Origin of the sequence: Cellulomonas humilata, from assembly GCF_013359775.1 — a bacterium.
Classification (GTDB): Bacteria; Actinomycetota; Actinomycetes; order Actinomycetales; family Cellulomonadaceae; genus Cellulomonas; species Cellulomonas humilata.
This window is the reverse complement of record NZ_JABMCI010000068.1, coordinates 1-224,295: the sequence shown is the minus strand read 5'-3', so window position 1 is coordinate 224,295 and position 224,295 is coordinate 1. Positions and strand designations below refer to the sequence as shown.

The 224,295-nt window shown below is 73.3% G+C and carries 218 protein-coding genes, 6 tRNA genes and 1 pseudogene (1 of these 225 only partly in view); 113 read left to right on the top strand and 112 right to left on the bottom strand.

The window, feature by feature from the left end; genetic code table 11:
• The 6 genes in view from cofC to HP550_RS16000 are tightly spaced (at most 34 nt apart) and all read right to left on the bottom strand, a layout consistent with a single transcriptional unit that may run on beyond the window.
• A protein-coding gene (gene cofC / locus HP550_RS16025; protein ID WP_175348674.1) for a 2-phospho-L-lactate guanylyltransferase crosses the window boundary here: on the bottom strand, positions 1-318 show its 5' portion. Its footprint begins 300 nt before the window's first position; the window shows 318 of its 618 coding nt (coding positions 1-318); its start codon is at positions 316-318; its stop codon lies off the left edge, out of view.
• Between the two features lie 34 nt (positions 319-352).
• Entirely contained in the window at positions 353-3,094 is a 2,742-nt protein-coding gene (locus HP550_RS16020; RefSeq protein WP_175348673.1) for an FtsX-like permease family protein, read from the bottom strand.
• Positions 3,091-6,288 (bottom strand): hypothetical protein, encoded by a 3,198-nt coding sequence (locus HP550_RS16015; protein WP_175348672.1) that lies wholly within the window; start codon positions 6,286-6,288, stop codon positions 3,091-3,093. Before HP550_RS16015 ends, HP550_RS16020 begins: the two co-directional genes overlap by 4 nt.
• A complete protein-coding gene (locus HP550_RS16010; RefSeq protein WP_175348671.1) occupies positions 6,281-6,964 on the bottom strand; it encodes an ATP-binding cassette domain-containing protein in 684 nt (227 codons plus the stop codon). Before HP550_RS16010 ends, HP550_RS16015 begins: the two co-directional genes overlap by 8 nt.
• Positions 6,961-7,854: an ABC transporter ATP-binding protein gene (locus tag HP550_RS16005; RefSeq protein WP_175348670.1), complete on the bottom strand. Its 894-nt coding sequence runs from the start codon at positions 7,852-7,854 to the stop codon at positions 6,961-6,963. The genes HP550_RS16010 and HP550_RS16005 overlap by 4 nt, the downstream gene beginning before the upstream one ends.
• Positions 7,855-7,862: 8 nt before the next feature.
• Positions 7,863-8,201: a TM2 domain-containing protein gene (locus tag HP550_RS16000; RefSeq protein WP_175348669.1), complete on the bottom strand. Its 339-nt coding sequence runs from the start codon at positions 8,199-8,201 to the stop codon at positions 7,863-7,865.
• A 66-nt stretch (positions 8,202-8,267) separates the two neighbouring features.
• On the opposite strand from HP550_RS16000, the gene HP550_RS15995 reads away from it, so the two are divergent.
• Positions 8,268-8,843, top strand: a complete 576-nt coding sequence (locus tag HP550_RS15995) for an HhH-GPD-type base excision DNA repair protein (protein ID WP_175348668.1) — start codon at positions 8,268-8,270, stop codon at positions 8,841-8,843.
• Positions 8,840-9,214, top strand: a complete 375-nt coding sequence (locus HP550_RS15990) for a heavy metal-binding domain-containing protein (RefSeq protein ID WP_175348667.1) — start codon at positions 8,840-8,842, stop codon at positions 9,212-9,214. Before HP550_RS15995 ends, HP550_RS15990 begins: the two co-directional genes overlap by 4 nt.
• Here HP550_RS15990 and HP550_RS15985 read toward each other — a convergent pair.
• Together HP550_RS15985 and HP550_RS15980 are read right to left on the bottom strand one after the other, a co-directional pair.
• Complete coding sequence (locus tag HP550_RS15985) at positions 9,208-9,972, bottom strand: coenzyme F420-0:L-glutamate ligase (RefSeq protein ID WP_175348666.1); 765 nt, start codon at positions 9,970-9,972, stop codon at positions 9,208-9,210. The two genes, HP550_RS15990 and HP550_RS15985, sit on opposite strands and share 7 nt — an antisense overlap.
• Positions 9,969-10,985, bottom strand: a complete 1,017-nt coding sequence (locus tag HP550_RS15980) for a TIGR03557 family F420-dependent LLM class oxidoreductase (RefSeq protein WP_175348665.1) — start codon at positions 10,983-10,985, stop codon at positions 9,969-9,971. Before HP550_RS15980 ends, HP550_RS15985 begins: the two co-directional genes overlap by 4 nt.
• Positions 10,986-11,052: 67 nt before the next feature.
• Between HP550_RS15980 and HP550_RS22765 the strand changes: the two genes are divergently transcribed.
• Complete coding sequence (locus HP550_RS22765; RefSeq protein ID WP_175348664.1) at positions 11,053-11,760, top strand: 4'-phosphopantetheinyl transferase superfamily protein; 708 nt, start codon at positions 11,053-11,055, stop codon at positions 11,758-11,760.
• On the opposite strand, the gene HP550_RS15970 is transcribed toward HP550_RS22765, so the two are convergent.
• A complete protein-coding gene (locus HP550_RS15970; RefSeq protein ID WP_343048213.1) occupies positions 11,717-13,045 on the bottom strand; it encodes a M1 family metallopeptidase in 1,329 nt (442 codons plus the stop codon). The two genes, HP550_RS22765 and HP550_RS15970, sit on opposite strands and share 44 nt — an antisense overlap.
• Positions 13,042-16,890 (bottom strand): Pls/PosA family non-ribosomal peptide synthetase, encoded by a 3,849-nt coding sequence (locus tag HP550_RS15965; protein ID WP_175348663.1) that lies wholly within the window; start codon positions 16,888-16,890, stop codon positions 13,042-13,044. The genes HP550_RS15970 and HP550_RS15965 overlap by 4 nt, the downstream gene beginning before the upstream one ends.
• A gap of 174 nt (positions 16,891-17,064) precedes the next feature.
• Here HP550_RS15965 and valS point away from each other — a divergent pair, with 174 nt between their 5' ends.
• Together valS and HP550_RS15955 are read left to right on the top strand one after the other, a co-directional pair.
• Entirely contained in the window at positions 17,065-19,701 is a 2,637-nt protein-coding gene (gene valS / locus HP550_RS15960; RefSeq protein WP_175348662.1) for a valine--tRNA ligase, read from the top strand.
• A gap of 1 nt (position 19,702) precedes the next feature.
• On the top strand, positions 19,703-21,508 hold the full coding sequence (locus tag HP550_RS15955) for an AMP-binding protein (RefSeq protein ID WP_175348661.1): 1,806 nt from the start codon (positions 19,703-19,705) through the stop codon (positions 21,506-21,508).
• A gap of 67 nt (positions 21,509-21,575) precedes the next feature.
• On the opposite strand, the gene HP550_RS15950 is transcribed toward HP550_RS15955, so the two are convergent.
• From HP550_RS15950 to HP550_RS15910, 9 genes are all read right to left on the bottom strand, one after another.
• Entirely contained in the window at positions 21,576-22,772 is a 1,197-nt protein-coding gene (locus HP550_RS15950) for a baeRF2 domain-containing protein (RefSeq protein ID WP_175348660.1), read from the bottom strand.
• A 127-nt stretch (positions 22,773-22,899) separates the two neighbouring features.
• A complete protein-coding gene (locus tag HP550_RS15945; protein WP_175348659.1) occupies positions 22,900-23,214 on the bottom strand; it encodes a chorismate mutase in 315 nt (104 codons plus the stop codon).
• A gap of 31 nt (positions 23,215-23,245) precedes the next feature.
• Entirely contained in the window at positions 23,246-24,526 is a 1,281-nt protein-coding gene (gene clpX, locus HP550_RS15940; RefSeq protein ID WP_175348658.1) for an ATP-dependent Clp protease ATP-binding subunit ClpX, read from the bottom strand.
• Positions 24,527-24,737: 211 nt separating this feature from the next.
• The gene (locus HP550_RS15935) at positions 24,738-25,439 is read right to left on the bottom strand and encodes an ATP-dependent Clp protease proteolytic subunit (RefSeq protein ID WP_056092930.1); all 702 of its coding nucleotides are present in this window, start codon (positions 25,437-25,439) and stop codon (positions 24,738-24,740) included.
• Positions 25,440-25,474: 35 nt separating this feature from the next.
• Positions 25,475-26,092: an ATP-dependent Clp protease proteolytic subunit gene (locus HP550_RS15930; RefSeq protein ID WP_343048212.1), complete on the bottom strand. Its 618-nt coding sequence runs from the start codon at positions 26,090-26,092 to the stop codon at positions 25,475-25,477.
• A gap of 202 nt (positions 26,093-26,294) precedes the next feature.
• A complete protein-coding gene (gene tig / locus HP550_RS15925) occupies positions 26,295-27,707 on the bottom strand; it encodes a trigger factor (protein WP_175348657.1) in 1,413 nt (470 codons plus the stop codon).
• 189 nt (positions 27,708-27,896) lie between these two features.
• Positions 27,897-29,186 carry a glycosyltransferase gene (locus HP550_RS15920; RefSeq protein WP_175348656.1) on the bottom strand — a complete coding sequence of 430 codons (1,290 nt, stop codon included), beginning with the start codon at positions 29,184-29,186 and terminating at the stop codon, positions 27,897-27,899.
• A gap of 77 nt (positions 29,187-29,263) precedes the next feature.
• Positions 29,264-30,226 carry a DUF389 domain-containing protein gene (locus HP550_RS15915; protein ID WP_175348655.1) on the bottom strand — a complete coding sequence of 321 codons (963 nt, stop codon included), beginning with the start codon at positions 30,224-30,226 and terminating at the stop codon, positions 29,264-29,266.
• Between the two features lie 80 nt (positions 30,227-30,306).
• Positions 30,307-30,380: transfer RNA gene (locus HP550_RS15910), tRNA-Pro, on the bottom strand.
• 104 nt (positions 30,381-30,484) lie between these two features.
• Here HP550_RS15910 and HP550_RS15905 point away from each other — a divergent pair.
• Positions 30,485-30,555: transfer RNA gene (locus tag HP550_RS15905), tRNA-Gly, on the top strand.
• Between the two features lie 118 nt (positions 30,556-30,673).
• Here the strand turns inward: HP550_RS15905 and HP550_RS15900 are convergent.
• Positions 30,674-31,291 (bottom strand): CG0192-related protein, encoded by a 618-nt coding sequence (locus tag HP550_RS15900; RefSeq protein ID WP_175348654.1) that lies wholly within the window; start codon positions 31,289-31,291, stop codon positions 30,674-30,676.
• Between HP550_RS15900 and HP550_RS22450 the strand changes: the two genes are divergently transcribed.
• Together HP550_RS22450 and HP550_RS15890 are read left to right on the top strand one after the other, a co-directional pair.
• Entirely contained in the window at positions 31,277-31,882 is a 606-nt protein-coding gene (locus HP550_RS22450) for a RidA family protein (protein WP_343048211.1), read from the top strand. The two genes, HP550_RS15900 and HP550_RS22450, sit on opposite strands and share 15 nt — an antisense overlap.
• 198 nt (positions 31,883-32,080) lie before the next feature.
• Positions 32,081-32,821, top strand: a complete 741-nt coding sequence (locus HP550_RS15890; RefSeq protein WP_246280913.1) for an SDR family NAD(P)-dependent oxidoreductase — start codon at positions 32,081-32,083, stop codon at positions 32,819-32,821.
• Positions 32,822-32,881: 60 nt separating this feature from the next.
• Here the strand turns inward: HP550_RS15890 and HP550_RS22760 are convergent, their stop codons facing one another.
• Positions 32,882-33,004 (bottom strand): hypothetical protein, encoded by a 123-nt coding sequence (locus HP550_RS22760; RefSeq protein WP_281362236.1) that lies wholly within the window; start codon positions 33,002-33,004, stop codon positions 32,882-32,884.
• Positions 33,005-33,113: 109 nt separating this feature from the next.
• Between HP550_RS22760 and HP550_RS15885 the strand changes: the two genes are divergently transcribed.
• Genes HP550_RS15885 through HP550_RS15875 form a run of 3 tightly spaced genes read left to right on the top strand, consistent with a single transcriptional unit; the run spans position 33,114 to position 35,781 of the window.
• Positions 33,114-33,635 carry a helix-turn-helix transcriptional regulator gene (locus HP550_RS15885; RefSeq protein ID WP_175348652.1) on the top strand — a complete coding sequence of 174 codons (522 nt, stop codon included), beginning with the start codon at positions 33,114-33,116 and terminating at the stop codon, positions 33,633-33,635.
• Positions 33,632-35,065 carry a DHA2 family efflux MFS transporter permease subunit gene (locus HP550_RS15880; protein ID WP_210768157.1) on the top strand — a complete coding sequence of 478 codons (1,434 nt, stop codon included), beginning with the start codon at positions 33,632-33,634 and terminating at the stop codon, positions 35,063-35,065. Before HP550_RS15885 ends, HP550_RS15880 begins: the two co-directional genes overlap by 4 nt.
• On the top strand, positions 35,062-35,781 hold the full coding sequence (locus HP550_RS15875; protein ID WP_175348651.1) for a HEAT repeat domain-containing protein: 720 nt from the start codon (positions 35,062-35,064) through the stop codon (positions 35,779-35,781). The genes HP550_RS15880 and HP550_RS15875 overlap by 4 nt, the downstream gene beginning before the upstream one ends.
• Before the next feature lie 88 nt (positions 35,782-35,869).
• Here the strand turns inward: HP550_RS15875 and nrdI are convergent, their stop codons facing one another.
• From nrdI to HP550_RS15840, 7 genes are all read right to left on the bottom strand, one after another.
• A complete protein-coding gene (nrdI, locus tag HP550_RS15870) occupies positions 35,870-36,295 on the bottom strand; it encodes a class Ib ribonucleoside-diphosphate reductase assembly flavoprotein NrdI (RefSeq protein WP_175348650.1) in 426 nt (141 codons plus the stop codon).
• Positions 36,296-36,509: 214 nt separating this feature from the next.
• Positions 36,510-37,580: a hypothetical protein gene (locus tag HP550_RS15865; protein WP_175348649.1), complete on the bottom strand. Its 1,071-nt coding sequence runs from the start codon at positions 37,578-37,580 to the stop codon at positions 36,510-36,512.
• Between the two features lie 457 nt (positions 37,581-38,037).
• Entirely contained in the window at positions 38,038-39,621 is a 1,584-nt protein-coding gene (locus HP550_RS15860) for a cellulase family glycosylhydrolase (RefSeq protein WP_210768156.1), read from the bottom strand.
• Between the two features lie 32 nt (positions 39,622-39,653).
• Positions 39,654-40,505, bottom strand: a complete 852-nt coding sequence (locus HP550_RS15855) for a carbohydrate ABC transporter permease (RefSeq protein ID WP_175348648.1) — start codon at positions 40,503-40,505, stop codon at positions 39,654-39,656.
• Positions 40,495-41,430: a carbohydrate ABC transporter permease gene (locus HP550_RS15850; RefSeq protein ID WP_175348647.1), complete on the bottom strand. Its 936-nt coding sequence runs from the start codon at positions 41,428-41,430 to the stop codon at positions 40,495-40,497. The genes HP550_RS15855 and HP550_RS15850 overlap by 11 nt, the downstream gene beginning before the upstream one ends.
• 51 nt (positions 41,431-41,481) lie before the next feature.
• On the bottom strand, positions 41,482-42,738 hold the full coding sequence (locus HP550_RS15845) for an extracellular solute-binding protein (RefSeq protein ID WP_175348646.1): 1,257 nt from the start codon (positions 42,736-42,738) through the stop codon (positions 41,482-41,484).
• Between the two features lie 76 nt (positions 42,739-42,814).
• A complete protein-coding gene (locus HP550_RS15840) occupies positions 42,815-44,032 on the bottom strand; it encodes an ROK family transcriptional regulator (protein WP_175348645.1) in 1,218 nt (405 codons plus the stop codon).
• 379 nt (positions 44,033-44,411) lie between these two features.
• On the opposite strand from HP550_RS15840, the gene HP550_RS15835 reads away from it, so the two are divergent.
• The 12 genes from HP550_RS15835 (at position 44,412) to HP550_RS15780 (ending at position 57,333) form a co-directional block, all read left to right on the top strand.
• The gene (locus HP550_RS15835; RefSeq protein ID WP_175348644.1) at positions 44,412-45,194 is read left to right on the top strand and encodes an SDR family NAD(P)-dependent oxidoreductase; all 783 of its coding nucleotides are present in this window, start codon (positions 44,412-44,414) and stop codon (positions 45,192-45,194) included.
• 231 nt (positions 45,195-45,425) lie between these two features.
• Positions 45,426-46,217 (top strand): alpha/beta fold hydrolase, encoded by a 792-nt coding sequence (locus tag HP550_RS15830; protein WP_175348643.1) that lies wholly within the window; start codon positions 45,426-45,428, stop codon positions 46,215-46,217.
• A 15-nt stretch (positions 46,218-46,232) separates the two neighbouring features.
• Positions 46,233-47,024: a MerR family transcriptional regulator gene (locus HP550_RS15825; protein WP_175348642.1), complete on the top strand. Its 792-nt coding sequence runs from the start codon at positions 46,233-46,235 to the stop codon at positions 47,022-47,024.
• Between the two features lie 62 nt (positions 47,025-47,086).
• Positions 47,087-48,097, top strand: a complete 1,011-nt coding sequence (locus HP550_RS23100; RefSeq protein ID WP_175348641.1) for a tetratricopeptide repeat protein — start codon at positions 47,087-47,089, stop codon at positions 48,095-48,097.
• Between the two features lie 306 nt (positions 48,098-48,403).
• On the top strand, positions 48,404-49,087 hold the full coding sequence (locus HP550_RS15815) for a LuxR C-terminal-related transcriptional regulator (RefSeq protein WP_175348640.1): 684 nt from the start codon (positions 48,404-48,406) through the stop codon (positions 49,085-49,087).
• A gap of 111 nt (positions 49,088-49,198) precedes the next feature.
• On the top strand, positions 49,199-49,582 hold the full coding sequence (locus HP550_RS15810) for a hypothetical protein (RefSeq protein WP_175348639.1): 384 nt from the start codon (positions 49,199-49,201) through the stop codon (positions 49,580-49,582).
• The gene (locus tag HP550_RS15805) at positions 49,566-50,243 is read left to right on the top strand and encodes a hypothetical protein (RefSeq protein WP_175348638.1); all 678 of its coding nucleotides are present in this window, start codon (positions 49,566-49,568) and stop codon (positions 50,241-50,243) included. Before HP550_RS15810 ends, HP550_RS15805 begins: the two co-directional genes overlap by 17 nt.
• Positions 50,243-50,710 (top strand): hypothetical protein, encoded by a 468-nt coding sequence (locus tag HP550_RS15800; protein ID WP_175348637.1) that lies wholly within the window; start codon positions 50,243-50,245, stop codon positions 50,708-50,710. The genes HP550_RS15805 and HP550_RS15800 overlap by 1 nt, the downstream gene beginning before the upstream one ends.
• Entirely contained in the window at positions 50,707-51,591 is an 885-nt protein-coding gene (locus HP550_RS15795) for a hypothetical protein (protein ID WP_175348636.1), read from the top strand. The genes HP550_RS15800 and HP550_RS15795 overlap by 4 nt, the downstream gene beginning before the upstream one ends.
• A gap of 9 nt (positions 51,592-51,600) precedes the next feature.
• Complete coding sequence (locus tag HP550_RS15790; protein ID WP_175348635.1) at positions 51,601-55,248, top strand: S8 family serine peptidase; 3,648 nt, start codon at positions 51,601-51,603, stop codon at positions 55,246-55,248.
• Positions 55,249-55,318: 70 nt separating this feature from the next.
• A complete protein-coding gene (locus tag HP550_RS15785; protein ID WP_175348634.1) occupies positions 55,319-56,431 on the top strand; it encodes a PD40 domain-containing protein in 1,113 nt (370 codons plus the stop codon).
• On the top strand, positions 56,428-57,333 hold the full coding sequence (locus HP550_RS15780) for an endonuclease/exonuclease/phosphatase family protein (RefSeq protein ID WP_175348633.1): 906 nt from the start codon (positions 56,428-56,430) through the stop codon (positions 57,331-57,333). The genes HP550_RS15785 and HP550_RS15780 overlap by 4 nt, the downstream gene beginning before the upstream one ends.
• A gap of 30 nt (positions 57,334-57,363) precedes the next feature.
• Here the strand turns inward: HP550_RS15780 and HP550_RS15775 are convergent, their stop codons facing one another.
• Together HP550_RS15775 and HP550_RS15770 are read right to left on the bottom strand one after the other, a co-directional pair.
• Positions 57,364-58,599, bottom strand: a complete 1,236-nt coding sequence (locus HP550_RS15775) for a PP2C family protein-serine/threonine phosphatase (RefSeq protein WP_175348632.1) — start codon at positions 58,597-58,599, stop codon at positions 57,364-57,366.
• 67 nt (positions 58,600-58,666) lie between these two features.
• Positions 58,667-59,455 (bottom strand): hypothetical protein, encoded by a 789-nt coding sequence (locus HP550_RS15770; RefSeq protein WP_175348631.1) that lies wholly within the window; start codon positions 59,453-59,455, stop codon positions 58,667-58,669.
• Positions 59,456-59,728: 273 nt separating this feature from the next.
• On the opposite strand from HP550_RS15770, the gene HP550_RS15765 reads away from it, so the two are divergent.
• On the top strand, positions 59,729-60,646 hold the full coding sequence (locus HP550_RS15765; protein WP_175348630.1) for an aldose epimerase family protein: 918 nt from the start codon (positions 59,729-59,731) through the stop codon (positions 60,644-60,646).
• Here HP550_RS15765 and HP550_RS15760 read toward each other — a convergent pair.
• Both HP550_RS15760 and HP550_RS15755 read right to left on the bottom strand, forming a co-directional pair.
• Entirely contained in the window at positions 60,643-63,036 is a 2,394-nt protein-coding gene (locus HP550_RS15760; protein WP_175348629.1) for a beta-galactosidase, read from the bottom strand. The two genes, HP550_RS15765 and HP550_RS15760, sit on opposite strands and share 4 nt — an antisense overlap.
• Before the next feature lie 43 nt (positions 63,037-63,079).
• Positions 63,080-66,460 carry a DUF5107 domain-containing protein gene (locus tag HP550_RS15755; RefSeq protein WP_175348628.1) on the bottom strand — a complete coding sequence of 1,127 codons (3,381 nt, stop codon included), beginning with the start codon at positions 66,458-66,460 and terminating at the stop codon, positions 63,080-63,082.
• A gap of 56 nt (positions 66,461-66,516) precedes the next feature.
• Between HP550_RS15755 and HP550_RS15750 the strand changes: the two genes are divergently transcribed.
• The gene (locus HP550_RS15750; RefSeq protein ID WP_175348627.1) at positions 66,517-67,416 is read left to right on the top strand and encodes an AraC family transcriptional regulator; all 900 of its coding nucleotides are present in this window, start codon (positions 66,517-66,519) and stop codon (positions 67,414-67,416) included.
• Between the two features lie 43 nt (positions 67,417-67,459).
• Positions 67,460-68,206, top strand: a complete 747-nt coding sequence (locus HP550_RS15745) for a GH25 family lysozyme (protein ID WP_175348626.1) — start codon at positions 67,460-67,462, stop codon at positions 68,204-68,206.
• 293 nt (positions 68,207-68,499) lie between these two features.
• Here HP550_RS15745 and HP550_RS15740 read toward each other — a convergent pair whose 3' ends face one another.
• Positions 68,500-69,582, bottom strand: coding sequence for a winged helix DNA-binding domain-containing protein (locus HP550_RS15740; protein WP_175348625.1), 1,083 nt, complete (start codon positions 69,580-69,582; stop codon positions 68,500-68,502).
• Between the two features lie 73 nt (positions 69,583-69,655).
• Between HP550_RS15740 and HP550_RS15735 the strand changes: the two genes are divergently transcribed.
• The 14 genes from HP550_RS15735 to HP550_RS15670 all read left to right on the top strand — a co-directional run bounded on the left by HP550_RS15735 (position 69,656) and on the right by HP550_RS15670 (position 84,459).
• Positions 69,656-70,069: a VOC family protein gene (locus HP550_RS15735; RefSeq protein ID WP_175348624.1), complete on the top strand. Its 414-nt coding sequence runs from the start codon at positions 69,656-69,658 to the stop codon at positions 70,067-70,069.
• Positions 70,066-71,256, top strand: coding sequence for an NAD(P)-binding domain-containing protein (locus HP550_RS15730; RefSeq protein ID WP_175348623.1), 1,191 nt, complete (start codon positions 70,066-70,068; stop codon positions 71,254-71,256). Before HP550_RS15735 ends, HP550_RS15730 begins: the two co-directional genes overlap by 4 nt.
• Before the next feature lie 18 nt (positions 71,257-71,274).
• A complete protein-coding gene (locus tag HP550_RS15725) occupies positions 71,275-71,889 on the top strand; it encodes a GDSL-type esterase/lipase family protein (protein ID WP_175348622.1) in 615 nt (204 codons plus the stop codon).
• A gap of 394 nt (positions 71,890-72,283) precedes the next feature.
• Positions 72,284-73,219 carry a cysteine synthase A gene (gene cysK / locus HP550_RS15720; RefSeq protein WP_175348621.1) on the top strand — a complete coding sequence of 312 codons (936 nt, stop codon included), beginning with the start codon at positions 72,284-72,286 and terminating at the stop codon, positions 73,217-73,219.
• Between the two features lie 43 nt (positions 73,220-73,262).
• Positions 73,263-73,847 (top strand): serine O-acetyltransferase EpsC, encoded by a 585-nt coding sequence (epsC, locus tag HP550_RS15715; RefSeq protein ID WP_175348620.1) that lies wholly within the window; start codon positions 73,263-73,265, stop codon positions 73,845-73,847.
• An 82-nt stretch (positions 73,848-73,929) separates the two neighbouring features.
• Positions 73,930-74,982 (top strand): LLM class F420-dependent oxidoreductase, encoded by a 1,053-nt coding sequence (locus HP550_RS15710; protein ID WP_175348619.1) that lies wholly within the window; start codon positions 73,930-73,932, stop codon positions 74,980-74,982.
• A 374-nt stretch (positions 74,983-75,356) separates the two neighbouring features.
• A complete protein-coding gene (locus HP550_RS15705) occupies positions 75,357-76,187 on the top strand; it encodes an ABC transporter ATP-binding protein (protein ID WP_175348618.1) in 831 nt (276 codons plus the stop codon).
• Between the two features lie 52 nt (positions 76,188-76,239).
• Positions 76,240-77,295 carry an aliphatic sulfonate ABC transporter substrate-binding protein gene (locus HP550_RS15700; protein WP_175348617.1) on the top strand — a complete coding sequence of 352 codons (1,056 nt, stop codon included), beginning with the start codon at positions 76,240-76,242 and terminating at the stop codon, positions 77,293-77,295.
• A 58-nt stretch (positions 77,296-77,353) separates the two neighbouring features.
• Positions 77,354-78,226 carry an ABC transporter permease gene (locus tag HP550_RS15695; RefSeq protein WP_175348616.1) on the top strand — a complete coding sequence of 291 codons (873 nt, stop codon included), beginning with the start codon at positions 77,354-77,356 and terminating at the stop codon, positions 78,224-78,226.
• Entirely contained in the window at positions 78,217-80,280 is a 2,064-nt protein-coding gene (gene acs, locus HP550_RS15690; RefSeq protein WP_175348615.1) for an acetate--CoA ligase, read from the top strand. The genes HP550_RS15695 and acs overlap by 10 nt, the downstream gene beginning before the upstream one ends.
• Positions 80,277-81,608, top strand: a complete 1,332-nt coding sequence (locus tag HP550_RS15685; RefSeq protein ID WP_175348614.1) for an O-acetylhomoserine aminocarboxypropyltransferase/cysteine synthase family protein — start codon at positions 80,277-80,279, stop codon at positions 81,606-81,608. Before acs ends, HP550_RS15685 begins: the two co-directional genes overlap by 4 nt.
• Positions 81,605-82,096, top strand: coding sequence for a CoA-binding protein (locus HP550_RS15680; protein WP_175348613.1), 492 nt, complete (start codon positions 81,605-81,607; stop codon positions 82,094-82,096). The genes HP550_RS15685 and HP550_RS15680 overlap by 4 nt, the downstream gene beginning before the upstream one ends.
• Before the next feature lie 10 nt (positions 82,097-82,106).
• Positions 82,107-82,436 carry an MGMT family protein gene (locus HP550_RS15675; RefSeq protein WP_175348612.1) on the top strand — a complete coding sequence of 110 codons (330 nt, stop codon included), beginning with the start codon at positions 82,107-82,109 and terminating at the stop codon, positions 82,434-82,436.
• Positions 82,437-82,542: 106 nt separating this feature from the next.
• Positions 82,543-84,459 carry an acyltransferase family protein gene (locus tag HP550_RS15670; RefSeq protein ID WP_175348611.1) on the top strand — a complete coding sequence of 639 codons (1,917 nt, stop codon included), beginning with the start codon at positions 82,543-82,545 and terminating at the stop codon, positions 84,457-84,459.
• A 6-nt stretch (positions 84,460-84,465) separates the two neighbouring features.
• Here HP550_RS15670 and HP550_RS23095 read toward each other — a convergent pair whose 3' ends face one another.
• Positions 84,466-85,557 carry a SpoIIE family protein phosphatase gene (locus HP550_RS23095; RefSeq protein WP_175348610.1) on the bottom strand — a complete coding sequence of 364 codons (1,092 nt, stop codon included), beginning with the start codon at positions 85,555-85,557 and terminating at the stop codon, positions 84,466-84,468.
• Between the two features lie 87 nt (positions 85,558-85,644).
• Here HP550_RS23095 and HP550_RS15660 point away from each other — a divergent pair, with 87 nt between their 5' ends.
• Entirely contained in the window at positions 85,645-86,913 is a 1,269-nt protein-coding gene (locus HP550_RS15660; RefSeq protein ID WP_175348609.1) for a GNAT family N-acetyltransferase, read from the top strand.
• Position 86,914: 1 nt separating this feature from the next.
• Here the strand turns inward: HP550_RS15660 and HP550_RS15655 are convergent, their stop codons facing one another.
• Entirely contained in the window at positions 86,915-87,364 is a 450-nt protein-coding gene (locus HP550_RS15655; protein WP_175348608.1) for a ribose-5-phosphate isomerase, read from the bottom strand.
• 90 nt (positions 87,365-87,454) lie between these two features.
• Here HP550_RS15655 and HP550_RS15650 point away from each other — a divergent pair, with 90 nt between their 5' ends.
• Complete coding sequence (locus HP550_RS15650) at positions 87,455-89,443, top strand: M13 family metallopeptidase (protein WP_175348607.1); 1,989 nt, start codon at positions 87,455-87,457, stop codon at positions 89,441-89,443.
• A 22-nt stretch (positions 89,444-89,465) separates the two neighbouring features.
• On the opposite strand, the gene HP550_RS15645 is transcribed toward HP550_RS15650, so the two are convergent.
• The 3 genes from HP550_RS15645 to HP550_RS15635 all read right to left on the bottom strand — a co-directional run bounded on the left by HP550_RS15645 (position 89,466) and on the right by HP550_RS15635 (position 92,331).
• Positions 89,466-89,999: a hypothetical protein gene (locus HP550_RS15645; protein WP_175348606.1), complete on the bottom strand. Its 534-nt coding sequence runs from the start codon at positions 89,997-89,999 to the stop codon at positions 89,466-89,468.
• 121 nt (positions 90,000-90,120) lie between these two features.
• Positions 90,121-90,738 (bottom strand): mycothiol-dependent nitroreductase Rv2466c family protein, encoded by a 618-nt coding sequence (locus tag HP550_RS15640; RefSeq protein WP_175348605.1) that lies wholly within the window; start codon positions 90,736-90,738, stop codon positions 90,121-90,123.
• 60 nt (positions 90,739-90,798) lie between these two features.
• The gene (locus HP550_RS15635; protein ID WP_175348604.1) at positions 90,799-92,331 is read right to left on the bottom strand and encodes an FAD-dependent oxidoreductase; all 1,533 of its coding nucleotides are present in this window, start codon (positions 92,329-92,331) and stop codon (positions 90,799-90,801) included.
• An 83-nt stretch (positions 92,332-92,414) separates the two neighbouring features.
• Between HP550_RS15635 and pepN the strand changes: the two genes are divergently transcribed.
• Entirely contained in the window at positions 92,415-95,009 is a 2,595-nt protein-coding gene (gene pepN / locus HP550_RS15630; RefSeq protein ID WP_175348603.1) for an aminopeptidase N, read from the top strand.
• 60 nt (positions 95,010-95,069) lie between these two features.
• Here pepN and HP550_RS15625 read toward each other — a convergent pair whose 3' ends face one another.
• On the bottom strand, positions 95,070-95,612 hold the full coding sequence (locus tag HP550_RS15625; protein WP_175348602.1) for a P-loop NTPase family protein: 543 nt from the start codon (positions 95,610-95,612) through the stop codon (positions 95,070-95,072).
• Positions 95,613-95,614: 2 nt separating this feature from the next.
• Positions 95,615-97,777, bottom strand: a complete 2,163-nt coding sequence (gene malQ / locus HP550_RS15620) for a 4-alpha-glucanotransferase (protein ID WP_175348710.1) — start codon at positions 97,775-97,777, stop codon at positions 95,615-95,617.
• Between the two features lie 70 nt (positions 97,778-97,847).
• On the opposite strand from malQ, the gene HP550_RS15615 reads away from it, so the two are divergent.
• Together HP550_RS15615 and HP550_RS15610 are read left to right on the top strand one after the other, a co-directional pair.
• On the top strand, positions 97,848-100,001 hold the full coding sequence (locus HP550_RS15615; RefSeq protein WP_175348601.1) for a prolyl oligopeptidase family serine peptidase: 2,154 nt from the start codon (positions 97,848-97,850) through the stop codon (positions 99,999-100,001).
• Positions 99,998-101,080 (top strand): mechanosensitive ion channel family protein, encoded by a 1,083-nt coding sequence (locus HP550_RS15610; RefSeq protein ID WP_175348600.1) that lies wholly within the window; start codon positions 99,998-100,000, stop codon positions 101,078-101,080. Before HP550_RS15615 ends, HP550_RS15610 begins: the two co-directional genes overlap by 4 nt.
• 7 nt (positions 101,081-101,087) lie before the next feature.
• On the opposite strand, the gene HP550_RS15605 is transcribed toward HP550_RS15610, so the two are convergent.
• Positions 101,088-101,549, bottom strand: coding sequence for a PTS sugar transporter subunit IIA (locus HP550_RS15605; protein ID WP_175348599.1), 462 nt, complete (start codon positions 101,547-101,549; stop codon positions 101,088-101,090).
• A 28-nt stretch (positions 101,550-101,577) separates the two neighbouring features.
• Positions 101,578-101,808, bottom strand: coding sequence for a PTS sugar transporter subunit IIB (locus HP550_RS15600; protein WP_056092748.1), 231 nt, complete (start codon positions 101,806-101,808; stop codon positions 101,578-101,580).
• Positions 101,809-101,966: 158 nt separating this feature from the next.
• Here HP550_RS15600 and ptsP point away from each other — a divergent pair, with 158 nt between their 5' ends.
• The 5 genes from ptsP (at position 101,967) to HP550_RS15575 (ending at position 107,715) form a co-directional block, all read left to right on the top strand.
• Positions 101,967-103,658 carry a phosphoenolpyruvate--protein phosphotransferase gene (gene ptsP, locus HP550_RS15595; RefSeq protein ID WP_175348598.1) on the top strand — a complete coding sequence of 564 codons (1,692 nt, stop codon included), beginning with the start codon at positions 101,967-101,969 and terminating at the stop codon, positions 103,656-103,658.
• 22 nt (positions 103,659-103,680) lie between these two features.
• Entirely contained in the window at positions 103,681-104,064 is a 384-nt protein-coding gene (locus tag HP550_RS15590; RefSeq protein ID WP_175348597.1) for a globin domain-containing protein, read from the top strand.
• A gap of 70 nt (positions 104,065-104,134) precedes the next feature.
• On the top strand, positions 104,135-105,004 hold the full coding sequence (locus HP550_RS15585) for an acyl-CoA thioesterase (RefSeq protein WP_175348596.1): 870 nt from the start codon (positions 104,135-104,137) through the stop codon (positions 105,002-105,004).
• A 43-nt stretch (positions 105,005-105,047) separates the two neighbouring features.
• Entirely contained in the window at positions 105,048-106,052 is a 1,005-nt protein-coding gene (locus HP550_RS15580; protein ID WP_175348595.1) for a DNA topoisomerase IB, read from the top strand.
• Between the two features lie 52 nt (positions 106,053-106,104).
• Positions 106,105-107,715, top strand: a complete 1,611-nt coding sequence (locus HP550_RS15575; RefSeq protein ID WP_175348594.1) for an SDR family oxidoreductase — start codon at positions 106,105-106,107, stop codon at positions 107,713-107,715.
• Here HP550_RS15575 and HP550_RS15570 read toward each other — a convergent pair.
• The 7 genes from HP550_RS15570 to HP550_RS15540 all read right to left on the bottom strand — a co-directional run bounded on the left by HP550_RS15570 (position 107,693) and on the right by HP550_RS15540 (position 117,510).
• Positions 107,693-108,187, bottom strand: coding sequence for an acyl-CoA thioesterase (locus tag HP550_RS15570; RefSeq protein WP_175348593.1), 495 nt, complete (start codon positions 108,185-108,187; stop codon positions 107,693-107,695). The genes HP550_RS15575 and HP550_RS15570 overlap by 23 nt on opposite strands.
• A gap of 21 nt (positions 108,188-108,208) precedes the next feature.
• On the bottom strand, positions 108,209-109,804 hold the full coding sequence (locus tag HP550_RS15565) for a GTPase (protein WP_343048209.1): 1,596 nt from the start codon (positions 109,802-109,804) through the stop codon (positions 108,209-108,211).
• A gap of 17 nt (positions 109,805-109,821) precedes the next feature.
• The gene (locus tag HP550_RS15560; RefSeq protein WP_175348591.1) at positions 109,822-111,678 is read right to left on the bottom strand and encodes a dynamin family protein; all 1,857 of its coding nucleotides are present in this window, start codon (positions 111,676-111,678) and stop codon (positions 109,822-109,824) included.
• 106 nt (positions 111,679-111,784) lie between these two features.
• Positions 111,785-113,467 carry an energy-dependent translational throttle protein EttA gene (ettA, locus tag HP550_RS15555; protein WP_175348590.1) on the bottom strand — a complete coding sequence of 561 codons (1,683 nt, stop codon included), beginning with the start codon at positions 113,465-113,467 and terminating at the stop codon, positions 111,785-111,787.
• A gap of 161 nt (positions 113,468-113,628) precedes the next feature.
• Positions 113,629-114,129, bottom strand: coding sequence for a single-stranded DNA-binding protein (locus HP550_RS15550; RefSeq protein WP_175348589.1), 501 nt, complete (start codon positions 114,127-114,129; stop codon positions 113,629-113,631).
• A 133-nt stretch (positions 114,130-114,262) separates the two neighbouring features.
• The gene (locus HP550_RS15545; RefSeq protein WP_175348588.1) at positions 114,263-115,747 is read right to left on the bottom strand and encodes a GTPase; all 1,485 of its coding nucleotides are present in this window, start codon (positions 115,745-115,747) and stop codon (positions 114,263-114,265) included.
• Complete coding sequence (locus HP550_RS15540) at positions 115,744-117,510, bottom strand: GTPase (RefSeq protein ID WP_175348587.1); 1,767 nt, start codon at positions 117,508-117,510, stop codon at positions 115,744-115,746. Before HP550_RS15540 ends, HP550_RS15545 begins: the two co-directional genes overlap by 4 nt.
• Before the next feature lie 119 nt (positions 117,511-117,629).
• Between HP550_RS15540 and HP550_RS15535 the strand changes: the two genes are divergently transcribed.
• From HP550_RS15535 to HP550_RS15525, 3 genes are all read left to right on the top strand, one after another.
• Positions 117,630-117,702, top strand: a tRNA-Arg gene (locus HP550_RS15535).
• 196 nt (positions 117,703-117,898) lie between these two features.
• Positions 117,899-118,090, top strand: a complete 192-nt coding sequence (locus tag HP550_RS15530; protein ID WP_175348586.1) for a hypothetical protein — start codon at positions 117,899-117,901, stop codon at positions 118,088-118,090.
• Positions 118,091-118,216: 126 nt separating this feature from the next.
• The gene (locus HP550_RS15525) at positions 118,217-118,465 is read left to right on the top strand and encodes a hypothetical protein (protein ID WP_175348585.1); all 249 of its coding nucleotides are present in this window, start codon (positions 118,217-118,219) and stop codon (positions 118,463-118,465) included.
• A gap of 4 nt (positions 118,466-118,469) precedes the next feature.
• Here HP550_RS15525 and HP550_RS15520 read toward each other — a convergent pair whose 3' ends face one another.
• A complete protein-coding gene (locus HP550_RS15520; protein WP_175348584.1) occupies positions 118,470-119,183 on the bottom strand; it encodes a phosphatase PAP2 family protein in 714 nt (237 codons plus the stop codon).
• Positions 119,184-119,254: 71 nt separating this feature from the next.
• Here HP550_RS15520 and orn point away from each other — a divergent pair, with 71 nt between their 5' ends.
• On the top strand, positions 119,255-119,926 hold the full coding sequence (gene orn / locus HP550_RS15515) for an oligoribonuclease (RefSeq protein WP_175348583.1): 672 nt from the start codon (positions 119,255-119,257) through the stop codon (positions 119,924-119,926).
• Positions 119,927-119,977: 51 nt separating this feature from the next.
• Here orn and HP550_RS15510 read toward each other — a convergent pair.
• The 3 genes from HP550_RS15510 to HP550_RS15500 form a co-directional block, all read right to left on the bottom strand.
• Positions 119,978-120,053, bottom strand: a tRNA-His gene (locus tag HP550_RS15510).
• 102 nt (positions 120,054-120,155) lie between these two features.
• A complete protein-coding gene (locus HP550_RS15505; protein WP_175348582.1) occupies positions 120,156-121,073 on the bottom strand; it encodes an ATP-grasp domain-containing protein in 918 nt (305 codons plus the stop codon).
• A complete protein-coding gene (locus tag HP550_RS15500) occupies positions 121,070-122,164 on the bottom strand; it encodes an ABC transporter ATP-binding protein (RefSeq protein ID WP_175348581.1) in 1,095 nt (364 codons plus the stop codon). The genes HP550_RS15505 and HP550_RS15500 overlap by 4 nt, the downstream gene beginning before the upstream one ends.
• 27 nt (positions 122,165-122,191) lie before the next feature.
• Between HP550_RS15500 and HP550_RS15495 the strand changes: the two genes are divergently transcribed.
• From HP550_RS15495 to HP550_RS15485, 3 genes are all read left to right on the top strand, one after another.
• Positions 122,192-122,866 (top strand): ABC transporter permease, encoded by a 675-nt coding sequence (locus HP550_RS15495; protein WP_175348580.1) that lies wholly within the window; start codon positions 122,192-122,194, stop codon positions 122,864-122,866.
• A 1-nt stretch (position 122,867) separates the two neighbouring features.
• Positions 122,868-123,644: an ABC transporter permease subunit gene (locus tag HP550_RS15490; RefSeq protein WP_175348579.1), complete on the top strand. Its 777-nt coding sequence runs from the start codon at positions 122,868-122,870 to the stop codon at positions 123,642-123,644.
• A gap of 73 nt (positions 123,645-123,717) precedes the next feature.
• The gene (locus tag HP550_RS15485; RefSeq protein WP_175348578.1) at positions 123,718-124,722 is read left to right on the top strand and encodes a glycine betaine ABC transporter substrate-binding protein; all 1,005 of its coding nucleotides are present in this window, start codon (positions 123,718-123,720) and stop codon (positions 124,720-124,722) included.
• Between the two features lie 54 nt (positions 124,723-124,776).
• Here HP550_RS15485 and HP550_RS15480 read toward each other — a convergent pair whose 3' ends face one another.
• A complete protein-coding gene (locus HP550_RS15480; protein WP_175348577.1) occupies positions 124,777-126,267 on the bottom strand; it encodes a dihydrolipoyl dehydrogenase family protein in 1,491 nt (496 codons plus the stop codon).
• Between the two features lie 102 nt (positions 126,268-126,369).
• On the opposite strand from HP550_RS15480, the gene HP550_RS15475 reads away from it, so the two are divergent.
• Positions 126,370-126,855, top strand: a complete 486-nt coding sequence (locus HP550_RS15475; RefSeq protein WP_175348576.1) for a DinB family protein — start codon at positions 126,370-126,372, stop codon at positions 126,853-126,855.
• A 54-nt stretch (positions 126,856-126,909) separates the two neighbouring features.
• Here HP550_RS15475 and HP550_RS15470 read toward each other — a convergent pair.
• The 3 genes from HP550_RS15470 to HP550_RS15460 form a co-directional block, all read right to left on the bottom strand.
• Positions 126,910-126,982: transfer RNA gene (locus HP550_RS15470), tRNA-Lys, on the bottom strand.
• Positions 126,983-127,048: 66 nt separating this feature from the next.
• Entirely contained in the window at positions 127,049-127,261 is a 213-nt protein-coding gene (locus HP550_RS15465) for a hypothetical protein (RefSeq protein ID WP_175348575.1), read from the bottom strand.
• 78 nt (positions 127,262-127,339) lie between these two features.
• Complete coding sequence (locus tag HP550_RS15460) at positions 127,340-127,636, bottom strand: GroES family chaperonin (protein WP_175348709.1); 297 nt, start codon at positions 127,634-127,636, stop codon at positions 127,340-127,342.
• An 86-nt stretch (positions 127,637-127,722) separates the two neighbouring features.
• Here HP550_RS15460 and bcp point away from each other — a divergent pair, with 86 nt between their 5' ends.
• Positions 127,723-128,190 carry a thioredoxin-dependent thiol peroxidase gene (bcp, locus tag HP550_RS15455; RefSeq protein WP_175348574.1) on the top strand — a complete coding sequence of 156 codons (468 nt, stop codon included), beginning with the start codon at positions 127,723-127,725 and terminating at the stop codon, positions 128,188-128,190.
• A gap of 22 nt (positions 128,191-128,212) precedes the next feature.
• A tRNA-Leu gene (locus tag HP550_RS15450) sits at positions 128,213-128,295 on the top strand.
• A gap of 49 nt (positions 128,296-128,344) precedes the next feature.
• Here the strand turns inward: HP550_RS15450 and trxA are convergent.
• Positions 128,345-128,713 (bottom strand): thioredoxin, encoded by a 369-nt coding sequence (gene trxA / locus HP550_RS15445; protein WP_056021551.1) that lies wholly within the window; start codon positions 128,711-128,713, stop codon positions 128,345-128,347.
• Between the two features lie 146 nt (positions 128,714-128,859).
• Here trxA and HP550_RS15440 point away from each other — a divergent pair, with 146 nt between their 5' ends.
• Complete coding sequence (locus HP550_RS15440; RefSeq protein ID WP_175348573.1) at positions 128,860-129,414, top strand: DUF4916 domain-containing protein; 555 nt, start codon at positions 128,860-128,862, stop codon at positions 129,412-129,414.
• A gap of 19 nt (positions 129,415-129,433) precedes the next feature.
• Here HP550_RS15440 and HP550_RS15435 read toward each other — a convergent pair whose 3' ends face one another.
• From HP550_RS15435 to clpS, 7 genes are all read right to left on the bottom strand, one after another.
• Positions 129,434-131,095, bottom strand: coding sequence for an ATP-binding cassette domain-containing protein (locus tag HP550_RS15435; protein WP_175348572.1), 1,662 nt, complete (start codon positions 131,093-131,095; stop codon positions 129,434-129,436).
• Between the two features lie 6 nt (positions 131,096-131,101).
• Positions 131,102-131,716, bottom strand: coding sequence for an RdgB/HAM1 family non-canonical purine NTP pyrophosphatase (rdgB, locus tag HP550_RS15430; RefSeq protein WP_175348571.1), 615 nt, complete (start codon positions 131,714-131,716; stop codon positions 131,102-131,104).
• Positions 131,713-132,507: a ribonuclease PH gene (rph, locus tag HP550_RS15425; protein WP_175348570.1), complete on the bottom strand. Its 795-nt coding sequence runs from the start codon at positions 132,505-132,507 to the stop codon at positions 131,713-131,715. Before rph ends, rdgB begins: the two co-directional genes overlap by 4 nt.
• A gap of 88 nt (positions 132,508-132,595) precedes the next feature.
• Positions 132,596-133,384 carry an MBL fold metallo-hydrolase gene (locus HP550_RS15420; RefSeq protein ID WP_175348569.1) on the bottom strand — a complete coding sequence of 263 codons (789 nt, stop codon included), beginning with the start codon at positions 133,382-133,384 and terminating at the stop codon, positions 132,596-132,598.
• Complete coding sequence (murI, locus tag HP550_RS15415) at positions 133,381-134,196, bottom strand: glutamate racemase (RefSeq protein ID WP_175348568.1); 816 nt, start codon at positions 134,194-134,196, stop codon at positions 133,381-133,383. The genes HP550_RS15420 and murI overlap by 4 nt, the downstream gene beginning before the upstream one ends.
• A gap of 25 nt (positions 134,197-134,221) precedes the next feature.
• Entirely contained in the window at positions 134,222-134,869 is a 648-nt protein-coding gene (locus HP550_RS15410) for a DUF2017 family protein (protein WP_175348567.1), read from the bottom strand.
• Positions 134,869-135,162, bottom strand: coding sequence for an ATP-dependent Clp protease adapter ClpS (gene clpS, locus HP550_RS22435; RefSeq protein WP_343048207.1), 294 nt, complete (start codon positions 135,160-135,162; stop codon positions 134,869-134,871). The genes HP550_RS15410 and clpS overlap by 1 nt, the downstream gene beginning before the upstream one ends.
• A gap of 174 nt (positions 135,163-135,336) precedes the next feature.
• Here clpS and HP550_RS15400 point away from each other — a divergent pair, with 174 nt between their 5' ends.
• Positions 135,337-136,680, top strand: a complete 1,344-nt coding sequence (locus HP550_RS15400; RefSeq protein WP_175348565.1) for a nicotinate phosphoribosyltransferase — start codon at positions 135,337-135,339, stop codon at positions 136,678-136,680.
• A 45-nt stretch (positions 136,681-136,725) separates the two neighbouring features.
• On the opposite strand, the gene HP550_RS15395 is transcribed toward HP550_RS15400, so the two are convergent.
• The 9 genes from HP550_RS15395 to HP550_RS15355 form a co-directional block, all read right to left on the bottom strand.
• Complete coding sequence (locus tag HP550_RS15395; protein ID WP_175348564.1) at positions 136,726-136,881, bottom strand: hypothetical protein; 156 nt, start codon at positions 136,879-136,881, stop codon at positions 136,726-136,728.
• 263 nt (positions 136,882-137,144) lie between these two features.
• Positions 137,145-138,962, bottom strand: coding sequence for a DEAD/DEAH box helicase family protein (locus tag HP550_RS15390; protein ID WP_175348563.1), 1,818 nt, complete (start codon positions 138,960-138,962; stop codon positions 137,145-137,147).
• On the bottom strand, positions 138,959-139,333 hold the full coding sequence (locus HP550_RS15385; RefSeq protein WP_175348562.1) for a DUF3039 domain-containing protein: 375 nt from the start codon (positions 139,331-139,333) through the stop codon (positions 138,959-138,961). The genes HP550_RS15390 and HP550_RS15385 overlap by 4 nt, the downstream gene beginning before the upstream one ends.
• A 61-nt stretch (positions 139,334-139,394) precedes the next feature.
• A complete protein-coding gene (nagB, locus tag HP550_RS15380; protein WP_175348561.1) occupies positions 139,395-140,177 on the bottom strand; it encodes a glucosamine-6-phosphate deaminase in 783 nt (260 codons plus the stop codon).
• Positions 140,177-141,175: an ROK family protein gene (locus HP550_RS15375; RefSeq protein ID WP_343048206.1), complete on the bottom strand. Its 999-nt coding sequence runs from the start codon at positions 141,173-141,175 to the stop codon at positions 140,177-140,179. The genes nagB and HP550_RS15375 overlap by 1 nt, the downstream gene beginning before the upstream one ends.
• 1 nt (position 141,176) lies before the next feature.
• Positions 141,177-142,088, bottom strand: a complete 912-nt coding sequence (locus HP550_RS15370) for a carbohydrate ABC transporter permease (protein WP_175348560.1) — start codon at positions 142,086-142,088, stop codon at positions 141,177-141,179.
• Positions 142,085-143,026: a carbohydrate ABC transporter permease gene (locus tag HP550_RS15365; protein WP_175348559.1), complete on the bottom strand. Its 942-nt coding sequence runs from the start codon at positions 143,024-143,026 to the stop codon at positions 142,085-142,087. Before HP550_RS15365 ends, HP550_RS15370 begins: the two co-directional genes overlap by 4 nt.
• Before the next feature lie 122 nt (positions 143,027-143,148).
• A complete protein-coding gene (locus HP550_RS15360; protein WP_175348558.1) occupies positions 143,149-144,474 on the bottom strand; it encodes an extracellular solute-binding protein in 1,326 nt (441 codons plus the stop codon).
• Positions 144,475-144,560: 86 nt separating this feature from the next.
• A complete protein-coding gene (locus tag HP550_RS15355; RefSeq protein ID WP_175348557.1) occupies positions 144,561-145,736 on the bottom strand; it encodes an ROK family protein in 1,176 nt (391 codons plus the stop codon).
• Between the two features lie 173 nt (positions 145,737-145,909).
• Between HP550_RS15355 and HP550_RS15350 the strand changes: the two genes are divergently transcribed.
• The gene (locus HP550_RS15350; RefSeq protein ID WP_175348556.1) at positions 145,910-146,962 is read left to right on the top strand and encodes an LLM class flavin-dependent oxidoreductase; all 1,053 of its coding nucleotides are present in this window, start codon (positions 145,910-145,912) and stop codon (positions 146,960-146,962) included.
• On the opposite strand, the gene HP550_RS15345 is transcribed toward HP550_RS15350, so the two are convergent.
• Genes HP550_RS15345 through HP550_RS15330 form a run of 4 tightly spaced genes read right to left on the bottom strand, consistent with a single transcriptional unit; the run spans position 146,938 to position 150,019 of the window.
• The gene (locus tag HP550_RS15345) at positions 146,938-147,591 is read right to left on the bottom strand and encodes a response regulator (RefSeq protein WP_175348555.1); all 654 of its coding nucleotides are present in this window, start codon (positions 147,589-147,591) and stop codon (positions 146,938-146,940) included. The two genes, HP550_RS15350 and HP550_RS15345, sit on opposite strands and share 25 nt — an antisense overlap.
• Positions 147,588-148,727 carry a sensor histidine kinase gene (locus tag HP550_RS15340; RefSeq protein WP_175348554.1) on the bottom strand — a complete coding sequence of 380 codons (1,140 nt, stop codon included), beginning with the start codon at positions 148,725-148,727 and terminating at the stop codon, positions 147,588-147,590. The genes HP550_RS15345 and HP550_RS15340 overlap by 4 nt, the downstream gene beginning before the upstream one ends.
• Positions 148,728-148,754: 27 nt before the next feature.
• On the bottom strand, positions 148,755-149,663 hold the full coding sequence (locus HP550_RS15335; protein ID WP_175348553.1) for a PfkB family carbohydrate kinase: 909 nt from the start codon (positions 149,661-149,663) through the stop codon (positions 148,755-148,757).
• Complete coding sequence (locus HP550_RS15330; protein WP_343048205.1) at positions 149,660-150,019, bottom strand: hypothetical protein; 360 nt, start codon at positions 150,017-150,019, stop codon at positions 149,660-149,662. The genes HP550_RS15335 and HP550_RS15330 overlap by 4 nt, the downstream gene beginning before the upstream one ends.
• A 126-nt stretch (positions 150,020-150,145) precedes the next feature.
• Between HP550_RS15330 and pgi the strand changes: the two genes are divergently transcribed.
• Positions 150,146-151,816, top strand: a complete 1,671-nt coding sequence (pgi, locus tag HP550_RS15325; RefSeq protein WP_175348552.1) for a glucose-6-phosphate isomerase — start codon at positions 150,146-150,148, stop codon at positions 151,814-151,816.
• A gap of 115 nt (positions 151,817-151,931) precedes the next feature.
• Here pgi and HP550_RS15320 read toward each other — a convergent pair whose 3' ends face one another.
• Complete coding sequence (locus HP550_RS15320; RefSeq protein ID WP_175348551.1) at positions 151,932-153,164, bottom strand: amidohydrolase; 1,233 nt, start codon at positions 153,162-153,164, stop codon at positions 151,932-151,934.
• Between the two features lie 31 nt (positions 153,165-153,195).
• Positions 153,196-154,296: a GDSL-type esterase/lipase family protein gene (locus HP550_RS15315; RefSeq protein ID WP_175348550.1), complete on the bottom strand. Its 1,101-nt coding sequence runs from the start codon at positions 154,294-154,296 to the stop codon at positions 153,196-153,198.
• A 192-nt stretch (positions 154,297-154,488) separates the two neighbouring features.
• On the opposite strand from HP550_RS15315, the gene HP550_RS15310 reads away from it, so the two are divergent.
• Positions 154,489-154,857 (top strand): S4 domain-containing protein, encoded by a 369-nt coding sequence (locus HP550_RS15310; RefSeq protein WP_175348549.1) that lies wholly within the window; start codon positions 154,489-154,491, stop codon positions 154,855-154,857.
• Between the two features lie 73 nt (positions 154,858-154,930).
• Here the strand turns inward: HP550_RS15310 and HP550_RS15305 are convergent, their stop codons facing one another.
• A complete protein-coding gene (locus tag HP550_RS15305) occupies positions 154,931-155,824 on the bottom strand; it encodes a DUF72 domain-containing protein (RefSeq protein ID WP_175348548.1) in 894 nt (297 codons plus the stop codon).
• A 39-nt stretch (positions 155,825-155,863) separates the two neighbouring features.
• Here HP550_RS15305 and HP550_RS15300 point away from each other — a divergent pair, with 39 nt between their 5' ends.
• The 4 genes from HP550_RS15300 to HP550_RS15285 all read left to right on the top strand — a co-directional run bounded on the left by HP550_RS15300 (position 155,864) and on the right by HP550_RS15285 (position 159,111).
• Positions 155,864-156,799: a DNA-3-methyladenine glycosylase family protein gene (locus HP550_RS15300; RefSeq protein WP_343048204.1), complete on the top strand. Its 936-nt coding sequence runs from the start codon at positions 155,864-155,866 to the stop codon at positions 156,797-156,799.
• An 84-nt stretch (positions 156,800-156,883) separates the two neighbouring features.
• Entirely contained in the window at positions 156,884-157,219 is a 336-nt protein-coding gene (locus HP550_RS15295) for a YciI family protein (protein WP_175348547.1), read from the top strand.
• A 126-nt stretch (positions 157,220-157,345) separates the two neighbouring features.
• Positions 157,346-158,839 (top strand): DHA2 family efflux MFS transporter permease subunit, encoded by a 1,494-nt coding sequence (locus HP550_RS15290; RefSeq protein WP_175348546.1) that lies wholly within the window; start codon positions 157,346-157,348, stop codon positions 158,837-158,839.
• A gap of 44 nt (positions 158,840-158,883) precedes the next feature.
• On the top strand, positions 158,884-159,111 hold the full coding sequence (locus HP550_RS15285; RefSeq protein ID WP_175348545.1) for a hypothetical protein: 228 nt from the start codon (positions 158,884-158,886) through the stop codon (positions 159,109-159,111).
• 3 nt (positions 159,112-159,114) lie between these two features.
• On the opposite strand, the gene HP550_RS15280 is transcribed toward HP550_RS15285, so the two are convergent.
• Genes HP550_RS15280 through HP550_RS15270 form a run of 3 tightly spaced genes read right to left on the bottom strand, consistent with a single transcriptional unit; the run spans position 159,115 to position 161,690 of the window.
• Positions 159,115-159,657: a DnaJ family domain-containing protein gene (locus HP550_RS15280; protein ID WP_175348544.1), complete on the bottom strand. Its 543-nt coding sequence runs from the start codon at positions 159,655-159,657 to the stop codon at positions 159,115-159,117.
• Positions 159,658-159,708: 51 nt separating this feature from the next.
• Positions 159,709-161,013, bottom strand: a complete 1,305-nt coding sequence (locus HP550_RS15275; RefSeq protein ID WP_343048203.1) for an ATP-binding protein — start codon at positions 161,011-161,013, stop codon at positions 159,709-159,711.
• Between the two features lie 23 nt (positions 161,014-161,036).
• Positions 161,037-161,690, bottom strand: coding sequence for a response regulator transcription factor (locus HP550_RS15270; RefSeq protein WP_175348543.1), 654 nt, complete (start codon positions 161,688-161,690; stop codon positions 161,037-161,039).
• An 83-nt stretch (positions 161,691-161,773) separates the two neighbouring features.
• On the opposite strand from HP550_RS15270, the gene HP550_RS15265 reads away from it, so the two are divergent.
• The 4 genes from HP550_RS15265 (at position 161,774) to HP550_RS15250 (ending at position 165,312) form a co-directional block, all read left to right on the top strand.
• A complete protein-coding gene (locus tag HP550_RS15265) occupies positions 161,774-163,018 on the top strand; it encodes a LolA family protein (RefSeq protein ID WP_246280912.1) in 1,245 nt (414 codons plus the stop codon).
• The gene (locus tag HP550_RS15260) at positions 163,015-164,013 is read left to right on the top strand and encodes an ABC transporter ATP-binding protein (protein ID WP_175348541.1); all 999 of its coding nucleotides are present in this window, start codon (positions 163,015-163,017) and stop codon (positions 164,011-164,013) included. The genes HP550_RS15265 and HP550_RS15260 overlap by 4 nt, the downstream gene beginning before the upstream one ends.
• Positions 164,000-164,848: an ABC transporter permease gene (locus tag HP550_RS15255; protein ID WP_175348540.1), complete on the top strand. Its 849-nt coding sequence runs from the start codon at positions 164,000-164,002 to the stop codon at positions 164,846-164,848. Before HP550_RS15260 ends, HP550_RS15255 begins: the two co-directional genes overlap by 14 nt.
• 95 nt (positions 164,849-164,943) lie before the next feature.
• Entirely contained in the window at positions 164,944-165,312 is a 369-nt protein-coding gene (locus tag HP550_RS15250) for a helix-turn-helix domain-containing protein (protein ID WP_175348539.1), read from the top strand.
• On the opposite strand, the gene HP550_RS15245 is transcribed toward HP550_RS15250, so the two are convergent.
• Positions 165,291-165,914, bottom strand: a complete 624-nt coding sequence (locus tag HP550_RS15245) for a ClpP family protease (RefSeq protein WP_175348538.1) — start codon at positions 165,912-165,914, stop codon at positions 165,291-165,293. The genes HP550_RS15250 and HP550_RS15245 overlap by 22 nt on opposite strands.
• Positions 165,914-166,522 (bottom strand): ClpP family protease, encoded by a 609-nt coding sequence (locus HP550_RS15240; RefSeq protein ID WP_175348537.1) that lies wholly within the window; start codon positions 166,520-166,522, stop codon positions 165,914-165,916. Before HP550_RS15240 ends, HP550_RS15245 begins: the two co-directional genes overlap by 1 nt.
• Before the next feature lie 140 nt (positions 166,523-166,662).
• Here HP550_RS15240 and HP550_RS15235 point away from each other — a divergent pair, with 140 nt between their 5' ends.
• From HP550_RS15235 to HP550_RS15220, 4 genes are all read left to right on the top strand, one after another.
• Positions 166,663-167,226, top strand: coding sequence for a hypothetical protein (locus HP550_RS15235; RefSeq protein ID WP_175348536.1), 564 nt, complete (start codon positions 166,663-166,665; stop codon positions 167,224-167,226).
• Positions 167,226-167,513 (top strand): transcriptional regulator, encoded by a 288-nt coding sequence (locus tag HP550_RS15230; RefSeq protein WP_175348535.1) that lies wholly within the window; start codon positions 167,226-167,228, stop codon positions 167,511-167,513. The genes HP550_RS15235 and HP550_RS15230 overlap by 1 nt, the downstream gene beginning before the upstream one ends.
• A 25-nt stretch (positions 167,514-167,538) precedes the next feature.
• On the top strand, positions 167,539-168,339 hold the full coding sequence (locus HP550_RS15225; RefSeq protein WP_175348534.1) for a pentapeptide repeat-containing protein: 801 nt from the start codon (positions 167,539-167,541) through the stop codon (positions 168,337-168,339).
• Positions 168,340-168,423: 84 nt separating this feature from the next.
• Positions 168,424-168,912, top strand: a complete 489-nt coding sequence (locus HP550_RS15220) for a VOC family protein (RefSeq protein WP_175348533.1) — start codon at positions 168,424-168,426, stop codon at positions 168,910-168,912.
• Positions 168,913-168,916: 4 nt separating this feature from the next.
• Here the strand turns inward: HP550_RS15220 and HP550_RS15215 are convergent, their stop codons facing one another.
• Both HP550_RS15215 and HP550_RS15210 read right to left on the bottom strand, forming a co-directional pair.
• Positions 168,917-169,792 carry an LLM class F420-dependent oxidoreductase gene (locus HP550_RS15215; RefSeq protein WP_175348532.1) on the bottom strand — a complete coding sequence of 292 codons (876 nt, stop codon included), beginning with the start codon at positions 169,790-169,792 and terminating at the stop codon, positions 168,917-168,919.
• 65 nt (positions 169,793-169,857) lie between these two features.
• Positions 169,858-170,703 carry a UbiA family prenyltransferase gene (locus HP550_RS15210; RefSeq protein ID WP_343048202.1) on the bottom strand — a complete coding sequence of 282 codons (846 nt, stop codon included), beginning with the start codon at positions 170,701-170,703 and terminating at the stop codon, positions 169,858-169,860.
• A gap of 91 nt (positions 170,704-170,794) precedes the next feature.
• Here HP550_RS15210 and HP550_RS15205 point away from each other — a divergent pair, with 91 nt between their 5' ends.
• The 3 genes from HP550_RS15205 to HP550_RS15195 are packed head-to-tail and all read left to right on the top strand — an operon-like array spanning position 170,795 to position 173,427.
• Positions 170,795-171,868, top strand: a complete 1,074-nt coding sequence (locus HP550_RS15205) for a type III polyketide synthase (RefSeq protein ID WP_175348531.1) — start codon at positions 170,795-170,797, stop codon at positions 171,866-171,868.
• Positions 171,869-172,393 carry an isoprenylcysteine carboxylmethyltransferase family protein gene (locus tag HP550_RS15200; protein ID WP_175348530.1) on the top strand — a complete coding sequence of 175 codons (525 nt, stop codon included), beginning with the start codon at positions 171,869-171,871 and terminating at the stop codon, positions 172,391-172,393. It abuts the gene before it with no gap.
• A complete protein-coding gene (locus tag HP550_RS15195; RefSeq protein WP_175348529.1) occupies positions 172,390-173,427 on the top strand; it encodes an NAD(P)/FAD-dependent oxidoreductase in 1,038 nt (345 codons plus the stop codon). Before HP550_RS15200 ends, HP550_RS15195 begins: the two co-directional genes overlap by 4 nt.
• A 1-nt stretch (position 173,428) precedes the next feature.
• Here the strand turns inward: HP550_RS15195 and HP550_RS15190 are convergent, their stop codons facing one another.
• Positions 173,429-173,896 carry an NUDIX domain-containing protein gene (locus HP550_RS15190; RefSeq protein WP_175348528.1) on the bottom strand — a complete coding sequence of 156 codons (468 nt, stop codon included), beginning with the start codon at positions 173,894-173,896 and terminating at the stop codon, positions 173,429-173,431.
• A gap of 97 nt (positions 173,897-173,993) precedes the next feature.
• Here HP550_RS15190 and HP550_RS15185 point away from each other — a divergent pair, with 97 nt between their 5' ends.
• The 3 genes from HP550_RS15185 (at position 173,994) to HP550_RS15175 (ending at position 177,473) form a co-directional block, all read left to right on the top strand.
• Positions 173,994-174,446, top strand: coding sequence for an S-ribosylhomocysteine lyase (locus HP550_RS15185; RefSeq protein WP_175348703.1), 453 nt, complete (start codon positions 173,994-173,996; stop codon positions 174,444-174,446).
• Positions 174,443-175,162 carry a 5'-methylthioadenosine/adenosylhomocysteine nucleosidase gene (locus tag HP550_RS15180; RefSeq protein WP_175348527.1) on the top strand — a complete coding sequence of 240 codons (720 nt, stop codon included), beginning with the start codon at positions 174,443-174,445 and terminating at the stop codon, positions 175,160-175,162. The genes HP550_RS15185 and HP550_RS15180 overlap by 4 nt, the downstream gene beginning before the upstream one ends.
• A 67-nt stretch (positions 175,163-175,229) precedes the next feature.
• Complete coding sequence (locus HP550_RS15175; protein ID WP_175348526.1) at positions 175,230-177,473, top strand: winged helix-turn-helix domain-containing protein; 2,244 nt, start codon at positions 175,230-175,232, stop codon at positions 177,471-177,473.
• A 5-nt stretch (positions 177,474-177,478) separates the two neighbouring features.
• On the opposite strand, the gene HP550_RS15170 is transcribed toward HP550_RS15175, so the two are convergent.
• Positions 177,479-177,811, bottom strand: a complete 333-nt coding sequence (locus HP550_RS15170; RefSeq protein ID WP_175348525.1) for a carboxymuconolactone decarboxylase family protein — start codon at positions 177,809-177,811, stop codon at positions 177,479-177,481.
• Positions 177,812-177,996: 185 nt separating this feature from the next.
• Here HP550_RS15170 and HP550_RS15165 point away from each other — a divergent pair, with 185 nt between their 5' ends.
• From HP550_RS15165 to HP550_RS15130, 8 genes are all read left to right on the top strand, one after another.
• Positions 177,997-178,443 (top strand): DUF6325 family protein, encoded by a 447-nt coding sequence (locus tag HP550_RS15165; RefSeq protein WP_175348524.1) that lies wholly within the window; start codon positions 177,997-177,999, stop codon positions 178,441-178,443.
• Between the two features lie 51 nt (positions 178,444-178,494).
• A complete protein-coding gene (locus tag HP550_RS15160; protein ID WP_175348523.1) occupies positions 178,495-178,788 on the top strand; it encodes an SHOCT domain-containing protein in 294 nt (97 codons plus the stop codon).
• Positions 178,789-178,825: 37 nt separating this feature from the next.
• The gene (locus HP550_RS15155; RefSeq protein WP_175348522.1) at positions 178,826-179,203 is read left to right on the top strand and encodes an SHOCT domain-containing protein; all 378 of its coding nucleotides are present in this window, start codon (positions 178,826-178,828) and stop codon (positions 179,201-179,203) included.
• Between the two features lie 68 nt (positions 179,204-179,271).
• Positions 179,272-179,955: a hypothetical protein gene (locus HP550_RS15150; RefSeq protein ID WP_175348521.1), complete on the top strand. Its 684-nt coding sequence runs from the start codon at positions 179,272-179,274 to the stop codon at positions 179,953-179,955.
• Positions 179,952-180,776 (top strand): bestrophin-like domain, encoded by an 825-nt coding sequence (locus tag HP550_RS15145; protein ID WP_175348520.1) that lies wholly within the window; start codon positions 179,952-179,954, stop codon positions 180,774-180,776. The genes HP550_RS15150 and HP550_RS15145 overlap by 4 nt, the downstream gene beginning before the upstream one ends.
• A 99-nt stretch (positions 180,777-180,875) precedes the next feature.
• Positions 180,876-182,402, top strand: coding sequence for an MmgE/PrpD family protein (locus HP550_RS15140; protein ID WP_175348519.1), 1,527 nt, complete (start codon positions 180,876-180,878; stop codon positions 182,400-182,402).
• Positions 182,402-183,295: a methylisocitrate lyase gene (prpB, locus tag HP550_RS15135; protein WP_175348518.1), complete on the top strand. Its 894-nt coding sequence runs from the start codon at positions 182,402-182,404 to the stop codon at positions 183,293-183,295. Before HP550_RS15140 ends, prpB begins: the two co-directional genes overlap by 1 nt.
• A 41-nt stretch (positions 183,296-183,336) precedes the next feature.
• Positions 183,337-184,455 carry a bifunctional 2-methylcitrate synthase/citrate synthase gene (locus HP550_RS15130; protein ID WP_175348517.1) on the top strand — a complete coding sequence of 373 codons (1,119 nt, stop codon included), beginning with the start codon at positions 183,337-183,339 and terminating at the stop codon, positions 184,453-184,455.
• Here the strand turns inward: HP550_RS15130 and HP550_RS15125 are convergent.
• From HP550_RS15125 to HP550_RS15115, 3 genes are all read right to left on the bottom strand, one after another.
• Positions 184,355-185,482 carry a bifunctional glycosyltransferase family 2/GtrA family protein gene (locus HP550_RS15125; RefSeq protein ID WP_246280911.1) on the bottom strand — a complete coding sequence of 376 codons (1,128 nt, stop codon included), beginning with the start codon at positions 185,480-185,482 and terminating at the stop codon, positions 184,355-184,357. The two genes, HP550_RS15130 and HP550_RS15125, sit on opposite strands and share 101 nt — an antisense overlap.
• The gene (locus HP550_RS15120) at positions 185,482-186,426 is read right to left on the bottom strand and encodes a phosphodiester glycosidase family protein (RefSeq protein ID WP_175348516.1); all 945 of its coding nucleotides are present in this window, start codon (positions 186,424-186,426) and stop codon (positions 185,482-185,484) included. The genes HP550_RS15125 and HP550_RS15120 overlap by 1 nt, the downstream gene beginning before the upstream one ends.
• A 63-nt stretch (positions 186,427-186,489) precedes the next feature.
• The gene (locus HP550_RS15115) at positions 186,490-187,080 is read right to left on the bottom strand and encodes a carboxymuconolactone decarboxylase family protein (RefSeq protein ID WP_175348515.1); all 591 of its coding nucleotides are present in this window, start codon (positions 187,078-187,080) and stop codon (positions 186,490-186,492) included.
• 78 nt (positions 187,081-187,158) lie between these two features.
• On the opposite strand from HP550_RS15115, the gene HP550_RS15110 reads away from it, so the two are divergent.
• A complete protein-coding gene (locus tag HP550_RS15110; RefSeq protein WP_175348514.1) occupies positions 187,159-187,833 on the top strand; it encodes a hypothetical protein in 675 nt (224 codons plus the stop codon).
• Positions 187,834-187,837: 4 nt separating this feature from the next.
• On the opposite strand, the gene HP550_RS15105 is transcribed toward HP550_RS15110, so the two are convergent.
• Positions 187,838-188,107 carry an acylphosphatase gene (locus HP550_RS15105; protein ID WP_175348513.1) on the bottom strand — a complete coding sequence of 90 codons (270 nt, stop codon included), beginning with the start codon at positions 188,105-188,107 and terminating at the stop codon, positions 187,838-187,840.
• A 62-nt stretch (positions 188,108-188,169) separates the two neighbouring features.
• Between HP550_RS15105 and HP550_RS15100 the strand changes: the two genes are divergently transcribed.
• Both HP550_RS15100 and HP550_RS15095 read left to right on the top strand, forming a co-directional pair.
• Entirely contained in the window at positions 188,170-188,889 is a 720-nt protein-coding gene (locus HP550_RS15100) for a Clp protease N-terminal domain-containing protein (RefSeq protein WP_343048200.1), read from the top strand.
• 45 nt (positions 188,890-188,934) lie between these two features.
• Positions 188,935-190,266, top strand: a complete 1,332-nt coding sequence (locus tag HP550_RS15095; RefSeq protein ID WP_175348512.1) for an NYN domain-containing protein — start codon at positions 188,935-188,937, stop codon at positions 190,264-190,266.
• A 1-nt stretch (position 190,267) separates the two neighbouring features.
• Here HP550_RS15095 and HP550_RS15090 read toward each other — a convergent pair whose 3' ends face one another.
• Entirely contained in the window at positions 190,268-191,002 is a 735-nt protein-coding gene (locus tag HP550_RS15090) for a GntR family transcriptional regulator (RefSeq protein WP_175348511.1), read from the bottom strand.
• 110 nt (positions 191,003-191,112) lie between these two features.
• Here HP550_RS15090 and HP550_RS15085 point away from each other — a divergent pair, with 110 nt between their 5' ends.
• The 5 genes from HP550_RS15085 to HP550_RS15065 all read left to right on the top strand — a co-directional run bounded on the left by HP550_RS15085 (position 191,113) and on the right by HP550_RS15065 (position 195,894).
• The gene (locus tag HP550_RS15085) at positions 191,113-191,973 is read left to right on the top strand and encodes a class II fructose-bisphosphate aldolase (RefSeq protein ID WP_175348510.1); all 861 of its coding nucleotides are present in this window, start codon (positions 191,113-191,115) and stop codon (positions 191,971-191,973) included.
• Entirely contained in the window at positions 191,970-192,746 is a 777-nt protein-coding gene (locus tag HP550_RS15080; protein ID WP_175348509.1) for an HAD-IA family hydrolase, read from the top strand. The genes HP550_RS15085 and HP550_RS15080 overlap by 4 nt, the downstream gene beginning before the upstream one ends.
• A gap of 11 nt (positions 192,747-192,757) precedes the next feature.
• On the top strand, positions 192,758-193,378 hold the full coding sequence (gene dhaL / locus HP550_RS15075; RefSeq protein WP_175348508.1) for a dihydroxyacetone kinase subunit DhaL: 621 nt from the start codon (positions 192,758-192,760) through the stop codon (positions 193,376-193,378).
• 70 nt (positions 193,379-193,448) lie between these two features.
• On the top strand, positions 193,449-194,444 hold the full coding sequence (gene dhaK, locus HP550_RS15070) for a dihydroxyacetone kinase subunit DhaK (protein ID WP_175348507.1): 996 nt from the start codon (positions 193,449-193,451) through the stop codon (positions 194,442-194,444).
• A gap of 160 nt (positions 194,445-194,604) precedes the next feature.
• Complete coding sequence (locus HP550_RS15065; RefSeq protein WP_343048199.1) at positions 194,605-195,894, top strand: glycoside hydrolase family 6 protein; 1,290 nt, start codon at positions 194,605-194,607, stop codon at positions 195,892-195,894.
• A gap of 33 nt (positions 195,895-195,927) precedes the next feature.
• On the opposite strand, the gene HP550_RS15060 is transcribed toward HP550_RS15065, so the two are convergent.
• From HP550_RS15060 to HP550_RS15040, 5 genes are all read right to left on the bottom strand, one after another.
• Entirely contained in the window at positions 195,928-197,502 is a 1,575-nt protein-coding gene (locus tag HP550_RS15060; protein ID WP_175348506.1) for a SpoIIE family protein phosphatase, read from the bottom strand.
• A complete protein-coding gene (locus tag HP550_RS15055) occupies positions 197,483-198,295 on the bottom strand; it encodes an alpha/beta fold hydrolase (RefSeq protein WP_175348505.1) in 813 nt (270 codons plus the stop codon). The genes HP550_RS15060 and HP550_RS15055 overlap by 20 nt, the downstream gene beginning before the upstream one ends.
• A gap of 9 nt (positions 198,296-198,304) precedes the next feature.
• Positions 198,305-199,714: a flotillin family protein gene (locus HP550_RS15050; protein ID WP_210768152.1), complete on the bottom strand. Its 1,410-nt coding sequence runs from the start codon at positions 199,712-199,714 to the stop codon at positions 198,305-198,307.
• Positions 199,715-199,723: 9 nt separating this feature from the next.
• Entirely contained in the window at positions 199,724-200,245 is a 522-nt protein-coding gene (locus HP550_RS15045; RefSeq protein ID WP_175348504.1) for a hypothetical protein, read from the bottom strand.
• Positions 200,246-200,347: 102 nt separating this feature from the next.
• Positions 200,348-201,130 carry a glycoside hydrolase family 16 protein gene (locus tag HP550_RS15040; protein ID WP_343048198.1) on the bottom strand — a complete coding sequence of 261 codons (783 nt, stop codon included), beginning with the start codon at positions 201,128-201,130 and terminating at the stop codon, positions 200,348-200,350.
• Between the two features lie 45 nt (positions 201,131-201,175).
• Between HP550_RS15040 and HP550_RS15035 the strand changes: the two genes are divergently transcribed.
• Positions 201,176-201,781, top strand: a complete 606-nt coding sequence (locus HP550_RS15035; protein WP_175348503.1) for a DUF998 domain-containing protein — start codon at positions 201,176-201,178, stop codon at positions 201,779-201,781.
• Here the strand turns inward: HP550_RS15035 and HP550_RS15030 are convergent.
• Together HP550_RS15030 and HP550_RS15025 are read right to left on the bottom strand one after the other, a co-directional pair.
• Positions 201,730-202,173, bottom strand: a complete 444-nt coding sequence (locus tag HP550_RS15030; protein WP_175348502.1) for an SRPBCC family protein — start codon at positions 202,171-202,173, stop codon at positions 201,730-201,732. The genes HP550_RS15035 and HP550_RS15030 overlap by 52 nt on opposite strands.
• Positions 202,166-202,507: an ArsR/SmtB family transcription factor gene (locus HP550_RS15025; RefSeq protein WP_175348501.1), complete on the bottom strand. Its 342-nt coding sequence runs from the start codon at positions 202,505-202,507 to the stop codon at positions 202,166-202,168. The genes HP550_RS15030 and HP550_RS15025 overlap by 8 nt, the downstream gene beginning before the upstream one ends.
• Positions 202,508-202,597: 90 nt before the next feature.
• Between HP550_RS15025 and HP550_RS15020 the strand changes: the two genes are divergently transcribed.
• Positions 202,598-203,242 carry a dihydrofolate reductase family protein gene (locus tag HP550_RS15020; protein WP_175348500.1) on the top strand — a complete coding sequence of 215 codons (645 nt, stop codon included), beginning with the start codon at positions 202,598-202,600 and terminating at the stop codon, positions 203,240-203,242.
• Here HP550_RS15020 and HP550_RS15015 read toward each other — a convergent pair.
• Positions 203,229-204,359 carry a flavin-containing monooxygenase gene (locus tag HP550_RS15015; RefSeq protein ID WP_175348499.1) on the bottom strand — a complete coding sequence of 377 codons (1,131 nt, stop codon included), beginning with the start codon at positions 204,357-204,359 and terminating at the stop codon, positions 203,229-203,231. The two genes, HP550_RS15020 and HP550_RS15015, sit on opposite strands and share 14 nt — an antisense overlap.
• 69 nt (positions 204,360-204,428) lie before the next feature.
• On the opposite strand from HP550_RS15015, the gene HP550_RS15010 reads away from it, so the two are divergent.
• Both HP550_RS15010 and HP550_RS15005 read left to right on the top strand, forming a co-directional pair.
• Positions 204,429-204,878 (top strand): MarR family transcriptional regulator, encoded by a 450-nt coding sequence (locus HP550_RS15010; protein ID WP_175348498.1) that lies wholly within the window; start codon positions 204,429-204,431, stop codon positions 204,876-204,878.
• Positions 204,875-205,435 (top strand): isochorismatase family protein, encoded by a 561-nt coding sequence (locus HP550_RS15005; protein WP_175348497.1) that lies wholly within the window; start codon positions 204,875-204,877, stop codon positions 205,433-205,435. Before HP550_RS15010 ends, HP550_RS15005 begins: the two co-directional genes overlap by 4 nt.
• Here HP550_RS15005 and rlmC read toward each other — a convergent pair.
• Together rlmC and HP550_RS14995 are read right to left on the bottom strand one after the other, a co-directional pair.
• Positions 205,432-206,556: a 23S rRNA (uracil(747)-C(5))-methyltransferase RlmC gene (gene rlmC / locus HP550_RS15000; RefSeq protein ID WP_175348496.1), complete on the bottom strand. Its 1,125-nt coding sequence runs from the start codon at positions 206,554-206,556 to the stop codon at positions 205,432-205,434. The two genes, HP550_RS15005 and rlmC, sit on opposite strands and share 4 nt — an antisense overlap.
• Before the next feature lie 10 nt (positions 206,557-206,566).
• On the bottom strand, positions 206,567-207,079 hold the full coding sequence (locus HP550_RS14995) for a mycothiol transferase (protein WP_175348495.1): 513 nt from the start codon (positions 207,077-207,079) through the stop codon (positions 206,567-206,569).
• A gap of 47 nt (positions 207,080-207,126) precedes the next feature.
• On the opposite strand from HP550_RS14995, the gene HP550_RS14990 reads away from it, so the two are divergent.
• Positions 207,127-207,417 (top strand): DUF1905 domain-containing protein, encoded by a 291-nt coding sequence (locus tag HP550_RS14990; RefSeq protein WP_175348494.1) that lies wholly within the window; start codon positions 207,127-207,129, stop codon positions 207,415-207,417.
• Here HP550_RS14990 and HP550_RS14985 read toward each other — a convergent pair.
• Together HP550_RS14985 and HP550_RS14980 are read right to left on the bottom strand one after the other, a co-directional pair.
• Positions 207,414-209,594 (bottom strand): alpha/beta fold hydrolase, encoded by a 2,181-nt coding sequence (locus tag HP550_RS14985; RefSeq protein WP_343048197.1) that lies wholly within the window; start codon positions 209,592-209,594, stop codon positions 207,414-207,416. The two genes, HP550_RS14990 and HP550_RS14985, sit on opposite strands and share 4 nt — an antisense overlap.
• Positions 209,591-210,676: a class I SAM-dependent methyltransferase gene (locus tag HP550_RS14980; RefSeq protein WP_175348493.1), complete on the bottom strand. Its 1,086-nt coding sequence runs from the start codon at positions 210,674-210,676 to the stop codon at positions 209,591-209,593. The genes HP550_RS14985 and HP550_RS14980 overlap by 4 nt, the downstream gene beginning before the upstream one ends.
• A 109-nt stretch (positions 210,677-210,785) precedes the next feature.
• On the opposite strand from HP550_RS14980, the gene HP550_RS14975 reads away from it, so the two are divergent.
• Positions 210,786-213,491 (top strand): AAA family ATPase, encoded by a 2,706-nt coding sequence (locus HP550_RS14975; RefSeq protein WP_175348492.1) that lies wholly within the window; start codon positions 210,786-210,788, stop codon positions 213,489-213,491.
• Positions 213,492-213,494: 3 nt separating this feature from the next.
• On the opposite strand, the gene HP550_RS14970 is transcribed toward HP550_RS14975, so the two are convergent.
• A complete protein-coding gene (locus HP550_RS14970) occupies positions 213,495-214,346 on the bottom strand; it encodes a VOC family protein (protein ID WP_175348491.1) in 852 nt (283 codons plus the stop codon).
• On the bottom strand, positions 214,343-214,954 hold the full coding sequence (locus HP550_RS14965) for an NADPH-dependent F420 reductase (RefSeq protein WP_175348490.1): 612 nt from the start codon (positions 214,952-214,954) through the stop codon (positions 214,343-214,345). The genes HP550_RS14970 and HP550_RS14965 overlap by 4 nt, the downstream gene beginning before the upstream one ends.
• A gap of 81 nt (positions 214,955-215,035) precedes the next feature.
• On the opposite strand from HP550_RS14965, the gene HP550_RS14960 reads away from it, so the two are divergent.
• The 4 genes from HP550_RS14960 (at position 215,036) to HP550_RS14945 (ending at position 217,300) form a co-directional block, all read left to right on the top strand.
• Positions 215,036-215,527, top strand: a complete 492-nt coding sequence (locus HP550_RS14960; protein WP_210768151.1) for a MarR family winged helix-turn-helix transcriptional regulator — start codon at positions 215,036-215,038, stop codon at positions 215,525-215,527.
• A 3-nt stretch (positions 215,528-215,530) separates the two neighbouring features.
• Entirely contained in the window at positions 215,531-216,184 is a 654-nt protein-coding gene (locus tag HP550_RS14955; protein WP_175348488.1) for a hypothetical protein, read from the top strand.
• Positions 216,181-216,381 carry a hypothetical protein gene (locus tag HP550_RS14950; protein WP_175348487.1) on the top strand — a complete coding sequence of 67 codons (201 nt, stop codon included), beginning with the start codon at positions 216,181-216,183 and terminating at the stop codon, positions 216,379-216,381. The genes HP550_RS14955 and HP550_RS14950 overlap by 4 nt, the downstream gene beginning before the upstream one ends.
• A gap of 88 nt (positions 216,382-216,469) precedes the next feature.
• Positions 216,470-217,300 carry a class II glutamine amidotransferase gene (locus HP550_RS14945; protein ID WP_175348486.1) on the top strand — a complete coding sequence of 277 codons (831 nt, stop codon included), beginning with the start codon at positions 216,470-216,472 and terminating at the stop codon, positions 217,298-217,300.
• Between the two features lie 4 nt (positions 217,301-217,304).
• Here HP550_RS14945 and HP550_RS14940 read toward each other — a convergent pair whose 3' ends face one another.
• On the bottom strand, positions 217,305-217,697 hold the full coding sequence (locus HP550_RS14940) for a VOC family protein (RefSeq protein ID WP_175348485.1): 393 nt from the start codon (positions 217,695-217,697) through the stop codon (positions 217,305-217,307).
• Positions 217,698-217,758: 61 nt separating this feature from the next.
• On the opposite strand from HP550_RS14940, the gene HP550_RS14935 reads away from it, so the two are divergent.
• Complete coding sequence (locus tag HP550_RS14935) at positions 217,759-218,559, top strand: FAD binding domain-containing protein (RefSeq protein ID WP_175348484.1); 801 nt, start codon at positions 217,759-217,761, stop codon at positions 218,557-218,559.
• Positions 218,556-221,249 carry a molybdopterin-dependent oxidoreductase gene (locus tag HP550_RS14930; RefSeq protein WP_175348483.1) on the top strand — a complete coding sequence of 898 codons (2,694 nt, stop codon included), beginning with the start codon at positions 218,556-218,558 and terminating at the stop codon, positions 221,247-221,249. The genes HP550_RS14935 and HP550_RS14930 overlap by 4 nt, the downstream gene beginning before the upstream one ends.
• Positions 221,250-221,307: 58 nt before the next feature.
• Here the strand turns inward: HP550_RS14930 and HP550_RS14925 are convergent, their stop codons facing one another.
• A complete protein-coding gene (locus tag HP550_RS14925; RefSeq protein WP_343048196.1) occupies positions 221,308-222,321 on the bottom strand; it encodes an XdhC family protein in 1,014 nt (337 codons plus the stop codon).
• Between the two features lie 164 nt (positions 222,322-222,485).
• Between HP550_RS14925 and pucL the strand changes: the two genes are divergently transcribed.
• Together pucL and HP550_RS14915 are read left to right on the top strand one after the other, a co-directional pair.
• Positions 222,486-223,379: a factor-independent urate hydroxylase gene (pucL, locus tag HP550_RS14920; protein WP_175348482.1), complete on the top strand. Its 894-nt coding sequence runs from the start codon at positions 222,486-222,488 to the stop codon at positions 223,377-223,379.
• Positions 223,380-223,449: 70 nt separating this feature from the next.
• Positions 223,450-223,923: a nucleoside deaminase gene (locus HP550_RS14915; protein ID WP_343048195.1), complete on the top strand. Its 474-nt coding sequence runs from the start codon at positions 223,450-223,452 to the stop codon at positions 223,921-223,923.
• 68 nt (positions 223,924-223,991) lie between these two features.
• Here HP550_RS14915 and HP550_RS21980 read toward each other — a convergent pair.
• Positions 223,992-224,295: pseudogene (locus tag HP550_RS21980) on the bottom strand (HNH endonuclease); the annotation flags it as partial.

Here is a 224,295-nt window from a genome sequence, read left to right as displayed (position 1 = left end):
CAGGTCGCCGAGCAGGATCGCGGCGCCCGCGTCCGGGGCGACCTCCCTGGCGCGCTCCACACCCGCCCGCAGGGCCGCGTTCAACCCGCCGCCCGGGTCGTCCACGAGGTCGGTCGAGGTCGCGAGCAGGGAGCGCAGCACCGGGTCCGCCGTGACGAGGACCACCCGGTGCACCGACGGCGCCGCGCACGCGGCGGCCACGGTGTCGACCGCCATGGCCCGCACCAGCCGCTCGCGCGCGCCGGGCGACAGCGCGTCCGCCAACCGGGTCTTCCCCTCGGCGCCGAGCTTCACCGGGATGACCACGACCCATCGCACGGACGCATCCTGCCTCATCGGGGCGCGGACGGGGTCAGCCGGACCGCATCATCTGGCTGAGCTGCTCGTGGCCCGGCCGTGGGCGCTCGACCGCGACGACGACGCTCACCGCGAGGACGAGCCCGAGCAGCGTGCCGAGCACCCACCACGGCAGGACGAGCACGGGCGGCCCGGCCTGGTGGGTGAGGCTCTGCAGGCCGAGCGCCCCGACGATCAGCGCACTCAGCGCGACGCCGGTGAGCACCCCCGCGACGGCCGGACCGAGCACCGGACCCACCAGCTCCGCCAGCACCAGCCGCCCGCCGGACCGACGCGGCAGGCCCAGGGCGCGCAGCTGCAGGAGCGCACGACGACGGTCGACGGCCCCGGCGGCCGCCGCGAGCGCCACCGCGGCGATGCCGAGTCCCGCGAGCACCGCCCCGGCCGCGCGGAGCATCCGGTCGAACGCGGCGGCGGTCGGCGCCGACCGCACCTCGCCGAGCACGCCCGTCCGCGTGGTGACGACCACGTCGTCCGCGGCCTGCGCGGTCACGGTCGCCGCCCCCGGGCCGGCCACCCAGGCCACCGTCGCCGGCACCGGTCGGCCGAGCGCGTCGGCGAGGGCCGCCCGGTCGACGACCACCGTGACCGAGGACGAGGCCTCGGTGAGCGGGAGGGCGGGAGCGACACCGACGACCTCCAGCGCGATCGCCTCGCCCTCCCACCGCAGCGTCAGCGAGGTCACCCGCGGACCCACGCCGGCCACCAGCGCCGGGACCGCCCGTGCGTCCCGACCGACCAGCGCGGCCAGCCCTGGTGCGTCCGGAGTCGGGGTCGCCGCGAGCAGGCGCGCCTCGGCCACGGCATCGACCGCCACCAGCCGGGCGACCTCGTCGACGCCGTCGCCGAGCAGCTGCGTGCCCTCGACCACGCGCGCCGTCGCGACGAGGACCTCCGGAGCCCCTGAGACGGCGGCCGTCAGGTCCTCGGGCAACCCCGGTACCGGGGTTGCCGTCAGCACCGCGTCCGCTCCGACCGTGGCCCACGAGCCGGCCTCCTGGCCGGAGCGGACCGTCGCCTGGAGCGCGAGCACCACCGTGGACATGGCCGCGACCAGCACCAGCGTGAGCACGGGCACCACCGCCACGGGCGTGCGCGCGACGGCGACGAGCGCGATCGGCCCGCGCGTCCGCGCCGTCGCACGCCGCGCCCACCGGGCGACCGGGGGCAGCAGGCGCAGCAGCAGCACGGCGACCGCCGCGGCGACGAGCACGGGAGCGGCGGTCACGACGAGGTCGGCGCCGAGGCTCCCGGCCGCCGACCGCGCTCCTCGGGCCCGCAGCGTGAGCAGGCTGCCTGCCGCCAGCAGCACGACGGTCGCCTCGACCAAGGGGCGCCGCAGGGTGGCACCTCGGCCCGGCGCCTGCCCGGTCCGACGTGCCGGCGGGGGTGCCGTGGAGCGCCCGCCGACGCGCGTGGCGAGCACCGGGGGGATCAGGGCGGCGAGCACGAGCGGCGGGACGACCCAGGCCCACGGCACCGGGCCGGGGACGGCTACCGCGGCCAGAGCCAGCCCGACGCACGCACCCACGGCCACCAGGGCGAGCGACTCGGCCGCAGCGGCGCCGGCGAGCGTGGACAGGCTCGCGCCGAGCGCCCGCTGGTGGGCGAGCACGGTCGCTCGCCGCCGGACGAGGAGCGAGGCGGCGAGCACCAGGACGAGGAGCGCGGCCGCGACCACGCCGGAGAGCACGACCGCGGCCTGTGCGGTCGTCGACTCCACCCGGTCCTGGGCGTCCTCCAGCAGCCGGTCGAGCCGCGTGGTGACGGTGGGGCTGGCCGCGGGCAGCCCGAGCGTGCGCGGAGCAGCCGCCAGGGCGCGCACCGCGCGCGCCGCCTCGCCTGCGGACCGGGCGTCGAGGCGGGAGGGCACGACGTCGAACGTGTACGAGACGACGAGCCGGTCCTCCGGCAGGTCGTAGCGAGCGGCGGGCACGGACGCGGCGCTGGTGAGCGCGGACACCGCGACCCGGCCGGCCGGACCGCTCACCGTCCTCGGCGAGACCATCGTCGGCGCGGCACGCCACACGCGCGCCGCCGCGTCGACCGGTCGGAACACGCCCGTGACCGGCACGTCGATGCGCACCCCGTCCGGGTCCACGACCGTCAGCGCGTCGCCGACGTCCACCCCGAGGGCGTCAGCGACCTGCTCCGAGAGCCCCACCTCCACCGGGAGCGGCTCCCCACTCGTGACGTCGTCCGGATCGATCGTCGTCGCCGGTGGGCCCCCGCTGACCCACGCGACCGCGTCCGCGGCCGGGTCGGTGACGTCGCGCGCCCCCAGACCGTCACCGCGGTCGGCGGCGAGGTACGCGAACCGGAGCAGCACGGGAACTCCCCCGACCGTGCCCGCCGCCAGCTCCGGGCCGACGAGCGAGGCGACCGGGTCGGTGACCGCGGAGGCCACCTCGCCGGGCAGGTTCCCGACGAGCAGCTGCGCGGTGGCGCTCAGCTCGTCCGCGGTGCCGAGGCGCAGCTCCCGCACGTCGCTCCCGTCCCGCACGGTGACGGCGAGCGCGCCGCCCTCGTCGCCGGCGGCCGCGCGTACCTCGTCGGTCGCGGCGCGGTCCAGCAGGCGTGGCGCCGCCGATGCCAGGAACGTCACGAGTGCGACGACGACCAGCGCGAGCGCCAGAGGTCCCCGCGTCGCCCAGGCCTGCCGAGCCACCTGGCCGGCGGGGATCGCCCCGGCCCACGGACGAGCCCGGCCCCGCACCGGCCGCGCACGGCGGCTCATCGGGCGGCCCCCGCCCGCAGGCTCGCCGCGGTCGAGCGGCGCGCCACCCGGCGCGCCGGTGGCAGCCCGACGAGCGTGCAGCCCGCCAGCAGCGTGCCGAGCAGCACCAGCAGCGCAGCCCACGGCCAGACGACGAGCGCCCCGGGTACCGGAGCCCCGCCGTCGCGCGCGGTGACCAGCAGCGCCCCGAGCACGAGCGACAGGCCGCCACCGGCGAGCGCGCCCAGGCCGACGGCGACGGTCGTGAGGATCACGTGGCGAGCGGCGCCCGTGGCGGACACGAGCCGACGAGGCACCCCCAGGGCGCGCAGCCGTGCCGTCTCCGCGGAGCGGTCGTGCGCGACAGCGAGCTCGCGCGCCACCGTCCCGGCCATCGCCAGCGCGAGGGCGGCGACCACCAGGAGCGCCAGGGCGACGGCCGCGGCGGCGCGCAGCGGTCCGGCGGTGAGCGCGTCCTGGAGCGCGGTGCGGGACACGCCCCCGGTCGCCGCCGCGACGGCCTCCGAGTGGTCGGTCGCGACCCACCACTCGTCGACCACCGAATCCAGGTCGCCCCGCTGCAGGAGGGCGCGCGACAGGGTGTCGACGTCGGCGAGGACTGCGGGGTCGTCCGGGGCCGACGGCACGTAGGGCAGCACGCCGGCGACCACGGCGGGCAGCACCACGGAGGCGACGCCGAGGTCGAGCGCGTCACCCACCGCCACCCCCAGCTGGTCGGCCAACGACGCCGAGGCGAGAACGGGCACCGGCTCCGTCGGCCCGAACCCGGCGACCACGACCTCGACCGACGTGAAGCCGAGCTCGAACCGTGAGACCGGGGCCGAGAAGCCGAGGGTGTCCGCACCGGCCTCGGCGACCGGCCGGCCCGCCAGGGCCCCGTCGTCGGCGCTCTCGTCGGCGTAGGCGGTCCATGCCGCGGGGTCGCCCTCGCGCGCCATCGCACCGGGGACGCGCACGACGACCTCCAGCCGAGCCTGGTCCCCCTGCGAGAGCTCCACCCCACCCGGCACCACCACCCGGAGCCCGACGATGCGCCACGTCGCGTCGCTCGGAGCGGTGACCGTCACGGGCTGCGCGGTGCCGTCGAGGACGACGTCGGGCGCGGCCGCGGCGACGCGCTCGCCGCGCTCACCCTCGAGCACGAGCGTCACGTGCGCGGGCAGCGCGACGTCGTCCACGCCCTCGAGGCCACCGGTCACCTCGATCGGCACCGCGTTCCCGGACACGACGAGCCCGGCGGACGCCTCCCCTGGCCGCACCGGCTCGGTGAGCGCCCACCACGTGGCCGAGCCACCCAGCCGCCCCCGGACCAGGAGATCCGCCCGGCTGGTGTCGACGGCGACGAGCGTGACGCCACCCGGACGCGAGCCCAGCGTGACCGTGCGGTGGGTCGCCGCGGCGACGGCCGCCCCACCCGCCCCCGGCGCGCCCGCGGCGGCGGACACCCGGGCGCCCTGGTCGGGCGTGCCGTCGACGGGGACCCGCACGTCGGTGCCCACGGCGGCGGCCCCCTGGTCGCGCTGCGACGCGAGCCAGGTGGCCTGGAACACCAGCGCGAACGTCAGGGAAGCTGCGGCGAGCGCGACGAGGAACACGCCGGACGTCGCCCTGCCCCGCGCCACCTGCCACCCGGCGAGCGGCACGGCGAGTCCGCGCCCGCGTCGTGCAGCCAGCTCGGCGCCGCGCCCCAGGGGTGCCACGACCCGGAGGGCCACGGCGGCGGCCGCCACCAGGGCGAGCGTGGGCGCCAGGACGAGCACCGGATCGGGGGCGCCCCCGTCGAACCGGTGGGCGCGGAGCTGGAGCACGCCCAGCACGGCCAGCGCCACGAGGAGCACGTCGACCCCCGAGCGCGCGACCCCGCCCGCAACGACGTGCCGCCCCTCACGCGACGGGCCCCCGCCGCGCACCGAGAGCACCACGCCGACCGCGGCGAGCGCCAGGGTGCCCACCGCCACGCATCCGGTGACCAGCAGCCAGCCCGCCGCGGTCGGCCAGGCCGGACCGGCGCCACCCTCGGTCCACGCCTCCGCGAGAGGGCCTGTGCTCGTGACCGCGCGGTAACCGAGCGCCGCGAGCGGCACCGCGGCCACGACGCCCACCAGCGCGAGGAGGAGACCTTCGCCGGCTGCCGCTCCGGCCAGCTGCGAGCGGCTCGCCCCGCGATCGGCCAGGAGTGCCGTGTCCGTGCTGCGTCGCGTCGCGAGCAGGCGGGCGAGCAGGGCGATCGCCGCGCCCGCCAGCGTCGCCACGAGCAGCACCGTCGTGAGGACCAGTGCCGCGGTGACGTCGAGCTGGCGCCGCGCGTCCGCGACGAAGCCCGGCAGGCGTGAGCTGACGGTGACGGAGGCCAGCTGGTCACCGGCCACCCCGTCCAGGGTGCCCCCGAGCGCGGCCACCCGGGCGGCCGTCGCACCCAGGGCGTCCGCGTGCGCGGTGAGGTCGACGTCCGCCTCGATGCTGACGCGCCCGACCGGCGTGCCGGCGGCGAGCACGGTTCCCGGAGCCACGATGAACGGGCCGTAGACGGGTAGCCACCCGGAGTCGACGTCGGCTGCCACCCCGCGCAGACGATCGCGGTCCCAGGCACCGGACGCGTCGTGCTCGACGAGGCCGACGACGGTGAGCGGGGTCGCCGCGAGGCTGAGGCGGTCTCCGACGGCCAGGCCGAGGAGCTGCGCGGTGGCGGACGGCAGGACGACCTCCGTCGGGCCGCCCGTCGCCCCACCGCCGGAGGCCGGCCATCGCCCGGCCACGACCGTCGCGTGCTGCTGGACCGTGTCCGCGTCCAGCAGGTACGCGAGCCGCGCAGGAGCGCCGGGCAGGAGCGTGGGTGGCGTCGAGACCCAGACGGACTCGGTCGCGTCCAGCGGGGCGAGCGCCTGACGCAGAGCGGGCAGCAGGTCGTCGACCACGGCCCGGGCGCCCGGCGGGTCGTCGTCGGACGCCCCGTCGGTCCGTGCGGTCACGACGACCAGGTCCGCGCGGCTCGCGGCGCTCGTCGTGCCCGTGCCGTCGACGGACGCCGCAGCGGCGCCGAGAGCGGCCTGGCGACCTGGGCCCACGAGCAGCACCCCGACCCCGACGAGCGCCCCGCTGAGCACCATGACCACCAGCACGGCCGCGAGCAGCTGCCACTGCGCCGCTGCCCGGCGGACCACGGGACCGACCGGGAAGCCCCGGCGCTCAGGCATCGGTGAGGTGGCCGTCGACGATCCGCACGACGCGATCGGCGAGCGCGATCATCACGGGGTCGTGCGTCGCGACGACGGCGGCCATGCCCTCGGCCTCCACGACGCCGCGGATGAGGGCCATCACGGCCAGGCCGGTGTCGGTGTCCAGCTGGCCCGTGGGCTCGTCGGCCACGAGCAGGCGCGGCGACGCCGCCAGCGCGCGGGCGATGGCCACGCGCTGCATCTGGCCACCGGACATCTCGTCGGGGCGCTGCTCGGCGTGCCCACCGAGGCCGACCAGGTCGAGCAGCAGCCGCACGCGACGCTCGCGGTCCTCGACCGCCAGCCGTCGCAGCCGCAGCGGCAGGCCCACGTTCTCCGCGGCGGTGAGGTCCGCCAGCAGCCCGAACGTCTGGAACACGAACGCGACGGAGTGCTGGCGCAGGGCGTCCAGGCCGTCGTCGTCGAGCGCGGTGACGTCGACGCCCTGCACGACCACCTCGCCGGCGTCGGGGCGGTCGAGCCCGCCCACGATGTTCAGGAGCGTCGTCTTGCCCGAGCCGGACCGGCCCACGAGCGCGACCATCTCCCCCGGCGCCACCTCGAACGACACGTCGCGCAGCGCGTGGACCGCGGTGTGCCCGGTCCCGTACGTGCGGCGCACGCCGCGGACCGCGAGCGCCGGAGCCTCGGTCACCGTGCGACCACGTCGGGCAGCAGCGAGACGCGGTCGGCCTCGAGCGCGAGCCGCACCCGCCGCGTCAGCGCCAGGGCCTCGCGGTACTCGCGTGGCACCTGCACGCGTCCGGCGCGGTCCATGACGGCGTACTCCTGCGCGATCACGCGGGACGCACCGTCCTCCGCGACCTCCGTCCGGCGCAGCACCTCGGTGCTGGTCCGGCCGTCCCGGACCGCGACCGTGCGCTCCACCTGGTCGCTCACGGCCGGGTCGTGCGTCACCACGACGACCGTCACGCCGGCCTCGTGCTGCGCCAGCCGCAGGGTGTCGAACACCTCCTGCGCCGTGGCGGAGTCGAGCTCGCCGGTCGGCTCGTCGGCCAGCAGGAGCCGGGGCCCGTTGGCCAGGGCGACCGCGATCGCGGTGCGCTGCTGCTCACCGCCGGACATCTGCGACGGCAGCCGGTCGGCGCAGTGGCCGACGCCGACCGTCTCCAGCAGCTCGACCGCCCGGGCCCGACGAGCCCGCGGCCCGCGACCGGCCAGCGCGAGGGGCAGCTCGACGTTGCCGCGCGCCGTGAGGTACTGCACGAGGTTGCGCGCGGTCTGCTGCCGGACGAACCCGACGACGTCCCGCCGGTAGGCCAGCCGCTGCGCGCGGCTCAACGCCGTGAGGTCCCAGCCCGCCACCCGCACGCTCCCGGCCGTCGGCAGGTCGGCGCCCGCGAGCACAGACAGCAGCGTGGACTTGCCCGCACCGGACGGCCCGACGACGGCGATCATCTCCCCTGCGCCCACCACCAGGTCGAGGCCCTGCAACGCCTGCACCTCGACGGAGCCGTGCTGGTGGATGCGGACGAGCGACTCGCACTCCACCAGCGGGCGGCTGCCCTGCGTCGTCACGGGCACCGCACCGCCTAGCGGAGCTTCAGGCCGCGAGAGTCGGTGGTCTCCGTGGCGAGCAGCATCACGCCGTCGACGAACGACCAGATCGCCACGCCGAAGATGAGCACGAAGCCGACGAGGAGGAACGCCGTGATCCACCCGACGACGGTGAGCACCAGCTGCGTGACCGCGATGCTCGTGTGCCCGGTGTAGAAGCGCCCGACACCCAAGGTCCCCAGGAAGATCTGGAGCAGCCCCGCGACCAGCTTCTGCTTGTCCGACAGCGGCTGCCCCGTGAACGGGTCCCGACCGTAGGGCGCCCCGGCATCGTGCACCGGGTAGCCGTAGGGGCCCTGCGGGTACGTCGACATGGCGCGACCCTATCGGCCGACGAGACCACCTTGGGCGCATCCCGCACTCGCGAGAGGATGATCCTCATGACTCTCTGGCTCACCGGCGACCCGAGCGCCGACCAGCTCGTGACCGACGACCCGTTCGCCCTGCTCCTCGGCATGCTCCTGGACCAGCAGGTCACCATGGAGTCCGCCTTCGCGGGGCCGGCCAAGATCGCGGACCGCATGGGCGGTCTCGACGTGCACCGCATCGCGGAGGCGGACCCGCAGGAGTTCGCCGCCCTGTGCGCGACGCCCCCCGCGGTGCACCGCTACCCCGGCTCGATGGCGGGACGCATCCAGGCGGTGGCCGCCGCGGTCGCCACCGACTACGACGGGGACGTCACGCGGCTGTGGACCGACGGCGACCCGGACGGGCCGACCGTGCTCCGGCGGCTCAAGGCGCTGCCGGGCTTCGGCGACCAGAAGGCGCGGATCTTCCTGGCGCTGCTCGGCAAGCAGCGCGGCGTGCAGCCGGCCGGCTGGGCGGAGGCCGCCGGCGCCTACGGGGAGCCGGACGCGCGGCGCTCGATCGCGGACGTCACCGACCCGGTCTCGCTGAGCGAGGTCCGGGCGACGAAGCAGGCCGCGAAGGCCGCCGCGAAAGGACAGCTCGCGTGATCGTGGTGACGACGAACGAGATCCCGGGGTACCGGATCCAGGCCGTGCTCGGCGAGGTCATGGGCCTGACCGTGCGCTCCACCAACATCGGCGCCAGCTTCACGGCCGGGCTGCGCGCGATCGGCGGCGGCGAGCTGCCGGAGTTCACCAAGATCATGTACGAGAGCCGCCGTGAGGTGATGCACCGCATGGTCGGCGAGGCGCAGGAGCGGGGTGCCAACGCGATCGTCGCGATGCGCTTCGACACCGACTCGATCGGTCAGTTCAGTGAGGTGTGCGCGTACGGCACGGCGGTGATCGTCGAGCCCATCGGTGCCGGTGAGCCTGGCGCGACAGGTCAGTCCGCGCAGGTCGTGGCCGACGCTCACTGATCCCGCAGCGCGTCCTTCCAGCCCTGCGAGTACGCCTCGGCGCTGCCCTGCTGGAACATGTCCTCGTCGCCCAGCCGGACCAGCACGCGCGCGCCCGGACCGTCCTCGTCCGTCACCAGGTGACCCAGACCGCGCACGACCGCGAGCGGCCGCCCCTCCGCCTTGCCCTTGACCAGCTCACCGGCTGACGCGATCTCGTCGGCCACCGCGGCCTGCGTCATGACCAGCGGTCGGCCGAACGAGTCGACCTGACCGCGCAGGTCGTCGAGCACGACGAGCCCCGCGGCGCCGATCGCGATGTCGGTGACGCCCTGCCGCCACGGGCGCCCGGCGGTGTCCGTGATGACGACGCCCACCCGGACCCCGAACGCCGCCGACAGCCCCGCCCGGATCCGCCGCGCGGACGCGTCCGGGTCGAGCGGGAGCAGCAGCACGGTGCCCTCGGGGGTGTTCGACGCGTCGACCCCGGCCGCGGCCATCACGAGCCCGAGCCGGTTCTCCACGATCCGCGTGACCCCGGACGCGTGCTCGCGGGTGGCGACGACGCGCACCGTCTCGTCGGTGATCGCCTGCTCGCGGTCGTCGGCGGAGACCACCCGGCCCTCGGCCTTGGACACGACCTTCGACGTGAGCACGAGGATGTCGCCGTCGACGGGCGGGTCGTCGCGGAGCAGCTCCGCCAGCAGCGCGACCAGGTCGTCGCCGGGTGCGATCTCCCGCAGCCCGTCGGGCGCCCAGACCTCGAGGCGCGAGTTCATCGCACCAGGTTGGGCAGCACGTCCGCCCCGAACGTCTCGATCCACTCGCGCTGGTTGCGCCCCACGTTGTGCAGGTAGATGCGGTCGAAGCCGAGGTCCACGTACTTCTGGATCTCCGCGCGGTGCTTGTCGGGGTCCGCCGAGATGACCATGCGGCCCTCGAAGTCCTCGGGGCGCACCAGCTTGGCCATCTGCTCGAAGTCGAACGGCGAGCGGATGTCCGCCTTCGGGAACTTCATGCCGCCGTTGGGCCACTCGTGCATCGCGTGCGCCAGGGCCAGCTCGTCGGTCTCGGCCCAGGACAGGTGGAGCTGGAGCACCTTCGGCATCGCGTCCGGGTCCTTGCCGGCCTCGCGCGCGCCCTCGTCGAACTTGCCGAACAGGCCGGAGATCTTCTCCAGCGGGGCGCCGACCGTGATGAGCCCGTCGGCCAGCCGTCCGGCGCGCTTGGCGGTCACCGGGCCGGCCGTCGCGACGAGGATCTCGGGCGCGACCTCCGGCATGGTCCACAGGCGCGTGGACTCGAGCTTGTAGAACTGCCCGGCGTGCTTGACGTCCTTGCCTGCGATCGAGGCCGCGAACAGCTTCTTGATGATGTCGATGGCCTCGAACATGCGGTTGATCCGCTCGGGGGCCTCCGGCCAGTAGTTGGCCACGATGTGCTCGTTGAGCGCCTCGCCGGAGCCCAGGCCCAGCCAGTGCCGCCCGGGGTACATCGCGGCGAGAGTGGCCGACGCCTGCGCGACCATCGCCGGGTGCCACCGGAACGTCGGTGCGGTGACGCCGGGGCCGATGTCGCCCGTGGTCCGCTCCCCCAGGGCCGTCAGCACGTTCCAGACGAACGCCGCCTGCCCCTGCGCCGGGACCCAGGGCTGGTAGTGGTCGGCCGCCATCACCCCGGAGAACCCGTGGGCCTCCGCGTGGACCGACAGCGCGACCGCCTCGGTGGGGTGGAACTGCTCGAGCATCGCCGCGTACCCGACCGTGAGGCCGTCCGCCGTGACCGTTGCCATCCATTGCTCCTTCGTGGGGCCCTCGTCGTCGATCACCCTAACCGCGGGACCAGGCAGGATGATGCCCGTGAGCGACGACGCCCTGACGGTCGAGGTGCACTGGGCGCGCACCGTCTCCGCGGACGTGCTCGCCGACGTGCTGACGCGCGCGGAGCGCGAGCGCACCGCGACCGTGCAGAACGCGGAGTCGCGCAACGCGCTCGCGTCGTCGCTGGTGCTGGCGCGCACCGCCGTCGGTGCCTGGGTGGGTGTCGACGCCGACGCGGTCGAGCTGCGCCGCAGGTGCCCCCGCTGCGGCAGCCGCGTGCACGGCCGCCCGAGCGCGTCGTGGCGCAGCGTGCCCGACGACGTGCACTGGACGCCGGTCCCCCACGTGAGCCTCGCGCGGACCGCGGGGACGGTCGTCGTCGCGACGACGCTCGCGGGCGAGGTCGGCATCGACGTCGAGCGGCGTATCGAGCGCATGTTCGTCGGTTTCGACGACGTCGTGCTGGCCGCCGCGGAGGCCCGCGCGGTCGACGACGAGGCGCGCCTGCGCACCTGGGTGCGCAAGGAAGCCGTGCTCAAGGCCATCGGACGCGGGCTCGACGTCGATCCGCGCACCCTCGTGCTCGGGCCCGGTGACGAGCCCCCGCGCATCGAGCGAGGGCCGGTCGGGCCGTGGCACCTCCAGGACCTCGACCCGACGGGCGGGGCGATCGGGGCACTCGCCGTGGGGGCCGACGGCCCGGTCAGCGTGCGGGTGACGCAGGTGCAGCTGACCGGTCGGTACTGAGCTCGGGCAGGGCCGGCCGGTAGACCCACGCCTCGACCAGCAGCGCCACGGAGGTGCCGGACACCTCGGACGCGCACGCGACGAACAGCTCGGTGCTCACCGTCCCGTGCCGGTGCCGCGCGGTCCACGTCCGCAGGATCGCGAAGAACGCCCGGTCGCCGACCGCGAGCCGCAGGGCGTGCAGGGTGAGGGCGCCGCGCTTGTAGAGCCGGTCGTCGAACATGCCGTCGGGTCCGGGATCGCCGATGACCAGGTTCTGCGGGAGTGTCGCCAGGCGGGCCCGCGCGGACCGGGCGTGCCGCTCGGCGCTCCAGCCGCCCGACTGCTCGGACCACAGCCACTCGGCGTAGCAGGCGAACCCCTCGTGCAGCCAGATGTCCCGCCACCGGCCGACCGTGAGGCTGTTCCCGAACCACTGGTGCGCGAGCTCGTGCGCGACCAGCCGCTCCGACCCCCGCCGGCCGTCCATGTGGTTGGCCCCGAACACGGCGAGCCCCTGCGCCTCGAGCGGGATCTCGAGGGCGTCGTCGGTGACCACCACCGTGTAGCCGTCGAACGGGTACGGGCCGAACCGGTTCTCGAAGAGCGCCATCATCTCGACCTGCCGGTCGAGGTCGTGCAGGGCGGCGGTGCGCAGCCGGGGCGGGACCAGCACCTGCGTGCGCGCGTCGGTCGGCACCCGCTCGTAGCGTCCGATCTGGAGCGTCGCGAGGTAGGGCGCCATCGGCTCGGGCTGGTCGTACACCCACCGCGTGCGCCCGGCCCGCGGGGTGCGCGAGACCAGCAGCCCGTTGGCCAGCACCTCGTAGCCGGCCTCCGCCGTGACCGTGACCGAGAAGCTCGCCTTGTCCGCCGGGCTGTCGTGGCACGGGAACCACGTGGGTGCCCCGTCGGGCTGGCCCGCCACGATGAGCCCGTCCTCGAGCTCCTCCCAGCCGACCTCCCCCCACGGTCCGCGCACGGGACCCGGTTGCCCGCCGTACCGCACCTCGATCAGCAGGCTCGTGCCCGCGGACACCTCGTGGCCCAACCGGATGGCGATCCGGCCGTCGCGGTGGGTCCACCTCTCGGGCCGCTTCCCGCCGACCAGCACCTGGGTGACGCGCAGCCCGTGCAGGGACACCGCGACACGGTCCAGCGGACGGGTGGCGCGGGCGTGCAGCACCGCGCGCGCGTCGAGGCGGTTGGTGGACACGCGGTAGTCGAGCTCGAGCTCGTACCGGTCCACCGTCACACCGCCGTCCGGCCTCCCGGGCAGATACGGGTCCTCGGGCGGCTGCGTCACGCCGGGGCCACCGGGTTCCCCGTCCAGCGCGACCCGGCGGGGATGGCGTCGCCGCGCAGCACGAGGGAGGCGGGTCCCACCCGCGCGCCGTCGTCGAGCCTCGCCGCGGGCAGCACCACCCCGTGCGGGCCCAGGCTCGCGCCGCGTCCCAGCTCCACCGTGTCCATGCTCATCACCCGATCATGGAACAGATGTGTCTGCAGCACGCAGCCGCGGTTCACCGTGGCCGCGTCGCCGAGCGTGACCAGATCAGCCTCGGGCAGCCAGTACGTCTCGCACCAGACCCCGCGGCCGATCCGGGCACCGAGCGTCCGCAGCCAGATCGTGAGCGCCGGTGAGCCGATGGTGGCCGGTCCGAGCCACGGCACGGCGACGATCTCGAGGAATGTGTCGGCCAGCTCGTTGCGCCACACGAACGAGCTCCACAGGGGGTGGTCGCCGGGTCGCAGCCGGCCGACGAGCAGCCACTTGGTCACGGTCGCCAGCGCGCACGCGACGAGGGCGGCCGCCAGCACGACCAGCGGCGAGACCGCTGCGGCCGCACCGAGCCCACGGGAGTCGAGCACCGCCTGGAGCGCCAGCAGGACGAGCACCCCCAGCCCGACGGTGCAGATCACCGGCACGATCCGGCAGAGCTCCACGAGCGCACGGGCCACCCGCAGGCGCGTCGGCGGAGCGAACGTCCGGGCGTCGTCGGCCTCGCCAGCGGTCCGTCGCAGGCGCACCGGCGGCGAGCCGAGCCAGCTGGTGCCCGCCCGGGCGTCCTCCGGCGTCGCCGAGAGCACCGCGACCAGACCGCGCTTGGGCACCGCGCGGCCGGGGGCGATCATCCCGGAGTTGCCGAGGAACGCACGCTTGCCGACCTTGCTGCGCTCGACCCGCAACCACCCGTGGCCCAGCTCGTAGGAGCCGATGAGGGTGTCGTCGGCCAGGAAGGCTCCGTCGCCCACCGTGGTCAGGCTCGGGAGCATGAGGGCGGTCGACGCCTCGACGTCCTTGCCGATGTCCGCACCGAGCAGCCGCAGCCAGACGGGCGTCGCGAGGCTGGAGTACAGCGGGAACAGCGTCGTGCGGGCGTCGTCCATGAGCCGCAGGGTCGCCCAGACCTGCCACCCCGCGCGGCTGTGCACCGCGTGGTACCCCTCGCGGAACCCGAGCCCGAGCAGCCGCACGGCCGCGAGCGTGACGACCGCGAGCACCACGACCACCGTGACTGCGGCCAGCGGCACCGCCCGGAGCGCGTCGGCCGCTGCCTCGGCCCTCGTGGTGGCCCCGCCGAGCGCCACCCCGACCACCAGCAGCCCGCACAGGCCGGCGACGACGGGCAGGGCCGAGAGCACCGTCGCGGTCAGCCCGTAGATCGCCACCCACCGGCGGGCGCGCGGCGCCCGGTCGTGCGGCCAGTGCCGCCGGGCCGGGCCATCGAACACCGCCGGAGACCCGACCCAGAGCTCTCCGGGCGGCACGGAGTCGAGCACCGCGGAGCCCGGAGCGACCTCGGACCAGGCGCCCACGCGGGTGCCGGGCGCGAGCGTGCTGCGGGTCCCGACGGTCGCGCGCTTGTCGATGCGCACGCGTCCGACCCGGAGCACGTCACCGTCGAGCCAGTGCCCGCGCAGGTCCACCTCGGGCTCGACGGAGCACCCGTTGCCGAGCGTCAGCAGCCCGGTGACCGGCGGCGGCGCGTGCAGGTCGACGTTCTTCCCGACGGTCGCCCCGAGCGCCCGCGCGTACGTCGCGGTCCAGGGGGCGCACGACAGGTTCTCGGCGCCGGCCGCGGCCGCCCAGGACTCGGTGAACCACAGGCGCAGGTGCACCGACCCGCCCCGGGGGTACCGGCCCGGGCGCAGCCCGCGCAGCAGCGTGCGCGCGACGAGCACCGTCGTCCCCATCCGGCCGAACGGGCTCAGGAGCACCAGCCACCCGAGCGCCACCCACCACCACACGCCCGGCACGACGGGCACCCATGCGGCACCGGTGGTCGCGACGAGCACCGCGTCCGCCGCCAGGAGCCAGGTGAGCCACCGCAGCCCGACCAGGGCGGCCAGCGGCAGGCCGAGGACCGTCTGGAGGACCTGCGACCGGAGCGGGGTCGGCGCCACCACCCGTGCCTCCGCCGCGACGGTCGGCTCGAACTCGTCGAGCCGGCGGGCCAGGTCCCCGATCCGCGGGTACTCGTACACGTCGGCGACGGTGACGGTCGGGAAGCGCTCACGCAGGGCGCTGACCAGCTGGGCGGCCACGAGGCTTCCTCCGCCGGCCGCGAAGAAGTCGTCGCGCGGGCCGGTCACCGTGACGCCCAGCGCGGCGGTCCAGCGCTCCGCCACCCACTGGCCGGTCGCCGAGAGGCCGACGGGCGGCGCCGACGCTGACGAGCCGGTGGCAGCCCGTTCCAGCGGCCACGGGAGCGCGTCGCGGTCCACCTTGCCGGAGCCGCGCGTCGGGATCGACTCCACGGGCGCGAGCAGCGGCACGAGCGCCGCCGGCAACGAGCCGACGAGCCGGTGCCGGGCGTCGGCCAGGTCCAGCGTGACGCCGGGCTCGGGCACCAGGTAGCCGACGAGCACCGACGTGCCCGCGGGCGTCCGGCGGACCGCGGCGGCCGCCCCCGCCACGCCGGGCAGGCCGAGCAGCGCGGAGTCGACCTCACCCAGCTCGATCCGGCGGCCACCGACCTTCACCTGGTCGTCGGCGCGCCCGACGAACAGCAGCCCCTCGGCCTCGTACCGCACGAGGTCCCCGCTGCGGTACGCCCGTGCCCAGCCGAGCTGCTCCGCGGGTGCGTACTTCTCCGCGTCCTTGACCGCGTCGAGGTACCGCGCCAGCCCGACGCCGCCGATGATCAGCTCGCCCAGCCCGCCCTCCTCGACCTGCGTCCCGTCGGGCGCGACGACGGCGAGGTCCCACCCGTCGAGCGCGTGGCCGATCCGCACGGGCCCGTCGCCGGTGAGCAGCGCCGCGCACGCGACGACGGTGGCCTCCGTCGGCCCGTACGTGTTCCAGACCTCGCGCCCCTGCCCGACCAGCCGCGCGACGAGCTCCGGCGGGCAGGCCTCACCGCCGAAGATGAGCAGCCGGACGCCGGCCAGCTCCTCGGACCGCCACAGCCCGGCGAGCGTCGGCACGGTCGAGATGACGGTGATGCCCTGCGCCACCAGCCACGGGCCCAGGTCCATGCCGGTGCGCACCAGAGCGCGCGGCGCGGGGACCAGGCAGGCTCCGTGCGCCCACGCGAGCCACATCTCCTCGCAGCTGGCGTCGAAAGCGACCGACAGCCCCGCCAGCACGCGGTCGCCCGGACCGAGCGGTGCCGCCTGGAGGAACAGCCGCGACTCGGCATCCACGAACGCGGCCGCCGACCGGTGCGCGACCGCGACGCCCTTGGGCGCACCGGTCGAGCCCGAGGTGAAGATGATCCAGGCGTCGTCGTCGAGCCCCGGTGGCCTCGGCTCCGCGCGCGTCCGCAGGGTCGCCAGGTCCCCCTCCGTGAGCACCCGCGCGACCCCGGCCTCCCGGAAGACGGTCCGTGCGCGCTCGTCGGGGTCGTCGACGTCGACCGGCACGTACGCCGCCCCGGCCGCGAGCACCGCGAGGATCGCCGTGTAGAGCTCCGTGGTGCCCGACGGGATGCGCACGCCGACGCGGTCCCCGGGCCCGATGCCCGCACCGGCCAGGCCGGCGGCGGCGGACCGGACCGCCTCGGCCAGCTCCCGGTACGTCAGCACCGCGCTGCCGTCGTCGATCGCGGGCGCGTCACCGTGCGCCGCGACGGTCCCCGCCAGGACGTCCAGCAGCGTGCGCGGTGCGGCAGCCCGGTCGGACCGGAGGAACCCGTCGGCAGACATCGCCCAGCCCCCCCGCCCGCTCGTGTCCTCCCGATCATGCGCTCACGACCTGGCGAGTGGCGATCCTCGCACCGGCGCCACGCCGCACCGCGCCCAGACCGCCCTCGTTCACCGAGTGTTCGCCTGATCGTCGCCGGACCGTGGAGGCCCGCCGATCTGGGAAGATGTCGGACCATGAGCTCCGACTCCCCCGCCACGCCGTCCGTGCCCCAGGAAACCACTCGCACCACGGGCACGCGGCAGGTACCGGACCGGGTCTCCCTGGACGGCGTCGAAGCCCGCTGGGACGAGGCGTGGACCGCTCAGGACCTGTACGCGTTCGACCGCACGGCCACGCGCGAGCAGGTCTACTCGATCGACACGCCCCCGCCCACGGTGTCCGGCTCGCTGCACGTGGGCCACGTGTTCTCGTACACGCACACCGACGTGGTCGCGCGGTTCCAGCGCATGCGCGGCCGCGAGGTGTTCTACCCGATGGGCTGGGACGACAACGGCCTGCCCACCGAGCGCCGCGTGCAGAACTACTACGGCGTGCGCTGCGACCCGTCGCTGCCGTACGACCCCGAGTTCACTCCGCCGTTCGAGGGCGGCGAGGGAAAGTCCGGCCCGCAGCTGCCGGTCAGCCGCAAGAACTTCGTCGAGCTCTGCGAGCGCCTCACGGTCGAGGACGAGCGGCTGTTCGAGGCCCTCTGGCGTCGGCTCGGTCTCTCGGTCGACTGGTCCCGCACGTACCAGACCGTCTCCGCCGAGTCCCGGGCCGTCGCGCAGCAGGCGTTCCTGCGCAACCTCGCGCGCGACGAGGCGTACCAGGCCGAGGCCCCCGGGCTGTGGGACGTCACGTTCCAGACGGCGGTCGCGCAGGCCGAGCTCGAGGCCCGCGACTACCCCGGGGCGTTCCACCGCGTGGCGTTCCACGGCGAGGGCGGTCCCGTCTACATCGAGACCACGCGTCCGGAGCTGCTGCCGGCGTGCGTCGCCCTCATCGCGCACCCCGACGACGAGCGCTACCAGCACCTGTTCGGCACCACGGTCCGCTCCCCGCTGTTCGACGTCGAGATCCCCGTCCTGGCGCACACCCTGGCGGAGCCCGACAAGGGCGCCGGCATCGCGATGTGCTGCACGTTCGGTGACCTCACCGACGTGCAGTGGTGGCGCGAGCTCCAGCTGCCGACGCGCTCGGTGGTGGGCCGCGACGGCCGCATCCTGCGCGACACCCCCGACTGGCTCGTGGGCGACGGCCCGCGCGCCCGCCACGAGGAGCTGGCCGGCAAGACGACGTTCTCCGCCCGCGAGGCCGTCGTCGCCGGGCTGCGCGAGACCGGCGACCTGGACGGCGAGCCCGTCACCACCCAGCGCAAGGCGAACTTCTACGAGAAGGGCGACAAGCCCCTCGAGATCGTCACCAGCCGCCAGTGGTACATCCGCAACGGCGGTCGCGACGAGGCCCTGCGCGACGAGCTGCTCGCCCGCGGCGCCGAGCTGGGGTTCAACCCCGACTTCATGAAGGTCCGCTACGAGAACTGGGTCAGCGGCCTCAACGGCGACTGGCTCGTCTCGCGCCAGCGCTTCTTCGGCGTGCCCTTCCCCGTCTGGTACCGCCTCGACGAGAACGGTGAGCCCGTCCACGACGCACCCCTGGTGCCGCGTGAGGACGAGCTCCCGGTCGACCCGTCGTCCGACGTGCCCGCCGGCTACACGGCGGACCAGCGCGGGGTGCCCGGCGGGTTCGTCGGCGACCCCGACATCATGGACACCTGGGCCACCAGCTCGCTGACCCCGCAGATCGTCGGCGGCTGGCGCACGGACCCCGACCTGTTCAGCCGCGTGTTCCCCATGGACCTGCGCCCCCAGGGCCAGGACATCATCCGCACCTGGCTGTTCTCCACGGTGGTCCGCTCGCACCTGGAGCACGGCTCGCTGCCCTGGTCCGACGCGGCGATCAGCGGCTGGATCCTGGACCCCGACCGCAAGAAGATGTCGAAGTCCAAGGGCAACGTGGTCACCCCCATGGGCCTGCTGGAGGAGCACGGGTCCGACGCGGTCCGCTACTGGGCGGCCTCCGCGCGGCTCGGCACCGACGCGGCCTTCGAGGTCGGCCAGATGAAGATCGGCCGCCGCCTGGCCATCAAGGTGCTCAACGCCTCCAAGTTCGCGCTCTCCTTCGGTGCCGCCGACGAGCCGCTCGACCTGGACCCGGCGCTGGTCACCGTCGAGATCGACCGCGCCATTCTCGCCGGCCTGGCGGACGTCGTCGACAAGGCCACCGCCGCCCTCGTCGCGTACGACCACACGCGCGCCCTGGAGCTGTCGGAGACGTTCTTCTGGACGTTCTGCGACGACTACCTGGAGCTGGTCAAGGACCGCGCGTACGGCGACCCCTCCCCGGAGACCACGTCGGCCCGCGCCGCCCTGGCGATCGCGCTCGACGTGCTGCTGCGCCTGTTCGCGCCGGTGATCCCGTTCGCCACGGAGGAGGTCTGGTCGTGGTGGCGTGACGGGTCGGTGCACCGCGCGCCGTGGCCGTCCGCGGAGCCGCTGCGCACCTCGGCGGACCCCGCCGTGGTCGGCGCGGCCGGGTCGGCGCTCGCCGCGCTGCGCAAGGTCAAGTCCGAGGCCAAGCTGTCGATGCGCACCGAGATCACCGCGGTCAACCTCGCCGTCCCCGCCGCGCTGCGACCGGGCGTCGAGGTGTCGCTCGACGACATCCGCGCCGCCGGCCGCGTCACGGGCACCCTCACCCTGGTGGACTCGGACGGTGAGACGTGCGTGGCACGCGACGCCGTGCTGGTCCCGCCGGCTCCGAAGGCCTGACGTGCGCGAGTCACGGTCCGAGTCGCTGATCGAGCTGGACCCCGCCGCCAGCATCCCCGGCATGCTCGCGGCACGGCTGCTGCGCGACCCCTCTGGGGTGTTCGCCGAGCGGCTGGTCGACGGGACCTGGACCGCGGTGACGGTCGCCGAGTTCGACGCCGAGGTCACCGCGGTGGCCAAGGGCCTCGTCGCGCGGGACGTCCAGCCGGGCGACCGCGTCGCGCTCATGTCCCGCACCCGCTACGAGTGGACGCTGCTCGACTTCGCCTGCTGGGCGGCGGGTGCGCTGGGCGTGCCCGTCTACGAGACGTCGTCGGCCGAGCAGGTCCGGTGGATCATGGCCGACGCCGGGGTCCGGCTCGCGCTCGTGGAGACCGCGAAGCACGCCGCCGTCGTCGCCCAGGTCCGTGACGACCTCCCGGGCCTGCGCGAGGTGCTGGTCATCGACGAGAGCGCGGTCGCCGCGCTGGTCGAGGCGGGCACCGGCGTCCCCGACGAGGAGATCCGGCGGCGCAGCGCGCTGGCCCGCGCGGACGACCTGGCGACCGTCATCTACACGTCGGGTACGACGGGCCGGCCCAAGGGCGTCGAGCTCACGCACGGGAACTTCGTCGCCATCACGCGCAACGGGGTCGCCGGGCTGGGCGAGGTCGTCGCGATGCCGCACTCGCGCACCCTGCTGTTCATGCCGCTCGCGCACGTGTTCGCGCGGTTCATCCAGGTGCTCTGCGTGCCCTCCGGCGCCGTCCTGGGTCACACGCCGGACGCCAAGAACCTGCTCGCGGACCTGGGGACGTTCAAGCCGACGTTCATCCTGGCGGTCCCCCGCGTCTTCGAGAAGGTCTACAACTCGGCGGAGCAGAAGGCCGGGTCGGGGACCAAGCTCAAGCTCTTCCGCTGGGCCGCCAAGGCCGCCGAGGACTACTCACGCTCCCTGGAGACCGGCGGGCCCGGCGCCGCCCTGCGTGCCCGGCACGCCCTCGCCGGGCGTCTGGTGCACTCGAAGCTCCGCGCGGCGCTGGGCGGGCGCGCCGAGTTCGCGATCTCCGGCGGCGCTCCCCTGGGCGAGCGTCTCGGGCACTTCTACCGGGGCATCGGCGTCGAGGTGCTCGAGGGTTACGGCCTCACGGAGACCACCGCGGCCACGTGCGTCACCCGTCCCGGGGCCACCACCATCGGCACCGTCGGGCCGCCGTACCCGGGCGCCGCCATCCGCGTGGACGACGACGGCCAGATCTCCGTGTCGGGCCCGCACGTGTTCCGCGGGTATCGGCACGACCCCGAGGCGACCGCCGAGGCCCTCGTCGACGGCTGGTTCCGCACCGGCGACCTCGGCACGCTGGACGACGACGGCTGCCTGCGGATCACCGGTCGCACCAAGGAGATCATCGTGACCGCGGGCGGCAAGAACGTCGCCCCCGCCGTGCTCGAGGACCGCCTGCGCGGCCACCCGCTGGTCAGCCAGGTGGTCGTCGTCGGCGACCAGCGGCCCTTCATCGGCGCACTCGTCACGCTCGACGCCGACATGCTCCCCGGCTGGCTGTCCAACCACGGCCTGCCCGCCATGTCTGTCGACGAGGCCGCGACGAACCCCGCGGTGCTCGAGGCCCTCGACCGTGCCGCGGAGCGCGCCAACGAGGCCGTCTCGCGTGCCGAGTCCATCCGCAAGGTCCGGGTGCTCACCACGGACTTCACCGAGACGAACGGCTACCTCACCCCGTCGATGAAGGTGAAGCGCGCCCTGGTGCTCAAGGACTTCGCCGCAGACATCGACACCCTGTACACGGACACCCGCACAACCGACTGATACCGCGAACAGCAACGTCCGAGGAAGCGGTCGCCGGAGCGCTCGCTTCCTCGGACGTTGCGTGTCTCTAGACCACCGTGCGCAGGCGCGCCTGGTCGGCGGACTGGGTGGGCACCGCCTCGCTCGGGGTCGAGTCGTCGGACCAGCGCAGCACCGCGCCGATGCCGTCCACCAGGTCGACCGCACCGTCCTCCGCGAACGTGACCCCCGCGTCCTGGGCCAGCGCGGCCCGCACCAGGGCGACGTTGGCGTCCATCTCGCGCGCCTCGCCCGTGACGCCGATCGACGCGAGGTCCCCCGCGGTCGTCGCCAGCTGCAGGGGTTCGGGTCCGACCCACAGGGTCCGCTCCGCGAGGCCGGTGGTGAGCACGCTGACCTGGAGCACCAGCTCCGCCACCTGGCCGCGCCGCAGCACCTCGATCACGTCGCCCAGTGCCGTGACGGCACCGTCACCGCGACCCTGCGCCTCCCGGAACCGGTCGAGCACCGCCTGCCGCCGCCGGGTGCGGAACGCCTCGAGCGTCTCGGTGACCCGCGCCGCGAACGCGCCCTGGTTGACGCCCTCGCCCCGCGACCCGCCCTGCACCTCGACCACCAGCTCGCGGGCCTGCTGCCCGAGGGCCTCGCAGACGAGCTTGGTGGCGCGGCCGTCGCCCGTGATCACCACGAGGTCCGGCCTGCGCTCGGCGACCCGCTTGTCCAGGACGGCTGCGACCGCCTCGGCGTTGCGCCCCCAGGAGTCCTCCGCACGCGTCTGGCTGCGCCGGTCGAGCCCGCCCTCGCGCGTCTTGTGCACGTCGTCATGCCCGCCGTCGACCGTCTCGGTCTCCGGGCCGCCCTCGGTGCGCACCGTCCCACCGGCTGCCCACGTCAGGTCCGCACCGTTGCGGTCCACCTCGACCAGCAGGTACGAGACCGTCTCGTCGGCGGCCCGCACGGCGGGGAGCAGCGCCGGCGCCGGGCCGAACACCGCGTGGGACTGGGCCGGAGGCTCCGAGAGCACGCGGTCGACCACCACGCCCTGGGCGTCGGCGACGATCACCCGCCCGTGGGGAGCGCGCACACCGGTGGGCACCGAGACCACGTCGGCGATCTGGTCCAGCACCCAGGCCGGGGCACCGTCGCGCTCCAGAGAGCGTCGCACGGCCCTCCAGCGGTCAGCCGCCTCGGCGTCACCGGTCGCACCGTGTCGCGTCGCGTCGAGGTAGACGGTCGTGAACGGTGCCGGGCGTCCGAGCAGCGGCTTGAGCCAGTGCAGATCCATGGGCAAGTACCTCCGGTGTCGATCGTCCCCGGCGACCGCGCACGCGTGATCCGCCCCCGCGCGGCTTGCCGGAGCTGACCCCTCCTACCCTCCGCCCCCGGAGGGCGGCGCGCCACCCCGAAAACCGTCAGACGCCTCGGGCGTGGTCCTCGGCGATGGCCTCGTGGTGCCGGATGACCTCTTCGACGATGAACGCGAGGAACTTCTCCGCGAACACCGGGTCCAGGTCCGCGGTGCGCGCGAGCTCCCGCAGGCGCGCGACCTGCTGCTCCTCGCGCGCGGGGTCCGACGCCGGCAGCCCGCTGGTCGCCTTGAGGACGCCCACCTGCTGCGTGGCCTTGAAGCGCTCCGCGAGCAGGTAGACGAGCGCGGCGTCGATGTTGTCGATGCTCCCGCGCAGGCGGGCCAGGTCGGCGGGGATCGGGGTCGGCAGGTCGCTCACGGACGCGATCCTAGGCGGGAACCCCGGACGGTCAGGCGCTCTTCTCGCGGGGTGTGCGCTTCTCCTGCTCCGTGTCCCGCGGGATGAGCGTCGGGTTGACGTTCTCGAGCACGACCTCGCGCGTGATGACCACCCGGCCCACGTCGTCGCGGCTGGGCACCTCGAACATCACCTGCTGGAGGACCTCCTCCATGATCGCCCGCAGACCACGAGCTCCCGTGCCGCGCAGCAGGGCCTGGTCGGCGATCGAGGCCACGGCCTCCTCGTCGAACTCGAGCTCGACGCCGTCGATCTGGAACATCCGCTGGTACTGCTTGACCAGCGCGTTCTTGGGCTCCGTGAGGATGCGCACGAGCGCGTCCTGGTCGAGGCGGGAGACCGCGGCGACCACGGGCAGGCGACCGATGAACTCGGGGATCAGGCCGTACTTCTGCAGGTCCTCGGGGCGGACCTCGGAGAACAGGTCCCCCTCGTCCACCGAGTCCAGCAGCGGGGCGCCGAAGCCGACCACGCGCTTGCGGGCACGGGCCGCGATGATGTCGTCGAGCCCGGAGAACGCGCCGGCCACGATGAACAGCACGTTCGTCGTGTCGATCTGGATGAACTCCTGGTGCGGGTGCTTGCGACCGCCCTGCGGCGGCACCGAGGCCGTGGTGCCCTCGATGATCTTCAGCAGCGCCTGCTGGACACCCTCGCCGGAGACGTCACGCGTGATCGACGGGTTCTCACTCTTGCGGGCGATCTTGTCGATCTCGTCGATGTAGATGATCCCCGACTCGGCCTTCTTGACGTCGTAGTCGGCGGCCTGGATGAGCTTGAGCAGGATGTTCTCGACGTCCTCGCCCACGTAGCCCGCCTCGGTGAGGGCCGTGGCGTCCGCGATGGCGAACGGGACGTTCAGCATGCGAGCCAGGGTCTGCGCGAGGTACGTCTTGCCGGTGCCCGTGGGGCCGACCAGCAGGATGTTCGACTTCGCGATCTCGATGTGGTCGTCCGTCGTCGACGTCCGCGCCTCACCGGCCTGGACACGCTTGTAGTGGTTGTACACCGCGACCGCGAGGGCCCGCTTGGCCGACTCCTGGCCGATGATGTACTGCTCGAGGAAGTCGAAGATCTCCTTCGGCTTGGGCAGCTCGACCAGCCCGACCTCGGTGGCCTCCGCCAGCTCTTCCTCGATGATCTCGTTGCAGAGCTCGATGCACTCGTCGCAGATGTAGACGCCGGGGCCCGCGATCAGCTTCTTGACCTGCTTCTGCGACTTGCCGCAGAACGAACACTTGAGGAGATCGGCTCCGTCCCCGATACGAGCCACGTCGATCCCCTTCCTCGTGTCGCCCTCCGCCCCACGGGCGGTGCGTCGTGCGTGCGCACCCCGCAGGGTGCGCGTCCTCCCCCATTGCACACCACCGGGGGCGGGATGTCAGCCGAACACACGGCACGCGTCAGCACCGGTTGTCACTCGCGTCACCTGTTCGGCAGCAGAAGAGCCGGGTCCGCGAGGCGCGAACCCGGCTCTCCAGGTGCTACTTGGGCTGGACCGTCGTCGGGATGACGCCCTTGCGGCTGGCCAGCACCTGGTCGACGATCCCGTACTCCAGCGCCGCCTGGGCGGTGAGGATCTTGTCGCGCTCGATGTCCTTGCGGACCAGCTCGATGTCCCGCCCCGTGTGGTGCGCGATGGTGAGCTCGAGCCACTCGCGCATCCGGATCAGCTCGTTGGCGTGGATCTCGATGTCGGACGCCTGCGCGTAGCCACCGCCCTCCATCGCCGGCTGGTGGATGAGCACGCGTGCGTTCGGGAGAGCCAGGCGCTTGCCCGGCGAGCCCGCCGCGAGCAGCACCGCCGCCGCCGAGGCGGCCTGCCCGAGGCAGACCGTCTGGATGTGCGGCTTGATGTACTGCATCGTGTCGTAGATCGCCGTGAGCGCCGTGAACGAGCCGCCGGGCGAGTTGATGTACAGGATGATGTCGCGGTCCGGGTCGGTGCTCTCCAGCACCAGCAGCTGGGCCATGACGTCGTCGGCCGAGGCGTCGTCCACCTGCACGCCGAGGAAGATGATGCGGTCCTCGAACAGCTTGGTGTACGGGTCCTGGCGCTTGAACCCGTAGGCCGTGCGCTCCTCGAACTGCGGCAGCACGTAGCGGGCGGCGGGCGACGACGGTGCGAGACCGCCGGGGCCGGCCAGCATGCCCGCACGCGCCATGAACTGGGATTCCATGCTCATGAGCTTCTCCTCAACGAATGAAAGTTCGGACGCCGTCAGGCCGTGCCGCCGCCCCCGGCGACCGAGTCGGCCTTCGTGACAACCTTGTCCACGAAGCCGTACTCGAGCGCCTCGGGCGCGGTGAACCAGCGGTCACGGTCGGCGTCGTTGTTGATCTGGTCGACGCTCTTGCCCGTCTGGGCGGCCGTGAGCTCCGCGAGCACGTTCTTCATGTGGAGGATCAGCTGGGCGTTGATCCGCACGTCGGTCGCGGTGCCGCCGATGCCGCCCGAGGGCTGGTGCATCATCACGCGGGCGTGCGGCAGGGCGTAGCGCTTGCCCTGGGCGCCCGACGAGAGCAGGAACTGGCCCATCGAGGCCGCCATGCCCATCGCGATCGTGGCGACGTCCGGCTGGATGTACTGCATGGTGTCGTAGATCGCCATGCCCGCGGTGATCGAGCCACCGGGCGAGTTGATGTACAGCCAGATGTCCTTGTCGGGGTCCTCCGCGGCCAGCAGCATCATCTGCGCGCAGATGGCGTTGGCGTTCTCGTCGCGCACCTCGGAGCCGAGCCAGATGATGCGCTCGCGGAGCAGTCGGTTGTAGATGGAGTCATTGAGGCCGAAGGCCGGGCCGTCCGCCCTGGCCATCATCGGCACTAGCTCGTTCACGAAGGCTCCCTCATCTGACGGTGACGTCTGTCCTGCACCGCGCGGTCCTCCCCTGTCGGGGACCCGTGCGATGCAGTGACCCTAACGCGACGCCCCACCCGCTCATGTCCCCGCACCGAGCGTTTTCGCTGACGGCAGAGCAGGGGCCGGACAGACAGGAGGCCCCGCACCGGTGATCGGTGCGGGGCCTCCCGGTGGGGCGTCAGGCCTTGGCGTCCTCGGCCGGCTCGGCGTCGTCGAACACGTCGAACGCCGAGATGTCGGTCGCGGCGTCGGACGGTGCCGCAGCGGCACCGGCGACCTCGGCTGCCTCGGCGGCGTCCTCGGCGTCCGAGCCGATGAACTCCGAGAGGTCGACGGCCTGGCCGGACCCGTCGGTGACGGCGACGCGGCGCAGGGCGACGGCGAGCGCCTTGGAGCGGGCGACCTCGGCGACCATCGTCGGGATCTGGCCCTGCTGGTCGATGGTCTGGATGAAGGTGTTCGGGTCCATGCCGTACTGGCGCGACGCGTTCACCAGGTAGTCGAGCAGCTCGTTCTGGCTGACCTTGATCTCCAGCTGCTCGGCCAGCGTGTCGAGGAGGATCTGGTTGCGCAGGGCCGTGGTGGCCTGCTCCCCGACCTCGGCGCGGTGCTCGTCGTCCTCGAGCCGGCCCTCGCCCTCGAGGTGACGGTGCACCTCGGCCTCGACGACGCCCGACGGGACGGGGATCTCGGTGGCGGCGAGCAGCTGCTCGAGCAGCAGGTCACGGGCCTGCACGGCCTGGTTGGACGCCTTGATGCTGGACGCCTGCGTGCGCAGGTCCGCCGTCAGCTCCTCCAGCGTGTCGAACTCGCTGGCCAGCTGGGCGAAGTCGTCGTCGGCGTCGGGCAGCTGCCGCTCCTTGACGGTCGTGGCGGTCACGCTCACCTGGGCGGTCTCGCCGGCGTGGTCGCCGCCCGCGAGGGCCGTCTCGAACGTGGTCGCCTCGCCGCCCGAGAGGCCCGTGAGCGCCTCGTCGAGACCCTCGAGCATGTTGCCCGAGCCGATCTGGTAGCTGACGCCGGACACGTTGTCGACCGGCTCGTCGCCGATCGTGGCGGTCAGGTCGATGACGACGAAGTCACCCTCGACCGCGGGGCGGTCGACGCCGACGAGCGTGCCGAAGCGCTCGCGCAGGGCGTCGAGGCGGGCCGCGACGTCCTCGTCGGAGACCTCGACGTCGTCGACCGTGACGGCGATGCCGTCGAGCTCCGGGACCGTGATCTCGGGCCGGACCTCGACCTCGGCGGTGAAGTGCAGCTCGCCCTCCTCGCCGGCGGGCGTGGCGGTCAGGCCGGGGACCTGGGTGACCTCGACCTCGGGCTGACCCAGCGGGCGCAGCTTGTTCTCGCGGACGGCCTCGGCGTAGAAGCCGGACAGGCCCTCGTTGATCGCGTGCTCGAGGACGGCGGGGCGGCCGATGCGCTGGTCGATGATGCGCGGCGGCACCTTGCCCTTGCGGAACCCCGGGACGACGACGTCCTGGGCGATGTGCTCGTACGCGTGCTCGATGCTCGGCTTGAGCTCGTCGTAGGTCACCTCGACGGTCAGCTTGACCTTGGTGGGCTCCAGGGTCTCGACGGCGCTCTTCACTTCGATGGTCTCCAACTGATCGGGGCGGGCGCCGGCGACTCCGGCGATCTCCGGTGCTTCAGGGCCGCGCGCCAGCCGCGCCCGAGAAGGGCCGACGACCGCACGCTGGCGACCCTCGACCTTACGCCACGGCGGGCGGCGGCCCCAAGCCGAGCGGTTGTGGGACGGACCACGCCGTCGGCGCTCCCGTCACTCGGAGCGACCCGCGACCTCCGTGATGACCGACACCGCGCGACCGACCCCGTCGTGCTCCGCGTACTCGACCGCGAGCTCGCCGGCCCTCCGGGCGAACGACGGGTTGTCCAGCAACCGCCGCACCCCGTGCCGGACTGCCTCCGACGTCGTCGCGTCGGTGACCTTGTCGGTCGGGAGCGCCAGGCCGACGCCGGACCACGCCACGCGCGCACCCACCTCGGCCTTGTCCTCCGAGCGACCCGCGACCAGCACGGGCACCCCGGCGGCGAGCGCCTGCTGGACACCGCCGAACCCGCCGTTGGTGATCATCACGTCGACGAACGGCAGGAGCCGGTCGAACGGGACGAAGGGAGTGGCACGCACGTTCGCCGGGAAGCCCGCGGGCTCGGTGGTGGCGACGACGAGCACGTCCTCGTCGGCCAGCGCGTCGATCGCCGGCCACAGCAGGCGCTCGGGGTCGGTGGCGACCGTCCCCTGCGTGACCAGCACGACCGGTCGCCCGGTGTCCCGCGCCTCGACCACGTCGTCCCACCATGAGGGCGGCGAGAAGCGGTCGACGCCAGCCGGGAGGAACGGCCCGACGAGCTCGACGTTCTCCGGCAGGTCGCTGCGCGGGTACTCGAACGACGGCACGGACGTGTGCAGCACCCGCGTGGCGGACGTCTGCACCCAGTCGAGGAAGAACCCGTCCCGCGCGGGCAGCCCGGCGTCGGCGACGACGCGCTCGGCCGCCCGCTGCGCCTCCCGGAACAGCACCTTCTGGATGAACCAGCCGAGCGCTGCGTACCGCAGCCCGTCGAGACCGGTCCGCGGCGGCTGCAGCCCGAGCCCGAACGGCGCGGTGTCCTTGCTCGAGATCGCCAGCGGGGAGACGGAGAAGAGCACCGAGGGCAGCTCGTGCCGAGCCGCGGCGATCGCGCCCGCCACGAACCCGTTGTCCATGACGAGGACGTCGGGCCGCTCGGCGGCGACGATGCCGTCGAGGTCCGCCAGGAAGCCCGGGACGGTGCCGACGAAGTGGTGCAGCACGTCCCACTGGAGTCGCTTGATGCCGGGTGCGGGAGCGCCGTGCGCCACCGACCACGCGTCGAACTCGGCGTCGTCGAGGTCGCGGCCCTGCACGATCGGCGCGTGCTTGGCACCGGTGGCCAGCACGGCGTCGGCGAACTTGGTGCCCGTGTAGACCACGACCTCATGGCCCTCGGCGACGAGGGCACGGGCCAGCGGCAGCGCGGGCCGCACATGGCCCGTGACGGGGGTGAGAGTGAACAGGATCCTGCTCATGGGGGGATCTCCCAGGGGTGTCGGTAACACAGTCCCTGAACAAGACCCTGGGCGATTCGCCCTGATACATCCCGGACTCAGCGGTGCCGCAGGAGCCTCTCGCGCAAGCGTTCGCGCCGGTCGGCGAACCGGTTCCACACGGTCTTCTGGAAGACCAGCGTCAGCCACCCCGCGAGGGCCATGCCCACGATGTTGATGCCGAGCTGGAGCGCGCTGCCGCGGACCTCGACCAGCTGGCCGAACGCCAGGCCGAGCGCGACGTTGCCCGCGGCGGGCACGGTGGTCACCGAGATGAAGGCTCCCGCGAGCCCACCGACCCGCGCCGACGTGAGCGACAGCACCCCCGCCGCCCCGGCGATGACCGCCACGATGAACGACCACTTGTCGGGCGTGTAGATGAACTCCGTGCCCGGACGGGGAGCCGTCACCTGCTCGAGCGTGACCCAGCCGAGCTGCTTGGCCGCGAGCGCCGCCACGCACGTGAGGAGGATGGCGAGCACGAACCCGACCACCAGCGTCCAGAGCGCCATCCGGAGCAGGTGGAACCGTCGGCGGACCAGCGCGATGCCGAGCGCGGCGATCGGCACGAACTCCGGCCCGAGAACCATCGCGCCGATGACCAGGATCTGCGAGTCGAGCACGATCGCGATCGCGGCGATGAGCGTCGCCAGGCTCATGAAGCTCAGGTACGTCCAGTTGAGCTCGGACTCCGCATAGGCACGCCGCGTGACGTCGATCCACACGACGGCGTCCGCGCTGCTGCCCGGGGCGAGCCGTTCGGCGTCGTACCCCGGCTGCGACACCCAGGTGTCCACCGGCTCGATCGTCAGCGTGCCCTCGCGCTGGACGCCGAGCTCCAGGAGCTCGTCGCAGAGGTCGTTGGCGGCCTCCCTGGCCACGTCCGCGAGCACGACGTCGCCCTCAGGTCGCCGCGACGCACCGTCGAGGACCGCCAGGCTGCTCACCGCGGGCGCTCGTTCGAGAACCGCGACGACGCCGCTCGTGAGGTCCGCCGGGACCGAGATCCGCAGGTGCAGCACCGGGCCAGTGTGTCGTCGGCAGGCGGGTGATCGTGGGAGCCGCTCCGCCCGACGACGCGGACTCGCCCGTGATCACACCGTCGGGGTGGCGGGATTCGAACCCACGACCTTCCGCTCCCAAAGCGGACGCGCTACCAACCTGCGCCACACCCCGCGCGCACCCGACCGCGGCCCTGGGGGCGAGGTGGGTGCACGAGACGCCCCTGCGCACCCGGTACCCTGGGTGCCGCGGTCCTGGCTCCCGGAGCCAGGACCTGTGCGGACGTAGCTCAATGGTAGAGCCCCAGTCTTCCAAACTGGCTACGCGGGTTCGATTCCCGTCGTCCGCTCCCGATTTCTTCGCAGGTCAAGGTCGATGTCTGCATGCCCCAGGTCTCGTCGCCCGATGAGTCGGGCGACGCGACGCTTCGTGCCAGCCCGCCCGTCGCGGCTCCCCACCAGACGACGTCAGGCCACGTAGGCGAGCAAGACTGGCGCTTCGAGGCCCGGCCACGTGCCCGTGAGGGTGGCCTCACGGTCGGCAGTGGTCGCATGTCGGGCGAGGCGACGGCAGATGACGATGCGTAGGGCGCCCGACAGTTCCATGAGTGTCGTGGAGTCATCCGAGGACGCACTCACCTCATGGAGGGGCGGGACCTCACGCGTGCGATCGCCGCTCCCGGTCACGCGCACGCTCGGTTCGCGCGGGGCGTCGGAGCCCTCGACGATCTCATCGGCCTGGTCAGCCCCCGCCAGCAGCACGGACGCAAGCACGCGGGCATAGACGGGGTCCCCGGTCGCGTCGTAGATCCAGCGGCGCCCGAGCACCGAGTGCTCCATGGTGCAGATCAGGAAGTGGTCCGCTCCGTCCAGCGGAGCGCCGCGATAGGTCAGCGGAGCCTGGAGCAGGTGCCCGCCGGCGGTCGACAGGACGTGCGTCTCGATACCGACCTCGCCGTCCGGATCGTCAAAGCGGTACGCACCAAGCAGCTCGAACCCCTGCTCTCCCCAGCGCTGGGTGGGAACCCAGTCGGCGAGCAGCTCCGCCTTCGTCGGACGAATGGTGGCGCGGTGGATCAGGGCCATCGGCCGACCCTCACGCGAGGCCGGACAACCCGAGTCGCGCTACTGCGCGGAGCCGGCCAGAGCGCCAGTCGCGCGCGTCCGGCGTGGGCCCTTCGGCTCATCCCGGGCCGTCGACGCGTTCCTACGCTGCCGACGGAGCCCGTCGCCACTCTGCGGAGCACTCCGGGCTCGGCTGGTCACCGCTCGGCACCGCGTTCGCAGCTCCACGCGCATCAACGTCTCAGAAGGAGTGCCACTGTGCCGCCGATCCAGCGCATCACCACACCGTTCAGCTACTCCGCGGCAGTGGTCGCAGGAGATACCGCGTACCTCGGGCTGCATCGCGGATTCGGCATGAGCTTCACCGAGCAGCTGCACGACACGTTTGTCGGCCTGGCCAGCACGCTCGACGCGATCGGGCTCACCACCGCGGACCTCGTCAAGGTCACGGTCTGGCTGAAGGACATCGCTGACCTCCCCGAGATGGAACATCTGTTCGGGGACCACTTCGACGACGGCGAGTACCCCGCACGCATGACCGCGACCACTGAGTTCGTCGACGCAGACTGCCTGCTCATGATCGAGGGGATCGCCTACCGCTCGACCGAGTGACCTCACCTGGTGCCCCACGACATCGAGGCGAGCCGGGCCCCGCGCCTCGAAGTGCGCCGAGCAGCTCACGCCGCCGGGGCTGGCGGGCGACATCCCCGTGACGGAAGCCGAGCCCGTCGGTTCTCCGCAGTTCGAGGAAGGCAGCCCACCTCGTCGAGTCGACGCCGTGCACGTCGAGCCGGTGCGAAGATGCCGGTCATGACAAGGACCGTCGTGGTCAGCGGTGGCGGCTCCGGGATCGGCCGAGCGGTCGCGATCACGCTCGCCGAAGGTGCGAGCCACGTGACCGTCGTGGGCCGACGCACCGGACCGCTCGAAGCACTCGCCGAGGCGCACCCGGGGACGATCGACCTCGTCACCGCTGACGTCTCGACCCCCGACGGTGCCAGACGCGTCGCCGACCACCTCGCCAGCTCCGGGCACGGTTGCGCGGGAGTGGTCGCCGCGGCCGGTGGACTGTCGCCGCGCCACGCACCAGGCGACGGTCTGGCGGAGGTCGAGGCCGGCTGGCAGGCAGCGTTCCGGAGCAACGTGCTCACCGCAGTGCTCCTCGTCGAGGCCCTCACCCCCGCGTTGCGAGACGCGTCCGGGCGGGTGGTGCTGCTGTCCTCCGTCGCGGCGCTGCGCGGATCAGGCGCAGGCCCCTACGGTGCGATGAAGTCCGCACTCCACGCGTGGATGTTCGACCTCGCACGCGACCTCGGGCACCACGGCGGCACGGCGAACGCGGTCGCCCCCGGATTCGTCCCTGACACCGAGTTCTGGGCCGGGCGCCTTGACGACGACGTGATCCGCAGAAAGTCCCTCGAGACTCTCGTCGGCCGACCGGGCACGACACACGAGGTCGCGTCGCTCATCGCCTGGCTCCTGGGACCCGACGGCGGATGGGTCACCGGCCAGATCCTCTCGCCCAACGGCGGATCAGTCCTCGGCCGCTGAGGACACCGGGCCAGCGGCAGGAGCTCAGCGCCTCGCGATGCGTCCTTGCCGCGACGAGGGTCATCGCACGCCGAGGCGGTAGTACGGGATGTCGCAGACGGGCACGAACCCGAGCGTGCGGGCCAGTCGGTACGAGCCAGCATTGCTGGCGTGCAGCGCCCACCCTGCACCAGATCGATCCATCGGAGAACCGGATGGATCGTCGCGCTCGCAGGGGCCACCCGCGGGCTGCCGATTCCCTAGAGGGTCATGTGACCTGCTAGGTCACACAGACCTATGTCACACTGGAACAGTGATCGACATCCTCATCCTCGGTGTGCTGCGGAACGGCCCGGTGCACGGGTACGAGCTCAAACGGCGTGTCCAGCGGCCGACGCTCCGGCCTCTGAGCAACAACTCCCTGTACCCGCTGCTGCGGCGCTTCGAGGAGCGGGGCGCGGTGACCAAGCAGGTCGAGACCACGGAGGGCCGCCCGGCCCGGAACACCTACGCCATCACCGCCGCGGGGCACGCGCTCTTCCACGAGCTCATCACCACGCTGAGCGCCGACGAGGCCGGCCAGGACGAGGAGTTCCTCCTGCGCGTCGGCTTCTTCGACGAGATGACCCCGGCGGAACGGCTCGCGGTGCTCGGCGCACGCGACGCCGCGCTCGAGGAGCAGCTGGCACGAGCCACCCAGCTGCTGGCCAGCGTGCAGGACCCCGCGGGGTGGCGCGCGCGCTCGATGGGACACCTGCTGGATCGGCTGGCACGCGACCGGGCGTTCGTGGCCGATCTCGCGGAGGTCTCCGGCCGCGACAGCGACGCCAGGTGACGAGCCTCGACGTCGAGCGGGGCGGCGCCGAGGCGGTCACCCTCGGCTCGGCCGCCCGGTTCGGCCTGCTGGTCGGTCCGGTGCTGAGCATGCTCGACTCGAGCGTCGTGAACGTTGCGGTGCCCGTCATCGCCGAGGACCTAGGAGCCGGTCTGGGCGAGGTGCAGTGGGTGGTCAGCGGCTACCTGTTGGCCCTCGGGCTCTCGCTCGCCGCCACGTCCTACCTCGCCCGGCGGTACGGCACCCTGCGGGTCTACACCGTGAGCGCGGTCGCGTTCGTCGTCGTGTCCGCCGCATGTGCGCTCGCCCCGAGCGTCGGAGCCCTCATCGGGCTGCGGGTGGCGCAAGGTCTCGCCGGTGCACCCCTCGTCCCCTTGGCGTTGAGCATCCTGCTCGGGGGCGCGGGGGCCCGGCGGAGCTCCGTTCCGGTGTCGGCGGCGCTCGTGCTGTTCCTGGCGCCGGCGCTGGGCCCGACCCTGGGCGGCCTGCTGCTCGTCGGCGGCCACTGGCAGTGGATCTTCCTCGTCAACGTGCCGATCGGTGCGCTGGGGGTCGCGGCTCTGCTGCGGGTGCCGCGCGGGGTGGGTTCGTCGGCAGACCCCACAGCCAGGTTCGACCCGGCCGCATTCGCCGTGCTCGCCACCGGGCTGGTCCTGGCGCTCTTCGGGGCGGTCGAGGGCACCGCGTCGGGATGGACCGCTCTCGAGTCCGGCGGCAGCCTGGTCGCCGGACTGGCGCTGCTGGCCACGTACGCGCTCTGGGCGCCGCGGCGCCCGCATCCACCGGTGGACCTGGCCATGGTGCGGGACCGGCGCGCAGCGCTCGGCCTGGGCCTGCAGGTCATCTGCTCGGTCGTGGCGTTCGGCACGGTCTTCCTCATGCCCGTGTTCACGGAGTCGGTGCAGGGCCACACCGCGATGCAGACCGGGCTCACGCTGCTGCCGCAGGGGGTCCTCATGGGCGTCGGGACCTGGGCGGGGCAGCGCCTGGCCCCCCGCGTCCCGCTGCGCACCCTGGTGACCGGCGGCTTCGTGGGCCTGGCCGTGGCAAGCCTGCTGCTCCTGACCCTGGAGCTGTCGACACCGCTCTGGGTCGTCGCCGCGATCCTGTCCGGGAGGGCCGTCGCGGTCGGGTTGGTCACCACTCCCCTGCTGGTGGCGATGCTGGCCCCGCTGACCGAGAACCAGCTCGCCGACGGGAACACCCTGTTCAGCATCGTCCAGCGGGTCGGGGGCTCCGTAGGTGTGAGCCTGCTGGCCGCGACGGTGGCCGGAGCTACGACCCGGGCGCTCGCGGTGGACCGCTTCCACGTGGCCGGTGCCGTGCTGATCGCCCTCGCAGCCCTGGCTGCGGTCGGGTCGCTGTTCCTCCGCGAGATCGGACCGGCCCGGCACACGGCTGAGCTGCCTGGTGGGAACATCGCGCCGTGAGCGCGCGACATGACTTCCAGGAGGCCCTCAACGGGCTCGACGCATCGGGGATCCGGGACTTCCTGACCGCTCACTCGGGCCTGCCCGGCCCGCGGGGCAACGTAGAGCTCATCGCCGCCTTCGGCGACGTGGCGCCGCCGGGGGTGATCCTCGGCTTGGTCGGCTCGCAGGACGAGTACCTCGCCTCGTGCGCCGCCGCCGCTCTGGGGAGGCTGGTGGCCGACGGCGACGACGAGCGACGGGCCGAGCTTCTTCAGGTGCTGCACGCCGAAGCCCGGGACGCTAGGTGGCGGGTCCGCGAAGGGGTCGCCATGGCGCTGCAACGCCTCGGCGACGCCGACGGCGCCGTCTTGCGCGCCGTCGTGGCCTCCTGGGCGGCCGACCCCGATCCGCTCGTCCAGCGTGCCGCCGTCGCAGGGGTCTGCGAGCCACGACTGCTGAAGGACGGGAAGACCGCACGGGGCGCCCTCGACGCATGCCGGAGCGCGACCGACTCGCTCGCTCGCCGGCCGATGTCCGACCGGCGCAACAGGGATGTCCGCGCCCTACGGCAGGGGCTCGGGTACTGCTGGAGCGTCGCGATCGCCGGCGACCCTGAGCACGGGCTCCCCGCCTTCGCCGAGCTCGAGACCTCGTCCGATGCCGATGTCCGCTGGATCGTGCGAGAGAACCGGAAGAAGGCGCGATTGAAGCGCCTGCTCCCGAGCTCTTGCTGAGGCGCCCACTCGTGTGCCACGGCCGGTGAGGACGAACCCGACACCAAGCCGGTCGGCTGCGCCGGGTGTCCGCTCGCGCGGTGACGTCCTACCGGGACCGGCTGGTGGCCAGCTGCTCGTCGAGCGTGGCCATGAGCACCCGCGCCTCCTCGACGTCCCACGGCGTGCCGGCCAGCTCGAACTCGAACAGGACCGGCCGCCCGGACCGCGCTGCGACCAGTCTCGCTGCGTGCTGGTAGTACGACCCGAAGTTCCGGTTCCCGGAGCCCATCACACCCACCAGGCGCCGCCTGTTCACCGCCGACGCCAGGAACCGCCGCACCGCTTCCGGGATCGTGTCGTTGTCGGGGTTGCCCGTCTTGTAGGACGGCGTCAGCAGGACCCACGGTCCGTCGACCTCTGCCAGCCGGTGCTCGCGCTCAGCCAGGTTGAACGCCGGTCGGCCCAGCCGATCGACGAATGCGCGGACCAGGCCGGACGTCGACGAGTAGTAGTAGATCGGCGTCTGCCTCATCCCCGTAGGCAACCACCCGGCGGGGGCTCGGACCTGGGACCACTGGCCACACCGCTCTCCGCTCGTTGGTGACGGGAGCCCGACTGTTCCTGGGCGCGGGACGAGGTGGAGCTCGCCGGGCCTGCAGCTCGCCGGCGAGGGGCCACCTCCCTCGTCCAGCGGCGCGTTCTCTGACATCGGGAAGACGGGTGGCTTCGCATGCAAGGGCGCTAGCTCAGGAGCCGGTGGCCCGCCGGTAGGACTGTCCGTCGTGGCCGCCGGTCCGGCGCCAGCTACCGGAGGGCGACGGATGGCCGAGCTGGACAGTCCCGTGCCAGGCGTAGGTCGTCGGCCAGCGGCGGAACACCGGCACGACCGTCGTCACCAGTCGCATCAGCCACGGCAGCGTGCCGGGCCGCCAGCGCTCGAGCCTGTCGAGGTCGACGTGGACCTCCTGGGAGGCCCGCGTTGCGGACCACCGGCCACCCGTGATCCGGGCGCCGTCGATCGTGACGTGCCACCGACCCTCCGCGCGGTCCCCGTCGGCCATCCTGCGTAGATCCAGCGGGGGCACCAGCTGGATCTCGGCGGTGTGGTCGTCGCAGACGGCCGTGACGTGACCGAGAGAGTGCGGGGTCGGCTGCTCGGCGGTGTCGGGGTTGACCTCGACCACGACGACCGACGCCGCGTACTTGATCAGGTGCCGGCGGTGTACTCGCACGCCGGGCAGCCTCCCGAGGGCGGCGGACCGTCCGTCGATGCGGACGGACGGTGGTGTCGCGGTGACCCGGACAAGGTCGAACGCGTTCATCCAGACGAGCAGCAGCGAGGTCGGCCGCAGGATCCCTGCGCTCACCGGCGCCAGCAGGCGCGCACGGCGCCGTGCCACCCCGTCACGGTCGTCGACACGGACCTCGACCAGGCGACCGTCGACGTCGGTGAAGCGGACGTGGGCGTCGACGCCGTCCTGCGCGACCGCCAACCGGGCCTCCTCGAACGGGGTGACGTTCCACGACCGTGTGCCGCCGCCGATCGCATAGCCGCGACGGTCGAGCCGCAGACCCGGCTGCAGGTAGTAGTCGACCGTGCGGTCCTCGCGCCGCGACAGGAACGCCAGCATGCCGGTGCCGTGCACCTCGTCGTCGAACCACTGCAGCTCGACACCGTCGTACACAGGGTCGTCGGCGAGCTCCGCGTTGAGCAGCGCGGCGAGGCGGTCGATGCGCAGCGTGATCGGGGCGACCGGTTGCCCGGGCAGGTGAGGAAGGGCCACCCGTTCCGTCGGCCCCGGGGTGGCTGGTCGCACGGGTGGCTCCCTCGTCGTCGTTGCAGTGCTGGCAGCGCCATCGAACGGCACGCTTCGCCTGCGGGGCGAGAGCCAAAGGTCCCGCAGGGTGCGGTTCTGCGGACACTGAGCATGGGGCACGCGGCTCGGCTGCACCCACGACACAGACGTGGTCCTGAGAACCACAGTCCAGATAGGTAGCAGTCGTCACGCCGAGCTCGCGACCGACGTCGACGTCTCCGTGGAGTCGGTCAGGCTGGGCGCGCCAGGCTGACATCGACCACAGCGCCGTGGACGGCCAGAGCACCAACTGAGCAGAACGAGCGCAACTCAGTCGGCCTTCCGGCAACGCTCGACGTAGGGGTGGGAGAGTCCGCAGTCTCCCACCCCTACGCGTCCTGCCGGAGGCTCGCAGGACGCATCTCTCGACTCCCCGACCAGCCAGGGCGTCGACCGTGCTCGTCAGGCCCCCTCCCCCTCAGTGGATGGAGATCCGCCGCAACGAGGTGGCGTCGCGGGTGGCTCTGATCCGCAGTTCGTGCCGCCCCGCCGTGAGGAGCAGGTCTTCCCAGCACCCCGGAGCAGCGGAGGAACCCAGGCCGACTCCGTCAAGATCGACGTCGGGCACCGGACCGTCCGCCGTCACCACCACGGTGGCCGTGCGGCTCTCGTCGACGTGGATGTCGTAGGCCACCCACTCGCCCGCGTCGAGGTCCACGACGACGTCGTTCTCCACCGCGCCGGGCCGGCCGTCGATCAGGTCGAAGTGCAGGTCTGCCTCGGAGTCGTACCGGAGTGCGACTCCGTCGTCCTCACGAAGCCCGGGCAGGGTCGTGCGCGCCCGCACGTGGTGCGACGTGCCCGGGCCGCGGAACGAGAAGCTCATGGCGGGCAGCTCGAGCGGGACCCGCCGTAGGAGCGAGTTGACGATGGTGGGCCGGTACACGCACGACTCCAGCCGGACGGCGTCCACCAGCCGCTCCAGCGTCGACCACGCGTCGTCGGGCGAGGGCTTGGCGTCCTGACCTGCGGCGTAGGCGACGATGTCCGGCCAGCCGGCCGGAGGCGTGACCGAGAACGGGGACGTCACGGTGTCGAGCTTCTTCCAGGTCCAGAAGTTCCACGAGATCTGGTGGTCCTCGTACAGCTGGAACGCGGTGGCGAGCCAGGCGGGGTTGTTCTCTCCGCCCTCCCCCATGTACACGGGCAGCCCGAGGCTGCGGCCGGCACGGACGAAGCGTTCGATGCTCGGGAAGTCGGGGGCGGACCAGTACTTGTGGAACTGCAGCATCGAGTTGGGGTCCCACACCTCCGTGAAGATGCTCCAGTTCGTCGACCAGTGGGTGCCCTCGTAGATCAGCATGTGCGAGGGGTCGACCTGCCGGATCGCGGTGGTCAGCTCGAGGTAGAGGTCGACGAGCCGGTCGGCGTAGAGGTCCTGCCACTCGTTCGGCAGCGGCTCGTTGAGCAGGTCGTACCCGGCCACCGCCGTCTCGGCCGCGTACCTGGAGGCGATGGCACGCCACAGGTCGATGGTCCATGCGCGGTAGCGGTCGTCCTCGAACAGCTCGGGGCGGTTGTTCGGAGAGTCGTCGATGTTCGTCCCGGTCTGGCCGCCGGGAGCGCCGTGCAGGTCGAGGATCACCCAGAGGCCGTGCGCCCGGCACCAGGCGACGGTGCGGTCGATGAGCTCGAACGCGTCGTCGCGCAGGGCGCCCTCGTCGTCGAGCATGAGCCGAGAGTTGATGGGCAGCCGCACGTGGTCGAAGCCCTCGCCCGCGATCCTCGCGATGTCCGCCTCCGTGACGAAGGCGTCGCGGAAGCGCCGCCAGAACTCGCCTGCCTGGTCCGGGCCGACCAGGTCGTGCACCAGCGCCTCGATCTCGCGCGGTGACTGCGGGCCGCCGTCGAAGCCCCACATGTATCCCTCCGGCAGCAGCCAGGTGCCCAGCCCGATCCCCCGCAGCAGCAGCGGGTGGCCGGCGGCGTCGACCAGTGCTCCCTCGTGGGCGTGGACAAACCCGTCGTAGGTGGCCGGCCCGCGTCGGGTGGGCGTGGTCATGGGTGTCCTCCCGGACGAGATCGGCGGGGCGCTCACTTGAGCCCCGACAAGGTGAAGCCCTGCACGATGTAGCGCTGGAAGATGACGAAGACGGCGAGGATCGGCACGACCATCACGGCGGCACCCGCCATCTGCAGGGACGGGTTGGTGGCAACCTGCTGGTTGAGCAGCGCCAGCCCCACGGACAGGGTGTACCGGGACTGGTCCCCGGCGATGACCAGCGGCCACAGGAAGCTGTTCCAGCCGGCGATGAAGGTCAGGACCGTCTGCACGGCGAGGATCGGGCCGGACATCGGGAGCACCAGGGACAGGAAGATGCGGATCTCGCCGGCGCCGTCGATCCGGGCTGCCTCGAGCACCTCGTCGGGGATGGTGGTCATGAACTGCCGGAACAGGAAGATGCTGAACGCGCTGACCAGGGTGGGCAGGGCGATGCCGACGAGGGTGTTGGTCAGTCCGACCCGCGCGAGGATCAGGTAGGTCGGGATCATGGTGACCTGGACGGGAATCATCATCGTGCTGAGCACCAGCGCGAACAGCAGGCCGCGGCCGCGGAACCGGAACTTGGCGAACGCATACCCGGCCATCGCCATGAGCAGCAGCCCGACGAAGCCGATAGCCACCACGACCAGGGTGTTCACCAGGTAGCGACCGAAGTCGAGGGTGGTGAACAGGTAGCGGACGAACTCGAGCGTCGGCTCGGCGGGAAGCAGGCGTGGCGGGTAGGCGACGGCCTCGGAGCGAGGCTTGAGCGCGCTGAAGATCATCCAGAAGAACGGCAGCGCGGTCGCCGCGGCACCGACGATCAGGACGATGTTGGTGACGAGCCGGGACGGGGTGCGGGTCGTCCGCCGCGGTCGAACGGGTCGCGTGTCAGTGGTCATCGGAGCCCCGCAGGCGCAGCTGGACCACCGTGACGATCGCGATGATCACGAACAGGACGAGCGATCCGGCGGAGGCGAACCCGAACTGGTTGTACCGGAAGCCCTGCTCGTAGATGTACAGGGAGATCGAGGTCGTGGCGTCGTTCGGTCCGCCCTGGGTCAGCACGTAGGGCTCGTCGAAGAACTGCAGCCAGCTGATCACCGTGGTGACGGTCACGAAGAAGATCGCGAACCTCAGCAGCGGCACCGTGATGCGGCGAGTGCGCTGCAGCTCCGTCGCACCGTCGAGCTGAGCGGCCTCGTCGTACTCGTGCGGGATCCCCTGCAGGGCCGCCAGGAAGATGATGATGTTCAGGCCGGTGGCCCGCCAGACGGCGACGAGGCCGACGGAGAAACGCGCCCAGGTGGGGTCGGAGAGCCACGGGACAGGGCCCAGCCCGACCAGCGAGAGCAGGTAGTTCAGCAACCCGAACTGGCTGTTGTAGAGGTAGCCCCAGACCAGCGCGACCGCCACGATCGCGGTGATCGCCGGCAGGAAGTAGAAGGCGCGCAGCGTGCTGGCCAGCCGTCCGCCGCTGCGGTGCAGCAGCAGGGCGACCGCGAGCGACGCGACGACGATGACCGGCACCCCCACGACGGTGAACGCGCCGGTGGTGCGCAGCGCGTTCCAGAACTGCGGGTCGGCGAGCAGCCTGCGGTAGTTCTCCAGGCCGACGAACGAGACGCTGGACGGGTCGGCCAGTCCGCTGATGTCCATGTCGGTCGTGCTGACCACCCCGGCCACCAGGATGGGCAGGACGGCGAACGCGACCAGCACGACCATCGCGGGTGCGACGAACGCGTACGGGACCCAGCCGCCGCGGTGGCGGCGCGACGGGCCTGTGACGGGTGGCGCTTGCAGGCGCGGTGGAGCGAGGACAGTCATGGTGGGCTCACCTCGGCGGTGGGGCCGGCAGTGCCGGCCCCACCGCGTCTGCTAGTAGTTCGACTGGATCTCGTCGGCCTTCGCGTAGAAGGCGTCGAGGGTGGACTGCTTGTCGGCGCCCGTGGTCGCGATCGCGGTGAGCGCGCTGGCCATCTCGTTGGCGACCAGGTCCCAGCCCGGGACCATGGGGACCGTCTGCGCGTCGTCGAGCTGCTCGACGTACACCGACAGCTGCTCGTCACCTCGGCCGGCGAGCTCGGTGAGCGCCGCGCTGCTGGTCGGGAGCTCGCCGACCGCGTCGTACCAGGCGATCTGGTTGTCGGGCTGGGCCAGGAAGTCGAGCAGCTGGGCGGCCTCGTCGGGGTGCTCGCTGGTCTTCCAGATGCCCAGGTTCGAGCCGGCGAACAGCGAGGTGCCGGTCTGGTCGGCCGGAAGGGTCGTCACCGACCACGACCCGTCGAGCTCCGGAGCGGCGTCGCGGATCGCCTTGGCCAGGTACGGGCCGGAGACGACCATCGGCGTGGCGCCCGAGACGAACCCCTGGGTCTGGTCCCAGTCGGTGGCGGTCGGCGCTGAGCCGTCCTCGAAGAAGCCGAGCCAGTGGTCGGCGGCTGCCGCGAACTCGGGCGACCGGAAGTCCACTGCACCCTCGGCGTCGACCACGTCACCGCCGGCCTGCCACGTGTACTGGACCGGCAACGTGTTGTCCCAGAGCGGGATGTAGTAGCCGAACTGGCCCTCACCGCGCTGGGCGAGGTCCTTCGCCACGGACCGCATGTCGTCCCACGTCGTCGGTGCGGCGTCATGGCCCGCCTCGGCCAGGATGTCCGAGCGGTAGAAGAGCACCCGGGTGTCCGACACCCACGGCACCGAGAGCGCGACGCCGTCGGTGCTCAGGTTCTCCGGGGCGACGGCGTCCGGGAAGTTCGAGGGAGCCAGGGCGGGGTGCTCGCCCAGGACGTCGGTGAGGTCGGCGAGCACGCCGGCGTCGGCGAAGGTGGGCAGCAGGGAGAGCCCGATCTGCACGACGTCCGGCCCGTCGCCGGACGCGACCGCGGTGGTGAGCTTGTCGTTCACGTTCTCCCACGGGATGGCGTCCACCTGCAGCTTGATGCCGGTGTCCTCCGTGAACGCCGCGGTCAGGTCCGTGAAGGCGGGTCCGGCGTCGCCCATGACCCAGACCTTCAGGGTGGCCGAGCCGCCGTCCTCGACGGCCTCCGCCGTGTCGCCGCCTGTGCAGGCGGCCATGGTGAGCACCAGCGCGGCGCTGGACAGCGCAGCCGTGGTGGTCCCGAGTAGTCTCCTCATCGAGCTATCTCCTCTTGGTAGGGGTGGTTCTCTCCAAGGAACCGGGGCTGTCCTAGCCGATCGCCCCGGTTCCGACTCACCGGACCGCGGCACGCTCCCGCACGCGCGGCCGGTCGATGAATGCCTGCAACGGCATGAGTGCGGCGCCGAGAGCGACCGAGTCACCCTCGAACCGGCACAGCTCGACGGTGAACTGGCTCCCCGGGCGGTGGAGGCTCAGCCGCCGAACTCGCTCCGTCAGGTCGTCGCGACGGGTTGGCAGCAGTCGGAGGCCGACCCATCCGCCCAGCACGATCCGCTCCGGGTTCGTGAGGTTCACCAGGTTGGCCAACGCGACGGCCAGGACATCGAGCGTCTCGTCGACGACGCCGATCGCAGCCGGCTCTCCGGCCTCGGCTGCCGCGACGAGCGCACTGAGCGCGCGCCACCCCTCGCCCGGCTCCTGGGCCCCGGTCGCACGCCACCGTTCCAGGATCGCGTGGGCGCCGATGTAGGCCTCGAGGCATCCCGTCGCACCGCACCCGCACGTGGGTCCAGCGCCCAGTCCGATCTTCGTGTGGCCCCACTCTCCTGCGGCGCCGAGTGCGCCACGGACCAGCTGACCGCCGCAGATCACACCCAGTCCGATGCCTCGGCCGAGCAGTGCGACTACTGCGTCATCCGCACCTCGGGCAGCGCCGAACCACATCTCGGCTACTGCCAGGGTGTTCGCGCCGTTGTCAGCGAACACCTCGAGGCCGGGCGCCGAGACCAGGTCGCCCACAGGGGTTGGGGCCCACCCCAGGTTCTGGGCGTACAGGGTCGCTTCCTGCCAGTGCTCGTGATCCCGCTCGACCACTCCCGGCAGGCCCAGGCCCAGTCCGACGAGGGTGGCCTCGACCTCGGGGTGACGTGCGCGCACCGCGGCGACCGCGGCGCCCAGCGACTCGTGGATCTCGGCCGGGCCGGCCATCGAGACGGGCCACTCCCGGAACTCGCGGTCGAGCCGGTTCATCGACAGGTCGAACAGCTCGACCGCGACGCCGCGCTCGCCGACGTCGGCGCCCAGCATGTGTGCGCCGGCTGCTCGCAGCGCCAACCGCGCGATGGGGCGGCCTCCCTCGGAGGGGACTGAACCGATCTCCTCGACGACCCCGTCGTCGATGAGCTCGTTCACCACGTTCGTGACGGTCGCCGGGGAGAGCTCGCAGTCGGCGGCCAGTGTCGCGCGCGTCGTCTCCCCGGACAGGACCAGCGTGCGTAGAACCTTGGTCCGGTTCTGCTGCCGCAGGTCGCGAGTCGTTGCCACCGTCATGAAGCCTCCTTACTTCACGACTTAGATTAAGAGGGAAATGTTGTAGTGTCCAGTGCCACGAAGTCACGATGTGGTCACGGCGTCGGTGCGGCGTACACCTCGATCTCGAACACGCTCCACCAGTGCTCCGCATCCTCCGTCAGCCGCACACGCAGGAATCTGCCTGGCCGTCCTTCCAGGACGACGGCGCTGATCGACCCTGCTCCGGGGGCGAGTGGCCGCCGGACGAGCGCGAGCAGCACGACGAGTCGCTGGCCACGGTGGCGGCTGCCCTCCCCAGGACATGCTCGAGGGGGCACTCGCTCGCGGAGCCGGACTCTCCGTCACCGACGGTGTCGCGTACGCGCTCCGCGGCGGACTGGACCTCTACGGTGGTCCGGTGGGTACCGCGCTGATCACCGGGGCGGCCGCCGGGCTGGGGCAGGAGTTCGCCTGGCAGCTCGCCACCGCCCGCCACGACCTGGTCCTCGTCGACAGGGACTCCGCGCGGCTCGATCGGCTGGCCGGTCAGCTGCACGGAGCTGCGGGCGTCCACGTCGAGATCCTCGTCGCGGACCTGTCGGTCCGCAGCGACGTCGAGCGCGTCGCCGAGCGGCTCCGGTCGACCGAGCGCCCGGTCGGGCTGCTCGTCAACAACGCGGGCGGCGCCGCCGGGCAGCGGTTCGTGGACGGCGACCTCGAGCGCGAGCAGGCCGTGTTCGACGTCATGGTCCGCTGCGTCATGGTGCTGTCGCACGCCGCGGCGGGCCAGATGACCGCGCGCGGGCGAGGCGCCATCCTCAATGTCGCGTCGGTCGCCGCGCTCATCACCCTCGGCACGTACTCCGCGCACAAGGCGTGGGTCCGCACGTTCACCGAGGGCCTGGCGGTCGACCTGCGGGGCACCGGGGTCACCACGACCGTCGTGTGCCCCGGGTTCGTGCACACCGAGTTCCACGACCGCGCCGGCATCGACATGACGTGGCTGCCGGAGATCGCGTGGCTGCACGCCGACGACGTCGTCGCCACCGCTCTTGCCGACGTGAGGCGCGGCGCCGTCATCTCCACGCCGAGCCTGCGGTACCGGCTGGGGGCCGGCGCAGCCCGGGCGATGCCCCGCTCGGTCGTGCGCGCGATCGGGGCGCCGCGGTCGATCGCGGGCGTGAGGCGTCGTCGCCACTAGCGTGTGCCGCGGTACGCACGCGGGTCGTGCTCCTGGAAGGGGGATGGCGTGGCGGGTCCGCTCCCTGCGAGGACGGGACGACGTCCGCGGCTTGATCGACCGGTTCACCGGCACCGACCGCTACCTGGTCGACTACCTGGTGGAGGAGGTGCCCCCATCCGGAGGCTTGACCCTGACGCGGCGTCAACCCTGCACGCTGGACCACACGGTGCAGGATGGAAGGGAGACGCCATGATCAGCAGGACCTCGACCCCGAGCTGGACCGGCATGGTGCCGGTCGACGACACGGCGCTGGCCGTCACCGACTCAGGTGGCTCCGGGACGCCGGTGATCTACCTCAACGGCCAGTTCGCGACCCAGGGCTACTGGCGGCGGGTCATTGCCGACCTCGGGCCGGACTGGCGACACCTCACCTACGACGAGCGAGCCCGTGGGCGCAGGTCCGGACGGTCGGCGGACTACTCGTTCGGGGCGGCCGTCCGCGATGTCGGTGCCGTGCTCGACGCTCGAGGTATCGACCGAGCGCTGGTGGTCGGTTGGTCGTACGGCGCGTTCGTCGCCGCACACTGGGCGAGCCGCAACCCTGACCGGACGATCGGCGCTGTGCTGGTCGACGGGGCACAGCCGCACGACTGGCTCACGGACGAGATGGAGCACGGGATCCGCACGGCCTTCCGCCGCCTGCAGTGGCTGATGGTGCCGCTCCGCGTGACGGGACTGACGCCGCGTATGACCGCCCTGGAGATGGCCGAGTGCAACATCGAGGTCGGCAGGCTCGCGCGTGAACGGGAGCTCGGTCCGGTGATGGACAGGATCACCGTCCCGACCCGGTACGTCCTCGCATCCGGAGCGTCGTTCGGCAGCACGGGGGACGGGCAGGAGAAGATCCGCGCCAGCGTGCCTGCGGTGGCCGAACGCAACCCGCACATCACGATTCACGCGAAGGTCGCGAGCACTCACGGCGCGATCCTCCGCAAGGACCACCGCGCGATCGCCGAGGCGGTCCGCGGCGTCGCCGGGTGAGGCAGTCTGGAGCCGATGCTCACGATCAGCCAGCTGGCCTCCTATGCCGGGGTGACGGTGCGAACGGTCCGGCACTATCACCAGATCGGCCTGCTCGCCGAGCCCGAACGCGACCACGTGGGCTACCGCAACTACGACGCGGCCGCCGTCGTGCGGCTGATCCGGATCCGCGTGCTGGCGGATGCCGGGGTGCCCCTCGCTCGCGTGCAGGAGCTCCTCGACGCCGGCCCTGGCGAGTTCGCCCGAGCAGTCGAGGAGATCGACAGGGCCCTGAGCGCCGACATCCGTCGTCTCCAGCGCAACCGGAAGCGGATCGCCCAGCTCGCCGCCGGCGATCACCTGGCTCTTCCGCAGATCGTCGTGGACTACCTGGACCGGCTGCGCGGGCTCGGCGTCGGCGAGGCCTACATCGAGCTCGAGCGGGACGCCTGGATCATGCTCGCCCCGCAGATCCCGCTCGATATCGAGTCCGTGATCGCCGAGAAGAACCGGCAGCTCGACGAGAACCCGGACATGACCCGGCTCTATCTCCTCCTCAGCTCCGTGTCGGAGTGGTCGGCCGACGATCCGCGAGTCGTCGAGCTCGCCGACGTCGTCGAGAGCCTCCGTATCCGCGCGCTTCAGAGCGGTGAGCTGGAGGTCGGCGACGCCGACGCGTCGGACCCCTTCGCGGCCCTGCTGGACGCGGCGATGGCCGAGTCGACGCCGGTCGCCCGACGGCTGCTGGCGATCCTCGAGCAACGCGGGTGGCGTGGCTGGACGCAGCTCGAACGAGCCCCCGAAGGGCGGATCCCCCGCGATCGCTGAACCCCGACCCCTCGCCCGGGAGGCGATGGCGCCGAGGTCGTGGGGCTCGTACGCTCCGGATCGTGGATGCCGCCACCGCCACCGCACTGGTCCAGATCGCCGAGGACGCCCGCACACGCGCCCGGCTGCAGGATCCGGCCGCGAACCAGCCGGTGGAAGACCGCTACCCCGACATGCTCGAGGCGCTCGACTGGCACCTCGCCGCAGGGCAGCCGGAGGCGGCGTACCGCCTGGCGTCGGCGCTCGTGCCGTTCTGGATCTCGACCTCGCGGATCGACGACGGTGACGCGTGGTTCGCGCGGGCGCTGGGGACGGGTGCCGGCGACGAGCCAGCGCAGGCGAGGGCGCTCTACGACCACGGCTACCTCGTCTTCTGGGCGGGTCGGTACGAGCTGGCGAACCAGCAGTTCACGAGATCCCTCGCCGCGGCGGAGGCGGTCGGCGACCGCTCGCTCCAGGCCCTCGTCCTCGCCGGGTCGGCGCGCGTGGCATTGAACACCGACGTGGACGACGCAGTGCGCCTGCTGCGCCGGGCGTTGGTGGTCACCGAAGGACTCCCCGACAGCGACCCCGGGCGGTCCAGCAGCCTGCACGTGCTGGGCGTGGCGTTGCAGATGTCGGGTGACCTCGAGGCCGCGCGAGAGGTGATGTCGGCCCGCCTGTCGACGGGTCGGTCCTCGGGTGACGAGTTCATCGTCTGGTCGGAGTCGGCCAACCTCAGCATGGTCGAGCGCCGGCTCGGCAACCTGCAGCGCGCCGAGGAGCTCGCGCTCCAGGCGCTCCGGATCAGCGCCGGACGCGGCGACGAGATGTCGATCGCCTGGACCCTCAACAGCCTCGCCGCGGTCACCGCCGCCGCGGGCGACCACGAGCGCGCCGCCACCCTGCTCGGGACGGCGGCGGCGATGCTCGGCCGTGCCGGGGGCGAGTGGCCCCCCGACGAGCGCGAGCAGCACGACGAGTCGCTGGCCACGGTGGCAGCCGCACTCCCCCGGGGCGTGCTCGACGAGGCGCTCGCTCGCGGGGCCGGACTCTCGGTCACCGACGGCGTCGCGTACGCGCTTCGCGGCTGACCGGCGGGGCAGGGTGGTCGACCACTCTTGACGTTCCGGAGAGCCAAGAGCAGGCTCGATTGCCTGAACTGGCTGGTCGGTGGGGGGCGCCATGGTGGGTCGTGCGGACCCCGTGGATGCCGACGTTCCGGTGGGCGCCGCTGTGCGGGGCGCCGCCTCGGCGTGGGCCTCGGGCGAGCACGGCCGGTCGCTCCGACGCGACGCCGAGCAAGGTCCCGGCGACCGTCCGCGGACCGTCAGATCCAGAGGCGACCCGTGCACGGTGCGACTCTGGTCAGACGCACATCGCCGCACGGGTGTCGTGCCGTGACGACGTCACTGGTGCTCGTCGACGACGTCACGCTCACCCGCGAGGCCCTGGCCGACACGTTGCGCCGGGAGTGCTGGGGGATCGACATCGGCACCGCGCCGGGCGCCGCGGCTGTCCTGGACCGCACCCCGCCACCCGGCCTCGTGCTCGTCAGCCTGGCCGCTCGCGACGGGATCCAGGTGATCCGCGCGCTGCGCGCCGCACTCCCCCAGGCCAAGGTGATCGCCATCGCCGTCTCGTCCAGCCCGGAGGAGGCCGTCACCTGCGCACGCAGCGGCGTCTCCGGCATCGTGCTGCGCAGCAGCACCCTGAGCGACCTGGCGGACACGGTGGCAGCGGTGGTCCGCGGGGAGACCGTGTGTCCACCGGTCATCGCCGGTCTGCTCGTGCGGCACCTGGCCGACGAGGCGACGAGAGCACACGCCGACCCGGACGACGGCCGGCTCACCTCACGGGAGCGCGAGGTGCTCGTCCTGATCGAGCAGGGCCTGACCAACAAGGAGATCGCCCGCTCGTTGGGGATCGAGCTCCGGACGGTGAAGAACCACGTGCACAACGTGCTCGAGAAGCTGCGGGTGCGGCACCGCGGTGAGGCGGCGGCCCGGCTCCGGGCCACCCGGGTCCCGGACCTGCACTCCCTGCTGACCACCTCGGCGGCCGGCCTGTATCCCGGGTACTAGTACCGGGACCCGCGCTGTCGCCGGCGCTGGGGACCGGTCCTGCGGTGTGGACCGAATTCGGGCCCGTCCTGGGCCTGCCCACGACCGGGCATTCTCCCTAGCGTCGTCCGCATGCGCTCGATCCGGATCGCACTCGCCGAGATGCACCACTCACTTCGCCGGCTGGTCGAGGCGGGCATCGCGGACGAGCCCGATCTCGTCCTGGTCGGGAGCTCCAGCAGCGAGATCGCCCTGATGCTGAGCGCCCGGGACGCCGACGTCGTGGTCGCGAGCATGCGCGGCGCCGAGCCCCCGGCCATCGCCGAGCGCCTGCTGGACGAGTATCCCGACCTGGGCGTGGTCTGCATCGACGTCGTCGGCGGGCAGGGCCTCGTCTACCGGCTGCAGCCGCGGGCCACCCGGCTGGCGGCGATCTCGCCGGAGGCGATCGCGGCGGCGATCAGGATGGCCGCCACCGAGGCCGACCACTGGAAGTCCGATGACCTTCACCGCTGACCGACCGCCGGAGGACGTGCTGGCCGACGCCCTCGACGCGCGCTACGCCTACGCCAGCCCGTACGACCTCGCGGACGCGTGGGACGGCATGCTCGAGTCGGTCACCCCGGCAGAGGCCCTCAGCCTCTCGCGCGCGGCGCGGACGATCGGCCGAGGCGCCTCGACGTTGGCCCGTGACCCGGCTCTGGCCACCGTCCTGTCGACCGCTGCTCCCGTCGTCGGGACCGCCGTCGGTGGTCCGATCGGTGGGGCGCTCGGCGCGAAGCTCGGGTCGGTGGCGGCCGCCCGGCTGGCCCCGGCGGCCGCCCCTGTGAGCCCGGGCCCGACGAGCACGGTCGCCGGGACGACCGGTCTGTCGGCCGGGTCCACGGCCGCAGCCCAGCTCCTGGTCCTGCTCGGCCAGCCGGACGTCCAGCGGGCCCTGCTCCGGCTCGCCCTCGGGGAGCACGGCAAGCGGACTCCGGTGAACGGCGTCGCCGTGCCCGAGCTGACCCGCGCGCTGAGCACGATCGCCGCACAGGCGGCGCAGGACGCGGACGACCTGTGTCCGGCGGACGAGCACGACCCGGCGGACGACGCCGAGGACGCGCCGGACCCCGACACGGTCTACCGCACCGTCATCGACGCGCTAGACGCCGAGCTGGCCGAGGCGGTCCGCTGATGCTGGGCGGCAGCAGCGAGCTCGAGCAGGTCGAGACCCTGGTGATGCAGGTGCTCCCCGACCCCCGCGGCTTCGCCGACCGGGTGCTGAGCCAGCTGCTGGACCGGCTCGCCTCCGACGGCTCCACGCCACCGCTCGCGATGCAGTTCCCGATGTCCATGAGCACGCCGGAGTCCCCGCAGCCGACGACGGGCCAGCCTGACTCCGCCCAGCCCGGTGGGCCGTTCGCCGACCGGGACGCGGAGCTGGCGGCCGCGCTCGGCGCCTGCCTCTGCTGGGGCGAGGACCCCGAGTGCCGCACCTGCGAGGGCGACGGGTTCCCCGGCTGGGCCGACCCGGACGAGGAGCTCTACCGCGAGTACGTGCTGCCCGTGCTCCGCCGCCGCAAGGCGTCGGCACAGGCGGCAGCAGCAGCCGTTCCGTCGCACCAGGCGGATCCGGAACGCGAGGAAGGGGCCGGAACATGAGCCAGACCTGGATCGAGGATCTCGACGCCGAGTTCGACGACAGCGACTTCGACGACTCCGAGTTCGACGACTCCGAGTTCGACGACAGCGAGTTCGACGACTCCGAGTTCGACGACGGCGAGGCGGTCCGCCGGCGGCGGTCGCGGCAACGGCGTCGAGCAGTCGCGCGCCGTCGAGCGTCCGGCACCGCCGTGGCCCGTCGACCGCGCACGGCGGCAGCCGCCATCCGAGCCGTCGACGCGGACCAGAAGGCCATCGAGAACGAGCTGCGGAGCGAGATCAACCAGCTCAAGCGCGACGGCCAGTGGTCGAACTGGGTGACGGTGGGCACCGCCGTGACCGGCGCCGGACTGGCCATCTGGAAGCCGAGCAACCCCTGGGTGGAGGCCCTCTTCCGCGCCGCTCCGCTCGCCCTGCTGAAGGCACCGCGAGGCGCCAAGGGCGGAGCCGCGGTGCTCACCCGGCCGCAGGTCGTCGGCCCCGCGCTGATCGGCGTCGCCACGTTCATCGGGACCAAGGTGAACCAGAAGCGGATCGAGGTTCCCACCACGCAGGTCAGGGTCGGCCAAGGAGGGTCGACGGCATTCGCTGCGCAGGTGGTCTCGGCCTCCGGCGCACCGACCGGCGAGATGGTCACGTACACCCCCGCCAACGCTGAGACCGCCACGTACAACCACGACAGGAGAGGGATCGAGGGCGTCAATCCCGGGTACACGTCGATCAGGGCCTCAGCGCCGGGCACCACGGCAGTCACGATCTCCGTCGAGGTCGTGGCAGCGCCGGCGAACGTGGTCGTTCCGGCCCCGCCCGCCGACGCAGCCGCCCCCGCAGTGCCCGCCGACGCTGTCGCCCCCGCAGCGCCCAAGAACAAGGACGCCTGAGGCACCGGCATGGAGCCGGCACTGCACGAGCTGCTCCGCTCGGCCGAGGCCGAGGCCGGGCCCGACCGGGAGATCGAAGCCCTGATCCGGCTTCGCCGACCGGACGCCCGCGTGCCGGGCGTGCGCCTGGTGGCCAGGTTCGGACCGATCGCGACGTGCCGGATCCATAGGTCGGACTTCCGGTCGGTCGAGCGGCACCCGGCCGTCCTCAGCCTGAAGGCGCCGCGGTCGTACCGGCCGGAGCTGCTTTCGGACGACGAGCTCGAGGGCGAGGACGAGCCGAGCACGGACTGGCCTCCCCGCCTTCCGCGCGTCCGACCCCCGTCGACCCGCCGGCCGCGGCCTCGACCGCTGACCGGGGCCGGCGTCGTGGTCGGGGTGGTGGACTGGGGACTGGACTTCGCGCACCCGGAGTTCCGCTCCGCCGACGGCCGCACCCGCCTGCTCGCACTGTGGGATCAGCGTGACCGCTCGGACCGCCGGGGCCGCTCCCCTGCTCCCTACGGGTACGGCCGGCTGCACTCGCGCACCGACATCGACGCCGCGCTGCGGACGCCGACGCCGTACGCGACGCTCGACTACCACCCCGCCTACTGCGGGGTGAATCCTCGGGGTGCGCACGGCACCCACGTGGCCGGTATCGCCGTCGGGCGGTCGATGCCCGGCTCCGCTGCCGGAGCGCAGCTCGTCTTCGTGCACCTCGCCGACCGCACCCCCGGCCGGGCGACGATGGGCGACTCCGTTCGATTGCTTGAGGCAATCGATTTCATCCGTCGCGCCGCGGGGCCAAGGCCCTGGGTGGTGAACCTGTCCATGGGCCGGCACGGCGGCCCGCACGACGGCAGCACCCTCGTGGAGCGGGCCTTCGACCAGCTGCTGTCGAGCACGCCGCGCTGCTGCATCGTGCAGACCGCGGGCAACTACTACCTGTCCGGGGCGCACGCGTCCGGACGGATCCGGGAGGGCGAGGTCCGAGCCCTCCGCTTCCGGATACCTCCGTCCGACCCGACGATCAACGAGGTGGAGGCTTGGTACGACGGAACCGACCGGCTGGACGTGCGGCTCACGCCGCCGGGCGGGCGACCCGGACCCTGGCTGCCACCTGGCAACCGCGCGACGGTCCGGGCAGGCGGGGCGGTGGTCGGCCGGATGTACCAACGGACCGACCCCGACAACCGGGACAGGCAGGTGGACGCCTTCCTGCGCGCGAACGCACCGTCCGGCACCTGGACCATGGAGCTGCGCGGGACCCGGGTGGTGGGGCCCGGGCGCTTCCACGCCTGGATCGAACGGGACGACAGCTGCCAGAGCAGCTTCCAGGCGCGGGACCGCGACCGGCAGGTCACCACGGGGACGATCACCAACGGCCGTCTGCCGATCTGCGTCGGCGCGTATGACGCCCGCCCGGGCTCCCGCGCGCTGTGGGCGAAGTCGAGCGCGGGACCGACCCGCGACGGCCGGGGGAAGCCAGACTGCTGCGCCCCCGGGCAGGACGTGCGCAGCGCCCGGTCTGCCCCGCGCGGAAGCGCCACCAGCCGGGGGCAGTACGTGACGATGAGCGGCACGAGCATGGCGGCGCCCGCCGTGACCGCCGCTGTGGCGCAGCTGTTGGAGGCACGGCCCGACCTGGACATCCGGCAGATCCGGCGGCTGGTGCTCGGGACCACCCGACCCGGCGCCCGCGACCCCGACGGCAGGGTCGGCCGGGGTTACCTCGACCTCGACCGGCTCCTCGCGGCCGCGCGCCGCCGGTCGACCGGTGGCGGCGACGCCGGGGACGCGCCCGATCAGGACCCCGCTTACCTCAAGGCGGCACGGACCGTGTGGAAGGGGCTGCCGGGAGTCGATCAGCGGGTCACGATCCGGCCACTGAGCGATGCGCCCTCCCGACACGTCGCGACCTCCACCTTCCAGGCCTGGACCAACTCCGCCACCGAGATCTTCGTCTCCGACCTCGGCACGGACCCGGAGGTCTGGAAGGTCGTGCTGTTCCACGAGGCGCTGCACGTCCACCAGTTCCTCGAGTGGGGCCGACCGGTCAGCTACGAGCAGATGATGATCTACGAGGCGGACGCGTACCGCGGCACGCACACCTGGGGCAGCGGGAAGGGCCGGATCGACGCCTTCTACCTCGCGCAGTTCGACAAGTCCGCCTCCGTGTTCTCCAGCGGTCTGGCCCGGATCCGGGCCAAGAAGCTCACCCCGGCCGCGCGCGAGGCGGAGTTCAAGAAGTTCATGCTCGACGGCGGCTTCCTGCCGAAGGGCGCGAAGATCGACAGGATCGCCGATCTCTACGAGGTCTGGCCGGCTCCCAGGAAGCCGGCCGGCGGCGGGAGGCGCGGCCGGACGGGGGACACCGAGGAGGCGGCCGAGTTCGCGGGTCGGGAGCACCGCGCGGTCGCCGACGCGGGCGCGGGTGCGATCGGCCCGACCTCCCTGGTCTTCGAGGGCTCACCGAAGGCGCTCGGTTTCGGCGAGGTCGTGGCACTGGCAGGCGACTACTTCGCCAGCTACGACCAGATGCGTGAGCTGGCGAGGTCCTCGAACGGCCGTGCCCAGCTCGCTCACGCCCGCTGGTCGGCCACCGCATCCGGCTCGGGCTCCACACGGCCACCGGAGCCGACCGGGGACGACGCGGCGATCAGGGCGGTCAACGACCGGGCCGCCCGACTGGCGGCCACCAACGTGTCGCACTTCTCCGCGGAGGGGGCGAACTGGCGGGAGTACTCCAGCTGGCACGCGAAGGCGCTCACCGACGCGGTCGGGGCGGGTGCGGACGACCGGGCCTGGCGGAAGGCCGTGGCGAAGGAGGCGTTCGGCCTGCACTTCCTCACCGACGCGTTCGCCGCCGGGCACGTGCGGACACCTCGCGGCGAGATCCAGGCCTGGTATGCCAAGCGCTACCCGGGCAGCCAGCCGATGATCGACTACCTGGCACGGTTCGTGTTCGAGCGGCTCGTGGCGCGCAACCGGATCCCGTCGATCGGCCTGAAGTTCCCCGGGAAGGCCCGCGAGAAGATCGCCGACGACATCAGGCAGCGCGCGGGAGCAGCCGCCGACACGTACAGCCTGGGCGACGTGGTCAGCCTCGCGCTGCACGACTTCGACGGCAACGGGCTGTACGTCGTCTCGGACAAGGACTCCCGGGGGCGCTCCGTCCCCGGTGGGCACCACTGGCGGGCAGTCGGTGACGGGCGCCTGCCGACAGGGAGGTCGTCGCAGGACGAGGCCTGGCGGATGGCGGTGGCCGGCGTGCGAGCGTCGGTGGGCGAGCTCCGGCAGGTACGCGCGGCCGGACAGCGCGCCGGGGCCGCCAGAGTTCCGGCGACGGGCCGCGCCGACATCATCCGCCGGGTGCTGGCGGCCGACGGCCGGTCGACCTTCGCCGCCCGCGCGTTCGTCCCTCGCGAGGACCCGGGACGCAACCCTGCCCTGCAGGCGACAGGAGGCACCCGGGCACCGCTCGACTGGCACTGGAAGAGTCTCGGACCCGTGGCGCGCGCCGCCCTGGACTCCACGATGCGACAGCGGATCCCGGCCGAGCTGGGCTCCCTCGTGGCGGCAACCCAGGACCCGGACCACCGCGTGGTGCTGGGAGAGTTCGTCCAGCACCTCAAGGACGAGGGCATCGCGGTGCTGGAGAAGATCTACCCCTGAGGTCGAGCGTCTTGTCGGGTGCTGCCGCGGCGACCTAGTGTCGAGAGCGGACTGACGGCGGGGGGCCGGCATGACATCCACGACCGGAGCTCGGCGTGCGCGCACGGTCGCGCCGCTCCTCGGGATCGCGATGCTCGTGCCGGCATGCGCGTCGACCTTCGATGCCGGACCTCGGGACGCGCGGCGGGTCGACGGCGCCCCGTTCGCGCGGCTCGTCCCCTGCGGCGACCAGCCGTTCATCGCGGTGTTCCGGGGCTTCACAGCCGACGGCGAGCTGGTGCAGGGGCCCGGGTCCTCTCCGTCGTCCGACATCTACGGGGTGCGGCCGGACGGCTCCGTGTCGCCGGTGACCACCGACCTCGGCTCGTACGAGTTCGGCATCGTCGCGGACGCCACCACCGTCTACGCGTCCCCGGCCGCCGCCGGGGAGTCGTCGGCGGCGCGCACGACACCGGCCGACAAGGTGGTGGCGATCGGCCTCGCCACCGGGCGACAGCAGGTCGTGCTGGAAGCGCCGGACGTCGGTGGCGTGGCACCCGACCCGGACGGGTCCCGGCTCGGGCTGACCGTCTTCACCGCCGGAGAACAGCCGGGCGCGGGCTCGTCGACGGCCGCCCTGGTGGACCTGCCCGCCGTGGCTGCCCCGCGCAGTCTCGCCCCCGAGACGGCGCGCAGCGCCGGGCCGGCCGTCGTCGCGACGCGTGAGCTCACGTGGAGCCCCGACGGGCGATGGCTGGCGTTCGTCGCGACGCTGCCGGACGCGTCCCAGGAGGTCCAGGTGGTGGACGCAACGACCGGCGGCAGCACCACCGTCCACCGGGCGGATGCCGCAACCGCCCTGCTCGCGCTGGACTGGTCGCCCGACGGCACGAGGCTGCTGGCCGTCGAGGGTCGCGCACCGACCGCCGCCGGCGCACCGCGGGACCAGGTCACTGAGATCGACGTCGCGACAGGGCGGTCGGCGACCGTGCTGCGGGGCGTCCGCGGTGACCTGGTGTACTCGGCCGCCGACGGCTCCCGGGTGACGATGCTCGACAACAGCACCGAGTCCTCCCCTGTTGCCCGCACGTGGTCGCGCACCGCGGGCGGACGCTTCGTGGCGACCTCCGTGGCCGAGGTCGGGGCCGACCTGGGCCTGGTGAGCGCGGACCGGCTGGAGATCCCCCGATGCGCCCTGCCATGAGAACCCGACGCCGCCACCGGAGCCTTGGGGCGTCGCTGCTGGTGCTGCTCGTGCTCCTCGTCGCGACCCTGGCGGCCCAGTCCGCCGCCCACGCCGCGACCCTGCGGACGAAGGTCTTCGAGTTCAACGCGTGCGACCAGTACGGGCGCGACCCCGAGTGCGACGCCACCGCGGCCCAGCGGGCGGACGTCATCGCCAGCAGCGTGCTGTTCGCCGGGAGCAACGTGGTCACGCTTCAGGAGGTGTGCCGGTACACCTTCGACCGGCTGCTCCAGCGGCTCGGCTCCGCCTGGCACGGCACGTTCTACCAGACCGTCGGGATCGGCGACGACCGCTGCGCGCCCGGCGCACGGAGCTGGGGCATCGCGCTGCTGGCCCGCGCCCCGGCGCCCACCAACGTCACCGCGACCCTGCTGCCCAATCCGCTCGCCGAGAACGAACGGCGGTACCTGCTGTGCGGGGACGTCGTCATCGGTGCCACGTTCCGCGTGTGCAGCTCGCACTTCTCCGTCCACGGCGCGGCGCACACAGCGCAGGCCAGCACCGTCGGAGGCCTGCTCGCGACGCACGCGGGGAGCGGCGGCGCCGCACTCCTCGGGGTGGACACCAATGTCGATGTGCGGAGCTGTGCCGCGGCCGTCGCGCTACGGCCGCTCTACTCGGGCGGGTTCGGCGGCACGTCGAGCACCACCTGCCAGACGGGGACCGGGGTCATGGTGGAGGCCGACCAGCGTCGCACCGGCGGCGACGGTTCCTACAACGCACCGACCTGCGGTCCCAGCAAGTGCGACTACGTCTTCTTCACCGCCTCACGGTGGGGCTCGGACTACCGGGGCGTGACGACGCCGCTGTGGCTGTCCGACCACGACGTGCTCCGCGGCGAGGGCACGCTGAACTGGTAGACCGAGCGGCACGGCCGCTCCGTGCCCGCGCTACTGCTGCTCGCGGTCCGCCCCGCGGCGGGTGGTACGGCCGGTGGTCCCGCCGTGCCACTCGAGGAGCAGGAGGGCCGCGTCGTCCTGGATCTCGTTGCCGACCGTCTCGAGGAAGATGCGCGAGATGCCCTGGGCCACGCTGCGGGTGTGCTGGTCGGCGGTGTCGCGCAGGGCACCGGGCAGGTCGAAGCTCGCGGCACTGCGCTCGAACATGCCGTCGGTCATCAGCAGCAGCCGGTCGCCGGGAGAGAGCTCGATCTCCTGCACCTGGTACTCGTGCTCGCGCAGCCCGAGCAGCGGGTTGTTGGCGGGCGCGACGGTGGTGACGTCCCCCTCGTGCAGCAGGAGGGCGCCGGGGTGCCCCGCGTTGATGATCCGGGCCACGGTCCGGTCGTCGGGGCGGTGCTCGCCACCGGACGATCGGAGGTCCATCTCCAGGAGGATCCCGGTGACCAGGTTGCGGACCCCGTCGTGCTCGAGAAGGGCAGCGTTGGCGGCGTCCGCCTGCTCGGCGATGCCGGCGCCCCGCCTCCGGGCGTTGCGCAGCGCGTTCACGGTGAGCGTCGCCACCATCGCGGCGCCGAGGTCGTGCCCGGCGGCGTCGGTGAGCGAGGCCGTGAGCCGGTCGGGGGACGCGACGTAGTCGAAGGTGTCGCCCGCCGCGCTGGCGGAGGGCTCGAGCCACCCGGCGATCGTGAAGGACCCTCCCTCGCACACGAACCCCGGGGGCAGCAGGCGTCGCTGGATCTCCCGGGCGAGCGTGAACTCCACCGACCGCATGGCGGTCTCGTACCGGTCGGTGTGGCGCTGGTTCGCGATGAGGACGTAGCCCAGGGCGTGCGCCACCGCTGCGAGCTGCCCGGCCGTCGTGTCCTGCGTGCGGTTCGCGTCGTCCGGGGCGTCGGCGTCGCGCGCCGGCAGCTGGACTGCGAGGACCCCCAGCGCGTCGCCCCGCACGGTCACGGGCGTGTACGACCACCCGTTCCCGTCGTGCACCGTGCGCTGCTCGCGCCAGGCGCGCCCCGGGTCCGTGCCGTCGAGGTCGAAGCGCCCATCGGTGTCCGCGAGGTCGACGAGCGTGCTTCCTGCCGCGTCGGCGATCAGGAACGTCGCGGACTGCACCCCGAGCGTCCGGCGCAGCACGTCCGAGGCGACGGACATCGCGTCGGCAGGCGAGACATCCTCCACTGCCGTGAGCAGGGCGGAGATGTCGACCCGAGGGGTCACCGTCATCGCGCAACCATGGCACGACCGGCGGGAGTCCGCGCCGCGAGGGAGCCGGGCGGACCGCTGCGTGGCGTCACCCCGCGAGTCGCTGGTCTCCCGCCGGGCCTGGCGCGACCCGCCCGGAAGGGCGTTCGTCCGACGCGTACCGCCAGAGGGCGATCGCGACCCAGACCAGCCAGGCGAACAGCAGCAGTCCGTAGAACGCGTAGGCCCAGCCGAGCACCGGCCGGAGCACCTCGGCGACGATCCCGAGAGCGCCCGTCGCCGTCCCGAGCCAGGCGACCCCGGCCCCGAACCTCCCCCGCAGCATCAGCAGCGAGATCAGCAGGATCCCGAGGGTCTGCAGCACCCCGATGGCGGCCGGCACGTCGTTCAGGGCGATCAGGAGCTCCGCGCCGCCGACGAAGGGCGCCCGCTCGACCGCGGTGCTCGCGTCGGCGAACTTGTCGCTGAGCACCACCATGGCCAACGACCCGTCGCCCGTGGTCGGCCACGCGAACGACACCGCCCACGACGTGACCGCGACCAGTCCGGCGATCGCCGCGAAGCTCCTGCTCTCGACCCGGAGGGCCACGGCCAGCGCGAGGAACACCACCATCAGGAACAGGCTGGGCATCAGCCAGAGCAGCTGCCGGACGATGTACTCGGTGCGGTGCGCGTCGACGAATGCCAGCACGCTCGCGCCGCCCGAGGTCGGGGGCGCGGTCGTCGTGGCGACGATGACCAGGGCCACTGCGTAGCAGACGACTGCCAGACCTGCGCAGACGGCCCCGGTTCGGTAGAGAGGGCCCCATGCGTCGCCGTCCCGCACTCCGGTGCGGACCGGGGCTCCGACGGCGACCTCGACTGTGTGCTGGACCATCGATCGACCCCTTCTCGCGTCGTCCGTTCTCGCGACCGCGCCGATGGGACGGCGCTCTCGCCGCATCTCCAGGTTGTGCTTCGCGCCGTGACGTCACCTAGAGGCGAAGGTCCCGCCTGCTCACAGCGACGGATCCGAGTCGCTCGGAGGGCGGCGTGACGGGACTGGAGGGAGATGCTGGACCCTCGGACCACCAGGTGGGGCGCGATCATGACGCGGGGCCTCCAGCGCAGCTGATCGCCCCGTCCCATCCCTTCCCCCAGAGGAGCTCCCGTGCCGAGTCCGAGCACCGACGTGACCCTCGCGCTGGCGACCACGGGCTCCCCGACGACCGCCGCCCTCGACCTGCGGGGCGGCGGCCTGCGCGCCCTGGTCGTCGACGGCGTGACGATCGTCGAGACCTACCCGGAGGGCACCCCCGCTCCCCAGTGCGCGGGTGCGGTCCTGTTCCCGTGGCCCAACCGGGTGCGCGACGGTCGGTGGACCCAACGCGGCGTCACGCACCAGCTCCCGGTCAACGAGCCGGCGCTCGGGCACGCGAGCCACGGGCTCGTCAGCGGCACGCTCTTCGCCGTGCGTGCTCGCGGGCGCGGCCGGGTCACGCTCGTCGGGTCGGTCTCGGCCGGGCCTGGCTACCCCTTCAGCCTCACGCTGGCGGTGACGTACGAGCTCACGCCGCACGGGCTGACCGTGACGTCCCAGGTGCGCAACGACTCCCGCGTGCCCGCGCCTGTCGCGCTCGGCGCCCACCCCTACCTCCGGATCGGCGACGTCCCCACCGAGGACCTGGTGCTGCGCGTCCCGGCCGACACGTATCTGCCGCTGGACGAGCGGCTCGTCCCCCGGGACACGGCCGGGGTGGACGGCACCGCGTTCGACCTCCGCCGCGGGCGCCGCCTGGGCACCGACGACCTGCACGCGTGCTTCGCCCTGACGCGCGGCTCGGCGACGACGGTGACGGCTCCGGACGGTCGCGCCCTGGAGCTGTGGGCCGACGACGGCTTCGCGTACCTCCAGGTCTACGTGAGCCCGGCGTACCCGACGCTCGGAGACGGATCGTCCTGGCGCGCTCTGGCGGTGGAGCCGATGACGGCTCCTGGCGACGCCCTCAACTCCGGCACCGGGCTGCGCTGGGTGCCGCCGGGTGGCCGGTGGCGCCTCGCGTGGGGCATCCGGGCCCGCCTGTCCTAGTCCTTCTCGACGCCGGTGAGCTGCACGCGGCCGACCCGGACCAGGTCGATCGCGGCCACGTGCACACCGTCCGGCACGTCGCGGACGCTCGGGTGCACCCACACGCCCGTGCTGCGCCGCCAGGGCAGGAGCTCGAACCGCACGCCCGACGCCGCCACCTCGGCCGCCCACGGCGTCAGGTCGACGTCCCAGACGCGCCCGTGCCAGAAGTGGTCGCTGATCAGCCGGTCGCCGACGTACGCCCGGCCGACGTCACCGGTCCAGGTCAGTCGCAGGAGCGCCCGGTCGGCGCCGTCGAGCAGCTCGGCCGGCACGTCCACGTGCACCACTGCCGCACCGGTGAAGTCGGTCGGCGCGCTCAGGCGGTCCATGGGACCGCCCCGGACCGGGTCGGGGACGGCCGTCGCGTGCGGCTCGACCTCGGACATCAGCCTGGTGCGGCCGGCGTACCGTGCGTCGAGGGTCCAGGTCCGCCACGGGCCGTCGTCCCTCGGGTCGCTGAGGTGCGCACCGTCGGCCACGAGTCCCGCGGGTGCGGGCAGGAGCCACAGGGTGTGCTGCGCCTCGTCCGGGTGCACGACGAGCTCGCCGCCGAGCGAGTACAGCGGCGCGTCCGACAGCACCAGGCGTTCCCGGCCGGCCAGGTCGAGGACGTACAGCCGCTGGGCGCTCACGGGGTCCAGGACCAGGATCCGGACGCCCGGCAGCTCGACGACGCACCGCGGCCCCGCCGGCTCGACGAGCGAGACCACGGTGGTCCCTCCCCGGACGACGCCCGCGCCGGCGCCGCCCACGTCGAGCAGACCGTCCAGCACGAGCTCCACGGGGATGCCCTCGTAGGCGCCCAGGACGAGGATCTCCCCGTCGTCGTCGCTGCCGCGGGTCAGCACCTGGGCGGTCGCGCTGCGCAGGACGACCGAGGGTGACACCGGGTAGCGCAGGGGCCAGACCAGCGAGACGCCGGCAGGGATGTCGACCGGCACCGTCGGGACGGTCACGGAGTCGTCGTCGAGGTCGACCGTGATCTGCACGTCGACCTGTCCTGGGAGCGGCTGCGTGCTCGGCTGGTAGGTCGACAGGAACAGGTACCCGCTGCGGCCGTCCGACCGGACCGCCCACCGCAGCTCGTCCAGGTCCTCGCTGCCGCCGCCGACGGTCGAGGTCATCGACGCGATCCGGTGACCGTCCTCGTGCAGCCACAGGTGCTGGCGGCGCAGGTGGTGGTGATGGGGGCGGACCTGCGCGTGCTCGCCGACGGGTGCCGCGAAGTCGTAGGTCACCTGCGGCACGTCGTTCGGGTAGCCGGTCGCGTGCGACTCCTGCTCGGAGCCGTGCGGTCCGGTCCGCTGCGTCCCGCCGGCGTACATGTAGTAGCCCTGCCAGATCGAGCCGCTGCCCACCTTGGCCAGCGCGAGCGCCTCGATGTCCCGCGGGGTCACCAGGGGTCGACGGTGGTACGCCACGTGCATGCCACCTCCGAGCTCGCACGTCGCGAAGGGCACCTCGTCGTCGTCCCGGAGCGGCGGGGCCCCGGCGTCGACGCTGATCCCGTCGAGCGCCTCGCGCAGGTCCGCCCCTACCGACAGGTCGTCCCGGACGGGGCTGTAGCGGAAGTGGAACGACGCGAACGCCGGCCACTCCGTCTGCTCGTCGTCCCAGAAGCCGTCCGAGTAGGCGCTGTACACGGGGAGGAGCGTGTCGGGGACCTGGGCACCGCCCCAGCCCGTCGCGGTCCAGATCGGCACCCGCAGCCCCGCCTCCTCGGCGATCTCCCGCAACCGCGCCAGGTGCTCGGGCTGGTCGTAGAGCTCGTTGTCCATCTGGGCCCCGACGATCGGACCGCCCTCGACGTGCGTGAGTCCGACGAGCTGGGCGACGGTCTGGGCGTACAGGGCCTGCACGAGCTCGAGGTACTCCGGGTCGTTCGTCCGCGTGGCCAGTCCCCGGTCGACGAGCCAGTCCGGGAAGCCGCCGTACCGGGCCTCGCCGTGCGCCCACGGACCCATGCGGACCACGACGTCGAGACCGTGCCGCGCGGCGAGCTCGATGAACGCGCGCAGGTCCAGCCCGCCGTCCCACCGGAAGCGGCCGGGCTCGGGCTCGTGCGCCTGCCAGAGCACGTAGGTCGCGACGGACGTCAGCCCGCCGGCGCGTGCGTGACCGAGCACCTCGCTCCAGCGCTCGCGCGGGATGCGCGAGTAGTGGATCTCCCCCGTGACGGGGAACCACGGGCGTCCTGCGCGCTCGACGTACCGGCTCGTCACCTCGATCGCGTCGGGACCGGCCGGGCTGTCACCGACGTGGAGGTGACCCCGACGCGGAGCCGCGGGTACGGCGACGGCGAGACGGCGGGATGCCACGAGCGTGGCCTGGCGAGCATCGTCGTTCATGTCTCTCCTTGCAGCGATTGGTCAACGATGACCGGCCGTCACGCTAGTCGCGGAGCGCCGTCGGCGATGCGAGGGCGAGGGCGTACGGGTTGAGCGGATCGTGCGCGAGGACCTCGTCGGCGATCGCCGTCGCGACGTCGTCACGGTCGTCCAGGAGTGCGAGCTGCGCCTCGAGCACGCGCACCCGGGTGTCGTGGGCCGCCTGGACGTCCTGGGTGAACAGCAGCATCGTGGGCAGGGAGGTCGCGAAGTAGTCGACCCGAGCGACGACCGCGGCCTGCTCGGTCACGTACGCCCCGAGACCGTCGCGCAGCCGTTGCGCCTCGTGCGACCGTCCGAGCCTGCGCAGGGCGGTCACGGCAGCCGCGGTCCGCTCGGAGTACAGGTGGACCTGCATCCCCTGGAAGTCAGCGTGCTGCTCGGCCGCACTCTCCCACTGCGCCCTCGCGACGTCCGGCTCACCCGCGGCAGCGAGCGCATCGCCGAGCACGAGGTGCAGGTCCGCCGTGTTGGCCAGGGCGTGCCGAGCCTCGCCGAGGGTGGGGACCGGGTCGAGAGCCGCACGGGCGTGCTCGACCGCGGCGGCAGGATCCCCATCGGCCAGCGCCTGGCGCGCGAGGCTCAGGTGGGCCTCCTCCCACGCGGCCAGGACCCGGCCCTCCCCGCCCTCCCAGGGCTGGAAGACCCGGCCGGTGAGCACGTCGAGCGCCTCAGGCGCGCGGCCGCGGGCGGTCAGCAGCTCGGCGAGCTGGACCGAGAGGTCGTCGCGGGAGCCCACCAGGTCGGGCCGCTCCAGCAGCACGTCGATGCGCTGCGCCGGGTCGACCCCCAGGCGGCCCGCGAGCTGGTCGGACTCGAAGAGGAGTCGCGCGTCGTCCGGGGCGAGGGACCGCGCTCGGGCGTAGTAGTCGGCGGCGAGGAGCGGGTCGCCCTGGACGTTGTGGGCGGCGATGCCGAGGTTGCGCAGGACGACCGGGCCGGCGTCCGCGCTCCGGGCCACCACCTCCCACGCCTCGATCGCCTCCGTGCGCCGACGGGCTGCGTACAGCCAGTGGCCCTGGAGCTCCGCGAGCATCTCGTTACCGGGCAGCCATCGGCGCAGGCGTTCCAGCGCGTCGTTGTCCCCGGCCGACGGGAAGCACCAGGTGCGGTCGAGTCGTTGCGCCCTCGCGAGCGTCTCCTCGGCCGCGGACGGGCGACCGCGACGCAGCTCGAGGTCGGCCAGGTGCACGAGCGCGAGCGGACCGACGTTCGTCCGACCCGGCGTCACCGGCACGGAGCTGCTGTGCTCAAGCAGGTCCGCGGCGTCGTCGTCCTCGCCGATGCTGAGGTACTCCTTGGCCACGTCGAGCGCGACGGTGGGATCCGGCGTCGTCGACCGGTCCAGCCCCAGGCGGCTCGCGAGGTCACGCGCCCAGGCGTCGAGCGGGTTCGTCGCGAGCGTCTTCTCGACGTGGGCACGGGCCCCGGCCAGGTCGCCCTGGCGGCGCGCCGCGACCGCCGCGAGGTTGCGCGCCTGGTGGTGCCCGGGGCTCCGGACCAGGAGTGCGGCCAGGTCGTCGGCAGCCTGCGCGGTGCGGCCGTCCGCGAGGTCGAGTCGCGCGGACGCCACGGTGGCGGCGTCGAGCCACGCGCCGTCCCACATCGCCGTGGCGAGCGCCGACCTGGCGTCGTCGGTGCGCCCCTGCCGGCCGAGGACGATACCGAGCCGGTAGTGCGCCTCCCCGTCGCGTGGGTTCGGGTTGCGCCGGGTCAACCGGGTCGCGGCAGCACGCAGGTGCCGCTCCGCCTCCTCCAGGCTGCCGACATGCTGGCGCCGGGCACCGAGGGCGACGTGCGAGCGGGCGTCGCCCAGGTCCCGCCGCAGCGCCTCGGACCAGTACGGCTCGGGCGACCGGGTGGCGTGCCGGTACTGGGCGAGGTGCACGCCGGTGACGTACAGCTCGTCGACCGAGTCGATCTGCGACGGCTCCGGTGGCTCGGTGGCGGCATCCGTCGACGCAGCCTGGTCGACGGCGGGTGGTCGCGGACTCCACGTCACGAGCACGTCCCCGTCATGCTCCACGACCAGCTCGCACGACTCCGGGAGCACGGCCGTCCCGACGGTCACCTCCTGGACGAACGGCGCGCCGGGTGCCAGGTCGACCCGCTCGTCGAGGAGGACGAGCGACCCGGATCGCACCAGCACCCGGCTGCCGGGTCGGCGGGACGTCGTCGCGACGCCTGCGCGGACCCGCGTCGTCGACCCCTGGCCGACGACGTCCAGGCGCACCGCCACGTCCCTCGTCGCCTGGTGCACCGGACCGACGTCCTGGATCGGGTACCAGTACTGGGAGAACGTCTTGGTCTCGCCCGGCTTGAGGAACGCGAAGTCCGGCTGGTTGTCCGTGAACACGCCGGCCATCAGCTCGACGTACGGACCGTTGGTATCGGTCAGCTGCGCGTCCCAGGCCCAGCCGAACGGCGCGTTGCCCCAGGTCCACTGCTTCTTGCCGGGCGCGACGCGGTGGTCCGCCCAGTGCACGAAGCCCGCGTGGGCACCGTGGTCGTACCCGCCGAAGAAGTCGTCCTGCGTGCCCAGGCACATGTACGACGTCGGGACCGGGATGTTCCGGTACCAGTCGAGGCGGTCGCCGTCGGGCCGTTCGGGCGTGCGCTGCGCCGGGTAGTCCACGCCGTAGTAGTGGTCGGTCGCGGCGGGGAACGTCGTGATCGCGCGCTTGGCGTGGTCGGCCACCACGCGCACGTCCGTGGGGAAGAACGACTGGTAGTCGTCGTTGACCGCGGCGGCGACGTTGGCCCACCACAGGAACGTCTGGACGTCGTCGGTCCGGTTGACCACGTGCGCCCGCACCTCGATCAGGGCGCTGCCGGGCCGCAGCCGCAGGCCGTGCATCCCCTGCATGCGGGCGAACGGGTCGTGGTCGGAGCACCACACCGTCACCGAGCCGTCCGGCTCCTCCTCGATCGCCACCTCGCACGGCAGGTAGGTGGCAGGCCGGTGGTGCTGCGGCCAGTTGAACTCGACACCGCCCGAGATCCAGGGGCCCGCGAGGCCGACCAGTGCCGGCTTGATCACGTCGTTGCGGTAGAAGAAGTCGTAGCCACGGGTCTTGTCCAGGCCCACGTGGATCCGCCCGCCGAGCTCGGGCAGGATCATCAGCCGGACGTACTCGTTCTCGAGGTGGACCGCGTCCCAGAGCCGTGGCGTCTTGACCTGCGCGACGCTCTCGATGAACGGCAGCGGGTACACCGCGCCCGACGAGCCCTGGTACACGCGCTGGTCGAGGTAGGCCGGGTAACGGTCCGGGGAGCCCGCCTCGTACGTGTCGATCGAGATCGCGCTCGTCCACGCGCGCACGGACCGTCCCACGATGTCGGCCGGCGCGTCCGGCAGCACGATCCTGGACTCTTCGCTGAGCATGAGGATGAACCTACGGGGGTTGACACGGTTCGCCGATACACGTTCCACTGACCCGCATGGACGAATCGCCGACCGGCCCCGACGAGTTCGTTCGCGAGGGCTTCGCCGGTCAACGCATGCTGGTCGTCCCTCGGCCCGCGGTCGAGCGCGCGCTGAGCCACCCGGTGACGGGCAAGCTCTTCGTCACCGACGCCGGCTTCTTCCCGCACGCGTCGCGGCACGGGCGGGAACGACCCGTCGGCGCCGCGGAGCACGTCCTGCTGGTGTGCACCGACGGCTCGGGCTGGTGCACGACCGGAAGAGCCACGGTCCCCGTGGGGCGCGGCGACGCGGTGCTGCTGCGCGCGCGGCAGCCGCACGCCTACGGCGCCTCGGAGGCCGACCCGTGGACGCTGTGGTGGCTGCACGTCCTCGGGACCGACTCCGGCGACCTCGTCGACGCCGCGCGCGAAGCCGCCGGGGGGCCGGTCACGCACCTGCGCGACGCGGCCCCCGTCGCCAGCCTCGTCGCGCAGGTCATCGACGCCCTGGACGAAGGGACGACGACGACCGCGTTCATCCGGTCCTCGGGCTCCGCCTGGCACGCGCTCGCCCACATCACCGCGACCGGCCGTCGCACCCCGGGACCCGGCCTCAGCCCGGTCGAGCGTGCGGCGGAGCACCTGCGGGCGACGTCACCCCGCCGGACCTCCGCCCACGAGCTCGCCGCGATGGTGGGGCTGAGTCCGTCCCAGCTGAACGCCCTGTTCCGCCGGCACGTGGGCGCGTCGCCCCTGGAGTACCAGACCCAGCTGCGCATGGCGCGGGCCCGTGAGCTGCTGGACAGCTCGGCGCTGTCGATCGCCTCGGTGGCGCGGACGGCGGGCTACGACGATCCCCTGTACTTCTCGCGGCAGTTCACCGCCGTGCACGGGATGCCTCCCCGGGCCTACCGCGCGCGACCGACCGGCGCATGAGACACCGGCACCGGGCGAGCACCGGTGCGGCGAGACTGCGCACGTGCCCACCCGCCGAAGGACACTCGTCGTCGCCTCGGTCACGGCGGCCGTCGTGGTCGTCGTCTTCGTCGCCGCGCTCGTCACGCGCGGGGTGCTCTGGCCCAACCGGATCCCGGCGGCGCGGTACGACGTGCGCGGCGTGGACGTGTCCGCTCATCAGGGCGTCATCGACTGGCCCGTGCTCGCGGCGCAGGACATCGACTTCGCGTACGTGAAGGCGACCGAGGGGTCCGGGTTCGTCGACGACCGGTTCGCCGAGAACCTGCAGGGCGCGCGCGAGGCCGGCCTCCTGGTGGGTGCCTACCACTTCTTCAGCTTCGAGAGCCCGGGACGCTCGCAGGCGGAGCAGATCATCGCGACGGTCCCGGCCGACGACGACCTCCTGCCGGTCGCGGTCGACGTCGAGCACTACGGGAAGTTCTTCGGGGACCCGCCGGACGCGTCGACCGTGCGCGAGGAGCTCGAGGTGCTGGTCACGATGCTCCGCGAGCACTACGGCGTCGATCCGGTGATCTACGCCACCCAGGCCGCGTACGGCCGCTATGTCGCCGGGGGCTTCCCGGACTCGCCGCTCTGGATCCGGGCGGTCTACCTGCCGCCGCGCGTGTCGGACGGGCGCGCGTGGGCGTTCTGGCAGTACTCGCACCGGGACCGGCTCGACGGGTACGACGGCCGGGAGCCGTTCCTCGACCTCAACGTGTTCCACGGCGACCTGGGCGAGCTGCGCGCCCTGCGGAGCCCCGGGTGAGCGGACGACAACGACCCCGGTGCTGCTCCGCGACTCTCGTCGCGGGCCGCACCGGGGCCGCATGTCCGTCAGCACCTGTTGGCCTTCGCCCACCGCGCCCGCTTGTCCTTGTTGCGCGCGGCTTGAACCGCCCCCAGCGCCATTGGGGGCTGTCGAAGATCAGCCACCCGGACCACGGCCGTCCGTCGCTCTCATAGCAACGCGTTCCATGTCCGGGCCGATCCTTCGCGATGGGATGCTGACACCATCGCGCAGACCGGGAGATCCAAGGTTGAACTATACACACTCTCTGGTCAGCTGTCTAGTTCCACCCTGACAGGGACGCCGACGAACGCCGCCAGACGGTCGAACGACGCTCGGACCGCACGCTTCTGCGCGTCGTCCAGAGCGACGGCCAGGTGCGGCTCGGCCACGATCCCGTCCCGCTCCACCACCCGCCGCCACCAGCCGACCACCTGGCTGTCGAGCACCAGCGGCTGGATCACCTGGTTCGTGCTCGCGGGGGCGATGACCAGGTCGGCGATGTTCAGCACGGACCGGCCCTCCGTGTACGCGACGGCGTACTCGTCGTAGCCCTGGAGCACGTGCACGGTGGGCGACGGGTCCCGGGTCGGGGCGTCGGCGGGCGCGAACCAGTACGCGATGTCGTCGACCTGCACGGACGTCAGCGCGTCCCCCACCAGGACGATGCCGCGCCGGATCTCGGTGAGCGTCAGGCTCGACCACCACGAGAAGTCCTTGACCGTGGCCGGGCCGTGGCCGGTGAAGTACCGGCGGGTCAGCTCGGCCAGCGCCTCGTCCGGGCCGAGCACCGGCGTCGGCGGCACGCGCTCGTCGACGAGCGCGTAGGTGCGCTGCTTGCCCCGCAGCACGCCGCTGACCACGACGGAGGCGAGCTCGGCGGCCATCAGCAGGTACGCCAGCCGGACTCCGCTCGCCTCGATCCCCGCCTGCGCCAGGGCGGCCTGCACCTGCGCGCGCGTCAGATGCTTCCCGCCCTCCAGCGCTCCGACGAACGCAGCCGTGGCCCGGTCCACCAGCGCGTCGTCGATCCCCGACTGCCGCTCGTAGTACGCGTTGAGCCGGCGCACGCGCGGCCCCGTGAGCGCCTGGATCCAGCGGAGGTCCTCCGGGGCGACGAAGTGCCACGTCGGACGCAGGGCGTGCGTGCGCAGGATCGTGCCCGCGTCGAGCGCCGCCTGCACCGCGGCATCGTCCGCGCCGGTCGTGCGCTGGCCCAGCGACCACTTGGCCATCGCGTACTCCTGCGCCTGCGACGCGCCGAGGTGTCGGACGACAGCCGCGGGATCCGGCAGCGCCGGACCGGACAGGTGCTGGTTGTGCAGCCGACGGTGCGCCACCTCGAGTCGGTCCATGGCTGTCGATCTTCTGCGTGTGGGCGGGCAGTGGCAAGGTGGTCGAACTCGGACACAGTCGAAGGAGACCCCCATGGCGACGCACCTGAACCCCTACCTCAGCTTCCGCGACAACGCCCGTGAGGTGATGGAGTTCTACCACTCGGTGTTCGGCGGGGAGCTGAACGTGAGCACGTTCGGGGAGTACGGAGCGAGCGAGGACCCGGCCGAGGCGGGCAAGGTGATGCACGCGAACCTCACGACGCCCGGCGGGATGGTGCTCATGGGCGCCGACACCCCCGACGTGATGGAGCTCGCGAGCTCGAGCGCCATCTCCTGCTCGCTCAGCGGCGAGGACCTGTCCGAGCTCCAGGGCTACTGGGACGCGCTCAGCGCCGGCGGGACCGTCACCGTGCCGTTCGTGCAGGCGCCGTGGGGTGACACGTTCGGCATGTGCACGGACAAGTTCGGCGTCGACTGGATGGTGAACGTGGCCGCACCGCAGTGACCGCCGACTGCGTCGTCGTCGGGGCCGGTCCCGCCGGCCTCGCTGCCAGCGCCGCGCTCACCGCCCGCGGGATCGAGCACGAGGTCCTCGAGCGGGGGCGTGTGGGCGAGTCGTGGTGGGCGCGGTGGGACTCGTTCCGGCTCAACACGCCGGGCCTGCTCAACCCGATGCTCGGGCCCGCCGCGGACGACGAGTACACCCCGCGCGACGACGTCGTCCGGCGGCTCGAGGCGCTCGCCTCCTCGTGCCCGGTGCGCACCGGCGTCGCGGTCACCGCGCTCGTCCCCCACCCGGACGGCCTCACGCTGGAGACCTCCGCGGGGCCGGTGCGCACGCGGGCGGTGGTCGTGGCGACGGGGGCGGAGAACACGCCGCGCGTCCCCGCGTTCGCGGCGGGGCTGCCCGTGGCCCAGCAGACGACCACCACCTACCGCTCCCCGGCCGGGCTGCCCGCGGGGACCGTGCTGGTCGTCGGCAGCGGCCAGTCCGGCGTCCAGGTGGTCCGTGACCTCCAGGCTGCCGGGCGTCGCGTCCTGCTCGCGACGTCGACGCTCGGCAGGCTGCCGTCGCCGTACCGGGGGCGTCCGATGATCGCGTGGCTCGCGGTGTCCGGCTTCTTCGACCAGCGGCCGTCCGACGTCCCGCCGGAGGTGCGGCTGCGGCCGAACCCGCTCGTGGTGCCCGGCGAGGAGGGCCCCGATCTGCGCCGGATGGCTCGCGACGGCCTCGGCCTCCTGGGTCGGGTGACCGGGGCGGTCGGCGGGCGGTTGCTCGTGGACGGCTCGGCGCGCCGCAACATCGCCGCCGGTGAGGAGTTCGCGGCCCGCGCCTGCACGCTCGTCGACGCCGTGATCGACCGGCTCGGCCTCGATGCCCCGCCGGCCGTGCCGGAGGAGGACCTCACCTCGTTCCCGGTGCGCGAGGGCCTCGAGCTGGACCTGTCGGACGACGACGTGAGCGGCATCGTGTGGTGCACGGGCATGCGCGGCAGTCACGCGTGGCTCCCGGCCGAGCTGCTCGATGACCGTGGCGTCCCCCGCCAGCGCGACGGCGCGGCGGACCTGCCTGGCCTGTGGTTCCTGGGGCTGCGGTGGATGCGCCGTCGCGGGTCGTCCAACTTCGAGGGAATGCCGGCCGACGCCGCGGCCGTCGCGAGAGCCGTCGAAGCGCACCTGTCCGCCGCCTGAGTGTGATGGGGTGTCCCGGTGACGTTCCTGGCACCCCACGACCGTGTCCTGCTGACCGGCGACTCCGTGACCGACTGGGGCCGTGACCGCTCCGACCCGGCCAGCCTCGGGCACGGGTACGCCGGCATCGTCGCCGCGCTCGCGGGTGCGCGTCGGCCCGACCTCGCGCTCACGTTCCTCAACCGCGGCGTCGGCGGGGACACGTCCGCGATGCTGCGCGCGCGCTGGGACGACGACGCCGTCGCCCTCGCGCCGACGGTCGTGTCGATCCTCATCGGCATCAACGACACCTGGCGGCGCTACGACGAGGGCGACCCGACCTCCACCGACGAGTACGAGGAGAACCTTCGGGCGGTGGCGGGGACGGTCGACCGCCTGGTGCTCATCGAGCCGTTCGTCGTGCCGGTCACCGCTGCCCAGCACGCGTGGCGCGAGGACCTGGACCCACGGATCGCCGTGGTGCGCCGCGTGGCGACGGAGCGGCGTGCGGTGCTCGTGCCGGCCGACGGGCTGTTCGCCGCGGCCGCCGCACGGACCGGGGCCGCGACGTGGGCGTCGGACGGCGTGCACCCGACGTCCGCGGGGCACGGGCTGCTCGCGGAGGCGTGGCTGGCGGCGGTCGGCCTCGGCTGAGGCGTCCGTCTGGTGGGGACTCTTTGCGCGCGCGCCGACGTTGGCGCTAGCGTCATGGCCGATCGTGTCCCGCACTCGCGGGAGGCGACCGACCGAACCGGTCACGGAGGACGACGAAGCGATGCGCGTGCACACTGCCGCCCCCGCCGTCCTCGGGCGCGCCCGCGTGGCGCTGCCCTGTTGTCGCTGTCTGTAGAGCGCTGGCTGCTCCTTCGCGCGAGGATCCCCTGACCGGGGACCGTCCGCGCCAGCGCTCGCCCCGTCCCGGCACGGACATCCCCTGCTGATCCGTGCCGCCCGACCGGCGCCCGCGCGCGGCCGGTGCACCAGACGCATGGCTAGTCAGTCCCCCACCAGCTGTCGGTCCGCCGGCAGCCTCGACCGAAGAGGAACCATGGCACGCATCTACGACGACGCGACGGCGCTCATCGGCAACACCCCGCTGGTCCGCATCAACAAGATCACCGACGGGGCCCCCGCCACCGTCGTCGGCAAGCTCGAGTTCTACAACCCGGCCAACTCCGTGAAGGACCGCATCGGCGTGGCCATCATCAACGCGGCCGAGGCGTCCGGGGAGCTCAAGCCCGGCGGCACGATCGTCGAGGCCACCAGCGGCAACACCGGCATCGCGCTGGCGTTCGTCGGCGCGGCGCGTGGCTACAAGGTCGTCCTGACCATGCCGGAGACCATGTCCAAGGAGCGCAAGCTCCTGCTGCGCGCGTTCGGTGCCGAGCTGATCCTGACCCCCGGGTCCGAGGGCATGCGCGGGGCGGTCAACCGTGCCGACGAGATCGTCGCCGAGCGCCCGGGCGCCATCCTGGCGCGGCAGTTCGCCAACGAGGCCAACCCCGAGATCCACCGCACCACGACGGCCGAGGAGATCTGGGCGGACACGGACGGCGAGATCGACATCCTCGTCGCCGGCATCGGCACCGGTGGCACCATCACCGGCGTCGGCCAGGTGCTCAAGGCCCGCAAGCCCGGCGTCAAGATCGTCGGCGTCGAGCCGGCGGAGTCGCCCATCCTCAACGGTGGCGCCCCGGGCCCGCACAAGATCCAGGGCATCGGCGCCAACTTCGTCCCGGAGATCCTGGACACCACGGTCTACGACGAGATCATCGACGTCGACGCCGAGACGGCCGTCCGGGTCGCGCGTCGCGCCGCCGCGGAGGAGGGTCTGCTGGTCGGCATCTCGTCCGGCGCCGCCCTGCACGCCGCGACCCTGCTGGCCCAGCGCCCGGAGAACGCCGGCAAGCTCATCGTCGCGATCATCCCGTCCTTCGGTGAGCGCTACCTGTCGACGATCCTGTACGCGGACCTCGTCGACTGATCGTCCGGAGATACACGCACCCCACCGACAGGACGAAGGCACCGTGTCCGACCACCTGCACTTCCTGGCCACCCTGAGGGAAGACCTCGAGGCTGCCCGGCACCGCGACCCCGCGGCCCGGTCCCTCGCCGAGGTCGCCCTGGGGTACCCGGGCGTGCACGCGGTGTGGGTGTACCGGCTGGCGCACAGGATGTGGCACCAGCCCGGCCTGCGGCTGCCCGCGCGACTGATCTCCCAGCTCGCGCGGGCGGCCACCGGCATCGAGATCCATCCCGGCGCGCGCCTCGGCCGGCGGCTGTTCATCGACCACGGGATGGGCGTCGTGATCGGCGAGACCGCCGAGGTGGGTGACGACGTCGTCCTGTTCCACGGCTCCACGCTCGGCGGCAAGTCGATGCGGCACGGCAAGCGGCACCCGACGGTCGGCGACAACGTGGTAGTCGGGGCCGGCGCCAAGATCCTCGGACCGGTGTGGATCGGCGACGGTGCGCAGATCGGCGCCAACGCCGTCGTCATCCACGACGTCCCCGCGGGGGCGATCGCCGTCGGAGTGCCGGCGACGATCCGGCTGCGCCCGGTGGCCGCCCCGTTCGACGTCGAGATCGACGACCCGGCGATCTACATCTGAGACCCTCCCCCTCGGTGATACCCGGGGTAGCAGGTAGCCTGGCGCGGGCGTCGACGGCGACGCCAGACCGGGAGGACTGACGATGCGGCTGGGCTACCACACGGGCTACTGGTCGGCGGGTCCCCCGCCCGGTGCGCAGGAGGCGGTCCTCGGCGCCGAGCAGCTCGGGTTCGACTCGGTGTGGACGGCCGAGGCCTACGGCTCCGACGCGCTCACCCCGCTGGCGTGGTGGGGCTCGCGCACCTCGCGCATCCGGCTCGGCACCGCGATCGCCCAGATCTCCGCGCGCACCCCCACGGCGGCCGCGATGGCCGCCCTCACGCTCGACCACCTGTCCGGCGGCCGGTTCGTGCTGGGGCTCGGCGCCTCCGGGCCGCAGGTGGTGGAGGGCTGGTACGGGCAGCCGTACCCGCGCCCCCTCGCCCGCACCCGCGAGTACGTGTCGATCGTCCGGCAGGTGCTCGCGCGCAAGGCGCCCGTGACGTTCGACGGCCAGTTCTACCGGCTCCCGCTGGGTCCCGACGAGGGCTCCGGCCTGGGCAAGGCCCTCCGCTCGACGGTGCACCCGCTTCGCGCCGACCTGCCGATCCACCTGGCGGCCGAGGGGCCGAGGAACATCGCGATGTCGGCGGAGATCGCCGACGGCTGGCTGCCGCTCTTCTACTCGCCGCGGATGGACGGCGAGTACCGGGCGCTGCTGAGCGAGGGCTTCGCGCAGCGCGCGCCGGAGCGACGCGCGATCGACACAGTGGACGCGTTCGAGGTCGTCGCGACCGTGCCGGTGGTGATCGGCACCGACGTCGAGTCCGCCGCGGACAGCGTCCGCCCGTTCATCGCGCTCTACGCCGGCGGCATGGGCGCCAAGGGCGCCAACTTCCACCGCGCGGTGCTGGACCGGCTCGGGTACACCGAGGCGTGCGACGAGATCCAGGCGCACTACCTGGCCGGTGACCGCGCACGCGCGACCGCCGCCGTGCCGCTCGAGCTGGTGCAGGACATCGCGCTGGTGGGCACCGTCGACGACATCCGCGCGCAGCTGCCCGCCTGGGAGAGCACCGCGATCACGACGATGCTCGTGCAGGCGGACCCGCGCACCCTGCCGGCGATCGCGGAGGCCCTGCGCCCGACCGCCTGAGCCGCCCGGAGACCGCCCGCGACGCCCCTCGGCGCCGCGGGCGGTCGCGCGTCCGTGGACGGCCGTTGCCGACAGTCGTCGGGAAGCGCTACTCTCGCGCTCACGTGGTGGATACGCGATCTCAGCATCTGAGAAATCCGGATCTTCCCACTCCAGAATCGTCACGAGGAAGGAACGGACCGCCATGACCGCTCGTCCGTCCCTCCTGATGTGTTGTCGGTCCGCGTGCTGTTCTCAGCACCGCACCGGCTCCTGACGCCTCCCCGCGTCTCCCCCTCGGCCTGACCGAGGGACCGCCGGTGCCCGCCCCTCGCGCGGCAGACCGGCCCCCCAGCCCGTCCCGATCGGCCGCGCCCGATCCCCAGGACCCCCCCATGTCCCTGACCACGACTGCCGCCGCGCACGTCGCCCACCCGGTGACCCTGCGCGACGTCCGCCGCACGTTCGCCACGCCCACCGGACCGCGCGCAGTGCTCGCCGGCGTCGACCTCGAGCTCGCCGCGGGCGAGATCGTCGCGCTCGTCGGGCCGTCCGGCTGCGGCAAGTCGACGCTCCTGCGCCAGGTCAGCGGCCTGGACACCCCCGACGCGGGTGACATCCTCATCGACGGCTCCCCCGTCCGCGGGACCGACCCCCGGACGGCCGTCGCGTTCCAGGAGCCGCGTCTGCTGCCCTGGCGCACGCTCACCCAGAACGTCAGGCTCGGACTGCCGGCGGGGACGTCCCGGGCGGACGGCGCCGGTCGCGTGGCCGAGCTCCTCGAGCTGGTCGGTCTCACCGCGTCGGCCGGCCTGCGGCCGCGACAGGTGTCCGGCGGCATGGCGCAGCGGGCGTCGCTCGCCCGGGCGCTCGCCCGCAACCCCGGGGTCCTGCTGCTGGACGAGCCGTTCGGCGCCCTCGACGCGCTGACCCGGCTGCGCATGCAGGAGCTCCTGCTCGAGGTGCACGCCGCCGAGCCGACCACCGTGCTCCTGGTGACGCACGACGTGGAGGAGGCCCTCTACCTGGCCGACCGCGTGGTGCTCCTGCGCACGCCGGACGGCGACGAGACGAGCATCGCTCGCATCATCGCCGTGCCCGGCACCCGCCCCCGGGACCGGGCCGATCCCACGTTCGCCGAGCTGCGCGCCGAGCTGCTCGAAGGCCTCGGCGTCCCGACGCACCACGTCGGCCCGGCCGAACGGGACCTGCACCACTCCATCTGACCTGCCCCGCCCCCCACCGACCCACCCCCGGGTCACCCACACAGGAGAGACGATGAGCATCCGCACCGCCGTGTCCGCCAGAGTGTCAGCGACCGTACTCACCCTCGCGACCGCCCTGGCGCTCACCGGCTGCGTCGCCGGCGAGGACACCCCCGCCGCTGCACCCGAGCCCGACAGCACCGCGTCGGCCGACGCCCTCGTCGAGTGGAGCGCGGACGTGCTCAACATCGACTTCGCGACCTACAACCCGCTGAGCCTGGTGATCAAGGACCAGGGCTGGCTCGAGGAGGCCCTCGGCGACGACGTCACGGTCAACTGGATCCAGTCCGCCGGGTCCAACAAGGCCAACGAGGCGCTCCGCGCGGGCGCCGTCGACGTGGGCTCGACGGCCGGCTCCGCCGCGCTGCTGGCCCGCTCGAACGGCTCGCCGATCAAGACGATCGACATCTACTCCCAGCCGGAGTGGGCGGCGATCGTGGTGCCCGCGGGCTCGGACATCACCGACGTCAGCCAGCTGGCCGGCAAGTCCGTCGCCGCCACCAAGGGCACCGACCCGTACTTCTTCCTGCTGCAGTCGCTCGAGGAGGCCGGCGTCCCGCTCGACCAGGTCGAGGTGCAGAACCTGCAGCACGCCGACGGCAAGGCCGCGCTCGAGAACGGCTCGGTCGCGGCGTGGGCCGGGCTGGACCCGCTGATGGCGGCCAGCGAGGCGACCGCCGGCTCGACGCTGCTCTACCGGAACGTGGACTTCAACACCTACGGCTTCCTCAACGCGACCGAGTCGTTCCTGGGCACGAGCCCCGACCTGGCGCAGCTGGTGGTCGACACGTACGAGAAGGCGCGGGCCTGGGCGATCGCCAACCCCGACGAGGTCGTCTCGATCCTCGCCGAGGTCGCCGCCATCGACCCGGCCGTCGCGGAGACCGTCATCACCAAGCGCACGACGCTCGACCTCGACCCGGTCCCCGGAGACGCGCAGCGCAAGGTGCTCGCGGTCGTCGGCCCGATCTTCGTCGCCAACGGTGACGTCCCCACCCAGGGCGCCGTCGACAAGGCGCTCGACGAGCTGTTCGAGCCGTCGTTCGCCGAGAACGCCGACCCGTCCTGACCCCACACTGCCGCCCCCGGGACTCTCGGGGGCGGCAGGATCCTCCCCAGGAGCTGACATGTCCGCACCGCCCGTCGTCGGCACGTCGACGCCGATCCTCGACCAGGACGGTCGCCCGCACCGCGCGTTCAACCCGTTCGACAACGGCTCCCGACGGCCGTCGTCGAAGGGTCCGCTCGACCGACGCGGCACCCGCACGGTCGTCGGCCTGCTCCTCCCCCTCGCGCTGCTCGCGCTCTGGCAGTGGGTCACCAGCGCCGGCCTCGTCGCGCCCTACCAGCTGCCCAGCCCTGCGTCGGTGTGGGACGCCGCCGTCGACCTCGCGCAGCGCGGCCTCCTCGGCCAGTACGTCGCGATCTCGACACAGCGCGTGCTCATCGGGTTCGCCATCGGCAGCGCGATCGGCCTCGTGCTCTCGGCCGTGGTCGGCCTCTCGCGCCTGGGCGACGCCCTGCTGGCCCCCACGCTCGGCGGCATCCGCTCCGTCCCCTCGCTCGCGTGGGTACCGCTGCTCATCCTCTGGATGGGCATCGGCGAGGACTCCAAGATCACGCTCATCGCGATCGGTGCCTTCTTCCCGGTCTACACCACCGTCGCGGCCGCGCTGCGGCACGTCGACGCGCACCTGGTCGAGGTCGGCCGGGCCTACGGGCTGCGCGGCGCTCGGCTGTTCGCCGGCGTGCAGCTGCCCGCGGTGCTCCCGTCGGTGGTGTCGGGGCTGCGGCTCGCGATGGCGCAGTCCTGGCTGTTCCTCGTCGCCGCCGAGCTCATCGCGTCGTCCATGGGCCTCGGGTTCCTGCTGGTGGACTCCGGCAACAACGGACGCGTCGACCGGATCCTCCTCGCGATCGTCGCGCTGGCCCTGCTGGGCAAGCTGACCGACAGCCTCATCGGGCTGGCCGAGAAGTACCTGCTGAAGAGATGGGCATGACCTCCACGATCTCCACCCTCCAGACCGAGGCACGCACCTACGACCCCCCGCCGGCGTTCGACGCCAACGTCGGACCCGAGGCGTTCGACCGCGCCGACGCCGACCCGGTCGCGTTCTGGGAGGACGCCGCACGCCGGCTCGACTGGGCGACGCCGTGGCACACGCCCCTGGTCTGGTCGCCGCCCGTGGACGACGGACAGGGCGGGCTGACCGTCCCGGAGGCGCAGTGGTTCGTCGGCGGGCGGCTCAACGTCGCGGTCAACTGCGTGGACCGGCACGTCGACGCAGGCCGCGGGGACAAGGTCGCGCTGCACGTCGAGGGCGAGCCCGGCGACCGGCGCACGCTCACGTACGCGGACCTCCAGCGCGAGGTGTCCCGGGCGGCCAACGCGCTGACCGCCCTCGGCATCGGCCCCGGGGACCGCGTCGTGGTGTACCTGCCCGTGCTGGCGGAGACGGTGATCGTCACGCTCGCGATCGCGCGGATCGGCGCCGTGCACTCCCTGGTGTTCGGGGGCTTCTCCGCGGAGGCCGTGCGGTTCCGGGTGCAGGACACGGGCGCCAAGCTGCTGGTCACCAGCGACGGGCAGTACCGCCGCGGGCAGGCCGTCGAGGTGAAGTCGGCCGCGGACGAGGCGGTGGCCGGCCTGGACCACGTCGAGCACGTGCTGGTGGTCCGGCGCACCGGCCAGGACGTGGCGTGGACCGAGGGCCGCGACGTCTGGTGGCACGACGTCGTCGACACCGCCCCGGACGTGCACGAGGCGCAGGCCTTCGACGCCGAGCACCCGCTGTTCATCATCTACACGTCGGGCACCACCGGGCGCCCGAAGGGGCTGGTGCACACGTCGGGCGGGTACCTCACGCACGCGGCCTGGGCGCACTGGGCGCACTTCGACGCCAAGCCTGACGACGTCCACTGGTGCACCGCCGACCTCGCGTGGGTCACCGCGCACACCTACGAGATCTACGGCCCGCTGGCCAACGGGCTCACGCAGGTCATCTACGAGGGCACGCCAGACAGTCCGCACCGCGAGCGCCACCTCGAGATCATCGAGCGCTACGGCGTGACGACGTACTACACGGCCCCGACCCTGATCCGGACGTTCATGACGTGGTTCGGCGACGAGCTCCCCGGCGGGCACGACCTGTCGAGCATCCGGCTGCTGGGCACGGTCGGCGAGGCCATCAACCCCGAGGCGTGGGTGTGGTTCCGCCGCACGTTCGGCGCCGACCGCGCGCCCGTGGTCGACACGTGGTGGCAGTCCGAGACGGGTGCCGCGATGATCGCGCCGCTGCCGGGCAGCACGGTGCTCAAGCCCGGGTCCGCGACGCGTCCGCTGCCGGGCATCTCGGCGAAGGTCGTGGACGACTCCGGCGCCGAGGTCGGTCCGGGAGAGGGCGGGCTGCTCGTCGTCGACCGGCCGTGGCCCGGGATGGCCCGCACGATCTGGGGCGACCCGCAGCGCTACCTCGACGCGTACTGGCGGAGGTTCGCCGGGCACGGCGAGCACGGCGGGTTCTTCCTGGCCGGCGACGGGGCGTCGTACGACGACGACAAGTACATCTGGCTGCTCGGCCGGCTCGACGACGTGGTGAACGTGTCCGGGCACCGCCTCTCGACCATCGAGATCGAGTCCGCGCTCGTCGCCCATCCCGCGGTGGGCGAGGCCGGGGTCGCGGGCGTGCACGACGACGTCACCGGGCAGGCCGTGGCCGCGTTCGTCGTGCCCTCGTCGGCACCGGGACCTGTCGACGACCTCGACGCCTGGCTCGCCGCGACGGAGGAGCTGCGCGAGGAGCTGCGCGCGCAGGTGGCTCACGAGATCGGGCCCGTCGCCAAGCCCAAGCACGTGCTCCTGGTGCCGGACCTGCCCAAGACGCGGTCGGGCAAGATCATGCGCCGGCTGCTGGCGCAGATCCTCGACGGCAGCGCGCTGGGCGACGTCACCTCGCTGCAGAACCCCTGGGCGGTCGACGAGATCGCCGCACTCACCGCACGGCGTACCGTGCTGCCAGCCGCCCGCACCAGCGCCTCCGAGGAGACCGCATGACCAGCCCCGACCACCGCTTCGGCTTCCGCACGCGGGCGCTGCACGCCGGCGGGATCCCCGACGCGACCACCGGTGCGCGGGCCGTGCCGATCTACCAGACGACGTCGTTCGTGTTCCAGGACACCGCCGACGCCGCCAACCTCTTCGCGCTCCAGAAGTACGGGAACATCTACTCCCGGATCGGGAACCCGACGGTCGCCGCGCTCGAGGAGCGGATCGCCTCGCTCGAGGGCGGGATCGGTGCGGTCGCCACGGCGTCGGGCATGTCCGCGGAGTTCATCACCTTCGCCGCGCTCGTCGGCGCCGGGGACCACATCGTCGCCTCGTCGCAGCTGTACGGCGGCACGGTCACCGCGCTCGACGTGACGCTGCGCCGGTTCGGGGTCGACACCACGTTCGTGCCCGGCACCGACCCCGCCGACTACGCCGCGGCCATCCGGCCCGAGACCAAGGTGCTGTACGCCGAGGTCATCGCCAACCCGTCCGGCGAGATCGCCGACCTGGCCGGGCTGGCCGAGGTCGCGCACGCCGCCGGGATCCCGTTCGTCGTCGACGCCACGCTGGCCACGCCCTACCTGGTCCGCCCGATCGAGCACGGCGCCGACATCGTCATCCACTCGGTGACCAAGTTCCTCGGCGGCCACGGCACCACGCTCGGCGGGATCGTCGTCGAGTCGGGGCGGTTCGACTGGGGCTCCGGCCGGTTCCCGCAGATGACCGAGCCCGTCGCGTCCTACGGCGGGGTGCGCTGGTGGGAGAACTTCGGCGAGTACGGGTTCCTCACCAAGCTCCGCTCGGAGCAGCTGCGCGACATCGGCCCTGCCCTCTCGCCGCAGTCCGCGTTCAACCTGCTGCAGGGCGTGGAGACGCTCCCCCAGCGGCTGGACGCGCACCTCGTGAACACCCGGCTGGTCGCCGAGTGGCTCGAGGCCGACCCCCGCGTCTCGTACGTCAACTGGGCCGGCCTGCCCAGCCACCCGCACCACGAGCGCGCCAACCACTACCTGCCGCTCGGCCCCGGCGCCGTGTTCGCGTTCGGGCTGCGGGCCACCGACGACAAGGACGGCCGCACCATCGGCCGCGCGTTCATCGAGAGCCTGCAGCTGGCCAGCCACCTGGCCAACGTGGGCGACGCCCGCACCCTGGTCATCCACCCCGGGTCCACCACCCACCAGCAGCTGAACGCCGAGCAGCTGGCGGCGGCGGGCGTGCCCGCGGACCTGGTGCGGATCAGCGTGGGGCTCGAGGACGGCGAGGACATCCTCTGGGACCTCGACCAGGCCCTCACGGCTGCCACCGGACGCACCCGGACGGGGGTGGCGGCATGAGCACCGGCACGCGCACCTGGCTGGGACCGAGCGCCCCCGAGCGCCTCGCGCTCCTGCACTCCACGAAGTCCATCGCGATCGTCGGGGCGTCGAACAACCCGGCCCGCGCGAGCTTCTTCGTGGCCACCTACCTGTTGTCCAGTTCCCCGTACGACGTGTACTTCGTCAACCCGCGCGCCGACGAGATCCTCGGCCGACCGGTGTACCCGTCGCTCGAGTCGCTGCCGGTCGTGCCCGACCTGGTGGACGTGTTCCGCCGCCACGACGACCTGCCCACCGTGCTCGACGAGACGATCGCCGTCGGCGCCAAGGCGCTGTGGCTCCAGCTCGGCTCGTGGCACGAGGACGTCGCCCGGCGCGGTGAGGCCGCGGGGCTGACGGTCGTCATGGACCGGTGCGTGAAGATCGAGCACGCGCGGTTCCACGGTGGGCTGCACCTGGCCGGCTTCGACACCGGCGTGATCAGCTCCAAGCGCGCGCTGGGCTGAGCCGCCCGCGATGGACGACGACTACGCGGAGGCCGTCCTCGACCTCGTGGCGGCGATCCCCGCGGGTCGCGCGATGACCTACGGGACGATCGCCGAGGTGGTCGGCGACCTGCTGGAGGCGCGCGACGGGGTCCGCCGCGGGGGGCCGCGGCAGGTCGGCCAGGTCATGAGCCATGCCGGCTCGGGGGTGCCCTGGTGGCGGGTGGTCAACGCCGCGGGCAGCCCGCCGGCCCGGCACGCCACGCGCGCGCTGGCGCTGCTGCGCGACGAGGACACCCCGCTGAGCGCGGACGGCACCCGCGTCGCACTGCGCCGCGCGATCTGGTTCCCCGACGACTGACCCGCCTCCCGCGTGTCCTCGGCTGCCCGCCGTGCCCGCCGACCTAGCCTGGCCGCACGGGAGGCGCCGGCGCGTCGACCGCGCACCGCCTCGACCCGGGAGATCCATGACCGTCACCGTCCAGCGCTCCGCGCTCGTCGGGACGCGCACCACACCCCGGGTGACCGCCGTGGTGCCGTTCACGCGCCTTCCCCACCTGGGCGGCCTGGACGGGATCCGCGCGATCGCCGTCGCCGGCGTGGTCGTGTACCACCTCGGCGCGCCGTGGATGCGCGGCGGGTTCCTGGGCGTGGACGTGTTCTTCGTCCTGTCCGGGTTCCTCATCACGACGCTGGTCCTCGACGAGGTGGAGCAGACCGGGCGGTTCTCGTTCCGGCGGTTCTACGCCCGGCGCGCCCGGCGCCTGCTGCCCGCTCTCGGTCTCCTGCTGGTCGCGATGGCGGGCGTCGCGGTGGCGATGCCCAGCGAGGCGCGCGAGCTGCGCGGCGACATCCTCGCGGCCGCCGGGTACGTGTCGAACTGGTGGCAGGTGGTGGCGGACCGGTCGTACTTCGAGCTGGTCAGCCGGCCCCCGCTGCTCCAGCACCTGTGGTCACTGGCCATCGAGGAGCAGTTCTACCTGGTCTTCCCGCTGGTCGCGCTGCTCGCGGTGCGGGCGGGCCGCGCCCGGGTCGGGCAGCTGGCCGCCGTCCTGGCCCTGCTGTCCACCGCCGCGATGGTCGTCGTCGCCGTCCGCACGTCCTCGCCCGTCCCGAACGACCCGAGCCGCGCGTACTTCGGCACCGACACCCACTCCATGGGGCTGCTGGTGGGAGCCGCGATGGCGGCGGTCTGGACGCCGTGGCGGACGTGGCAGCACGCCGGGCCGTGGCTGCGCGAGCGCGGCAGCGCCGTGCGGAGGTTCGAGGCCGGTGTCACCGACGTGCTGGGCGGCACGGCGCTGCTCGGCATCCTCGCGGCGTTCGTCTGGGTGGACGAGTTCAGCAACGCCCTCTACCGCGGTGGGTTCCTCGCGTTCTCCGTGCTGGCGGCGGTGCTGGTCGGCGCGGTGGCGGACCCGGCGGGACTGCTCGGGCGAGCCCTCGCCCGGCAGCCGTGGCGCTGGCTCGGTGAGCGGTCCTACGGGATCTACCTGTGGCACTGGCCGGTCTTCATGCTCACGCGGCCGGGCGTCGACATCGCCGTCTCGCCTTGGCTCGCGACACCGCTGCGCCTCGCCGTCGTGCTGGCGATCGCCGAGCTGTCCTACCGGCTCGTCGAGCTGCCGGTCCGGCGGGGCGCGGTCGGCCGGGTCGCCGCCCGGGTGCGGGACGCCGGCGCGGACCGCCCCCGTGCGGTGCTCCGGGTGGTCGCGGCCGGGGTCGGGATGGTGGTCGTCGGCGGGGTCGCCACCGCCGCGCTCGCGCAGGTACCCCCGACCACCCGGTGGCAGCCCGTCGCGGCGCCCGCAGCCACCTCCACCCCACCGGCGTCGTCGACGCCCCGCACGACGGTCACCCCGGTCCCGACGCCGAGCACCACCACACCGGTCGCGCCCGCGGTCCCTCCCCCACCGGTCGAGACCGTCGGAGCCGCCTCCGGCTTCGGCGACTCCGTGATGCTGGGCGCCGCGGAGGAGCTGGCCGCCCGGGGCATCGCCGCGGACGCCGAGGTGTCGCGGCAGTTCGCCGTCATGGTCGACCTGGTCCGGGCCGCCGCGGCCGCCGGCACCCTGGGCCACACGGTGATCGTGCACGGCGGGACCAACGGGCCGATCGACGAGGCGACCCTGCGCTCGTTGCTCGACCTCACGACGGACCGGCGGGTGTTCCTGGTGAACGTGCACGTCCCCCGCACGTGGGCGGCGTTCGACAACGAGCTCTTCGCCCGCGTCGCGCCGGAGTACCCGAACGTCCGCGTCCTCGACTGGGACTCGCTGGCGACGGCGAACCGCGGCTGGCTGTACGGCGACGACATCCACCTGCGACCGGACGGGGGCCGCGCGGGCTACGCCGACTGGCTGGCGCAGGCGATCCAGCCCTGACCCCGGTCAGGCGCGGCGGACCAGGACCACGGCGCGGTCGTCGTCGTCGGCGGCGTGGACACCCGCCAGCACCGCCGCGGCCGATCCGCGGCCGGGACTCAGGACGCGGTCGGCCACCCCCATCAGCCGGTCGATTCCCTGGTCGAGGTCACCGCCGCGCACCTCGACCACCCCGTCGGTGTAGAGCATGAGGACGTCACCGTGCTCCAGCCGGCCGGCCCGCGCCGCGCACCGGAAGTCGGGGATCACGCCGAGCGCGGGGCTCCCGATCGTGTCGAGCAGGTCGAGCCGTCCCGACCCGGCATGCAGCTGGACGGCGGGCGGGTGGCCCGCCGAGCACACCCAGAAGTCACCGCTGGGCAGGTCGAACGCCACGTGGATGGCCGTGGCGAACCCCTCGTCCCACGCCTGGTCGAGCAGGTACTGGTTGGCGGCGCCGAGGAACTCGTCGCGCGGCAGCGCACCGAGCAGGCCGCCGAACGCCCCCGAGAGCTGGAGCGACCGGACACCGGCGTCCAGCCCCTTGCCCGAGACGTCGACCAGCACGATCTCGAGGGTGGCTCCGCCCGACCGCGTGCCCGCCACCATGAAGTCCCCGGAGAACCCGTCGGCGTGCGCAGAGCGGATCTCGCTGTCCACGCGCCAACCCGCGGGCAGCGGGGGGACGCGCCCGTGGGCTGCCAGGCGGTCGCGCAGGTCGACCAGCATGAGGTCGCCGGGAGCGCCCTGGAGGCCGAGCCGCTCCCGCCCGCGGGCGAACGCGATACTGGCGATCACGGCGATCGTGACCACCACGAGGACACCCGGGATCAGCGTCGGCGCGCCCCACACCCACAGGCCCCAGGTGCACGCCATCACGACCGCGCCGAGCACCGCGAGCTGGCGCAGCCGCAGCAGGAACACGGCCACCACGATCAGGAGCAGGAACGCGGACGGGGGGAACCACTCCGGCTGCTCCAGGATGCCCACCACGAGCAGGGCCGCGCAGAGCACGAGCACGGCCACGAGGACCACCTGCGAGCGGCCGCTCCAGCGGCGTGCAGCGAGCGAGGCGCGCGAGTAGAGCCCCTGTCTCGGCGCCTGCCGCGTCCCCCGCACCCGGTGAGCGTATCCGCAGGTCACTGCCGGAGTGCCGCGCCCGGAAATGAGTGTTCCCGGGGCGTGCGGTACCGGACGATGGGTGGCATGAACCCGCTTCCCGCCGGATACCGCCTCGTCGACGTGCCCGAGGACCGCATGCGCGAGTTCCTCGAGGTGGACCGCCTCGCGTTCGCGTTCGACTCCACCCCGGAGACGGACGCGATCGTCCCGATCACCTTCACGTGGGACCGCGCGCAGGCCGTCGAGGATCCCGCCGGGGGCCTCGCCGCCGTGCACGCCTCGTACCCGCACGACCTGCCCGTGCCCGGGACGTCGATCGCGTGCTCGGGCCTGACCTGGGTGGGCGCCCGTCCGGACCAGCGTCGTCGCGGGCTGCTCACCGCGATGATCGACTCCCACTTCGCCCGGTCGCTGGACCGCGGCGAGCCCGTCTCCGCGCTGTTCGCCGCGGAGCACGCGATCTACGGGCGGTACGGCTACGGCTCGGCCGCCGACGACGTCCGCGTCAAGATCGCGCGCGGCGCCGCCCTCCGGGACGTCCCCGGCTCCGAGGAGCTGACCGTGACGCTCGCGACCGCCGACGTCGCCGCGCACAGCGCGGTCGTCGACGAGGTCCACCGCGCCGCGGGCGCCGGACGGCCCGGCTGGATCACCCGCGACACCGAGGTGTGGCGGACTCGGATGCTGGTCGACCCGCCCGCCTGGCGCGAGGGCGCCGAGCCGCTGCGCATCGCGACCGTCCGCGACGCCTCCGGGAACGCGCGGGCCTTCGCCCTGTTCCGCCGCAAGGAGAACTGGGCGGAGGGCGGCCCGGCGGGGGTCGTCAAGGTCCGCGAAGCCGTCGCGCTCGACGCGGCCGCGACGCACCGCCTGTGGTCGTTCCTGCTCGACCTCGACCTCACCGCGACCGTCGAGGGACCGCTGCTCCCCGTCGACGACCCGCTGCTCCTCCTGCTGGAGAACCCGCGCGCCGTGGTGCCCAAGGTCAACGACAACCTGTGGGTCCGTCTGCTCGACCTCCCGGTCGCGCTTGCCGGACGTCGGTACTCCGCACCTGTCGACGTGGTCCTCGAGGTCACCGACGCACGGCTGACCGCCAACGCCGGCCGCTGGCGCCTGACCACGGGTGCCCGCCAGGACGACGGGGCGTACCCGGCCGAGGTGACCCGGACGCAGGACGACGCCGACCTGGTGCTCGACGTGCGCGAGCTCGGTGCCGCCTACCTCGGCGGTCGGTCGTTCGCAGCCCAGGCCCGCGCGGGGCTGGTGACCGAGCGGACGCCCGGCACGCTCCAGACGGCGGCGGCCGCGTTCCTGTGGCCCGTCGCGCCGATGTGCAACTACGTCTGGTGAGCTAGCGAGCGGCCTCGTAGTCCGCGAGGAGGTCGATCCGGCGCTGGTGGCGCGGGTCGTGGCTGAACGGCTCGGCCACGAACGCGTCCACCAGCGCGAGCGCCTCGTCGACGGAGTGCTGACGGGCGCCGACGGCGACGACGTTCGCGTCGTTGTGCTGGCGCCCCAGCTGCGCGGTGGCCAGGTTCCAGGCGAGGGCGGCGCGCACGCCGGTCACCTTGTTCGCGGCGATCTGCTCACCGTTGCCCGAACCGCCGATGACGACCCCCAGGCTGCCCGGCTCGGCGACCACGGCCTCCCCCGCCGCGAAGCAGAACGGCGGGTAGTCGTCGAGGGCGTCGTACGTGTCGGCGCCGTGGTCGACGACGTCGTGACCGGCAGCGCGCAGGTGCTCGACGAGCGCGACCTTGAGCTCGTAGCCGGCGTGGTCGGAGGCGACATGGATACGCATGGGCCCATCCTGCCGCACCGTGCCCAGGTCCCGGTCCGCCCTCGGCGTAACCGATCTCGTCGTCCGGCAACCCGTCCGTAGGCTGTGCCCATGACGCGCAGTGGCATCGACCTCACCGCCCTCGACCCCGACGTCCGTCCCCAGGACGACCTCTACGCCCACGTGAACGGACGCTGGCTCGCCAGCCATGAGATCCCCGCCGACCGGGCCATGGACGGCTCGTTCCGCGCCCTGCACGACCAGGCCGAGGAGCAGGTGCGCGACATCATCGCGGACGCCGGCGCCGCGGCTGCCGCGGGGGGCGCAGCCGACTCCGTCGAGGCCAAGGTGGGCGCCGTGTACGCGTCCTTCATGGACACCGACGCCGTCGCGGCCGCGGGCACCGCCCCGCTGCGCACCGACCTCGCCCTGGTGGAGGCCGCCACGACGCAGGCGGAGCTGACGGGTGCGCTGGGCGCCCTCCAGCGCACGGGCGCCGGCGGCGCGGTGCAGTTCTACGTCGACAACGACGCCAAGGAGCCGACGAAGTACGCCGTGCACCTGGTGCAGAGCGGCCTGGGCCTGCCCGACGAGGCCTACTACCGCGACGAGCAGTACGCGGCCGTGCTCGCGGCGTACCGCCCGCACGTCGCCCGCATGCTGACGCTCGGCGGTGCCGCCGCGGACGAGGCCCAGGCCGACGACCTCGCCGGCCGGATCGTGGCCCTGGAGACCAAGCTGGCCGCCGGGCACTGGGACGTGGTCAAGGACCGCGACGCCGACCTGACGTACAACGCCCTGACCCTGACCGAGCTGGCCGAGCGCGCGCCGGGCTTCGACTGGCGCTCGTGGGTGATCGCGCTCGGCGCCCCGGCCGGCGCCTTCGAGCAGCTGGTGGTGCGCGAGCCGTCGTTCGCCGAGGCGTTCGCCGCCCTGTGGGTCAGCGAGCCGCTCGAGGACTGGAAGGCGTGGCTCACGTTCCACGTCGTCTCCGGCCGCGCGCCCTACCTGTCCGACGACCTGGTCGAGGCCAACTTCGACTTCTACGGCCGCACCCTGACCGGCGCGCAGGAGCTGCGCGACCGCTGGAAGCGCGGGGTGTCGCTGGTGCAGGGCGTGCTCGGCGAGGCTGTCGGCAAGGTGTACGTCGACCGGCACTTCCCGCCCGCGCACAAGGCGCGGATGGAGGGGCTCGTCGCCAACCTCGTCGCCGCCTACCGCGAGTCGATCTCGCAGCTGGACTGGATGGGCGAGGAGACGCGCGCCAAGGCGCTGGCCAAGCTGGACGCGTTCACGCCGAAGATCGGCTACCCCGCGCAGTGGCGCGACTACTCCTCGCTCGAGGTCGCCCCCGACGACCTGCTGGGCAACGTGCGCCGCGCGTACGCGTTCGAGCAGGACCGGGAGCTGGGCAAGATCGGGAAGCCGATCGACCGCGACGAGTGGTTCATGACCCCGCAGACGGTGAACGCGTACTACAACCCCGGCATGAACGAGATCGTCTTCCCGGCCGCGATCCTCCAGCCGCCGTTCTTCGACGCCGACGCCGACGACGCGGTCAACTACGGCGGGATCGGCGCCGTGATCGGCCACGAGATCGGCCACGGCTTCGACGACCAGGGGTCCAAGTACGACGGCGACGGGCGCCTCGAGGACTGGTGGACGGCCGACGACCGCGCCGAGTTCGAGACGCGCACCAAGGCGCTGATCGACCAGTACAACGAGTTCTCCCCCGTGCAGCTGGGCGGCTCGCACCACGTCAACGGCGAGCTGACCATCGGCGAGAACATCGGCGACCTGGGCGGCCTCTCGATCGCGTTCACGGCGTACCGCATCGCGCTCGGGACCTCGTTGGACGACGCGCCCGTGATCGACGGGCTGACCGGCGTGCAGCGCGTGCTGCTCGGCTGGGCGCAGGTGTGGCAGTCCAAGGGTCGCGACGAGGAGATGATCCGCCGGATCGCGACGGACCCGCACTCGCCGAACGAGTTCCGCTGCAACGGCGTGGTGCGCAACGTGGACGAGTTCTACGCGGCCTACGACGTGCAGCCGGGCGACGCGCTGTACCTGGCCCCTGAGGACCGCGTCCGCATCTGGTGACGCTCGTCCGGGCTGCCCGTCGTCAGGCGGGCAGCTCGGACCAGCTGGCACGCGCCAGCTGGAAGCCGGCTCCGGACGCGTCGACGCACTGGACCCCGTCCGTGGCGCTGCGACAGGTGTAGTCACCGACGCTCGTCGACGACCCGTACTCCAGCACCGTCACGTCGTCCCCGGCGACGGCGGGCGGCGGGCCGCTCACGCAGCTGAACGCGACGCCGTCCGCGTTGAGCACGAGCACGTGACCGGTCACCTCGGTGCAGCCGGCGACGACCGGGGGTGCGTACGTGTAGCTGGCGATGGTGCACGTGACGCCGTCGACGGACATGGTGCACGCGATGTTGCCGGTCGGGGACGCGAACGCGAGCGGCTCGGTGGAGGTAGCCGACGAGCTGCCCGACGGCGTGCTCGACGCGGTCGCGCCGCCGGTGGACCCGTCGTCGGAGGCGTCGCCGCCCTGGTCCCCGCCGCTGAAGAACACGATCGCCAGCACGATCACGAGGACGACGAGCACCACGTCGACGATGACGAGGAGCCGGACGTTGCGTGCCGTGGCCATGCCGCTGCGTTCCTCCCGTGCGGTCGCGGCCCGTGCCCGGTTGCGGGCGGGGCCGACGACCAGGATCACACGGGACGAACCGGGCAAGCCAATCGCACCGGCCGCACGGCCTGCCGCACCGTCAGAACGAGGGTCCCGCCGTCCGCGAGCGCTTGAGCTCGTAGAAGCCCGGCACGCTGGTCATCAGGGCGAGCCCGTCGAAGAGCCGACCGGCGGCCTCGCCGGTGGGCGCGGGCGTGATGACGGGACCGAAGAACCCGACACCGTCGATCGCCACGACGGGGGTGCCGACGTCGTCGCCGACCAGGGTGATCCCCTCGCCGTGCGACTCGCGCAGGAGGGCGTCGACGTCCTCCGTGCCGGCCACGTCGGCCAGCTCGGCGGGCAGGCCGACCTCGGCCAGCGACTCGGCGATGATCGCCGACGTGTCGCGCCGTCCGCTCGGGTGGCGACGGGTGCCCATGGCGTCGTAGAGCGGCTTGATCACCTGGTCGCCATGGTCGCGCGCCGCGGCGACGATCACGCGCACGGGACCCCACGAGTCGTCCATGAGCTCCCGGTAGGAGTCGGGGAGCTCGCGCTTCTCGTTGAGCACCGACAGGCTCATCACGTGCCAGCGGACGTCGACGTCGCGGATCGCGCTCACCTCGTCCATCCAGCGTGACGTCATCCAGGCCCAGGGGCACGCGGGGTCGAACCAGAAGTCGACGACGGGTCGTGCGGTGGGCGTGCTCGTCACAGGTGTCCTCCGGGGTGGTCGATGCCTCGCGCAACCATACGGTCGCGCCCGGCTATTCCCTCAGAGCGTCCCGAGGACCGCCATGGCCGCCGCCCGACCGGGGATCCCGCTGACACCACCCCCGCGCCGCGCACCCGCCCCGGCGAGCAGGACGCGCGGGTCCGCCGTCTCGACCCCCCAGGTGCCGATCTCGTCGTCCCGCTCCGCCCAGGGCCAGGCGAGGTCGCGGTGGAAGATGTGGCCGCCGGGCAGCGCGACGTCGGCCTCGAGGTCGACCGGGCTGCGCACCTCGAGGCACGGCCGCCCGTCCTCGTCGCGCGCGAGGCAGTCCTCGAGCGGCTCCGCGAGCACGCTGTCGATCGACCGCAGGGTGGCCGCGAGCGCCATGCTCCGCGCCCCCTCGGGATCCGCGGCGAACAGCCGGGCGGGCATGTGCAGGCCGAACGCGGTGAGCGTCTGGTGGCCGGTCGCACGCAGTCCGGGCCCGAGGATCGAGTCGTCCGTCAGCGAGTGGCAGTACGTCTCGACCGGCGGCACGTCGGGGATGCGGCCGGCAGCGGCCTGTCGGTACGCGGTCTCCAGCTCGGTCGCGGACTCGTGGACGTGGAACGTTCCGGCGAACGCGGTGCGCGGGTCCATGCCGGAGCGCAGCCGCGGCAGGCGCGTGAGCAGCATGTTCAGCTTCAGCTGCGCCCCTTCGGGCGCCTCGGCCGTGGCTCGCCCGAGCAGCCGGTCGAGGACGGCCGGCGCACACGCGGCCAGCACGTGCCGCGCGCCCACGCGGTGCTCGCCACCGTCCGCGTCCGTCCAGACGACCTCGGCGTCGCCGGGCCCGATCGCCGTGACCTCGGCTGAGGTCAGGAGCTCGGCACCCGCCTGTCGCGCAGCTGCCTCGAGCGCCCCCGCGACCGCACCCATGCCCCCGACCGGGACGTCCCAGTCGCCGGTCCCCCCGCCGATCACGTGATAGAGGAAGCACCGGTTGGGCCGTCCGCCCGTCTCGTGCGCGCGGGCGAACGTGCCGATGAGGGCGTCCGTCAGCACGATCCCCCGGACCAGGTCGGAGCCGAAGGTCGCGTCGACCACCTCGCCGACCGGCCGCTCGACCAGGTCGCGCCAGTCGTCCGCACCGAGCAGCCGGCGGGCGTCGGTGCGCGACATCAGCGGCTCGGTCATCGTCGGCCAGAGCCGCGCGGCGAGCGCGCTGGTGCGGGCGCCGAACGCGCGCCACGCGTCGACGTCGCCACCGGCGTCGACCGAGGCGAACGAGGCAGCGGTCGCGGCGTCGTCGGCCGTGTCCACGAGCAGCCCGCCGCCACCGGCGGGCGTGTAGGACGAGATCCGCCGGCGGCGGAGCTCGACCCGCAGCCCGAGCTCGTCGCGGACCTGCCGGGGCATCAGCGAGACGAGGTAGGAGTAGCGCGACACGTTCGCGTCCACCCCCGGGAACGCCCGCGCCGAGAGCGTCGCGCCGCCCACGTGGTCGGCGCGTTCGAGCAGCAGGACCGTCCGTCCCGCGCGGGCCAGATAGGCGGCGGCGGTCAGGCCGTTGTGGCCCCCACCGACGATGACGGCGTCGTAGGTCGCGTGCACGCCACGACCCTAGGCCGCGCGCCTCTGCGTGCGATGATCGACCCGGCCAAGAGCCCCACCGATCGACCCCGAGGAGTACCTGCGTGCCTGGAGCGAACCTCACCCGTGCCGAGGCGCGCGAGCGCGCCTCCGTCGTCGCCACCGAGTCGTACGAGGTCGAGCTCGACCTCACGACGAGCCCGACGACGTTCGCCTCCCGGACCCTGGTGCGGTTCACCGCGACACCGGGGGCGAGCACCTTCATCGACCTCATCGCGCCGAGCGTGCACGAGGTCACCCTGAACGGGCGGTCGCTGGACGTCGCCGACGTGGTCTCCGACGCGCGGATCCGGCTGGACGACCTGGCGGCGAGCAACGAGCTGCTCGTCGTCGCCGACGCGGCCTATATGAACACCGGCGAGGGCCTGCACCGCTTCGTCGACCCCGTGGACGACGAGGTCTACCTGTACTCGCAGTTCGAGGTGGCCGACTCCCGGCGCGTGTTCGCCGTGTTCGAGCAGCCCGACCTCAAGGCCACCTTCACGTTCACCGTGACTGCCCCCGCGCACTGGACCGTGGTGTCCAACTACCCGCAGGCCGGCGCGCCGGTGGACGTCGTGGACGGCGTCAACCGCAACGGAGGCGTCGACAAGGGCACCGCCACCTGGACGTTCGAGACGACCCCGCGGATCGCGTCGTACATCACCGCGGTCATCGCCGGCCCGTACCACGCGGAGCACCGCGAGCTCACCAGCCAGGACGGCCGCACCATCCCGTTGGGCGTCTACTGCCGCGAGTCCCTCGCCGAGCACCTGGACACCGACAACATCGTCGACCTCACCCGCGCCGGGTTCGACTTCTACGAGCGGGCGTTCGGCGTCGCGTACCCGTTCGCCAAGTACGACCAGCTCTTCGTGCCCGAGTTCAACGCGGGCGCGATGGAGAACGCGGGTGCGGTGACGTTCCTCGAGTCGTACGTGTTCCGGTCCAAGGTCCCCGACGCCACGATCGAGCGCCGCGCGGTGACGATCCTGCACGAGCTGGCGCACATGTGGTTCGGCGACCTGGTGACCATGCGCTGGTGGGACGACCTGTGGCTGAACGAGTCGTTCGCCGAGTACATGTCGACGCTCGCCACCGCCGAGGCCACCCGATGGACCAGCGCGTGGACCACGTTCTCCTCGCTGGAGAAGAACTGGGCCTACCGCCAGGACCAGCTGCCGTCCACGCACCCGATCGTCGCGGACATGCGCGACCTGGAGGACGTCGAGGTCAACTTCGACGGCATCACCTACGCCAAGGGCGCGAGCGTGCTCAAGCAGCTCGTCTCCTGGGTGGGCCAGGACGAGTTCTTCGACGGGGTGCGCGCGTACTTCGCCAAGCACGCGTGGGGCAACACGGAGCTGCGCGACTTCCTCACCGAGCTGGAGACCACCAGCGGCCGCGACCTGTCCGCGTGGTCCGGCCTCTGGCTGGAGCAGGCCGGCGTCACCCTGCTGCGCCCGGAGCTGGAGGTCGACGACGCCGGCGTCATCACGTCCTTCGCGGTCCTGCAGGAGGTGCCCGACGAGCACCCGGTGCAGCGCCCGCACCGCCTGGCCATCGGCGGCTACGACCTCGCCGACGGGCGTCTGGTCCGGACCGTCCACGTCGAGCTCGACATCGACGGTGCCCGCACGGGGGTGCCCGCGCTCGTGGGGCTGCCGCGCCCGGCGCTCGTGCTGGTCAACGACGGGGACCTCGCCTACGCCAAGATCCGGCTCGACGCGCAGTCGCTCGCCGCGTCCATTGAGCACCTGGGCAAGTTCGACGACTCGCTGCCCCGCACGCTCGTGTGGACGGCGGCCTGGGACGCCACCCGCGACGGCGAGACCCCCGCTCGGGACTTCGTCGACCTGGTGCTGAACAACATCGCGCACGAGACCGACTCCTCCGTGGTGCTCGTCCTCCTGCGACAGCTGTCCACCGCGCTCGACCTGTACGTGGCGCCCGAGCACCGGTCCGCCACGGAGACCGCCGCGGCCGACCGCCTGCTCGCCCTGGCCCGCGCCGCCGAGGCCGGCTCCGACACCCAGCTCCAGCTGGTCAAGTCCTTCGCGGGCCGCGCGGCGACGACCGAGCAGCTGGACGCCGTCCGCGACCTGCTGGACGGTCACGCCACGCTCGAGGGCCTGTCCATCGACACCGACCTGCGCTGGGAGCTGCTCACGTCGCTGGTCACCGGCGCGCGTGCCGGCGACGCGGACATCGCCGCGCAGCTGGCCGACGACGCCACGGCGACGGGTCAGCGGGCCGCCGCAGCCGCCCGCGCCGCCGTCCCGACGGCCGACGCCAAGGCGACCGCCTGGGCGTCCGTGGTGGACCAGGACGGGCTGCCGAACGCCCTCCAGGCCGCGACGATCGCCGGCTTCGGCCGCGTGCACGACCGCTCGCTGCTCCTGCCGTTCGTCGAGCCGTACTTCGCCGGTCTCGAGACCGTGTGGGCCGACAAGACGAACGAGATGGCGCAGAACATCGTCGTCGGCCTCTACCCGACCGAGCTGGCCGACGACACGTCGGTGGACGTGCTCGGAGCGACCGACGCGTGGCTCGACGGGCACCCGGACGCACCCTCGGCCCTGCGCCGGCTGGTGCTGGAGTCCCGCGACGGCGTGCGCCGCGCGCTGGCTGCGCAGCAGGCGGACCTCCGCCGCACCTGAGACGTGCTCGCGTGAAGACGTCGTTGCGCCAGACGCGACGACGTCTTCACGCGAGGACCGTCAGGGTGTCAGGCCGGCCAGCCAGCGGCTCGCCTCGCGCGGGCTGCGCAGGCGGATCACCGGGATCGGGGACTCGGCCGCGAGCGTCGTGTACCGGGTGCGGTTACGGGCGTGCGACGTCCACGACCAGAGCACCACGTTCTGGTCCGGGTCGGCGTTCAGCACGTTGCGAAGGTCCTCGCGATTGCCGTGCCACAGCTCCGTGCGCAGCACACCGCGGCGCAGGGTCCGTCGGACCACCCGAGCCATGACCGTCCGGCGGGGGTAGTCGAGCCAGACGAACGCGTCCGCGTCGCCGAGAAGCCCCTCCGTCCCGACGGTCCCGTTGCCGTCGGTCACCCAGCCGTCATCCGACGACGACAGGAACGCACCGATCAGCGCACGTGCCTCGTCCAGGTCTCGCTTGGTCCAGTTGGCGTCCCAGAACACCTCGTCGAGCTCCAGGTGCGGCACCCCGAGCCGTGCAGCCAGGCGACCGGCGAGCTTCGTCTTCCCGGAGCCAGAGGTCCCCACGACCCGGACTCGGCGCAGCTGCTCGCTCATCCTCAGCTGTTGAGGACGGCCGCCAACGACCGCAGCCGTTGGTTGGTGAACAGGTCCTCCACCAGGACGACCCGCCCCGAGCTGTCCGCCAGCGGCACCTTCCAGTTCGGGTACTCCTGGTCGGTCCCCGGCTGGTTCTGGGCCCGTCGCTCCCCGACCGCGTCGGCCAGCGAGACACCCACCAGCACCGACGGGGTCGCCATGACGTACCGGTGCAGGGCCTCGACGATCTCGCGCTCGGAGGGGTCGGCGCCCACCAGAGCACGGTCGTGCAGCACGGTGAGCATCTGGTCGCGCTCGGCCAGCGCCGCCGCCCGGACCACCTCGACCGGGTCGGTGAGCAGTCCCAGCCGCTCCCGGATGGCCACGTGCTCGCCGGCCAGGTACCCCGCGGTCGGCGGCAGGTCGTGCGTGGTCACCGTGGCCAGCACCAGCGGCCGGTAGTGCTCGGGGGCCAGCGGCGCGCCGTGCATGTCCCGCTCGAACCAGAGCACCGACGTGCCGAGCATCCCGCGCTCCGACAGGTAGTCGCGCACCCACGGCTCGACGACGCCCAGGTCCTCCCCGATCACCACGGCGCCCGCGCGGTGCGCCTCGAGCGCCAGGATGCCGACGAGGGCCTCATGGTCGTAGCGGACGTACGCGCCGTCGGCTGAGTCGGCGCCCTCCGGGATCCACCAGAGTCGGAACAGCCCGATCACGTGGTCGATCCGGATGGCGCCCGCGTGCCGCAGGACGGTGCGGAGCATGTCGCGGTACGGCCGGTACGCGGCGCGCGCGAGGGCGTCGGGGCGCCACGGCGGCTGCGACCAGTTCTGCCCCTGCTGGTTGTACATGTCCGGCGGGGCGCCGACGGTCGCGCCGCGGGCGAGCACGTCGCCCAGCGCCCACACGTCCGCACCCTCGGGGTGCACCCCGACGGCGAGGTCGTGCATGATCCCGAGCGCCATGCCCCCGTCGAGCGCGGCGCGCTGGGCCGCCGCCAGCTGCTCGTCGGCGACCCACTGGAGCCACGTGTGGAACTCGACGCGCTCCGCCAGCTCCTCGCGGAGCCCGGTGACGAGGCTCGACGACGGGTCGAGCGCGTCGGCGGGCCACAACGCCGGGTTCTCGTACTTCTCCGCGAGCGCGCACCAGAGCGCGAACGTCTCGAGCCCGGCACCCTCCTGCTCCACGAACGCGTCGAACGCCGCCTGCCGCGCGGCCGACCGCGGGGCGGCGAACACGACCTCGAGCGCCGCGCGCTTGGCGGTCCACGCGGCGTCCCGGTCGATCGGGCCCGCGTCGTCGTCCATGGCGAGCACCGGCTCGGCCGCCCACTCCACGAGCGCCCGGTCGGCCGACGACAGGTAGCCCGTCTCGCGCACGTCCTCGACCCGGATGTACAGCGGACTGACGAAGCGGCGCGTGGTGGGCAGGTACGGCGACGGGGTGAGCGGGACGGTCGGCTCGGCCGCGTGCAGCGGGTTGATCAGCAGGAAGTCCGCGCCCAGCTCACGACCGGCGAGCCAGCCGATCTCGGCGAGGTCCGCGAGGTCGCCGACCCCCCAGGACGCCCGCGAGCGCACGGAGTAGAGCTGCGCCATCAGACCCCAGGTCCGACGCTCGCGCAGCGCCTCGGGGAGCTCCAGCCGGGACGGGGTGACGACGAGCGGGCTGTGCGCCGACGCGCTGGGACCTTCGGCGACGATCTCGTGCCAGCCCAGCGGGAGGTCGGTGGGCAGGGTGAAGGTGGCGCGGCCGACGAGCCTGCCGTCGACCGTCCGGGGATCGACGGGGACGTCCGCCTGAGCGACCTCGCGCCGACCGCCGCCCACCTCGGGGTCCAGCTCGATCCACACCTCGACGGGGTCGCCGTGCGTGACGTGCACCGCCACGTGGGCCTGCCGACCCTCGCGGACGACGAGCACCGGAGGCAGCACGCGCCGCCACGGCATGTCCTCGACGTGGGCGATGGCCAGGTCGACGCGCTCCGGCGAGGACGCGTCGACACCGAGCGCCCCGAGCACCCCCTGAAGGGTGGCCGCCGACGCGCGCCGGCTCTGCCCGTGGAAGTCCCAGTGGTCCGGGACCACCCCGTAGGCCCCCGCCAGGCGCAGAAGGGCGTCGGACGCGGTTGCCGGGTCGTCTGCCACACGCCGATCCTGCCAGAGCCCCGTGCGCATACGCAGGACGGACGCTCCCGACTGCGTCACTCGCGCGACCTCCCAGCCGGTCGTCGTAGCCTTGCGGACCATGACCGCACCCGCTCTGCGCACGTACCCGACCGCCCCGCGGACCGACCTGGTCGAGGACCTGCACGGGCACCGCGTCGCCGACCCGTTCCGCGCGCTGGAGGACGAGGGGTCCGACGAGACCGAGGCCTGGTCGTCGGCGCAGGACGACCTGTACGCGCAGTTCCGCGGCTCGCTCGGGACCACGGGCCCGTTCGCCACCGAGACCCTCACCGCCCGGCTCCGGGACCTGCTCGGCGCCGGCTTCGTGAGCCCGCCGGCGTGGCGCGGTGAGCGCAGGTTCTTCTCCCGCCGGTCCGGCGACCAGGAGCACGCGGTGGTCGTGGTGGCCGAGGGCGACGGTGCCGATGAGCGTGAACGCGTCCTGCTCGACCCCGTCGCGATCGACCCGGCAGGCACCACCACGCTCGACGCGTGGCAGCCGTCGAAGGAGGGCCACCTCGTCGCGTACCAGGTGTCGTCGGGCGGCACCGAGGAGAGCGTCCTGCACGTCCTGGACGTGGTCACGGGCGAGCTGGTGGACGGACCGATCGACCGCGCGCGGTACTCCCCCGTGGCGTGGCTGCCCGGCGGCGAGGCGTTCTACTACGTGCGCCGGCTGCCCCCGGAGACCCTGCCGGAGGACGAGGCGCAGTACCACCGCCGCGTCTGGCTGCACCGGCTGGGCACCCCCGCCACCGACGACGTGGAGGTGTTCGGCGCGGGCCTGGACCACACCAACTACTACGGCGTGTCGGTCTCCCGGGACGGCCGCTGGCTGATCGTGTCGGCCTCCGCCGGCACGGCGCCGCGGACGGACGTGTGGATCGCCGACCTCACGGCGTCCGACCTCGGCGCTCCCTCGTTCGTCGACGTCGCCGTCGGCCTGGATGCCGAGACGGGTGCGTGGGTGGCCCGCGACGGCCGGCTGTACGTGCACACCAACCTCGACGCGCCCCGCGGGCGGATCGCGGTCACCGACCCGACGGCACCGGGCGTCGAGCACTGGACCACCCTGCTGGCCGAGGACCCCACGGCGGTCCTCGAGGACGTGGCGTTCATCGACGGCGGCGGGGACGACACGACGCCGACCCTGCTGCTCGCGTCCTGGCGTCGGCACTCCGTCTCCGAGGTCAGCGCGCACGACCCCCGCACGGGTCAGCGGCTCCCCGACGCGGTCACGCTGCCCGGGCTCGGCTCCATCTCGGGCCTCGCGACGCGACCCGACGGGGGCCCGGAGATCTGGTTCTCCTACACGGACCACACGACGCCCACGAGCGTGCACCGGTTCGACGCACGCACCGGGCAGACCACCCTGTGGGCGTCGCCCCCCGGGCTCGTGGCCGACCTCCCGGACGTCCGCGCGCGGCAGATCGAGGTCACCAGCCCCGACGGCACGACCGTGCGCGCGTTCGTCGTCGCCCGCACCGACGCGCTCGATGCCGACGGCCTTCCGCTGACCACCGCGCCGACGATCCTCTACGGGTACGGCGGGTTCCAGATCTCCCTGGAGCCGGCGTTCTCGGCGACCACGCTCGCGTGGGTGGAGGCCGGCGGCGTGTACGTCGTCGCCAACCTGCGCGGGGGCGGTGAGGAGGGCGAGCAGTGGCACCGCGCCGGGATGCGGGCCCACAAGCAGAACGTGTTCGACGACTTCCACGCCGTCGGCGACCACCTCGTCGCGCAGGGCTGGACCACCCCGGACCAGCTGGCCTGCTGGGGCGGCTCGAACGGCGGCCTGCTCGTCGGCGCCGCGCTGACCCAGCGACCCGACCTGTTCGCCGCCGTCGTCTGCTCCGCCCCGCTGCTCGACATGGTCCGCTACCAGCGGTTCGGCCTCGGCGTCACGTGGACCGAGGAGTACGGCGACGCCGACGACCCGACGGAGCTCGGCTGGCTGCTCGGCTACTCGCCGTACCACCGGGTGGTCGACGGGACCGCGTACCCCGCCACCCTGTTCACGGTCTTCGAGGGCGACACCCGCGTGGACCCGCTGCACGCCCGCAAGCTCGCCGCGGCACTCCAGGCCGCGACCGGCGGCGAGGCTCCGATCCTGGTCCGCCGCGAGCGCGGGGTCGGCCACGGCGGGCGGGCGCTGTCCCGGACCATCGGGCTGACCGTGGAGCAGCTGCAGTTCGTCGCCGACCGGACCGGCCTGGCCGGGGGCGCCGCATGAGTGCCACCGCGCCGTCGCCGGCCCCGGAGGACCTCACGTCGGCGCAGTCCTGGGCCGAGTGGTTCGTCGGCCTGCCCCTCAAGATCATCCTCATCGTCGTGATCAGCAGCATCGTGCTGGTCCTGCTGCGCCGCGCGATCCGCGGGATCACCAACCACGTCGCCGACGGCTCGTCGATCCTCGACCGCGGCCCGCTCGGTGAGTCCGCGGTCGGCAGCGTGCTGGCCAAGGCGAGCCCGCTGTCCAGCGCCCGCCGCGCCCAGCGCGCCCGCACGATCGGCTCCGTGCTGCGCTCCACCGCCACCGTGGTGGTGGGCTCGATCGCGTTCTTCCTCATCCTGGACGCCCTCGGTGTGAACATCGCGCCGTTCATCGCGTCCGCGGGCGTCGTCGGCGTGGCCGTCGGCTTCGGTGCGCAGAGCCTGGTCAAGGACTTCCTCAGCGGCCTGTTCATGCTGCTGGAGGACCAGTACGGCGTCGGCGACATCGTGGACGTGGGACCCGCCACCGGCACCGTCGAGGCGGTCACGCTGCGGATCACCAAGATCCGCGACTCCGACGGCACCCTCTGGTACGTCCCCAACGGCACCATGCTGCGCGTCGGCAACAAGTCGCAGGGCTGGGCGACCGCGGTCGTCGAGATCGACGTCGACTACTTCGCCGACCTGGACGAGGTCCGCGCACTGCTGACCGAGGCCGCCTCCCGCGTCGTCACGGACCCCGTCGTGGGTACGCACGTCCTGGGTGCGCCGACGATCACGGGCATCGAGCGCCTCAGCGCGGACGCCGTGACGCTGCGGCTCAAGATCAAGACCTCGCCCGCCATGCAGTGGGAGGTCGCGCGCTCGCTGCGGACCGCGACGCGCGACGCGCTCGAGCGCGCCCACGTGCCGCTGGCCGGGCAGCGCGACCTCATGGCCACCCACCGGGCGGGGATCGCACCGGAGCCGCGCGACCCGCACGACACCCCGGTCGACGACGCGCTCGCCGAGCGGGACGCCCGGGCCGCGGCCGGCGAGGAGCCGCTCCCGGCGTCGGAGCCGGTGGCGGCGACCGAGGAGCCCGCACCGCGCGGCTGAGCGGGCGTCAGACCCAGTCGAGCAGCGGGTCCCCCGCGCGCACGGTGGCGCCGTCGGCGACCAGCAGGGTGAGCGCCTCCGGATCGGCCTGGAGCGCGATCACCGGGCAGATGGTCTTCAGCCCGGAGGCGGACACGTCGACGGGCGACCAGGTCACCAGCCGGTCACCGGCGCGGACGGTCTGGCCGCCGTCGACGTGCAGCGTGAAGCCCTGGCCCGCCAGCCCGACCGTGTCGATGCCGAGGTGGACGAGGATGGTGCGCCCCTCGCTGAGCTCGAGGGCGAACGCGTGCGGATGCAGGGCACCGATCACCCCGTCCGCGGGTGCCAGCACCGTCTGGGTCTGCACGTGCTGCGGCTCGATGGCCACGCCGGGACCGACCATGCCCTCCGCGAAGACCGGGTCGGGCACCTCCGAGACGGGCCGGACGACGCCGCTCAGCGGGCTGAGCAGCCGCAGGGTGGTCATCCGTCGCGCCCGGGGCCGCGGCGGCCGGTCAGCGCAGGCTGTCGAGCTCGGCGGCGAGGTTGTCGGCCTCCGGGCCGACGATCACCTGGACGATGCGGCCGGACCGCACCACGCCGAACGCGCCGCTGGCCTTCAGCGCCGCCTCGTCGACCAGATGGGCATCGCTCACCTCGACGCGGAGCCGGGTGATGCACGGCTCGAGGTCGACGACGTTCCCGTCGCCGCCCAGCGCTGCGAGGATCTGCTCTGCCTTGCTCAATGGAACTCCCCAGCTCGACCGGCGCCGATCTGCGCCAAGGGCCAGCGTAACCCTGGCACACCGACCTCAGCCTCGCAGTGCCGGACGCGCGTGGCGGGTGGCGTCCGCGGACACCGAAGGACCACACTGCCGTCAGGTCGACGAGGAGGTCCTGCCAGGTGAGCCAGCCATCCCCCACGGTCATCACCGGCATCGGGGTGAGCCCGGGACGCGTGGTCGCGCCCGCCGTGCTCATGCCCGACCCGATCGCGGAGCCGCCCTCCGGACGTCGGCTTCCGCCGGGCACCGACTACGCCGCGGAGGCCAAGCGGGTGGGCGCCGCGTCCGAGGTGGTCCGCGCCGCGCTCGACGCCGCCGCCGACCGCGCCCAGGGCGACAGCGCGGACCTCCTGCACGCCACGGCCGCGATCGCCGCGGACCCCACTCTCGTGGCCGACGCCGAGCAGCGCGTCGTCGACGACCGGCTGGTGCCGGAGCGTGCCGTCTGGGAGGCCGCGGAGGCCGTCGCCGCACAGTTCGAGGCGCTCGGCGGGTACTTCGCGGAGCGCGTGCGCGACATCGCCGACGTCCGCGACCGCCTCGTCGCGGAGCTCACCGGCAGGGCAGCCCCGGGCGTCCCCGCGCACGAGGCGCCGTTCGTCCTGGTCGCCGGGGATCTGGCGCCGGCCATCGTCGCGACGCTCGACACCGACCGGGTGCTCGCCATCGTCACCGGAGCCGGCGGGCCCACCTCGCACACGGCGATCCTCGCGCGGTCCCGCGGCATCCCCGCGGTGGTCGCCGCGCGGGGCGTCGAGGCGGCCGTGGTGGCCGAGGGCCTCGTGCTGGTCGACGGCGCGGCGGGGACCGTCACCGTCGGCCCCACCGACGAGCAGGTGGCCGCGGCGCTGGCGCTCGCCGCGCAGGTCCGCACGTTCGACGGGCGCGGGCACACGGCCGACGGGCACCACGTCGAGCTGCTGGCCAACGTGGGCGACCCGTCCGACGCGGCACCGGCCGCCGCCGCGGGGGCCGAGGGCGTGGGGCTGTTCCGGACGGAGTTCGGGTTCCTCGACCGCGAGGAGGCACCGAGCATCGACGAGCAGGTCACCGCCTACCGTCGCGTGCTCGCCGCCTTCCCGGGTCGCAAGGTCGTGGTCCGCACGCTCGACGCGGGTGCCGACAAGCCGCTGCCGTTCCTCGCCGGGGACCCGGAGGTCAACCCCGCGCTCGGCGTCCGTGGCCTGCGGACCGCCGCACGCCACCCCGAGGTGCTCGAGGACCAGCTGGCGGCGATCGCCCGGGCGGCGGCCGCCGAGACCGCCGAGGTCTGGGTGATGGCCCCGATGGTGTCCACCGTCGACGAGGCCCAGCAGTTCGTCGCCGCCTGCGCCGCCCACGGGCTCCCGGTCGCGGGGGTGATGATCGAGGTGCCTAGCGCCGCGCTGCTGGCCGGTCCGATCCTGGCGCACGCCGCGTTCGCCAGCATCGGCACCAACGACCTCACGCAGTACGCGATGGCCGCGGACCGGTTGCTGGGTGCCGTCGCCGAGCTGTCCGACCCGTGGCAGCCCGCCGTCCTGCACCTGGTCGCCGCGACCTGCGCAGGCGGCGCGCAGCAGGACCGCCCGGTCGGCGTGTGCGGCGAGGCAGCCGCCAACCCGGCCCTCGCCGTCGTGCTCGTGGGTCTCGGGGTGACCTCGCTGTCCATGACCCCGCGGGCGCTCCCCGACGTCGCCGCGCTGCTGGCCGTGACCCCGCTCGACGAGTGCCGCCGCCTGGCTCAGCTGGCGCTCGCCGCCTCGAGCGCGGCGGACGCGCGGGCCGTCGTCCGCGCCGGCCTGCCCGTGCTGGAGGAGCTGGGGCTCTGAGCTCGCGTGTGAGGATTGCGGGGTGAGATCCGACTCCTTCTACGCCGCGATCGGCGGGCACGAGACGTTCGTCCGCCTCGTCGACGAGTTCTACCGCGGCGTCGCCGCCGACCCGGTGCTGCGACCCATGTACCCCGAGCAGGACCTCGGCCCGGCCGCCGAGCGGCTGACCCTGTTCCTCGAGCAGTACTGGGGCGGGCCGACCACCTACTCCGACGAGCGCGGGCACCCGCGGCTGCGGATGCGGCACGCGCCGTTCAAGGTCAACCCCGACGCACGCGACCGCTGGCTGCTGCACATGCGCGCCGCCGTCGACAGCCTGGACCTGGCACCGCTGCACCACGCGGAGCTCTGGGACTACCTGGAGCGGGCCGCACACTCGATGCTCAACACGTTCGACGACTGAGGTCCCTGCGACCGACATCACGCCGCGCGGACCCCGGGTGGGGCGTGCTCGTCGTGAGACGCTGCGGTCCATGACGATCGAGCCCGACCCGACCGCCCCCGTGCTGGACATCCTGCGGCTGGAGGAGGACCCGGGGACGCCGGACCAGTTCACCGGTCGCAGCCTCCCCCAGCCCAGCGGGCGCGTGTTCGGTGGTCAGGTGCTGGCCCAGGCGCTGCTCGCCGCCGGCCGGACGATCACGGACGGTCGGCTCCCCCACTCGCTGCACGGGTACTTCCTGCGCGCGGGCGACGCACGCGAGCCGATCACGTTCGCCGTCGAGCGGCTGCGGGACGGCCGCTCGTTCAGCGCCCGCCGGACGCACGCGCTCCAGGGCGGCGAGGCGATCCTGTCGATGATCACGTCGTTCCAGGAGCAGCAGCCCGGGCTGGACTACGCGGACCCGATGCCGGACGGGATCCCCGGACCCGACGAGGTGCCGTCCGCGCTGGACGTCCTCGGAGGCATCGACCACCCGGTGGCCAAGTTCTGGACGCAGGAGGCCGCGTTCGACGTCCGGCACGTCGACGGGTCGATCTACCTGGGCCCGCCCGCGGAGGCGACCGGTCGGCAGGCCGTGTGGTTCCGGTCGCGCGGCCCGCTGCCCGACGACCAGCTGCTGCACCGGGCACTGCTGGCCTACGCGTGCGACCAGGTGATGCTCGAACCCATCCTGCGGCGGGCGGGCCGCTCATGGGTGACCCGCGGGCTGTCGATCGCGTCCCTGGACCACGCGATGTGGTGGCACCGGGACGTCCGCGTGGACGACTGGCTCCTGTACGTGCAGTCGACGCCCAGCGCGCAGGGCGGGCGCGGGCTGGGCGCGGCGCGCGTGTTCACGCAGGACGGCGTGCTCGTGGCGTCCGTCGCGCAGGAGGGCATGGTCCGCTTCCCGGACTGACGCTCCCCGCGCGGACCGGGCGCGCCCGGGTGACACTGCCCGGATGGTCCGCCTGCGCCGCGTCCGCCTCGACGCCCCCGGCTGGTCGCGACGTCGCGCCGGTCGGGGGTTCGTCTACCTCGACCTCGACAAGGTCCGGATCGTCGACGAGGAGCACCTCGAACGGATCACGGTGCTCGCCATCCCACCCGCGTGGCGCGACGTGTGGATCAGCCCGTGGCCCAACGGCCACATCCAGGCCGCGGGGCTCGACGACGCCGAACGCCGGCAGTACCTGTACCACCAGCAGTGGACGGTGCGCCGGGGCCGCCTCAAGCACGACCACGTGCTCGACGTCGCCCGCCGCCTGCCCGCCGCGCGCCGCCGCGTACGGGCGGACCTGGCGCTGGACGGCATGCCCCGCGAGAAGGTGCTCGCCCTGGCGTTCCGGCTGCTCGACCTCGCCTACCTGCGCGTCGGCGGCGAGGGGTACGCCCTCCAGCACGGCTCCTACGGGCTGGCGACGCTGCTGCGCTCGCACGTCCGCGTCCTGGCGCCCGAGAGCGAGGGCGACCCCGGCCGCGTGCACCTGAACTTCCCGGCCAAGTCGGGCCAGGTGCGAGACACGATCGTCGAGGACGACGACGTCGCCACCCTCGTGCGGACTCTCACCCGGAGGCGGGACGACGGCCCGGAGCTCCTGGCCTGGCGCGACGACGACGGCGGGTGGCACGACGTGACCAGCGCGGACGTCGGCGCCTACGTCAAGCGGCAGCTGGGCGAGGACGCCACCCCGAAGGACTTCCGCACGTGGCACGCGACCGTGCTCGCCGCTCGCGGCCTCGCCGACGCCGGTCCACCCCCGGCGTCCGAGCGCGCCCGCCGCCGCGTGGTCACCGACGTCGTGCGCGCGGTGGCCGAGGAGCTGGGCAACACGCCCGCCGTGTGCCGGGCGTCCTACATCGACCCCCGGGTCATCGAGCTCTGGGAGCGCGGCTCGACGATCCGCCGCACCCGGTCGCAGGCCGTCGCGGAACGCGAGACCCTGGCGATGCTGAGCGCGGGCTGAGGATCGGTCGCGACCGGGTGCGGGGGCGCGCCCGGCACCGCAGACTTCCCAGATGGCCACTGCCCCGGACGACCTCCTGCCCGCACCCGTCGCGGACACCCTCGTCGGGCTGGTCCCCGGCCTCGGCCCCGACGGGCACCCCCGTGCCGACGCGCCGCTGGTCGCGGTCACCGGCGTCACTGGCTACGTCGGCGGCCGGCTGGTCCCCGAGCTGCTCGCCGCCGGCTACCGGGTGCGCGCGATCGCGCGGCACCCCGACCGGCTGCGCGGCCGGCCCTGGTACGCGGACGTGGAGGTCGCGGCGGCCGACGCCGCCGACCCCGAGCAGATCCGTGCCGCGCTCGAGGGCACCCAGATCGCGTACTACCTGATCCACTCGCTGGGCACCGGGCGCAGCTTCGAGTCGACCGACCGGCACACCGCCCTCGTCTTCGGGCAGGCGGCGCGCGAGGCTGGCGTCGAGCGGATGGTCTACCTCGGGGGCCTCTACCCCGAGGGCGAGGACCTGTCCCCGCACCTGGCCTCCCGCACCGAGGTCGGGGAGATCCTGCTGGCCAGCGGCGTGCCGACGACGGTCCTGCGGGCGGCGGTCATCCTGGGCTCCGGCTCGGCGTCGTTCGAGATGATGCGCTACCTCACCGAGCGCCTGCCGGCCATGACGGTGCCGCGCTGGGTGGAGAACCGCATCCAGCCCATCTCCATCCGGGACGTCCTGCGCTACCTCGTCGGCTCCGCGGCGATGCCGGCGCAGGTCAGCCGCGGGTTCGACATCGGCGGCCCTGACGTCCTGACCTACCGCGACATGATGCAGCGCTACGCCGCCGCGTCGGGGCTCCACCGGCGGGTCATCGTCGGCGTCCCCGTGCTGACCCCGAAGCTGTCCAGCCTCTGGGTGTCGTTGGTGACCCCGGTGCCGGGCGGCCTCGCGCGTCCGCTGGTCGAGTCCCTCGTGCACGAGGTGGTGTGCGACGAGCACGACATCGCCGAGCACGTGCCCGACCCGCCCGGCGGCCTGATCGGCTTCGACCGCGCAGTCCGCCTGGCCCTCCAGCGCGTGCAGGACGCGGCCGTGACCACGCGCTGGTCGTCGGCCTCGGTGCCGGGCGCGCCCAGCGACCCGTTGCCCAGCGACCCCGACTGGGCGGGCGGCTCGCTCTTCGTCGACGAGCGGCAGGTCACCGTCGACGCCTCCCCCGCGGCCCTGTGGCGGGTGCTCGAGGCCGTCGGTGGCGAGCGCGGCTGGTACTCGTGGGGCCTGGCCTGGCGTGTCCGCGGGCTGGCCGACCGGTTGGTCGGCGGACCGGGCCTGCGCCGCGGGCGTCGGGACCCGCTCCAGCTCCTGGTGGACGACGCGGTCGACTTCTGGCGCGTCGAGGCGATCGAGGAGGGCAGCCTGCTGAGGCTGCGCGCCGAGATGCGCGTCCCGGGGCTCGCGTGGCTGGAGCTGCGCGTCGAGCCCACCGGCACGTCCGACACCCGCTCCGTCTTCTCCCAGCGCGCACTGTTCCACCCGAAGGGGCTGCTCGGGCAGCTCTACTGGTGGTCCGTGTACCCGTTCCACGGGATCGTGTTCGGCGGCATGCAGCGGAACATCGCCCGCGCCGCCGAGACGGCCGAGCAGGCCCGCACGGACCGACGCGTCAGCGCCTCCGGCGGATCGTGACGGGCTCCTCCAGGTAGGCCTCCCACGCCGCGCGCTGCTCGACGCCGATGCGTCGGGGCGCTCCCGTCGCGGCGTCGACGAGCACCAGCGTCGTGAGCGCCCGGGCGTAGGTGACGCGCTCGGGGCCGACCTCGCCCGCGTCGCGCACCTCGTAGCAGACGTCCAGGCTGGCCCCACCGAGGTGGCCGAGCCACATCTCCACGATCACCGGCGTCCGGCGGTAGCCCAGCGGCTTGAGGTACTCGATCTCCTGGCGTGCCACCAGCGTGGACAGCTCGGCACCTGGGCCCGCGTCGAGCACCGCGGTGGGCCACGCGCTCTCCACCCGACTGCCGTCGGGCGCCACCGGGTGGCTCCAGAACGCCTCGATCCGCGCCTCCTCCAGCAGCCGCAGCATCTCGACGTTGTTCACGTGCTGGTAGGCGTCCATGTCCGACCAGCGCAGCTGCACGGGGACCTCGAGTCGAGTCATGCGCTCGATCCTAGGAGCGGGTCAGGCCGCGGCCTTCGACGCCGCCGCGCGGCACCGCGCCAGCGCGTCCATCTCGGCTGCCACGGGCCCGATGACGTGGTCGTTCACGGCCGCCGCCACGGCCGCGCCCAGCCGCCGGCGAGCCGTCGCGGCACGGCTGCGCCCCGCGACCACCCCGACGAGCCAGCCGAGCCCGGCGACGAGGAGCCCCGCGACGACTCCGCCGAGCAGCAGGAGCGTGGGCGCGGGCAACCCCCACCACACCGGCGTCTCGGGGGCGGGAAGCTGGAGCCACGCCATCGCGGCCAGCGTGATCAGCCAGGCCAGCCCCGCCACCGCGACCGCGAGCAGGACCCACTGGAGGAACGCGAGCACCCGCCACGTCCACGGCACGCGCGCGGCGCCGACAGGCACCCGCACGACGGTCCGGTCGAGCACGTCGTCGAGGTTCACATCGGCCGCGCGCGACCGGGCGGCCAGGACCCAGTGGTCGGGCGCACCGGCCGTCGCGGCGTCCACGTAGGTGCGCACCGCGCTGAGCGCGGCGGCTCGCTCGCCCGCCGCCGGAGCCGGCCGCGACGAGCGCAGCAGGTCGTCGGTCCCCGCCCGGAGCCGGTCGCGGCCCAGGCCCAGGCGCCGCAGCGGGTCCGGACGCAGCTGCGCGACCCAGCGCGTCACCGGCCAGCCGGTCGCGGCGCGCGCTGACCGCTTGGTCGAGCGCCGCACGGCGTCCGCGACCTCGTCGACACCCGCCGCGGACTCCCACGCGCGGACGAGCCCGGCGGCTGCGCCGACCTCCCGGCGGGAGTTCGGCGGCCGGCCGCAGGCCTCCACCAGCGCGCGCGCCGCCAGCCGCACGTCCCCCGTCACGCGCTCGGTCGCCGCCAGCCGGCGCTGAGCCGCACGGGCGAGCAGGTCCCGCAGCTCGCTGACGCCCGCACCGGTCGACGCGCTGGCCGCCAGCACCGGCGACGCCGCGAGCCCGTCCTCCGTGGCCAGCCGCTGCAGGTCCGCCACCATCGCGCGCTGCTCCGCGGGAGCCAGGCGGTCGGCCTGGTTGAGCACCAGGACCACGACCCCGGCGTGGTCGCGCAGACCGCGCAGGTAGCGGGCGTGCAGGGCGGCGTCCGCGTACTTCTGCGGGTCGACCACCCAGACCAGCAGGTCCACCCGCTCGTAGAGTCGCTCGGCGATCGTGCGGTGCTCGGTCACCACCGAGTCGTGGTCGGGCAGGTCCAGGAGCACCAGGCCCGTCGCCGACTCCAGGGCGCGGCTGCCGGCCACGTGCCGCTGGCGGACGTCGAGCCAGTCCAGGAGGTCGTCGGCACCGTGCTCCGAGTCGCCGCCCTTGGCGGGGACGATCACCGCGACGGGCTGCCCCGTGGTGGGCCGACGAACGCCCGGCTCCGCGATGCGCGCACCGGCGAGGGCGTTGAGCAGCGACGACTTGCCCGACCCGGTGGCTCCGGCGAGCGCGACCACCGTGTACTCACCCGACAGCGCCGCACGGTCCCGCGCCTTCGCGACGACGGCCGCGGGCGCCTCGAGGGCGACGTCGGGCAGCCGCCCGCGCGCGAGACCGACGGCCTCGTCGAGCGCCGCGACGCGCCCCTTCAAGCTCCCCGCCGAGGCGCTCACCCGTCGCCCCGGAACCATCGGCTCCACCACCGGGGACGCTCCGGCTCCTCGCGGTCGGGCACCGCGACCGCGCGGCCGACGGCCCCGGTCCCGCGCAGGTGCCCGCTGCCGCCGGCCGGGAGCTCGCCGGCGCCCCACGCGGTCGCGGCGGTCCGTGCCGCCATCGCCGACCCCACCGCCGCCGCCGACGCCCGCAGGTCGTCGCCGTCGCGGCCGCGCGCACCCGTGGCGTCCAGCTGACGCGTGAACCGGGAGGACTCCTCGTCCAGCAGCGCGTCCGTGCGGGCAGCCAGGCGGCTGTGCGCCTCCTGCGTGAGGCGTCGCACGGCGTCGTCGCCGAAGACCGCCTCGAGCAGGCGCTGCGCGAGCAGGGCCGAGCCGCCGACGATGCCGATCTCGGCACCCGTGATTCCGCCGGTCGACGCGAAGACCGCGACCATCAGCACCGCGCCGAGCCCGTTGACCCCGTAGGACAGTGCACGGGCGGTCGTCCGCTTGTCGGCACCCTCGGTCTCGACGAGGGCCAGCACGTCCCCCTGCCACGCCCGGACCTGCTCCGCCGTCCGCGTGCGCAGGTCGCTGGATGCCCGGGACAGGGCCAGGCCGTCGAGCAGCGCCAGGCCCGCCGGGTCGTGCCGCCACGCCGAGTGGGCCCTCTCGGCGGCGTCCTCGGCCGCGTCCTGGATGACCGCGGACAGTCCGTGCGCCACCGCCTCGACCAGCGCCGGCTCCGCGGGTCGACGTCCGCGCACGAAGCCCACCACGCGGTCGCGCAGCCGGGAGACGCCCTGCTCCAGGGACCGGAACCACTCGCTGGTCCCGACGACGTCCTGCCACCGCGCCAGCACCTCACCGCGCAGCAGTGTTCCGTCCGAGGTCGCGTGCGCGATCTGCTCCGACGCGGTCGCGTACGCCGCCGTGACCGCCGAGCGCAGGCGTGCGTCCGCCGCCCGCTGCTCGTCCGCCGCGTCGGCCAGGTCGAGCGCCCGGCGGGACACGTCGGCGACGGCACCGTCCCACGTCTCGGCGAGCGCCGCCGCGCGGACGGCCGGGTCCGTGGCGGTCCGGGTGAGGAAGTCGGCGATCGGTCCCACGGCGTGCTCGGGCAGCAGCCCGTCCTCGAGCGCGACCTCGGGCACCACGATCACCGTGGCCGACGCCAGCCCGGCATCGGCGAGCATCTGCTGCAGGTGGTCACCGACCGCCGTCTCGGCGCCGACGTCCACCCGGTCCAGCACCAGGGCCAGGTGCGTGCCCCGCTGGGCGGCGTCGGCGAGCAGCTCCCAGGGGACCGCGTCCGCGTACCGCGCGGCGGTGGTGACGAACAGCCACACGTCGGCCGCACCCAGCAGCTGGGCGGCGAGGATGCGGTTGCCCTCCTCGACCGAGTCCACGTCGGGTGCGTCGAGCAGGGCGAGCCCCACCGGCACCGCCTCGGAGGCCACCAGGCGCAGTCCGGGCCGCGCGCCCGCGAGACCCTGCTCACCAGCCGCGTCCGCGCGGGACAGCGACGGGAGCACCCGATCCGAGCTGAACCAGCGCACGTCCAGCGGGTGGTGCACGAGCACCGGCCAGCGGGTGGTGGGACGCAGCACGCCCGACGGGCTGACCTCGGCGCCGACCAACGAGTTCACCACCGTCGACTTGCCGGCACCGGTCGAGCCGCCGACGACCACCAGCACGGGCGCGCCAGGATCGCGCAGCCGCGGCAGCAGGTAGTCGTCCAGCTGGTCCAGGACGCGGGTGCGGTCGGCACGGGCGACCGGGGCCGACGCGGTCTCGAGCGGGAGCCGGACGTCGGCGACGCGGCTGCGCAGCGTGAGCAGGGCGCCGACCAGCTCGTCGTGCTCCATCGCCACCGCCTCTCAGGTCATGCCGAGCGTATAGGCGCAGGTCCGAGAAGGTGCGGTGAGCGCGACGAGGCCGCCCGTCCGCGTGGACGGGCGGCCTGGTCGGACGTCAGTCGCGGCGCAGCTTGCGGTACGTCACACGGTGCGGGCGGGCCGCGTCGGCGCCCAGCCGCTCCACCTTGTTCTCCTCGTAGGAGGCGAAGTTGCCCTCGAACCAGTACCAGTTGCCCGGCTCGTCCTCGGTCCCCTCGTAGGCCAGGATGTGCGTCGCCACCCGGTCGAGGAACCACCGGTCGTGCGAGACCACCACGGCGCAACCGGGGAACTCGAGCAACGCGTTCTCCAGCGAGCCGAGCGTCTCGACGTCCAGGTCGTTGGTGGGCTCGTCGAGCAGCAGCAGGTTGCCGCCCTGCTTGAGCGTGAGCGCGAGGTTGAGACGGTTGCGCTCACCACCGGAGAGCACGCCCGCGGGCTTCTGCTGGTCCGGGCCCTTGAAGCCGAACGCGGCCACGTAGGCGCGCGACGGCATCTCGACGTTGCCGACCTTGAGGAAGTCGAGCCCGTCGGAGACGACCTCGAACAAGGTCTTCTTGGGGTCGATCCCGCCGCGCGACTGGTCGACGTAGGAGATCGACACGGTCTCGCCGACCTTGAGCTCGCCCTTGTCCAGCGGCTCGAGCCCGACGATCGTCTTGAACAGCGTGGTCTTGCCGACGCCGTTGGGGCCGATGACGCCGACGATGCCGTTGCGCGGCAGCGTGAAGCTCAGGTCGTCGATGAGCACGCGGCCGTCGAAGCCCTTGCCCAGACCCTTGGCCTCCAGCACGATCGAGCCGAGTCGCGGACCCGGCGGGATCTGGATCTCCTCGAAGTCGAGCTTCCTGGTGCGGTCCGCCTCCGCGGCCATCTCCTCGTAGCGCGCCAGGCGCGACTTGGACTTGGTCTGGCGGCCCTTGGCGTTGGACCGCACCCAGTCCAGCTCCTCCTTGAGGCGCTTGGCCAGCTTGGCGTCCTTCTTGCCCTGGATGGCGAGGCGCTCGCCCTTCTTCTCCAGGTAGGTCGAGTAGTTGCCCTCGTACGGGTACAACCGGCCGCGGTCGACCTCACAGATCCACTCCGCGACGTGGTCCAGGAAGTACCGGTCGTGGGTGACGGCCAGGATCGCGCCCGGGTAGTCCTTGAGGTGGGCCTCCAGCCACAGCACGCTCTCCGCGTCGAGGTGGTTGGTGGGCTCGTCGAGGAGCAGCAGGTCGGGCTTCTCCAGGAGCAGCTTGCACAGGGCGACCCGGCGGCGCTCACCACCGGAGAGCACAGTGACGTCGGCGTCCGGGGGCGGGCACCGCAAGGCGTCCATGGCCTGGTCCAGCTGGGCGTCGAGGTCCCAGGCGTCGGCCGCGTCGATCGCCTCCTGGAGCACGCCCATCTCCGCCAGCAGCGCGTCGAAGTCGGCGTCCGGCTCGGACATCAGCACGGAGATCTCGTTGTACCGGTCGAGCTTGCCCTTGATCTCGGCGACGCCCTCCTCGACGTTGCCGAGCACGGTCTTGGCCTCGTTCAGCGGCGGCTCCTGCTGGAGGATGCCGACCGTGTAGCCGGGGCTCAGGCGCGCCTCGCCGTTCGACGGCTGATCGAGGCCCGCCATGATCTTGAGGATCGTCGACTTGCCGGCGCCGTTGGGTCCGACGACGCCGATCTTGGCGCCCGGCAGGAAGTTCAGGGTGACGTCGTCGAGGATCACCTTGTCGCCGTGCGCCTTGCGCGTCTTGTACATGGAGTAGATGAACTCAGCCACTGGCTCTTCGTCCGCCTCGGTGCTCGATGGGGGTCGCCCCGCTCGCTCGGTGCTCGGGGCAATGCTGTCCGGCTCGCCCGCGAGGCTGGTCGACCGCGCCGCTGGGAGCGCGCGGTCCGACCGGCCACGTCGTCGGGTTGCCGGTGCCCCAGCCTAGGCGATCACCTGGCACCGGCCAGCGCGGGCTCCTGCTCGTCGTCCAGCACGGGGGTCAGACCGGCCTCCTCGTCCTCGGGGACCTCCTCCAGACCGGAGACGTCCGCGGGTGCGGCCTCCCCTGCGGCCACGGACGGGCTGACCGTCCGCGCGAAGTGGCTGCTGCCGAACGCCAGGTTCGGTCCGAGCGCGCTCGCGTCCAGCACGAGCGACGTGCGCGGGCCGTCGGCGCCCACCCACTCCTCGGTCGACAGCTGCCCCTGCACGATGACCGGGTCCCCCTTGCGCAGCGAGCGTGCCGCGTTCAGCGCCGTGGTCCGCCACACCTTCACGTTGAACCACTCGGTCTGGGCGTCCTTCCAGACGCCGGCCTGCTTGTCGAACCAGCGACGCGTGCTGCCCAGCCGGAACGTGGTGAACGGGACGCCGCCGTCCGACTCGTGGTGGATCCGCACCTCGGTGCCGATCCACCCGACGACGGTCAGGTCCAGGGACTGCGAGCTCATGGGAAACCTCCGGTGCCGTGTGCCCCGGCGGGTGCGGGGGCTCGTGCGACCAGGGTCAGCGGCGGGTGTGCCACGGGGGCGCCACGGCAGGCGAACTGTGGAGCGGGTGCCTGCGCGGGGGGCTGTGGGCGGGTCAGCCCGTGGCGCCCGCGACGAGCTCGCGGACGGTGCGGTGCTCGGCGAGCACGGCCTCGGTCGGGACCGCGAGCCTCGCCCGCGCCACGTTCTCCAGCGCCGACCGACCGTCCTGGAGCACTCGGGCCGATCGCCGTCGCGCCGCCGACCGACGTGCAGCACCGGCCCCCACGGCCGCGAGCACGCACGTCACGGCCAGGATGATCGCCGCGACGGGCGCCCACACGTTGGCCTCGCCGCCACCGACCAGCGCGCCGACGGCGATCGACGCGCCGAGCACCGCGGCGCCGCCGAGCAGCAAGGCGGCGACCGTCAGCCCGAGCGCGAGCCCGGACCGCCGGGCGGACAGGGTGAGCTGCGTCAGCGCGTCGGTCACGGCCAGCCGCATCTCGGTGGTCGAGGCCACGCGCGAGGCGACGTCCTGACCCCACCGCCGTGGCAGCCCTGGCGTGACGGCGTCGAGCCACGACGACCGGGCGAGCCCGACGGCGTCCTCCTGCACGGCGCCGAACCCCGGGGTCGCCGACGTCCGACCGCGCACGGCGGAACCCACACCCGCCGCCACTGCCGGCAGGCCGATCGCGGCGGACAGCCGGTCCACGACGTCGGTGACCGACAGCGCGGCCGGAGCGGGCTCGCGCGCGGCGACCTCCGCGGCCAGCAGCGCGGCGGCGTCGTTGAGCTCCGCACTCGCCCGGCGGGCGGCCAGCGACCGCGACCCGACCACCGTGGCCAGGAGCTCGCGCAGGACGTTCACGCCCTCACCGGTGCGCGCGGAGGCCTCGCGGACCGGCACCCCCGTCAGGCCGTCGTCGACCAGCAGGTGCTCGACGTCCGCGACCAGCTCGGGGCGCACGTCCGGCGGCACCGTGTCCACCTGGTTGAGCACCACCACCATCGACGCCTCGTGCCCGACCAGCTGGCGCAGGTAGCCGCTGTGCAGGGCGTCGTCCGCGTACTTCTGGGGGTCGACCACCCAGGCGAGCAGGTCCGCCTGCGGCAGCAGCCGGTCGACCACCTCGCGGTGCTCGGGGGCGATCGAGTCGTGGTCCGGCAGGTCGAGCAGGACCAGGCCCCGCAGCGGCGCCTCGCTCTCCCCGTCCAGCAGGCTCTCGCGCTCGATCCGGCGGTCGGGCACCACGCCCAGCCAGTCCAGCAGCGGCCCACCCTCGTCGCCCCACACGCACGCCGTGATCTCCGACGTGGTGGGCCGGCGCACCCCGACGTCCGCGAAGTCCAGCCCGCTGATCGCGTTGAACAGGCTCGACTTCCCCGAGCCGGTACCTCCGACGAGCGCGACGACCGTGTGGTCGACGCCCAGCGCGAGCCGCTCCCGCACGCTGTCCACCGTCGCGACCACGCGGGCCACCACGGCGGGGGCCAGACGCTTTCCGCCGACCGCCAGCGCACGGTCGAGCGCGTCGACGCGAGCCGTCAGCGCCGCCGTCTCGTCGCCGTGCGGACCGTCGGTCGCCGTGCTCACGTCAGTCCCTTCAGCACGGCGAGCCGCAGACGCAACCGCGATGCCGCGTCCTCGGCGAGGTCCGGGTCCGCCAGGACCTCGCCCACCGCGGCCCGCTCCACGGCCACCTGCCCGGCCACCCGGGCGACCAGGTCGTCGCGCAGCTCGTCGACCGCACGCTCCCCCGCTGTGTCGATGAGGTCCACCAGCAGGTCACGGGCCTCGCGGACCCCGGCGGCGGCGGCGAGCGCGACAGCGGCCAGCCCCTGGTCGCCGAGCGCGTTCTCCGCCTTGCGTCGCCGCCGGACCTCGCGCGTCACCTCGCGGCGTCCTCGGGAGACGCCGTCGGGTGTCGACTCCGCGGGTGCGTGCGTCAGCGCCGCCCGCACGACGCGTGGACCCTGGGCGGTCCAGGCGCGCGCCGCCTGCTCCGCTGCGCTCCGCCGCCCGGTGCGCAGCGTCGCCGACGTCCAGGCGGCGTCGACAGACGCACCGCCCTCGGGTCCGTCGGGACCGGTGAGCGCGGCCCGCAGGACCTCCTCGGTCTGGGCGCCCGCTGCGGTCAGTGTGGCGGCCGCGGACCGGGTCAGGTCCTCGGTCAGCGGCTCGATCGCCGTGGCCCGTGCACGCCCCTCCCGCGCCGACCCGCGGATGCGGCCCGACGAGCGCACCACGCTGCCGAGGGGACCGGAGTCCGCCGCGAGCTCCGCCCACCGCGCCCGCACCGCGCCGTCCGCGACGGCACCGCCCCGGATCGACGCGGACACCTGCGCGGTGGGCCCCACCACCGACTCGTCCAGGACCGCCGCGATCGCGCTCGCGGCGTCGGCCTGGGCCTGCACGGCCTCCGCCAGCTCGTCGACCCACGGTCGCAGCGCGGCCAGAGAGCCGCGCAGCGTGCGGCCGATCACGGTCCGCGCCCGGTCGGGGCCGGCCAGCATCGCGAGCCAGCGGCGGATCGGTGCGACGACCGTGGCCGGCAGCAGGCCCTCGTGCGGGCCGAGGTCAGGGACGACGAACAGGGGCGAGCCCTGCAGGCCGTGCCCGCGGAGACGGTCGAGCAGGTCGCCGCGCACGGTCGGCAAGGACGCCGGGGGGACGCGGTTGAGCACCATGGCGATGGAGGCCCCGCGCTCGACGGCTCCCTGCAGCACGCGCCACGGCAGCGCATCGCCGTAGCGCGCCGCGGTGGTGACGAAGAGCCAGAGGTCCGCCGCCTCGAGCAGCCGGTGGGCGGACTCGCGGTTGGACTCCAGCACCGAGTCGAGGTCCGGGGCGTCGAGCAGGGCGATGCCCCGCGGGACGTTCTCGTCCGCGACGACGCTCACGGACTCCAGGACCGGGTGGTGCGAGAGGAGCTCCGCGTCGAGCGGGTTGTGCACCAGCACCGGGCGCCGGGTCGTCGGCCGCAGCACCCCCGCGGTGCTCACCTCGGTCCCCACCAGCGAGTTCACCAGCGTCGACTTGCCGGCGCCGGTGGACCCCGAGACCACCACCACGGCGGGCGCGGACAGCTCCGTGAGCCGCGGCACCAGGTGCTCGCCCAGCTGGTCCACCAGTCGTGCCCGGGAGGCTCGCGCGGACGCGATGCCCTCGATCTCCAGCGGGAAGCCGGTGCGCTCCACGTCGCGGCGCAGGTCCCGCACGGCATCCAGCAGGGACGTCGCGGCGAGCGGTCGGGCAAGGACGTCGCGCGGGTCGGAGGCCGCGTGACGTGCGTGTGGAGCCAGCGGCTGCGCGGTCGGCACAGGCTGCACTGGCGCGGTGCCGGGCTGTGCGCTCACGCGCCCATTGTCGCGGTGCGATCTGACCTGGCAAAACGCGCCACGCGGGTCGGTCGCGAGCGGTTCGTCCCGAAACCTTGGTTCCGGCGCCGCGCCGTTAGGCTGTGGGCGCACGTCCGGCCCCCGTAGCTCAACGGATAGAGCAACGGCCTTCTAATCCGTCGGTTGCAGGTTCGAGTCCTGCCGGGGGCGCCCATCCACCGCCGTCGCGGCACCCCCAGAACACGGGAGTCCGCGACCCCGTGACCAGCTCCCAGCACGGGACGAACCAGGCGAAACGCCCCGAATAATCGGGTGACGGCCGTATCAGGCGCGTGGTCGAGTACTCCTACACCACCGAAACGCCCGGGCATCCGGCCCGGGCACCGTCATGCCCGAGGAGCACACCGTGAACCCGATCCTGTCCTACGACCTCCTGCGCCAGGAGCACGCCGAGCGTCTCGCTCAGTCCCACCGAGCGCGCGTCCGCGAGGCGGCACGGCTCACCAGACAGCCGACCGAGAACGTCGGTCGACCTCCGGATCCGCGGCGCGTCCAGGCGCGCCCGACGAGCCTCGTCGGCGCTCTCAGCGCCCGATGAACCGCACCCCCGTGGGCGCGGACCGGTCCTCCCCGAGGATCCGGTCCGCGCCCACGGTCATGCGTGCCACCATGACGCCATGCCGAGCCGCCCCCACCAGCGTCCCCGGACCTGCGGGCAGCGCTGATGGGCCGGCACAACACCCCGGACCCCGCTGAGCGGCCGCCGCTGCGGACGCGGCTCGCGCGTCGCGTCGTCCTCTGGCTCGGGCGGATCGGGCTCGGTCTGGTCGTCGGCGCGGGCACGCTCGGCGTCCTGCGCTGGGCGGGCACGTCGTGGACGGCCAGCCTCTGGATCGGGGGCGCCGCCGCGGTGGTCGTCCCGGTCGCGGCGTGGCTGGCCTCCACGGTGCCGGCGCACGACACCTCCGGGTAGCCGGTCAGCCGGACAGCGGCGCGGCACGCAGACGGTCGACGACCATCACCAGGCCGAGCACCGCCACCGCGAGAGCCACCGCGGCGACCACGTCCGTGAGGAAGTGGTAGCCGAGGTACAGCCGGCTCAACGCCACCAGCGCGGTCCCCACGACCGTCGCGACGCCCCAGGCCACCAGCCGCGCCACGGTCGGACTCCGGCTCCAGACGAGGTACCCGGCGACCAGCAGGAACGTCGCGGTGCCGATGGTGTGCCCGGACGGGAACGAGGCGGTCGTCTCCGCACCCGGCACGAACATGGTGTCCGCAGGCGGCCGTTCGCGCCCCACCAGACCCTTGACGGACAGGCTGATCGCCGTCGAGGCGACCATCGCCCCCGCGAGCAGCGCGGGGCGCCACCACTCCCTGCGCACTACCGCCCACACCAGGCAGGCGACCGCCACGAGGATCGGGAGCACGGTAGGTCCCGAGACGAACGTGATCGCCGCGAGCACCCCGGTCCACCCCGGCGTCCGGTGGTCCACCAGGTACTGCAGCACCGGCTGGTCGAGGCTGGACAGGTCGTCCTTCTCGCGGACGGTGTCGAGCACGCCGAAGAACACCGCGAGCCCGCCCGCGACGAGCACGACGCCCGGCAGCAGCGCCCACAGCACGGGCCGCGACCACAGCGCGGCGAGAGTCGGGAGGCGAGGCGGCGTGCGTGCGACGTCGTCGGTCATCGGACGACGCTAACCGCGGCACGACCGGCGCACGAACGCAGGACGGCCGGACGCCCCCTAGGCTGACCTGCGTGACCAGCACGCCGACGCCCCCGCCCGCCACGTCCGGACAGGAGAGCGGGGACCGCATCGTCTGGATCGACTGCGAGATGACGGGCCTCGATCTCGGGGCCGACGCGCTCGTGGAGGTCGCCGCGGTCGTCACCGACTCGGAGCTGCGCGTGCTCGGCGAAGGCGTCGACGTGATCATCGCCCCGCCGCCCGAGGCGCTGGAGCAGATGAACGACTTCGTCCGCACCATGCACACCACGTCGGGGCTGCTGGACGGGCTCGCGGGCGGCACCACGATCGAGGACGCGCAGGCCAAGGTGCTGGAGTACGTGCGCACCTGGGTGCCGGACCCGGGCAAGGCCCCGCTGGCCGGCAACTCCGTCGGGACCGACAAGGCGTTCCTGGACCGCGACATGACCGAGCTCGTCGGGCACCTGCACTACCGCGTGATCGACGTCTCGTCGATCAAGGAGCTCGCCCGCCGCTGGTACCCGCGCGTGTACTTCGCCTCGCCGCGCAAGAACGGCGGCCACCGCGCGCTCGCCGACATCCTCGAGAGCATCGACGAGCTGCGGTACTACCGCGCGGCGCTGCTCCCCGCGCAGCCCGGTCCCGACTCCGCGGCCGCCAAGAAGATCGCGGCCGAGGTCGTCGCGACGTCGGTCAAGGGCGCCCTGCTCTCCGAGGGCTGAAACCCCGGGAACGGCGACGGGCGCCGACCAGATGGTCGACGCCCGACGCGATGGGGTGGCTAACGGGACTTGAACCCGCGACCCCCTGGACCACAACCAGGTGCTCTACCACCTGAGCTATAGCCACCACGATCCCCCGACGCGTACGCCGGGGCGTCGAGAAGTGTACCCGAGGCCGGGAGCACTTCTGGAATCGGCAGACAGTGGCCTCGGCCACTCCCTGCCGACGTCAGAGCCGCGCGGCGATCGCGTCGGCGAAGCGGCCGGCGGAGCCCTCCGAGAGTGCGAAGAACAGGGACGGCTCGGTGAGCTCGACCTCGAGCACGACGGGGTTGCCCTCGTCGTCCGGGATCAGGTCCACGCGGGCGTACAGCAGCGGCCCGTCCGCGCCCGGGGCGATGCCCGGCAGCGCGGCCACGACGCGCTCCGCCAGCTCGCGCTCCGCATCCGTGGCGTCCCGCGCGGTGAGGGTCTCGTCCCGGTAGAGCACCTGCTCCTCGCGGAAGGGGCCCTCGAGCAGCGCGCCCTTGCGGACCGAGTGGCTGAACTGGCCCTCGACGAACACCAGCGCCGTCTCCCCGGCCGTGTCGACCTTGCGCAGGTAGCGCTGGATCATCACGCGGCGGCCCACGCTCAGCAGGTTCTTCGCGTGCGTGATCGCCAGGGACCTCTGCTGCGTGACGCCCGCGTCGTACCGGCCGGTGTCCCGCGAGCCCGCGCTGACCGTCGGCTTGATGACGAAGTCGCCGAACGCCGGGAACCGCGTGTGGATGGCGCGCGAGTCGAGGTTGCGCTCCGGGTCCAGCCAGATCGTCGGGACGATCGGCAGGCCGGCCTTCTCCAGGTCGCGCAGGTAGGTCTTGTCGATGTTCCACCCGACCACGGACGCGGGGTTGAGCAGCGTGCTGGTGCGCTCCACCTTGCGGGTCCAGTCGGCGAACTGCGCCGGGCGGTCGGTGTAGTCCCAGGTCGAGCGGATGACGACGTGGGGGTAGGTGCCCCAGTCGACGGTCGGGTCGTCCCAGACGACGACGTCCGTGGCGACGCCACGCTCGAGCAGCGCGTCGCGCAGCGCGTGGTCGTCGGAGTCGAGCTCCGGGAGCTCGGCGCAGGTCGCGAGGGCGAGGCGTGCGGTGGGGGTGGTCACCTGCGCAGCGTACCGACGGCCGCGTCCGCGTCTGCTGTGGCGTCCGTCTCCTCTGCCCGCTCCGTGAGCCGGTCCAGGGCGCGCACGACGGTGGCGGCCGTGGCGCTGCCGACGACGAGGCCGCGCTCGTCCTGCACCGGCAGGGGCCCGTCCACGCCGACGAGGGCGTCGAGCACGTCGCCCAGCTCGACACCGACCGCGAGGGACGCACCGCGCGCGGCGTCGTCGACGGGGTCCAGGTCAGCGAGCTCCAGGCGACCGAGCGCGAGCAGGCGGGCGGTCCGGCCGCGGCCGACGAGGTCCGCCACCGCCGGAGTCGCCGGGCGGGCGACGATGTCGAGCGGGGAGGCCAGCTGCTCGATGTGCGCGCCGGTGCTCAGCACCGCCACGCGGTCCGCCATCCGCACCGCCTCGTCGATGTCGTGCGTGACCAGCATCACCGTGATGCCCAGCGTGCGCTGGATGCGGGCGAACTCGTTCTGGAGCCGACGCCGGCCCACCGGGTCCACCGCACCGAACGGCTCGTCCATGAGCAGCACCGGGGGGTCCGTGGCCAGGGCGCGGGCGACGCCGACGCGCTGCCGCTCGCCGCCGGAGAGCTCGTGCGGGAAGCGGCGGGCGTACCGGTCCGGGTCGAGGCCCACCAGGTCGAGCAGCTCCTCGACCCGCGCGGCCGTCCGCTTGCGGTCCCAGCCGACGAGGCCGGGCACCGTCGCGACGTTCTGGGCGACCGTGCGGTGCGGGAAGAGCCCCACGTTCTGGATCACGTAGCCCATGCGCCGCCGCAGGCCCACGGGATCGACCGTGGTGACGTCCTCGCCCTCCAGCATGATCCGACCGGACGTGGGCTCGACCAGACGGTTGGCCATGCGCAGGGTCGTGGACTTGCCGCAGCCGGACGGGCCGACGAGGACGAGCACCTCGTGCGGCCGGACCGCCAGGGACAGGTCGTCGACCGCCGCGCCGGACTCCCCGCGTCCGCGGTCGGACGCGTACGACTTGCTCACGTGCTCGAAGGCGATCGCCGGGTCGTCTGCCACCCCCAGGACGCTAGTCGCCCGGTCCGACACCCGCAGGGTCAGACTGCGCATGTCACAGGCCCCCGGTACGTTCGCCGCATGCGTCTGGCCCAGGCCCCACCCAACCCGTGGTTCTCGTGGGAGTACGTCGAGCGCAACGCCGCGGACATCGGGCGCGCCCTCGAGCAGCACGCCTCGCTCACGTTCCAGGCCGTCGTCATCGCGTTCGTGCTCGCCCTGCCGCTCGGCGCACTCGCCCACCTGCGGCCGCGCCTGGCCGGTCCGGTGCTCGGCGTCGCGGGCGTCCTCTACACCGTGCCGTCGCTGGCGCTGTTCGCCATCCTGGCGCCGTACACGGGCATCGGGCGCACCACCGTGCTCATCGGGCTGGTGTCGTATGCGCTGCTCGTGCTCACCCGGAACGTGCTGGTCGGGCTCCAGGGCGTCGACCCGGCGGTGCGGGACGCGGCGCGCGGCATGGGGTACGGCCGGTCGCGGCTGCTGTTCGCGGTCGAGCTCCCGCAGGCGCTGCCGAGCATCGTCGCCGGGCTGCGGCTCGCCACGGTCACCACGGTCGCGCTGGTGACCGTGGGTGTCGTCGTCGGCTACGGCGGGCTGGGCCAGCTGATGTTCCGTGGCTTCCGCAGCAACTACCACGCGGAGATCATGACGGCCACGGTGCTCTGCCTCCTGCTCGCGCTGGTGTGCGACCTGGTGATCGCGGGCGTCGGACGCCGGATCACCCCGTGGGCGCGCGTCGAGAGGCCGGTGTGACGTGGACACGCTGACCGACGCGTTCGTCTGGCTGAACGACCCCCTGAACTGGGTCGGTCGCAACGGCGTGCTGGCGCTCGCGCGCGACCACATCCTCGTGTCGGTGCTCGCCGTGCTCCTCGCCGCCGTGGTCGCCCTGCCGCTCGGCCTCTGGCTCGGGCACCGCGGGCGCGGCGCGACCGTCGGTGTCGTCGTCGCCAACACCACCCGCGCACTGCCCACCCTCGCGCTGCTCACCCTGCTGGCCGCCAGCGGGCTGTTCGGCAACACGGCCACCGTGCTCGCGTGCGCGGTGTTCGCGGTCCCGCCCCTGCTCACCAACACGGTGACCGGGCTCGGGGAGGTCGACGCCGACGTCCGGGACGCCGCGCGGGGGGTGGGTATGTCCGGCGGGCGCAGCCTGTGGGCGGTCGAGCTCCCCCTCGCCGTCCCGCTCATCGCTGCCGGCGTGCGCACCGCGGCCGTCCAGGTGCTGGCGACCGTCCCGCTCGCGGCGCTGGTCGGCGGACGCAGCCTCGGCACCATCGTGGTCACCGGCTTCGGCACCCAGGACTACGGGCAGGTGCTCGCGGGCGGCATCCTCGTCGCCGGGCTGTGCCTGCTCGCCGAGGGCCTGCTGGCGATCGCGCAGTACCTGCTCACTCCCCCGGGCCTGCGAGCGCTGGCCCGGGACACGTCCGACACGCCGTCCCGGCGCACTCGCCGGGCGCGCGTCACATCCCCAGGGCTTGCCGAGCCCGCGACCAGCGGATCGAATAGGTCGGGCACAACGTCCTGACCTCGTCGACGGCACCTTCTGTCCGTCACCGGGACCCTTCCCGCCCCCCTGCTGACTCCACGAGGAGAGCACGATGCGAGCGAGACGCTCCACCACCCTGACCCTGATCGCCGTCGCCGCCCTGGCGCTCGGCGCCTGTGGCAGCCCGGGCTCGGGCGGAGGCGAGGCCGACCCGACGTCCTCCGGCTCGTCCGGGCTCGCCACGTGCGACCCGGTCGCCGGCGAGAAGCTCGTCGTCCTGGAGGACGACAAGGGCCTCCAGAACGCCGACAACATCATCCCGGCCGTGAACAAGGCCGCTGCCGCCGCGAACGCGTCGGTGATCGAGCTGCTGGACACCGTGTCCGCCGCGCTCGACACGGACAAGCTCATCGAGCTCAACAAGGCCGTCGACATCGACCGCCGCACCTCGAGCGAGGTGGCCGAGGAGTTCGTGGACACCGAGGGCCTTGCCGCCGCGGAGCCGTCGGGTGCCGGTGCGTCGCTGGTGATCGGTGCGGCGAACTTCTCCGAGAGCGCGACGCTGGCGGAGATCTACGCGGCGGTCCTGCGCACCGCGGGCTACACGGTCGAGGTGCGCACCATCGGCAACCGGGAGACGTACCTGCCTGCGCTGACCGACGGCACGCTCACGGCCGTCCCGGAGTACGCGGCGACACTCGCGGACTTCCTCAACGCGCAGCAGAACGGTGCCGACGCCGAGTCCGTGGCCTCCGCCGACGTCGACGAGACCGTGACGGCGCTGACCCCGCTCGCGGACGCCGCCGGCCTGGTCGTCGGTGCCCCGTCCACGGCGCAGGACCAGAACGCGTTCGCCGTGACCAGCGAGTTCGCCACCGAGCACGACCTGACCACCCTGTCCGACCTCGCCGAGAACTGCGGCGGGCTCGTGCTGGCCGGTCCGGCCGAGTGCCCCGAGCGCCCGTTCTGCCAGCTGGGCCTCGAGGAGACGTACGGGATCGAGTTCGCGGACTTCAAGTCGTACGACTTCGGCCTGATCGGCCAGGCCGTGCGTCAGGGTGAGGCCGCGATCGGCCTCGTGCTCTCGAGCGACGGGTCCCTCGCCGCGGACAGCTGATCGGATGCAGGAACGAGGGGGCGGACCCGGCCGGGTCCGCCCCCTCGTGCGTGCTCAGAGCCCGGCGGTCTCCAGCAGCCGGAGCCACACCTCGCTGACGGTCGGGTACGACGGCACCGCGTGCCACAGGCGCTCCAGCGGCACCTCCCCCACCACGGCGATCGTCGCGGCGTGGAGCAGCTCGGCCACCTCCGGTCCGACGAACGTGGCGCCGACGACCACCCCACGGGCGTCGTCGACCACCAGCTGCGCGTGGCCCGCGTAGTCCGCGGCGAAGACGCTCGCCCCCGCCACGTTCTCGAGGTCGTATCCGAGCACGCGCACGTCGAGACCCTTCGAGCGTGCCGCGGCCTCGGTGAGTCCGACCCACGCGACCTCGGGCCGGGAGAACACGACCTGCGGCACCGACCCCAGGTCGGCGGTCGCCCGGTAGCGGCTCCACGGACCCGCCGTCCGTTCGTCGGCGGCCGCCAGCGCACGGTCGCCGGGCGTGGCGCCGTCGGGTGAGTCCGCCGCGGAGGACCGGGGGTCGAAGCGCGCGGCGATCACGTCGCCGACCACGCGGGCGTCGTACTTGCCCTGGTGGGTCGTCGCCGTCCGACCCGACACGTCGCCCGCGGCGAAGAGCCAGCCGCCGTCGACACCCGTGGCCTGGAGGGCGTCGTCGACCGCGACCGCCTTCCCCGGCTCGAGCCCCAGCGTCTCGAGGCCCAGCTCCGTGGTCCGTGGGCGCCGGCCGGTGGCGACGAGCACCTCGTCGACCACCAGGTCCGCACCCGTGCCGAGGTCCAGGTGCACGCCGTCGGCCTCGCGCCGAGCCGACCGGGTCTCCGCGCCGAACAGCACGCTCACGCCGAGCCGGGCGAGCGAGGCCGCCACCGCCTCGCCGGCGAACGGCTCGGCACCCGTCAGGAGCCTGTCCCCGCGCACGATCAGCGTCACCGCGCTGCCGAAGTCGGCGAACGCGGTCGCCATCTCGACGCCCACCACGCCGCCGCCGAGCACGGCCAGGCGCGCCGGCACCTGCTGCGCGGAGGTCGCCTCCCGGCTGGTCCAGGGCGGCAGCTCCGCGAGACCCTCGACCGGCGGCAGCACCGCCGCGGACCCGGTCGCGACGACGACGGCGCGCCGCGCGGTCACGCGCACCGGACCGTCGTCGCCCTCGACGGTGAGCTCGCGAGGTCCCGTGAACCGCGCGTGTCCCCGCAGGAGACTGATCCCGGTGCTCTGCACCCAGTCGACCTGGGAGCCGTCGTCCCAGTGGTGGGTGATCTCGTCGCGCCGGGCGAACGCCGCCGCGACGTCCACGTCGCCCGTGACCGCGGCCGCAGCGCCCGGGACGCCGCGGGCGGCCGCGAGGGCAGCACCGGGTCGCAGGAGCGCCTTGGAGGGCATGCACGCCCAGTAGGAGCACTCACCGCCCACCAGGGCGTGCTCGACCAGCGCGACGCGCAGCCCGGTCCGTCCCGCGCGGTCCGCCACGTTCTCGCCCACCGCGCCGCCGCCGATCACCACGACGTCGAACTCCTGCGCCTGCTCCGCCATCCCCGGCTCCGTCCCTCGCCCGAGGTCCCGGCGCGGACGGCCGGGACCTCGGCCTATCGTGGCGCTCTGGCGAGCGTCTCGCAGCCGCGGGACGATGCACGCATGCACCGTGCACCGGAGCCCGAGGCCACCGACGAGCGCGGCGTGCTGCTCGGCTGGCTCGCCTTCCACCGGGACGCCCTCGCCGCCAAGTGCCAGGATCTCTCCGACGAGCAGCTCGTGATCGCGTCGACGCCGCCGTCCGTCCTCACGCTGCTCGGCCTCGTGCGGCACCTGACGGAGATGGAGGACCACTACCTGGTCCGGGCGCTCAGCGGTGTCGACACCGGGCTCCTGTACTGCACGGACGAGGATCCGGACGGCGACATCATCGGCGTCGACGCCACGATGGCGGGCGACTCGGTGGCCCGGTGGCACGAGGTCCGGGCCGAGGCGGACGTGCTGCTGGCCGCCCACGCGGACCTCGGCGACCCCGCGGGGACCCGTACCGTCCGGTGGTACGTGGCCAAGCTGCTCCAGGAGTACGCCCGCCACAACGGGCACGCGGACCTGATCCGGGAGGCGATCGACGGGGCCGTCGGCGAGTAGCCCAGCAGAAAGGCCCCGGGTCAGCGTTTCCGCTGATCAGGGGCCTGTCTCCGGTGCGCCATCAGGGACTCGAACCCCGAACCCGCTGATTAAGAGTCAGCTGCTCTGCCAATTGAGCTAATGGCGCGCGGTTGAGAACGCTAGCAGGCCGACCACCCGATCTGCCAATCGAGATCGGGCTCCGTGACGACCGTCACGCGCCGGTGCCGTCGGACGTCGTCGCGTCCTTCTCCCACCAGGAATCCTCGGGCAGCCCCTCGGACTCGAGGATCTCGGCGGACGTGGCCTCGGGGGTCGCCAGGTCGACGATCAGGGCCAGCGGGACGTGCTCGGCGAGCAGGTCCCGCACGGGCTGGACGTCCGCGGTGTCGTCGATCGATACGGGTGTGGTCTCGTGCGTGGTCATGGGGGTCGACCTCCTCGGGGACCGTGTCCCGCAGTTCATGGCACCACCAGGATGCAGGCGGCGCAAGACGAGTAACGCTCAGAGGTACAGCCCGGTTCCCTCGCCGACGCCGCGCGGCTCGGCCACGGCGTGCACGTCCTTCTCCCGCAGCAGCACGTAGGTCGCCCCGCCGAGCTCCACCTCGGCGCGGTCCTCGGGGTCGAACAGCACGCGGTCGCCCACCTCGACCTGCCGCACGTGCTGGCCGGCGGCGACGACCGCACCCCACGACAGGCGCTTGCCGACGACGGCCGTCGCGGGGATGACGATGCCCGCGGACGAGCGCCGCTCCCCCGCCTCGCCGTCCAGCGAGACGAGCAGGCGGTCGTTCAGCATGCGGATGGGGAGGTCGCTCACGCGTCCGACCGTACCCGTGCGACATAGGCTGACCGCATCCCCGACATCCCGTCCCAGGAGATCCCGTGCCCCGTCTCGCCGTCGGCGACCTCGCCCCCGACTTCACGCTCCCGACCGCCGACGGCGGCACCGTCACCCTGTCCGACCTGCGCGGTCGCCGGGTGATCGTGTACTTCTACCCGGCCGCGATGACCCCCGGGTGCACGACGCAGGCCTGCGACTTCCGCGACTCGCTCGCCTCGCTCCAGGGTGCCGGCTTCGCGGTCGTCGGGGTCTCCCCGGACGCCGTCGACACGCTCGCCGCGTTCGTCGAGCAGGAGCACCTGACCTTCCCGCTCGGCTCCGACCCGGAGCACGCCGTGCTCGAGGCGTGGGGCGCCTGGGGCGAGAAGCTCAACTACGGCAAGACCGTCACGGGCGTCATCCGCTCGACGGTCGTCGTCGACGCGGAGGGCCGCGTCGAGCTCGCGCAGTACAACGTGAAGGCCACCGGTCACGTCGCCAAGCTGCGCCGGGACCTCAAGGTCGCGTAACCCTGTGGGAAACTTCCGCTGCGCGGGAGTGGTGAAACGGCAGCCACGCCAGGTTTAGGTCCTGGTGCCCGAGAGGGCGTGCGGGTTCGACTCCCGTCTCCCGCACACGCAGAAGGACCGGCCCCCGAGGGGACCGGTCCTTCTGACGATCAGGTCAGGCCTGCGTCGCGGCGGCCGCGATCTTCTCGCGGACCTCGTCCATGTCCAGCGCCTTGACGGCCTCGACCACCTGCTCCAGCGCGGGAGCGGGCAGCGCGCCCGCCTGGTTGAACACCAGGATCCCGTCGCGGAACGCCATCAGGGTCGGGATGGAGAAGATCTGCAGCTCGGCGGCCAGCTCCTGCTCGGCCTCGGTGTCGACCTTCGCGTGCACGACGTCGGGGTGGTTCTCCGAGGAGTCCTCGAAGACGGGGCCGAACCGCTTGCACGGACCGCACCACTCCGCCCAGAAGTCGACCAGGACGATCTCGTTGTCCTTGATGGTCTGCCCGATCGTGCTGCCGGTCAGCTCAGTCGTCGCCATGACGTTCCTCCAGTCCTCGGTTACCGCCAGATAGAGCACGCAACCCCCCACGACTATTCCCGAGGGTGTCGTGACGCACACCTCGGGAGGGGGTGATCAGCGCGGCGTGCCCGTCGTGGCCGCCCGTGGCGAGGTAGACATGGTCAGTGACCGCTTCCGCCGAGTACCCCCGCGGCCCCGAACGTCCCGCCGGCTGGCTGAGCCCCGACGAGATCAGTCAGGCCCGCACGCAGCTGCCGATCCTCTACGTCGACGCGATCCCGGTGCGCGTGGACGACTCGGGCGACGTCGTGCAGGTGGGCCTGCTGCTGAGGGTCACGCAGGAGGGCGTCATGTCCCGGGCCCTGGTCAGCGGCCGCGTGATGTACCACGAGCGGGTGCGTGACGCCCTGCTGCGGCACATCGAGAAGGACCTCGGGCCGGTGGCGCTCCCGCAGATCCCCGCGTCGCCGCAGCCGTTCACCGTGGCGGAGTACTTCCCGACGCCCGGCGTCACGCCGTACCACGACCCCCGCCAGCACGCGGTGTCGCTCGCCTACGTGGTGCCGGTGCTGGGCGACTGCCGCCCGCAGCAGGACGCCATCGATCTCGCGTGGATGACGCCCGAGGAGGCGTGCGCCCAGCAGATCCAGTTCGAGATGAACGGCGGCCAGGGGCTGCTGCTGCGCCAGGCGATGGGGTACGTCGGCCGCCTGCCGTGAGACCTACAGGCTGTCGTCGTCAGAGCGTGAGCGCAGGCCAGTCGGCCAGGTCCGCGCGCATCCGGCGGTCGTGCGTGGCGACGACCACCGCGGCCGACGTCGCCCGCAGCGCGGCGGTGAGCTCGTCGACCAGCCCGACGGACAGGTGGTTGGTCGGCTCGTCGAGGATGAGCACGTGCGGGGCCGCAAGAAGCGCGCACGCGAGGTCGAACCGGCGGCGCTGGCCGACCGAGAGCTCGCGCAGGGGCCGGTCGAGGTCCTCCTCCGTCAGCAGGCCGAGCGCCGCGATGGGCACCAGCTGACCGGGATCGAGCAGCCGCGCCTCCAGCAGCACCAGCGCGTGCCGGGCGTAGGCGTCGAACCCCGAGAGCTGCTCGGCCACACCGGCGGCCCGCGGGTGCGCGACGACGGCCGCGGCGTGCTCGGTCGGCCCCTCCTGCGCGAGCACGCCGAGCCGGACGCCTGGCGCGATGGCGCGTACCCCGCGGTCGAGCCCGACCGATCCGGCGAGCGCGGCGAGCAGCGTCGACTTGCCGGACCCGTTGGGCCCGGTGACCAGCAGGCGACCGCACGCCGGGACCTCGATGCGCACCCCGGCCAGGTCGAGTCGGCCCCCCACGCGCGGTGCGCGCAGGTCCAGGAGCGGTCCGGGCGGGGGCTGCGGCGGCAGCGAGGGCAGGTCGGGGAACGTGAGCACCAGCGGCGGCGTCGGCACCTCGACCGCGTCGGCCTCGAGCTTCTGGATCAGCCGGTCCGCGGCCTTCACGTGCCCCCGCGCCCGGGTGGCACGCCGGTGCGTCTGCGAACCCTTGGGCGGGCGCCACTCGTCGGAGAGGTTCTCGTACGTCGAGTCGAGCCGCTCGGCCAGCTGCACCGCGCGCTTGCGCTCGGCCCGGTACCGAGCCCGCCAGCGCCGGATCATCTGGCTCTTGAGGAACCGGTAGTCGGAGTACCGCGTGGCGCCGTACAGCGCGGGTCGGCCGTCCATCGCGGGGTCGAGGTCGAGGATCGCGGTCATCACGTCGTCGAGCAGGCGGCGGTCGTGCGTGACGATGACGACCGCGCCGGGCCACTCCCGCAGGCGGGCGGTCAGGTAGTCGATGCCCGCCGCGTCCAGGTGGTTGGTCGGCTCGTCGAGGAGCAGCAGGTCCGCCCGCTCCCCGATCCGGCACGCCAGCCGCACGCGGTACCGCTCGCCGACGCTCAGCTGGTCCAGCCGCCGGTCGGGGTCTCGCGGCGCGCCGAAGCGCGTGAGCGCTTCGTCGACGCGGCGGTCGGCGTCCCAGGCGGCGAGGTGCTCGTAGCGGGCGACGGAGGCGGTCAGCCGCGCAAGGTCACCGGACTCGTGGTCGAACCCCGCGATCGTCGCCTCGAGCTCGGCCGCCGCCGCGCGGACGCCACCGAGGGCCTCCGCCACGAACGTGCCGACGGTCGCGCCGCCGGGCGCGTCGAGCTCCTGCTCCACCGAGGCGAGCGTGCCGTTGCGACGGACGGTGCCGGTCTGCGGTGCGAGCTCACCGGCGAGCACCCGCAGCAGCGTCGTCTTGCCGGCCCCGTTCTCGCCGACGACGCCCACCCGGTCCCCCGCGCCGACCGTGAGGTCGACGCGTTCGAGCACGGGGTGGCCCGGGTACCCGTAGGTCACCCCGTCCGCCACCAGCTGGACGTGGCCGTCAGACACCGCGGGTCATCCCCCGAGCACCCGCACGAGCGTCGGGACGAGCGCGCGGAACGCGGTGCCGCGGTGGCTGATCGCGTTCTTCTCCGCAGCGGTGAGCTCCGCGCACGACCGGGTGTCGCCGGTCGGTACGAGGATCGGGTCGTACCCGAAGCCACCGGTGCCGCGGGGCGCCGTCGCCAGCACCCCCTCGAGCGTGCCCGTCTCGACGTGCTCGAACCCGTCCGGGGTGACCAGCGCCGCCGCGCACACGAAGCGTGCCCCGCGGTGCGGTCCGGGGACGTCGGCCAGCTGCGCCAGCAGGAGCGCGAGGTTGGCGGCGTCGTCGCCGTGGCGACCGGCCCAGCGTGCGGAGAAGATGCCGGGTGCACCGCCGAGCACGTCGACGGCCAGCCCCGAGTCGTCCGCGACCGCGGGCAGCCCGGTGAACGCAGCGAGCGAGCGGGCCTTGATCAACGCGTTCTCGGCGAAGGTCACGCCGTCCTCGACCGGCTCCGGGGCGCCCACGTCCCGCGCACCGACCACGGACGACGGGTCCAGCCCGGGCAGGACGGGCGCGAGGATCGCGCGCAGCTCGCCGACCTTGTGGGCGTTGTGCGTCGCGAGGACCAGGCGAGCACTCACCGGACCAGCCGGGTGGCCGAACCGTCGCCCGGGGCCGACGCCAGGGCGGCGACCTGGAGGGCCGTGAGCTGGGCGGTGCCGGCGACGGCCAGGTCCAGCAGCGCGTCGAGCTCGGCGCGGTCGAACGGCGCGTGCTCGGCGGTGCCCTGCACCTCGACGAACGTGCCGGACCCGGTGACCACGACGTTCATGTCGGTCTCGGCGCGCACGTCCTCGACGTACGGCAGGTCCAGCACGGGCAGCCCGTCGACGATGCCGACGCTCACCGCGGCGACCGAGTCGCGCAGCACCACCTTGTTCTTGGGGATGTGCTTGTTCTCCACGGCCCACGCGACCGCGTCCGCGAGCGCGACGTAGGCGCCCGTGATCGAGGCCGTCCGGGTGCCGCCGTCCGCCTGGAGCACGTCGCAGTCGAGCACGATCGTGTTCTCGCCCAGCGCGGAGACGTCGATGATCGCGCGCAGCGACCGGCCGATCAGGCGGGAGATCTCGTGCGTGCGCCCGCCGACGCGTCCCTTGACCGACTCGCGGTCCGAGCGGCTGGACGTGGCGCGCGGCAGCATCGAGTACTCGGCGGTGACCCAGCCCTCGCCGGAGCCCTTCTTCCAGCGCGGCACGCCCGGCGTGAACGACGCCACGCAGAGCACCTTGGTGCCGCCGAACTCGACGAGCACGCTGCCCTCGCCCGCCTCCAGGAACCCGCGCGTCAGGGTCACGGGACGGAGCTGGTCGGGGGCGCGCCCGTCGGCGCGGACGCGCGTGATCGGGGAGGTGAGGGGAGCAGAAGTCATGACGCCGAGCCTAACTTGGCGCCCCGACACCCCCGGACGTCCGCACTCCGGAGGGTCAGGACGCGCTCGAGTGCGGACGTCAGGGGTTCTACAGGACGTGCACGCCGCCGGGGCGGGCCAGCTCGATGGGGCCGTCGTACACCGCGGCCGCCTCCGCCACGCTCACCGCGGGGTCGTTCCAGGCCGGGATGTGCGTGAGCACCAACCGGCCCGCTCCCCCGCGCGCCGCGGCCTCGCCGGCGCGTCGGCCCGTGAGGTGGATGCCGCGCGAGACGTCGTCGCGACCCTCGACGAACGCCGCCTCGGAGAGCAGCAGGTCGACGCCCGTGGCGAGCGCGTCGAGGCCTGCGCACGCGTCCGTGTCCCCGGTGTACGCGAGCGAGACGGTCCGGGCGGGGTCGTCCTCGCTCGGTCCGGAGACGCGGATGCCGAACGCGGGGATCGGGTGCTCGACGGGCACGGGCTCCAGCACCATCGGCCCGACCACGACGGCGGACCCGGCACGCCACTCGACCACGTCGAACTGCCCGTCGGTGCTGGTGGCGGGGTCCTTGCCGGCCATCTGCGCCAGGCGCTCCGCGGTACCGGCCGGTCCGTGCACCGTCACCGGCGGGCAGGGCCCCTCGGGCCGGTACCGGCGCAGCACGTTGAGCACCACCATGTCGGCCACGTGGTCGGAGTGCAGGTGCGACAGGCCCACCGCGTCGAGCCCTGTGGGGTCGCCGTACCGCTGCAGGGCGCTCAGGGCGCCGTTGCCGAGGTCCAGCAGGACGGTCCAGGTGCGCCCGTCGGCGTCGTCGGCCTGCACGAGGTACCCCGAGGCCGCCGAGTCGGGGCCGGGGAACGAGCCCGCGCAGCCGAGGACCGTGAGCCTCATCGCAGCGCCGCGCTGGGCTCGACGGTCTCGACCTCGGGGCCGAGGAAACGACGGGCGAGGGTGCGGAACTGCGCCGGGTCGCCGGTGGCCAGGAACCGGTGCGTGGGCGGTCCGGCTGCCGGGTCCCGCTCCAGGTCGTGCGCGACGAGGGTGCGGTAGACGTCCTTGGCGGTCTCCTCGGCGCTCGACACCAGCGTGACCTCCTCGCCCATGACGTAGGAGATCGCCCCGGTGAGCAGCGGGTAGTGCGTGCAGCCGAGCACGAGGGTGTCGACACCGGCCTCCCGCACGGGGTCCAGGTACTCGTGCGCGTACGCGAGGACCTCGGGTCCGGACGTGATGCCGGCCTCGACCAGTCGCACGAACTCCGGGCACGCCCGGGTGGTCAGCTCGATGCCGGGGGCGACGGCGAACGCGTCGTCGTAGGAGCGGGACTCGACCGTGGACTTGGTGGCGATGACCCCGATGCGCCCCGACCGGGTGGCGGCCACGGCACGGCGTGCGGCGGGCAGGATCACCTCGACGACGGGGATCCCGCGGCGCAGCGTGTACCGCTCGCGGGCGTCGCGCAGCATGGCCGACGACGCGGTGTTGCACGCGATGACCAGCAGCTTCACGCCGGCGTCCACCAGGTCGTCCATGACCTCGAGCGCGTGCGCGCGCACGGCGGCGAGCGGCTTGGACCCGTAGGGGGTGTTGAGGGTGTCGCCGATGTAGAGGGTGGACTCGTGCGGCAGCTGGTCGAGGATCGACCGGGCAACGGTGAGCCCGCCGACGCCGGAGTCGAAGATGCCGAGGGGGGCGTCGTTCACACGCACGAGCCTAACCGCTGGCCGCTCACGGTTCGCCCGGGCGACCGGCGGCGCGCAGGTCGTGCAGCAGCACCTCGACGAGTGACTCCTGGAGCCAGCTCAGCGCCCCGTACACGGCGACCAGGTACCGGCGGGCGGCGGGATCGAGCGTCTCCGCCGCCTCGTCGGCGACCTCGGCCTGCGGCGAGTCCAGGAGGGTGTCGTACAGGCGCTCGGCCTGCTCGTCCGTCCGGACGCCGAGGCGCTCCGCGAGCACCAGGCGCAGGTCGGTGATCGCTGCCGCGACGTCGCGCGCCTCGTCCGGGGCGACGACGAACGAGTCCGCGCGCCAGCCCTCGGCGGGCGTCGTGAGCGCCTCCCACAGCCGGGCCAGACGGGCGATCTTGCCGGCCCGAAGGTCGTCCTCGGTCAGTCGCCGGAACTCCGCCGCGATCTCCGGGTCATCCCGGGACGCGTCCGGGAGGAGTCGGCGCACTGCGGGGTCCGACGGTGGCGGCAGCGCATCGATCCGCATCCGGGGGTTCCCGTCGCCGACCGGTACCGCGTCCCGCGACTCCAGGCGCCCGCCGCCCAGCAGCTCGGCGACGTCCGCCACGAGAGCGGCGACGACCTCGCGCTCGTCGACGTCCAGGCGAGCGGCGTACATGCCGCGGCGGCGCTTGAAGCCGCGCATCACTGCCCGCTGCGCTGGAGCGTCGCCCAGAGCCCGAACCCGTGCATCGCCTGCACATCGACCTCCATCGCCTCGAGCGATCCGCTGGACACGACCGCGCGGCCCTGCTCGTGCACCTGCTTCATGAGCTTCTCGGCCTTCGCCCTGGGATGCCCGAAGTAGGACTCGAACACGTACGTCACGTAGCTCATGAGGTTGACCGGGTCGTTCCAGACGATCGTCACCCACGGATCGGCGACGTCCGTCTTCTCCTCCTCCTCGACCCTGGCGTCGGGGAGGGTCTGCGTTGGCACGCCGTCCACTGTAGGTGGAGTGCTGGGCTGGAGTGCAGCGGAGGGTGGGGGCGCGCCAGCGCACCCGCCCGCAGCGGAACGCAAGCCCAGCACGACCACGGGATGGAGTGCTGGGCTGGAGTCCAGCGGAGGGTGGGGCGCGCCACACGGGCACACGCGCCCTACGTTGGGCCCATGACCGACCCGCACCCGCCGAGCCTCGCGCTGCTCACCGACCGGTACGAGCTGACGATGCTCCAGGCGTCCCTCGCCGACGGGACCGCGCACCGGCGCTGCGTCTTCGAGGTGTTCACCCGCCGGCTCCCGGCCGGCCGGCGGTACGGGGTGCTCGCCGGGACGGGACGGGTGCTGGAGTCGCTCGAGCGGTTCCGGTTCGGGGCGTCCGAGCTCGACTGGCTCGCCGACGAGGGGGTCGTCGACGACGCGACGCTCACGTACCTCGCCGACTACCGGTTCACCGGCGAGGTCGTGGGGTACGCGGAGGGCGAGGTGTTCTTCCCGCAGTCGCCGGTGATGGTGGTCGAGGGCACGTTCGCGGAGGCCGTCCTGCTGGAGACGCTCGTGCTCTCGATCCTCAACTACGACTCGGCGGTCGCGTCGGCGGCGTCCCGGATGACCAGCGCGGCGGTGGACCGGCCGTGCCTCGAGATGGGGTCGCGGCGGGCGCACGAGGAGGCGGCGGTCGCGGCGGCCCGTGCGGCGGTCGTCGCGGGGTTCGTGGGCACGTCCAACCTCGAGGCGGGACGCCGGTACGGCTTGGCGACCATCGGCACCGCGGCCCACGCCTTCACGCTCCTGCACGACGACGAGGCGGCGGCGTTCGCGGCGCAGGTCGCATCGCTCGGCACCGGCACCACGCTGCTCGTCGACACCTACGACGTCCGGCGCGGCGTGGAGCTGGCCCTGGACGCGGCCGGGACCGGCCTGGGCGCGGTGCGGCTCGACTCCGGGGACCTCGGAGTCCTCGCGCACGAGGTACGGGCGCAGCTCGACGAGGCCGGCGCGCAGGGCACGAAGATCACGGTGACCTCGGACCTGGACGAGTTCGCGATCGCCTCGCTCGCGGTCGCCCCGGTGGACTCCTACGGGGTCGGCACGTCGGTGGTCACCGGATCGGGGGCACCGACGTGCGGGATGGTCTACAAGCTGGTCGCCCGCGAGGGGGCCGACGGGACGCTGGCCCCCGTGGCCAAGGCCGCGCGCGGCAAGATCAGCGTGGGCGGGCGCAAGGCCGCGGCGCGACGGCTGGGCGCGGACGGCCGGGCCGTCGAGGAGGTGCTCGTCACGGGTCCCGACGACGACGTCCGCGGCTGGTCGTCCCCTGACGCGTCGCTGCGAGCCCTGCACGTGCCGCTCGTCACCGACGGCACGGTGGACACCGGCTGGACGGGTCCGGACGGCGTGCGCCGGGCAACAGAACGGCACCGCGCCTCGCGGGACGAGCTGCCGCGCGGGGCGCGGCGGCTGTCTGCCGACGAGGCAGCGGTGCCGACCGTGGCGCTGCGGCTCGGGGACTGAGGTGCCCGAACCGCAGCGCCGGTACTGCGAGTGTGTCCGGCTCAGCTAGACGCGAGCGCGGCCCCGGCCGACCAGACCCAGGATCAGGCTGACGACGAGCACGATGACGCCGATCCAGATGAGGAACTGGCCGATGTTGGTCGCAACGCCAAGGATGACGAGGACGACGCCGACAAGGATGAGGATGAGCCAGGTAGGCATGGTTGACCCTTTCGATCTGTGGTCACCGATCAGGCAGTCCGGGGGTACCCGGCGCCGTGGTCACAGGACAACGGTGGCAGCCCCGGCCGCACTCGGCACGTCGAGAGAAAAGTTGCGCGGGCGAACCGAAATGCTATGTGGTCGCGCGTCCAAGGCTCTGACCTGCGTCTTTACTGCCGATTTGCCCCGTCCACATGGTGAGACGGCCCTTGTAAGTCACCCGTTGATGGATGTAATCGCGCGATGCTCATCCGCGCGTCCGCTCAACGCTTGCCGACGAACCACCCGCGGACCATCGCGACCCGCGCCGTCAGCTGGTCCGGATCCGCCAGGGCGACCTCCGGCCCACCGCACCGACGCCGCAGCTCGTTGTGCACCGACCCGTGCGGCTGCCCGCTCTTGCGCGCCCACGCCCCCACCAGCTGGGACAGCTCCTTGCGCAGCTCCGCCTGCTTGCGGTGGTCCATCTGCGCGACCTCGTCGGCCGCCGCCGACCGCTTGCGCCCGCTGATCTGGTCCGCCTGCCGCTGGCGCAGGAGCGCCGAGACCTGGTCTACGTCGAGCAGCCCGGGCAGGCCCAGGAAGTCCAGCTCCTCGTCCGAGCCCATCTCCGCGCCCGTGCCGAACTCGCCGCCGTCGAAGAGGACCCGGTCGAACGACGCCTGCGCCTCCAGGGCCTCGAACGCCCCCTGCTTGCCGTCCGGACCGATCTCGTCCGCGCCGTTGCGCTCCCGGTTCGCCTCGTCCAGCAGCCCGTCGTCGAGCCCGACGTCGATCCCCTGCTCCTCGAGCGTCTTCGGGCGGTCCAGCGCGTGGTCCCGCTCGAGCTCCAGGGTGTTGGCCAGCGCCAGCAGCTGCGGGACGCTCGGCAGGAACACCGAGGCCGTCTCCCCGCGGCGGCGCGCTCGCACGAACCGGCCGACCGCCTGCGCGAAGAACAGCGGTGTCGCGGTGCTGGTCGCATAGACGCCGACGGCCAGCCGGGGCACGTCGACGCCCTCGGAGACCATGCGGACGGCCACGAGCCAGCGGGAGTCGCCCGCGGAGAAGGCGTCGATCCGGTCGCTGGCGCCGTCGTCGTCCGAGAGCACGATGGTCGGGGACTTCCCCGTGATCCGCGCCAGGTGCCCGGCGTAGGCGCGGGCGTCGGTCTGGTCCGTGGCGATCACCATGGCGCCGGCGTCGGGGATGGCCCGGCGCACCTCGGTCAAGCGACGGTCCGCTGCCGCGAGGACGCTCGAGATCCACTCGCCGTTCGGGTCCAGGGCCGTGCGCCACGCCTGCGCGGTGATGTCCTTGGTGAGCGGCTCCCCCAGCCGGGCGCTGATCTCGTCGCCCGCCTTGGTGCGCCACCGCATCGAGCCGCTGTAGGACAGGAAGATCACCGGCCGCACCACGTGGTCGCGCAGCGCGTCGCCGTACCCGTAGGTGTAGTCGGCCACGCTGCGCCGGATGCCGTCGCCACCCCGGTCGTAGCGCACGAACGGGATCGCGGCCGTGTCGGAGCGGAACGGGGTGCCCGTCAGGGCGAGCCGGCGGGTGGCGCCCTCGAAGGCCTCACGCACCGCGTCGCCCCAGGACAGCGCGTCGCCGCCGTGGTGCACCTCGTCGAGGATGACCAGGGTGGGCGCGGCCGCGGTCCGGGCGGCGTGCAGCGCGGGCTTGCTGGCCACCTGGGCGTAGGTGACCGCGACGCCGTCGAACCCGTGGCCGTGCCGGCCCTGCGCGTTGCTGAAGTTGGGGTCGAGCGTGATGCCCACCCGGGCGGCCGCGTCGGCCCACTGCCGCTTGAGGTGCTCCGTCGGCGCGACGACAGTCACGCGCCGGACCAGCTTGGCCTCCAGCAGCTCGGTGGCGATCCGCAGGGCGAAGGTCGTCTTGCCGGCGCCGGGCGTGGCCACCGCGAGGAAGTCACGAGGGTTGGCCGTCCGGTAGTGCTCGATGGCCTCCGCCTGCCAGGCACGCAGCTTGTCCGCGGTCCCCCACGGCGCACGCGCGGGGAACGCCGGCGGCAGCTGGGACGCCGCCGACGAGGACGCGTGGGTCGAGGGGAGGGAGGACGGGCGCGGGGCGGCCGTCACGCGCCGCCGCTGCCGGGGTTGCGGCCGAAGCCCCACTTCCGGCCGCCGCCGGAGTCCTTGCCGCCCTCGTTCTTGTCGCCGTCCTGCGGCTCCCGGAGACCTTCGTAGATCTCCTTGCAGACGGGGCAGACGGGGAACTTGTTCGGGTCCCGGCCGGGCACCCACACCTTGCCGCAGAGGGCGATCACGGGCTTGCCGCTGAGGGCGGAGTCGAGGATCTTCTCCTTGCGCACGTAGTGCGCGAACCGCTCGTGATCCCCGGGCTCGACCTGCTCCGTGGTCTCCTCGCGCTCCAGCACGCTGGTCGACGTGCCCGGGTCCGAGGAGAACGGGTCGTCGGGTCCGGTGCGCTGCGGCAGGGGCTCGGTCATGGCGTGAAGTGTACGTCGGGGCTCGGACACGGTCCGGGTGCGTCCGCGGGTGCGACCGGGCTCAGAGGCCCTGCCAGTCCGGCTTGGAGGCGAACGTCTCGCGGTAGTAGCCGGCCAGCTGGAGGCGGCTCGCGGCGGCGTCGTCGACGAGCACCGTCACGTGCGGGTGGTGCTGGAGCACCGTCGCCGGCCACATCGCGCTGACCGGCCCCTCGACCAGCTGGTGCACGGCCTCGGCCTTGCCCTTGCCGGTGGCCACGAGGACCAGGTGCCGTGCGGACATGATCGTCGCCAGCCCCTGGGTCAGGACGTGCTGCGGGACCTGGTCGACGTCGCCGCCGAAGAACCGGGCGTTGTCCTCGCGCGTCTGCCGGGTGAGCGTCTTGATGCGGGTCCGCGACGCGAGCGAGGAGCCGGGCTCGTTGAACGCGACGTGCCCGTCGGTGCCGATGCCCAGGATCTGCAGGTCGACGCCGCCCACGGCCGCGATCGCGTCCTCGTAGTCCGCACAGGCCGCCACGAGGTCGTCGGCCAGGCCGTCGGGACCCCGCACGGCGCCGGGTGCGAAGTCCACCCGGGACACCAGGTCCTTCTCGATGACGTTCCGGTACCGCTCCGGGTGGTCCGCGGCGAGGCCGACGTACTCGTCGAGCATGAACGCCCGGGTGCGCGCGAACGACAGCCCGCGCTCGGTGTGCCGGCGGGCCAGCTCGTCGTAGACGGCCAGCGGGCTCGACCCCGTCGCGAGCCCCAGCACCGCGTCGGGCTGCGACCGGACGAGCTGCTCGATGGCCGAGGCGGCCAGGCGGCCCAGCTCCGAGCCCGGCGCGATGACGACCTCCATCAGACGTACTCCCCTCTGCCCAGCAGGGCCGCACCGACCGCGCCGACGGGAACGTCGGCGGGGGCAAGACTCACGCGCTTCGCCAGACCCATGGTGGCGAGGAACGGCGACACCTGCGCCTCCCTCTCCAGCTCGGCGGTGACCGCACGCAGCAGCGGCTGACCGAGCGCGCTCACGCCGCCACCGATCACCACCAGCTCGACGTCGCAGGTCAGCACCAGGATCCGCACCGCGGCGGCGACGGCCCACGCGAACTGGTCGCGGATCTCGACCGCGCGCGCGTCACCGGCCTCGGCCGCGGCGAACAGCTCCTCGGGTGCGGGACGCCCGTACCGGCTGGGCCAGGCGGCGTCGAGCGCCGACCCGGAGGCGTACTGCTCGAGGCAGCCCAGCTGGCCGCACTTGCACGGCAGCCCGTCGGGCACGAGCGTCAGGTGCCCGATCTCCCCCGCGCCGCCGGTGGACCCTCGCCGCAGCCGCCCCTCGAGCAGCAGGCCGGCAGCAAGCCCGGTGCCGAGCGCCAGGAACGCCAGGTCGTGCACCACGGCGTCGTCGGTGGAGGCGTGCTCGCCGTCCACCGTGTGGGCCGCACCGACCACCGCGACCGTCAGGTCGTTCTCCACGCGGACGCGCACCCGGAGCCGCTCGGAGACCAGCGCCGCGAGCGGGGTGCGCTCCTCGATGCCGAGGTTGACCGCGTGCTCGACCGTGCCGTCGGTGGCGTCGACCACCCCGGGCAGTCCGATGCCCACACCGGCGAGCTCGGCGACCGGGATGCCGGCCCCCGCGGCGAGCTCCTCGACCACGGCGACCGCCGTGGCGACCACACCGGCCGCCCCGGGGACGGTGGCCGACCGCAGCTGGTGGCGCACCACCCCGCCGGCGTCGAGCAGGACACCGAGCACCTTGGTGCCCCCGACGTCCAGCCCGACCGACCACGGCCGCGTGCCCCCGTCCGACGCACGCCTCGGCGGCGTCGGGATCCCCTGCGTGCTCACGTCAGCCCTTCACCGCACCCGCGACGAGCCCGGACGTCATCTTGTTCTGGACGAAGAGGAAGAACACGATCACGGGGATCGCGATCAGCGTGGACCCCGCCATGACCACGCCCCAGTCGGTGGCCCGGTTGGACTCGACGAGTCCCTGGAGCCAGAGCGGCAGGGTGCGCTGGGCGGGGTCGGTCATCACGACCAGGGCCAGGGTGTACTCGTTCCACGCCTGGAGGAAGCCGTACACGCCGGCGGCGACCAGCCCGGGGGCAAGCAGCGGGAACGTGATGCGGAAGAAGGCGGCGGTGCGCGACAGGCCGTCGACCATCCCCGCCTCCTCCAGCTCGATGGGCACGCCGGCCACGAACCCGCGAAGCATCCAGATGGTGAACGGCAGGATGGCCGCGGTGTAGACGAGGGCCAGGCCGGCGATCTTGTTCACCAGGTTCCAGCCGTCGAGCATCTGGTACTGCGAGATGAACAGGCCCTCGGCGGGGATCATCTGCACGACGAGGATGGTGAGGATGAAGCCCTTGCGGCCGCGGAACCGGAACCGGCTGACCGCCAGGGCCGCCAGGAACGCGAAGATCAGCGCCGCGACCAGCACGATCGCGACCACCGCGAGCGACACCCGCATCGACGCCCAGAAGCTCGGGTCGTCGAGCACGCGCCGGAAGTTGGACAGCGTCCCCTCGACCGGGAAGAACGTGGGGATCGGCGTCTGGAGCCGGTTCAGCGGCAGGAACGCGCTGTTGATCATCCAGTAGATGGGGAACACCCAGGCGATCGACAGGACGACCGCCAGCACCCCGAGCGCGCGGCGGCCGCCGCGGGACTGCGCGCGTCCGGCCTCCGAGGAGCGCACCGGACGGCCCGGCACGGGGTCCAGGGTGGGCGGGGCGGGTGTGGCCAGGGCGCTCACAGCTCGTCCTCCTTCAGCATCTGCCGGATGTAGAACCCGGTGAGGGCGAGCGTGATCACCAGCATGATCGTGGCCAGCGCGCCGGCCATCGAGAACTCGCTGGCGTAGGAGTAGATGAGGGTGCCCAGCAGGTTGGTCTCGCGGGTCGGAGCGCCCGCGCGCTGGAGCACGTAGATCTGCGTGAAGACCTTGAAGTCCCAGATGACCTGCAGCAGCAGCACGATCGACAGCACCGGCCGGATCATGGGGAGGGTGATGTTCCAGAACCGCTGGCGGGACGACGCCCCGTCGAGCTGGGCCGCCTCCATGGTCTCCTCGGGCACCTGGAGCAGGCCCGCGTAGACCGAGAACGCCACGAACGGCACGGACATCCACACGACGATGACCGTCGCGACGAAGTAGAACGACAGCGGCTGGATGATCCACGAGTGGCCGGCCATGTCGTCGAGCCCGAACAGGTTGGCCAGCACGTAGTTGACGACGCCGTACTGCGAGTCGAACAGCCACTGCCAGACCGTCATCGACGCGAGCACCGGCGTGCCCCAGGCGAGCAGCAGCGCCACCTGCAGCGTGATGCGCGAGGCCCGGCCGATCCGGGACATGAGCACCGCGAACGCGACACCGACGAGCATCGTCACCGCGGCGTTGACCAGGCAGAACGCGATCGACCGGCCGATGACCGTCCACACGTAGGGGTCCGTCAGCAGCTCGGTGTAGTTCTGCAGGCCCACCCACTCGGCGGGCTGGCCGAACTGCTGGCGCAGGCCGTACTCCTGGAAGGAGATGACGAACTGACGGACCAGCGGGTAGCCGAGCGCGACACCCATGAGGATCGCGGCGGGGACGAGCAGGCCGTACACGCCGAGCTGGCGACGGCGGCGGCGCGGGAAGACGACGGCTGCGTCGTCCTGCTCCAGCGCGGGGGCAGTGGCTGCCATGGGGAGAGCTCCTGTCTGGTGGCGCAGCCAGGCCGGCCTGCGGGGCAGGCCCGGCCGCACCGGGATCACCTGGTCCGGTCCCGGCCGGCCGCGTCGGGGGACGCGACCGGCCGGTGCCGTGATCAGTTCAGCGCGTCCTCGAGGAGCTGGTCCGTCTCGGCAGCAGCCTCCTTGACGTCCGCACCGGTGGCGAGCTTCTGGAAGAAGTCCTCCAGGATGCGGTCACCCTCGACGTCGGCCCACTTCTCGGCCGCCGGCGTGAGCTTGGCGTTGAGCGCAGCGGCCACCGCGGCCTGGGCGTACACGTCGTCACCCATCGAGGCGGAGTACGCCGTGTTGCCGGGGATCAGCCCGTTCTCGCCGAGCATGTTCTGGAACTCCTCCGTGAAGATGATCTTCAGGAGGCTCTTGGCCAGCTCCGGGTGCTTGGACTTGGCGGCGACGGCGATGTTCGAGCCGCCGGCGAAGCCGTTCGCGTAGGAGCCCGCGTCGATGCCCGGCAGCGGGAAGACGCCGGTGTGCTCCTCGTTGCAGGCCTGCTGCTCGCCACGCAGCGCCTTGGCCTCGTCGGACGTGTCGTCCGGGTCGACGGCCTTGTTGCAGGCGGGCAGGTCGATGCTCCAGCGCGCCCACGTGGGCGCCGAGAACATGGCCGACTGGCCGGCGTTGAACGGGACCCACGGCTCGTTGGAGTCGCTGTCGGCCGGGGCGTTCGTCGCGTTCGCGAACAGGTCCTGGACCTCCTCGAGACCCTTGATCGACTCCGGCGTGGACAGTGCGCCCTTCCAGGCGTCGCCGTCCTTGACCGCGAGGTCGCCACCGTTGGTGTAGATCCACGCGGCGCCGTTGTACCAGTCCTGGCCGGGGAACCAGAAGCCGGACTGGGCGTCCGACTGGAGCGCCTTGGCGGCCTCGGTGAACTCGGCGAGCGTGGTCGGCACCTCGACGCCGGCCGCGGCGAACGCGTCCTTGTTGTAGAAGACCGCACGCGCACCGGAGTAGTACGGGGCAGCGTAGAACTTGCCGTCCGCGCTGCCGGCGTCGACGAAGCCCGAGAGCAGCTTCTCGCCGCCGAGCTCCTCGTACATGTCCGTGATGTCGGCGAACGCGCCGGCGTAGGTGAAGGTCGGCGACTGCGTGTTGCCGATCTCCACGACGTCGGGGGTCTGGTCGGCCGAGCCGAGCGCGGTCTGGAGACGCGGCACGAGGCCGCTCCAGTCCTGCTCCTCGATGACGAGCTTGGAGCCCGGGTTCTCCGACTCGAAGGTCGTCGTCAGGTAGTCACGCAGGGCGTCGGGAGTGTCCGTGCCGTTGAGCCACAGCTTGATCGTGGCGGCCTCGGGCGTGCCGCCCTCGGTGGGCTCGTCAGCGGCGTCGTCGCCGTTGCCGCACGCCGTGAGCGTGAGCGCGGCCACCGCGCCGACGGCCGCGAAACGTAGGATCTTCACGTTGGGGTTCCTCCCGTGAGCGAGGCGAGCGCCGGACGGCGCCGCCGGGTGGTTCTTCCGACCTGCAGTGGGCCGGCTGGGGGTCGTCACGAGACCCCCAGCTGGCCTGACAGGACCAGGACTGCCGCGCCAGCGAGAGCCCCGTCCTCGTCGAGGGATCCCATCCGCAGTGCCAGTCCGTGCCCGATGACGGGCATCGTGCGTGCGCGGACGGTGGCCAGCGCCGACTCGCGCAGAGGACCGTCCAGCAGCTCCGGGGGGCCGGAGAGCAGGACCTCCGCGAGGTCGAGCGCACTGACGACGGGTGCCAGGGCGATGCCCAGCAGCCGTCCGACCGACGCCAGGGCGGCGTCGGACTCTTCGGGGGTGAGGCCGGCGGTCCGGCGGCGCAGGGCCGGGACGCTGAGCACGGTCTCGAGGCAGCCGGTGCGGCCGCACGCACAGTCCAGCGGCGGCTCGTCGCGCACGTCGCCGTCCACGACGGTGACGTGCCCGATCTCGCCGGCCGCGTGGTGCCGGCCGAGCACGAGCGCACCGTCCACGACGATGCCGGCGCCGACGCCCTCGCCGATGGTGAGGACCATGCAGCCCGACCCGGCCGCGGAGCCGTAGGTGAACTCGCCGAGCGCGCGGGTGTTGGCGTCGTTGGCCACGTGCACCGGCACGCCGAGGCTCTCGGTGAGGTTGGCCGCCAGCGGCAGGTCGTACCAGCCACGGTTCGGCGCCTGCACGACCCTGCCGTCGAGGTCGATGACGCCCGGGGAGGCGATGCCGACGCCGATGACCGGGCGCGTCGCGGCCGCCAGCAGCTCCTGGCAGAGGCTCTCCAGCAGGTCCGCCGCGGGCTGCCCCGTCCGACCCTCGAGCGCGACCGAGCGGCGGACGACGACCGCGCCGACGAGCGTCAGCACCGCGCCGAGCAGGTGCGTGTCGTCCGTGAGGTCGACCGCGACGATCTGGAACGCCTCGGTCCGCATCCCGACGAGCGTGGCCGGCTTGCCGACCTTCCCCTCGACGCGGACGCCCAGCTCCTCGACCAGCCCCTCGGCGATCAGCGCGGCCACCATCCCCGACACCGTGACGCGCGTCAGCCCCGTGCTGCGTGCGATGTCCGCGCGGGACGCCGGGCCGATGTGGAAGAGGTGCGCGAGCACCAGCGACCGGTTGTGCGCGCGAGCGTGCTCGGGCAGCACCTTGCCCGTCGGGCGCAGGGCCCGACCGACTCCGTGGGCTGCCGCGAGGGGCTGCGTGGTCGCTGTCACGTTTGTTAGTAGACCTTCCTTACAAATCAGAGTCAACCCTCCGTTGTGACCGTGACCACATCGTGACCGGACGTTCACCGGCCTGACTCATGGGATGACGAACGCGGAAACGATTCAACGTGACCTGCAGGAACGCGCGGAACAGCCGACGAGGTCGATGCGTTCGCACAGACATGGAACTCGGCCTGTACACGTTCGGTGACGTCCACCCCGACCCCGTCAGCGGGGCGAAGGTCTCCCCCGGTCAGCGGATCCGGGAGGTGCTCGAGCGGGTGCGGCTGGCCGAGGAGGTGGGCCTGGACTACGTCGGCATCGGCGAGCACCACCGGCCCGACTACGCCATCTCGTCGCCGTCCACGGTCATCGCGGCGGCCCTGGCCCAGACCTCGCGGATCACCGTCGGCAGCGCGGTCACCGTGCTCTCCACCGAGGATCCCGTGCGGGTCTACCAGCAGTTCACGACCATGGACCTGCTGTCCGAGGGCCGCGTCGAGCTGCTCGCCGGGCGCGGTTCGTTCATCGAGTCCTACCCGCTGTTCGGGGCCTCGCTCGACGACTACGACGCGCTCTACGACGAGAAGATCCAGCTGCTCCTGAAGCTCGACGAGGACGAGCGCATCACGTGGCAGGGGCGGTTCCGGCCGGCCCTCGCCGACGCTCTGGTGCTCCCCCGCCCCTTCGGCGAGCACCTGCGCATCGCCGTCGCGACCGGCGGCAACCCGCAGTCGTCGGTCCGCGCGGGGGTGCTCGGGCTGCCCATCAGCTACGCGATCATCGGCGGGCAGCCCGCCTCGTTCGCGCCGCTGGTGGACCTGTACCGGCGCGCGCACGAGCAGTCCGGGCACGACGAGTCGGCGCGGTTCGTGTCCGTGGCCGGGATGGGGTTCGTCGCCGACGACCCGAAGGCGGCGCGCGACTACTTCTACCCGTACTGGCTGGAGTCCATGCGCCGGATCTCGTCGGAACGCGGGTTCCCGATGCCCAACCGGATCTCGTACGAGTCCCAGGCGGCGCGCGGCGGCGCCTACTTCATTGGCGAGCCCGAGCAGATCGCCGAGCGGATCGTCGCCCTGCACGGCGTGCTGCACCACGACCGGCAGGCGTTCCAGATGGACCTGTCCGGGGTGCCGCAGAAGGAGTCGCTGCGCTCGATCGAGCTCCTGGGCACGCAGGTCGCCCCCCTCGTCCGCGAGGCCCTGGGTCAGTCCATCCGGCCCGACTCGTAGGCCCACATCGCCAGCTCGACGCGGTTCCGGGCAGCGAGCTTGTCCATCAGGCTGCCGAGGTGGGTCTTCACGGTGCTCAGGCTGATGTGCAGCTCGTCGGCGATCTCGGCGTTCGTCCGTCCGCGCGCGACGGTGACCAGCACCTCCTCCTCGCGGGCGGTCAGCGGGACGAAGGGCTGCGCCACCCGGCTGCGGGACCCGGAGGCCGCGAACGTGGCGAGCAGCCGCACCGTCACGTTCGGCGCGATGAGCGCGTCCCCGGCGGCCGCCGCGTGCACGGCCTGGACCAGCAGCTCCGGCCCGGCGTCCTTGAGCAGGAAGCCGCGGGCTCCGGCCTTGAGCGCCCCGTGCACGTACTCGTCGAGGTCGAACGTCGTGATCACGACGACCGCGAGCGGGTCCGCGACGTCGGGTCCGGCGAGCAGCCGGGTGGCCTCGATGCCGTCCATCTCCGGCATCCGGATGTCGAACAGGCACACGTCCGGGCGCAGCCGGCGGGCCAGCGCGACCGCCTGGCGGCCGTCGGCGGCCTGACCCACCACCTCGATGCCGGGCTGCGCGTCGAGGATCATCGCCAGCCCGGTGCGGACGATCTCCTGGTCGTCCGCGACGACCACCCGGACGTTCACGCGGCTGCCCCGGCCCTCGGCAGCACGGCGGCCACCGTCCAGCCGCGCTCCGGACCGGGCCCGGCGTCGAGCGTGCCGCCCAGGAGCGTGGCGCGCTCGGTCATGCCGACGATCCCGTACCCGGTCCCGCCACGGCCCTGGAGCTCGCCGTCGTCCGCGACCGTCAGGCGCACGCGCTCGTCGTCGGCTGCCACCCGCACGGTGACCCGCGAGGCGTGCCGGGCGTGCCGAACCGCGTTGGTGACCGACTCCTGCGCGAGCCGGTAGAGAGCGGCGCCGACCGCGGGCCGCAGGTCGTCCAGGTCGCCGGAGAGCTCGACCTCGACGCGTGGCGGGCCGCTCACGGCACGGGCCAGCCGCTCGATGTCGGCCACCCCGCGCTGCGGCGCCAGGTCGGCGGCACCGTCGTCGCGCAGCGCACCGACCATGAGGCGCATCTCCGTGAGGGCGCGGGACGCCTCGGACTCGATGACTCGGAGCGCGTCCACGGCCGCGGCGGGATCGAGCGCAGCCACCACCCGGCCTGCCTGGGCGCGCACCGCGATCGCCGAGACGTGGTGCGCCACGGTGTCGTGCAGCTCCCGCGCCAGCTGCTCGCGCTCCCGCACCCGCACCTGGTCCCGCTCCCGCAGCCGGGAGCCGGCTCCGGCCCGCACCCCGGCGCCGATGGCCGCGGGCGACAGGACGAACAGGACCTCGATGACCGCGTCGGGCACGACCGTGTAGGTGCTGGCGACGCCGAGCGCCGCGCTGAGCGCGACGAGCGGCAGCCCGAGCACGATCTCGCGACCACTCCCCCAGCGGCACAGCGCGTACGGCAGGACGAGGACGCACGCCGAGGTGTACAGCGCGACCTCGCCCGCCCCGGCGACCAGCGCCGCGACGTCGACCAGCGTCAACGCGCCGAACACGCCGGCCACCACGGCCAGCGGGTGCGTCCGCCGCCACAGCAGGGACCCGACGACGAGCAGCGCGAGCGCCAGGGTGACGGGTCTCCACGTGACGTCCGGACGGAGGACGCCCTCCAGGACGGCGGTCGGCGCGAGCAGACCGACGAGCACCCAGTCCCGCCACACCCGCTCGGGCGCGCCGGGCGCTCGGGGTGCCGTCCACAGGGGACGGAGGAACGAGATCATGTCTCGCAGCCTAGGGATCCGTGCTGCTCAGCGGCTCGGCCGAACGGTCGAGGTCCAGCCGAGCGCACCGCGGTGTCGCACGGACTCGCTGGCGCGCAGCACCCCCTCGGCCAGCGCGGGGCCTGCGTCCACGCCCCGGGCGAGGGCCGCCGCCGCCGCTCCGTGCAGCACGTCGCCGGCCCCGAGCGTGTCGATGACCTCCGACGTGGGCACGTCGGGCGGACGCACCAGCGACGACGTCCGAGTGCCGTCCGGACCGATCGTGAGGATGCGGACCGGACCGCCGCCCGCCGACTGCGCGACGAACCGCGGACCGAGCTGCGCGACCGCGCCGAGGACGTCGTCGGGCGCGCCCGGCAGCGCGAAGTCGGCCGACAGGACCGCGTGGTCGACGTCCGCCAGCAGCGCCCCCAGCCCCGGCTTCCAGCTGCCCCCGTCGAGCAGGACGGGGAGCCCTCGGCTGCGCGCCGCAGCCGCGACCACCCGCGCGGCGCCCAGGTGGTGCCCGTCGACGAGCACGGCCGTCGCGGGTGCGAGCACGCTCTCGACGGCTGCGTCGGCCGCCTCCGCCAGGTCGCTGGTCCCGGTGGCGTTCACGGAGACGACCGCCCGCTCTCCCGTGGACCGCGTGACCAGCACGGTGGACACGGCGGGGGACCCGGGGCGCCCGGCGAGGAGGTCGACCACCTCGACTCCCGCGGCGACGAGCCCCGCGCGCACCAGGTCGGCCACCGGGCCGGTGCCGAGCGCGGTCACCAGGACGGTGGGGACGCCGAGCGCGACGGCGGTCGCGGCCGCGTTCGCCGCGGGTCCCCCGAACGACACGGCCAGATCGTCGGCCACCAGCTTCTCGTCCGGAGCGGGCACGTGGTCGACCACCTGCACGACGTCGAGCGTCGCCAGCCCGCAGCACACCAGGCGTGGTGGGGTCGTCATGACCGGGTGTCGGTGAGCACCCACGCGACGACGCCGAGCACCAGCGCCGCCAGGAGCACCGCGGGCCACGGACCGAGCACCGGGCTGAGCAGGTGCGCGCCGACGAAGCAGACCGCGCCCACCAGCACCACGGCCGCGACCCTGAGCCACCCGGCAGCGCGCACCGACCGCCAGACGCACCAGGCGACCCCGGCGACCAGGAGCGCGCCGCCGAGCGCCCGGACGTCGGACAGCTGCGCGACCGCGAAGGCCATCACGAGGGTGCCCGCGGCGAGGGCGGCGGTCGGGATCGCGGGGATCGGCCCCCGGGGTCGGACACGCTCTCGGACGGGTGCGGTGCGGGGCTCGGTCGGCACGTCGACACCCTATTCGGGGCAGGCGTCGCCCCGGACGGACGTCCCGTGCACCCTGTCCCGAACGCCCCCTACGGTGGTGGGGAGCGCATCGACCGCGATCCCCCTCGTTGACCCCAGGAGCCCGCCGTGCCCACCCCGCCCATCGACGCCACCACCACCGCCGCCTGGCAGGAGCTCTCCGTCCACGAGTCGACGCTGACGCCCGACCTGCGCGGCTGGTTCGCCGCGGACCCCGAGCGCGCCACGCGCCTCACCCTCCCGCTGGCGGACCTCACCGTCGACCTGTCCAAGAACCTGGTCACCGACGAGACGATCGCGCTGCTCACGCAGCTGGCCGACGAGGTCGGGCTCGCCGCCCACCTCCAGGCGCAGCTGCGCGGCGACCACATCAACGTCACGGAGGACCGCGCGGTCCTGCACACCGCCCTGCGTCGTCCCGCGGGCGCGCAGCCGCCGCTGGTGGTCGACGGGCAGGACATCGACACCGACGTGCAGGCCGAGCTGACCAAGATGTTCGCGTTCGCCGACAAGGTGCGCTCAGGCGAGTGGACCGGCGTCACCGGTGCGCGGGTGCGGACCGTCGTCAACATCGGCATCGGCGGCTCCGACCTCGGCCCGGTCATGGCGTACGAGGCGCTCAAGCCGTACGTGCAGGACGGCCTCGAGGTGCGGTTCGTCTCCAACATCGACCCCAGCGACCTCGCGGAGACCGTCACGGGCCTCGACCCGACGACGACGCTGTTCATCGTCGCGTCCAAGACGTTCGGCACCCTGGAGACGCTCACCAACGCGCGCCTGGCCCGCACCTGGCTCTGGGAGCAGCTGGGCACCGCCGACGACGACGAGTCGCGCAACGCCGCCGTCGCCAAGCACTTCGTCGCGGTCTCCACGGCGCTCGACAAGGTCGCCGCGTTCGGCATCGACCCCACCAACGCGTTCGGGTTCTGGGACTGGGTGGGCGGCCGCTACTCCGTCGACTCGACGATCGGCACCTCGCTGGCCATCGCGGTCGGTCCCGACGCGTTCCGCGAGTTCCTGGCCGGCTTCCACGCGGTCGACGAGCACGTGGCGACGACCCCGTTCGCGCAGAACGTGCCCGTCCTCATGGGCCTGCTGAACGTCTGGTACGTCAACTTCCTGGGCGCGCACACGCACGCGGTCCTGCCGTACGCGCAGTACCTGCACCGGTTCGCGGCGTACCTGCAGCAGCTGACCATGGAGTCCAACGGCAAGTCGGTCCGCTGGGACGGCACCCCCGTCACCACGCAGACCGGCGAGGTGTTCTGGGGCGAGCCCGGCACCAACGGCCAGCACGCGTTCTACCAGCTGATCCACCAGGGCACGCGGCTCATCCCCGCGGACTTCATCGCGGTCGCCAACCCGGCGCACCCGCTGACCGACGGCGGCGTGGACGTGCACGGGCTGTTCCTGGCCAACTTCTTCGCGCAGACCAAGGCGCTGGCGTTCGGCAAGACCGCGGAGGAGGTCCGCGCGGAGGGGACCGCCGAGGACATCGTCGCCGCCCGGGTGTTCTCCGGGAACCGCCCGACGACCTCGATCCTCGCCGCGTCCCTCACCCCGAGCGTGCTGGGCCAGCTCATCGCGCTCTACGAGCACATCACGTTCGTGCAGGGCGTCGTGTGGGGCATCGACTCCTTCGACCAGTGGGGCGTCGAGCTGGGCAAGAAGCTCGCGCTCGAGATCGCCCCGGCGGTCCAGGGCGACGCCGCGGCGCTGGCGGCGCAGGACCCGTCGACCCACGCGCTGATCAGCAAGTACCTGGAGCTGCGCGCCTGACGGGGGCGTCGCCGAGCCCGCACCACGCGGCACGGCCTCGGCGGCGCTGTCCGCGCCAGCTCGCGTGAAGACTTCGTTGCGCTGCGTGCGATGAAGTCTTCACGCGAGAGCCGGGTCACGACGCGAAGCGTGTCGCCCGCTCCACGACCACCCCGTGGCCCGCCTCGACGTCCCACGTGTAGACCGTGCGGCCGTCGATGAGCACGTGCTCGGCGCGGGAGGCCACGTCGAGCGGGTCGCCGGACCACACGACGACGTCCCCGTCGAGCCCGGGCGCCAGCGCGCCGACGCGCTCGTGCAGGCGCAGGAACGTCGCCGGGTTCACCGTCAGCGCTTCCAGGGCGGTCTGCCGCGGAAGGCCCTCCTTCACGGCGAGCGTCGCCTGGTGGATGAGGAAGTTGATCGGCACCACCGGGTGGTCGGTGGTGATCGCGACGCGCACCCCGGCGGCGGCCAGCGTCGCCAGGTTGGCGATGGCGCGGTCGCGCAGCTCCACCTTGGACCGGCTGGTGAACATCGGGCCGAAGATCACCGGGATGTCGCGCTCCGCGAGGACGTCGGCGATCTTGTGCGCCTCGGTGCCGTGGTTGATCACGAGCCGGTAGCCGAACTCGTCGGCCAGCCGCAGGGCCGTCGCGATGTCGTCGTGCCGGTGGGTGTGCTGGTCCCAGGCCAGCTCGCCGTCGAGCACCCGGACCAGCGTGTCCAGCGCCAGGTCGGCCTTGAACGGCTCCCCCTTGGTCTCCGCCGCCGCGCGGGCCGCCCGGTAGTGCAGCGCCTTGGTGAACGCCTCGCGGATCACCAGCGCGGTGCCCAGCCGGGTCGACGGGGTCTGCTTGCGCTCCCCGTACACGCGCTTCGGGTTCTCCCCCAGCGCGGACTTCACGCTCACCGCGTCGGAGATCACCTGCTCGTCCACCGTCCGCCCGCCCCACGTCTTGAGCGCGACGGACTGCCCGCCGATCGGGTTGCCGGACCCGGGCTTCACGACGACGGACGTCACCCCGCCGCTCAGCGCGTCGCGGAAGCCCTCGTCCTCGATGTTGATCGCGTCGATGGCCCGGACCGCCGCCGCGTTGGGGGTGGTCATCTCGTTGGTGTCGTTGCCGGCCGACCCCTCGCCCTCCTCGTGCAGGCCGACGTGCCCGTGCGACTCGACGAAGCCCGGGAGCACCCACCGACCGGTCGCGTCGATGATCCGGGCGCCCTCGGGCACCTCGACGTCCGCGCCGACGGCGGTGATCCGTCCGTCGACGATCAGGACGGTCCCCTTCTCGATCGGCTCGGAGACGACGGGGACGACGTAGCCACCGGTGAGGGCGACGACCAGAGAAGGCGTGGGGGTCATCGGCCCACCGTATGTCGGCGGGCTCGCCGACCTACCAGCAGCCGACCGTCGCCGGAGTCGGGCTGCCCATTCCCTGGAAGCCGAACTCCGTGTACCCGCCGGCCGGGATCGAGCCGTTCCACGCCGCGTTTGCGAACGTCGTCGTCGTGCCCGAGGTCGTCGGCTGCGAGCTCCACGCGTTGGCGACCGTGCCGCTCGGCAGCTGGAGCGTGACGTGCCAGCTCGTGATCGGCAGCAGGCGGCTGGCCACCCGGAGGTTGGCGACGAACCCGCCCGGCCACTGGCTGACCACCGTGTAGGTGGCCGTGCAGCCGCCCGCCGGGGGCATCGTGAAGGTCGGGCTCGGCGACGGGGAGACCGTCGGGGTCGTCGTGACGGTCGGCGTCGGCGTCGGCGTCGGCGTCGGCGTCGGCGTCGTGCCGTTCAGGGCGGCCGTGAGCGCGGGGTACCACCGGTCGGCGAGCTTCACGATGCCGGACTCGTTCGGGTGCACGCCGTCGGACGTGTCCGTCGCGGGGTTCCAGCCGGTCCACTGGTCCACCACGGTGATCGGCGACGCCGCGGTGCTCAGGCCCGCGGCCCACGCCGGGACCGCCGCGTTGAGCGCCACCGTCCGCTGCGGGCAGTCGGCGCAGCTCGGCGGCGCCACGGGGATGATCTGCGCGACCAGGATCTTCATGGTCGGCTTGCTGGCGCGCATCTGCTGCACCAGCGTGGTCCAGGCCGCGAGGATCTCCTGCGGGCTCTTGTTGCTCCACACGTCGTTGGTGGCGAAGTGCATGACGACGACGTCCGGGTGCGTGGCGGACAGCCAGCCGACCAGCTGGTTCGACGACGCGACACTGGTCACCAGGAAGCCGCCGTGGCCCTCGTTGTCGCCGTCGTAGGTGATCCCGCAGCCCTGCGCCGGGAGCGTGCCGACCATGTCGATGCTGGTGTACCCGGTCTGCTGGAGCTTCTGCCACAGCAGCGCCCGCCAGCAGCCGGGCGACCCGGTGATCGAGTCCCCGAGCGTCATGATCCGGACGGGGTCGGCCGCGACCGTCGGACCGGCGAGGGCCAACGCCCCCGTCACCAGGAGTGCGAGGGCCGCGATCGCGCCGGCCAGTCTGCGCAGGAACGTGGTCGTCATCGGGTCCTCCGTCTGCGTCCGCACCCGGCCCCGCAGGGTCGGTCCGGGGCGGGCAGGCGCCCGCCTCCTCGCAGGGTGGTGGTCGCGCGGGGTGGGCGCAGGGCGGCGAATCGTTTCGCCGCGGAACCGGTTCGACGAACGCGTCCATGCCCCTCCGCGGGGTCGGCCGACCGCCCGTGAGAGGCTCGTCCGGTGGGCGAGGTGACGCGGGCGCGCGTGGACGCGTGGACCTGGGCGGTGCGGTTGTTCCCGACCCGGTCGGCCGCCGCGGCCGCGTGCAAGGCGGGCCACGTGCGGGTCAACGGCGACCGCGCGAAGCCCGCGACCATGGTGGTCCCCGGCGACGAGGTGCACGTGCGCGGCGGCGAGCGCGAGCGGATCGTCGTCGTGCAGCGCACCGTGATCAAGCGTGTCGGTGCCCCGGTGGCGGTCGCCTGCTACCTGGACCGCTCCCCCGCGCCGCTGCCCAAGGAGCACGTGGTCGCCGGCGAGCGCGACCGCGGCGCCGGCCGCCCCACCAAGCGCGACCGCCGCCTGATCCAGCGCCTGCGCGGTCACTGAGCCCGACTGGCGTCGCCGAGATCGTGACTTCGCGTCGAGATCGTGAGCTGCAACGCACGATCTCGACGCGAACTCACGACCTCGCGGGGGCCCCGGCGGCCGGCGTGATCCCGAGCCTCGCCGCGAGCGCCATCGAGTCGAACGGCGCCCGGACCTTGAGGTCGTTGTCGAAGTAGACGAACACGTCCCGACCGTCGGCGGGTGCGGCCGGCACGGAGAGCGTGCGCGCTCCGGCGGGTTCGCCCCCCGCCGCCCACGCGCGGATCTTCGCCGCCCAGCGGTCGAGCGCGTCGTCGTCGTACCCGCTGGCGTAGAGCTCGGTCTCGCCGTGCAGCCGGACGTACACCAGGTCGGCCGTGACGTCCTCGATCACCGGCCACCGACCGGCGGCGTCCGCGACCACCAGCCCGATGCCGTGCTCCCGGAGCAGCTCGACGAACGCCGGCGTCTCGAACGTCGCGTGCCGGACCTCCAGCACGTGCCGCAAGGGGCGGTCGGCGTCGGTCGTCGTCCAGGCGCGGCCGTCCAGGCGCTCGTCGTGCTCGGTGCCCAGCTGCGCCGCGGCCGCCGTGCTGCGCGGCAGGAGCTCGAAGAACGCGGCGAGCCGCGCGGCGTCGAAGCCGAGGTTCGGTGGCAGCTGCCACAGGATCGGCCCCAGCTTCGGCCCGAGCGCGAGCACGCCGCTGGCCAGGAAGTTCGCCACCGGCACGCGGACGTCCGCCAGCTTCTTCAGGTGCGTGACGAACCGCGGACCCTTGACGGAGAACACGAAGTCCGCCGGCGTCTCGGCGGCCCAGCTCGCATAGTGCTCCGGGCGCTGGAGCGCGTAGAACGACCCGTTGATCTCGATGGACGAGAGCTGCCGGGACGCGTACTCGAGCTCGCGCCGCTGCGGCAGCGCCGCCGGATAGAACTGCTTACGCCACGGCGGGTAGCGCCAGCCGGAGACGCCGGTGCGGATGGTCATGGCGCCCAGTCTGTCGTCGGCGCGGCGCATAGTGGTGGCGTGATCCCCGCCGCCGCCGACGACGAGTCGTCGCTGTCGTCGGTCTACCGACCGCGCGAGCCCGTGGACGTCCGGCTGACGCTCGGTCCGCTGCGGCGTGGCGCCGGCGACCCCGCGTGGGCGTCGTCCCCCGACGGGTCCGTCTGGCAGGCGACCTCGACACCCGACGGTCCCGCCACCCTGCACCTGGCCGTCCGACGTGACGGCATCCACGCGACGGCCTGGGGTCCTGGCGCCGAACGCGTGCTGGCAGGGACGCCGGACCTGCTCGGTGCGCGCGACGACCCCTCCGGCTTCGACCCGTCCCTGCACCCCGTCGTGCGCGAGGCCCACCGCACCCGGCAGGCGCTGCGGATCCCGCGGTCGGGGAACGTGCTCGAGTCGCTCGTCCCGGCGGTGCTCGAGCAGAAGGTGGTGGGGCTCGACGCCAAGGCCGCGTGGCGCCGGCTCGTCCTGGAGCACGGCACGCCCGCTCCCGGCCCCGGTCCGCGCACGCTGCGGGTGCCGCCGACCGCCAGTGCGTGGCGCGCGGTTCCGGTCTGGGACTGGCGGCGCGCCGGCGTCGAGGAGGCCCGGGCCGGGACGGTGCTGCGTGCCGCGACGGTGGCGAGTCGGCTCCAGGAGGGCGCGGACCTGCCGCTCGAGGAGGCGCGCCGTCGCCTGCTCACCGTGCGCGGGATCGGCCCCTGGACGGTCGCCGAGGTCGCCTCCCGGGCGCTGGGCGACGCCGATGCGGTGTCGGTCGGCGACTACCACCTGGCCCACCTGGTGGGCTGGGCGCTGACGGGCCGGCGCACCGACGACGCCGGGATGCTGCGCCTGCTCGAGCCGTGGGCCGGTCACCGACAGCGCGTGATCCGACTGATCGAGCTCAGCCAGACCGCCCGCGCACCCCGCTTCGGACCGCGCATGCCGCGCGCCCTGCCGCTGCGCTGAGAAACTGCTCCGCGGATCGTGTCGATCCGCGGCTCGCTGGATCGTCCGACAGATGACGGACCTACCCCCCACCTGGAGGACCCCATGCGCTACCTGCTGCTCGTCTGCGACGACCCGACCGCCGAGCCCTACCGACCCGAGGACGACGACATCGTCGACTGGGTCGCGGAGAACGACCGCCGCAGCCTGAGCGTGCTGGGCGACCGGCTGCGGCCGCCGGCGGACGCCCGCACGGTCCGGGTGCGCTCCGGGCAGCTGCTGGTGACCGACGGCCCGTTCGCCGAGACGCAGGAGACGGTCGCCGGGTTCGACGTGCTCGAGTGCGCCGACCTCGACGAGGCGCTCGACCGCGCGGCGGCGCACCCGATGGCCCGGTTCGGGCGCATCGAGGTCCGCCCGTTCTGGCCGCTCGACCTCTGAACCCGGCGTCTCCTCAGAGCGAAATCCGTCGACCCCGCGGGGTCGCACCGCACACACTGTGCCTACCGTCCGCGCCGACCCCGTCGGCCGCGCCACACCCTTCCCTCCCACACCCGAGGTACCGCTGTGACCGACGAGACCCTGACCACCACCCGACCACCCGCGGACGACGGGACCGGCGCCCGTGACCGCCTGGCCGTCCGCCTGCTGCTGATCTCGACGTTCGTCGTCATCCTCAACGAGACGGTGATGGGCGTCGCGCTCCCCCGGCTGATGGACGACCTGAGCATCCCCGCGAGCACCGCCCAGTGGGTGACCACCGCGTTCATGCTGACGATGGCGATCGTCATCCCGGTGACCGGCTTCGTGATCCAGCGGTTCACCACCCGCGCCACGTTCCTCGCCGCGATGACCCTGTTCAGCCTGGGCACCGCGATCTGCGCGCTGGCCCCGGGGTTCGACGCGCTCATCGTCGGCCGCGTCGTGCAGGCCAGCGGCACCGCGATCATGCTGCCGCTGCTGATGACCACCGTCATGACGGTCACCCCGCCGGCCAGCCGCGGCCGCACGATGGGCAACATCTCCATCGTCATCTCGGTGGCGCCCGCCATCGGCCCCACCATCTCCGGGCTGGTGCTCAGCGTGCTCGACTGGCGCTGGCTGTTCGTCCTCGTGCTGCCGATCGCGCTCGGCTCGCTGGCGCTCGGCGCGGTGCAGCTGCCCAACCTCACGGAGACCCGCCGTGCGCGCGTCGACATCGCCTCCGTCGTCCTGTCGGCGGTGGCGTTCGGCGGGATCGTTTACGGGCTCAGCGGACTGGGTGCCGCCGCGACCACCGGCATCACCACGACCACGTGGACCTCGCTCGGTGCGGGCGCGGTCGCGCTCGTCGTGTTCGTGTGGCGCCAGCTCCGGCTCCAGAGGACCGACAACGCGCTGCTGGACCTGCGGACCCTCTCCTCGTCCACGTTCACCATCTCGGTCGGCGTGATGGCGATCAGCATGATGTCGCTGTTCGGCACCCTGATCCTGGTGCCGCTCTACGCGCAGACCGTGCTCGGCCTCGAGGCGCTGCAGACCGGCCTCCTGCTGCTGCCCGGCGGCCTGATCATGGGTCTCCTGGCACCGAGCGTGGGCCGCGCCTACGACCGGTACGGTCCGCGGCCGCTGCTGGTCCCCGGCGCGGTCGTCGTGAGCGTCAGCGCGTGGGGGTTCACGCTCCTGACCCCGGCGAGCTCCCCGTGGCTGATGCTCGCCTGCCACGTGCTGCTCAGCGCGGGCCTCGCCCTGATGTTCACGCCCCTGTTCACCTCCGCCCTGGGCGCACTGCCGATGCACCTGTACTCGCACGGCAGCGCGATGGTCGGGACGGTGCAGCAGGTCGCGGGGGCGGCCGGGACGGCCCTGTTCGTCACCGTGCTGACCGCGCAGAGCGCCACCCTGGCGGCCGCCGGGTCCGGCGTGGTCGATGCGACCGCCGGCGGCATCCACGCGGCGTTCCTGGTGGGCGCGGCCATCTCGCTGGTCGCCATCCCCGCGGCGTTCTTCGTGCGCGCCGCCCCGTCGCCGCACGGGGCCGACACGGACGCGGACGAGACGGCTGCGGTCCTCACGCACTGACTACGCTGGAGGCCCACCCCGGCACCCCTTGCAGGAGGACCTCCATGAGCTACCCGGTGATCGAGCGTCGTGAGGACGACGGGTCGGGCACGCCCGGTCGCATGCTCAGCGTCGTGTTCCCCGCGCTGCTGTTCCTGGTGGGCCTCGCCCTGTTCACCGTCGCGTTCAACGTCGGCGACTGGGGTGCCTGGGCGTTCGCCGGCGGCATCCTGGCCATCACGCTCGCCTTCGCGATCCCGACGACGATCCTCCCTGCCCTCGAGGACCGCTGAGGTTCAGCCCGACGTCCTGCGGCGCCACCGACGCGGCGGCCGGGCGGGCTCGACCGGCGGCGCAGGCGGTGGCCGGCGGCGGTCCAGCCACTGCCGCACCTCGACCTCCACGTCGCGCAGCGGCGTGACCACGGGCGGGCCGCCCAGCAGCTGACGCCGCGCGGAGACGATGCGCGCGTTGAACTCCTCCAGCGCCGCGCGCACGTCGGCCTCGTCGTGCAGGCGGTCCAGCCGCTCGGGCAGCACCGCCTCGTCCTTGCGCAGCTGGATCGCCTCGGGCAGGACGCCGGAGATGTGCTCGCGTTCGATGAGCGCCTTGAGCCACCAGTCGGGGTCGTGCTGGGCGCCGATGCCGGGGATCGGCTTGCCCGCCAGGGGCAGGTCGTCGAACTCCCCGCGGGCGATCGCCTGGTCGATGACGACGTCGACCCACAGGTGCCGGTTCTCCATCCGGCCGGGCGGGCGGGCGGGCTCGGTCTCGTCGGGCCCGCGGTCGCGGTCCACGCGGTACCGGGCGGCGTCACGCACCGGGTCGTGCTCGGGCATCGTCACCTCCGGGGCTCGTCGGCCCCACGCTACGACGACCCGCGCCGGCCGTCAGCCCGGCAGCCGCAGCTCGGCCCGAAGCCCGCCGAGGGCGGAGTCGCCCAGCACCACGTCGCCGCCCTGCTCCCGCGCGATCTCGCGCGCGATCGCCAGGCCGAGGCCGCTGCCGCCGGCATCCCGCTCCCGCGCCTCGTCCAGCCGCACGAACCGCTCGAACACCCGCTCCCGGTCGGCCGGGGCCACCCCGGCACCGTCGTCCTCGACCCGCACCGTCCCGTCGGCCACCACGACCTGCACGCGGTCGACCGCGTGCCGCACGGCGTTGTCCACCAGGTTCCGCAGCACCCGGCCGACCGCGGTGGCGTCGCCACGTGCCCGCCCCGAGCCGTCGACCGTGACCGCCACCGCCCCGCCGGTGCGGACCACGTCGCGGGCGACCGCCGCCAGATCGAGCTCGTCGTGCGCCAGCGGCGAGGAGCCCATGCGGGCGAGCAGGAGGAGGTCGTCGACGAGCGCCTGCATCCGCAGCACCTCGACCTCGAGGTCCCGCGTCAGCTCGTCGGTGTCGTAGGAGCCGGGGTGCGCCCGGGCGACCTCGATGGTCGTGCGCAGCGACGCGAGCGGCGAGCGCAGCTCGTGCGCCGCGTCGGCCACGAACGCCCGCTGCCGGGCAGCCCCGGACTCGAGGCGGTCGAGCATCGAGTTGAGCGTGCGGGCCAGCGCCCCGAGCTCGTCGTCCCGCGCGGGCACGGGCAGCGACCCCGGACCGCCCGACGACGCCACGCGGGCCGCCCCGCGGCGCAGCTCCTCGACCGGTCGCAGCGCCCGGCCGAGGATGAGCCAGACCCCGACGCCGAGGGCGAGCGTGAGCAGAGGCACGACGACCACGAGCGCGAGCCGCAGCGCGTCCAGCACGCCCTGCACCTCGGTGAGCGGCACGGTGGCGACGACGGTGACCGGCTCGTCGCGGAACGTCGTCGCCCGCACCGCGACCCGCGCGGCGTCGTCGTACGCGGTCTGCTGCGTGCTCGTCGCCCCGAGGACTGCCAGGACGTCCGGGGACAGCACCGGCAGCGTGCGGCTGGCGTTCGGCGAGGTGGCCAGCACGGCACCGCCGGCGTCGATCAGCTGCACGATCTCGCCGGGCTCCTCGACGGGCAGGGTCTCGGGGAGCCGGTCGTCGGCGGCCAGCGCCGCGACGGTCACCGCACGGTCGCGCACCACCTGGTCCAGGGCGTCCACCCGGGTGTCCCGCAGGACCACCGTGAGCAGGATCGCCCCGACGACCAGGGCCACGCACACCGCCCCGGAGGCCAGCAGGGTCAGTCTGAGGCGCAGCGACGCGCCACGGCGCACCTGTGGCGCACCGTCCGCCACCGTCAGCCCGCCACGCGGTACCCGGCGCCGCGCACCGTCTCGACCACGTCCCGGCCCAGCTTGCGCCGCAGGTACCCCACGTAGACCTCGACGACGTTCACGTCCTCGCCGGTGCCGTCCCAGACGTGGTCGCGCAGCTCCACCTTGCCCACCACCCGGTCGGCGTGGTGCATGAGGTACTCCAGCAGCGCGATCTCCCGGGTGGTGAGCGCGACCGTCTCGCCGGCGCGGGTCACCCGTCGGGTGGCGGAGTCGAGCGCGAGGTCCCCGACCGTGAGGACCGGCGGTCGCACCTGGCCCTGGCGGCGCAGCAGGGCGCGCAGGCGGGCGACCAGGACGACGAACGCGAACGGCTTGGTCAGGTAGTCGTCGGCCCCGACGTCCAGTCCGTCGGCCACGTCGTACTCGCCGTCCTTGGCGCTGAGCATGAGGACGGGCGTCCACACGTCGCGCGCCCGCAGCTCGGTGACCACGTCGTAGCCGTTGCGTCGCGGGAGCATGACGTCGAGCACGATCGCGTCGTAGCCGTCCTCGGAGGCCAGCTCGAGCCCGCGCTCCCCGTCGTAGGCGACGTCGACCGCGAAGCCCTCGGCGGTCAGGCCCCGGTGCAGGGCGCGCACGAGCCCGCGCTCGTCGTCGACCAGCAGCACCCGCATGTCCTGAGCATCGCACCCGCAGCTCAGGCCGGTGCCCTGGCGCTCTCAGCATGCCCTCAGCAGGCACGATGCACAGTGGAGCCATGAACGAGTCCCGTCGCACCGCACTCTCACCCCGAGCCCGCTGGGCCGTGCCTGTCGTCGCCGCCGTCGCGGTCGGCATGGCCTTCGTCGCCCCGCCGCTGTTCGCGTCCGCCGACGACGCCGGCCTGCCGACCATCACCCCCGAGGAGCTGGCCGCGCAGGTGGCGAGCGCCGAGCCGTCGCCGCTGTCCGGCACGGTCGTCTACACCGCGCGGCTGGGGCTGCCGGAGATCCCCTTCGGCGCGGTCGCCGGCGCGGACCCGATCAACCTGCTCGGCGGCAGCTCGACCATGCGGGTGTGGTCCGACGGCAACCAGCGGTCTCGTGTGGCGCTGCTCGGCCCCACGTCCGAGTACTCCGTGGTGCAGGACGGACCGGAGGCGTGGACGTACTCGAGCATGGACGACGCGGTGGTGCACTACAGCCTGAGCGCGGCGGACCAGGCACGCTTCGAGGCGCTCGAGGCGCAGGCCGAGGCCGGTGAGCTGCCCGTGCAGAGCGACCTGCCGACACCCGAGGAGGCCGGTCGGCAGGCGGTCGGGCTGGCCCGGACATCGTCCACGGTGACGCTCGACTCGCAGACGGAGGTCGCCGGGCGCGCTGCCTACCAGCTCGTGGTGACGCCGACGAGCGACACGACCCTGGTCGGGAGGATCGTGGTCGCCGTGGACGCCACGACCTCGACCCCGCTGCGGGTGCAGGTGTGGAGCAAGGCCGACACCGAGACCCCCGCGCTGGAGATCGGGTTCACCGACGTGTCCTTCGCGACGCCCGCCGACTCGGTCCTCGCGTTCTCGGCCCCGGCCGGCTCCTCGACGCGCGACGTCGTGGTGCCACTGCCCGAGCCCCCGACGGAGGCGGCCGCGAGCCCGGACGAGAAGGAGCTCCCCGAGGGCGTGACGGTCACCGGCACCGGCTGGGACACGATCGTGCAGGCGTCGGGGCTCGACGTCGCCGCTCTCGTGGCCGGTGACCCGGCTGCCGCCGCCAACCTGCCCGGCGTGGACAAGACGTTCGGCTCGCAGGGTGCCGCAGACCTGTACTCGGAGTTCGTGCCCGAGGACGGCGCGGGCTCGCCGATGGGCGACCTCGACACCACCGCGCTCTACGACACGCTCACCACCGCGGTGCCCGAGGGCCGGCTCCTCTCGTCCGCGCTGCTCTCGGTGCTGATCACCGACGACGGCCGCGTGCTGGCCGGTGCGGTGCCCGGCGCGACGCTCCAGGCCCTGGCGGCGCAGTGACCGAACAGCCGACCGGAGCCGCGCCCTCGGGTGCGGCTCCGGTCGCGTCCGACGACGCCGACCTGGCCATCCGGACCGACGGGCTGACCAAGCGGTTCCGCTCCGGGCAGGTGGCCGTCGCCGGCATCGACCTGCGCGTCCCGCGCGGAGCCGTGTACGGCTTCATCGGGCCGAACGGCTCGGGCAAGACGACGACGATCCGGATGCTCCTCGGCCTCGTGCGGCCCACCAGCGGCCGGGCGCACCTGCTCGGCGGCGCCATGCCGGAGGCAGGCGCGGATGTCCTGCCGCGCGTCGGAGCGCTCGTCGAGGGCCCCGCCTTCCACCCGTACCTGACGGGGCGGGCGAACCTCGCGAGACTCGACGCGAGCGACGCGACGGCGGACCCTCGCACGGCCAGGCAGCGTGCCGACGAGGCTCTGGAGCGCGTCGGCCTCGCCGCCGCGGCCGCCAAGCCGTACCGGCAGTACTCGCTCGGCATGAAGCAGCGGCTCGGCCTGGCCGCGGCACTGCTGCGACCGCGCGAGCTGCTGGTGCTCGACGAGCCGACCAACGGCCTCGACCCGCAGGGCACGCGCGAGGTGCGCAACCTGGTGCGCGAGCTCGCCGACCACGGCACCACCGTGCTCGTCTCGTCGCACCTGCTGGCCGAGATCGAGCAGGTGTGCTCGCACGTCGGGATCATGAGCGGCGGCCACCTGCTGCTCCAGGGCGACCGCGCCGAGCTCACGGGGCGCGGCCTGCCCCGGCTGTCCGTGCAGACGTCGGTGGACCACGTCGGCGCCGCCGCGGAGGTGCTCACCGGGATGGGACTCACGGACGTCCAGGCGGCGGGCCACACCGTGTCGGCGCTGCTCGGGGCGGTGCCACCCGAGAAGGTGTCCGCCGCGCTGGTCCACGCCGGCGTCGACCTGCTGGGCCTCGAGGTCCGCCGGCCCAACCTCGAGCAGATCTTCGTCGAGCTGACCGGGGAGGGCTTCGATGTCGCTCGTTGAGGTCGCCCCCCGTCGGGGCTCGTTGCTGCGGCTCGTCCGCTCCGAGCTGCGCCTGGTCCTGGGCCGCCGGCGGAACATCGTCCTGCTGGTCGGGCTCTCGCTCGTCCCGCTGCTGCTCGGCACCGTCCTGTTCCTGACCCAGGACACCGCTCTGGACGGGCAGGGCCCGGGGTTCGTCGGGCGGGTGACCGGGAACGGCCTGTTCCTCGTCATCGCGTCGCTGTTCCTGTGCCTGCCCTTCCTGCTGCCGCTGACCATCGGGATCGCCTCGGGCGACGCCATCGCCGGCGAGGCGGCGGCCGGCACCCTCCGGTACCTGCTCACCGTCCCGGTGGCACGCGGTCGGCTGCTCGCGGTCAAGGCCGTCGGGGCGCTCGCGTTCGCGGCCTCGGCGGTGACGGCCATCGCGATCGTCGGCGTGGTGGCCGGGGCGGCGTTCTTCGGGCTGCGCGGCATCACGCTGCTGTCCGGGACCACCGTGCCCCTGGGCGACGGCATCCTGCGGGTAGCCGCGGTCGTCGTGTACGTCGGGCTGTCCATGACCGGGCTGGTGGCGGTCGGGCTGTTCTTCTCGACGCTCACCGAGGTGCCCGTCGGCGCGATGGCGGCCACCGTCGTCACCGCGATCGTCTGCGGCGTCCTCGACCAGCTCCCGCAGCTCGCGACGATCGCGCCCGCACTGCTCACCCACCACTGGCTCGACTTCGCGGAGTTCCTGCGGCTCGAGCCGGACTGGGGGGTGCTCGGTCAGGGGCTCGCGCTCCAGGCCGCGTGGGTGGCGATCTTCGGGGCCCTGGCGTGGAGCCGGTTCACCACCGCGGACGTGTCGAGCTGACGGGCCGTCCGCTCAGGGCAGAAGGACCGTTCCGCTGTCCGGGCTCGTTCGCGGGCTAGCGTGGCCGAAGCACCCCGACGCTCCCGGAGGACGCGATGACCGCTCAGCTCGAGCACCGCGCCGAGCCCCTGCTCCGCCGGCTCGTCGGCGCCATCCTGCGCCAGGAGAGGGAGCGTCAGCGCCGCACCCTGCGTGATGTCGCCGAGGACGCCCGCGTGTCGGTCGCGTACCTGTCCGAGGTGGAGCGCGGCCGCAAGGAGGCGTCCTCGGAGGTGCTGGCCGCGGTCTGCCGGGCGCTCGGGCTGCGGCTCGTCGACCTGGTGGGCACCGCGCACGCCCGGTTGGCGCTCGCCGAGGGGCGGGTCGTGGTGGACCTGACCGCGCCGGCCGCGGGGCGGGAGCTCGCCACGGTCACGACGCTCCCGACCCGGACCACCGGGGCTCAGGTCCTGCTCGCAGCCTGAGCCGGCACATGCTTCAGGGTCGTCACGACCTGGTCCGCCAGGCCGTAGTCGACGGCCTGCTGCGCGGTGAGGATCAGATCGCGCTCGGTGTCGGTGCGCAGCTTGGCCAGCGGCTGACCCGTGTGGCGGTGCAGGATCTCGTCCACCTGCTCGCGCAGCCGGGCGATCTCCCGGGCCTGGATCTCCAGGTCGGCCGCGGTCCCCTCTCCCCCGCCCGACGGCTGGTGCAGCAGCACCCTCGCGTGCTCCAGGACGTGCCGGTTCCCGGGCGTCCCCGCGGCCAGCAGCACCGCCGCCGCGGAGGCCGCCTGCCCGAGGCAGAACGTGGCCACGGTCGGCTTGATGTACTGGATGGTGTCGTAGACGGCCAGGAGCGCCGTGATCGAGCCGCCCGGCGAGTTGATGTACAGGTGGATGGGCGAGTCCTGGCTCTCCGACTGGAGGTGCAGCAGCTGCGCGATCACCACGTTGGCCACGCCGTAGTCGATCTCGGTGCCCAGGAAGATGATCCGGTCGGTGAGCAGCCGCGAGTAGACGTCGGAGGCGCGCTCCCCGGTCGGCCGCTGCTCGATGACCACCGGGATCGTGTACTGGCCGGCCATCACAGGCCCGCCCGTCGCAGGTTCGCGTCCGGTCGCACGTCGTCCAGGTGCTCGACCACCTTGTCGATGAACCCGTACGCCAGCGCCTCCTCGGCCGTGAACCAGCGGTCCCGGTCGGCGTCGCGCTCGATCGTCTCCACCGACTGGCCCGTGTGCTCGGCAGTGAGCGACTGCATGGTGCGCTTCACGTGCGCCATGTTCTGCGCCTGGATCGCGATGTCGATCGCGGTGCCGCCGATGCCCCCGGACGGCTGGTGCATCAGCACCCGGGAGTGCCGCAGCGCGAACCGCTTGCCCGGCGTCCCTGCGCTGAGCAGGAACTGGGCCGCGCTCGCCGCCAGCCCCATCGCCAGCGTCGCGACGTCGTTCGGGATGAGCCGCATGGTGTCGTACATCGCGAGCGCCGCGCTGACCGAGCCGCCCGGCGAGTTGATGTAGAGCGCGATGTCGCGGCGCGGGTCCTCGGCCGACAGGAGCAGCAGCTGGGCGCAGACGCGGTTGGCGATGGTGTCGTCGACCTCCTGACCCAGCACGACGATGCGCTGATGCAGCAGGCGGGTGGACAGGTCGTCGTCGAACGGGCGGACGGTCGGTGGGGCGGTGCTCATGGGGGCCTCCTCGTCGGATGCGGACCACTCGACCGTCACACGCGCCGCGCCGCTGCGGACCCCCGGTCTGCCCTCGGCGGATCTGCCGACGGCAGACGCGCTACTTGCCAATCTGGAAAGTTCGGTGCACACTTTCCACCATGGAAAGTAACCCGACGCACCCCGACCCCGACGACGCGCGTGCGACCCTGGCGATGGCCGACGAGGCCCGCGGCCGACTCACGGCCGGCCTCCGACTCCCTCCCGGCTTCCTCGTGGTGTTCGCCGCCGCCGTCGCGGTGCAGCTCGGCACCGCCGCCTACGGCATCGCCGCGCAGACCGTGGCCGGGCTCGCTGTCGTGCTGGCGGGGCTGGCGGTCTTCCTGGGCGGGTCGGCGCTGCTGCTGCACCGGTTCAGCCAGGTGAACGGGGTCAGGGTCGACGGTCTCGTCAGCCAGATCGTGCTCGCGGCCGGGGCGAGTGCCTCGCTGGTCTACCTCGGTGCGCTCGCCGCCGGGATCTGGGCCGCGTTCGCGTCGCGGTGGTGGCTCGTCGTGCTCGCGGCCGTGGTGGGCGGGGTCGGCTGCGCGCTGGGCACCCGGCACTGGTGGAGGACCTACCAGCACGAGCCTGCGGCGCACGCGCGTGGTGCATCCCCGCGAGTGCTCGCGCTGCTCGCCGTCGTCGCGTGCGTCGGGTTCGCCGTGCTCCTGGTCGTCGGCTGATGGTCGGACTCGACCCGCTGATCCACGCCCCCGCGCGCCTGCAGCTGGTCACCACGCTGTCCGGGGTGTCGGAGGCCGAGTTCGCGACGCTGCGGACCGCACTCGACGTCAGCGACTCTGTGCTGTCCAAGCACGTCTCGGCGCTCGTCGATGCCGGCTACCTGCACAGTCGCAAGGGTGTGCACGGGGGGCGGCGGACCACGTGGGTGGGCCTGACGGACGACGGCAGGCGGGCCCTGCGCGACCACGTCGCCGCGGTGCGCCGTCTGATCGACATGGTCGACTGACGGGAGCGGTCGCTAGCCTCGACGGGTGCCCGGTACGCGCCTCGAGCTGCGGTCCGACTGCGCCCGCTGCGTCGGACTGTGCTGCGTCGCCCTGCCCTTCGCGCGGTCGTCGGACTTCGCGTTCGACAAGCCCGCGGGAGCGCCGTGCCGGCACCTGGCGGCCGACCTGCGGTGCGGGATCCACGCGAGCCTGCGGGACCGCGGCATGCCCGGGTGCACCGCCTACGAGTGCTTCGGCGCCGGCCAGCACGTCACGCAGGGGACGTTCCGCGGGCGGAGCTGGCGCGAGGACCCGGAGCTGGCACGGGAGATGTTCGCGGCGTTCCCGGTGATGCGGCACCTGCACGAGCTGCTCGTCTACCTCACCGACGCGCTGGCTCGGCCTGACGCGGCCGCGGTGCACGCGGACCTCGCGCGCGCCCGCGACGAGATCACCGCGCTGACCGACGCGGACCCCGCGCAGCTGGCGGACGTCGACGTGGCGGCCCGTCGCGGGCAGGTGGGCCCGCTGCTGGAGCGTGCGAGCAGGCTGGTCCGCGCCGGTCGACCAGGACCGGGGCACCGCGACGCCGACCTCGTGGGTGCCCGCCTGCGCGGCGCCGACCTGCGCGGCGCGGACCTGCGGGGCGCCTACCTGCTCGGGGCGGACCTGAACGGGTCCGACCTGCGCCGGGCGGACCTGCTCGGTGCGGACCTGCGGGGTGCCGACCTGCGCGGGGCGGACCTCTCGGACGCGCTCTTCGTGACCCCGCCGCAGGTGGCGTCGGCCCACGGGGACGCGTCGACCCGGCTGCCCCGCGATCTGCTGCCACCCGCACACTGGTGATGTCGAGAACCTGTGAGCGGCTCCGACCACCTCACGAAGGACGCCGGGCACCCGGCCTCGCGTCCCCCGACCGGAGGTACTGAGATGCAGTCCATCAGCCCGTTCCTGTGGTTCGACGACCAGGCCGAGCAGGCCGCCGAGCACTACGTGTCGATCTTCCCGAACTCCCGCATCGTCTCGGTCGCCCGCTACGGCGAGGGGGCCCCGCAGCCCGCCGGGACCGCGTTCACCGTGAGCTTCGTGCTCGACGGCCTCGAGGTCCAGGCGCTCAACGGCGGACCGACGTACTCCTTCACCGAGGCGTTCTCGATGCAGGTGTCCGTGCCCGACCAGGCGGAGACGGACCGCGTGTGGGACGCCCTCGTCGCGGACGGAGGCGAGCCGGGGGCCTGCGGCTGGCTCAAGGACCGCTGGGGCCTGTCGTGGCAGGTGATCCCGACCGCCCTGCCCGAGCTGCTCGGCGACCCCGACCCCGAGCGCGCCGGCCGCGCGCTGAACGCGATGCTCACCATGGGCAAGATCGACGTGGCGGGCCTGCGCGCAGCGGCGGACGGCCAGAGCGTCCCCGCGTAGCCCGTCAGCCGAGGTCCGCGACCGCCGGCACCGCCGGGGCGACGGCGTCGCGAACCCAGGCCGCCAGGCTGGTGGCCGGCGGTCGCAGGATCACGGTCTCGACGCCGAGCTTCGCGTACGGACCCATCTGCTCGACGAACGTGTCGACGTCGCCGGTGAGCAGCGAGTCGCCGGCGTGCAGGAGGGTCACGCGGATCTCCGCCGGGTCACGCCCGACGTCCTCGCAGTGGCCCTTCAGCACGTCGATCTTGTGCGCGACCTCGTCGGGCGTCGTCGCGAAGAGGTTGCAGGCGTCGCCGTACTGCGCGACGAGCCGCAGCGTCTTGCGCTCGCCGCCACCGCCGATGAGGATCTCCGGCCGTGCCAGCGGCTGGGGAGAGCACAGGGTCTGCGCCAGCTGGAAGTGCTTCCCCTCGAACGGGCCGTCGTTCGCCGGGTCCCACATCTGCCGGCTGATCCGGAGCGTCTCCTCGAGCCGCTCGAACCGCTCGGCCAGCGGCGGGTACGGCACCCCGAGCCCGCGGTGCTCCTCCTCGTACCAGGCGGCGCCGATGCCGAGCGTGGCGCGGCCGCCGCTGAGCACGTCGAGCGTCGCGACGATCTTGGCGAGCAGGCCGGGGTGCCGGTACGTGACGCCGGTCACCAGCACGCCGAGCTGGACGGTCGAGGTCACGCCCGCCAGGTAGCCGAGCGTCGTGTAGGCCTCGAGCATCGGGTCCTCGGCGGGGAAGCCGGCCGCCGTCATCTGGAAGTAGTGGTCCATCACGGACACCCAGGCCAGGCCCGCCTCCTCGGCCGCCGACGCGGTGTCGGCCAGCTCCTGGCGCAGGGCGGACGGCTCGACCGAGTCGTACCGCATGAGGTGGACACCGACGCGCATGAGAGCTCCTTCGACCGGGGGTGTGTGTGCACCCTGCTCCTTCGAGCGCGCTCGAAGTCAAGCGGTCAGCCGACCACCCAGTCCGAGAGCACCAGCAGCACCACGTCCACCGCCGCGACCGCGATCGCAAAGAGGAACGGCAGCCGGTTGCGCCCTCCGCCCAGCGCCAGCACCGTCCCCGCGATGGTCAGACCGACTGCGAGCACGAGCGCGCCGGCTGCCGCCGCCCTCGGCGGACCCGCGGGAGCCAGCACCACCAGACCGGTCGCCGAGAGCAGTGCCACCGCAGTGCCGATGCTGGTCGCCGTGCCGCCCACGCGGTGCGGCAGGCCGCGGACGCCCGTCGCGTGGTCGTCCTGGAGGTCGGGAATGACGTTGGCGCCGTGCGCCCCGACGCCGAGCAGGGCGCCTGCCGCCATCGCCCACCACGCGGCGACGGGCGCACCGGGCAGGGCCAGCGCGATGGCCAGGGGCAGGAACCCGAACGAGAAGGCGTAGGGCGCCCAGGACCACACAGTGCTCTTCAGGCGCGCGTTGTACGCCCAGGCCGACGCGACCGTCGCCAGGTGCACCAGGCCGGCGCGCCACCCGAGCGCGAGGGAGAGGACGACGCAGGCCACGGTCGCGCTCAGGGCCGCCGTGCGGACGGCCGCGACCGAGAGCCGCCCGGAACCCACGGGCTTGTCGGGCCGCCCCACCGCGGCGTCGCGACCGGCGTCGATCCAGTCGTTGGACCAGCCGACGGACAGCTGGCCGGTCAGGATCGCGGCGCCGACGAGTGCGACCGTCGCGCCCGGTGCACCGGCTCCCGCGGCCATGGCGACCGCGAACGCGGTCACCGCGACGGTCGGCGCCGGGTGGCAGGCCAGGGCGAGGTCGACGGCGCGTGGACGCCGCGGGTTGTCGGTCACCTGTCTCCTCCGCTCGACCGCGACATCGTCGCAGGTCGCGCGACACGCTCCGGACAGTTGCGCCCGTGCGCACGCATGGCACGATGCCCGAATGGTGCGTATCGCCGCGATCGCCCCCGTCCTGCCCCGGCACGTGCATGCCCAGAGCGAGATCACCGCCACGATCGCCCCGCTGCTCTCGTCGGACCCCCGACGCCGCGCGACGATCGAACGGATCCACGCCTCCACGGGCATCGCGACGCGCCACCTCGCGCTGCCCCTCGAGGAGTACGCCGGGCTGACCACGTTCACCGCCGCCAACGACGCGTTCGTGCGGGAGGGCACCCCCCTGGCGGCCGAGGCGTGCCGGCAGGCCCTCGCCGCGGCGGGGCTGGACGCAGCGGACGTCGACTTCCTGCTGTTCACCTCCATCACCGGGATCGCCACCCCGTCGCTGGACGCGCTCCTGGTGGAGCGCCTCGGACTGCGCCCGGACGTCAAGCGGCTCCCCGTCTTCGGGCTCGGGTGCGTCGCGGGCGCCGCCGGGATCGCGCGCGTTCGGGACTACCTCCAGGGGCACCCGCAGGACGTCGCCCTGCTGGTGTCCGTCGAGCTGTGCTCGCTGACGCTCCAGCAGGGCGACGACACCATGGCGAACATCGTGTCCAGCGGGCTCTTCGGGGACGGCGCCTCGGCGGTCGTCATGGTGGGCGGCGACCGCGCGGCGCAGGTGGAGGGCGGCGTCGACGTCGTGGACGCCCGCAGCGCGCTGTACCCGGACACCGCCGACGCGCTCGGCTGGGACATCGGCGGCAGCGGGTTCCGGATCGTGCTGGCAGCGAGCCTCGCGGACCTGGTCGAGCAGAACCTCGGTGCGGGCGTCGTCGACCTGCTCGCGGCCCACCAGCTCAAGGTCGCCGACGTGGGCACGTGGGTGGCGCACACCGGCGGGCCCCGCATCCTCCAGGCGGCCGCCCGCGCGCTCGACCTGCCCGACGAGGCCTTCGCGGCCAGCTGGCGCTCGCTGGCGCGGGTGGGCAACCTGAGCTCGTCAGGCGTCCTGCACGTGCTTGCCGACGAGCTCGCCACCGGGGGGCAGATCCCCGGGTCGGCGGGCGTCCTGTTCGCCATCGGTCCGGGCGTGTGCACCGAGACCGTCCTGCTGCGCTGGCCCGAGGAGCCGTAGGTGACCTGGTACGACTGGCTGATCGTCGTCGTCGCGCTCGAGCGCCTGGCCGAGCTGGTGGTCTCGCAGAGGCACGTGACCTGGGCGTTCGCGCACGGCGGCATCGAGACCGGCAAGCGGCACTACCCGCCGATGGTCGCCCTGCACACCGGGCTGCTGGTCGCGTGCCTGGTCGAGGTGCACGTGGCGGACCGGCCGTTCCTGCCCGCGCTGGGCTGGACGGCGCTGGCCCTCGTGCTGGCCGCGAACTCCCTGCGCTGGTGGTGCATCGCCACCCTGGGGAACCAGTGGAGCACCCGCGTCATCGTGGTGCCCGGCATCGCCTTGGTGAAGCGCGGGCCGTACCGCTGGCTCAGCCATCCCAACTACGTGGCCGTGGCGGTCGAGGGCGCCGCGCTCCCCCTGGTGCACACCGCCTGGGTCACGGCGGCCGCGTTCACGGTCCTCAACGCCGTGCTCCTGCTGGGCTTCCGGATCCCGACCGAGGAACGCGCGCTGCGCTCGGTGAGCGCGGCGCCGGCATGACTCCCGACGCGGACCTGCTGATCGTCGGCGGCGGTCCCGTCGGGCTCGCAGCGGCGATCGAGGGTCGCCTGGCGGGCCTGTCGGTGATCGTCGTGGAGCCGCGGGCCACCCCCGTGGACAAGGCCTGCGGCGAGGGGCTCATGCCGGGCGCCGTCGCAGCGCTGCACCGCCTCGGTGTGTATCCCGAGGGCCACACCCTGACCGGGATCCGCTACGTGCGCGGCAAGGTCGTCGCCGACCACCCGTTCGCCGTCGCACCCGGCCTGGGCGTGCGACGCACCGTGCTGCACGCCGCCCTGGCCCGCCGCGCGGCCGAGCTCGGCGCGGTCGTCGTCACCGGCCGGGGCGGCGCGGTCGAGCAGGACGAGTCCTTCGTCTGGTGCGCGGGGATGCGCGGGCGCTGGCTGCTGGCCTGCGACGGCCTGCACTCGACGGTCCGCCGCCAGGTCGACCTCGCGGTGCAGCGCCGCGCGACGGGCCGACGGTTCGGCGTGCGCAAGCACTTCCGGGTGGAGCCGTGGACCGACCTGGTCGAGGTGCACTGGGGCCGGTCCGTCGAGGCGTACGTGACGCCCGTGGCGGACGACGTCGTGGGGGTGGCGCTCCTCGGGCCCGCCCGCCACGACTTCGACGCGACGCTGGAGGCGTTCGGTGCCCTGCGCCGCCACCTGGGCGCCGCGCCCACCCTCGGGCCCGCCCGCGGGGCAGGCCCGCTGCACCAGCAGACCCGCCGCCGCACCGCCGGACGCGTGCGGCTCGTGGGCGACGCGTCGGGCTACGTCGACGCCCTCACCGGCGAGGGTGTCCGCGTCGGGCTGGCGCAGGCCCGCGAGGCCGTCGCCACCCTCGAGGACGACGTGCACCGCTCGAACGCCGCCTACGAGAAGGCGTGGACCGCGGCCACCCGCGACTACCGGCTGCTCACCAGCGGCTTGATCACCGCGGCCAGGTCGCCGCTGCGGCGCGGGATCGTGCCCCTGGCCGCCGCGGCTCCTGGGCTCTACGGCGCGGTGGTCGAGCGGCTCGCCCGCTGAGTCATGCGGTGAAGATCGCCGGTCCGTCCGGTGGCAGTGCGCTGTCGATCCGGCGGTGCATCTCGGGCGCCATCGGCGGGAGGGCGTCGAGCGGGAACCAGGCCGCCTCGGTGTTCTCGCCGTCGTCGGGGAACGGCTCGCCCGACACGTACCGGAACCGGAACGTGAGGTCGAGGTACTGCGCGTGGTCGCCGTTCTCGTACGTCATCGGCGGCAGCGCGTGCACCGAGGCGAGCCGCTCCGGGATGGCGACGACCGACGCCTCCTCCAGCACCTCGCGCGCGCCCGCCACCGCCGGCTCCTCGCCCGGGTCGATGATGCCCGTCACCGGCGTCCAGGCGCCGTTGTCCGAGCGCCTCACCAGGAGCACCTCGTCGCCGCGCAGCACCACCGCGGTCACGCCCGGCAGCCACAGCAGGTGGTGCCCGACGGCGGAGCGCAGGGCCAGGACGTACTCGGGGGTGGGCACCGGCCGATCGTACGAGGACCGGTTCGGTGGCACGCGCAGGTCGGGGGACAATGGACGCCTCCGATCGCGAAGGACCTGTGCCGTGAACCAGCCCCGCATGAACGTCGAGTCGTTCAACCTCGACCACCGGACCGTCGTCGCGCCCTACGTGCGCCTGGCCGACACCAAGAACCTGCCCGCGGGTGACGTCATCCAGAAGTACGACGTGCGCTTCACGCAGCCGAACGTCGCGCACCTCGAGATGCCGACGATCCACTCCCTGGAGCACCTGTTCGCGGAGCACTCGCGCAACCACTCCGACCGGGTGGTCGACTTCTCCCCGATGGGCTGCCAGACCGGGTTCTACCTGATCCTGCAGGGCGAGTGGGCGTACGACGACGTGCTCACCCTGGTGCAGGACACGCTCACGGACATCACGACGGCCACCGAGGTGCCCGCAGCCAACGAGGTGCAGTGCGGCTGGGGCGCCAACCACACCCTGGCAGGGGCTCAGGAGGCGGCGCGCACGTTCCTGGGCGCGCGCGAGGAGTGGAGCACGGTCACCGCATGATCGCCGTCGACGCCGTCATCGTCACCGCGATGGCCGACGAGGCCGCCGCGTTCGTGCACCGGGCCGACGTCGTCGGCGACCCGACGCAGATGGGGCACGCCGAGCACCGGCTGCTCACGATCAGCGGTCGGCAGGTGCTGCTGGTCCAGTGCGGCATCGGCCTGGTCAACTCCGCCACGGCCGCGGCGGTCGCCATCCAGGGCACGCACCCGCGCGCGGTCATCAGCGCCGGCAGCGCGGGCGGGGTCGGGCTGGACGTCCGCGTCGGTGACGTCGTCGTCGGCTCCGAGTACCTCTACTCGGGTGCGGACGCGCGGGCGTTCGGGTACGAGCTGGGCCAGGTGCCGGGCATGCCCGAGGTCTACGAGGCGGAGCAGATCCTGCACGACGCCGCGGCCACCGCCAGCGTCGACCTGCGCATCCTCACCGGCACGATCCTGTCCGGCGACGCGTTCATCGACGCCAGCCGCATCGACCGGATGCGCGCGGCGTTCCCGTCGGCCATGGCGACGGACATGGAGTCCGCCGCGCTGGCGCACACGGCCCACCTGTACGGCGTGCCGTTCCTGTCCGTCCGCGGCATCTCCGACCTGTGCGGTCCCGTGGCGGGTGCCGACTTCCTCACGCACGTGGACGACGCCGCCGACCGTTCGGCCACAGTCGTCATCGAGGTCCTGCGGCGCCTCGCCGTCGGCGACATGGTCCACTCCCGCTGACCTGGCACGACACACCCGATCTGCCCGGTCTTGTCAGCGCATGCACCCGTGGCCCTAGTCTGGCCGGGTGAGGCCTGAGCTGTCGGGCGTCCACAGGGGGAACGCGCTCGGCGCGGTGCTGCTGGACGCCAAGCTGGCCGTCCCAGCTCATCGAGCCGGCACGGTGAGTCGTGCAGCCCTGGTCGGGTCGGCCCGGACGCGCGGGAAGCGGGTCGTCGGCATCACCGCTCCGGCCGGCTACGGCAAGACGACGCTGATGACGGAGTGGCTGCGGCTGGAGGACCGCGCGGTCGCGTGGGTGTCCCTCGACCGGTTCGACGACGACCCGGCCCGCCTGCTGACCGTGCTGGCCTCGGCGTGCGTGCGGCTGGGACTCGTGGACGTGGCAGTCGAGGACGAGATGAGGGGCACCAGGGCCTCGGTCCTGGCGCGCGCCGCGCCTCAGCTCGCCTCCGCGCTCCGCTCGAGCCCGCTCCCGTTCGTGCTCATGCTGGACGACCTCCACGAGATCCGGTCGTCCGCGTGCCACGACGCGCTGGGCGTGGTCATCGCCGGCGTCCCCCCCGGCTCCCAGCTGGTGGCGGCGAGCCGCGACGCGCAGCCGCACATCCCGCGGTTGCGCGCCCTGGGCGACACGGTCGAGATCGGCCCGCGAGACCTGGCACTGGACGCCGCCGGCACCCGGACGGTGTTCGCCTCCTCCGACGTCGACCTCTCCCCGCAGGCGGCGGCCGCGGTCACCGCGCGCACCGAGGGCTGGCCCGTCGGCATCTACCTCGCGTCGCTGATCGCCCGCGACGTGGGTGGTGACGCGGTCGCCATCACCGGTGACGACCGGTACGTCGCCGACTACCTCCAGCGGGAGGCCTTCGGCCGGCTGTCCGCGGACACCCGGCGGTTCCTGCTCCGCACCGCCGTGCTCGAGCACCTGAGCGCTCCCCTGTGCGACGCGGTGCTCGACGAGCCCGGTGCCGACGAGCAGCTGCGCCAGCTCGAGGCCACGAACGTGTTCCTCGTCCCGCTCGACCGCCGTCGCGAGTGGTTCCGGTACCACGCGCTGTTCCGCGAGTTCCTGCTGTCCGAGCTCCAGCGGTGCGAGCCCGACCGGGTGCGCAAGCTCCAGCTGCGCGCCGCGGACTGGTACGAGGCCCACGCATCCCCCGGGCTCGCGGTCGAGCACCTGCTGTCGACCGACGAGCGGGACCGGGCCGCGATCCTGGTGGCCACCCTGGCGAACCCCACCTACCAGTCCGGGCAGATCGCCACGGTGCAGCGGTGGATCGACGAGCTGGGCACCCCCGCGGTGGAGGACTACCCCCCGCTGGCGCTCATGGCCGGCTACGTGGCGGCGTTCACCGGTCAGACGCAGCAGGCTCAGCGCTGGGCCGCCGTCGTCGACGCGGCGTCGTTCCCGCACGTGCCGCCCGACGGCAGCGCCTCCTTCGACTCCGGGCGGGCCATGCTCCGCGCGATGATGTGCGCGCACGGACCGCAGCAGATGGAGGCGGACGCCGAGCTCGCCCTGCGCCTCGAGCCCGAGTGGAGCGTCTGGCGGGACAACGCCCAGGCCATGGCGGGCGAGGCCGCCCTGCTCGCCGGGGACGTCGACCGCGCCCGGTCGTTGTTCGCGTCGGCGATCGAGTCCCCGACCGGGAACGTCAATGCCGACACCCTCGTGTTCGCCGCCGCCGAGCTCGCGCTGCTCGAGATGGACCACGGCCGGTGGACCGAGGCGGAGGCCCTGCTGGCTCCCGGGCTGGGGGTGCTCGAGACCCATCGCATGCAGGACTACGCCACCTGCGTCCTGGCGCTCGCCGCGGCCGCCCGGCTGGCCCTGCACCTCGGCGACGTCGAGGAGGCTCGACGGCAGCTGACCCGGGCGATGCGCGCCCGGCCCGTGTGCACCTACGTGCTCCCGTTCATCGCCGTCCGCACGCGACTCGAGCTGGCCAGGGTGTGCTGGGGACTGGGCGACCAGCCGGCCGCGCAGCACCTGCTGCACGAGATCGACGACGTGCTGCTCCGTCGACCCGAGCTGGGCACCCTGGTCGACGAGGTGGGCGCCCTGCGGGGGGCGCTCGCGTCGACGGCCCCCTCCCGCGCGCCGGGCGTCTCCCCGCTCACCCCGGCCGAGCTGCGGCTCCTGCCGTACCTCCAGACTCACCTGACCATCCGCGAGATCGGCGACCGGCTCTTCGTCTCCCGGAACACGGCGAGCTCGGAGATCGGCTCGATCTACCGCAAGCTCGGGGTCTCGTCCCGGAGCGAGGCGGTCCGGCGGGCGACGGCGATCGGCCTGCTCGGGGCGTAGCTCTCTCAGTCCCCTGCACCGTCGGAGGGCTCGATCACGTCGAACCCCAGGGCGAGCGCGAGCTTGGGTGCGGCCGCGACGACGCAGGGCAGCCCGACGATCGGGATGATCCCCGCCACGACGTCGACGATCTGGCCCGCGGTCGCGCCGGCGCCCACCGCCGCGTCCGCCTCGGCGCTGTAGCTCGGCTGCGCGCCCCCGGTGGCGACGAGGGCCGCGAGCCGGACGAGCGCCAGCGTCCGGACGTCGAGCTCCTGCGGCTGGGCCTCGAGGGGGTCGTCGTCCTCGAGATGCCTGTCGTTGAGTGCCAGCCGACGCAGTCGCTCGATGTAGTCCACGGTCCACCTCCGTCGTCACATCGACGCACGCCCGAGCCGCGGGTGGCATCACGTAGATGGGATGAAAGGGACTTCATGCGTTCTGCATGACGACTCGCGGGCCTGCCACGTCAGACAGTGGCGGTGTCCCCAGCGGGGACCGGCGACGAGGACGCCCCCACCGGGGGCAGGAGAGGCGGCGGACGATGACGGAGGACCTCACCGATCTCGAGGAGATCGGTCCGATCGACTACCTGGTGATCGAGCTCCCGACCGCGAACATGGACGGGTCCGCGTTCGAGCACCTGCTCGACCTGGTGGGCCGAGGGCTGATCCGTGTGCTGGACCTCGCGTTCCTGAGCAAGGCAGCGGACGGCAGCGTGTCCGGGGTCGCGCTCGACGAGGTGCCCGGGGGCGTCAACCTCACGTTCTTCGAGGGGGCGTCCTCCGGCCTGCTGGGCGACGACGACCTCGACGAGGCCGGCGCGGCCATCGAGCCGGGGACGACCGCCGCGCTGCTCGTCTACGAGAACGTCTGGGCGGCACCGTTCGCGACCGCGCTGCGCCGCAACGGTGCCCAGCTGGTCGCCAGCGGCCGCATCCCCGTGCAGGCACTCCTCGCCGCGCTCGACGCCACCGAGCCCGCCTCCTGACGGGCGCTCGACACCACACCGAGCTCGACACCAAGCGAGAGGACGAGACCGATGCCAGGACTCATCCGCGGGGTCGCCCGCACCGCCGCCATCGCCGGGACCGCCACGGCGGTCTCCAACCGCGTCTCCCGACGCCAGGCGGGCCGCTGGGCCGCCCAGGAGGCCCCGCAGGAGGCGGCGCCCGCCCCCACGTACGCCGCACCGCCACCGGCAGCGGCACCGGCGGCACCGGCCATGGACGACAAGCTGGCCCAGCTGGCTCAGCTGGGGTCCCTGCACGACTCGGGCGTCCTGACCGACGCCGAGTTCGAGGCCCAGAAGGCCCGCATCCTCGGCGGGTACTGACTCCCGAGGCTCCACAACCGAGAGAGACGAGACGTCGATGGACACGTTCGGGCAGTGGCTCTGGCTGATGATCTGGTGGTTCCTCTTCTTCGCCTATCTGGTGATCCTGTTCCAGATCATCGGCGACCTGTTCCGGGACAGGGAGCTCAGCGGATGGCTCAAGGCGCTGTGGATGATCGCCCTGGTGTTCCTGCCCTTCCTCACCGCGTTCATCTACCTGATCGCCCGCGGCCGCAGCATGAGCGAGCGGCAGGCCACGGCCGTGGTGCAGGCCAAGTCGGACACCGACGCCTACATCCGCGGGGTGGCGGGGAGCTCTCCGGCCAGCCAGATCAGCGACGCCAAGGCGCTGCTCGACCAGGGCGTGATCGACGACCGGGAGTTCGCCACGCTCAAGGCCAGGGCGCTGGCCTGACGTCGGGCGCCCGGGTGGTCGGAGGGGACCACCCGGGACCGCCCGGGTCCCACCGAGGACGGTGAGCCGTGGACGACGCTCGGGACGACAGCACCACCGCCTGGCACCGGCACCTCGAGCTCGTCGCGACGATCCTGCTGGCGGCCGCGACCGTGACGACGGCGTGGTCGGCGTTCCAGAGCAGCAAGTGGGGCGGCTACTCGACGGCCTCGTACAGCGCCGCGACGGCGGACCGCACGCTCTCGAACCGGTCGGCCACCCTGGCCGGGCAGCAGACGATCATCGACGTCACGCTGTTCACGGACTGGCTGGCAGCGGTGAACGAGGAGCAGGGTCAGGTCCTCCCCCCGTCGTACGTGCCGGACCCGACGACGTACTCGGGGTTCCTGTACGAGCGGTTCCGTCCCGAGTTCCGGCCGGCCCTGCACGCCTGGCTCGCCGAGGACCCGGCGACCGATCCTGAGGCGCCGCCGAGCCCGTTCGCGATGGACGAGTACGTCCTCGCCGCCGCGCAGGAGTCCCAGCGGCTCGAGTCGTCCGCCGACGCGTCTGCCACGATCGCTCGGGAGGCGAACCAGCGGAAGGACAACTATGTGCTCGCCACGGTCATGTGCGCGTCGGTGCTCTTCTTCTGCGGGATCGGCGGCAAGCTCAGCTCGGTCCGGAGCCGCACGGCGATGATCGTGCTGGCGGGCGTGTTCCTCCTCGCGACCGTCGGCGTGCTCGCCACCTACCCGGTGCGCTTCGGATGAGCGTGCTCGCGTCGGGCGCGCTCGCCGTCGCGATCACCGCGCTCACCGTGGTCGCGATGCTGCTCGTCCGACGCCGCTCCCCCGAGGGCAGCTGGTTCAGCGACGGGGACCGCGCGTCGGGCGTGTTCGGCGTCCTGGCCACCGGGTTCTCGGTGCTGCTCGGCTTCATCATCTTCCTGGCGTTCCAGTCCTACGACGAGGCCCGGTCCGGCGCCCAGCTCGAGGCCGAGCTCGTGGCCCAGCAGCTGCAGACCGCGCAGCTGATGCCGCAGGACGTGCGCGACGAGCTCACCGGCGAGCTCGTCTGCTACGCCCGGGCGGTGGTCCGGACGGAGTGGCCCGCCATGGTGGCCGGGACGATCGGCGACTCCGTGAACCCGTGGGGCGTCGCGATGTTCCAGACGTTCCGCGACGTCGACCCGCAGACGAACGCGGAGCAGTCGGCGTACGACCGGTGGGCCGACGAGACCGCCGACCGGCAGCAGGCGCGTCAGTCGCGGGTGCACGGCGCCGAGGGCCTCATCCCGCTGCCGCTCTGGATCGTCCTGTACATCGTCGCGGGCGTCATCTTCGTCTACATGCTGTTCTTCGCCGACTCGGCGGAGCGGGCGCCCACCCAGGCCGTCCTGATGGGCAGCGTGACGCTCGTCATCACTCTCCTGCTGCTGCTCATCGGCTTCTTCGACCATCCGCACGGGCCCGGTGTCGGCAAGCTGCAGCCGATCGCGATGGAGCGCACCCTCGCGCTCATGGAGACGCAGGGGGCCGCCATCGGTCTCGTCCTCGACCCGCCGTGCGACGCCGACGGCCGGGCCGGCTGACTCGCCACCTCGCCGGACGGGCGACCCCGGCGGAGCGCACTACCCTCGGTCCGTGGTCGTGCGACGCCGGACGACCGACGCACCGAGAGGCAGGAACGGATGACCCAGACCCACGCCGTACGCGTCCACCCCAGCGCGGACCGGCTGGCCCGGAGCGACCAGCTGGCGTGGAAGATCGCCGAGGTCGCCGCCGACCCGGTCGACGTCCCGGACGACGTGGTCGACATGATCATCAACCGGGTCATCGACAACGCGGCGGTCACCGTCGCCTCGCTGACGCGCACTCCCCCGTCGACCGCCCGCGCCCAGGCCCTCGAGCACCCGTACGCGGGCCCCCGGCACGGGTCGACCGTCTCGGGCGTGGCACCCTCCACCCGCGTCAGCCCCGAGTGGGCGGCATGGGCCAACGGCGTCGCGGTGCGCGAGCTCGACTACCACGACACGTTCCTGGCGGCCGACTACTCCCACCCCGGCGACAACATCCCGCCGCTGGTCGCCGTCGCGCAGCACACCGGTCGCGACGGCGCGGCGCTGGTGCGGGCGATCGCCACCGGCTACGAGATCCAGGTCGACCTGGTCCGCGCGATCAGCCTGCACGCGCACAAGATCGACCACGTCGCGCACCTCGGCCCGTCGGTCGCGGCGGGGATCGGCACGCTGCTCGACCTGTCCCCCGAGGTGATCTTCCACGCGGTCGGCCAGGCGCTGCACACCACGACGGCCACCCGGCAGTCCCGCAAGGGCGAGATCTCGTCGTGGAAGGCCTACGCCCCGGCGTTCGCGGGCAAGGTGGCCATCGAGGCCGTCGACCGGGCCATGCGTGGCGAGACCTCCCCGACGCCGATCTACGAGGGTGAGGACGGGGTGATCGCGTGGCTGCTCGACGGCCCCGACGCGGCGTACGACGTGCCGCTGCCCGCGCCCGGCGAGCCGAAGACGGCGATCCTCGACACGTACACCAAGGAGCACTCGGCGGAGTACCAGTCGCAGGCGCTCATCGACCTGGCCCGGAACCTCCACCGCCAGCGCCCCGACCTCACCAACCCGCACAACGTGGCGTCGATCGTCATCCACACGTCGCACCACACGCACTACGTGATCGGCTCCGGGGCGAACGACCCGCAGAAGTACGACCCCGCCGCGTCGCGCGAGACCCTCGACCACTCGATCCCGTACATCTTCACCGTCGCGCTGCAGGACGGCGTCTGGGACCACGTGGCCTCCTACGCCCCCGACCGCGCCGCTCGGCCGGACACCGTCGAGCTGTGGCAGAAGGTCTCCACCACCGAGGACCCCGCCTGGACCGAGCGGTACCACTCGAGCGACCCGGCGCAGAAGGCGTTCGGCGGCCGCGTCGAGATCACGACCACCGGCGGCGAGGTCGTCGTCGCGGAGCTCGCGGTGGCCGACGCCCACCCGCTGGGCGCCCGGCCGTTCGCCCGCGCGCAGTACGTGGCCAAGTTCCGCGCGCTCGCCGCCGGCGTGCTGGAGGCTGCGGAGATCGAGCGGTTCCTCGACGTGGCGCAGCGGCTGCCGCACCTCGCCGCCGACCAGCTCGCGGGCCTGACGGTCGTGGCACCGGCCGGCCTGCTCGAGTCGGTCGGCACCCCGGAAGGACTGTTCTGATGCTCTACGCGACCGCCACGTCGGCGGACAAGCGCGTCGCCCTGCGCGAGGCTCTCGCCTCAGGCCGGCTTCTCCAGCTGCCCGGCGCGTTCAACCCCTTGTCGGCGCGGCTGATCGAGGCCAAGGGCTTCGACGGGGTGTACGTGTCCGGCGCGGTGCTGTCGGCGGACCTGGGCCTGCCGGACATCGGCCTGACGACGGCCACCGAGGTCACCCAGCGCGCCGGCCAGATCGCCCGGATGACCGGACTGCCGTCGATCGTCGACGCGGACACCGGCTTCGGCGAGCCCATGAACGTCGCGCGCACCATCCAGGGCCTCGAGGACGCCGGCCTGGCCGGCTGCCACATCGAGGACCAGGTGAACCCCAAGCGCTGCGGCCACCTGGACGGCAAGGCCGTGGTCGACGAGGACACCGCACTCAAGCGGATCCGCGCGGCCGTCGACGGTCGCCGCGACCCGAACTTCCTGGTCATCGCCCGCACGGACATCCGCGCGGTCGACGGTCTGGCGGCCACGGTGGACCGGGCCAAGGCGCTGGTGGACGCGGGCGCGGACGCGATCTTCCCCGAGGCGATGACAGGTCCCGACGAGTTCGCCGCCGTGCGTGCCGCGGTCGACGTGCCGCTGCTGGCCAACATGACGGAGTTCGGCAAGGGCGAGCTGCTCACGGCCCGCCAGCTCGAGGACATCGGCATGAACCTCGTGATCTACCCGGTCACCCTGCTGCGGCTGGCGATGGGCGCCGCGATGGCCGGCCTCGACACCATCCGCGCGGAGGGCACGCAGGCCGGCCTGCTGGACCGGATGCAGACGCGCGCCGAGCTCTACGAGCTGCTGGACTACGAGGCGTACGGCGCGTTCGACGCGAACGTGTTCAACTTCAAGCTCTGACCTGCCGGAACGTTCCGTCAACGACGATGGAGGCACACCGCATGACCGAGTCCGACACGCAGATCCACAAGGGCCTCGCCGGCGTGGTCGTCGACACCACCGAGGTCTCCTCGGTGGACGCCGAGAGCAACTCGCTGCTGTACCGCGGCTACCCCGTGCAGCAGCTCGCGGCGAGGTGCTCGTTCGAGGAGGTCGCGTACCTCCTGTGGCACGGCGAGCTCCCCGACGCCGCGCAGCTGGCCGACCTCCAGTCGACCGGGCGTTCCCAGCGGGTGCTGCCGGCTCCGGTGGTCGACGCCGTGCTCGCGCTGCCGACCACGTGCCACCCGATGGACGTGGTCCGCACGGCGGTCAGTGTGATCGGCGCGCACGACCCGACCGAGCAGGACTCGTCGCGCGAGGCGAACCTGGCCAAGTCCGTGCACCTCCTGGCCCAGATCCCCGGGATCGTGGCGCTCGACCAGCGCCGCCGCCGGGGTCAGGACCCGGTCGCGCCCCGCGACGACCTCGGGTTCGCGGAGAACTTCCTCTGGATGACGTTCGGCGAGGTGCCCGACCCGGTCGTCGTGCACGCCTTCGAGGTCTCGATGATCCTGTACGCCGAGCACTCGTTCAACGCGTCCACGTTCACCGCCCGCGTCATCGCGTCGACCCTCTCCGACCTGCACTCCGCGGTCGTCGGCGCGATCGGCGCGCTCAAGGGACCCCTGCACGGCGGTGCCAACGAGGCGGTCATGGCGACGTTCGCGGAGATCGGCACGGCCGACCGGGCCGCGGACTGGCTGGACGACGCCCTGGCGCACAAGCGCAAGATCATGGGCTTCGGCCACCGCGTCTACAAGCACGGCGACTCCCGGGTGCCGACGATGCACGAGTCGCTGGTGACCCTGGTCGAGCACTACGACCGGCCGGACCTGCTGGCCCTGTACACCGCCCTCGAGAGCGCGATGACCGAGCGCAAGAACATCCTGCCGAACCTCGACTACCCCACCGGGCCGGCGTACCACCTCATGGGGTTCGACACCCCGACGTTCACGCCGCTGTTCGTGGCCAGCCGGATCACGGGATGGACGGCGCACGTGATGGAGCAGCTGGGTGCGAACTCACTGATCCGGCCGCTGAGCCGGTACGTGGGGCCGGCGCGGCGGGACGTGCCGTGACCGACCGGCCAGGAGCCGCGAACACCACGGTCCGCTGCAGCTGGTAGCTCGCCGCGAACAGGGCGGCCTCGGTGAGCACCTTGGCGGGCAGCAGCGCGATGCCGACGCTCGTCAGTGCGGTGAGCACGCCGAAGTTCGCGGCGAGCATCGTCACCGCGAGCACCCCGTACTGGGCGGCCGCGGCGCGCAGCGACTTGGCGCGACCGCCCGCGAACACGAGCCGGCGATTGGCGACGAAGTTCACCGACGAGCTCAGGACGCGCGCCGCGACCACCGACGGGAGCAGGGCGCCGGTGACCGAGAAGAGCGCGAGCAGGGTGAGCGTGTCGACGAGGAACGACCCGAACGACGACAGCGAGAACCGCAGCAGCGGGGCGTACACCCGGGCCGAGTCGATGACGGGCCGGAAGTGCGACGACGCGTTCTCGTCCAGGTAGACGGTCTCGATCTCGACCTCCTCGAGCGCGATCCCGTCCTGCGACGCGCGCAGCAGGAGGTCCAGCTCGTACTCGAACCGCTCGCCCTCGACGCTCCTCAGCCAGCCGAGCATCGCCGCCGGGTAGCCCCGCAGGCCGGTCTGCGTGTCGTGCACCAGGAGCCCCGTCGCGGCCCGCACCAGCACGCCGGTGAGCGCGTTGCCCCACCGGCTGCGCAGCGGGACGTGGCCGGTGAAGCGTCGGGCGCCGAGCACCATCGCGCCGCCCCCGCCGGCCACCCGGTCCGCCACGGCGAGGATGTCGGGCACCAGGTGCTGACCGTCGCAGTCGGCGCAGACCACGTCGCTGCCCGGCCGGTGCTCGGCCAGCCACGCGAAGCCGAGCTTGAGCGCGTGGCCCTTGCCCCGGTTGGCGTCGTATCCGACGACGGTCGCGCCCAGGGCGCCCACCTCGTCGAACGTGCGCCCGTAGGCCGGCCCGCTGCCGTCGTCGACGACGAGGACGTCGACGTCGGCGCACCGCAAGGAGGCGACGAGGGCGACCAGCCGGTCGTCGGGTTCGTAGGCCGGGATCAGCACGTACATCGTCATCAGCCCGCGATGTACAGGATGTCGGAGGTGCCGCGCTCCTGGCCCTTGCCGAGCGGGTTGTTCACCACGGCCCCGTCGAAGTACATCGTCGACGAGCCCCCGCCGTCGATGTTGTAGGCGGTCGTCGCACCCAGGCTCTGCATGATCTCGGCGAGTCCGGTCATCGTGACCCCCGCGCTGTACCCGGGGCTGCGCCCGTCGACCACCACGAACACCAGGTGGTTGTCGTCGACCACCCCGACCGCGGTGCGCGGCTGCTCGCCCTGGATCGAGTGGTTGCCCACGTTCGTGTCGACCTCGACGTCCTCGATGCCGTCGACCACCTGCCCGTCCTCGAGCAGCGCCGGCCCGAACGACAGGGTGTTCCAGACGCCCGCGGCGACCAGCGCGTCGGCGGTCGTAGCGGTCTCGTCGTACACCTCGACGTGCCCGTCGGTGTAGAACGCGAGCCCCTCGCGGGCGCCCTCGTCGCGGTAGACCACGCCGTTGCGGATGACGATGCCCGTGTCGCGGAACCCGTAGTAGTCGCCGTTGATGGCGAACACCGCGCCGTTGTCCTCGGCGATGTCGGAGGTGTCCTCCGTGATGTTCAGCCCGAAGCTGTTCTGCGCGAACGCCGACCGCAGGGCGGTCGCGTCGGTGAGCGTCACGTCGGCGACGTAGTACGTGACCGTGTCCTCGCCCGAGCCGGTGGTGACCGTGGAGATCGAGATTGCGGACGACGACGACTCGTACGACGTGTCGGTGACCACGGCGTCGCCGGACGAGTCGTCGGTCGTGGAGGACGTCGTGCCCTGGCTCGCCTCGTAGGCCTGGACGTCGGAGATCTCGACGTGCTCGATCACGAACCGGTCCAGCGCCCAGGCGCCCGCGCCGACGACGGGGAGCGAGAGCGTCAGAGCGCCGACCAGCACGGTGCGACGAAGGGGGGTGCGCTTCTTCATGCCCCTTGTCTAGGCAGCGGGTCTGTCGCTCCTCGGTGCGGACGCTGTGGGCCCGCTGTGCGGTCAGGCCTCGGCGATCGGCCTTCCCACCGTGAGCGCGTCCCGCAGCGGCGCGTCGAGGGCCCGGTACGCGGCGTCCGGCCGGGCGCCGACCGCGTCGAGCACCGTGCTGAAGAAGCACCGCGCGGCGGCGGCCAGCACGACGTCGAGGATCTCGTCGTCGGCGAACCCCAGCCCGCGCAGCTCGTCCAGGTCCTCGGCCCGCATGTCCGCCGCGCCCGCCGCGACCGTGCCGGCCAGACGCGCCACCGCCCTGTCGACCGCCGTCAGCTCGGCGGACTCGCCACCGTCCGCCAGCGCTCGGACGGCGTCCGCGCTCATGTGCCTGGACGCCAGGACGTCGCCGTGGGCGAGCGCGCAGTAGCTCGACCGGAGGCGCAGGGCCGCCGCTGTCGTCGCCACCTCGTAGCGCCGGGGGTCCATCCCCTTGATCGCTCCGTTGAGGCCCTGCCATCCGCGCAGGACTGCGAGCCGGTGCGCGAACACCCGGGTGTAGTTGGCGACGCGCCCGAGCGCGGCCAGGTCCTTGTCGAACGCGGCCGCCACCTCGCCCGTCGGGTCGTCGTCCGGTGTCGCGTCGCTGATCCAGGCCATGCGTCGTCCTCCTCGCGGGGTGGGCCGTGCCGTGCCGATCATCGCGCCCCGCGACGCGGGCCGACAGGATGAAGGGTCATGGACGCCTCCTCGGCCGCCGCCAACAACGCCGCGTGGTGCGACCGGGTCTGCCGCGCGGCCGGACTGCCGACGCGGACCCGCGCGGGGATCTGGTCGACGCCGACCCGCTCCCCCGCGGCGTACCCGGACGGGGTCACGCTGCGCCCGGGGTTGCCGCCCCGCGAGGTGCTGGGCTCCGTCGACGACTCCGCGGGCGCCTCGGTCAAGGACTCGTTCGCGGACCTCGACCTGGCGCCGCACGGGTACAGCGTGCTGTTCGAGGCCCGGTGGCTGGTCCGCGCCGCGGCGCAGCCGCGCGCACCGCGGTTGCCGTGGCGGTCGGTCGAGGCGACGACGCTCCCGCGATGGTGGGCGGTGCACGGCTCGCAGGTCGTCGGTGCGGCCGTGCTCGACGACCCCGGGGTGCGCCTCCTGCTCGCCGAGGACGACCAGGGGCCGGTCGCGGTCGCCGCGCTCAACCTCTCGGGCGACGGGCCGCGGACGGTGGTCGGGATCTCGAACGTGCGGGTGCTGCGCGCGGATCCCGAAGCCGTCTGGGCCGATCTCGCCGTCGTCGCACGCGGGGAGCTGGGCGCGCACCCGCTGGTCGGCTACGAGTCCGGTGCGGACCTGGTGCCGCCGATCGCGACCGGCTTCGAGCCCGTAGGCCCTCTGCGGGTCTGGATCCGCTGACGCCTTACGCCCGGATCTCGAACTTCGTGAGCCCCTCGGGCTCCTCGACGGTGACCACGAGCCCCGACACGCCCGCCCCGCCGGGACCGGTCCGGCACCACTCCACGAGGACCTCGACGTCGGCGGCGGCTCCCTCGAGGACGGCCTCGACCGTGCCGTCGGCCCGGTTGCGCGCCCAGCCGTGCACACCGAGCCGACGGGCCTCGCGCGCCAGCGACCAGCGGTAGCCGACGCCCTGGACGTGTCCGCGGACGATCAGGTGGCGACGGATCACCGCTTCAGTGTGCCCGTCAACCCACGGTTGACACCCGCGAACCGTCAACCTAGGGTTGACGTGTGACCACCACCCGCATCCAGAACCCCGTCCGGCTCGACGACCTCATCGACACCATCACCACGTCGCAGCCCACCGTCCTGCACCAGCTGTCGACCGCGGTGCTCACCGCACAGGCGCTCGGCGACATCGCGGACCATCTCATCGGGCACTTCGTCGACCAGGCGCGGCGCTCGGGTGCCTCGTGGACGGAGATCGGGTCGCACATGGGGGTGACCAAGCAGGCCGCGCAGAAGCGTTTCGTCGCCAAGGACCCCGGGGCTCCCGACTCGAGCCAGGGCTTCGGCCGCTACACCGAGGCCGCGCGCAACGTGGTCGTCGCGGCGCAGAACGAGGCGCACACGGCCGGCAGCTCCGAGATCACGACGGCCCACCTGGCCCTCGGCCTGCTCGACGCCCCGGACGACGTCGCCGCGAGGGCGGTCGCGGCGCAGGTCAGCTCGCTGGACGACGCCCGGCTGACGCTCACGGGCGGCCTGCCCCCGGCCGTCTCCCCCGTGCCGGATCTCGTCCCCTTCGACGCCGGCGCCAAGAAGGCGCTGGAGCTGACGTTCCGCGAGGCCGTGCGCCTGGACGACGAGCACGTCGACACCGGGCACGTGCTGCTGGCGCTCCTGGAGGCCGACGGCGGCAGCGGTCCGGTGGCGGCGCTGGGGCTCGACAAGGCCGCCGTCGAGGCGTTCGTCGTCGCCGCGCGGGACGAGGCCGACGCCGCGGAGTGAGGTGCGCGGTACGCATCCGTCCGCCGGAGCAGGGAAGATGCTCGGGTGACCTCCTCGAGCGTGACCCCTGCCGATCGCGTCGACGCCGGCCGGCGTTTTCGAACCGCCATGTTCGTCGACTTCGACAACGTCTACATCGGGCTGCAGCGCCTGGACCCGGTGGCCGCGGAGGCGTTCGCCACGAACCCGGCCCACTGGCTCAGCGAGCTGGAGACCGGCACCGACTCGGAGGGCGAGTTCAGCCGCCGGTTCCTCATCCGCGCCTGCTACCTGAACCCGTCGCGGTTCTCGCAGTTCCGGCCCAACTTCACGCGCGCCGGCTTCCAGGTGGTCGACTGCCCGTCGCTGACGCAGCAGGGCAAGAGCAGCGCCGACATCAACCTCGTCCTCGACGCGGTCGACGCCCTCGCGGCGTCCACCCAGTACGAGGAGTTCGTCATCGTCTCGGCCGACGCCGACTTCACTCCACTGGCTCTGCGGTGCCGGGCCGCGGACCGTCGCGTCACCATCATCACCGCCAGCCCGGCCGCGGCCGCGTACCGGTCGGTGGCCGACTCCGTCATCACGGCCGACGACCTGGCGGAGCTGGTGACCCACACCGCGTCGACGCTGGACGTCGAGACGGTGGTCGCCGACGTGCCGGTCATCGACCTGCCCGTGGCCGCCGAGCCGCCCGCCGGCACCCCGGCCAAGGCACCCGCCAAGAAGGCCGCCGCCGCCGCCGTCGCCGCCACGCCTCCCCCGAGCTCCGCCGCGCGCAAGGCCGTCCTGCAGCGCGTGCAGGCCGCCGACCGCCCCGTGCCGCTGGGCACCATCGCGCAGCTGGCGCAGAAGACCGAGCCGACCCTGCCCGAGACCCGGTGGGCGGGCGCGGGCGGCTTCCTGCCCTGGCTGGCGCGCAACGTCCCCGAGGTCGGCGTCTCGTCGCGACCGCCGGGGTTCGTCTGGGACGCCAACCGCTTCGGGGAGGCCGACCTGCCCGGCGCCGTCGCGGACACGTCCTCGAGCGCCCTCCAGCGCCAGGTCGTCGCGGTCACCGACACCCCCGGCCTCAGCGCCTCGAACTACCGCGTGCTGCTGACCGCGCTCGCCGCCGACCTCAAGGCGCACCCGTTCGACCGCGCCGAGACGTCGCGGCGCGTGCGCGACGCCTGCCGGAAGGCGGGTGCCCAGGTGGGCCGCTCGACCGTGAACTTCGTCATCGGCGGCATCATCTTCGCCGGCCTCGAGCTCAAACCGACCACCAAGGCCTCGGATCTCGCGCTGGCGTGGGCGGACAACGTGGTGGGCCTGTGCCGGGGCGCGCGGATGCAGCTGAGCCCCGGCGACGCGGCGGCCATCGGCGCCTGGGTGGGCGGCGGCCTGCTGGAGAGCTGACTCAGCGGTCGTAGTCGAAGCGCAGCCGCATGCGGTCGCCGCGGAACACGATCGACGAGTACTCGAACGGCCGGGCCAGGGCGTCGGAGATCACGTCCTGGAGCTGCAGGGCGGGCTCGCCGCGGCGCATGCCCAGGTGCTTGGCGTCGGCGGTGCTCACCGCGACGGCCTCGAGCTCCTCGTGCACGCGCTTCATGGGCAGGCCGTACCGCTCCTCGAGGACGACGCACAGCTGGCCGGCGACGACGTCGTGCTGGTCGAGGCCCGGCGCCAGCCGGGCGGGAACGTAGGAGCGGTGCAGGCTGATCGGCTCGCCCTGCACGGACCGGACGCGGACGATTACGTACGTCTCGTCGCGCTCGCCCAGCGCCAGCCGCTCGCGCACCCCGGACGACGGCGTCTCGAGCGCCAGCGATACCAGCCGCGTGGACGTCTCGTAGCCGAGCGCCTCCAGCTGCTCGCGCACCCCGCGGTAGGCAGGCGAGACCGCGCTGATCTTGGGCGTGGCCACGTAGGTGCCCTTGCCCGGCACCCGGACCAGGAGGCCGTCCCCGACGAGCTTGGTCAGCACGCCGCGCACCGTCATCCGGCTCAGGCCGTAGATGCGGTTGAGCTCGTTCTCCGACGGGATCCGCTGGCCCGGCACCCACTCGCCGCTGGTGATCCGCGCGTGCAGGATCTGCTCCAGCTGCGCGTAGAGCGGCACGGCCGACTCCCGCGCGAGGACCTCCGACATGGGCCCAGACTTCCACGCTCTGGTCGGCCATGAGTAGACCTGTCTAGACTGCGGACAGATCGGGACGATGCGGTCCTGGTCACGCAGGTCGCTCCCCGGGAGGGCTGAGCATGATCTCGTCGACGGTGACGATGACGCGGGCCGCCCGCGAGCACGGGTACGCGGTGCCCGCGGTGAACATCCTCGACGACCTGAGCCTGCGCGCTGTGATCGCCGCCGCCGTGGCCGCGAGCTCGCCGATGATCATCCAGATCTCCGTCAAGACGGTCCGCTCGATCGGTACCGACCTGATCACCACGATGTTCCGGCACGCGGCCGCGGACGTCCCGGTCCCCGTCGCCCTGCACCTCGACCACTGCCCCGACCGCGCGGTCATCTCCGACGTCGTGCGCGCCGGGTGGTCGTCCGTGCTGTTCGACGCCTCCGACCGGGACCTGGCCACGGCCGAGCGCGAGACCGCCGAGGTGGTCGCGGAGGCGCACGCCGCCGGCGTCGACGTCGAGTCGGAGATCGAGAACATCATCGGCGTGGAGGACGGCGTCGGCTCCGACGTCTCCCTGCACTCCTACGACGTCGCGACCCTGGCGGCCGTCGCCCAGCGCACGGGGGTCGACCTGCTCGCACCCCAGCTGGGCACCGCGCACGGCGAGTACAAGGCGCAGCCGGTGCTCCTCCCCGAGCGCGTGCGGGAGCTGGCCGCCCTGACCGACCGCTCGATCGTGCTGCACGGCGGTACCGGCCTCTCGGCGGAGGACTTCGCGACGTTCATCGACGCCGGCGTCTCCAAGATCAACATCTCCACGGGGGTCAAGGTCGCCTACATGCGGTCGGCCGAGAAGCACCTGGCCGAGGCCCGCGCGCGGGACAAGTGGGACCCGCCGTCGATGTTCCGGGACATCGCCGCCGCGGTACAGGCCGCGATCGCCGTGCACATCGAGGAGTTCGGCGCGGCCGGGAAGGCGTCGTCATGAGCCCCGCCCTGGTGTTCGACTGCGACGGGGTGCTGGCCGACACCGAACGCGACGGGCACCTGCCCGCGTTCAACCGGACGTTCGAGGAGGCCGGCCTCCCGATCCACTGGAGCGAGCAGGAGTACGGGCACCTCCTGGCGATCGGCGGCGGCAAGGAGCGGCTGGCGAGCGTGTTCACCCCGCTGTTCGTCGAGACCGCGCACCTGCCCACCGACCCCGACGAGCAGCGGGACCTGATCGCGCGCTGGCACAAGGCGAAGACCGCGCACTACACGGAGCTGGTCGCAGCCGGGGTGATGCCCGGGCGGCCCGGCATCGCGCGCATCGTGGCGGAGGCGTCCGCGGCGGGCTGGCTGCTGGCGGTCGCGTCCACGTCGGCCGAGGCCTCCGTCCGCGCGGTCCTCGAGCACGCCGTCGGTGCCGAGCGGGCGGCGGAGTTCGCGGTGTTCGCCGGCGACGTGGTGCCCGCCAAGAAGCCCGCTCCGGACATCTACCTGCTCGCGCTGCGCGAGCTCGGCGTCGGTCCCGACGAGGTGATCGTCGTCGAGGACAGCGCCAACGGCCTGCGGGCCGCGCTGGGCGCCGGGCTGCGCACCGTCGTGACGGTGAGCAGCTACACCGCGGGCGAGGACTTCACCGGCGCGTCCCTCGTCGTCAGCTCGCTCGGCGACCTTCCCGACGAGCCGGCCACCGTGCTGACCAACCCGCACGGCCTCGTCGTCGACGGCGAGGTCACCGTGTCCCACCTCGAGCACCTCCTCACGACCCCCTGAAGGAGAGTCACGTGTCCGATGCCCGCGTCGAGTCCGTCGTCCGCACCATCACGACGACCTGCATCGAGAACGAGACGTACTTCGGGGACCTCGACTCCGTGGTCGGCGACGGGGACTTCGGCTTCTCGCTGGCCCGCGGCTTCGAGAACGTGCTGGCGCAGTGGGACACGTTCGACCGCTCCGACACGGGCACGTTCCTCCAGAAGGTGGCCGTCGTCATGTCCGGCCGGATCGGCGGGACGTCAGGCCCGATCTGGGGCACCGCGTTCCTGCGGGCGGCGAGCCAGGTCAAGGGCACGCAGGAGGTCAGGGGAACCGACGTGGTCGCGATGCTGCGCGCCGCGATCGAGGGCATCAAGGCGCGCGGCGGAGCGGACCTCGGCGAGAAGACGCTGCTCGACGCCCTCGCGCCGATGACCGACACGATCGAGCGCGAGCTCGCCGCAGGCACGTCACCGGCGGACATCGCCAAGGCGGCGGCCGCCACCGCGCGCGACGCGGCCGAGGCGACCCGGCCCATGCAGGCCCGGCGCGGCCGCGCGTCGTACACCGGGGAGCGCAGCATCGGCTCGCTCGACCCCGGTGCGGTCGCGGTCGCCGTGCTGGCCGAGCGCGTCGCCGACACCTGGTGACACACACGTCCGCGCCCGGGGGCGACGCGGCGACAGGTCTGGACAACACGACGATGTGGAGGAACGACTGATGAAGAAGTTCGTCAACGACCCGAAGAACTTCGTCCCCGAGATGCTCAAGGGCATCGCGCTGGCCAACCCCGACACCCTGCGCTACGTGCCCGAGTACAACCTGATCATGCGGGCCGACGCCCCCCGCCACGACAAGGTGTCGATCGTCCAGGGCTCCGGGTCGGGGCACGAGCCCGCGCACGTCATGGTGGTCGGCAAGGGCATGCTCGACGGAGCCTGTCCCGGTGACGTGTTCGCCGCGCCACCCATGGAGTACGTGCTGGAGACCGCCAAGCTGCTGGCCTCGGACAAGGGCGTCCTGCTGCTGGTCAACAACTACACGGGCGACAAGATGGCCTTCGAGATGGCCGCGGAGCTGGCCGAGGCCGAGGGCCTGCTGGTGCGGACGCTGTTCATCAACGACGACGTCGCGGTCAAGGACTCCACCTGGACCGTCGGCCGGCGTGGGGTCGCGGGCAACTTCTTCGTCATGAAGGCCGTCGGCGCGGCCTCCGAGGCGGGCGCCTCCCTGGACGAGCTGGTGCGGATCGGGGAGAAGGTCAACTCGGTCACGCGGACCATGGGCATCGCGCTGACCCCGTGCACGCCGCCCGCCAAGGGCTCGCCCCTGTTCGAGCTGGCCGACGACGAGATGGAGGTCGGCGTCGGCATCCACGGCGAGCCCGGCCGCCGACGCGCCAAGCTGGTGAGCGCAGACGAGATCGTGGACGAGCTGCTGGGCGCGGTCGTCCCGGACCTGCCGTACTCCTCGGGCGACGAGGTCGCGCTGATGATCAACGGGCTGGGCGGGACCCCGATCAGCGAGCTGTACCTGCTGTACGGGCTCGCGCACGAGAAGCTCGCCGCGCAGGGCATCACCGTGGGCCGCAGCTACGTGGGCGAGTACTGCACGTCGCTCGACATGGCGGGAGCGTCGCTCACGCTGGTCCAGCTCGACGACGAGATCAAGGACCTGCTCCTGGCCCCCGCCGAGATCGCCAACCGGGTGTTCTGAGCACCGACGGCCACGCGCGGCGAACCCCGCATCTCGTCGCGCGTGGTCCTTTCCTTACCGGTACACCTTGTGCGCGGCCGTCCGAATTGTCATGCTCTCCAGGACGGCGCACACACCCGTTGCACGCGAACGGTCATCCGACAACGACGTAGGAGACTCCGTGTCCAGATCCCTGTCCCGCACGCGCTCGATGCTGCTCGCTGCCGCCAGCGTGGTAGCGCTCTCACTCTCGGTCGCCGCGCCCGCTGTGGCCCACGACGGCCGCGGTCACCACCACCCGGCCCCGGCCACCCGGCTGTTCACGCCCCCGCCCAACGACGGTGCGGTCGCCCAGATCAAGCAGCTGGTCAAGGCACGCCAGTGGTCGGACGCGGCGGCGATCACCAAGATGGTCGCCACGCCGCAGGCGGTCTGGTTCACCACCGGCACGCCCGCCGAGGTGAAGAGGGCCGTCCAGAAGACGATGAGGCAGGCGAAGCTCACGCGGTCGGTCCCCGTGCTGGTGGCGTACAACCTGCCGTTCCGCGACTGTGCGCAGTACTCCGCCGGGGGCGCGCTCGACACCGCCGAGTACCTGGCGTGGATCGACGGGTTCGTCGCGGGCGTCGGCGACGGGAAGGCGATCGTCCTGCTCGAGCCCGACGGACTGGGGATCATCCCCTGGTACACGTCGATCAACGGCGCGCAGGAGTGGTGCCAGCCGGCCGAGCTGGACCCCGCCACCGCGGCACCCGACCGGTTCACGCAGGTCAACGGCGCGGTCGACCGACTGGCCACGCTGCCGAACGCGTCGGTCTACCTCGACGGCACGCACAGCGGCTGGCTCGGCACCGGCGACATCGCCGACCGGCTGCACAAGGCCGGCGTGGAGCGGACCGACGGGTTCTTCCTCAACGTGTCCAACTACGAGACCACCGAGCGTCAGGCGAAGTTCGCCTCCTGGATCTCGCAGTGCCTCTGGTACGGCACCAACACCGCCGAGGGCGGCTGGCGCGTGGGCCACTTCGACTACTGCGCCAGCCAGTACTACCCGGCCAACCCGGCGGACTTCAGCACGTGGGCGCTGACCGACCAGTGGTACCTGGACAACGTCACCAACGCGGCCAACCCGCCCAGCGGACCGGACGTCCTCGCGCACGCCGTGATCGACACCAGCCGCAACGGCCAGGGCCCGTGGACCGCTCCCCCGGGGAGCCCCTCGGGCGACCCGCAGGTCTGGTGCAACCCGCCGGACCGTGGCCTGGGACTGAAGCCGACGCTCAGCACCGGTGACCCGTACGTCGACGCGTACCTCTGGGTCAAGATCCCCGGCGAGTCCGACGGCCAGTGCACGCGGTGGGCACCCGAGGGTGGCATCGACCCGGTGCGCGGCTACGCCGACCCGGCCGCCGGCCAGTGGTTCCCGCAGATGGCCCTGGAGCTCGTGCACAACGCCAACCCACCGCGCTAGCTCGCGGACGACCGGCCCTGGGCGCCCTGCCGCTCAGGGCCGGTCCGGTGGCGACCACGACACGACGAGCACGCACACGTCGTCGCGCTCGTCGCCCGCGTGCGTGAGCAGCCCGGAGACCAGCGCGGAGACCGAGCTCTCCCGCAGGGCCGCGCCGGCGGTCGCGAGGTCCTCGAGTCCGTCGAGCAGCGGACGACCCCGCCGCTCCACCAGGCCGTCGGTGTAGAGCATCAGGAGGTCCTGCGGGTCGAGGTCGAACGTGGCCTCGACGCGGACGGAGTGGACGCCCAGCGGCGTCGACCGGCCCTCCCAGAGGAACTCGTGCGTGCCTCCGGCGGCGAACCGCAGCGGCGGCAGGTGGCCCGCGCACGCGTACCGGACCCGGCCGGTCGTCAGGTCGATCTCGGCGTAGGCCAGCGTGGCCATGAACCCGACGCCGGCCTGACCCACGAACCGGTCCAGCCGCGTCACCAGCTCGGCGGGACCGACACCGGGCCCAGCCACGGCTCGCACCGCGCTGCGCAGCTGACCCATCGCGGTGGCGGCGTGCAGCCCCCGGCCGACCACGTCCCCGACCGCCACGGCGAGCACGTCGTCGTCCAGCAGGAACGCGTCGTACCAGTCGCCGCCGACCTCGAGCGCCTGCACGCCCGGCCGGTACTCGGTGATCACGGTGAACCGGTCGTCCGGCGGGAGGTTGGTGGTGAGCAGAGCGATCTGGAGCTCGTGCGCCACCGACGCCTTCTGGTCGAACATCCGGGCGCGCTCCAGCGCCAGCCCCGCCTGGAGCCCGACCGCGGTGAGCACCCCGACGTCGAGCGGCTCGTCGGCCTCGTCCGCGCGCGGGACGAGCACCAGCGTGCCCTGCGGCGCCGCGGGAGCGCCCAGTGCCACGACGACGACCCCGCTCGCGTGCACCTGGACCGCCTCGCCGGGATCGGTGGTCAGGACGTGGGCCTGCGTGTGCAGCCCGTGCGCCCACGGCTCGTCGGGCGGGACCGTGGCGCCCTCGACCCCACCCCACCCGCTGCCCGCGGTCGCCCGGCGCACCAGCGTGCCGTCCTCCGCCGTGACCCACACCGCCGCCGACGAGGCACCGAGCCGCGCCAGCGCCGTCTCGACCAGCGCACGGGCGACGCCGTCGGCGCCCACACCCTGCGACAGGGCCGCGGTCGTCGCCTGGAGCGCGCGCAGCCGGTCCGTCGACCGTTCGGCGGCCGTCCGCGCGGCGAGCAGCTCGCGCTCGTACCGCGACCGCTCGGTGGCCTTGGACAGGGCGACGTCGACGATGCGGCGGTCGTCGTCGAGCGTCCGCGCCACCGCCGAGAGCAGCACGGGGAGGCGGCCCCCCGCTCCGCGCAGCTCGACGGCGACCTCGTCGACCCGGCCCTGCATGTGCAGCAGCGGGGCCAGGTGCGTCTCCCAGTAGATCCGGCCGCCCACCGAGAGCAGCTGGCTCAGTCGCACCCCGGCGAGCACCTCCTGCGCGTCCCGGCCGACCCACTCCAGCAGGACCCGGTTGGCGTCGACGATGGTGCCGTCCTCGTCGAGCCGCAGCAGCGCGACCGGCGCGACGTCCCAGGCCTCGCTACGACCGGGCGGCGACATGCGAGAGGTAGGCGCTGATGGCGTCGATCACCTGGTCGGGGGCGCTCAGGTTGGGGCAGTGCCCGACGGCGTCGAGGAGCACCAGCTCGCTGGTGGCCAGGTGCTCGTGCACGTACCGGCCCACCTCGGGCGGCGCGATCACGTCCTCCCGGCACTGGAGGACGAGCGCCGGCGTGGTCACCCGGGCGAGGTCGGCGCGGTTGTCGGACAGGAACGTGGTCCGCGCGAACCGGCGGGCGATCGCCGGGTCCGTGCGGCAGAACGAGTTGGTCAGCTCCTCGCCGAGCTCCGGGCGGCCGGGGTTGCCCATGATCACCGGCGCGATGAACGCCGACCACCCCAGGTAGTTGTCGTCCATGGTCTCGAGCAGCTCGTCGATCTCGGCCGCGCTGAACCCGCCGCGGTAGCCCTCGTCGTCGATGTACCGCGGGCTCGGACCCACCAGCACCAGGCGGTCGAACAGGTCCGGCCGCTGCGCCGCCGCGAGGGCGCCGATCATCGCGCTCACGGAGTGGCCGACGAACACCGCCGGCCCGAGCTCCAGCGCCTCCAGGATCTGCACCACGTCCTGCGCGTACCCGTCGAGAGAGCCGTACCGCTGCGGGGCGTAGGCGCTCAGGTCCGAGCCGCCCGCGCCCACGTGGTCGAACAGGACCACCCGGTGGGTCGACTCGAACGCCGGCGCCACGAACCGCCACATGCTCTGGTCGCAGCCGAACCCGTGGGCGAACACCATCGCGGGGGCACCGGGGTTGCCGGAGAGCACGACGTTGTTCCTGGTGAGCACGGTCATGCGACGAGACTAAGCCGCGGAGGTCGCTGTCCCGTTCGTGGACGGCGCCGGGACCACTACGGTCGAGGACTCCGTCAGCTGGGTGACCATCTGCGTCAGGTCCAGCCCGGTGGTGGACTTGATCAGCTCCTGGAGCTGGAGGAAGTTCCCCGCGACGGCCTTGGGCAGCGCGGACGCGCCGTCGGTCGACACGACGGTGAGCGTGTCGATGTTGGCCATCGGTGCGGCCAGCTGCTTCGCGATCTCGGGCAGGGTCTCCAGGAGCCGGTCGAAGACGGCCGCCTGGTTGAACTCCTTGTACGCCTCGGCACGCTGCTGGAGCGCCTCGGCCTCGGCCTTGCCGCGCGCGAGGACCGCCGCGGCCTCCGCAGCCCCCTCGAGCTCGGTGGCCTTGGCCTGCGCCGACCGGAGCGCCAGCTCACCGGCGCCGCGCAGCTCGTTCTCGGACTTGGCCGCCTCGGCCGCCTTGACCGCGGTCACCCGCTGCGCCTCGGCCTGCTGCTCGAGGCGGTACCGCTCGGCGTCCGCGGGCCGCCGCACGGTGGTGTCCAGCTGGCTCTCGGTCAGCTTCGCCTGCCGCTGGGCCACCAGCTCCTCCTGCGCGAGGATCTCCTGCTGGCGCGCGGCGGCCTCGAGCGGGCCGGCGGACGCCGACAGGGCCTTGGCGCGGTCGGTCTCCGCGAGGATCTCGGCCTGCCGCAGGTCGAGCGCGCGCTGGTAGTTGGCCACCTGCGTCTCGGCGTCGATCCGCTTCTCCTCCGACAGCCGGCGCGCCTCGGCCTCCGCGATCTCGGCCTCCCGACGGATCGCGGCGGCCGACGCGCGGCCCATGTCGAGGATGTAGGTGCCGTCGCCGTGGTCGTTGACCTCCTGGATGGTGAACGCGTCCAGGCTCAGGCCCTGCGCGCTCAGCGACCCGGTCACCGACTCGAGCACCTGCTGGGAGAACGACTCGCGGTCGCGGATGACCTGCTCGACGGTGAGGTTGCCGACGATCGCGCGCAGCGCACCGGACAGCTGGTTCGTGGTGAAGCTGTCGATCTCCGACTGCTGGCTGCCGAACCGCTGGGCGGCCGCGCGGATGGACACGTCCTCGTTGTGCACCTTGACGATGGCCACGCCCGACACGGTGAGCGCGATGCCCTGCGACGACGGCGCGCCGTTGACCTCGACCGTGATGCGGCGGGAGGACATGTCGAGCACCGACAGCTGCTGGACGAACGGCAGGACGAACACGCCGCCACCGGTCACCACCTTCTGCCCGGACAGGTCGCCCGAGGTCTTGCCCTTGCGGCCGGTGACGATGAACGCCTCGTTGGGCTTGGCCACGCGGTACCGCTTGGCGATCGCGATGCCGACGATCAGGACGACGAGGGCGAGTCCTGCCACGCCGAGGACGGGCAGCCAGCTGTCGGGCACGGAGAGCTCCTAGTTCGAGTCGTGCGATGAGGGTGAGGTGGTGCTGACCTTGACGACGCCCGGCCCCAGGTTGGATACGACGGTGACGCCCGTCCCGGTGGGCAGCGGGCCGTCGGCGCGGGCGGCGAGCGCGGTGCTCTGCCCGGCGACGACCAGCGAGATCTGGCCGAGCCCGTCGGACGGGATCGACGTGGTGACTGTGGCGGACTGGCCCACGTAGTCGCTGCTGGTGATCTGGTGCGCGGTCGGACCGTGGGTCAGGGAGCGCGTCGCGGCTCCCGCCCCGGCAGCGACCACGGCCCCCGCGACGACCCCGCCGAGCGACGCGACGAGCACGCTGACGTCCGTCGCCGTGAGCAGCAGACCGCCCACGATGCCGAACGTGGCGAGGAACGCCAGGACCGCCGTGGACGACAGGTAGCCGCCGGTGAAGTCGATCGCGTCGAGGGCGCCGTCGAGGAAGTCGCCGACGGTGACCGTGAGGACCAGCAGCAGCAGCGCGACCCCGGCGATCACCCAGAAGATCAGCATGCGGTGGTTGTCCTCAGGTCGGCGGAGAGGTCGGCGCACCGGTTATACCGCGCCGCGGGCCGCCCGCGTGGCCGAATCGCGGGCGACAGGTACACCAATCACTCACGGGCGGGCGTAGGCCCGCAGCCGGTCCACGACGAGCTCCGGCACCGCCTCGGCGTCGTCGCCGACGGACTTCTCCGGGAAGTCGAACACGGCGAGCATCGCCTGCATCGGGTACGACGGGGGCCGCGCACACCGCCGGACCACCATGCCGTCGACGAGGAACGTCGCCTGCGCCGGCGACCAGTCCACCGCGTAGGTGTGGTGCTCGGCGAGGTCGAGCGGGAGCCGGACCGCCTCGAAGTCCTCGACGACCTCCGGGTCGCGGAACGGGTGCAGGCCGACCCCCACCGCGGCGGACCCCGGCTCGACAGCGTCGCCGAACAGCTCGGCCACGCAGATCTCCGCCGACCGCTGCGGCTCGTCCTCGAGTCCCACCATCCAGAACGCGACCATCGACCGCGGCGTCACCACCGCACGTGCCCGCAGCTCCACGTACCCACCGGACGGCGTCCACCCCCGGAACGGCTCCTGCGCCTCGCGCACGCGCACCCCGTCGCGGTACGGCTGCTGCCCGCGCGTGCCACCCACCGGTCCGGACCAGCTGCCCGACTGGATGCCGGAGACCCGCATCGGCGGCACGTGGTCGTCCGCGCACCAGAGGCCCTGGTCGGGCGGGATGCGCAGGTGCAGGCACGAGTCGCGCAGCTCGTAGGACGCCGCGGTCGCCGCGCGGGAGCTCCACGCAGGCAGGTAGTGCGGCAGCCACACGGCAGGATCGAGGTCGGGGCCGTCGAAGTCGTCCTCGAAGGCCAGCACCCATCCGTCGGGGTGGTCGGTCACGAACCCCAGTCTCCGACAGGATCCGAGCAGAAGGCAGCCCCCTCCATGACCGTCCCCCGCTGGGCGCTCGCGTCCGCGATCGCCGCCCCCGTCGCCATGATCGGCGGCTGGACGCTCGCCGCGGCACGGCAGCCCTCCTTCGACCCCGTGCAGGAGACGATCAGCGCGCTCGCAGCGTCGACCGCGACGGAGCCGTGGATCATGACGGCCGGCCTGGCGATCACCGGCGTCGCGCACGTGGTGACCGCGGCCGGGTTGCGGCCGGTCCCCCGCCGCGCGCGAGTGCTGCACGCGATCGGCGGAGCCGCCACGCTGGCCGTCGCGCTCCTTCCGGTCGACGCCGCCCCGCGGGCCCATGGCATCGCCGCCGGCATCGGGTTCGGCGCGCTCGCCCTGTGGCCCGCACTGGCGGGGCGCCGCGGCGCGACCGGCATCCTGCGGCCGGTGGTCACCGTCGGCGCCTCGGTGGGGCTCGTGGGCCTGCTCGGCTGGTTCGTCGTCGAGCTGCAGGGCGGCGGGGACCTCACCGGGCTCACCGAACGCGCGGTGGCCGGCGCTCAGGCGGTCTGGCCGCTCGTGGTCGTCGTCGCCCTGCGCCGTCAGACGAGCCGCTCGACGAGCACGTCGAACGCCTGGTCCCACCCGTCGTAGACGTTCTCGTCGCCCGGCTGACCGCCGTGGCCGTCCAGGTGGAACGTCATGCGCGTCTGCTCGCCGAGGTCGTCGAACGTGACCGTGATCAGCGGCGCGTCCGCCTGGGTGTCCCCCGGGTCGGTCCACGTGAAGCTGAGCCGCTCGGGCTCGAGGACCTCCCGGTAGACGCCGGCGGTCGGATAGGTGCTGCCGTCGGGCGCGACCATCGTGTACCGGTACGAGCCGCCCGGGCGGACGTCGAGCTCGACCGAGTCCCGCGGCGTCACGACCCCGCGCGGGTGCCACCAGGCGGCGGCCTCGTCGGGGTCGGTCCACGCGCGCCAGATGACCGCACGCGGCGCATCGAAGACCCGGGTGATGGTGAAGGACTTCCGGTCCGTCTCAAGCATGGTCTGCCTCTCCTCGTCTCGTCCGGAGCCGCTCGTCGAGCAGGTCGAACCGCTCGTCCCACAGCCGCCGGTGCGTGTCCACCCACGTCGCCACCTCGTCGAGCGGCTCGGTGCGCAGGACGCACGTGCGCCACTGCGCGGTCACGGTCCGCTCGATCAGCCCGGCGTCCTCGAGCACCCGCAGGTGCTGCGAGACGGCGGACCGGCTCATGGCGAACGGTGCCGCCACGTCGCCGGCGGTCGCCGGGCCGTGCTGGAGGTGGGTGAGGATCGCGCGCCTCGTGGGATCGGCGAGCGCCGCGAACACGACGCTCAACGGGTCCCGAGCTGGCATGTGAGCAACTCCTTAATTAAGGAACAACTTCAATGTAAACGTCGAACCGAGCGAAGACAAGGGGGCACCGCCGCCCCTAGCGTGTCCGGCATGGGGATCGTGCGGGTGAGCTCGTCCGTGTCGCTCGACGGGTTCAGCGCCGGCCCGGACGTCTCGACGGACGCACCGATGGGCGTCGGAGGCGAACGTCTGCACCGCTGGCTCTTCGGCGGCGGGGCCGACCGTGACGTGGCTGCGGACGGCACGACGCCGGGCGGCGACGACGCCGCCGTGTCCGCCGAGCTGTTCGCCCGGACCGGCGCGGTGGTCGTCGGGCGCCGCACCTACGACATCGGCGTCGACCTGTGGGGCGACACCCCGTTCCCGGTGCCCACGTTCGTGGTGACGCACCGGGCGCAGGAGACGCGCCCGATGACGAGCGCGTCGTTCACGTTCGTCACCGACGGCGTCGCGAGCGCGGTGGCGCAGGCCGTGACGGTGGCGGGCGACCGGGACGTCCTCGTCATGGGCGGCGCGGAGGTGGTGCGGCAGGCACTGGCCGCGGGCGTGGTCGACGAGATCGTCCTCAATGTGGTGCCCGTGCTCCTGCACCGGGGCTCCCGGCTGCTGGACGTCGCGGGCGCCCGGCACACCGCGCTCGAGACCACCGAGCTCGAACGCACCGGACTCGTCGCCACCGCCGAGGCCACGCACCTGACGTTCCGCGTCGTGCGCCGACCGGCTACCCGCGGCTGATCGCGCGCGCGATCCGCTCCGCATCGATCCCGAGCTCGCGGAACATCCCGCTGATCGGGTTCGTGTACCCGGTGAAGTAGAGACCGGGGGCGTCGACCGAGGTCCGCGGTCCGTGCACGCGCGGCAGGCCGCGGTCGTCGAGCACGTCGAGGCGGCCGACCAGCGGCTCCAGTCCTCGCCGGTACCCGGTCGCCGCGATGATCACCTCGGGTGCGATCCGCGATCCGTCGGCCAGGACCACCGCGCCGTCGTCGTCGAACGAGTCCACCGCCGCCACGGGCTCCACACGCCGCGCCTGCACCGCCGCGATCAGCCCGACGTCCTGCAGCGGGACCGATCCCTGCATGACCCGCGAGTACAGGCCGGTGGTCGGCCGCGGCAGCCCGAAGGCCGACAGGTCGGGCACCTCGACGCGGGCCACCGCCGCCGCGATCGTGTCGACCACCGGCACGGGCAGGTGCCGCACGACGATCCCGGTGCCCTGCGCCGGCCAGCCGAGGTTCGAGCGTCGGACGATGTGCGGCGCGCTCCGGATGGCGAGCCGCACGCGCGCCGCGCCACCCTCCGTGAGGTCCACGGCGATCTCCGACCCCGTGTTGCCGGCACCGACCACGAGGACGTCCTTGCCGCGGTACGGCTCGGGGTTCCGGTACGCCGAGGCGTGCACGAGCTCGCCGGTGAACGTCTCGACGCCCGGCCAGCTGGGCGGCACCGGGGTGTGGTTGTAGCCGGTGGCGATGACGACAGTCGACCCGGCGAGCTCGTCGCCCGCGGTCGTCTCGAGCACCCAGCGCCCGTAGCCGGCGCGCGCGATGCGCTTGACGTCCACGCCCGTCCGCACGTCGAGCCGATGGTGCGCGGTGTAGAGCTCGAGGTAGCGCACCACGTCCTCGCGGGCCACCCACCGGCCGAACTCCCGAGGGATCGGCAGCCCCGGCAGGCTCGACCAGCGCCGGGTGGTGTGCAGGTGCAGACGCTCGTAGTGCCGCCGCCACGACGCGCCGACGTCGTCCGACCGCTCCAGGACGACGGAGGCGACGCCCTGCCGACGCAGCGCGGCGGCGACCGCGAGCCCCCCGGGACCGGCACCGATGACGAGGACGGCAGCGTTGCTCATGGCTCTTCCTACCGTCTCGGACGCCCGTCCAATAGCCAGTTTCAACTGAACAGTTGATACTGTCGATTCATGGATCAGATCTCCGCCGACGCGGCGCGGGCCGCGCGCGACCTGCGGGTGCTGCTCGGGCGCCTCGTGCGCCGGCTCCGCGAGGTCTACGACACGAGCACGCTGACGCCGTCGCAGCTGAGCGTGCTGAGCCGGCTGGGGACGGCCGGCGCCGCCTCGGCGAGCGACCTGGCCACCGCCGAGGGGGTGCGACCCCAGTCCGTGGCGACGATCCTGACCGCCCTCGACGCGCAGGGCCTGGTCGACCGGACCCCGGACCCCCACGACGGCCGCCGCCTGCTGATCTCGCTCACACCCGCCGGTCGTGAGCGCGCCGACGGCGTCCGCCAGGTGCGCGAGGAGTGGCTGGCCCGCGCCTTCCAGGACCGCTTCACCGCCGCCGAGCGCGCCACCGTGCTCGACGCCCTCACCCTGCTGGACCGGCTCACCCTCGAAAGGCCCACCCCGTGACCCTCACCACCCTCGACCCGCGCACGGCCCTGGTCGTCGTCGACCTCCAGAACGCCGTCGTCGCCCTCCCGTCCGCCCACCCCACCGCGGACGTCGTCTCCCGCTCGGCGCGGCTGGCCGACGCGTTCCGCCGCCACGGTCTGCCGGTGGTGCTTGTCCAGGCGCTCGGCAGCGCACCCGGCCGGAACGAGTCCCCCCGCCGCGCCCGGAGCGGCCCCGTTCCCGAGGACGCCGCCGACCTGGTCGCGGAGCTGACCCCGCAGCCGGGCGACCACCTGATCGTCAAGCGGACCCTCAGCGCGTTCCACCGCACGGGCCTCGCGGACCTGCTGGAGGGGCTCGGCGTGACGCAGGTGGTCGTCGTCGGCATCGCGACGACCATGGGCGTCGAGTCGACCGCCCGCGCGGCCTACGAGCACGGCTTGAACGTCACGTTCGCGGTCGACGCGATGACCGACATGAGCGCCGAGGCCCACGAGAACAGCGTGACGCGGATCTTCCCGCGGCTGGGCGAGACCGGCACGACCGACGAGGTCATCGCGCTGCTGGGTGCCTAGCCGCGTTCCAGCAGGGTGAGCACCTCGTAGTGCGTCGTCTGCGGGAACATGTCGAGCACCTGCGCCCGGCGGGGCCGCAGCGACGGCATCGCGGCCAGGTCCCGCGCGAGCGACACGGCGTTGCAGCTGGAGTACACGACGTGCCGCACGCCCGACGCCTCCAGCCAGCCGCTCAGGGCCTCGCCGATCCCCCGCCGCGGCGGGTTGACGATCACCAGGTCCGGGGCGGCGTCGGCGCCCAGGGCGAACGCGGTGGCGTCGCCGGCCGCGAACCGGACCCCCGGCAGACCGAGGTCGGCCGCGCTCGACGTGGCGCTGGCGATCGCCTCGGTGCTGGTCTCGATGCCGACCACCTCGCGTCCGGGCGCCGCCACGTGCAGCGCGAACCCGCCGACCCCGCAGTACAGGTCCCACAGCGACGCCGGTGCGAGCTCCTCGACCCACGCGGTCGCGTGCCGGTACAGCGCGGCGGCCACCTCGGTGTTCGTCTGGAAGAAGCTCTGCGGGCGCAGGTGCAGGTCGATGCCGTTAACGCGCATCCGCAGGGTCTCGGTGGCGGTCAGCAGGATCTCCCGGTCGCCCTCGAGCACCGCCTTGTGGTCCGGCAGGAGGTTCACGGAGACCACTTGCAGCTGCGGCAGGACGTCGAGCAGCCACGGCAGGTGCTTGCGGATCCGGGCCACGGGCTCCTGCGACCGGAGCACGAACCGGAGCATCAGCTCGCCGTCCGGCGACTGCGTGACCAGCAGGTTCTTCAGCTCGCCCGTGCGCGCCGGCACGTCGTAGGGCGTGAGGTGCGCGCGCGTCACGAACGCGGCCAGCACCGGGAAGACGGCGGCCAGCGAGGCGGGGTAGAGCCCGCAGCCCTGGAGGTCGACGCCGTGGCCGCCGGCGTCGAGGATGCCCAGCGTCGGGTGCTCGACCGTCCCGCCGACCACCATCTTCGCCTTGTTGCGGTACCCCGACTCGCGCCCGGTCACGGGCGGCAGCCACACGAGGTCGTCGCGCTCGCCCAGCAGGTTCAGGCAGTGCCGCTCCTTGTCGGCGACCTGCTCGCCGTGCGGGCGTCCCATCCAGGTGCACGAGCGGCACACGCCCGCGTCGAAGTAGGGACACCGCATGCGCCGGAGCCTACGTGTCGAGGGGCTCCAGCAGACCGCGCACGTACGACGCCTGGCCGGCGTGCTGGAGGCTGTCGCCGACGATGCTCACCAGCCGGACGCCGAGCGTCACGGGCGGGTCCCAGCGCTCGTCGACGATGCGGTCGAGGTCGTCCGCCGTCAGCCCGCGCAGGTAGCTCTCGGTGTCGGCGGCCACCGCGCGGTAGTAGCCGAGCAGCAGGTCGCCGGAGGCACGGACCTTCCCCACCTCGTCGGCGGTGTGCCCGTAGCCCGTGGCGGACGTGTCGAACGGCAGCGCGAACCGGTCCGCCCACCCCTGCGCGGTCCACACCTGCTCGACGCCGGCGACGTCGGCCACCTGGGCGTCCTGCCCGCGGCCCGCGTGCCAGGCGAGCCAGGCGATCGAGTTCGCGTCCGGGTAGGGCCGGAGCGTCAGCTGGTCGACGGTCAGGCCGTCGACCGCGCGGTCCAGCACCCCCTCGACTCGTCCGAAGGACTCGATCAGCAGCTCGGCGACATCCATCCCTCGACGCTACGTCGCGCGTGGGTGGCACGCGCGACGATGGCCCTATGGAGTTCGACGCCCCGCTGTGGCTCTGGAGCGCACGCCGCACCGACGCCTGGACCTTCGTCAGCCTGCCGACCGAGCTCGCCGACGAGGTGCTCGACCTCGTTGGCGACAACACCCGCGGGTTCGGGTCGGTGCGCGTCGAGGTCACCGTCGGCGGCACGACCTGGCGGACCTCGATCTTCCCCTCGACGGACACGTACGTGCTGCCCGTGAAGAAGGCGGTCCGCCGGGCCGAGCGCCTGGAGGTCGGCGACCCGGTACGCGTGCGGCTGACGCTGGTGGACTTCTAGACGAGGTCCGCCAGCATCGCGGCCGCCCGGGCAGCACCGTCCGTCGCGACCGGTCGGTAGCGCACGTCGCGGCTGGCCTCCTTGACGATCGCCTCCGCGAGCGCGTCCGGGTCGAGCGCGTCCTCGTAGGCCAGGTGCCGGCCGGCCTCGTACCGGTCGAGCCGCTTGCGCACGTGCAGGTTCTGCTCGAAGTGGTGCCGCAGCGGCACGTACACGAACGGCTTGTTCAGCGCGGTGAGCTCCATGGTCGTGGTCAGGCCGCCCTGGACCACCGCCACGTCGCACGCCGCGAGGTGGCGGAACAGGTCCGGCACGTACCCGAGCACCGTCGACCCCTCCCACGCGGGCAGCGACCCGGGGTCGATGCGCGGCCCGGTGACGAACGCGAACTTCAGCTCTGGCGCCAGCTGGCGGACCAGCGGCACGACGTCCATCACGCGCCGGAGCAGCGACGTGCCGACGCCGGACCCGCCGACCGTCACCAGGCAGAGCTTCTCCTGCGGCCCGACGCCCAGCTCGGCGCGCAGCCGCTCCGTGCCCTCCAGCTCCGCGGGGTCGAACCCCGTGACGTAGCCGGCGAAGTCGAAGTTCTCCTGCGTCCACGTGCGGATGCTGGGCAGCCCCGGACCGAAGTCGTCCTCGACGATGTCGTCGGGGTCGCCGACGAACACCGAGCGGTCCCGCACGCGCGCGAACCGGGCCCGCTGCTCGATCATCTCCGCGTTGTAGTCCGCGGTCAGCGCGGCCTCCCGCGGTCCGCCGTCGGGCATGGGCAGCCAGCCGACGAAGTCCGTCATCCACGCGAACGAGAACCGCTTGAGCTCCGGGTTCTCGTGCAGGAAGTAGTCGACGTCCCACGCCTCGTCGCCGATCACCAGGTCGTAGTCGCCGTCCGCCACCACCTCGTCGAACACCATGAAGTTGTGCACCAGGATCTCGTCCATCCGGCGGATGGCCTGGAACGCGTGCAGGTCGTGCTCGCCGGCCTCGTGCTCGATGTGGCCGGACTCGTTGCGCAGCCACGCCGAGGCCGGGTGCAGCCTCTCGCCGTGCTGCGCGAGCACCTTGGTGACCGGGTTCTGCGCGAGCCAGTCGATCTCCAGCTCGGGCCGGCGGGCGCGCAGCTCGGCCGCGACGGCGACGTCGCGCTGCGCGTGACCGAGGCCGATGGGCGAGGACAGGTACAGGGCGCGGGGCGGCCTGCGCAGGGCACGCACCCACGTCCGGCGGGTCGGGACCGGGAACAGCCGGTCGACGAACGCCTTGATCAGGTGGTTGATCTTCACCGGGTCACGGGCCGACGGGCCGTGACCGACGCCCTCGAGCAGGACGAGCTCGCCACGGGTGAGCTCCGCCAGCATCTCGGCGATGGCGTGCGGCCGGATCCGGTCATCGGTGCCGTGCACCACGACCACCGGGCACGTCACCTGCCGGGCGAGCGGCGCGATCGGCGCGCAGAACGCCCCCTCGCAGCCGAGCCGGCCGGCGGTCGTGTCGGACAGGGTCTGCGGGCTGATCTCGTGCGCCCACCCGATGCAGTCCTCGATCTGCTTGGTCGAGTGCGGCTCGGAGAACATCTTGGCGAAGAAGAACTCGACGAAGTCGTCGTAGCCGCCGCCGAGCCAGTAGTGCTTGTTGTACTTGGCCCAGCCCTGGGTGGAGTCGAGGCGCTCGTCCCACGGCACGTGGTCGCGGTCGGGTGTCGGCACCGGGAGGCCGCACGAGGGCGCGATGGCGAACAGGCCGACGACGCGCTCCGGGTTCCCCGACGCCACGTGCACCGCCCAGGACGCCCCGCACGACTCGACCACCAGCACCGCGCTCGGGGTCGCGGTGGCGTCGAGCACCGCCAGGATGTCGTCGGCGTACTGCCGGTCGGTGTAAGCCTGCGCGCCCTCGGGCCGGCTCGAGAGCCCGCTCCCGCGACCGTCGAACGTGATCACCCGGTAGTGCCGCGCGAGGAAGCCGATCTGCGCCTTCCAGAACCGCGAGTGCACGATCGCCCAGGTGGGCACCAGGACCACCGTGACGGGGTGCTCCTGGTTGTACACCTCGTACGCCAGCTCCACGCCGTCGCGCACCGCGACGCCGACGACGTCGGGGTCCGCTGACTGGCTCGGCCTGCTCGGGTGGTTACCCACCCGAGCAGTGTCCGCCTCACGGTGCTGCTGCGTCACGGACGTACCTCGAACACGTTGTTGAACGGCGTGCTCGCGGCTGTGCGGAACGCGGAGAACCCCGCGGCCGTGGAGACGTCCTTGATCTTGGCCGGTCCGGCCTGCGTGCCGAGCGCCAGGCCCACGTCCTGGCTGAGCGACGCCGGCGTGCACAGCAGCGTCGAGAAGCCGTAGTACGTCCGGCCCACCGGGTTGAGGTTGTCCTCGACGCGGTCGCCCGCCATCGGCTCGACCACCATCCACGTGCCGTCCGCGGCGATCGCGCTGCGCACGTGCCGGGCCGCGCCCACCGGGTCGCCCATGTCGTGCAGGCAGTCGAACATCGCGATCAGGTCGTAGCCCGAGCCGCTGAAGGCCGTGGCCGGGGCCACCTCGAACGTCACCCGGTCGTCCACCCCGGCGGCCCGGGCGCGCTCGCGGGCGATGTCGATCGACGCCGCGTGGTAGTCCGAGCCCACGAACGTGGAGTTCGGGAACGCCTTGGCCAGCAGGATCGTGGACGCGCCGTGCCCGCAGCCGACGTCGGCGACCTTGGCACCGGACTCCAGCTTGGCGGTGACCCCGTCGAGCGCGGGGATCCACTCCGTGAGCAGGTGCCCGTTGTACATGGTGCGGAAGAAGCGCTCACAGCCGTGGTGCACGTCGGTGTGGTGCTCGTGCCAGCCGAGGCCGTCGCCGTCGCGGGCCGCCGCGAAGATGTCGTCGGAGTCGTGCAGGGTGCCCAGCGCCAGCTGGAAGAAGCCGGCCAGGTAGGCAGGGCTGGTCGGGTCCGCCAGCGCCACCGCGTGCTCGGCGGGCAGCGTGTAGCGACGGGCGTCGGCGTCGTACTCGACGAAGCCGCCCGCGGCCTGGTTGTTCAGCCACTCGCGGGCGTAGTGCTCGCTGGTCCCCGTCTGCTCGGCCAGCTCGGCCGGCGTCGTCGGGCGGCCGTCGGCCATCGCGGTGTAGTAGCCCAGCTTGTCGCCCATCACCACCAGCGCGGTGTTCAGGGTGGCGCCCACCTCGTCGACGGCGCGGAACACGAAGGACATGAGCTTGTCGGGGTCGATGGTCCGCTCGGTGAACGGCAGGGTCTGCGTCATGGTGGTGCAACTCCTCGGGAGATGTCGGATCTGTCGGACATGACCCTGGTCTCGACGGGGCGGCGGTCGCATCAGGGGACCCCCCTGGTGCGCTCCCTAGACTCGGTGCGTGCTGGTCGGCCGTGAGCAGGAGCGTCAGGTCATCAGGAAGCTGGTGGCCTCTGCCCGCGTGGGCGAGAGCGGCGCGCTGGTGCTCGCCGGGGAGGCCGGGATCGGCAAGAGCGCCCTGCTCGAGGACGCCGCCGCGGCCGTGACCGAGGCGGGCATGCGCGTGCTGCGGGCGGCTGGGATCGATGCCGAGCGCGAGGTGCCGTTCGGCGGGTTGCTCCAGCTGCTGCGCCCGGTGCTGGACCACCTGGACGCGATCCCCGCCCCGCAGGCCGAGGCGCTCGGTTCGGCGCTCGCGCTGGTGCCCGGGTCCGCCGGCGAGCGGTTCGCGGTCGGCGCCGCCGTGCTGAGCCTGCTCAGCCGCGTGGCCGACGACGGGCCGGTGGCGGTGATCGTCGACGACGCGCACCTGCTCGACCCCCCGTCGGCGCAGGCCCTGTGCTTCGCCGCGCGCCGGCTCACCGCGGACCCCGTGGTCGTCCTGCTCGCGGCGCGCGACGAGACACCGTCGGTCGTGAGCTCGGCGGGGTTGCCCACCCTCGTGCTCGGCGGGCTCACCGACGCCGACGCGGCCGAGCTGGCCGGGTCCCTGGGCCGACGTCTGCCGGACGAGGCCCGCGCACGGCTGCTGTCGTCGACCGGGGGCAACCCGCTCGCCCTCCTGGAGCTCACCGACGAGGGGTTCGACGCGCTGCCGCCGGGGGCGCCGGTGCCCGTGCCCGCGTCGCTGGCCCGGACGTTCGCCCGGCGCGCCGACGCGCTCTCGGAGGGCGCCCGCACCGCGCTGCTCGTCGCAGCGGCGGCTGGCGGTGACCTCGCGGCGATCACCGACGCGTGCGCGCTGCTCGGGGTGTCCGTGGGCGACCTCGACGAGGCCGCCCGCGAGCAGCTGCTCACCGTCGACGCCCACCGGGTCACCTTCCGGCACGACCTCGTCCGCTCCGGCGTCTACGCCGAGGCCGCCCCGGGGGCCCGCCGAGCGGTGCACGCCGCCCTGGCGCAGGCCGTGCCGGCCGACGACGTCGACCGGCGCGCATGGCACCTCGGCGAGGCGACGGCCTCCCCGGACGCGTCGGTGGCCGCGGTGCTGGACGAGGCTGCGACGCGGGCCCGCGGTCGCGGTGCGTGGGCGGTGGCCGCCGCCGGGTTCGACCGCGCCGCCGGCCTGAGCCCTGACCCGGCCGACCGCGCCCAGCGTCTGGTCTCGGCGGCCGAGAGCGCGTGGCGGGCCGGCCTGCCGGATGCCGCTCTCGACCAGCTCGCTCGCGCGTCCGAGCTCCCCCGGTCCCCCGCCCTGCGCACCCGAGCGGCCACGCTGGATGGCACCATCGCCGCGCGCACCGGCTCGGTCGAACGGGCCCGCGACGTCTTCGTCACCGCCGGCACGCGGGCCGACGTCGACCCCGACACCGCTGTCGCGATGCTGGCCGAGGGGATCCTGGCCTGCATGTTCGCCGGCGACGTGGCGACGGCCGAGGCGGCCACCGCCCGCATCGCCGCGCTCGAGCCGCGGACGGCGCGAGCACGGTGGGTCGGGTCCATGGCGACCGCCGTGGCGGACATCCTGGCCGGTCACGGAGGTCCGGACCTGCTGCGCGCCGCCATGGCGGAGGTCGACCAGTACCTCGACGACCCGCAGCTGGCGCCGTGGCTCGTCATCCTGCCGCTCTACCTGCGCGAGAGCACCGTCGGCCGGGACGTCATTCCCACGGTCGTCCCCCACTCCCGGCGGCGCAGCGACATCGGCGGCCTGCCGATCCTGCTGTTCTACGTCGCCCGCGACCAGGCGACGACCGACCGGTGGGACGACGCCGTCGCGGGGTACACGGAGGGGATCCAGCTCGCCCGGGAGGCCGGCCAGGCGACGGACCTCACCGCGTGCCTGGCCGGGCTGTCCTGGCTCGAGGCGCGACGGGGCGACGCGGACGCCTGCCTGGCCCACGCCGAGGAGGCCCTGGCGATCGCCGGCGAGCACCACCTCGGCTTCCACCAGACGTGGGCGATGACCGCGCTCGCCGAGCGCGAGCTGAACCTCGGCCGGACCGACGCGGCGCTCGAACGGTTCCGTGAGCTCGACGTGGTGCTGGCGGACCTCGGTCTGGTCGACGTCGACATCTCCCCCGCCGCGGAGATGGTCGAGGTGCTGGTGCGGCAGGGGAAGACCGACGAGGCGGGCGCCCTGGCGGCGTCGCTGACCGAGCGCGCCGAGGTGAAGGGCCAGCCGTGGTCGCTGGCCCGGGCCGCGCGTGCGGCGGGCCTGACGTGCCCGGACACCGACGTGGACGTGTGCTTCTCCGTGGCTCTCGCCTACCACCAGCACACGCCCGACGCGTTCGAGACCGCGCGCACCGAGCTGGCGTACGGGTCCCGGCTGCGTCGCATGAAGCGCCGGGTCGACTCCCGCCCGCACCTGCGGTCCGCGCTGGCCACGTTCGAGCGGCTCGGCGCTGTCCCGTGGGCCGACCAGGCGGCTGCCGAGCTGCGCGCGACGGGCGAGACGGCCCAGCGGCGCAGCGCCACCGGCCTCGACCACCTCACGCCGCAGGAGCTCCAGGTGGCCAGCATGCTGGCCGCGGGACGCACCACCCGGGAGGCCGCCGCCGCGCTGTTCCTGTCCCCGAAGACGATCGAGTACCACCTGCGCAACGTGTACCTGAAGCTGGGGATCCGGTCGCGCGCCGAGCTGGCCGGGGCGATCCCGGGCTGAGGCTCAGCCCGCGACCACCACGCGGATCTCGTTGTTCCACGGGTCCTCGAACGCGAGGACCCGGCCGTCGTCGCGCGTGGCGATCCCCCGGCTGGTCAGCCGGGCACCCAGCGCACCGCGCTCCTCGTCGGTCGGGAGCTCGATGGTGACCTCGCCGAGCCCGAGCGCCGGCCACCGGCCCTGCGCGCCGCGGCTCTGCCACGTGTTCATCGCGAGGTGGTGGTGGTAGCCGCCGGCCGACACGAACAGCGCCTGGGTGCCGTACTCGGCGGTCACCTCGAAGCCGACCGTGTCCACGTAGAACTGCTGGGCCGTGGTGATGTCGCCCACCTTCAGGTGCACGTGCCCCACCGAGGCGGCGCCGTCGAGCGCGTCGGGGTCGGTGAGGTTCTCCCGCAGGAACCCGTTGGGGTCCAGGTAGTTGGTGGCCATCGCGACGCGGCCGTTCTCCCAGCCCCACTGCTCGCGCGGCCGGTCCCAGTAGAGCTCCACGCCGTTGCCCTCGGGGTCGTCGAAGTACAGCGCCTTGGACACCAGGTGGTCGGAGCTTCCCGTGAACGAGGACGGGAAGTGCTGCGCGACCGAGTACACCGACGACGCGAGGGAGCTCTGCTCGTCGAACAGGATCGCGGTGTGGAACAGCCCCGCGGCGGTCGAGGGGGCGTGCTTGAGCAGCGGCGTGTGCTCGAGCACGACGGACGGGACGCCGAGCCGGCCCAGCGTCACGCGGTCGCCCTCGGCCTCCAGGACCGACAGGCCGATGCCGCGGGAGTAGTAGTCCGTCATCCCGTCGAGGTCGCCCACCTTGAGGGTGACGGCGCCGACGTCGGTGCGGGCGTCGAGGATCTCGCTCATGCCGTCAGCCCGAACCCGCCGGTCCATGACGTCTTCTCCGCGGCGGCCAGCGTCAGCTGGAGGAACCCGAGGGCCTCGAGCTCGTGCGCGCGCTTGAGGGACCCGGCGTCGACGGCACGCAGGCCACCCGCCTCGACGACCGCGGCCAGGGCGGCCTTGGCGTCCGCGTCATCCCCCGCGATGAGCACGGCGGTCCGCTCGGACCCGACCTCACCCGTGGTGAGAGTGGCCGCGAACGTGGTGTTGAAGGCCTTGAGCACCGACGCGCCGGGCACGGCCTGCGCGATGACCTCGGCGGCGGAGCTGCCCACCGGCACGACGAGCGAGTCGAAGGTGGCGAAGTCGAGGGGGTTGGTGAGGTCCACGAGCACCTTGCCGTCCAGCTGGCCCTCGTACTGGCCGAGCACCTCCGGCACGGCGCCGTAGGGCAGCGCGAGGACGACGACGTCGCCCGTGATCGGGTCACCGACGGTGCCGTGCTTGGCGCCCGGGATGGCGACCTTGACCGGCTCACGCGTCAGCACCTGTGCGTCGTTGCCGCCCGCGATGACGCGCCAGGCGATGGCCGCGCCCATGTTGCCTGCTCCGATGATGGTGACCGTGCTCATGACGTCCTCCTTGATTGGTTGTTGCTACAACTACTGTACCTCTAATAGTTGTCGCGTCAAGTGTTTGCTAGCATGTCTCGCATGACGGAACCGCGCTGGCTCACCCCGGAGCAGCTGTGCGCCTGGAAGAAGCTCATCGCCGTGGTCGAGTTGCTGCCCGGGACGCTCGAGTCCCAGCTGCAGCGCGACTCCGGCCTGAGCCACTTCGAGTACTTCACGCTCGCGATGCTCTCCGAGGCACCGGACCGCACGCTGCGGATGACGTCGCTCGCCGCGCAGACCAACGCCACCCTCGCACGCCTCTCCCACGTGGTCACCCGGCTGGAGAAGCGCGGGCTGGTGCGCCGCGAGGCGTGCGCGGAGGACCGGAGGGCCACCAACGCGATCCTCACGCCCGCCGGCTGGACGACGGTCGAGGCCGCCGCGCCGGGGCACGTCGGCACAGTCCTGGCGACCGTCATCGACCCGCTCACGGACAGCGACGTCGCCGACCTGGACCGCGTCATGGGCCGCATCCTCGAGGTCCTCGACCCCTCGCACATCATGGTCGGGCTCCTGCCGACCGATGACTGAGGTGTGCTCCTCTCCCTCTCGCTGATCGGCTTCCTCGCCCTCGCGGCGAGCATCGTCGTGCGGTGGATGCTGCGGCGCGTCGACTCGCTCGGCCGCATCGCGCCGTTCCCGGCGATCAGCGTCAGCCTGTCCCTCGCCCTGGCGCTGGGCTGCGCGGTGCCGATGCTGGTGGACGCCTGGGTCGAGCACCGGCTCGAGGGGGCCGCGAGCCGGATCGCCGGCGGACCGGTGCAGGTGCACTGCCAGGGCTTCGGGCAGGCCTACGTCGACGCCGGTGCCGAGCTGGGCTACGTCGCGTGGGGGCCCGACGGGGTCCCCGAGCGCGAGACCCTCCTCAAGTTCGAGCCCTGCGGCGACCTGCGCGCGTGGCTCTGGTCGACCAAGCAGAGCCCGTCGCTGGACCAGGTCGTCGCGGTGCACGTGCTCACCCACGAGACCATGCACATGGTCGGGATCACCAACGAGGCGCAGACCGAGTGCGCCGCCGTGCAGCGCGACGCGCAGATGGCCGTCGCCCTGGGGGCGTCGCCCGCCGAGGCGCAGGCGCTGGCCCTGCGCTACTGGACCGAGGTCTACCCGCGGATGCCCGAGGGCTACGTCGGCGGCTGCGGACCCGGTGCGCAGTACGACGAAGCGGTGCCGACGCCGCCCTGGTGACGTGCGTCGACCCCGGTGGGGCCCGCCTCCCGCCGCGGCTGTTCGGCCGGACGTTCGAGCTCGTCCCCGCGGGCGACCGCTACGGGCTGCCGGCGTTCTACGAGCTGCACGCGTGGCTGCTCCGGTCCAACCCGTCGGACATGTTCGAGGACTGGAACCCGCGCGTGAGCTGCGCCCGGTCCACCGAGTCGTCCTGACGTCACCGCACCTGCGGTCCCGGGTGGAGACATCCGGGACCGCAGGTGGTGTGCTGGGTGTGACCGTCGCACCGGCAAGGAGGCCGACATGTGTCGCTGGCTCGCCTACACCGGGTCGCCCGTGCTCCTGGACGACCTGATCTACAAACCCACCAACTCGCTCGTCGTGCAGAGCCTGCACAGCCGGCTCGGCGCGGAGGCCACCAACGGCGACGGGTTCGGCGTCGGCTGGTACGACGAGCACTCGCCCACCCCCGGGGTGTTCCGCAGCATCGAGCCGGCGTGGAGCGACCGGAACCTGCGCGAGCTGGCCGAGCACGTCCGCTCCGGGGTGGTCCTCGCGCACATCCGCGCGACCAGCGGGACCGCCGTGCAGCAGACCAACTGCCACCCGTTCCGGCACGGCCGATGGCTCTGGATGCACAACGGGCTGCTCGCCGGGTTCTCCGCCATGAAGCGCGACCTCGTGCTGGCGATCGACCCCGAGCTGTTCCCGCTGATCGAGGGGTCGACCGACTCCGAGATCCTCTTCTACCTCGCCCTGACGTTCGGCCTCGAGGACGACCCGCCCGCCGCCGTCGCCCGGGCGGTCGGGCTGGTCGAGCAGGTCGGCCGGACGCACGGCATCGCGTTCCCCGTGCAGATGACCGTCGCCACCAGCGACGGCGCCCGGTTGTGGACGTTCCGGTACTCGACCGAGGGGCAGAGCCGGTCGCTGTTCCGGAACGCCGACGTCGCGGTTCTCCGGGAGCAGTACCCGGAGAACCCCGTGCTGCACGACCTCGCGGACTCGACGCGGATCGTCGTCTCCGAACCGCTCGGGGACCTCAAGGGCGCGTGGCACGAGGTGCCGGAGAGCAGCTGCCTCGTCATCGAGGACGGGCGCGAGGAGCTACAGCCGTTCCGGCCCGCCGCGTAGGGCCTCAGCGGTCGAGGCAGAGGCAGAACGGGTGCCCGGAGGGGTCCGCGTAGACGCGGAACGGGTCCTCCGGATGCCCCTCCTCCTCGGGCGTCCCCGTGAGCGGTCGCGCGCCGAGGCGCACCGCCTCCTCGTGCCCGACGGCGAGGTCGGTGACCTCCAGGTCCAGGTGCACGATGGCGCCCGCCCGCCACGGCGGCACGGTGGCGTCCGACCGCTGGAAGCCGATCCGGACCGGGCGCTCGGGGTCGACGATCAGGAGGTACTCGTCGCCCTCGGGGTCCGGCTCCTCGTGACCGGGCGCCCACTCCCACCGCAGGAGGCGGCGGTAGAACTCGGCGAGCTCGCGCGGCTCGGCGCAGTCGAGGGTCGGTTGGCGCAGGTGTCGACTCGTCATGAGCCGACGCTAGGTGCTTCGTCACATGCCGGACACCTGTATACGGTTCACTCGGCAGACCATGGACCTCACCTCGCTGGACCGCATCCGTGCGGCACTGGACCGGACCGAGCTGACGCTCGGCCCCCGCAGCGTGCCCCTGGCCGGCGGCACCTGGCTGTTCTCCGAGCAGCAGCCCCACCTCGAGGAGCTGGTCGACCTCACTACCCTGCGCTGGCCGGCCGTCGAGGTGACCGCGGACGGGCTCACCCTGGGGGCCACCTGCACGATCCGGACCCTCGTGGACCTGCCGCCGGTGCCGGGGTGGCGGTCGCAGCACCTGGTGGCGCAGTGCGCCCGGTCGCTCGTGGCGTCCGAGAAGATCTGGGACTGGGCGACGGTCGGCGGGAACGTCTGCCTCGCGCTCCCGGCGGGCGCGCTGACGTCGCTGGCCGCGGCGCTCGACGCGACCGCTGTGGTGTGGACGCCCGACGGCGGTGAGCGGCGGGAGCCCGTCGCGTCCTTCGTCACCGGCGTGCGGACCACGTCGCTGCGACCGGGCGAGGTGCTCCGCGCGGTGTCCATCCCGTCCGACGCGCTCGGGCAGCCGGCCGCGTTCCGGCGCATCGCGCTGACCCGGCACGGACGCTCCGGGGCGATCGTCATCGGCCGCCGGCTCGGGCTCGGCGGACTCGTCGTCACGCTCACGGCGGGCGTCACGCACCCCCACCGGCTGGAGTTCCCGACGCTGCCCTCGCCGACCGAGCTCGCTGAGGCCGTCGCGGCCGTCGACGACTGGTACGACGACCCGCACGGCGCCCCGGACTGGCGTCGGGCCATGACGATCCGGCTGGCCGAGCAGGTCCGGGAGGAGCTCGCATGAGGTTCGAGGTCAACGGTTCGCCGGTCGAGGCGGAGCCCGCGCCCGGTCAGGTCCTGCGGACCCTGCTGCGCGAGCAGGGGCACGTCGAGGTGAAGAAGGGCTGCGACTCGGGCGACTGCGGGGCGTGCACCGTGCTGCTGGACGGCCGGCCGACGCACTCCTGCCTGGTCCCCGCGTACCGAGCGGCCGGCCGCGCGGTGACCACGGTGTCCGGGCTGGAGCCGTCGGTCGGCCAGGCGTTCGTCGACGCCGCCGCGTTCCAGTGCGGGTTCTGCACCGCCGGCCTGGTCACCACGGTGGCGGGACTGTGCCTCACCGAGGACGACGACGAGACCGCCCGGCTGCTCAAGGGCAACCTCTGCCGGTGCACCGGGTACCGCTCGATCTGCGACGCGGTCGCCCGCCGCCGCAACACGGTCGACGCGCTGGCCGGTCAGGACGCCGGCCGCTCGGTGCGCTCCCCCGCCGCGCACCGGATCGTCACCGGCCGCGAGCCGTTCACGCTGGACGTCCCCTCGACCGACCTGGCCCACCTCGCCGTGCTGGGCAGCCCGCACGCACACGCCCGCATCGCGTCGATCGACACGACCGCCGCCCTGCGCGCTCCGGGGGTCATCGCCGTGCTCACGCACGAGGACTCCCCCGCGACGCTGTTCTCGACCGCCCGGCACGAGTCGCGGCTCGACGACCCCGACGACACCCGCGTGCTCGATCCCGTGCTCCGGTTCCACGGCCAGCGGGTCGCCGTCGTGGTCGCCGAGTCGGTGCGGGAGGCGTCGCGCGCGCTCTCGTTGATCGAGGTCGAGTACGAGGTCCTACCCGCGGTCGTCGACCCTGCGGCCGCGCGGGAACCGGGTGCGCCCCTGGTGCACGGCGACAAGGGGCCCGAGTCGCGGATCTCCGAGCCCGGGCGCAACGTCGTCGCGCAGCTGCACGCCGAGATGGGGTCCGTCACCGCCGCGCTGGCGTCGTCGGCCCACCGCGTCAGCGGCACGTACCGCACCAGCCGCGTCTCGCACGCGGCGATGGAGACCCACGCCACGCGCGGCTGGCTCGACGAGGACGGGCGGCTCGTCCTGCGGACCAGCACGCAGGTGCCGTACCTGGTCCGCGACGAGATCGCGCACATCTTCGACCTCGACCCCGCGCGCGTCCGGGTGCTCACGGGTCGCGTCGGGGGCGGGTTCGGGGGCAAGCAGGAGCTGCTCACCGAGGACGTCGTCACGCTCGCGGTCCTGCGCACCGGACGCGCGGTCCAGTACGAGATGAGCCGCACCGACGAGTTCACCATCGTGCCCACCCGGCACCCGGTCCGCGTCGAGGTGGAGCTGGGCGCCGACGCGGACGGCGTGCTGACCGCCCTGCGCATCGACGTGCTGAACAACACCGGCGCCTACGGCAACCACGGACCGGGCGTGATGTTCCACGGCGTCTCCGAGTCGATGGCCGTGTACCGGTGCGCCAACAAGCGCGTCGACGCCGAGTCCGTCTACACGCACACCGTGCCGTCGGGCGCGTTCCGCGGGTACGGGCTGGGGCAGATCATCTTCGCGATCGAGTCCGCGATGGACGACCTCGCGCGGTCGGTCGGCATCGACGCGTTCGAGCTCCGGCGCCGCAACGTCGTCGTCCCCGGCGACCGCCTGCTCGTGGTCGACGCCGAGGAGAAGGGCGACCTCGACATGCACTCCTACGGCCTGGACCAGTGCCTGGACCTCGTGCAGGCGGCCCTGGCCGACCGGTCCGCCGACCCCGCCGCACCGGCCGGAGCGGTCGTCGGCGACGGCATGGCCATCGCGATGATCGCCACGATCGCCCCGCGCGGGCACTACGCGGAGGCCTCCGTCCGACTGCTCGACGACGGCCGGTACGAGGCCGCCATCGGCACCACGGAGTTCGGCAACGGCACCACCACCGTGCACGGCCAGCTGGTCGCGCAGGCGCTCGGCACCACCGTCGACCGGATCGTCATCGTGCAGTCCGACACCGACGTCGCCGGGTACGACACCGGGGCGTTCGGGTCCGCGGGCGTCGTCGTCGCCGGGCTGGCCCTGCACCGCGCCGCGCTCCAGCTGCGCGCCAAGATCCTGTCCGCGGCCGCCGCGCTGCGCGACCACCCGAGCGACGAGCCCCGCACGTGGGACTCGAGCGACCTCACCCCCGACGCGGCGAGCGGGGTGCCCCTGACCGAGATCGCGCGCGCCGTCCCCGGGCTCGCCGGTCAGGGCACCCACGACGGCACCCCGCGGTCGGTCGCGTTCAACGTGCACGGCTTCCGCGTGGCCGTCGACCCCGCGACCGGAGAGGTCACCATCCTGCGGTCGGTCCAGGCGGCCGACGCCGGCACCGTCCTGCACCCCGAGCAGCTGCGCGGGCAGATCGAGGGCGGCACCGGCCAGGCCGTCGGCACCGCCCTGTACGAGGAGATGCGGCTCGACGACGAGGGCCGCGTGACCACCGCCTCCTTCCGCAGCTACCACGTGCCGCAGATGGTCGACCTGCCCCGCACCGAGGTCCTCTTCGCGCGGACCAGCGACGGCCTGGGCCCGCTCGGCGCCAAGTCGATGAGCGAGGCCCCGTACAACCCCGTCGCGCCCGCGCTGGCGAACGCGATCCGCGACGCGCTCGGCGTCCGCCCGCACGAGCTCCCGATGTCCGCCGAACGCCTCTGGCGCCTCCTGCACGGCTGACCCCCGGGTCCTCGGACGTCCGAACATCCACGCGTCGGGGCGACCGGACCTGCGGAGTTCAGGGGTGCGGGATACGCGCGGGGCGGTGGATCGGACCGGCCAGGTCCGTCAACGGCAGCCCCGTGGCACCCGTGCGCGACGCCAGCACCTCCGCGAGCACCGACACCGCGGTCTCCCCCGGGGTCGACGCTCCGATGTCCAGCCCGATCGGCGCGTGCAACCGGGACAGGTCGTCGTCGGTGGCACCGCGGTCCACCAGCTCGGCCAGGCGGCGGTCCTGCGTCCGCCGCGAGCCCATCGCGCCCACGTACCCGGCGCCACAGCGGAGCGCGGCGAGCACCAGGTCGGCGTCGAACCGGTCGTCGTGCGCCATCACGCAGACCACGTCACGCACGCCGAGGCGCTGCTGCGCGAGGTGCCGTACCGGCCAGTCGACGACCACCTCGTCGGCCGCCGGGTGCCGTCGGGGGGTGGCCAGCACCGCGCGGGCATCACACACGGTCACGCGGTACCCCGCGGCCCGCGCCACGACGGCGAGCGCGGAGGAGAACTCGAGGGCGCCGTACAGGAGCATCCGGGGCGGGGCCGACGCCACCTCCACGAACACCTCGACGCCGCCGTCGGGACCCATGACCCGCACGAGGCCGGACCTGTCCACCTGCGGCAGCCGGCCCGGCAGCGGCCCGTCGAGTGCGGTCACCATGACCGCGTCCTCCCCACGCGCCGCCGCGGCCAGCACGGGCACGTCCTCGGGGCCCACCAGCCGCGCGTGCACGCGGAGCACCCCGCCGCAGGTCAGGCCGACGGCGAACGCGCCCTCGTCGGTGACGCCGTACTCCTGCACGCCCGGCACCGCACCGTCGAGCACGGAGCGGCACAGGTCGTACAGCGCGCCCTCGACGCACCCGCCGGCGACGCTCCCGACGGCCGCGCCCGCGTCGTCCACCGCCATCGACGTCCCGACGACCGTCGGCGCGCTGCCCGTCATCGAGACGACCGTGGCGACGGCGACCCGGTGACCGGCGCTCAGTGTGGCCAGCAGGCGGTCCGCGATCTCGAGCACGGTGGTCACCTCCCGGACCCAGGGCGCTCGCGGGGGTGCGCTCGCGGGGTGCGACGAGCCTAGACCGCTCCCGATCGCCCGCGAGTACCGTCGAGTCGGCGGGACACCTCGTCCTCACCGGTGTCCCGGGAGGAGGAAACGCGCGTGTCACATCGCCCAGGCACACTGCGGCCATGACGGCCCGACTGCACGCCCACCAGTACGGCAAGGCCGAGACGCGCGTCGTGCGGATCGTGCGTGACACGCCCCGCCACGAGATCCGCGACCTCAACGTCTCCACGGTCCTGCGCGGCGACTTCGCGGCGGCCTACCTCGACGGCGACCAGTCGGCGGTCCTGCCCACGGACACGCAGAAGAACATGTCGTTCGTGTTCGCCAAGACCCACGGGATCGCCTCACCGGAGCAGTTCGCGATCCTTCTCGGACGGCACTTCGTGGAGCACGTCGAGCCCGTCTCCGGCGCCCGGGTGGACGTCCAGGAGTACGCCTGGGTGCGTGCGGTGGTGGACGGGGCCGAGCACGACCACACCTGGGTCCGCAGCGGGCAGGAGGTGCGGACGGCGTCCGTGACCGTCGACGACTCCGGCACGACCGTCATCGGCGGCCTGCGCGACCTCACGGTGCTCAAGTCGACCGCGTCCGAGTTCCGGGGCTTCCTGCGCGACGAGTTCACCACCCTGGTCGACGCCGACGACCGCGTGCTGGCCACATCGCTGACCGTGCAGTGGCGCTACGCGGGCACCGACCTCGACTACGACGCGACCTATGCCGTCGTCCGTGCCGTGATCCTGTCCACCTTCGCCGCGGAGCACTCGCTCGCACTCCAGCAGACCCTCTGGCAGATGGGCGAGGCGGTGCTCGACGCCGTCCCGCAGGTGGTGGAGGTCCGCATCGCCGCGCCCAACAAGCACCACTTCCTGGCCGACCTCAGCCCGTTCGGGCTGCCGAACCCGGGCGAGGTCTTCTTCGCCGCCGACCGCCCGTACGGACTCATCGAGGCGGTGGTGGTGCGCGAGGGTGCCCCCGACGCCGGCGATGCCTGGATCCGCTCGGTGGGCGCCCCGTGACCGCGCGTCCCGGCTGGGCCCGGGGCACGATGGGCTGCTCCGACCGCGACCGCATCAGAGGGGGCCTCGTGTGACTCCGGAGGACGAGAGCTGGCTCTCCCAGGCGGTCGCGCTCGCGACGGCGAACGTCGCTGATGGTGGCGGCCCGTTCGGCGCCGTGATCGTCCGCGCCGGCGTGGTGATCGGCGTCGGCCAGAACCGGGTCACCCGCGACAACGACCCGACGGCCCACGCGGAGGTGCAGGCCATCCGTGCGGCCTGCCGGACCATCGAGAACTTCTCGCTCGAGGGCGCCACCGTCTACACCTCGTGCGAGCCGTGCCCGCTCTGCCTGGCCGCGTGCCTCTGGGCCCGAGTCGACCGGGTGGTCTTCGCCGCCGACCGGCACGACGCCGCCCGCGCCGGGTTCGATGACAGCGCCTTCTACGACCTGTTCTCCTCCCACCCCGACACCTGGCCGATGCCGGTCACAGGCCACCGCGTCCCGACCGCCTCCGACCCCATGGACGCCTGGCTGGCCCGCCCGACGCGCATCGAGTACTGAGCGGCCGGCCTCCTCGCCCGAGCGGCCGGTCTCCTCAGCCGGGCGGCGGTCTCCTCAGCTGCGCGCCGTCAGCGGTCGGGTGGGTGGTCGTCGGGGGCGTTGATGGTCTGCCCACGGCGGTTGCGGAACACGTAGCGCAGGGGTGTGCGTCCGGCGACAGGTTCGTCGATGCCCATGGCCGACGCGCTGCCGCCACTCGCCGTCAGACGGAGTTCTGCCTTGGCGTGCTGGCGGCGGGTCCACCCTGGGGGTTTCTCCAGGCGGGTGATGCTCAGGTTGAGTCGGTGGACCTCGGTGTGGTGGTGCTTGCACAACACCGCGGCGTTGCTGAGAGAGGTGGCACCTGTGTCTCGGTCCCACCAGCGGATGTGG

What these genes read in the sequence shown, in the direction of transcription:
- HP550_RS15920 (WP_175348656.1), bottom strand. Translation starts at nt 29,186, where the DNA reads ATGAGCAGGATCCTGTTCACTCTCACCCCCGTCACGGGCCATGTGCGG.
- HP550_RS15395 (WP_175348564.1), bottom strand. Translation starts at nt 136,881, where the DNA reads ATGCCTACCTGGCTCATCCTCATCCTTGTCGGCGTCGTCCTCGTCATC.
- HP550_RS15860 (WP_210768156.1), bottom strand. Translation starts at nt 39,621, where the DNA reads ATGACCACGCCCACCCGACGCGGGCCGGCCACCTACGACGGGTTTGTC.
- HP550_RS15080 (WP_175348509.1), top strand. Translation starts at nt 191,970, where the DNA reads ATGAGCCCCGCCCTGGTGTTCGACTGCGACGGGGTGCTGGCCGACACC.
- HP550_RS15750 (WP_175348627.1), top strand. Translation starts at nt 66,517, where the DNA reads ATGGACGAATCGCCGACCGGCCCCGACGAGTTCGTTCGCGAGGGCTTC.
- HP550_RS15245 (WP_175348538.1), bottom strand. Translation starts at nt 165,914, where the DNA reads ATGGCCGGCCAGTACACGATCCCGGTGGTCATCGAGCAGCGGCCGACC.
- HP550_RS15295 (WP_175348547.1), top strand. Translation starts at nt 156,884, where the DNA reads ATGCGCTACCTGCTGCTCGTCTGCGACGACCCGACCGCCGAGCCCTAC.
- HP550_RS15255 (WP_175348540.1), top strand. Translation starts at nt 164,000, where the DNA reads ATGTCGCTCGTTGAGGTCGCCCCCCGTCGGGGCTCGTTGCTGCGGCTC.
- HP550_RS15830 (WP_175348643.1), top strand. Translation starts at nt 45,426, where the DNA reads ATGATCAGCAGGACCTCGACCCCGAGCTGGACCGGCATGGTGCCGGTC.
- acs (WP_175348615.1), top strand. Translation starts at nt 78,217, where the DNA reads ATGGGCATGACCTCCACGATCTCCACCCTCCAGACCGAGGCACGCACC.
- HP550_RS15045 (WP_175348504.1), bottom strand. Translation starts at nt 200,245, where the DNA reads ATGCTGATCTTCTGGGTGATCGCCGGGGTCGCGCTGCTGCTGCTGGTC.
- HP550_RS15120 (WP_175348516.1), bottom strand. Translation starts at nt 186,426, where the DNA reads ATGAAGAAGCGCACCCCCCTTCGTCGCACCGTGCTGGTCGGCGCTCTG.
- HP550_RS15605 (WP_175348599.1), bottom strand. Translation starts at nt 101,549, where the DNA reads ATGACCACCCTGCGGCTGCTCAGCCCGCTGAGCGGCGTCGTCCGGCCC.
- HP550_RS14980 (WP_175348493.1), bottom strand. Translation starts at nt 210,676, where the DNA reads ATGACGCAGACCCTGCCGTTCACCGAGCGGACCATCGACCCCGACAAG.
- HP550_RS15035 (WP_175348503.1), top strand. Translation starts at nt 201,176, where the DNA reads ATGACCGTCCCCCGCTGGGCGCTCGCGTCCGCGATCGCCGCCCCCGTC.
- rph (WP_175348570.1), bottom strand. Translation starts at nt 132,507, where the DNA reads ATGACTTCTGCTCCCCTCACCTCCCCGATCACGCGCGTCCGCGCCGAC.
- HP550_RS15115 (WP_175348515.1), bottom strand. Translation starts at nt 187,080, where the DNA reads ATGGCCTGGATCAGCGACGCGACACCGGACGACGACCCGACGGGCGAG.
- HP550_RS15625 (WP_175348602.1), bottom strand. Translation starts at nt 95,612, where the DNA reads ATGAGCGAGCAGCTGCGCCGAGTCCGGGTCGTGGGGACCTCTGGCTCC.
- HP550_RS15695 (WP_175348616.1), top strand. Translation starts at nt 77,354, where the DNA reads ATGTCCGCACCGCCCGTCGTCGGCACGTCGACGCCGATCCTCGACCAG.
- HP550_RS15165 (WP_175348524.1), top strand. Translation starts at nt 177,997, where the DNA reads ATGACGGAGGACCTCACCGATCTCGAGGAGATCGGTCCGATCGACTAC.
- HP550_RS15550 (WP_175348589.1), bottom strand. Translation starts at nt 114,129, where the DNA reads ATGAGCTCGCAGTCCCTGGACCTGACCGTCGTCGGGTGGATCGGCACC.
- HP550_RS15705 (WP_175348618.1), top strand. Translation starts at nt 75,357, where the DNA reads ATGTCCCTGACCACGACTGCCGCCGCGCACGTCGCCCACCCGGTGACC.
- HP550_RS15010 (WP_175348498.1), top strand. Translation starts at nt 204,429, where the DNA reads ATGGATCAGATCTCCGCCGACGCGGCGCGGGCCGCGCGCGACCTGCGG.
- HP550_RS15465 (WP_175348575.1), bottom strand. Translation starts at nt 127,261, where the DNA reads ATGACCACGCACGAGACCACACCCGTATCGATCGACGACACCGCGGAC.
- HP550_RS15480 (WP_175348577.1), bottom strand. Translation starts at nt 126,267, where the DNA reads ATGGCGGAGCAGGCGCAGGAGTTCGACGTCGTGGTGATCGGCGGCGGC.
- HP550_RS15935 (WP_056092930.1), bottom strand. Translation starts at nt 25,439, where the DNA reads ATGAGCATGGAATCCCAGTTCATGGCGCGTGCGGGCATGCTGGCCGGC.
- HP550_RS15235 (WP_175348536.1), top strand. Translation starts at nt 166,663, where the DNA reads ATGGAAAGTAACCCGACGCACCCCGACCCCGACGACGCGCGTGCGACC.
- HP550_RS15195 (WP_175348529.1), top strand. Translation starts at nt 172,390, where the DNA reads ATGACTCCCGACGCGGACCTGCTGATCGTCGGCGGCGGTCCCGTCGGG.
- HP550_RS15670 (WP_175348611.1), top strand. Translation starts at nt 82,543, where the DNA reads ATGACCGTCACCGTCCAGCGCTCCGCGCTCGTCGGGACGCGCACCACA.
- HP550_RS15985 (WP_175348666.1), bottom strand. Translation starts at nt 9,972, where the DNA reads ATGAACTCGCGCCTCGAGGTCTGGGCGCCCGACGGGCTGCGGGAGATC.
- HP550_RS15460 (WP_175348709.1), bottom strand. Translation starts at nt 127,636, where the DNA reads ATGCTGAACGACCGCCTGCTCGTCTCGCTGGACGGCGAGGCGGGGGAG.
- HP550_RS15130 (WP_175348517.1), top strand. Translation starts at nt 183,337, where the DNA reads ATGACCGAGTCCGACACGCAGATCCACAAGGGCCTCGCCGGCGTGGTC.
- HP550_RS15335 (WP_175348553.1), bottom strand. Translation starts at nt 149,663, where the DNA reads ATGACGACCCCACCACGCCTGGTGTGCTGCGGGCTGGCGACGCTCGAC.
- HP550_RS15240 (WP_175348537.1), bottom strand. Translation starts at nt 166,522, where the DNA reads ATGAGCACCGCCCCACCGACCGTCCGCCCGTTCGACGACGACCTGTCC.
- HP550_RS15110 (WP_175348514.1), top strand. Translation starts at nt 187,159, where the DNA reads ATGGACGCCTCCTCGGCCGCCGCCAACAACGCCGCGTGGTGCGACCGG.
- HP550_RS15270 (WP_175348543.1), bottom strand. Translation starts at nt 161,690, where the DNA reads ATGCGGGTGCTGCTGGTCGACGACGAGCGCGGGCTCGTGCGCGCCCTG.
- HP550_RS15980 (WP_175348665.1), bottom strand. Translation starts at nt 10,985, where the DNA reads ATGGCAACGGTCACGGCGGACGGCCTCACGGTCGGGTACGCGGCGATG.
- HP550_RS14965 (WP_175348490.1), bottom strand. Translation starts at nt 214,954, where the DNA reads ATGAGCACGGTCACCATCATCGGAGCAGGCAACATGGGCGCGGCCATC.
- HP550_RS15850 (WP_175348647.1), bottom strand. Translation starts at nt 41,430, where the DNA reads ATGACTGTCCTCGCTCCACCGCGCCTGCAAGCGCCACCCGTCACAGGC.
- HP550_RS22760 (WP_281362236.1), bottom strand. Translation starts at nt 33,004, where the DNA reads ATGGATCGATCTGGTGCAGGGTGGGCGCTGCACGCCAGCAATGCTGGC.
- HP550_RS15735 (WP_175348624.1), top strand. Translation starts at nt 69,656, where the DNA reads ATGGCGACGCACCTGAACCCCTACCTCAGCTTCCGCGACAACGCCCGT.
- HP550_RS15810 (WP_175348639.1), top strand. Translation starts at nt 49,199, where the DNA reads ATGCGCTCGATCCGGATCGCACTCGCCGAGATGCACCACTCACTTCGC.
- HP550_RS15055 (WP_175348505.1), bottom strand. Translation starts at nt 198,295, where the DNA reads ATGACCGTGCTCACCAGGAACAACGTCGTGCTCTCCGGCAACCCCGGT.
- HP550_RS15580 (WP_175348595.1), top strand. Translation starts at nt 105,048, where the DNA reads ATGGTCCGCCTGCGCCGCGTCCGCCTCGACGCCCCCGGCTGGTCGCGA.
- HP550_RS15265 (WP_246280912.1), top strand. Translation starts at nt 161,774, where the DNA reads ATGAACGAGTCCCGTCGCACCGCACTCTCACCCCGAGCCCGCTGGGCC.
- HP550_RS15400 (WP_175348565.1), top strand. Translation starts at nt 135,337, where the DNA reads ATGACCGACCCGCACCCGCCGAGCCTCGCGCTGCTCACCGACCGGTAC.
- HP550_RS15770 (WP_175348631.1), bottom strand. Translation starts at nt 59,455, where the DNA reads ATGGTCCAGCACACAGTCGAGGTCGCCGTCGGAGCCCCGGTCCGCACC.
- HP550_RS15410 (WP_175348567.1), bottom strand. Translation starts at nt 134,869, where the DNA reads ATGCGCGGCTTCAAGCGCCGCCGCGGCATGTACGCCGCTCGCCTGGAC.
- HP550_RS15700 (WP_175348617.1), top strand. Translation starts at nt 76,240, where the DNA reads ATGAGCATCCGCACCGCCGTGTCCGCCAGAGTGTCAGCGACCGTACTC.
- HP550_RS15965 (WP_175348663.1), bottom strand. Translation starts at nt 16,890, where the DNA reads ATGTCTGCCGACGGGTTCCTCCGGTCCGACCGGGCTGCCGCACCGCGC.
- nagB (WP_175348561.1), bottom strand. Translation starts at nt 140,177, where the DNA reads ATGGAGGTCGTCATCGCGCCGGGCTCGGAGCTGGGCCGCCTGGCCGCC.
- HP550_RS14960 (WP_210768151.1), top strand. Translation starts at nt 215,036, where the DNA reads ATGACGGAACCGCGCTGGCTCACCCCGGAGCAGCTGTGCGCCTGGAAG.
- HP550_RS15790 (WP_175348635.1), top strand. Translation starts at nt 51,601, where the DNA reads ATGGAGCCGGCACTGCACGAGCTGCTCCGCTCGGCCGAGGCCGAGGCC.
- cysK (WP_175348621.1), top strand. Translation starts at nt 72,284, where the DNA reads ATGGCACGCATCTACGACGACGCGACGGCGCTCATCGGCAACACCCCG.
- HP550_RS15890 (WP_246280913.1), top strand. Translation starts at nt 32,081, where the DNA reads ATGACAAGGACCGTCGTGGTCAGCGGTGGCGGCTCCGGGATCGGCCGA.
- HP550_RS15340 (WP_175348554.1), bottom strand. Translation starts at nt 148,727, where the DNA reads ATGATCTCGTTCCTCCGTCCCCTGTGGACGGCACCCCGAGCGCCCGGC.
- HP550_RS15645 (WP_175348606.1), bottom strand. Translation starts at nt 89,999, where the DNA reads ATGGCCACGGCACGCAACGTCCGGCTCCTCGTCATCGTCGACGTGGTG.
- HP550_RS15755 (WP_175348628.1), bottom strand. Translation starts at nt 66,460, where the DNA reads ATGCTCAGCGAAGAGTCCAGGATCGTGCTGCCGGACGCGCCGGCCGAC.
- HP550_RS15285 (WP_175348545.1), top strand. Translation starts at nt 158,884, where the DNA reads ATGAGCTACCCGGTGATCGAGCGTCGTGAGGACGACGGGTCGGGCACG.
- HP550_RS14940 (WP_175348485.1), bottom strand. Translation starts at nt 217,697, where the DNA reads ATGACGAGTCGACACCTGCGCCAACCGACCCTCGACTGCGCCGAGCCG.
- HP550_RS15805 (WP_175348638.1), top strand. Translation starts at nt 49,566, where the DNA reads ATGACCTTCACCGCTGACCGACCGCCGGAGGACGTGCTGGCCGACGCC.
- HP550_RS14945 (WP_175348486.1), top strand. Translation starts at nt 216,470, where the DNA reads ATGTGTCGCTGGCTCGCCTACACCGGGTCGCCCGTGCTCCTGGACGAC.
- HP550_RS15845 (WP_175348646.1), bottom strand. Translation starts at nt 42,738, where the DNA reads ATGAGGAGACTACTCGGGACCACCACGGCTGCGCTGTCCAGCGCCGCG.
- HP550_RS15180 (WP_175348527.1), top strand. Translation starts at nt 174,443, where the DNA reads ATGATCGCCGTCGACGCCGTCATCGTCACCGCGATGGCCGACGAGGCC.
- HP550_RS15385 (WP_175348562.1), bottom strand. Translation starts at nt 139,333, where the DNA reads ATGACCGAGCCCCTGCCGCAGCGCACCGGACCCGACGACCCGTTCTCC.
- HP550_RS15615 (WP_175348601.1), top strand. Translation starts at nt 97,848, where the DNA reads ATGACCGCACCCGCTCTGCGCACGTACCCGACCGCCCCGCGGACCGAC.
- HP550_RS15840 (WP_175348645.1), bottom strand. Translation starts at nt 44,032, where the DNA reads ATGACGGTGGCAACGACTCGCGACCTGCGGCAGCAGAACCGGACCAAG.
- HP550_RS15685 (WP_175348614.1), top strand. Translation starts at nt 80,277, where the DNA reads ATGACCAGCCCCGACCACCGCTTCGGCTTCCGCACGCGGGCGCTGCAC.
- malQ (WP_175348710.1), bottom strand. Translation starts at nt 97,777, where the DNA reads ATGCGCACGGGGCTCTGGCAGGATCGGCGTGTGGCAGACGACCCGGCA.
- HP550_RS15125 (WP_246280911.1), bottom strand. Translation starts at nt 185,482, where the DNA reads ATGACGATGTACGTGCTGATCCCGGCCTACGAACCCGACGACCGGCTG.
- HP550_RS15205 (WP_175348531.1), top strand. Translation starts at nt 170,795, where the DNA reads ATGGTGCGTATCGCCGCGATCGCCCCCGTCCTGCCCCGGCACGTGCAT.
- HP550_RS15495 (WP_175348580.1), top strand. Translation starts at nt 122,192, where the DNA reads ATGCGTCTGGCCCAGGCCCCACCCAACCCGTGGTTCTCGTGGGAGTAC.
- HP550_RS15775 (WP_175348632.1), bottom strand. Translation starts at nt 58,599, where the DNA reads ATGACGGTGACCCCTCGGGTCGACATCTCCGCCCTGCTCACGGCAGTG.
- dhaK (WP_175348507.1), top strand. Translation starts at nt 193,449, where the DNA reads ATGAAGAAGTTCGTCAACGACCCGAAGAACTTCGTCCCCGAGATGCTC.
- HP550_RS14970 (WP_175348491.1), bottom strand. Translation starts at nt 214,346, where the DNA reads ATGAGCGAGATCCTCGACGCCCGCACCGACGTCGGCGCCGTCACCCTC.
- HP550_RS15740 (WP_175348625.1), bottom strand. Translation starts at nt 69,582, where the DNA reads ATGGACCGACTCGAGGTGGCGCACCGTCGGCTGCACAACCAGCACCTG.
- HP550_RS15585 (WP_175348596.1), top strand. Translation starts at nt 104,135, where the DNA reads ATGACGATCGAGCCCGACCCGACCGCCCCCGTGCTGGACATCCTGCGG.
- HP550_RS16000 (WP_175348669.1), bottom strand. Translation starts at nt 8,201, where the DNA reads ATGTCGACGTACCCGCAGGGCCCCTACGGCTACCCGGTGCACGATGCC.
- HP550_RS15855 (WP_175348648.1), bottom strand. Translation starts at nt 40,505, where the DNA reads ATGACCACTGACACGCGACCCGTTCGACCGCGGCGGACGACCCGCACC.
- HP550_RS15995 (WP_175348668.1), top strand. Translation starts at nt 8,268, where the DNA reads ATGACTCTCTGGCTCACCGGCGACCCGAGCGCCGACCAGCTCGTGACC.
- HP550_RS15155 (WP_175348522.1), top strand. Translation starts at nt 178,826, where the DNA reads ATGGACACGTTCGGGCAGTGGCTCTGGCTGATGATCTGGTGGTTCCTC.
- HP550_RS15215 (WP_175348532.1), bottom strand. Translation starts at nt 169,792, where the DNA reads ATGCGCGTCGGTGTCCACCTCATGCGGTACGACTCGGTCGAGCCGTCC.
- HP550_RS15610 (WP_175348600.1), top strand. Translation starts at nt 99,998, where the DNA reads ATGAGTGCCACCGCGCCGTCGCCGGCCCCGGAGGACCTCACGTCGGCG.
- HP550_RS15950 (WP_175348660.1), bottom strand. Translation starts at nt 22,772, where the DNA reads ATGGATCTGCACTGGCTCAAGCCGCTGCTCGGACGCCCGGCACCGTTC.
- HP550_RS15015 (WP_175348499.1), bottom strand. Translation starts at nt 204,359, where the DNA reads ATGAGCAACGCTGCCGTCCTCGTCATCGGTGCCGGTCCCGGGGGGCTC.
- HP550_RS15060 (WP_175348506.1), bottom strand. Translation starts at nt 197,502, where the DNA reads ATGTCGCCGCCCGGTCGTAGCGAGGCCTGGGACGTCGCGCCGGTCGCG.
- trxA (WP_056021551.1), bottom strand. Translation starts at nt 128,713, where the DNA reads ATGGCGACGACTGAGCTGACCGGCAGCACGATCGGGCAGACCATCAAG.
- HP550_RS15795 (WP_175348636.1), top strand. Translation starts at nt 50,707, where the DNA reads ATGAGCCAGACCTGGATCGAGGATCTCGACGCCGAGTTCGACGACAGC.
- HP550_RS15485 (WP_175348578.1), top strand. Translation starts at nt 123,718, where the DNA reads ATGCGAGCGAGACGCTCCACCACCCTGACCCTGATCGCCGTCGCCGCC.
- HP550_RS16020 (WP_175348673.1), bottom strand. Translation starts at nt 3,094, where the DNA reads ATGAGCCGCCGTGCGCGGCCGGTGCGGGGCCGGGCTCGTCCGTGGGCC.
- prpB (WP_175348518.1), top strand. Translation starts at nt 182,402, where the DNA reads ATGCTCTACGCGACCGCCACGTCGGCGGACAAGCGCGTCGCCCTGCGC.
- HP550_RS15575 (WP_175348594.1), top strand. Translation starts at nt 106,105, where the DNA reads ATGGCCACTGCCCCGGACGACCTCCTGCCCGCACCCGTCGCGGACACC.
- HP550_RS15800 (WP_175348637.1), top strand. Translation starts at nt 50,243, where the DNA reads ATGCTGGGCGGCAGCAGCGAGCTCGAGCAGGTCGAGACCCTGGTGATG.
- HP550_RS15780 (WP_175348633.1), top strand. Translation starts at nt 56,428, where the DNA reads ATGAGAACCCGACGCCGCCACCGGAGCCTTGGGGCGTCGCTGCTGGTG.
- HP550_RS15570 (WP_175348593.1), bottom strand. Translation starts at nt 108,187, where the DNA reads ATGACTCGACTCGAGGTCCCCGTGCAGCTGCGCTGGTCGGACATGGAC.
- HP550_RS15475 (WP_175348576.1), top strand. Translation starts at nt 126,370, where the DNA reads ATGCACCGTGCACCGGAGCCCGAGGCCACCGACGAGCGCGGCGTGCTG.
- HP550_RS14935 (WP_175348484.1), top strand. Translation starts at nt 217,759, where the DNA reads ATGGACCTCACCTCGCTGGACCGCATCCGTGCGGCACTGGACCGGACC.
- HP550_RS15185 (WP_175348703.1), top strand. Translation starts at nt 173,994, where the DNA reads ATGAACGTCGAGTCGTTCAACCTCGACCACCGGACCGTCGTCGCGCCC.
- HP550_RS14995 (WP_175348495.1), bottom strand. Translation starts at nt 207,079, where the DNA reads ATGGATGTCGCCGAGCTGCTGATCGAGTCCTTCGGACGAGTCGAGGGG.
- pucL (WP_175348482.1), top strand. Translation starts at nt 222,486, where the DNA reads ATGACGGCCCGACTGCACGCCCACCAGTACGGCAAGGCCGAGACGCGC.
- HP550_RS16015 (WP_175348672.1), bottom strand. Translation starts at nt 6,288, where the DNA reads ATGCCTGAGCGCCGGGGCTTCCCGGTCGGTCCCGTGGTCCGCCGGGCA.
- HP550_RS15365 (WP_175348559.1), bottom strand. Translation starts at nt 143,026, where the DNA reads ATGGCAGCCACTGCCCCCGCGCTGGAGCAGGACGACGCAGCCGTCGTC.
- HP550_RS15220 (WP_175348533.1), top strand. Translation starts at nt 168,424, where the DNA reads ATGCAGTCCATCAGCCCGTTCCTGTGGTTCGACGACCAGGCCGAGCAG.
- HP550_RS15305 (WP_175348548.1), bottom strand. Translation starts at nt 155,824, where the DNA reads ATGACCATCCGCACCGGCGTCTCCGGCTGGCGCTACCCGCCGTGGCGT.
- HP550_RS15420 (WP_175348569.1), bottom strand. Translation starts at nt 133,384, where the DNA reads ATGAGGCTCACGGTCCTCGGCTGCGCGGGCTCGTTCCCCGGCCCCGAC.
- HP550_RS15230 (WP_175348535.1), top strand. Translation starts at nt 167,226, where the DNA reads ATGGTCGGACTCGACCCGCTGATCCACGCCCCCGCGCGCCTGCAGCTG.
- rlmC (WP_175348496.1), bottom strand. Translation starts at nt 206,556, where the DNA reads ATGCGGTGTCCCTACTTCGACGCGGGCGTGTGCCGCTCGTGCACCTGG.
- nrdI (WP_175348650.1), bottom strand. Translation starts at nt 36,295, where the DNA reads ATGAGGCAGACGCCGATCTACTACTACTCGTCGACGTCCGGCCTGGTC.
- HP550_RS15025 (WP_175348501.1), bottom strand. Translation starts at nt 202,507, where the DNA reads ATGCCAGCTCGGGACCCGTTGAGCGTCGTGTTCGCGGCGCTCGCCGAT.
- HP550_RS14990 (WP_175348494.1), top strand. Translation starts at nt 207,127, where the DNA reads ATGGAGTTCGACGCCCCGCTGTGGCTCTGGAGCGCACGCCGCACCGAC.
- HP550_RS15085 (WP_175348510.1), top strand. Translation starts at nt 191,113, where the DNA reads ATGATCTCGTCGACGGTGACGATGACGCGGGCCGCCCGCGAGCACGGG.
- HP550_RS15350 (WP_175348556.1), top strand. Translation starts at nt 145,910, where the DNA reads ATGGAACTCGGCCTGTACACGTTCGGTGACGTCCACCCCGACCCCGTC.
- valS (WP_175348662.1), top strand. Translation starts at nt 17,065, where the DNA reads ATGAGCTCCGACTCCCCCGCCACGCCGTCCGTGCCCCAGGAAACCACT.
- HP550_RS15140 (WP_175348519.1), top strand. Translation starts at nt 180,876, where the DNA reads ATGACCCAGACCCACGCCGTACGCGTCCACCCCAGCGCGGACCGGCTG.
- HP550_RS15785 (WP_175348634.1), top strand. Translation starts at nt 55,319, where the DNA reads ATGACATCCACGACCGGAGCTCGGCGTGCGCGCACGGTCGCGCCGCTC.
- HP550_RS15030 (WP_175348502.1), bottom strand. Translation starts at nt 202,173, where the DNA reads ATGCTTGAGACGGACCGGAAGTCCTTCACCATCACCCGGGTCTTCGAT.
- HP550_RS15655 (WP_175348608.1), bottom strand. Translation starts at nt 87,364, where the DNA reads ATGCGTATCCATGTCGCCTCCGACCACGCCGGCTACGAGCTCAAGGTC.
- HP550_RS15680 (WP_175348613.1), top strand. Translation starts at nt 81,605, where the DNA reads ATGAGCACCGGCACGCGCACCTGGCTGGGACCGAGCGCCCCCGAGCGC.
- HP550_RS15825 (WP_175348642.1), top strand. Translation starts at nt 46,233, where the DNA reads ATGCTCACGATCAGCCAGCTGGCCTCCTATGCCGGGGTGACGGTGCGA.
- HP550_RS15650 (WP_175348607.1), top strand. Translation starts at nt 87,455, where the DNA reads ATGACGCGCAGTGGCATCGACCTCACCGCCCTCGACCCCGACGTCCGT.
- HP550_RS15900 (WP_175348654.1), bottom strand. Translation starts at nt 31,291, where the DNA reads ATGGCCCTGATCCACCGCGCCACCATTCGTCCGACGAAGGCGGAGCTG.
- HP550_RS15090 (WP_175348511.1), bottom strand. Translation starts at nt 191,002, where the DNA reads ATGTCGGAGGTCCTCGCGCGGGAGTCGGCCGTGCCGCTCTACGCGCAG.
- HP550_RS15500 (WP_175348581.1), bottom strand. Translation starts at nt 122,164, where the DNA reads ATGCGCAGTCTGACCCTGCGGGTGTCGGACCGGGCGACTAGCGTCCTG.
- HP550_RS15710 (WP_175348619.1), top strand. Translation starts at nt 73,930, where the DNA reads ATGCGGCTGGGCTACCACACGGGCTACTGGTCGGCGGGTCCCCCGCCC.
- HP550_RS15315 (WP_175348550.1), bottom strand. Translation starts at nt 154,296, where the DNA reads ATGACGACCACGTTCCTGCGCAGACTGGCCGGCGCGATCGCGGCCCTC.
- HP550_RS15560 (WP_175348591.1), bottom strand. Translation starts at nt 111,678, where the DNA reads ATGGAGCACGACGAGCTGGTCGGCGCCCTGCTCACGCTGCGCAGCCGC.
- HP550_RS15660 (WP_175348609.1), top strand. Translation starts at nt 85,645, where the DNA reads ATGAACCCGCTTCCCGCCGGATACCGCCTCGTCGACGTGCCCGAGGAC.
- HP550_RS15280 (WP_175348544.1), bottom strand. Translation starts at nt 159,657, where the DNA reads ATGCCCGAGCACGACCCGGTGCGTGACGCCGCCCGGTACCGCGTGGAC.
- HP550_RS15760 (WP_175348629.1), bottom strand. Translation starts at nt 63,036, where the DNA reads ATGAACGACGATGCTCGCCAGGCCACGCTCGTGGCATCCCGCCGTCTC.
- HP550_RS15520 (WP_175348584.1), bottom strand. Translation starts at nt 119,183, where the DNA reads ATGACCGACGACGTCGCACGCACGCCGCCTCGCCTCCCGACTCTCGCC.
- HP550_RS15525 (WP_175348585.1), top strand. Translation starts at nt 118,217, where the DNA reads ATGGGCCGGCACAACACCCCGGACCCCGCTGAGCGGCCGCCGCTGCGG.
- HP550_RS15320 (WP_175348551.1), bottom strand. Translation starts at nt 153,164, where the DNA reads ATGACCCCCACGCCTTCTCTGGTCGTCGCCCTCACCGGTGGCTACGTC.
- HP550_RS15250 (WP_175348539.1), top strand. Translation starts at nt 164,944, where the DNA reads ATGACCGCTCAGCTCGAGCACCGCGCCGAGCCCCTGCTCCGCCGGCTC.
- HP550_RS15020 (WP_175348500.1), top strand. Translation starts at nt 202,598, where the DNA reads ATGGGGATCGTGCGGGTGAGCTCGTCCGTGTCGCTCGACGGGTTCAGC.
- HP550_RS14930 (WP_175348483.1), top strand. Translation starts at nt 218,556, where the DNA reads ATGAGGTTCGAGGTCAACGGTTCGCCGGTCGAGGCGGAGCCCGCGCCC.
- HP550_RS15160 (WP_175348523.1), top strand. Translation starts at nt 178,495, where the DNA reads ATGCCAGGACTCATCCGCGGGGTCGCCCGCACCGCCGCCATCGCCGGG.
- HP550_RS15145 (WP_175348520.1), top strand. Translation starts at nt 179,952, where the DNA reads ATGAGCGTGCTCGCGTCGGGCGCGCTCGCCGTCGCGATCACCGCGCTC.
- HP550_RS15675 (WP_175348612.1), top strand. Translation starts at nt 82,107, where the DNA reads ATGGACGACGACTACGCGGAGGCCGTCCTCGACCTCGTGGCGGCGATC.